Annotated in this window: 230 protein-coding genes, 4 pseudogenes and 1 riboswitch; of the genes and pseudogenes, 147 read left to right on the top strand and 87 right to left on the bottom strand. The window is 68.0% G+C overall.

Translation table 11 applies throughout. The annotated features are described in order from the left end of the window. The first annotated feature begins 230 nt into the window (after positions 1 to 230). The gene (locus tag KBY96_RS06300; RefSeq protein ID WP_254978467.1) at positions 231 to 1,982 is read left to right on the top strand and encodes a YdiU family protein; all 1,752 of its coding nucleotides are present in this window, start codon (positions 231 to 233) and stop codon (positions 1,980 to 1,982) included. A 26-nt stretch (positions 1,983 to 2,008) separates the two neighbouring features. On the opposite strand, the gene KBY96_RS06295 is transcribed toward KBY96_RS06300, so the two are convergent. Continuing rightward, the gene (locus KBY96_RS06295; protein ID WP_254978466.1) at positions 2,009 to 2,446 is read right to left on the bottom strand and encodes a TA system VapC family ribonuclease toxin; all 438 of its coding nucleotides are present in this window, start codon (positions 2,444 to 2,446) and stop codon (positions 2,009 to 2,011) included. Further along, positions 2,443 to 2,694 (bottom strand): CopG family transcriptional regulator, encoded by a 252-nt coding sequence (locus KBY96_RS06290; RefSeq protein WP_254978465.1) that lies wholly within the window; start codon positions 2,692 to 2,694, stop codon positions 2,443 to 2,445. Before KBY96_RS06290 ends, KBY96_RS06295 begins: the two co-directional genes overlap by 4 nt. 231 nt (positions 2,695 to 2,925) lie before the next feature. On the opposite strand from KBY96_RS06290, the gene KBY96_RS06285 reads away from it, so the two are divergent. Together KBY96_RS06285 and KBY96_RS06280 are read left to right on the top strand one after the other, a co-directional pair. Then, on the top strand, positions 2,926 to 3,186 hold the full coding sequence (locus KBY96_RS06285) for an antitoxin (RefSeq protein WP_254978464.1): 261 nt from the start codon (positions 2,926 to 2,928) through the stop codon (positions 3,184 to 3,186). Continuing rightward, positions 3,186 to 3,584, top strand: coding sequence for a type II toxin-antitoxin system VapC family toxin (locus KBY96_RS06280; protein ID WP_254978463.1), 399 nt, complete (start codon positions 3,186 to 3,188; stop codon positions 3,582 to 3,584). Before KBY96_RS06285 ends, KBY96_RS06280 begins: the two co-directional genes overlap by 1 nt. Before the next feature lie 54 nt (positions 3,585 to 3,638). Here the strand turns inward: KBY96_RS06280 and KBY96_RS16275 are convergent. Next, positions 3,639 to 3,967 (bottom strand): annotated as a pseudogene (locus tag KBY96_RS16275) (hypothetical protein); the annotation flags it as partial. Between the two features lie 123 nt (positions 3,968 to 4,090). Between KBY96_RS16275 and KBY96_RS06275 the strand changes: the two are divergent. Next, complete coding sequence (locus KBY96_RS06275) at positions 4,091 to 4,333, top strand: hypothetical protein (protein ID WP_254978461.1); 243 nt, start codon at positions 4,091 to 4,093, stop codon at positions 4,331 to 4,333. A gap of 54 nt (positions 4,334 to 4,387) precedes the next feature. Here KBY96_RS06275 and KBY96_RS06270 read toward each other — a convergent pair whose 3' ends face one another. From KBY96_RS06270 to KBY96_RS06240, 8 genes and pseudogenes are all read right to left on the bottom strand, one after another. Continuing rightward, the gene (locus KBY96_RS06270) at positions 4,388 to 4,567 is read right to left on the bottom strand and encodes a type II toxin-antitoxin system HicA family toxin (RefSeq protein ID WP_254978459.1); all 180 of its coding nucleotides are present in this window, start codon (positions 4,565 to 4,567) and stop codon (positions 4,388 to 4,390) included. Continuing rightward, positions 4,564 to 4,782: a type II toxin-antitoxin system HicB family antitoxin gene (locus KBY96_RS06265; protein WP_254978458.1), complete on the bottom strand. Its 219-nt coding sequence runs from the start codon at positions 4,780 to 4,782 to the stop codon at positions 4,564 to 4,566. The genes KBY96_RS06270 and KBY96_RS06265 overlap by 4 nt, the downstream gene beginning before the upstream one ends. 474 nt (positions 4,783 to 5,256) lie before the next feature. Continuing rightward, the gene (locus KBY96_RS06260) at positions 5,257 to 5,322 is read right to left on the bottom strand and encodes a hypothetical protein (RefSeq protein ID WP_254978487.1); all 66 of its coding nucleotides are present in this window, start codon (positions 5,320 to 5,322) and stop codon (positions 5,257 to 5,259) included. Between the two features lie 4 nt (positions 5,323 to 5,326). Beyond that, a complete protein-coding gene (locus tag KBY96_RS06255) occupies positions 5,327 to 5,509 on the bottom strand; it encodes a DUF86 domain-containing protein (RefSeq protein WP_254978457.1) in 183 nt (60 codons plus the stop codon). Between the two features lie 40 nt (positions 5,510 to 5,549). Continuing rightward, entirely contained in the window at positions 5,550 to 5,846 is a 297-nt protein-coding gene (locus KBY96_RS06250) for a nucleotidyltransferase family protein (protein WP_254978456.1), read from the bottom strand. A 97-nt stretch (positions 5,847 to 5,943) separates the two neighbouring features. Beyond that, positions 5,944 to 6,123: pseudogene (locus KBY96_RS16510) on the bottom strand (hypothetical protein); the annotation flags it as partial. Positions 6,124 to 6,239: 116 nt separating this feature from the next. Beyond that, positions 6,240 to 6,434, bottom strand: coding sequence for a type II toxin-antitoxin system HicA family toxin (locus KBY96_RS06245; protein ID WP_254978485.1), 195 nt, complete (start codon positions 6,432 to 6,434; stop codon positions 6,240 to 6,242). Between the two features lie 18 nt (positions 6,435 to 6,452). After that, positions 6,453 to 6,650, bottom strand: coding sequence for a type II toxin-antitoxin system HicB family antitoxin (locus KBY96_RS06240; protein WP_254978455.1), 198 nt, complete (start codon positions 6,648 to 6,650; stop codon positions 6,453 to 6,455). Between the two features lie 279 nt (positions 6,651 to 6,929). On the opposite strand from KBY96_RS06240, the gene KBY96_RS06235 reads away from it, so the two are divergent. Next, the gene (locus KBY96_RS06235; RefSeq protein ID WP_254978454.1) at positions 6,930 to 7,103 is read left to right on the top strand and encodes a hypothetical protein; all 174 of its coding nucleotides are present in this window, start codon (positions 6,930 to 6,932) and stop codon (positions 7,101 to 7,103) included. 87 nt (positions 7,104 to 7,190) lie between these two features. On the opposite strand, the gene KBY96_RS06230 is transcribed toward KBY96_RS06235, so the two are convergent. Genes KBY96_RS06230 through KBY96_RS06220 form a run of 3 tightly spaced genes read right to left on the bottom strand, consistent with a single transcriptional unit; the run spans position 7,191 to position 8,049 of the window. Next, positions 7,191 to 7,469, bottom strand: a complete 279-nt coding sequence (locus KBY96_RS06230) for a type II toxin-antitoxin system death-on-curing family toxin (protein ID WP_254978453.1) — start codon at positions 7,467 to 7,469, stop codon at positions 7,191 to 7,193. Next, positions 7,469 to 7,663 (bottom strand): DNA-binding protein, encoded by a 195-nt coding sequence (locus KBY96_RS06225; RefSeq protein WP_254951800.1) that lies wholly within the window; start codon positions 7,661 to 7,663, stop codon positions 7,469 to 7,471. The genes KBY96_RS06230 and KBY96_RS06225 overlap by 1 nt, the downstream gene beginning before the upstream one ends. A 53-nt stretch (positions 7,664 to 7,716) precedes the next feature. Then, complete coding sequence (locus KBY96_RS06220; RefSeq protein ID WP_254978483.1) at positions 7,717 to 8,049, bottom strand: DUF3427 domain-containing protein; 333 nt, start codon at positions 8,047 to 8,049, stop codon at positions 7,717 to 7,719. Between the two features lie 132 nt (positions 8,050 to 8,181). Between KBY96_RS06220 and KBY96_RS06215 the strand changes: the two genes are divergently transcribed. The 9 genes from KBY96_RS06215 to KBY96_RS06175 all read left to right on the top strand — a co-directional run bounded on the left by KBY96_RS06215 (position 8,182) and on the right by KBY96_RS06175 (position 17,674). Continuing rightward, positions 8,182 to 8,640, top strand: a complete 459-nt coding sequence (locus tag KBY96_RS06215) for a hypothetical protein (RefSeq protein ID WP_254978452.1) — start codon at positions 8,182 to 8,184, stop codon at positions 8,638 to 8,640. Continuing rightward, positions 8,637 to 9,017: a hypothetical protein gene (locus KBY96_RS06210; protein ID WP_254978450.1), complete on the top strand. Its 381-nt coding sequence runs from the start codon at positions 8,637 to 8,639 to the stop codon at positions 9,015 to 9,017. Before KBY96_RS06215 ends, KBY96_RS06210 begins: the two co-directional genes overlap by 4 nt. An 86-nt stretch (positions 9,018 to 9,103) precedes the next feature. Then, entirely contained in the window at positions 9,104 to 11,086 is a 1,983-nt protein-coding gene (locus KBY96_RS06205; RefSeq protein ID WP_254978448.1) for a class I SAM-dependent DNA methyltransferase, read from the top strand. Next, positions 11,076 to 12,377 carry a restriction endonuclease subunit S gene (locus KBY96_RS06200; protein ID WP_254978446.1) on the top strand — a complete coding sequence of 434 codons (1,302 nt, stop codon included), beginning with the start codon at positions 11,076 to 11,078 and terminating at the stop codon, positions 12,375 to 12,377. The genes KBY96_RS06205 and KBY96_RS06200 overlap by 11 nt, the downstream gene beginning before the upstream one ends. A 229-nt stretch (positions 12,378 to 12,606) precedes the next feature. Then, positions 12,607 to 13,488 carry an SIR2 family protein gene (locus tag KBY96_RS06195; protein ID WP_254978444.1) on the top strand — a complete coding sequence of 294 codons (882 nt, stop codon included), beginning with the start codon at positions 12,607 to 12,609 and terminating at the stop codon, positions 13,486 to 13,488. After that, a complete protein-coding gene (locus tag KBY96_RS06190) occupies positions 13,485 to 16,685 on the top strand; it encodes a type I restriction endonuclease subunit R (RefSeq protein WP_254978443.1) in 3,201 nt (1,066 codons plus the stop codon). The genes KBY96_RS06195 and KBY96_RS06190 overlap by 4 nt, the downstream gene beginning before the upstream one ends. A 195-nt stretch (positions 16,686 to 16,880) precedes the next feature. Continuing rightward, positions 16,881 to 17,252 carry a hypothetical protein gene (locus KBY96_RS06185; protein WP_254978442.1) on the top strand — a complete coding sequence of 124 codons (372 nt, stop codon included), beginning with the start codon at positions 16,881 to 16,883 and terminating at the stop codon, positions 17,250 to 17,252. Beyond that, on the top strand, positions 17,239 to 17,508 hold the full coding sequence (locus KBY96_RS06180) for a BrnT family toxin (RefSeq protein WP_254978441.1): 270 nt from the start codon (positions 17,239 to 17,241) through the stop codon (positions 17,506 to 17,508). The genes KBY96_RS06185 and KBY96_RS06180 overlap by 14 nt, the downstream gene beginning before the upstream one ends. Further along, a complete protein-coding gene (locus KBY96_RS06175) occupies positions 17,468 to 17,674 on the top strand; it encodes a hypothetical protein (RefSeq protein ID WP_254978440.1) in 207 nt (68 codons plus the stop codon). Before KBY96_RS06180 ends, KBY96_RS06175 begins: the two co-directional genes overlap by 41 nt. Positions 17,675 to 17,685: 11 nt before the next feature. On the opposite strand, the gene KBY96_RS16370 is transcribed toward KBY96_RS06175, so the two are convergent. Together KBY96_RS16370 and KBY96_RS06165 are read right to left on the bottom strand one after the other, a co-directional pair. Beyond that, positions 17,686 to 18,630, bottom strand: coding sequence for an HNH endonuclease (locus KBY96_RS16370; RefSeq protein WP_254978438.1), 945 nt, complete (start codon positions 18,628 to 18,630; stop codon positions 17,686 to 17,688). A 50-nt stretch (positions 18,631 to 18,680) separates the two neighbouring features. After that, positions 18,681 to 19,490 carry an HNH endonuclease gene (locus tag KBY96_RS06165; RefSeq protein ID WP_254978437.1) on the bottom strand — a complete coding sequence of 270 codons (810 nt, stop codon included), beginning with the start codon at positions 19,488 to 19,490 and terminating at the stop codon, positions 18,681 to 18,683. 229 nt (positions 19,491 to 19,719) lie between these two features. Here KBY96_RS06165 and KBY96_RS06160 point away from each other — a divergent pair, with 229 nt between their 5' ends. From KBY96_RS06160 to KBY96_RS06125, 8 genes are all read left to right on the top strand, one after another. Beyond that, entirely contained in the window at positions 19,720 to 20,025 is a 306-nt protein-coding gene (locus tag KBY96_RS06160) for a DUF433 domain-containing protein (protein WP_315859470.1), read from the top strand. Beyond that, the gene (locus KBY96_RS06155) at positions 20,022 to 20,375 is read left to right on the top strand and encodes a DUF5615 family PIN-like protein (protein WP_254978436.1); all 354 of its coding nucleotides are present in this window, start codon (positions 20,022 to 20,024) and stop codon (positions 20,373 to 20,375) included. The genes KBY96_RS06160 and KBY96_RS06155 overlap by 4 nt, the downstream gene beginning before the upstream one ends. Positions 20,376 to 20,506: 131 nt before the next feature. Continuing rightward, positions 20,507 to 20,716 (top strand): addiction module protein, encoded by a 210-nt coding sequence (locus KBY96_RS06150; protein ID WP_254978434.1) that lies wholly within the window; start codon positions 20,507 to 20,509, stop codon positions 20,714 to 20,716. 145 nt (positions 20,717 to 20,861) lie between these two features. Further along, positions 20,862 to 21,128, top strand: a complete 267-nt coding sequence (locus KBY96_RS06145) for a nucleotidyltransferase family protein (protein ID WP_254978433.1) — start codon at positions 20,862 to 20,864, stop codon at positions 21,126 to 21,128. 40 nt (positions 21,129 to 21,168) lie between these two features. Next, positions 21,169 to 21,477 (top strand): DUF86 domain-containing protein, encoded by a 309-nt coding sequence (locus tag KBY96_RS06140; protein WP_254978432.1) that lies wholly within the window; start codon positions 21,169 to 21,171, stop codon positions 21,475 to 21,477. A 361-nt stretch (positions 21,478 to 21,838) separates the two neighbouring features. Then, on the top strand, positions 21,839 to 22,042 hold the full coding sequence (locus KBY96_RS06135) for a type II toxin-antitoxin system VapB family antitoxin (protein WP_254978430.1): 204 nt from the start codon (positions 21,839 to 21,841) through the stop codon (positions 22,040 to 22,042). Further along, complete coding sequence (locus tag KBY96_RS06130) at positions 22,039 to 22,446, top strand: PIN domain-containing protein (RefSeq protein ID WP_254978419.1); 408 nt, start codon at positions 22,039 to 22,041, stop codon at positions 22,444 to 22,446. The genes KBY96_RS06135 and KBY96_RS06130 overlap by 4 nt, the downstream gene beginning before the upstream one ends. Positions 22,447 to 22,659: 213 nt before the next feature. Next, positions 22,660 to 22,893, top strand: coding sequence for an addiction module protein (locus tag KBY96_RS06125; RefSeq protein ID WP_254978418.1), 234 nt, complete (start codon positions 22,660 to 22,662; stop codon positions 22,891 to 22,893). Positions 22,894 to 23,700: 807 nt separating this feature from the next. Here KBY96_RS06125 and KBY96_RS06120 read toward each other — a convergent pair. From KBY96_RS06120 to KBY96_RS06105, 4 genes are all read right to left on the bottom strand, one after another. Next, positions 23,701 to 23,931 carry a type II toxin-antitoxin system HicA family toxin gene (locus tag KBY96_RS06120; protein ID WP_254978417.1) on the bottom strand — a complete coding sequence of 77 codons (231 nt, stop codon included), beginning with the start codon at positions 23,929 to 23,931 and terminating at the stop codon, positions 23,701 to 23,703. Beyond that, complete coding sequence (locus KBY96_RS06115) at positions 23,924 to 24,157, bottom strand: type II toxin-antitoxin system HicB family antitoxin (RefSeq protein WP_254978415.1); 234 nt, start codon at positions 24,155 to 24,157, stop codon at positions 23,924 to 23,926. Before KBY96_RS06115 ends, KBY96_RS06120 begins: the two co-directional genes overlap by 8 nt. Positions 24,158 to 24,623: 466 nt before the next feature. Beyond that, positions 24,624 to 24,791 (bottom strand): hypothetical protein, encoded by a 168-nt coding sequence (locus KBY96_RS06110; RefSeq protein WP_254978414.1) that lies wholly within the window; start codon positions 24,789 to 24,791, stop codon positions 24,624 to 24,626. Beyond that, a complete protein-coding gene (locus tag KBY96_RS06105; RefSeq protein ID WP_254978412.1) occupies positions 24,778 to 24,933 on the bottom strand; it encodes a hypothetical protein in 156 nt (51 codons plus the stop codon). The genes KBY96_RS06110 and KBY96_RS06105 overlap by 14 nt, the downstream gene beginning before the upstream one ends. 169 nt (positions 24,934 to 25,102) lie before the next feature. Between KBY96_RS06105 and KBY96_RS06100 the strand changes: the two genes are divergently transcribed. Next, positions 25,103 to 26,041, top strand: a complete 939-nt coding sequence (locus tag KBY96_RS06100) for a DUF5996 family protein (protein WP_254978410.1) — start codon at positions 25,103 to 25,105, stop codon at positions 26,039 to 26,041. Between the two features lie 87 nt (positions 26,042 to 26,128). Further along, positions 26,129 to 26,734, top strand: coding sequence for a TMEM175 family protein (locus KBY96_RS06095; RefSeq protein WP_254978408.1), 606 nt, complete (start codon positions 26,129 to 26,131; stop codon positions 26,732 to 26,734). Here KBY96_RS06095 and KBY96_RS16505 read toward each other — a convergent pair. Continuing rightward, positions 26,668 to 26,829, bottom strand: coding sequence for an HNH endonuclease (locus KBY96_RS16505; RefSeq protein WP_396122283.1), 162 nt, complete (start codon positions 26,827 to 26,829; stop codon positions 26,668 to 26,670). The genes KBY96_RS06095 and KBY96_RS16505 overlap by 67 nt on opposite strands. A gap of 159 nt (positions 26,830 to 26,988) precedes the next feature. Here KBY96_RS16505 and KBY96_RS06090 point away from each other — a divergent pair, with 159 nt between their 5' ends. The 5 genes from KBY96_RS06090 (at position 26,989) to KBY96_RS06075 (ending at position 30,118) form a co-directional block, all read left to right on the top strand. Further along, the gene (locus KBY96_RS06090) at positions 26,989 to 27,777 is read left to right on the top strand and encodes a hypothetical protein (RefSeq protein ID WP_254978407.1); all 789 of its coding nucleotides are present in this window, start codon (positions 26,989 to 26,991) and stop codon (positions 27,775 to 27,777) included. A 325-nt stretch (positions 27,778 to 28,102) separates the two neighbouring features. Further along, a complete protein-coding gene (locus tag KBY96_RS06085) occupies positions 28,103 to 28,507 on the top strand; it encodes a hypothetical protein (RefSeq protein WP_254978405.1) in 405 nt (134 codons plus the stop codon). Next, complete coding sequence (locus KBY96_RS06080) at positions 28,504 to 29,133, top strand: WD40 repeat domain-containing protein (protein WP_254978404.1); 630 nt, start codon at positions 28,504 to 28,506, stop codon at positions 29,131 to 29,133. Before KBY96_RS06085 ends, KBY96_RS06080 begins: the two co-directional genes overlap by 4 nt. A 365-nt stretch (positions 29,134 to 29,498) precedes the next feature. Continuing rightward, positions 29,499 to 29,894, top strand: a complete 396-nt coding sequence (locus tag KBY96_RS16500) for a WD40 repeat domain-containing protein (protein WP_396122282.1) — start codon at positions 29,499 to 29,501, stop codon at positions 29,892 to 29,894. Then, on the top strand, positions 29,852 to 30,118 hold the full coding sequence (locus KBY96_RS06075) for a hypothetical protein (protein ID WP_254978402.1): 267 nt from the start codon (positions 29,852 to 29,854) through the stop codon (positions 30,116 to 30,118). The genes KBY96_RS16500 and KBY96_RS06075 overlap by 43 nt, the downstream gene beginning before the upstream one ends. 33 nt (positions 30,119 to 30,151) lie before the next feature. Here the strand turns inward: KBY96_RS06075 and KBY96_RS06070 are convergent, their stop codons facing one another. Together KBY96_RS06070 and KBY96_RS06065 are read right to left on the bottom strand one after the other, a co-directional pair. Then, entirely contained in the window at positions 30,152 to 30,607 is a 456-nt protein-coding gene (locus KBY96_RS06070) for a hypothetical protein (protein WP_254978401.1), read from the bottom strand. Next, positions 30,604 to 30,786 (bottom strand): hypothetical protein, encoded by a 183-nt coding sequence (locus KBY96_RS06065; protein ID WP_254978400.1) that lies wholly within the window; start codon positions 30,784 to 30,786, stop codon positions 30,604 to 30,606. Before KBY96_RS06065 ends, KBY96_RS06070 begins: the two co-directional genes overlap by 4 nt. 84 nt (positions 30,787 to 30,870) lie before the next feature. On the opposite strand from KBY96_RS06065, the gene KBY96_RS06060 reads away from it, so the two are divergent. Then, positions 30,871 to 31,353: a YbjP/YqhG family protein gene (locus tag KBY96_RS06060; RefSeq protein ID WP_254978399.1), complete on the top strand. Its 483-nt coding sequence runs from the start codon at positions 30,871 to 30,873 to the stop codon at positions 31,351 to 31,353. A gap of 348 nt (positions 31,354 to 31,701) precedes the next feature. Continuing rightward, positions 31,702 to 32,667: a hypothetical protein gene (locus tag KBY96_RS06055; protein ID WP_254978397.1), complete on the top strand. Its 966-nt coding sequence runs from the start codon at positions 31,702 to 31,704 to the stop codon at positions 32,665 to 32,667. Here the strand turns inward: KBY96_RS06055 and KBY96_RS06050 are convergent. The 3 genes from KBY96_RS06050 to KBY96_RS06040 all read right to left on the bottom strand — a co-directional run bounded on the left by KBY96_RS06050 (position 32,597) and on the right by KBY96_RS06040 (position 34,195). Then, the gene (locus KBY96_RS06050) at positions 32,597 to 33,067 is read right to left on the bottom strand and encodes an alkaline phosphatase PhoX (protein WP_254978396.1); all 471 of its coding nucleotides are present in this window, start codon (positions 33,065 to 33,067) and stop codon (positions 32,597 to 32,599) included. The genes KBY96_RS06055 and KBY96_RS06050 overlap by 71 nt on opposite strands. 82 nt (positions 33,068 to 33,149) lie before the next feature. Then, the gene (locus KBY96_RS06045) at positions 33,150 to 33,422 is read right to left on the bottom strand and encodes an alkaline phosphatase PhoX (protein ID WP_254978395.1); all 273 of its coding nucleotides are present in this window, start codon (positions 33,420 to 33,422) and stop codon (positions 33,150 to 33,152) included. After that, complete coding sequence (locus KBY96_RS06040; protein WP_254978394.1) at positions 33,341 to 34,195, bottom strand: alkaline phosphatase PhoX; 855 nt, start codon at positions 34,193 to 34,195, stop codon at positions 33,341 to 33,343. The genes KBY96_RS06045 and KBY96_RS06040 overlap by 82 nt, the downstream gene beginning before the upstream one ends. Before the next feature lie 142 nt (positions 34,196 to 34,337). Here KBY96_RS06040 and KBY96_RS06035 point away from each other — a divergent pair, with 142 nt between their 5' ends. From KBY96_RS06035 to KBY96_RS06020, 4 genes are all read left to right on the top strand, one after another. Then, complete coding sequence (locus KBY96_RS06035; protein ID WP_315859472.1) at positions 34,338 to 34,673, top strand: type II toxin-antitoxin system RelE/ParE family toxin; 336 nt, start codon at positions 34,338 to 34,340, stop codon at positions 34,671 to 34,673. Positions 34,674 to 35,220: 547 nt separating this feature from the next. Further along, the gene (ppk2, locus tag KBY96_RS06030; protein WP_254978392.1) at positions 35,221 to 36,042 is read left to right on the top strand and encodes a polyphosphate kinase 2; all 822 of its coding nucleotides are present in this window, start codon (positions 35,221 to 35,223) and stop codon (positions 36,040 to 36,042) included. Between the two features lie 232 nt (positions 36,043 to 36,274). After that, complete coding sequence (locus tag KBY96_RS06025) at positions 36,275 to 37,231, top strand: carbon-nitrogen hydrolase family protein (protein ID WP_254978390.1); 957 nt, start codon at positions 36,275 to 36,277, stop codon at positions 37,229 to 37,231. Between the two features lie 84 nt (positions 37,232 to 37,315). Next, complete coding sequence (locus tag KBY96_RS06020; RefSeq protein ID WP_254978389.1) at positions 37,316 to 37,564, top strand: hypothetical protein; 249 nt, start codon at positions 37,316 to 37,318, stop codon at positions 37,562 to 37,564. Between the two features lie 53 nt (positions 37,565 to 37,617). Here KBY96_RS06020 and KBY96_RS06015 read toward each other — a convergent pair whose 3' ends face one another. Further along, positions 37,618 to 37,878, bottom strand: coding sequence for a hypothetical protein (locus KBY96_RS06015; protein WP_254978387.1), 261 nt, complete (start codon positions 37,876 to 37,878; stop codon positions 37,618 to 37,620). A 98-nt stretch (positions 37,879 to 37,976) separates the two neighbouring features. On the opposite strand from KBY96_RS06015, the gene KBY96_RS06010 reads away from it, so the two are divergent. After that, positions 37,977 to 39,428: a glycosyl hydrolase family 57 gene (locus tag KBY96_RS06010; protein WP_254978386.1), complete on the top strand. Its 1,452-nt coding sequence runs from the start codon at positions 37,977 to 37,979 to the stop codon at positions 39,426 to 39,428. 31 nt (positions 39,429 to 39,459) lie between these two features. Here the strand turns inward: KBY96_RS06010 and KBY96_RS06005 are convergent. Beyond that, positions 39,460 to 39,834 (bottom strand): annotated as a pseudogene (locus tag KBY96_RS06005) (pirin family protein); the annotation flags it as partial. On the opposite strand from KBY96_RS06005, the gene KBY96_RS06000 reads away from it, so the two are divergent. Together KBY96_RS06000 and KBY96_RS05995 are read left to right on the top strand one after the other, a co-directional pair. After that, positions 39,748 to 40,026 (top strand): winged helix-turn-helix transcriptional regulator, encoded by a 279-nt coding sequence (locus tag KBY96_RS06000; protein ID WP_254978384.1) that lies wholly within the window; start codon positions 39,748 to 39,750, stop codon positions 40,024 to 40,026. The pseudogene KBY96_RS06005 and the gene KBY96_RS06000 sit on opposite strands and share 87 nt — an antisense overlap. A 106-nt stretch (positions 40,027 to 40,132) precedes the next feature. Beyond that, positions 40,133 to 42,907 (top strand): cyclic nucleotide-binding domain-containing protein, encoded by a 2,775-nt coding sequence (locus KBY96_RS05995; protein ID WP_254978383.1) that lies wholly within the window; start codon positions 40,133 to 40,135, stop codon positions 42,905 to 42,907. Between the two features lie 332 nt (positions 42,908 to 43,239). Here the strand turns inward: KBY96_RS05995 and KBY96_RS05990 are convergent, their stop codons facing one another. Beyond that, entirely contained in the window at positions 43,240 to 43,875 is a 636-nt protein-coding gene (locus KBY96_RS05990) for a hypothetical protein (protein ID WP_254978382.1), read from the bottom strand. A gap of 148 nt (positions 43,876 to 44,023) precedes the next feature. Between KBY96_RS05990 and KBY96_RS05985 the strand changes: the two genes are divergently transcribed. Further along, complete coding sequence (locus KBY96_RS05985; protein ID WP_254978381.1) at positions 44,024 to 44,224, top strand: hypothetical protein; 201 nt, start codon at positions 44,024 to 44,026, stop codon at positions 44,222 to 44,224. A 30-nt stretch (positions 44,225 to 44,254) separates the two neighbouring features. Here KBY96_RS05985 and KBY96_RS05980 read toward each other — a convergent pair whose 3' ends face one another. Then, positions 44,255 to 44,929, bottom strand: a complete 675-nt coding sequence (locus KBY96_RS05980; RefSeq protein ID WP_254978379.1) for a carbonic anhydrase — start codon at positions 44,927 to 44,929, stop codon at positions 44,255 to 44,257. A 189-nt stretch (positions 44,930 to 45,118) separates the two neighbouring features. Between KBY96_RS05980 and KBY96_RS05975 the strand changes: the two genes are divergently transcribed. Beyond that, positions 45,119 to 45,511, top strand: coding sequence for a transglycosylase SLT domain-containing protein (locus KBY96_RS05975; protein WP_254978378.1), 393 nt, complete (start codon positions 45,119 to 45,121; stop codon positions 45,509 to 45,511). A gap of 124 nt (positions 45,512 to 45,635) precedes the next feature. Here KBY96_RS05975 and KBY96_RS05970 read toward each other — a convergent pair whose 3' ends face one another. Both KBY96_RS05970 and KBY96_RS05965 read right to left on the bottom strand, forming a co-directional pair. Next, positions 45,636 to 46,361 carry a GAF domain-containing protein gene (locus KBY96_RS05970; RefSeq protein ID WP_254978377.1) on the bottom strand — a complete coding sequence of 242 codons (726 nt, stop codon included), beginning with the start codon at positions 46,359 to 46,361 and terminating at the stop codon, positions 45,636 to 45,638. Between the two features lie 148 nt (positions 46,362 to 46,509). Next, on the bottom strand, positions 46,510 to 47,856 hold the full coding sequence (locus tag KBY96_RS05965; protein ID WP_254978376.1) for a cation:proton antiporter: 1,347 nt from the start codon (positions 47,854 to 47,856) through the stop codon (positions 46,510 to 46,512). A 144-nt stretch (positions 47,857 to 48,000) separates the two neighbouring features. Here KBY96_RS05965 and KBY96_RS05960 point away from each other — a divergent pair, with 144 nt between their 5' ends. After that, positions 48,001 to 48,144, top strand: coding sequence for a hypothetical protein (locus tag KBY96_RS05960; protein WP_254978374.1), 144 nt, complete (start codon positions 48,001 to 48,003; stop codon positions 48,142 to 48,144). A 29-nt stretch (positions 48,145 to 48,173) separates the two neighbouring features. Here KBY96_RS05960 and KBY96_RS05955 read toward each other — a convergent pair whose 3' ends face one another. Continuing rightward, positions 48,174 to 48,980, bottom strand: coding sequence for a prohibitin family protein (locus KBY96_RS05955; RefSeq protein WP_254978372.1), 807 nt, complete (start codon positions 48,978 to 48,980; stop codon positions 48,174 to 48,176). 89 nt (positions 48,981 to 49,069) lie between these two features. Here KBY96_RS05955 and aroB point away from each other — a divergent pair, with 89 nt between their 5' ends. Further along, positions 49,070 to 50,224 (top strand): 3-dehydroquinate synthase, encoded by a 1,155-nt coding sequence (aroB, locus tag KBY96_RS05950; protein ID WP_254978371.1) that lies wholly within the window; start codon positions 49,070 to 49,072, stop codon positions 50,222 to 50,224. Here aroB and KBY96_RS05945 read toward each other — a convergent pair. Together KBY96_RS05945 and KBY96_RS05940 are read right to left on the bottom strand one after the other, a co-directional pair. Further along, on the bottom strand, positions 50,209 to 50,532 hold the full coding sequence (locus tag KBY96_RS05945) for a hypothetical protein (protein ID WP_254978370.1): 324 nt from the start codon (positions 50,530 to 50,532) through the stop codon (positions 50,209 to 50,211). The two genes, aroB and KBY96_RS05945, sit on opposite strands and share 16 nt — an antisense overlap. Positions 50,533 to 50,611: 79 nt before the next feature. Then, complete coding sequence (locus tag KBY96_RS05940) at positions 50,612 to 52,033, bottom strand: Rieske 2Fe-2S domain-containing protein (protein ID WP_254978368.1); 1,422 nt, start codon at positions 52,031 to 52,033, stop codon at positions 50,612 to 50,614. Between the two features lie 84 nt (positions 52,034 to 52,117). On the opposite strand from KBY96_RS05940, the gene KBY96_RS05935 reads away from it, so the two are divergent. The 5 genes and pseudogenes from KBY96_RS05935 to KBY96_RS05915 all read left to right on the top strand — a co-directional run bounded on the left by KBY96_RS05935 (position 52,118) and on the right by KBY96_RS05915 (position 58,032). Continuing rightward, positions 52,118 to 52,810, top strand: a complete 693-nt coding sequence (locus KBY96_RS05935) for an SDR family oxidoreductase (RefSeq protein WP_254978367.1) — start codon at positions 52,118 to 52,120, stop codon at positions 52,808 to 52,810. 58 nt (positions 52,811 to 52,868) lie between these two features. Next, complete coding sequence (locus KBY96_RS05930; RefSeq protein ID WP_254978366.1) at positions 52,869 to 54,776, top strand: NAD(P)H-quinone oxidoreductase subunit F; 1,908 nt, start codon at positions 52,869 to 52,871, stop codon at positions 54,774 to 54,776. 11 nt (positions 54,777 to 54,787) lie between these two features. After that, entirely contained in the window at positions 54,788 to 56,311 is a 1,524-nt protein-coding gene (locus tag KBY96_RS05925; protein WP_254978365.1) for an NADH-quinone oxidoreductase subunit M, read from the top strand. Continuing rightward, the gene (locus KBY96_RS05920; protein ID WP_254978363.1) at positions 56,311 to 57,615 is read left to right on the top strand and encodes a CO2 hydration protein; all 1,305 of its coding nucleotides are present in this window, start codon (positions 56,311 to 56,313) and stop codon (positions 57,613 to 57,615) included. Before KBY96_RS05925 ends, KBY96_RS05920 begins: the two co-directional genes overlap by 1 nt. A 14-nt stretch (positions 57,616 to 57,629) precedes the next feature. Then, a pseudogene (locus KBY96_RS05915) lies at positions 57,630 to 58,032 on the top strand (fasciclin domain-containing protein). A gap of 15 nt (positions 58,033 to 58,047) precedes the next feature. Here KBY96_RS05915 and KBY96_RS05910 read toward each other — a convergent pair. Together KBY96_RS05910 and KBY96_RS05905 are read right to left on the bottom strand one after the other, a co-directional pair. After that, positions 58,048 to 59,019 carry a sigma-70 family RNA polymerase sigma factor gene (locus KBY96_RS05910; protein ID WP_254978361.1) on the bottom strand — a complete coding sequence of 324 codons (972 nt, stop codon included), beginning with the start codon at positions 59,017 to 59,019 and terminating at the stop codon, positions 58,048 to 58,050. A 301-nt stretch (positions 59,020 to 59,320) separates the two neighbouring features. Further along, on the bottom strand, positions 59,321 to 61,042 hold the full coding sequence (locus KBY96_RS05905) for a SulP family inorganic anion transporter (protein ID WP_254978359.1): 1,722 nt from the start codon (positions 61,040 to 61,042) through the stop codon (positions 59,321 to 59,323). 78 nt (positions 61,043 to 61,120) lie between these two features. Here KBY96_RS05905 and KBY96_RS05900 point away from each other — a divergent pair, with 78 nt between their 5' ends. After that, positions 61,121 to 61,264: a hypothetical protein gene (locus KBY96_RS05900; RefSeq protein ID WP_254978358.1), complete on the top strand. Its 144-nt coding sequence runs from the start codon at positions 61,121 to 61,123 to the stop codon at positions 61,262 to 61,264. Between the two features lie 356 nt (positions 61,265 to 61,620). On the opposite strand, the gene KBY96_RS05895 is transcribed toward KBY96_RS05900, so the two are convergent. The 8 genes from KBY96_RS05895 to KBY96_RS05860 are packed head-to-tail and all read right to left on the bottom strand — an operon-like array spanning position 61,621 to position 67,044. Next, positions 61,621 to 62,298, bottom strand: coding sequence for an MnhB domain-containing protein (locus KBY96_RS05895; RefSeq protein WP_254978355.1), 678 nt, complete (start codon positions 62,296 to 62,298; stop codon positions 61,621 to 61,623). Next, positions 62,295 to 62,849: a hydrogenase subunit MbhD domain-containing protein gene (locus tag KBY96_RS05890; protein WP_254978353.1), complete on the bottom strand. Its 555-nt coding sequence runs from the start codon at positions 62,847 to 62,849 to the stop codon at positions 62,295 to 62,297. Before KBY96_RS05890 ends, KBY96_RS05895 begins: the two co-directional genes overlap by 4 nt. Positions 62,850 to 62,857: 8 nt before the next feature. After that, positions 62,858 to 63,178, bottom strand: a complete 321-nt coding sequence (locus KBY96_RS05885) for a monovalent cation/H(+) antiporter subunit G (RefSeq protein ID WP_254978351.1) — start codon at positions 63,176 to 63,178, stop codon at positions 62,858 to 62,860. After that, positions 63,175 to 63,423, bottom strand: a complete 249-nt coding sequence (locus tag KBY96_RS05880) for a hypothetical protein (RefSeq protein ID WP_254978350.1) — start codon at positions 63,421 to 63,423, stop codon at positions 63,175 to 63,177. Before KBY96_RS05880 ends, KBY96_RS05885 begins: the two co-directional genes overlap by 4 nt. Further along, positions 63,420 to 63,827, bottom strand: coding sequence for a Na+/H+ antiporter subunit E (locus KBY96_RS05875; RefSeq protein ID WP_254978348.1), 408 nt, complete (start codon positions 63,825 to 63,827; stop codon positions 63,420 to 63,422). The genes KBY96_RS05880 and KBY96_RS05875 overlap by 4 nt, the downstream gene beginning before the upstream one ends. Further along, positions 63,815 to 65,389: a proton-conducting transporter membrane subunit gene (locus KBY96_RS05870; RefSeq protein ID WP_254978346.1), complete on the bottom strand. Its 1,575-nt coding sequence runs from the start codon at positions 65,387 to 65,389 to the stop codon at positions 63,815 to 63,817. The genes KBY96_RS05875 and KBY96_RS05870 overlap by 13 nt, the downstream gene beginning before the upstream one ends. A 4-nt stretch (positions 65,390 to 65,393) precedes the next feature. Further along, on the bottom strand, positions 65,394 to 65,801 hold the full coding sequence (locus KBY96_RS05865) for an NADH-quinone oxidoreductase subunit K (protein ID WP_254978344.1): 408 nt from the start codon (positions 65,799 to 65,801) through the stop codon (positions 65,394 to 65,396). A 49-nt stretch (positions 65,802 to 65,850) separates the two neighbouring features. Further along, on the bottom strand, positions 65,851 to 67,044 hold the full coding sequence (locus tag KBY96_RS05860) for an SAM-dependent methyltransferase (protein ID WP_254978342.1): 1,194 nt from the start codon (positions 67,042 to 67,044) through the stop codon (positions 65,851 to 65,853). Between the two features lie 180 nt (positions 67,045 to 67,224). On the opposite strand from KBY96_RS05860, the gene KBY96_RS05855 reads away from it, so the two are divergent. Next, positions 67,225 to 67,977 (top strand): TPM domain-containing protein, encoded by a 753-nt coding sequence (locus tag KBY96_RS05855; RefSeq protein ID WP_254978480.1) that lies wholly within the window; start codon positions 67,225 to 67,227, stop codon positions 67,975 to 67,977. Between the two features lie 33 nt (positions 67,978 to 68,010). On the opposite strand, the gene KBY96_RS05850 is transcribed toward KBY96_RS05855, so the two are convergent. From KBY96_RS05850 to KBY96_RS05840, 3 genes are all read right to left on the bottom strand, one after another. After that, a complete protein-coding gene (locus KBY96_RS05850; RefSeq protein ID WP_254978340.1) occupies positions 68,011 to 68,835 on the bottom strand; it encodes an endolysin in 825 nt (274 codons plus the stop codon). 234 nt (positions 68,836 to 69,069) lie between these two features. Next, entirely contained in the window at positions 69,070 to 70,155 is a 1,086-nt protein-coding gene (locus KBY96_RS05845; RefSeq protein ID WP_254978338.1) for a hypothetical protein, read from the bottom strand. After that, positions 70,149 to 71,030, bottom strand: a complete 882-nt coding sequence (locus KBY96_RS05840) for a TIGR04168 family protein (protein ID WP_254978336.1) — start codon at positions 71,028 to 71,030, stop codon at positions 70,149 to 70,151. Before KBY96_RS05840 ends, KBY96_RS05845 begins: the two co-directional genes overlap by 7 nt. A gap of 46 nt (positions 71,031 to 71,076) precedes the next feature. On the opposite strand from KBY96_RS05840, the gene nadA reads away from it, so the two are divergent. From nadA to KBY96_RS05825, 3 genes are all read left to right on the top strand, one after another. Then, entirely contained in the window at positions 71,077 to 72,075 is a 999-nt protein-coding gene (nadA, locus tag KBY96_RS05835; RefSeq protein WP_396122269.1) for a quinolinate synthase NadA, read from the top strand. Positions 72,076 to 72,104: 29 nt separating this feature from the next. Then, positions 72,105 to 72,293: a hypothetical protein gene (locus KBY96_RS05830; protein ID WP_254978333.1), complete on the top strand. Its 189-nt coding sequence runs from the start codon at positions 72,105 to 72,107 to the stop codon at positions 72,291 to 72,293. Positions 72,294 to 72,578: 285 nt separating this feature from the next. Further along, on the top strand, positions 72,579 to 74,423 hold the full coding sequence (locus tag KBY96_RS05825; RefSeq protein WP_254978332.1) for a bifunctional UDP-sugar hydrolase/5'-nucleotidase: 1,845 nt from the start codon (positions 72,579 to 72,581) through the stop codon (positions 74,421 to 74,423). 120 nt (positions 74,424 to 74,543) lie between these two features. On the opposite strand, the gene KBY96_RS05820 is transcribed toward KBY96_RS05825, so the two are convergent. Then, complete coding sequence (locus tag KBY96_RS05820; RefSeq protein ID WP_254978330.1) at positions 74,544 to 75,626, bottom strand: class I fructose-bisphosphate aldolase; 1,083 nt, start codon at positions 75,624 to 75,626, stop codon at positions 74,544 to 74,546. Positions 75,627 to 75,752: 126 nt separating this feature from the next. Here KBY96_RS05820 and KBY96_RS05815 point away from each other — a divergent pair, with 126 nt between their 5' ends. The 8 genes from KBY96_RS05815 to KBY96_RS05780 all read left to right on the top strand — a co-directional run bounded on the left by KBY96_RS05815 (position 75,753) and on the right by KBY96_RS05780 (position 85,239). After that, positions 75,753 to 76,943 (top strand): ligase-associated DNA damage response exonuclease, encoded by a 1,191-nt coding sequence (locus KBY96_RS05815; RefSeq protein WP_254978328.1) that lies wholly within the window; start codon positions 75,753 to 75,755, stop codon positions 76,941 to 76,943. After that, positions 76,873 to 77,607: a methyltransferase domain-containing protein gene (locus KBY96_RS05810; protein WP_254978326.1), complete on the top strand. Its 735-nt coding sequence runs from the start codon at positions 76,873 to 76,875 to the stop codon at positions 77,605 to 77,607. The genes KBY96_RS05815 and KBY96_RS05810 overlap by 71 nt, the downstream gene beginning before the upstream one ends. A gap of 1 nt (position 77,608) precedes the next feature. Next, positions 77,609 to 78,799, top strand: a complete 1,191-nt coding sequence (locus tag KBY96_RS05805) for an NAD(P)/FAD-dependent oxidoreductase (RefSeq protein ID WP_254978324.1) — start codon at positions 77,609 to 77,611, stop codon at positions 78,797 to 78,799. Next, positions 78,790 to 79,902: a type III polyketide synthase gene (locus tag KBY96_RS05800; protein ID WP_254978322.1), complete on the top strand. Its 1,113-nt coding sequence runs from the start codon at positions 78,790 to 78,792 to the stop codon at positions 79,900 to 79,902. Before KBY96_RS05805 ends, KBY96_RS05800 begins: the two co-directional genes overlap by 10 nt. A 2-nt stretch (positions 79,903 to 79,904) precedes the next feature. After that, positions 79,905 to 81,278, top strand: coding sequence for a sodium/glutamate symporter (locus KBY96_RS05795; RefSeq protein ID WP_254978320.1), 1,374 nt, complete (start codon positions 79,905 to 79,907; stop codon positions 81,276 to 81,278). 223 nt (positions 81,279 to 81,501) lie between these two features. Next, positions 81,502 to 82,665, top strand: a complete 1,164-nt coding sequence (locus KBY96_RS05790; RefSeq protein ID WP_254978318.1) for a hypothetical protein — start codon at positions 81,502 to 81,504, stop codon at positions 82,663 to 82,665. Then, a complete protein-coding gene (locus tag KBY96_RS05785; RefSeq protein WP_254978316.1) occupies positions 82,665 to 83,516 on the top strand; it encodes a mechanosensitive ion channel family protein in 852 nt (283 codons plus the stop codon). The genes KBY96_RS05790 and KBY96_RS05785 overlap by 1 nt, the downstream gene beginning before the upstream one ends. Continuing rightward, positions 83,509 to 85,239, top strand: coding sequence for an ATP-dependent DNA ligase (locus KBY96_RS05780; protein ID WP_254978315.1), 1,731 nt, complete (start codon positions 83,509 to 83,511; stop codon positions 85,237 to 85,239). The genes KBY96_RS05785 and KBY96_RS05780 overlap by 8 nt, the downstream gene beginning before the upstream one ends. An 11-nt stretch (positions 85,240 to 85,250) precedes the next feature. Here the strand turns inward: KBY96_RS05780 and KBY96_RS05775 are convergent, their stop codons facing one another. Next, positions 85,251 to 85,868: a DUF4178 domain-containing protein gene (locus KBY96_RS05775; RefSeq protein WP_254978314.1), complete on the bottom strand. Its 618-nt coding sequence runs from the start codon at positions 85,866 to 85,868 to the stop codon at positions 85,251 to 85,253. A gap of 128 nt (positions 85,869 to 85,996) precedes the next feature. Here KBY96_RS05775 and KBY96_RS05770 point away from each other — a divergent pair, with 128 nt between their 5' ends. Genes KBY96_RS05770 through KBY96_RS05760 form a run of 3 tightly spaced genes read left to right on the top strand, consistent with a single transcriptional unit; the run spans position 85,997 to position 88,089 of the window. Beyond that, positions 85,997 to 86,950 carry an orange carotenoid-binding protein gene (locus KBY96_RS05770; protein ID WP_254978313.1) on the top strand — a complete coding sequence of 318 codons (954 nt, stop codon included), beginning with the start codon at positions 85,997 to 85,999 and terminating at the stop codon, positions 86,948 to 86,950. After that, complete coding sequence (locus KBY96_RS05765) at positions 86,947 to 87,672, top strand: fatty acid desaturase (RefSeq protein WP_254978311.1); 726 nt, start codon at positions 86,947 to 86,949, stop codon at positions 87,670 to 87,672. The genes KBY96_RS05770 and KBY96_RS05765 overlap by 4 nt, the downstream gene beginning before the upstream one ends. A 48-nt stretch (positions 87,673 to 87,720) precedes the next feature. Further along, positions 87,721 to 88,089: a hypothetical protein gene (locus KBY96_RS05760; RefSeq protein WP_254978310.1), complete on the top strand. Its 369-nt coding sequence runs from the start codon at positions 87,721 to 87,723 to the stop codon at positions 88,087 to 88,089. Here the strand turns inward: KBY96_RS05760 and KBY96_RS05755 are convergent. The 3 genes from KBY96_RS05755 to KBY96_RS05745 are packed head-to-tail and all read right to left on the bottom strand — an operon-like array spanning position 88,086 to position 90,915. Next, positions 88,086 to 89,645, bottom strand: coding sequence for a polyamine aminopropyltransferase (locus KBY96_RS05755; protein ID WP_254978309.1), 1,560 nt, complete (start codon positions 89,643 to 89,645; stop codon positions 88,086 to 88,088). The two genes, KBY96_RS05760 and KBY96_RS05755, sit on opposite strands and share 4 nt — an antisense overlap. Then, complete coding sequence (locus KBY96_RS05750; RefSeq protein ID WP_254978307.1) at positions 89,642 to 89,866, bottom strand: hypothetical protein; 225 nt, start codon at positions 89,864 to 89,866, stop codon at positions 89,642 to 89,644. The genes KBY96_RS05755 and KBY96_RS05750 overlap by 4 nt, the downstream gene beginning before the upstream one ends. Continuing rightward, positions 89,866 to 90,915 (bottom strand): hypothetical protein, encoded by a 1,050-nt coding sequence (locus KBY96_RS05745; RefSeq protein WP_254978306.1) that lies wholly within the window; start codon positions 90,913 to 90,915, stop codon positions 89,866 to 89,868. The genes KBY96_RS05750 and KBY96_RS05745 overlap by 1 nt, the downstream gene beginning before the upstream one ends. 109 nt (positions 90,916 to 91,024) lie before the next feature. On the opposite strand from KBY96_RS05745, the gene KBY96_RS05740 reads away from it, so the two are divergent. The 5 genes from KBY96_RS05740 (at position 91,025) to KBY96_RS05720 (ending at position 97,061) form a co-directional block, all read left to right on the top strand. Then, complete coding sequence (locus tag KBY96_RS05740; protein ID WP_254978305.1) at positions 91,025 to 91,234, top strand: DUF350 domain-containing protein; 210 nt, start codon at positions 91,025 to 91,027, stop codon at positions 91,232 to 91,234. Beyond that, the gene (locus tag KBY96_RS05735) at positions 91,231 to 93,756 is read left to right on the top strand and encodes a ligase-associated DNA damage response DEXH box helicase (protein ID WP_254978303.1); all 2,526 of its coding nucleotides are present in this window, start codon (positions 91,231 to 91,233) and stop codon (positions 93,754 to 93,756) included. Before KBY96_RS05740 ends, KBY96_RS05735 begins: the two co-directional genes overlap by 4 nt. A 373-nt stretch (positions 93,757 to 94,129) precedes the next feature. Further along, complete coding sequence (locus tag KBY96_RS05730) at positions 94,130 to 94,855, top strand: PspA/IM30 family protein (protein WP_254978301.1); 726 nt, start codon at positions 94,130 to 94,132, stop codon at positions 94,853 to 94,855. Next, the gene (locus KBY96_RS05725; protein ID WP_254978299.1) at positions 94,852 to 95,781 is read left to right on the top strand and encodes a phosphate ABC transporter substrate-binding protein; all 930 of its coding nucleotides are present in this window, start codon (positions 94,852 to 94,854) and stop codon (positions 95,779 to 95,781) included. The genes KBY96_RS05730 and KBY96_RS05725 overlap by 4 nt, the downstream gene beginning before the upstream one ends. Before the next feature lie 179 nt (positions 95,782 to 95,960). Further along, the gene (locus tag KBY96_RS05720; protein WP_254978298.1) at positions 95,961 to 97,061 is read left to right on the top strand and encodes a diguanylate cyclase domain-containing protein; all 1,101 of its coding nucleotides are present in this window, start codon (positions 95,961 to 95,963) and stop codon (positions 97,059 to 97,061) included. A gap of 108 nt (positions 97,062 to 97,169) precedes the next feature. On the opposite strand, the gene KBY96_RS05715 is transcribed toward KBY96_RS05720, so the two are convergent. Beyond that, complete coding sequence (locus KBY96_RS05715) at positions 97,170 to 99,317, bottom strand: sigma 54-interacting transcriptional regulator (RefSeq protein ID WP_254978296.1); 2,148 nt, start codon at positions 99,315 to 99,317, stop codon at positions 97,170 to 97,172. 90 nt (positions 99,318 to 99,407) lie between these two features. On the opposite strand from KBY96_RS05715, the gene KBY96_RS05710 reads away from it, so the two are divergent. Both KBY96_RS05710 and pdeM read left to right on the top strand, forming a co-directional pair. Continuing rightward, positions 99,408 to 100,019: a glutathione S-transferase family protein gene (locus KBY96_RS05710; RefSeq protein ID WP_254978294.1), complete on the top strand. Its 612-nt coding sequence runs from the start codon at positions 99,408 to 99,410 to the stop codon at positions 100,017 to 100,019. Beyond that, positions 100,016 to 100,696, top strand: a complete 681-nt coding sequence (pdeM, locus tag KBY96_RS05705) for a ligase-associated DNA damage response endonuclease PdeM (RefSeq protein ID WP_254978292.1) — start codon at positions 100,016 to 100,018, stop codon at positions 100,694 to 100,696. The genes KBY96_RS05710 and pdeM overlap by 4 nt, the downstream gene beginning before the upstream one ends. A 13-nt stretch (positions 100,697 to 100,709) precedes the next feature. Here pdeM and KBY96_RS05700 read toward each other — a convergent pair whose 3' ends face one another. Continuing rightward, positions 100,710 to 101,651 carry an HAD family phosphatase gene (locus KBY96_RS05700; RefSeq protein ID WP_254978290.1) on the bottom strand — a complete coding sequence of 314 codons (942 nt, stop codon included), beginning with the start codon at positions 101,649 to 101,651 and terminating at the stop codon, positions 100,710 to 100,712. A gap of 13 nt (positions 101,652 to 101,664) precedes the next feature. Further along, entirely contained in the window at positions 101,665 to 102,102 is a 438-nt protein-coding gene (locus KBY96_RS05695) for a CBS domain-containing protein (protein ID WP_254978288.1), read from the bottom strand. 161 nt (positions 102,103 to 102,263) lie between these two features. On the opposite strand from KBY96_RS05695, the gene KBY96_RS05690 reads away from it, so the two are divergent. Then, complete coding sequence (locus KBY96_RS05690) at positions 102,264 to 102,962, top strand: Coq4 family protein (RefSeq protein WP_254978286.1); 699 nt, start codon at positions 102,264 to 102,266, stop codon at positions 102,960 to 102,962. Beyond that, complete coding sequence (locus KBY96_RS05685) at positions 102,959 to 103,513, top strand: CDP-alcohol phosphatidyltransferase family protein (protein WP_254978284.1); 555 nt, start codon at positions 102,959 to 102,961, stop codon at positions 103,511 to 103,513. Before KBY96_RS05690 ends, KBY96_RS05685 begins: the two co-directional genes overlap by 4 nt. Here KBY96_RS05685 and KBY96_RS05680 read toward each other — a convergent pair whose 3' ends face one another. Both KBY96_RS05680 and KBY96_RS05675 read right to left on the bottom strand, forming a co-directional pair. Continuing rightward, positions 103,514 to 104,431, bottom strand: a complete 918-nt coding sequence (locus KBY96_RS05680) for an NAD-dependent epimerase/dehydratase family protein (RefSeq protein WP_254978282.1) — start codon at positions 104,429 to 104,431, stop codon at positions 103,514 to 103,516. A gap of 53 nt (positions 104,432 to 104,484) precedes the next feature. Continuing rightward, positions 104,485 to 105,396 carry a malate transporter gene (locus KBY96_RS05675; RefSeq protein ID WP_254978280.1) on the bottom strand — a complete coding sequence of 304 codons (912 nt, stop codon included), beginning with the start codon at positions 105,394 to 105,396 and terminating at the stop codon, positions 104,485 to 104,487. Between the two features lie 56 nt (positions 105,397 to 105,452). On the opposite strand from KBY96_RS05675, the gene hisA reads away from it, so the two are divergent. The 12 genes from hisA to KBY96_RS05615 all read left to right on the top strand — a co-directional run bounded on the left by hisA (position 105,453) and on the right by KBY96_RS05615 (position 116,485). Further along, positions 105,453 to 106,226, top strand: coding sequence for a 1-(5-phosphoribosyl)-5-[(5-phosphoribosylamino)methylideneamino]imidazole-4-carboxamide isomerase (gene hisA, locus KBY96_RS05670; RefSeq protein WP_254978278.1), 774 nt, complete (start codon positions 105,453 to 105,455; stop codon positions 106,224 to 106,226). A gap of 204 nt (positions 106,227 to 106,430) precedes the next feature. Next, positions 106,431 to 106,793 (top strand): Fur family transcriptional regulator, encoded by a 363-nt coding sequence (locus tag KBY96_RS05665; RefSeq protein WP_254978477.1) that lies wholly within the window; start codon positions 106,431 to 106,433, stop codon positions 106,791 to 106,793. Between the two features lie 94 nt (positions 106,794 to 106,887). After that, entirely contained in the window at positions 106,888 to 108,525 is a 1,638-nt protein-coding gene (locus KBY96_RS05660; protein WP_254978277.1) for a DUF3685 domain-containing protein, read from the top strand. A gap of 28 nt (positions 108,526 to 108,553) precedes the next feature. Further along, the gene (locus KBY96_RS05655) at positions 108,554 to 109,189 is read left to right on the top strand and encodes a thylakoid membrane photosystem I accumulation factor (protein WP_396122267.1); all 636 of its coding nucleotides are present in this window, start codon (positions 108,554 to 108,556) and stop codon (positions 109,187 to 109,189) included. After that, positions 109,186 to 110,574 carry a class II fumarate hydratase gene (gene fumC, locus KBY96_RS05650; RefSeq protein ID WP_254978276.1) on the top strand — a complete coding sequence of 463 codons (1,389 nt, stop codon included), beginning with the start codon at positions 109,186 to 109,188 and terminating at the stop codon, positions 110,572 to 110,574. Before KBY96_RS05655 ends, fumC begins: the two co-directional genes overlap by 4 nt. Positions 110,575 to 110,582: 8 nt before the next feature. Further along, positions 110,583 to 111,236 (top strand): TenA family protein, encoded by a 654-nt coding sequence (locus tag KBY96_RS05645; protein WP_254978275.1) that lies wholly within the window; start codon positions 110,583 to 110,585, stop codon positions 111,234 to 111,236. A gap of 103 nt (positions 111,237 to 111,339) precedes the next feature. Further along, positions 111,340 to 111,462: riboswitch (guanidine-I (ykkC/yxkD leader) on the top strand. A 25-nt stretch (positions 111,463 to 111,487) separates the two neighbouring features. Next, a complete protein-coding gene (gene speB / locus KBY96_RS05640) occupies positions 111,488 to 112,690 on the top strand; it encodes an agmatinase (protein ID WP_254978274.1) in 1,203 nt (400 codons plus the stop codon). A 43-nt stretch (positions 112,691 to 112,733) separates the two neighbouring features. Next, positions 112,734 to 113,090, top strand: coding sequence for a hydrogenase maturation nickel metallochaperone HypA (locus KBY96_RS05635; RefSeq protein ID WP_396122266.1), 357 nt, complete (start codon positions 112,734 to 112,736; stop codon positions 113,088 to 113,090). 5 nt (positions 113,091 to 113,095) lie between these two features. Next, positions 113,096 to 113,803, top strand: a complete 708-nt coding sequence (gene hypB / locus KBY96_RS05630; RefSeq protein WP_254978272.1) for a hydrogenase nickel incorporation protein HypB — start codon at positions 113,096 to 113,098, stop codon at positions 113,801 to 113,803. A 73-nt stretch (positions 113,804 to 113,876) separates the two neighbouring features. After that, positions 113,877 to 114,893 carry an ABC transporter substrate-binding protein gene (locus KBY96_RS05625; RefSeq protein ID WP_254978271.1) on the top strand — a complete coding sequence of 339 codons (1,017 nt, stop codon included), beginning with the start codon at positions 113,877 to 113,879 and terminating at the stop codon, positions 114,891 to 114,893. Between the two features lie 20 nt (positions 114,894 to 114,913). Further along, entirely contained in the window at positions 114,914 to 115,681 is a 768-nt protein-coding gene (locus KBY96_RS05620; protein ID WP_254978269.1) for an ABC transporter permease, read from the top strand. Between the two features lie 27 nt (positions 115,682 to 115,708). Then, complete coding sequence (locus KBY96_RS05615; RefSeq protein WP_254978268.1) at positions 115,709 to 116,485, top strand: ABC transporter ATP-binding protein; 777 nt, start codon at positions 115,709 to 115,711, stop codon at positions 116,483 to 116,485. On the opposite strand, the gene KBY96_RS05610 is transcribed toward KBY96_RS05615, so the two are convergent. Continuing rightward, positions 116,469 to 116,657: a hypothetical protein gene (locus KBY96_RS05610; protein WP_254978267.1), complete on the bottom strand. Its 189-nt coding sequence runs from the start codon at positions 116,655 to 116,657 to the stop codon at positions 116,469 to 116,471. The two genes, KBY96_RS05615 and KBY96_RS05610, sit on opposite strands and share 17 nt — an antisense overlap. 171 nt (positions 116,658 to 116,828) lie before the next feature. On the opposite strand from KBY96_RS05610, the gene KBY96_RS05605 reads away from it, so the two are divergent. The 7 genes from KBY96_RS05605 (at position 116,829) to KBY96_RS05575 (ending at position 123,977) form a co-directional block, all read left to right on the top strand. Then, positions 116,829 to 117,761 carry a fatty acid desaturase gene (locus tag KBY96_RS05605; protein ID WP_254978266.1) on the top strand — a complete coding sequence of 311 codons (933 nt, stop codon included), beginning with the start codon at positions 116,829 to 116,831 and terminating at the stop codon, positions 117,759 to 117,761. Continuing rightward, the gene (locus tag KBY96_RS05600; protein ID WP_254978265.1) at positions 117,758 to 118,756 is read left to right on the top strand and encodes an alpha/beta fold hydrolase; all 999 of its coding nucleotides are present in this window, start codon (positions 117,758 to 117,760) and stop codon (positions 118,754 to 118,756) included. Before KBY96_RS05605 ends, KBY96_RS05600 begins: the two co-directional genes overlap by 4 nt. Before the next feature lie 57 nt (positions 118,757 to 118,813). Further along, the gene (gene glnT, locus KBY96_RS05595) at positions 118,814 to 120,136 is read left to right on the top strand and encodes a type III glutamate--ammonia ligase (RefSeq protein WP_254978264.1); all 1,323 of its coding nucleotides are present in this window, start codon (positions 118,814 to 118,816) and stop codon (positions 120,134 to 120,136) included. A gap of 16 nt (positions 120,137 to 120,152) precedes the next feature. Further along, the gene (locus tag KBY96_RS05590) at positions 120,153 to 120,824 is read left to right on the top strand and encodes a phage integrase N-terminal SAM-like domain-containing protein (protein WP_315859471.1); all 672 of its coding nucleotides are present in this window, start codon (positions 120,153 to 120,155) and stop codon (positions 120,822 to 120,824) included. 890 nt (positions 120,825 to 121,714) lie between these two features. Further along, the gene (locus KBY96_RS05585) at positions 121,715 to 122,347 is read left to right on the top strand and encodes a hypothetical protein (RefSeq protein WP_254978263.1); all 633 of its coding nucleotides are present in this window, start codon (positions 121,715 to 121,717) and stop codon (positions 122,345 to 122,347) included. A gap of 475 nt (positions 122,348 to 122,822) precedes the next feature. Continuing rightward, positions 122,823 to 123,440, top strand: a complete 618-nt coding sequence (locus KBY96_RS05580) for a phage integrase N-terminal SAM-like domain-containing protein (protein ID WP_254978262.1) — start codon at positions 122,823 to 122,825, stop codon at positions 123,438 to 123,440. A gap of 3 nt (positions 123,441 to 123,443) precedes the next feature. Continuing rightward, positions 123,444 to 123,977: a hypothetical protein gene (locus KBY96_RS05575; RefSeq protein WP_254978261.1), complete on the top strand. Its 534-nt coding sequence runs from the start codon at positions 123,444 to 123,446 to the stop codon at positions 123,975 to 123,977. A 245-nt stretch (positions 123,978 to 124,222) separates the two neighbouring features. On the opposite strand, the gene KBY96_RS05570 is transcribed toward KBY96_RS05575, so the two are convergent. Continuing rightward, complete coding sequence (locus KBY96_RS05570; RefSeq protein WP_254978259.1) at positions 124,223 to 125,599, bottom strand: PhoH family protein; 1,377 nt, start codon at positions 125,597 to 125,599, stop codon at positions 124,223 to 124,225. 86 nt (positions 125,600 to 125,685) lie between these two features. Here KBY96_RS05570 and KBY96_RS05565 point away from each other — a divergent pair, with 86 nt between their 5' ends. The 15 genes from KBY96_RS05565 to fba all read left to right on the top strand — a co-directional run bounded on the left by KBY96_RS05565 (position 125,686) and on the right by fba (position 139,183). Then, positions 125,686 to 126,867: a F420-0:Gamma-glutamyl ligase gene (locus tag KBY96_RS05565; RefSeq protein ID WP_396122281.1), complete on the top strand. Its 1,182-nt coding sequence runs from the start codon at positions 125,686 to 125,688 to the stop codon at positions 126,865 to 126,867. A 126-nt stretch (positions 126,868 to 126,993) separates the two neighbouring features. Further along, on the top strand, positions 126,994 to 128,190 hold the full coding sequence (locus tag KBY96_RS05560) for a hypothetical protein (protein ID WP_254978257.1): 1,197 nt from the start codon (positions 126,994 to 126,996) through the stop codon (positions 128,188 to 128,190). 71 nt (positions 128,191 to 128,261) lie between these two features. After that, positions 128,262 to 128,717: a Holliday junction resolvase RuvX gene (gene ruvX, locus KBY96_RS05555; protein WP_254978473.1), complete on the top strand. Its 456-nt coding sequence runs from the start codon at positions 128,262 to 128,264 to the stop codon at positions 128,715 to 128,717. Between the two features lie 40 nt (positions 128,718 to 128,757). Beyond that, positions 128,758 to 129,327, top strand: coding sequence for a DUF3727 domain-containing protein (locus tag KBY96_RS05550; RefSeq protein ID WP_254978256.1), 570 nt, complete (start codon positions 128,758 to 128,760; stop codon positions 129,325 to 129,327). After that, positions 129,324 to 129,836 carry a YqeG family HAD IIIA-type phosphatase gene (locus KBY96_RS05545; protein ID WP_254978254.1) on the top strand — a complete coding sequence of 171 codons (513 nt, stop codon included), beginning with the start codon at positions 129,324 to 129,326 and terminating at the stop codon, positions 129,834 to 129,836. The genes KBY96_RS05550 and KBY96_RS05545 overlap by 4 nt, the downstream gene beginning before the upstream one ends. Next, a complete protein-coding gene (gene proB, locus KBY96_RS05540) occupies positions 129,833 to 130,912 on the top strand; it encodes a glutamate 5-kinase (RefSeq protein ID WP_254978253.1) in 1,080 nt (359 codons plus the stop codon). The genes KBY96_RS05545 and proB overlap by 4 nt, the downstream gene beginning before the upstream one ends. Positions 130,913 to 130,952: 40 nt before the next feature. Then, positions 130,953 to 132,044, top strand: a complete 1,092-nt coding sequence (lpxD, locus tag KBY96_RS05535) for a UDP-3-O-(3-hydroxymyristoyl)glucosamine N-acyltransferase (RefSeq protein WP_254978251.1) — start codon at positions 130,953 to 130,955, stop codon at positions 132,042 to 132,044. A 37-nt stretch (positions 132,045 to 132,081) separates the two neighbouring features. After that, on the top strand, positions 132,082 to 133,167 hold the full coding sequence (gene leuB, locus KBY96_RS05530; protein ID WP_254978249.1) for a 3-isopropylmalate dehydrogenase: 1,086 nt from the start codon (positions 132,082 to 132,084) through the stop codon (positions 133,165 to 133,167). 94 nt (positions 133,168 to 133,261) lie between these two features. Further along, positions 133,262 to 134,164, top strand: a complete 903-nt coding sequence (locus KBY96_RS05525; RefSeq protein WP_254978247.1) for a phosphoribulokinase — start codon at positions 133,262 to 133,264, stop codon at positions 134,162 to 134,164. 215 nt (positions 134,165 to 134,379) lie between these two features. Next, positions 134,380 to 134,595: a hypothetical protein gene (locus KBY96_RS05520; RefSeq protein WP_254978245.1), complete on the top strand. Its 216-nt coding sequence runs from the start codon at positions 134,380 to 134,382 to the stop codon at positions 134,593 to 134,595. A 7-nt stretch (positions 134,596 to 134,602) separates the two neighbouring features. Continuing rightward, positions 134,603 to 135,448 (top strand): A24 family peptidase, encoded by an 846-nt coding sequence (locus KBY96_RS05515; RefSeq protein WP_254978244.1) that lies wholly within the window; start codon positions 134,603 to 134,605, stop codon positions 135,446 to 135,448. 75 nt (positions 135,449 to 135,523) lie between these two features. Then, complete coding sequence (gene accD, locus KBY96_RS05510; RefSeq protein WP_254978471.1) at positions 135,524 to 136,399, top strand: acetyl-CoA carboxylase, carboxyltransferase subunit beta; 876 nt, start codon at positions 135,524 to 135,526, stop codon at positions 136,397 to 136,399. A gap of 31 nt (positions 136,400 to 136,430) precedes the next feature. Then, positions 136,431 to 136,898, top strand: a complete 468-nt coding sequence (locus KBY96_RS05505; protein ID WP_254978243.1) for a hypothetical protein — start codon at positions 136,431 to 136,433, stop codon at positions 136,896 to 136,898. Between the two features lie 17 nt (positions 136,899 to 136,915). Continuing rightward, entirely contained in the window at positions 136,916 to 138,004 is a 1,089-nt protein-coding gene (locus KBY96_RS05500; protein WP_254978242.1) for a Gfo/Idh/MocA family protein, read from the top strand. A gap of 105 nt (positions 138,005 to 138,109) precedes the next feature. Then, positions 138,110 to 139,183: a class II fructose-bisphosphate aldolase gene (fba, locus tag KBY96_RS05495; protein ID WP_254978241.1), complete on the top strand. Its 1,074-nt coding sequence runs from the start codon at positions 138,110 to 138,112 to the stop codon at positions 139,181 to 139,183. 75 nt (positions 139,184 to 139,258) lie between these two features. On the opposite strand, the gene KBY96_RS05490 is transcribed toward fba, so the two are convergent. Continuing rightward, on the bottom strand, positions 139,259 to 142,099 hold the full coding sequence (locus tag KBY96_RS05490; protein WP_254978239.1) for a UPF0182 family protein: 2,841 nt from the start codon (positions 142,097 to 142,099) through the stop codon (positions 139,259 to 139,261). A gap of 138 nt (positions 142,100 to 142,237) precedes the next feature. Here KBY96_RS05490 and thrC point away from each other — a divergent pair, with 138 nt between their 5' ends. The 3 genes from thrC (at position 142,238) to KBY96_RS05475 (ending at position 144,983) form a co-directional block, all read left to right on the top strand. Continuing rightward, a complete protein-coding gene (gene thrC, locus KBY96_RS05485) occupies positions 142,238 to 143,530 on the top strand; it encodes a threonine synthase (protein WP_254978238.1) in 1,293 nt (430 codons plus the stop codon). Positions 143,531 to 143,620: 90 nt separating this feature from the next. Then, complete coding sequence (locus tag KBY96_RS05480; RefSeq protein ID WP_254978237.1) at positions 143,621 to 143,896, top strand: MoaD/ThiS family protein; 276 nt, start codon at positions 143,621 to 143,623, stop codon at positions 143,894 to 143,896. A 127-nt stretch (positions 143,897 to 144,023) separates the two neighbouring features. After that, positions 144,024 to 144,983 carry a cupin domain-containing protein gene (locus tag KBY96_RS05475; protein ID WP_254978235.1) on the top strand — a complete coding sequence of 320 codons (960 nt, stop codon included), beginning with the start codon at positions 144,024 to 144,026 and terminating at the stop codon, positions 144,981 to 144,983. On the opposite strand, the gene ftsH is transcribed toward KBY96_RS05475, so the two are convergent. Then, the gene (gene ftsH, locus KBY96_RS05470; protein ID WP_396122280.1) at positions 144,906 to 146,762 is read right to left on the bottom strand and encodes an ATP-dependent zinc metalloprotease FtsH; all 1,857 of its coding nucleotides are present in this window, start codon (positions 146,760 to 146,762) and stop codon (positions 144,906 to 144,908) included. The two genes, KBY96_RS05475 and ftsH, sit on opposite strands and share 78 nt — an antisense overlap. 123 nt (positions 146,763 to 146,885) lie before the next feature. Here ftsH and rpmF point away from each other — a divergent pair, with 123 nt between their 5' ends. Further along, positions 146,886 to 147,065, top strand: a complete 180-nt coding sequence (gene rpmF, locus KBY96_RS05465) for a 50S ribosomal protein L32 (RefSeq protein ID WP_254978234.1) — start codon at positions 146,886 to 146,888, stop codon at positions 147,063 to 147,065. Here the strand turns inward: rpmF and KBY96_RS05460 are convergent. From KBY96_RS05460 to KBY96_RS05450, 3 genes are read right to left on the bottom strand one after another with little or no spacing between them, the layout of a single operon-like run. Then, entirely contained in the window at positions 147,014 to 147,964 is a 951-nt protein-coding gene (locus KBY96_RS05460) for a phosphoribulokinase (protein WP_254978233.1), read from the bottom strand. The genes rpmF and KBY96_RS05460 overlap by 52 nt on opposite strands. Continuing rightward, positions 147,964 to 148,356, bottom strand: a complete 393-nt coding sequence (locus tag KBY96_RS05455) for a DUF565 domain-containing protein (RefSeq protein WP_254978232.1) — start codon at positions 148,354 to 148,356, stop codon at positions 147,964 to 147,966. Before KBY96_RS05455 ends, KBY96_RS05460 begins: the two co-directional genes overlap by 1 nt. After that, positions 148,308 to 149,045 (bottom strand): HAD-IA family hydrolase, encoded by a 738-nt coding sequence (locus tag KBY96_RS05450; protein ID WP_254978230.1) that lies wholly within the window; start codon positions 149,043 to 149,045, stop codon positions 148,308 to 148,310. The genes KBY96_RS05455 and KBY96_RS05450 overlap by 49 nt, the downstream gene beginning before the upstream one ends. Positions 149,046 to 149,163: 118 nt before the next feature. On the opposite strand from KBY96_RS05450, the gene recJ reads away from it, so the two are divergent. Together recJ and KBY96_RS05440 are read left to right on the top strand one after the other, a co-directional pair. Beyond that, positions 149,164 to 151,071, top strand: coding sequence for a single-stranded-DNA-specific exonuclease RecJ (recJ, locus tag KBY96_RS05445; RefSeq protein WP_254978228.1), 1,908 nt, complete (start codon positions 149,164 to 149,166; stop codon positions 151,069 to 151,071). Between the two features lies 1 nt (position 151,072). Beyond that, entirely contained in the window at positions 151,073 to 151,669 is a 597-nt protein-coding gene (locus KBY96_RS05440) for a chloride channel protein (RefSeq protein ID WP_254978226.1), read from the top strand. Here KBY96_RS05440 and psb30 read toward each other — a convergent pair. Then, entirely contained in the window at positions 151,638 to 151,862 is a 225-nt protein-coding gene (gene psb30 / locus KBY96_RS16365; RefSeq protein WP_254978225.1) for a photosystem II reaction center protein Ycf12/Psb30, read from the bottom strand. The genes KBY96_RS05440 and psb30 overlap by 32 nt on opposite strands. A gap of 29 nt (positions 151,863 to 151,891) precedes the next feature. Here psb30 and KBY96_RS05430 point away from each other — a divergent pair, with 29 nt between their 5' ends. The 11 genes from KBY96_RS05430 (at position 151,892) to KBY96_RS05380 (ending at position 162,551) form a co-directional block, all read left to right on the top strand. Beyond that, complete coding sequence (locus KBY96_RS05430) at positions 151,892 to 152,248, top strand: YkgJ family cysteine cluster protein (protein ID WP_254978223.1); 357 nt, start codon at positions 151,892 to 151,894, stop codon at positions 152,246 to 152,248. After that, entirely contained in the window at positions 152,245 to 152,670 is a 426-nt protein-coding gene (locus KBY96_RS05425) for a TMEM165/GDT1 family protein (protein WP_254978222.1), read from the top strand. Before KBY96_RS05430 ends, KBY96_RS05425 begins: the two co-directional genes overlap by 4 nt. A 74-nt stretch (positions 152,671 to 152,744) precedes the next feature. After that, positions 152,745 to 153,104: a TMEM165/GDT1 family protein gene (locus KBY96_RS05420; protein WP_254978221.1), complete on the top strand. Its 360-nt coding sequence runs from the start codon at positions 152,745 to 152,747 to the stop codon at positions 153,102 to 153,104. A 164-nt stretch (positions 153,105 to 153,268) separates the two neighbouring features. Beyond that, complete coding sequence (locus KBY96_RS05415) at positions 153,269 to 155,614, top strand: RNB domain-containing ribonuclease (RefSeq protein ID WP_254978220.1); 2,346 nt, start codon at positions 153,269 to 153,271, stop codon at positions 155,612 to 155,614. A 17-nt stretch (positions 155,615 to 155,631) separates the two neighbouring features. Beyond that, positions 155,632 to 156,288, top strand: coding sequence for a flavin prenyltransferase UbiX (locus tag KBY96_RS05410; RefSeq protein ID WP_254978219.1), 657 nt, complete (start codon positions 155,632 to 155,634; stop codon positions 156,286 to 156,288). Then, positions 156,285 to 156,818, top strand: a complete 534-nt coding sequence (locus tag KBY96_RS05405) for a LapA family protein (RefSeq protein WP_254978218.1) — start codon at positions 156,285 to 156,287, stop codon at positions 156,816 to 156,818. The genes KBY96_RS05410 and KBY96_RS05405 overlap by 4 nt, the downstream gene beginning before the upstream one ends. 50 nt (positions 156,819 to 156,868) lie before the next feature. Next, entirely contained in the window at positions 156,869 to 157,330 is a 462-nt protein-coding gene (locus KBY96_RS05400; protein ID WP_254978217.1) for a DUF2996 domain-containing protein, read from the top strand. 102 nt (positions 157,331 to 157,432) lie between these two features. Continuing rightward, positions 157,433 to 158,560 carry a magnesium-protoporphyrin IX monomethyl ester (oxidative) cyclase gene (gene acsF, locus KBY96_RS05395; RefSeq protein ID WP_254978215.1) on the top strand — a complete coding sequence of 376 codons (1,128 nt, stop codon included), beginning with the start codon at positions 157,433 to 157,435 and terminating at the stop codon, positions 158,558 to 158,560. Positions 158,561 to 158,616: 56 nt separating this feature from the next. Further along, the gene (locus KBY96_RS05390) at positions 158,617 to 160,047 is read left to right on the top strand and encodes a TldD/PmbA family protein (protein ID WP_254978213.1); all 1,431 of its coding nucleotides are present in this window, start codon (positions 158,617 to 158,619) and stop codon (positions 160,045 to 160,047) included. Positions 160,048 to 160,049: 2 nt separating this feature from the next. Further along, complete coding sequence (locus KBY96_RS05385; RefSeq protein ID WP_254978212.1) at positions 160,050 to 161,471, top strand: TldD/PmbA family protein; 1,422 nt, start codon at positions 160,050 to 160,052, stop codon at positions 161,469 to 161,471. A 33-nt stretch (positions 161,472 to 161,504) separates the two neighbouring features. Next, positions 161,505 to 162,551 carry a methionyl-tRNA formyltransferase gene (locus KBY96_RS05380; protein ID WP_254978210.1) on the top strand — a complete coding sequence of 349 codons (1,047 nt, stop codon included), beginning with the start codon at positions 161,505 to 161,507 and terminating at the stop codon, positions 162,549 to 162,551. 15 nt (positions 162,552 to 162,566) lie between these two features. Here KBY96_RS05380 and KBY96_RS05375 read toward each other — a convergent pair whose 3' ends face one another. The 5 genes from KBY96_RS05375 to KBY96_RS05355 all read right to left on the bottom strand — a co-directional run bounded on the left by KBY96_RS05375 (position 162,567) and on the right by KBY96_RS05355 (position 166,185). Continuing rightward, complete coding sequence (locus KBY96_RS05375) at positions 162,567 to 162,785, bottom strand: hypothetical protein (protein ID WP_254978209.1); 219 nt, start codon at positions 162,783 to 162,785, stop codon at positions 162,567 to 162,569. A 50-nt stretch (positions 162,786 to 162,835) separates the two neighbouring features. Continuing rightward, positions 162,836 to 164,059 (bottom strand): DEAD/DEAH box helicase, encoded by a 1,224-nt coding sequence (locus KBY96_RS05370; RefSeq protein WP_396122278.1) that lies wholly within the window; start codon positions 164,057 to 164,059, stop codon positions 162,836 to 162,838. Between the two features lie 220 nt (positions 164,060 to 164,279). Then, positions 164,280 to 165,008 (bottom strand): hypothetical protein, encoded by a 729-nt coding sequence (locus KBY96_RS05365; RefSeq protein ID WP_254978207.1) that lies wholly within the window; start codon positions 165,006 to 165,008, stop codon positions 164,280 to 164,282. Continuing rightward, the gene (locus KBY96_RS05360; protein WP_254978206.1) at positions 165,008 to 165,370 is read right to left on the bottom strand and encodes a DUF6464 family protein; all 363 of its coding nucleotides are present in this window, start codon (positions 165,368 to 165,370) and stop codon (positions 165,008 to 165,010) included. The genes KBY96_RS05365 and KBY96_RS05360 overlap by 1 nt, the downstream gene beginning before the upstream one ends. Before the next feature lie 11 nt (positions 165,371 to 165,381). Continuing rightward, positions 165,382 to 166,185 carry a TerC family protein gene (locus KBY96_RS05355; RefSeq protein ID WP_254978204.1) on the bottom strand — a complete coding sequence of 268 codons (804 nt, stop codon included), beginning with the start codon at positions 166,183 to 166,185 and terminating at the stop codon, positions 165,382 to 165,384. Between the two features lie 58 nt (positions 166,186 to 166,243). Between KBY96_RS05355 and KBY96_RS05350 the strand changes: the two genes are divergently transcribed. Then, a complete protein-coding gene (locus KBY96_RS05350) occupies positions 166,244 to 167,020 on the top strand; it encodes a hypothetical protein (protein WP_254978203.1) in 777 nt (258 codons plus the stop codon). On the opposite strand, the gene KBY96_RS05345 is transcribed toward KBY96_RS05350, so the two are convergent. Further along, entirely contained in the window at positions 167,000 to 167,932 is a 933-nt protein-coding gene (locus KBY96_RS05345) for a hypothetical protein (RefSeq protein WP_254978201.1), read from the bottom strand. The two genes, KBY96_RS05350 and KBY96_RS05345, sit on opposite strands and share 21 nt — an antisense overlap. Before the next feature lie 77 nt (positions 167,933 to 168,009). On the opposite strand from KBY96_RS05345, the gene mfd reads away from it, so the two are divergent. Both mfd and KBY96_RS05335 read left to right on the top strand, forming a co-directional pair. After that, positions 168,010 to 171,621 carry a transcription-repair coupling factor gene (mfd, locus tag KBY96_RS05340; protein ID WP_254978200.1) on the top strand — a complete coding sequence of 1,204 codons (3,612 nt, stop codon included), beginning with the start codon at positions 168,010 to 168,012 and terminating at the stop codon, positions 171,619 to 171,621. Positions 171,622 to 171,714: 93 nt separating this feature from the next. Next, a complete protein-coding gene (locus KBY96_RS05335; RefSeq protein ID WP_254978198.1) occupies positions 171,715 to 171,882 on the top strand; it encodes a hypothetical protein in 168 nt (55 codons plus the stop codon). 69 nt (positions 171,883 to 171,951) lie between these two features. On the opposite strand, the gene KBY96_RS05330 is transcribed toward KBY96_RS05335, so the two are convergent. The 4 genes from KBY96_RS05330 to KBY96_RS05315 all read right to left on the bottom strand — a co-directional run bounded on the left by KBY96_RS05330 (position 171,952) and on the right by KBY96_RS05315 (position 175,529). Continuing rightward, positions 171,952 to 172,161: a DUF6737 family protein gene (locus KBY96_RS05330; RefSeq protein ID WP_254978196.1), complete on the bottom strand. Its 210-nt coding sequence runs from the start codon at positions 172,159 to 172,161 to the stop codon at positions 171,952 to 171,954. Between the two features lie 18 nt (positions 172,162 to 172,179). Then, positions 172,180 to 173,535, bottom strand: coding sequence for a S41 family peptidase (locus KBY96_RS05325; RefSeq protein ID WP_254978194.1), 1,356 nt, complete (start codon positions 173,533 to 173,535; stop codon positions 172,180 to 172,182). Between the two features lie 61 nt (positions 173,536 to 173,596). Further along, positions 173,597 to 174,859: a (E)-4-hydroxy-3-methylbut-2-enyl-diphosphate synthase gene (gene ispG, locus KBY96_RS05320; protein ID WP_254978193.1), complete on the bottom strand. Its 1,263-nt coding sequence runs from the start codon at positions 174,857 to 174,859 to the stop codon at positions 173,597 to 173,599. Positions 174,860 to 174,908: 49 nt separating this feature from the next. Next, on the bottom strand, positions 174,909 to 175,529 hold the full coding sequence (locus KBY96_RS05315; protein ID WP_254978192.1) for a uracil-DNA glycosylase: 621 nt from the start codon (positions 175,527 to 175,529) through the stop codon (positions 174,909 to 174,911). A gap of 473 nt (positions 175,530 to 176,002) precedes the next feature. Here KBY96_RS05315 and KBY96_RS05310 point away from each other — a divergent pair, with 473 nt between their 5' ends. Then, positions 176,003 to 177,208, top strand: a complete 1,206-nt coding sequence (locus tag KBY96_RS05310) for a pyridoxal phosphate-dependent aminotransferase (protein WP_254978191.1) — start codon at positions 176,003 to 176,005, stop codon at positions 177,206 to 177,208. Between the two features lie 46 nt (positions 177,209 to 177,254). Next, on the top strand, positions 177,255 to 178,211 hold the full coding sequence (locus tag KBY96_RS05305; RefSeq protein ID WP_254978190.1) for a putative selenate ABC transporter substrate-binding protein: 957 nt from the start codon (positions 177,255 to 177,257) through the stop codon (positions 178,209 to 178,211). 13 nt (positions 178,212 to 178,224) lie between these two features. Here KBY96_RS05305 and KBY96_RS05300 read toward each other — a convergent pair whose 3' ends face one another. After that, complete coding sequence (locus KBY96_RS05300; protein ID WP_254978189.1) at positions 178,225 to 179,865, bottom strand: urea transporter; 1,641 nt, start codon at positions 179,863 to 179,865, stop codon at positions 178,225 to 178,227. Between the two features lie 95 nt (positions 179,866 to 179,960). On the opposite strand from KBY96_RS05300, the gene KBY96_RS05295 reads away from it, so the two are divergent. The 3 genes from KBY96_RS05295 to KBY96_RS05285 all read left to right on the top strand — a co-directional run bounded on the left by KBY96_RS05295 (position 179,961) and on the right by KBY96_RS05285 (position 182,617). Further along, a complete protein-coding gene (locus KBY96_RS05295) occupies positions 179,961 to 180,167 on the top strand; it encodes a hypothetical protein (RefSeq protein ID WP_254978188.1) in 207 nt (68 codons plus the stop codon). A 75-nt stretch (positions 180,168 to 180,242) separates the two neighbouring features. Next, a complete protein-coding gene (locus tag KBY96_RS05290) occupies positions 180,243 to 180,986 on the top strand; it encodes an ATP-binding cassette domain-containing protein (RefSeq protein ID WP_254978187.1) in 744 nt (247 codons plus the stop codon). After that, positions 180,983 to 182,617, top strand: a complete 1,635-nt coding sequence (locus KBY96_RS05285) for an ABC transporter permease (RefSeq protein ID WP_254978186.1) — start codon at positions 180,983 to 180,985, stop codon at positions 182,615 to 182,617. The genes KBY96_RS05290 and KBY96_RS05285 overlap by 4 nt, the downstream gene beginning before the upstream one ends. On the opposite strand, the gene mnmH is transcribed toward KBY96_RS05285, so the two are convergent. Next, positions 182,580 to 183,635: a tRNA 2-selenouridine(34) synthase MnmH gene (gene mnmH / locus KBY96_RS05280; protein WP_254978469.1), complete on the bottom strand. Its 1,056-nt coding sequence runs from the start codon at positions 183,633 to 183,635 to the stop codon at positions 182,580 to 182,582. The genes KBY96_RS05285 and mnmH overlap by 38 nt on opposite strands. A 182-nt stretch (positions 183,636 to 183,817) precedes the next feature. On the opposite strand from mnmH, the gene KBY96_RS05275 reads away from it, so the two are divergent. Beyond that, complete coding sequence (locus KBY96_RS05275) at positions 183,818 to 184,495, top strand: GDSL-type esterase/lipase family protein (protein ID WP_254978185.1); 678 nt, start codon at positions 183,818 to 183,820, stop codon at positions 184,493 to 184,495. A 104-nt stretch (positions 184,496 to 184,599) separates the two neighbouring features. Next, on the top strand, positions 184,600 to 185,511 hold the full coding sequence (locus KBY96_RS05270) for a sigma-70 family RNA polymerase sigma factor (RefSeq protein WP_254978184.1): 912 nt from the start codon (positions 184,600 to 184,602) through the stop codon (positions 185,509 to 185,511). Here the strand turns inward: KBY96_RS05270 and KBY96_RS05265 are convergent. Next, the gene (locus KBY96_RS05265; RefSeq protein ID WP_396122276.1) at positions 185,424 to 186,218 is read right to left on the bottom strand and encodes a DUF92 domain-containing protein; all 795 of its coding nucleotides are present in this window, start codon (positions 186,216 to 186,218) and stop codon (positions 185,424 to 185,426) included. The genes KBY96_RS05270 and KBY96_RS05265 overlap by 88 nt on opposite strands. Before the next feature lie 158 nt (positions 186,219 to 186,376). On the opposite strand from KBY96_RS05265, the gene KBY96_RS05260 reads away from it, so the two are divergent. After that, positions 186,377 to 186,769 carry a hypothetical protein gene (locus tag KBY96_RS05260; protein ID WP_254978183.1) on the top strand — a complete coding sequence of 131 codons (393 nt, stop codon included), beginning with the start codon at positions 186,377 to 186,379 and terminating at the stop codon, positions 186,767 to 186,769. On the opposite strand, the gene KBY96_RS05255 is transcribed toward KBY96_RS05260, so the two are convergent. Together KBY96_RS05255 and KBY96_RS05250 are read right to left on the bottom strand one after the other, a co-directional pair. Continuing rightward, on the bottom strand, positions 186,735 to 187,589 hold the full coding sequence (locus KBY96_RS05255; protein WP_254978182.1) for a 16S rRNA (uracil(1498)-N(3))-methyltransferase: 855 nt from the start codon (positions 187,587 to 187,589) through the stop codon (positions 186,735 to 186,737). The genes KBY96_RS05260 and KBY96_RS05255 overlap by 35 nt on opposite strands. 13 nt (positions 187,590 to 187,602) lie before the next feature. Next, on the bottom strand, positions 187,603 to 188,058 hold the full coding sequence (locus tag KBY96_RS05250) for a DUF3531 family protein (RefSeq protein ID WP_254978181.1): 456 nt from the start codon (positions 188,056 to 188,058) through the stop codon (positions 187,603 to 187,605). 75 nt (positions 188,059 to 188,133) lie between these two features. Here KBY96_RS05250 and KBY96_RS05245 point away from each other — a divergent pair, with 75 nt between their 5' ends. After that, positions 188,134 to 188,805 carry an ABC transporter ATP-binding protein gene (locus KBY96_RS05245; protein WP_254978180.1) on the top strand — a complete coding sequence of 224 codons (672 nt, stop codon included), beginning with the start codon at positions 188,134 to 188,136 and terminating at the stop codon, positions 188,803 to 188,805. Beyond that, a complete protein-coding gene (gene hslO / locus KBY96_RS05240; protein WP_254978179.1) occupies positions 188,802 to 189,716 on the top strand; it encodes an Hsp33 family molecular chaperone HslO in 915 nt (304 codons plus the stop codon). Before KBY96_RS05245 ends, hslO begins: the two co-directional genes overlap by 4 nt. On the opposite strand, the gene KBY96_RS05235 is transcribed toward hslO, so the two are convergent. The 3 genes from KBY96_RS05235 to KBY96_RS05225 form a co-directional block, all read right to left on the bottom strand. Beyond that, positions 189,717 to 190,406, bottom strand: a complete 690-nt coding sequence (locus KBY96_RS05235; RefSeq protein ID WP_254978178.1) for a CPP1-like family protein — start codon at positions 190,404 to 190,406, stop codon at positions 189,717 to 189,719. A gap of 63 nt (positions 190,407 to 190,469) precedes the next feature. Next, complete coding sequence (locus tag KBY96_RS05230; RefSeq protein ID WP_254978177.1) at positions 190,470 to 190,715, bottom strand: DUF1651 domain-containing protein; 246 nt, start codon at positions 190,713 to 190,715, stop codon at positions 190,470 to 190,472. Positions 190,716 to 190,795: 80 nt separating this feature from the next. Next, entirely contained in the window at positions 190,796 to 192,463 is a 1,668-nt protein-coding gene (locus tag KBY96_RS05225) for a peptide chain release factor 3 (RefSeq protein WP_254978176.1), read from the bottom strand. A gap of 51 nt (positions 192,464 to 192,514) precedes the next feature. On the opposite strand from KBY96_RS05225, the gene corA reads away from it, so the two are divergent. Next, on the top strand, positions 192,515 to 193,600 hold the full coding sequence (gene corA / locus KBY96_RS05220) for a magnesium/cobalt transporter CorA (RefSeq protein WP_254978175.1): 1,086 nt from the start codon (positions 192,515 to 192,517) through the stop codon (positions 193,598 to 193,600). Here the strand turns inward: corA and KBY96_RS05215 are convergent. The 3 genes from KBY96_RS05215 to KBY96_RS05205 form a co-directional block, all read right to left on the bottom strand. After that, positions 193,522 to 194,025, bottom strand: a complete 504-nt coding sequence (locus tag KBY96_RS05215; RefSeq protein WP_254978174.1) for an SET domain-containing protein — start codon at positions 194,023 to 194,025, stop codon at positions 193,522 to 193,524. The genes corA and KBY96_RS05215 overlap by 79 nt on opposite strands. Beyond that, the gene (locus KBY96_RS16360) at positions 194,025 to 195,692 is read right to left on the bottom strand and encodes an adenylate/guanylate cyclase domain-containing protein (RefSeq protein WP_254978173.1); all 1,668 of its coding nucleotides are present in this window, start codon (positions 195,690 to 195,692) and stop codon (positions 194,025 to 194,027) included. Before KBY96_RS16360 ends, KBY96_RS05215 begins: the two co-directional genes overlap by 1 nt. A gap of 95 nt (positions 195,693 to 195,787) precedes the next feature. After that, positions 195,788 to 196,348, bottom strand: coding sequence for a sterol desaturase family protein (locus KBY96_RS05205; protein ID WP_254978172.1), 561 nt, complete (start codon positions 196,346 to 196,348; stop codon positions 195,788 to 195,790). A 128-nt stretch (positions 196,349 to 196,476) separates the two neighbouring features. On the opposite strand from KBY96_RS05205, the gene nrdJ reads away from it, so the two are divergent. The 10 genes from nrdJ to KBY96_RS05155 all read left to right on the top strand — a co-directional run bounded on the left by nrdJ (position 196,477) and on the right by KBY96_RS05155 (position 208,486). Beyond that, the gene (gene nrdJ, locus KBY96_RS05200) at positions 196,477 to 198,834 is read left to right on the top strand and encodes a ribonucleoside-triphosphate reductase, adenosylcobalamin-dependent (protein ID WP_254978171.1); all 2,358 of its coding nucleotides are present in this window, start codon (positions 196,477 to 196,479) and stop codon (positions 198,832 to 198,834) included. A 221-nt stretch (positions 198,835 to 199,055) separates the two neighbouring features. Continuing rightward, a complete protein-coding gene (locus tag KBY96_RS05195; RefSeq protein WP_254978170.1) occupies positions 199,056 to 199,574 on the top strand; it encodes a super-infection exclusion protein B in 519 nt (172 codons plus the stop codon). A 253-nt stretch (positions 199,575 to 199,827) separates the two neighbouring features. Further along, positions 199,828 to 201,102, top strand: coding sequence for a DEAD/DEAH box helicase family protein (locus KBY96_RS05190; RefSeq protein ID WP_254978169.1), 1,275 nt, complete (start codon positions 199,828 to 199,830; stop codon positions 201,100 to 201,102). 198 nt (positions 201,103 to 201,300) lie between these two features. Beyond that, on the top strand, positions 201,301 to 202,854 hold the full coding sequence (locus KBY96_RS05185; RefSeq protein WP_254978168.1) for a type I restriction endonuclease subunit R, EcoR124 family: 1,554 nt from the start codon (positions 201,301 to 201,303) through the stop codon (positions 202,852 to 202,854). Positions 202,855 to 203,128: 274 nt separating this feature from the next. Then, positions 203,129 to 204,133, top strand: coding sequence for a restriction endonuclease subunit S (locus KBY96_RS05180; protein WP_254978167.1), 1,005 nt, complete (start codon positions 203,129 to 203,131; stop codon positions 204,131 to 204,133). Further along, positions 204,130 to 205,350 (top strand): AAA family ATPase, encoded by a 1,221-nt coding sequence (locus KBY96_RS05175; protein WP_254978166.1) that lies wholly within the window; start codon positions 204,130 to 204,132, stop codon positions 205,348 to 205,350. Before KBY96_RS05180 ends, KBY96_RS05175 begins: the two co-directional genes overlap by 4 nt. Then, a complete protein-coding gene (locus tag KBY96_RS05170) occupies positions 205,347 to 205,511 on the top strand; it encodes a hypothetical protein (RefSeq protein ID WP_254978165.1) in 165 nt (54 codons plus the stop codon). Before KBY96_RS05175 ends, KBY96_RS05170 begins: the two co-directional genes overlap by 4 nt. Then, complete coding sequence (locus tag KBY96_RS05165) at positions 205,508 to 206,509, top strand: virulence RhuM family protein (RefSeq protein ID WP_254978164.1); 1,002 nt, start codon at positions 205,508 to 205,510, stop codon at positions 206,507 to 206,509. Before KBY96_RS05170 ends, KBY96_RS05165 begins: the two co-directional genes overlap by 4 nt. After that, a complete protein-coding gene (locus KBY96_RS05160) occupies positions 206,506 to 208,119 on the top strand; it encodes a type I restriction-modification system subunit M (RefSeq protein WP_254978163.1) in 1,614 nt (537 codons plus the stop codon). Before KBY96_RS05165 ends, KBY96_RS05160 begins: the two co-directional genes overlap by 4 nt. Positions 208,120 to 208,285: 166 nt before the next feature. Continuing rightward, a complete protein-coding gene (locus KBY96_RS05155) occupies positions 208,286 to 208,486 on the top strand; it encodes a hypothetical protein (protein ID WP_254978162.1) in 201 nt (66 codons plus the stop codon). Positions 208,487 to 208,517 lie beyond the last annotated feature (31 nt).

The raw sequence follows: 208,517 nt of genomic DNA, 5'->3' as shown, positions 1-208,517 counted from the left end.
GATCGGTGTCAGGCGGGCATTGGGGTGTGTATGCATGGGGTGTGAGGTCTGGGGCTGTTGGGTCGCACCACAACCCTGTCGGCCTCACACCCCTTTGTCAGCCGGAACAACCTGGTGGCACTACACACTTAGGCAGGCGCCGGAACGCTGAACAGAGTTACCAGGGGGTGGGCCTTGATCACAGCGGTGAGTGCCATCGGCCCAGGTGCAGTGGGACCGCCAACGCCAGGATGATGATCACAACGTCTGGGCCATGCCCAGGCCGCGCAACACCCGAGAGACCAGTGCCGACACCAGTGGCGAAAGCAGTGCCGACAACCACGTTCACCGAGTTTGCGCAACGGGCCGACTATTCGCTGCTGGAGTCCCTGCAGGCGGATCCCCAGGCCAGCGGCGATGGCCACGATCACCGGCCCCGCCAGGTGTTCTCCGGTCATTACGTGCCGGTGACACCCACGGCGCTTCCAGCGCCGGAGCTTGTGGCGCACAGCAGAGCCCTCTTCAACGACCTGGGTCTGAGCGATGGGCTGGCCCACGACGAGCCGTTCCGCCGTCTGTTTTCCGGCGACATCACCGTGGCCACAGGGCCGATGCGGCCATTCGGCTGGGCCACCGGCTATGCCCTCTCCATCTACGGCAGGGAATACATCCAGCAGTGCCCGTTCGGCACCGGCAACGGCTACGGCGACGGCCGGGCCATTTCCGTGTTCGAAGGCGTGTTCAACGGTCGGCGGTGGGAGATGCAACTGAAAGGCGGTGGCCCCACGCCCTACTGCCGCGGCGCCGATGGCCGCGCCGTGCTGCGCTCCAGCGTGCGCGAGTTTCTGGCGCAGGAGTTCATGCACGCCCTGGGCGTTCCCACCTCCCGCTCGCTCACGCTCTATGTGTCCAGGTCGGAAACGGTGCGCCGGCCCTGGTATGCGCCGAACTCCCGCTCGTTCGATCCCGACATCCTGGTGGACAACCCGGCGGCGATCACCACCCGGGTGGCGCCGTCGTTTCTGCGGGTGGGCCAGCTGGAGCTGTTCGCCCGTCGCGCCCGCAGCCAGGCCCATCCGCAGGCGCTGAACGAGCTGCGGATGATCGTTCAACATCTGATCGAGCGGAACTACCTGCAGGAGATTGATCCGGCTCAGGAGTTCAGCGATCAGGTGGTGGAGCTGGCGGGATTGTTCCGCGCGCGGCTCACCGCCCTGGTGGCCAATTGGATGCGCGTGGGCTACTGCCAGGGCAATTTCAACAGCGACAACTGCGCGGCCGGCGGCTACACCCTCGACTACGGCCCCTTCGGATTCTGCGAACTGTTCGATCCCCGCTTCCAGCCCTGGACCGGCGGCGGCGAGCATTTCTGCTTCTTCAACCAGCCAGGGGCGGCCGAAGCCAACTACCAGATGTTCTGGGCCGCCATCCGGCTGCTGCTGGAGGGCAACGCGGAGGCCCTGGCGCGGCTGGATGAGATCCGCGACGGCTTCGCCGAGGCGATGCAGCAGGAGATCGAGGCCATGTGGGCCCGCAAGCTTGGCCTGATCCGCTACGACGCCGAGCTGGTGAACGAGCTGCTGCAGCTGATGGTGCTCTCCAAGGTGGATTACACGATCTTCTTCCGCAGGCTCTCTGCCATTCCGGAGCACCTCTCAGCCCTGAAGGAGAGCTTCTACGTGCCGAGTTCGGAAGAGCTCGATGGGCGCTGGACGCAGTGGCTGCAGCGCTGGCGGGATCAGATCACGGCCAACGGCGACCTCAGCGAGACATCCGCAGCGATGAAACGCATCAACCCCAGGATCACCTGGCGCGAATGGCTGATCGCCCCGGCCTATGAACAGGCGGCACAAGGGGATACCAGTCTGATCCATGAGCTGCAGGAGGTGTTCAGCCATCCCTACGACGAGCTGTCTCCGGAGCTGGCGGCGACCTACGACCGTCTGAAGCCCAGGGAATTCTTCAACGCCGGTGGCGTGTCCCACTACAGCTGTTCGTCCTGAGCCAACCCCCAGGTCTCCGACCTGTCTCAAGCATCGAGCAACAACAGGGCCTCGCGGCCACCGGCAACCCCCTCGCAGCTGAGGCGGCGATCGAAGCTCACCAGCCGGCCGCCGCGGTGCACCGCCAGCGCCAGCAGGTAGGTGTCGGTGAGCTGGGTGGCCTCCAGCAGTCGCGATGCATCCACAAGGCTCTGGTTGAGCAGGCTGAGCGAATCCGGCCAGAACTGATGCTGCGGATGGCGGATCAGCTCCGCTACCAGAGGGGCCACCACCGCTGGTGGCCCCGGACTGTTGGGATAGCGCGGCTGGCCGAGGATGCGCAGCACGGCGTTCTGTGTGAGCGGGCAGGTGGCCCAGCCATGCGCCTGAGCTGCCGCAAACCAGCCATGGGCTGGTTCGTGGTGCACGTGGCGTCGATCCAGCAAGGCGATCAGCACGTTCACATCCAGCAGCGCCACACTCACGCCAGCTCATCGCGCAGGTTGTTCACGAGCTCCAGATCCACCGGTGCTCCCTTCTCCTTCCAGGGCAGCAGGGGCAGGCCGTTGCGATGATCGGACCTCTGGTTTTCGGAGCTGGAGCCTGGCGCCGGTGCTACCAGGGCCTGGCGGGCCAGCTCACTGATCACGGCACCCAGGCTGGTGCGCCGTTGCCGTGCCAGCACCCGCGCCGCCGCCAGCACGTCGTCGTCGAGCTGCAGGGTGGTGCGCATCTGATGTGTTCGCATCAAGCATCAACCATAGGGACGACTAACTTCTCTGCGGTGCTCGTGCGCCTACCGCGAGAGAGAGAGAGGTCGCCATGGTCGCCAGGGTTGCCTGTCAACCACTCTGGCGGGCCTCAAACCGGCAACGCCACATTGAGGGGGGCCGCGGATCCCGCAGAAGGCGGCATGAGAGCGCAGACCTGGTCTAGACTCGATATCGATCAACTGTGGGGTGTCATGCGCGCCAAGTTGTTCCGCAACGGCCGCAGCCAGGCGGTGCGGCTGCCGGCCGAGTTCCGCTTTGAGGGCACAGAGGTGGAGGTGCATCGCGATCCCGAGAGTGGCGCTGTGGTGCTCACACCGGTGCGGCCATCGGCCCGCGCCTTGCTGGATCAAAGGGATGACCTGCTGCAGGAGCCTGGGTTCCAGGCCGAGCTGGAAGCGTTTTTCGAGGGGTTGCGCGACACGCGCCCTGCGGAACCGGTGGAGTTCCTCTGATGGCTGCGGCAAAGGGGAGGCTGATGCTCGACACCAACGCCGTGAACGCCTTTCTGAAAGGCCTGTCGCCGTGCCTGGATACCTGGGTGTGTGAGCAACGCTGTTGCCTGTCGTCGATCGTGGTGGCGGAGATCCGTTACGGCCTGGAGAAGCTGCCGCCAACGTCGCGGTTGCAGGCGCTGGTGGAGAACACCCTCAAGACCCTGGAGATCCTGCCCTGGTCGGAAGCCTGCGCCAGGGTGTATGGCCGGCTGCGGGCCGATCTCGAACGCAACGGGAAGCCGTTGGCGGCGATGGATCTGCTGATCGCCAGCCATGCCCTCAGCGAAGGTTGCGCCCTGGTGACGGCGGATCAGGCCTTTGCCAATGTGGCCGATCTGCACCTGGAGGCCTGGTAATGGCCAGCAGGCAGGGGTTGGCCAGGTGCCTTCCCACTTGGCGTTCTGCCCCCCTCAAACCGCCAACGCCAGAGATGGCGAGGAACAGCCAGGCAGGTAGGCCGCCGGGATCTCCCGCTCCAGCCGCCACCCCCGAGAGGCCCCCGCCATCGGCCGCTCGCCCTCATGGCTTTCGTACCGCGCAAACCCGAGACACACGAACGGCTCGGTGAGCCTGCCCTGCCGGCTCTGCTCTGGCTCTCCCAGTGGAACAGGGAGGGGCCGAAGGCCAGGTCGCGGGTGCGGGTGGAGGGGGAGAAGAGGGCTTCGCTTTTGCGCAGGGTGATGAACAGCAGGTCGGTGGCGCTCGGCTCGTGCCAGAGCACGACTTCGTGGTGGATCCAGAGGGTGCAAGCGGTGATCGCATCGCTCAAGCGGGGCTCTCTGGCTGGCCGGGGCCCGGTAGCGATTGGAGCCCCATCCCTCCTATTCCGGCCAGGGTTGAGATGCTGTGGTTATGAACGGTCATGACCACCATCGAGATCACCCTCCCCGATGCTCTTGCGGAAGAGGCACAGGAAGCCGGTCTTCTTTCTCCCGAGGCCATCGCGGATCTGCTACGCAGCACATTGACGTCCGACCTCTTGGCACGCCTCCAGCAAGTGCGTGAACTGCTCACGGCTCGCCCAGAGGAGGCGATGACTCGGCAGGAGATCAACGCGGAGATCATGGCCTACCGCCAGGAACAACGGATTGCGGCTGGTTCTTGAGTCCGATACGTCTCTTTCAGGCCAGATCTGCCAGGCTTATCATGAAATCGAGGCTCATCTTGCGCCGAGGCTGGCGAGGATCTTCCGGGCCAAGAGTTCCTTGATTTCATTGTGCCTTGGCACCGCTTCCTTGATCCCGGTAGCTGGATTGATCCAGATGGAATGTGAAGCCCCTTCCCTCTTGAGGATGCATCCAGCCATACGCAGTCGCCGTTCCAAATCACGGCGCTTCATCCGATCTTCAGGGGCATGCGCACGGCATCAGGCGGCAGGCCACGACTGATATCCGCCTCACGATCTTCCAGCAGAAGCTCAATGGCTGCATGGAGATCCTCTGTTGCTTCCTCAATCGATTCTCCCTGACCATTGGCACCGGGAATCTCCAGGCAGATCGCCCAGAAGCCACCTTCCGGTGCAGGCTCAATCACAGCTGTCAGTTCTCCCTTCATCAAGCTCAACCCTGTTACACGTTGAAGTCAGTTTAGGCCCAGAGAAGTTTTCCGCGGCCATGAGGTTGCTCATGTGCCTCATTCCCTCCCCGCCGTGCACCGCCCCCTCCCTCAAACCGCCAACGCCAGAGATGGCGAGGAACAGCCAGGCAGGTAGGCCGCCGGGATCTCCCGCTCCAGCCGCCACCCCCGAGAGGCCCCCGCCATTGGCCGCTCCCCCTCGTGACTCTCGTAGCGCGCAAACCCCAGGCAAACGAAAGGCTCGGGACCGTGCCCTGCCGGCTCTGCTCTGGCTCCCCCAGTGGAACAGGGAGGAGCCGAGGGCTGGGTCGCGGGTGCGGGTGGAGGGGGAGACGAGGGCTTCGCTCTTGCGCAGGGTGATGAACAGCAGGTCGGTGGCGCTGGCCTGGTGAGCGAGCACGCCTTTGCGGTGGATCCAGGGGGCTCCTCATCCCCTCACGACCAGGCTGCTCGTCAGGACAGAACGGTCTTCAGCTGAAGGATCAGCAGCGGCAATTCCACCTGGATCACATCCCACACCACATCAAGATCGACCCCCAGGTAGGCATGGATGAGCGAGCCTCACCTCCTCGGGGATGCGAGTGGCGGCTTCGCCGATCAGCTCGATGTTGCGAAGAACGGCGTCCTGCATCAGCTGATCCGCCTCGAACTTCGCACGGTTCAGATCAGCGCAGTAGCCCACGGCGCGATGGGCAAACCGATCCATATTCTGCGCATAGAGGCGCCAGTCACGTTTCGGACTGCCGTCAGAGGGTGATGGCATCCGCCTCAACCGCAGGCCTGAGCTCCTCCCGAAGTGCTTGTTCGGTCACAAGATCGATAGGTTGCTGGAGCAGGTCTTCCAGAAACAACTGGAGGCCATAGAAGCGTCTGGCCGTGGCTGGGCCGTCGAAGGCCACCAGCAGATCCACATCGCTGCTCGGTGTTGCCGTGCCACGGGCCCAGGAGCCGAAGATCCGCAGGCTGCGCACGCCGAAACGCTCACTCCAGACGGGCGCGTGCTGGCGCAACCGGCTGATCAACGTTTCGGAACTGACGTCCATGGCCTGCAGTGAATGCTCAGGAGTGGCCTGGGATGACGCTAAAACGCCAACGCCAGAGATGGCGAGGAACAGCCAGGTAGCCAGGCTGCCTGCCGGCGCTGCTCTGGGTCTCCCAGTGGAATAGCGAGGGGCCGAGGGCCAGGTCGCGGAAGCGGGTGGAGGGGGAGAAGAGGGCTTCGCTTTGGCGCAGGGTGATGAACAGCAGGTCGCACTGGGTGGCCTAGTGCCAGAGCACGCCTACGCGGTGACGGCCGTGCACGCTCAGGGGCACCGGCAGGATCAAGAGCAGTTGGGCGCAGAGTCTCAGCCATTGGCGCCGTACGTGCGCGCCCATGGCCTTCTGGTCGTGGCCGCAGGGGGCGAGGACACCGTTGAGACGCTCCTCTTCGGCCATCACAGCAGCTGGCGGAACTGCTGAGGCGTCAGATCTGCATCACGGGCGATGGCGCCCATGGTGATGGCGTTGATTGGGTCGTGGCGTGGAATCACGAGGCGCAGCTCACCATTGCTCAGGATCAGATGACCGGATTCGCGGACGATCCGATACCCCAGCTTGAGAAACACTCTTACGGCTTCCTTCTGACTGATCCCCGGTAGACGCGGTATTTAAAACGCATGTTCCAGTGTCTCCACACTGCGCACGCCACCCTCCTCAGCTTCCACTTCCAGCCAGAGGGCAATCGCTTCGCGGATGTTCGCCAGTGCTTCGTCCCGGCTGGATCCCTGGGAGTGGCAGCCCGGCAGGTCAAGACAGCTCACCGACCAGCCTTCTTCCGTTTCCAGCAGCCGGATGCGGTAGCTCATGCCGGTCTCACTCCCTGTCCTGCGTTCAGGCTACGCGGCATGGGGCTGGCCTCTGTCACGACGCCCCCCAGCATCCTCACACCGCCAACGCCAACTCCGGCACGAACGCCGCCGGAATCGCCTTGTGCGGCCGCCAGCGAACAGCGCCCGAGGCTGGTCACACGACCAAGCTGCAGCCTGCAGACAGCGAGGTGAAGGCACTGACTGCGGCGGTGCTGGTGGTGCCCTTGGGTGGAGATGCCGGCTACCCTCGGAGGCAATCATGGTTGGGGTGCACCCTTGACCACCATCGAGATCACCCTCCCTGATGCGCTGGCCTCAGACCGCATTGTCCGTCTGCAAGACGCCAGGGCTGCTCTTGCTGCTGACCCGCCGGAGGTGCTGACCCGGCAAGAGATCAACCAGGAGATCAGCGCGTATCGCAAGGGGCAACGACTTGCGGCTGGTTCTTGACACCAACACGGCCGACTACGGCCTGACCTGGCATGGAGTTCCAGGACAACTCATCGTTGCAGCCGGTGTCCGCATCGGCCGCTAACCTCATCCCAAGGGCTTGATCTGTTCCTTGACCCACTCGGTCCATGCCTGCCGATCAAGCATTCCGGAGGCAACAGCAAGAACAACAGCTTCGAGGGAAAAGCCTAGAGTAGCAGCCTTCTCTATGAGAGTGGGATAGAGATCAGCACCTGAAAAGGTCTGGCGGAGCTGGGAGAGTGACCCTTCCAAGAGACGAAGGTCCCGCAATCCGGGGGACCCCCCTGAGGTGGCGATCAATCGGCGGTGCAGCTCCAGTACCTCACCGAGGCGGAGGTAGCGCATCACGCCAGACGACGGTAAAGCTCCTCATTTTTTGCCAGCACGTTCGATGCGGCTGCTTCGAAGTCTGCGGAGGGTCGGCTCAGGAGATCGCGTACGGCGGCTGAGGCCAGGACCTCCTGAGACACGTTGAGCAGCCCGGCCACCTCGGCCAGGGCACGGGACTGTTCTTCGTTGAGCTCAATGGCGAGGGCCATGGCAGACCTCCAGAGCCCCAAGGATAGGAGAGGTCGAAAGGGGATCGCCCCCCTCAAACCGCCAACGCCAACTCCGGAACGAACGCCCCCGGAATTGCCCTATGCAGCCGCCAACGAATCGCCATCGGCCGCTCGCCCTGGTGGCTCCCATACTCGGCAAAGCCCAGGCACAGGAACGGCAGCGTCACCCCGCCACGTTTGTTCTCCTCCCGCACGAACAGCAACACCCTGCTGCCACGCTCCACATGGTGGATGTAGCGCTGCCCGGTGGCTGAGGTTTCCCGGGTGAGGCTCTGGCTCTCCCAGTGGAACTCCAGCGGGGAGATGGCGTAGTCGTTGTAGCGGGTGGTGGGGGAGAACAGGCGCTCGGACTTCTTGAGGGTGATGAAGAAGACGTCGCAGCGGGTGGCCTCATCGATGCCGAAGGCTTCTGCACAGCAGTGGAACAGCCCTTCCCCCCGGTGAGCCAGCCAAAACGCTCAAAATCGGCAATCCTGGAGACAGACAATCGAATCCCGATGCCCCTCCGCTCGGCTACTGAATTCCCGATCACGCCAGATCCAGAGGCTCTGGAGGGCACCTACCAGGACTGCCGGGCGGCCCTGGTGTCGGCCAACCGCTCCCGGGGCATGCTCAAGGCCCAGAGCGACCGGCGGGGGGTTGTGATCACCGAGCTGCAGCGGGAGCTGGTGGAGCTGGAGATGGATCTGGCCGATGAGGCCCGGGCCAAGGCGCGGCTCCATGCCCTCAACGCCAAGCTCGGCACCGTGATCCGCGAACTGGAGGAAACGGGCGATGCGATGGTGGGCCTGATCGATGAAAGCGAGCGCCAAAGCGGCTTCTGGCTGGTGGAGATGTTCCGCCGATTGGTTCAACAGGCCACGCGCTGGCGCCAGGTGAAGGCCAAGGCCGTTGCGCTGGCGGCTGAATCGACCGAGGCGAGCACTTCCGCGAGCCAGCTCGGCGAGAAGCCATGAGCGCGGGCCCGTCGATCGCTGATTTATTGGAGCAGAGCCACCGGGAACTGGCGGGCACCGATGCCCGGGTGTACCGCCGCGTGGCGGACCATCTGCAGCGCTCCGGTGCGGCGCTCCAAGACCTCCAGGATCCCCAGCCTGGGGGAACCCAGGACCCGAAAGCCTTGCTGGGCAAGGGGAGTTTCCTGCAGCAGCCCGCGGCCTGCCTCAAGCGGCTGTGCAAAGCGCATGGGATCAAGGGGTACTCCAAGTTGCAAAAGACCGCTCTGGCCCAACTGCTGGAACGCCATGGCGTGACCCCACCGCCGCCGCCCTTGGAGAGTTTCACCAAGAAGGAGTTGATTGCGCTGGTGCGGCAGCTGCTGGGGGAGGCGTAGCCGATCGCCCCGCTCGTGCCTGTTTACGCCCAAACCGACCCAACTGCAGGCAGACTCCCCCCAGCGACGCGTGACCTGATCCCTCGATGCCTGATCAGGACCAGCTGAACGACTTCCTCGAAGCTCTTGGGGAAGTTGGCAGCCCCGCCAAAAATCCAGTCCTGCGGGAGTCCCTTGGCTGGGAAGAGGCTCTCTACGAGGAGGTAAAGGCGACGCTTGTGGCCAAAGGGATCGTGCTGCGGGGTAGGGGCCGCAGCGATTCGGTGTCCCTGGTGGACCCTGACCCCTCGTACCAGCAGACCACCCTTGCCAGGGACGTGGATGACGACATAGAGGAAACCAGCAAGAGCAATTCCTCCCTTTTGACAAGTCCGTTAGATCCAGCTAACCGTTTTCTTCCTATAGACACTCCTTCAACGCTGCCAAGCGACCCCCAGAAATTCCTCAACGACCTCGACAAGAAGCTCTGGACGGCAGCCAACAAGCTGCTGCCGATGCTTGACGCTGCCGTCTACAAGCACGTCGTGCTCGGCCTCATCTTCCTCAAGTATGTGTCCGACTCCTTCAAGGAGCGCCGTGCCGAGCTGGAGAATGTCTTCCGCGACCCGGCGCACGATTACTACCTGGGCGAGGACGCCGAAGACCTGATCCCCGACGAGCTCGAAGCGCGTGACTATTACACGGAGAACAACGTCTTCTGGGTGCCGGCGCTCGCGCGCTGGGACTTCATCCAGGCGCACGCCAAGGTAGGGGTTGGCATCAAGCTGCAGGTCACAAATGGCAAGACCGCCGAGTACGAGTTCAAGGGCATTGGACGGCTGCTGGACGACGCACTGGAGGCAGTAGAAAAGGAGAATCCCAAACTCAAAGGTGTGCTGGAAAAGGATTACGCGCGCAAGCAGATTGACTCCGCACTACCCAGTCTGATTGACGAGGTTATTGGTAAGATACCGTTCCACCACGGCACGCTTAAGGCCAAAGATATCCTCGGCCACGTGTACGAATACTTCCTCGGTGAGTTCGCCATCGCCGAGGGTAAGAAGGGTGGCCAGTATTACACGCCCAAGAGTATCGTTGCCACCATCGTCGAAATGCTGCAGCCCTTCCAGGGCCGGGTGTACGACCCTTGCTGCGGCTCGGGCGGCTTCTTCGTACAGAGCGAGAAGTTCGTGGAGGAGCACGGCGGCCGCGTGGGCCAGCTCTCCATCTACGGCCAGGAATCCAACCCCACAACCTGGCGGCTGGCGTCGATGAACATGGCCATCCGCGGCATGGACTATGACTTCGGCAAGGAGCCGGCCAGCACCTACACGCGCGACCAGCACCCCGACCTGCGCGCCGACTTCATCATGGCCAATCCACCCTTCAACATGAAGGAGTGGAACGCCGGCGTGAAGGACGACGACCCGCGCTGGAAGTACGGTATCCCGCCCGCGGGCAACGCCAACTTCGCGTGGATGCAGCACATGATCCACCACTTGGCGCCGCAGGGCAGCATGGCACTGCTGCTGGCCAACGGCTCGATGAGCAGCAACACCAATAACGAAGGCGAGATCCGCAAGGCCATCGTCGAGTCAGACCTTGTGGAGTGCATGGTGGCGCTGCCCAGCCAGCTCTTCACCAACACGCAGATACCGGCGTGCATATGGTTCCTCACGCGCAGCAAGGCCGCGCGAGGCAGCGGCGAGTTGCGCTGGCGCGACCGCGCGGGTGAGACGCTCTTCATCGACGCCCGCAATCTGGGCTACATGAAAGATCGCGTTCTGCGCGACTTCAGCGTCGACGACATCCGCAAGATCGCCGGCACCTTTCACGCGTGGAAGCGTGGCGTTTGTTATGTCGACGAACTGGGCTTCTGCAAGGCCCTTAAGCTAGACAACATTCGCAAGCACGACCATACGCTCACGCCGGCTCGCTACGTGGGTGCTGTGGTGCAGGAGGAGGATGGCGAACCATTCGAGGAAAAGATGGCGCGGCTGACGGCGCAGCTTGACGCGCAGTTCGGCGAGAGTGCGCGTCTGGAACGGGCGATTCGCGAGAACTTGGCGAGGCTTGGCTATGGCGGCTGAATGGAGCCATGTGCCCCTCGGTGACCTTTGCGATCCCAACCGAGGGATCACGTATGGCATCGTCAAGGTCGGCGAGTTCGTAGCCGGTGGGGTTCCTGTCATTCGCGGCGGCGACATCCGCGGTGGGATGATCGAATACGACGACGCGAAGCGTGTTTCTCAGAAAGTTAGCTCTCAATTCGAGCGGACAGTTCTGCGGGGCGGTGAGATTCTCATCAACTTGATCTCTGAACCGGGTCATACGGCCATCGTTTCTCCCGAGCTTGCAGGCGCTAACGTTTCGCGCGATGTGGGCGTCATCGCGCTTAATGATGAGGTCGATCACCGGTTCGTCGACTATTGCTTGAAGTCTCCACATTCCATTCAGTGGTTGAGCTCGCGTCTCCAAGGTAGCGTCACGCAGAAGATCAACCTTGGAACACTTCGGCAGCTTCTAATTCCAATTCCACCTATAGCCCAACAGAGAGCCATTGCTCACATCCTTGCCACGCTCGACGACAAGATCGACCTGAACCGCCGGATCAACGAGACGCTGGAGGCCATTTCTCAGGCAATTTTCAGGTCCTGGTTTGTCGACTTCGGCCCCGTCTACGCCAAAGCCAGCGGCGAGCCCCCGGAGAGCATATGTCGCCGCTTGCGACTCACTCCCGAACTCCTCGCCCTCTTCCCCGATCGCTTCATTGATTCCGAACTGGGCGAGATTCCTGAGGGATGGAATGTGAGGCCACTCGACACGATTGCGGACTATCTCAATGGGCTTGCGCTACAAAAGTTTCCACCTGAGAGCGATACGGAGTGGCTCCCCGTTATCAAAATAGCGCAGCTGAAAGGCGGATCAACGGTGGGTGCCGCGCGAGCCTCGCAAAGGTTGGACCCGGCTTACGTAGTCGACGATGGGGATGTGCTGTTTTCTTGGTCAGGAAGTCTCGAGGTCGATGTCTGGTGCGGCGGGCGTGGCGCACTGAATCAACATTTGTTCAAGGTCACATCGAAGAGCTTTCCGAAATGGTTCTTTTTTTACTGGACAAAAGAACACTTGGAGAACTTTCGATCCATCGCCGCCGGGAAAGCTGTCACGATGGGTCACATACAGCGCAAGCACTTGACCGAAGCACTCTGCGTAGTGCCGACAAACCCACTACTCGAAGCGGCGAACGAAATCGTCACGCAGATATTCGAGGCCCTGATCGGGAATAGGCAGCAGACGCGAGCCCTTGCCGTCACCCGAGACACACTCCTTCCAAAGTTACTTGTGGGTGAACTCCGCGTTCCAGAAGGGTTAGGCACGTGAGTTCTCTCGATATGCGAGAAGATCCGCTCGTCCGTGAGGCCATGCGGCTTCTCAATGACGAATACGAAACTAGCAAGGATTTCAACGAAGCGTTTGAGGTCGACGAGCCAATCCGGATTGGCAGTCTCGAGTTTACGAAGAGCAAAGCACTGTTTTGGCTGGATCGTGACGCCTATTACGAAGCAAAGGGAGAGTGGCAAAACGAATCGCTGCAAGAGCGCCACGAACCATGTCTCAAGCTGCTCGCGTCCATGGGCTTGAAACGCCCTTCTCAGAACTGCTCGTGGCCGTCCAGCGCGGTCGCATCGTTCCCTTTGTCGGCGCTGGAATGTCCATGCCGATGGGAATGCCGTTATGGGGAGCGGCACTCAAAGAGTTGTTGGGGTGCTTACCGAGTGCTGATGCCGATGCAATCGACATGCAAATCGAAACGGGACAGTACCTCGCCGCTGCCCAAGCCTTGTTTGAACACGACCAAGTGCAAACCAGCAACTTCGTGCGTACGAAGTACCGCATACAGAAGGTCAAATTGGGTGGACCGATGATGCTCCTACCAAGAATCGCCAAAGGCTGTGTCATCACAACGAATTTTGACGACGCGATTGAGCAGGTGTATGGGCGCGATGAAGTGCGATTCGACGCCTACATGCACGGCACTCAGGAACACAACTTTTTCCAGCGCCTGGTGCGTGGTGATCGCTGCCTGCTCAAGTTGCACGGTGATGCAGACAACCCTGCCACCCACATCCTGACCCAGGTTCAGTACGAAGCCGGCTACGGGAACCCGTTCGACTTCCACAAGTCATTGCCCAAGGCGTTGCGGCAGGTATACGTCTCGCAGTCTCTCCTGTTCCTGGGCTGTAGCCTGGAGCAAGACTGGACGCTCGAATTATTCGAGAAGGCCAAACAGGAAGATGAGTATGCCATCCCCAACCACTACGCGATCCTTCCTGCGCCTGCCGAGGCCCTAGACAAGCAGGAGAAGGCGACGCGTCTACTAACGCTGAACATCCAGCCGCTATGGTACCCAGCCGGCTATCACGATTTCGTAGAGCGATACCTGCAGCTCATCGTTGATGTGGCCGAGAGGCGCATCGCTTACAACGAATGACCGCCTCGATGCTTACCGAAGACGCCTTCGAACAGCTTGTACTCACATGGTTCCAGGACTCCGGCTGGGAGTACCGCCACGGGCCAGACATTGCGCCGGATGGTGAGATACCGGAGCGGACCGACTACCGGCAGGTGGTGCTTACCGGCAGGCTGCACGAAGCACTGCAGCGCCTGAACCCAGGCGTGCCGGAGGCGGTACTCGATGAGGTTCTACATCGCGTGACGAAGCTGCATGAGCCGTCGCTCGTACAGAGCAACCGGCGCTTTCACGAGGCGCTGGTTGATGGGTTGCCGGTGGAAGTGGAGCAAGACGACGTCAAGCGTGGCGACCGGGTTCGGTTGATCAACTTCGAGCAACCGCAGGCCAACCGCTACTTGGTGGTGAATCAGTTCACCGTTCTGGGCAGCAAGCAGCCGCGGCGGCCGGATCTGGTGTGCTTTATCAACGGGCTGCCGATTGCGGTCATCGAGCTGAAAAACCCGGCTGCTGAGCATGCTGACATCTGGTCGGCCTTCAATCAGCTCGACGCCTACAAAGCCGAGATCACGGACCTGTTCGTCTTCAACGAGGCGCTGGTGATCTCGGATGGGCTGAACGCGCGGGTCGGGTCGCTCACTGCCAGCCGAGAACGCTTCCTGCCGTGGCGCACAATCCACAATGAGAACGATCGGCCCCTGCTGCAGTTCGAGCTTGAGAAAGTCGTGCGCGGCTTCTTCGCGCCCGAATTGCTGCTTGATTTCCTGCGCTATTTCGTCCTGTTCGAGCAGAGTGACGAAGGGCTGATCAAGAAGATCGCCGGCTACCACCAGTTCCACGCGGTGCGCGAGGCGGTGCGGGTGGCGGTGATGGCGGCGACCCAGATTCCTTCAGCCGCCAATGAGTTGCGCGAAGAGCGCGCGGCCTCCGGCAAGCGGGTCGAGCCAGGTTCGCGCAAGGGAGGCATCATCTGGCATACGCAGGGCTCGGGCAAGAGCATTTCGATGGTGTGCTTCGCTGCCAAACTCATGCAGCGGCCCGAGATGCAGAATCCAACCCTCGTGGTGGTGACCGACCGCAACGATCTGGACGGGCAGCTGTTCCAGACCTTCATGGGCGCACGCTCGTTGCTGAGGGAGACGCCGCAGCAGGCGGAGGATCGCGAGCAGCTGCGCGCGCTGCTGGCGGGGCGCCCGTCGGGCGGGATCATCTTCAGCACTGTGCAGAAGTTTTCGCCCGATGATGAGGAAGAGCGGTTCCCTCAGCTTTCGGACCGCACCAACATCGTCGTCATTGCCGACGAGGCGCATCGCTCACAGTACGGCTTCCGCGCGGTGCTGGATAAGAAGTCCGGCAAGTACAAGTACGGCTTTGCCAAGCATCTGCGCGACGCGCTGCCGAACGCGACGTTCGTCGGCTTTACCGGCACGCCAGTGGAGACCGATGACAAGGACACGCGCGGTGTATTCGGCGACTACGTCAGCGTCTACGACATCCAGGACGCGGTGGACGATGGCGCCACGGTGCCGATCTTCTATGAAAGCCGCCTAGCCAAGCTCGACATCAACCAGGCCGAGATCGAGCAGCTCAGCGACCAGGTCGAGGAAATTTTCGAGGACGAAGAAAGTGTCGCGCTGCGCAAAGCGGCCAAGACCAAGTGGGCCGCGCTTGAGAAGCTGGTCGGCGCAAAGCCCCGCCTTAAGGAAGTAGCGGCGGACCTGGTCAAGCATTTTGAGGCGCGCCTCACAGCCGTGGATGGCAAGGCGATGGTGGTGGCAATGAGCCGCCAGATCTGCGTCGATCTGTTTGACGCCATTGTCGAGCTTCGCCCGCAGTGGAAGGGCACGCTGGTACCGAGCCAGGATGCGGACAAGCCGAGCCACTACAGCCCCGAGGACGGCACGATCCGCATCGTGATGACCGGATCCGCCGCGGACGATCCCAAGTTACGCCCTCACATCTATAACGCAACGGCGAAGAAGCAGCTTGAAAGGCGCTTCAAGGACTCGAAGGATTCATTGAAGATCGTCATCGTCCGAGACATGTGGCTTACAGGATTCGATGTCCCATGTTTGCACACTATGTATGTGGATAAGCCAATGCGTGACCACAATCTGATGCAGGCGATCGCGCGTGTGAACCGCGTGTTCCGCGACAAGGAAGGTGGCCTGGTTGTTGACTACATCGGTATCGCCGGTGAGCTTCGACGGGCGCTTAAGTCCTACACAGAGAGCCGCGGCAAGGGGCAACCAGCCTTAGACAGTATCCAGGCAATGGCCAAGCTCCAGGAGCTTATGGAGGTGGCGCGTAGCATCCTGCACAGCTTCAACTACGTGGGCTATCGAACCGAGGCCGTGACGCTCCTCTTGCCAGCAGCGAACTTCATACTCGGGCTGGAAGACGGCAAGAAGCGCTGGTTCGACGTGGTGCTGGCCATCACGAAAGCGTTCTCGCTTTGTGGAACGCGGGACGAGGCGATTTACCTCCGCGAGGAGATCGCGTTCTTCCAGGCCATCAAGGGTGTGATCGCAAAGGCCACCGAAACCGACAAGAAGCTGTCGCAAGATCGAAAGAATGCAGTGCTGAAGCAGATCCTCGACAACGCGGTGGTGGCCGAAGCTGTCGAGGACATCTTCAAGCTCGCGGGTCTGGACAGGCCGGACATCGGCCTGCTGTCGGACGCGTTCCTCGAAGAGGTGCGCCAGCTGCCGCAGCGCAACTTTGCCGTTGAACTGCTTCAGAAACTGCTCAACGACGAGATCAAATCCCGCAGCCGTACCAATGTGGTCCTGGAGAAGAAATTCAGCGACCGGCTCGCGGCAGCGTTGAACCGCTACCGCAGCCGCGCGATCGAGAGTGCGCAGGTCATCGAGGAGCTGATCGCGATGGCCAAGGAGTTCCGGGAGGCGGCCAAGCGCGGCCAGAACTTGGGTCTGAACGAATCCGAACTAGCTTTTTACGACGCGTTGGCGAACAACGAGAGTGCCGTGCGCGAGCTGGGCGATGAGGTGCTGAAGAAGATCGCCTTCGAGCTAACAGAGAAGCTTCGCAAGAGCACGAGCGTCGATTGGAAGAAGCGTGAAAGTGTGAGGGCACGGTTGCGTAATCTGGTTCGCATCACACTTCGTCGATACAAGTACCCTCCAGACAGACAAGAGGAGGCCATTCGGCTGGTGCTCGAGCAGGCGGAGCGTTTGTCGGACGAGTGGGCAACTTAGTCCAGACTTGGAAATCGTCTCCTAATTTGCTGCAATCGCCTCCCTTAAGACTTGCTACTTGGAGCAATGTGCAACATTGCTTATTGGTGCCTGTAATGTGACGGAACTAGGGGCTTCTTAACTATTTCTCAGCCTCTTTCTCGGCTGTAGAGCTGGTACAGCGGTGGCACTGATAGGAGCATCTGCTCCAGCCCCTTGGCCACCCGCGCCGTCTTTTCCTTCTCCGGCTTTCCCGGCGTCCTTGAGCACCACCTCTACCTCCACCACGACGGCTACCCCACCGGAGCCGCCTGGCGCTTCGCGGCAGCCCTGCGCGAAAATCCTGAACCCGCCTCCTTCCTCGCCGCCTTTCTGAGCACCCAGCCCAGGGCGGAGCCAATCCAGAGTCCTGAGCAAGCGGCTGATGCCGAGTACCGCTACCTGGTGCAGCTCATCCCCTGCGCAGACCCCCGCCTACAGGTGCAGTGCTGGCGGCGGATCCCAGGCGGCGGCAGCTGGATTCCCCGCTGCGGTCCCATGCCGTTGGCGGCCTTCATCCAGCGCTTCCTGCCCGGTGATCCGCTTTGACTCGGCCAAGCGCCAGTGGACTCTGGAGCAGCGCGGCCTGGATTTTCTCGATGCTGAGACTGTCTTCGCCGGCCCAACGATCGAGGTCCCCGATCGAAGGCGAGACTATGGTGAAGTCAGAATCGTCTGCGTTGGATGGCTGCGAGGTCGCGCCGTGATCGTGATCTACACGGAGCGCAACGGCATCAGGCACATCATCTCCATGCGAAAGGCCAATGAACGAGAACAGCGTCGTTTTTTCCCTGACTTCTCCTGAAGGCACGATCCACTCTGATCTTCAGCGCGTGGATGCCCATATCATCCAACCTGAGGAATATGAAGAGATCCCCGAAATCACTGAGGAAGATCTCACGCACGCCGTGATCAAGCGCCCTGGCCAGCCGGATCAGCCTTTTGTGGCCAAACCAACCCAAGCCTCTTGACCCCATCGGCCTCAGTGCCTCAGGGCATCCCGATGCGCACTCAAGAACGCCTCCTCCTGTTCGCGGCTGAACGGCCGGATCAGGTTCGCCCCTTCAATGCCCCAGCAGCGCAAGGCTTCCCCTGCCGCCTCGTGCTGCCAGATCAGCTCGCCGCCTGAGTCGAAGCTGATCCAGTGGCGATCAAACAGCTTGTCCACATGGGGGGAGAGCAGCAGGCCGTTGGCTCCGCTCAGACGTTCGCTGTTGTCGCAGGATCGCCAGGGTTTGATGTGGCTCGCCACCAGGAACTCCTGCCGCGACAAGCCCGTGGCCCTGCAGGCCGGCTCCAGCTCCGACACCCGATGGCGAAACAACCCCTGCCCCAGCCGCGCCTTGGTGAGCGCATCGCGCTCGGTGCTGCTGGGCACCTCCCGCAACCGCTGCATGTCATCGAGCAGCGCCGCGGTGTAGTCGCCCTCTTCCGCCAGCACCACCAGGTGCACCCGCACTGCTGCATCGGCGTGCTCCTCGATCAGCTGGAGCAGCAGCAGCCCCAGGGATTCGCTCAGCCCTGCCAGGTACACACCCTGGTTGCCCCGGCCGGTGCTGGTGCTGATCGGGCTGTGGCGTTCCGGCAGCAGCGGTTGCAGCAGCTCAAAGAACGTCTGCGGCACCAGGGCCTGGCGCAGCGGCTGCCAGTTCACCCGCACCAGCCAGCCCTCCTGGCTCCAGTTCTCCCCCGCTGAGCCGAACTCCGGCGGCTTGGTGGCCGTGACCGCTGCCGTTTCCACCAGTCCGATCTGGCTGATCCGCCCATTGGCATAGCTGAACACCACATCCCCCCACTGGCAGCGGCTGAGGTTGTCGTAGGTCACGTTCCGCGCGCCATTGGCATTGACCTTCGGCGACCAGATGTAGCCGCCGTCGGTCTCCTGCCGGTAGGTCTGTTTGTGGTTGACCCACCAGTAGGAGGGCACGGATCCGGCCAGTAGTTGCCTCGTTGTAGCTGAGGTAGGGCTGGCTGTCTTCAGTAGGCCTGTCTCGACGGGATCACCCCTCGCACGCCCCTTCGCGGCTGCTCACAATCTCCCTCGCGCCTCGGGATCAAATGCCAGTGGGCATGAAACACCGTCTGCCCCGCCGCCTCGCCTGAGTTCAGCCCCCCTCTTGCGTTGAGCAAACCAGCCCAGCCGCTGATCGTGGCGCCCTGGGCACTCAGCTGCTCCCGCCGCAGCTTCAGCAGTTCCACCACGGCGTTCCATTCCGGCTGGTGCAGCTCCAGCCCATCGGCCCCATGACGACGCGGAATCACCAGGCTGTGCCCCTCGCTCACGGGGTAGGCGTCAGCGATGCAGAGCTTTGAATGCGTTCTCCAGCAGCACCCGGCCGCTGCCCTCCAGCGCGCAGAACACACAGCCCGCTTCGCGGTTGCCGTAGCTGGCCTGCACGCCGCGGAAGTCGGTGCGCCCTCTTGCGTAGGCAAACAGCCGTCGCGCTTGCCGGCGTTGCAGCGGAAGCAGAGCGCCTGCAGGTTGCTGATGGCGTCGGAGCCGCCTTGGTGTCTGGGGATGATGTGGTCCACCTCCAGGGCCCGCTGGTGCTCGTGCGCGCCGCAGCACTCGCAGCGGCCCCGTGCCCTGGTGAGCACCCGGTACTTCACCGAGCCGCTGATCGGGCTGCGGTGGCGGGAGCGGTGGGCAAATACTTCCTCGCCGCGCTGCTCGCGGAAGGAGTCGAGGCGCTGGCGGCACAGCTGCTGCAGCGCGTCGCCGCCGATCAGGCTGTAGGCGCCGTTGCCGTAGGCGGTGATGCCGTTGCCGGTCAGCACCTTGCCCACCATCCGCTGGCCAGGATCTGCCGGGCCACGTCCTGCGCTGGGGCGGGGCTGCTCCTCCCCAGCAGCTCCAGCAGCATGAGCGGTTGCTAGGTGTGGCTCATGCGCATCTGCTTGGCGATGGTCTCGCGCAGGCGAAGGAAGGCAGCAGAGGGGGGCGGGGGCATGGGGGAATCCTGGCGGGCGTGTGACGGGGGGTGGCATTGGTGAGGGAGAGGCCCAAAAGATCCCCATGCCAGCGCCACAACCAGCTCACGATCGTGATCTGCTGTCCCCCTTAGGCTGGGGAAGCCAGGAAACCGTCATGACAGACCAGCTTGGGCGCATCACCATCAACCCTGAGATCTGCCACGGAAAGCCAACCATCCGCGGGTTGCGTTATCCCGTGGAGATGGTGCTCGAACTGTTGTCAGCTGGGATGAGTGCGGCTGACATTCTCGCCGATTATCCAGATCTCGAGGCTGAAGACATCACTGCAGTGCTTGAGTACGCAACCCAGCTTTCCCGAATTCAGCGGGTTGACCTCCTCTCTGCATGAGGATCCTGCTGGATGCCCAGCTGCCACGATCGCTCGTTCGTCCGCTGGAGCAATTGGGTTGCGACATCCTCCACACCCTTGATCTGCCTGATGGCAATCGCAGCGCCGACAACATGATTGCCTCCATTGCCGACAGCGATGGGAGGATTGTCTTCAGCAAGGATGCAGATTTCGTCCGCAGTCATCTCTTGCGCGGCACTCCCGCCAGACTTCTGCTTGTGGCCACGGGCAACATCGGCAACCAGGATCTCACCGCTCTGCTGCTTCGTGTTCTGCCGGAGCTGAACCGGTTGTTTGAAACCCATGTCCTCATCGAGCTGAGCCGGAAGGCATTGGTTGTTCGGCATTGAACGTCAGTGAACTCGGCGCCGATGACCCGCTTGACCACCTGGCTCATGGGCATCCATCTCTCCAGTCCCTTTGCCCGGCTTCGACCGCGCTTACGATGGACTCCTTGCCGGTAGGAGTGGCGATGACGCCCATGTCTGACCTGCTGCAACTGCCCCTGAACGAGCGGCTGGCCCTGGCGATCGCCCTATGGGACTGCCTTGATGACCAGTCCCGAGATGGGGCGCTGCCGGTGGACCCTGCCCTCTGCGCCGAGCTCGACCGGCGCTGGGCGACCCATCGCGAAAACCCCGAAGCGGCTGTGTCCTGGGATGAGGTGCGGAGCCAGCTCGGCATCGGATGACCATGCCCGCGGTTCGCTTCCTGCCGGAGGCGGTGGAGGATCTGCTGGAAACCCAGCGCTGGTACGGAAGGCTTGAGCCGGCATTGGCAGCAGAATGGGAGCCATGGATCCCAGACAGCCACCCACGCTTCAGCGGCTCAGGCAGATGGCCCCCGAGCTGCTCGCGCTCACAGCCGCCCATGGTGGCCAGGATCTTCGCGTCTTCGGCTCTGTGATCCACGGAGCGGCAGGGCTGCAGAGCGACGTGGACCTGCTGGTGGATTTCCCCTCCAGCCCCAGTTTTGAGCAGTACATGGACCTCAAGCTGGCCCTGGAAGACCTGCTCAGCGCCCGGGTGGACCTGGTGACGCGCCGCGGTCTTCGCCCTGAACTGCGGCAGCGGATCGAGCAGGAGGCCATTCCGCTTGCCTGAACGGGGAAGTGCCCGGACTTGGTCGCTGTTCCTCCAGGACATGCAGCTGTGCTGCTCCAAGGTGCTCCGATACAGCCAGGGGCTCACCCGGCAGCAATTTCTTGCTGACGAGATGTTGGTTGACGCCGTACTCCGCAACCTGGAGGTGCTGGGTGAAGCGGCGAAACAGATCCCGCCAGCGGTCCGTGAGCGGCACCCCCAGCTGCCCTGGCGACGCATTGCTGGCCTCCGCGATATTCTGGCGCACGCCTACTTCGGCCTGGAAGAAGACACCATCTGGCAGATCGTTTCCGAGAGCATTCCAGCCCTGGCTGACCAGTTGGACCAAGTGGTTGAGGCTGAACTCTGATGGCGGCTGAGGTGGGCAAACAGCTCCTCGCCCCCTGCTCGCGGAAGGCATCGAGGCGCTGGCGACACAGCTGCTGCAGCGCGTCGCGCTCGGCTTCGCTCAGCTCGTCGCCGCCGATCAGGCTGGTGGCGCCGTTGCCGTAGGCGGTGATGCCGTTGAAGGTGAACCTTGCCCACCATCGGCTGCCCAGGATCCGCCGGGCCACGTCCTGCGCTGGGGCGGGGCATAGGGGAATCCTGGCGGGGGTGACAAGGGGTGGCACTTGTAGGGGGAGAAGCCCTGCCGCGATGCCATGCGCTTGCCTGCCCCCTCAGCCAGGCCGATGGCCCTAATGTGTGGGCACCTCACGGCGAGGTCACACATGGCCACGAATCTCGCTCTCGATCAGGATCTGCTCGATCACGCCTTCCGCGTGAGCGGTGAGCCTACCAAAAAGGCCGCTGTGACCCGTGCCCTTCAGGAGTTCATCGCGCGCCGGGAGCAACGCCAGGTTGCCGAGCTCTTCGGCAAGCTCGAGTGGGACCCCGGCTACGACGTCAAGGCTGAACGGGAACGCCAGCGGTGAGCCTGCTGGTCGATACCTCGGTCTGGTCGCTGGCCTTTCGCCGTGATGGTCACCCCGGCGCGCCTGAGGTGGTCGCCCTTCGTGCTGCTCTTCAGGGTGCTGAGCAGGTCTTCACCACGGGATTGGTGCTCCAGGAGGTCCTCCAGGGTTTTGCCGGCCCCAAAAACCGAGAGCAGCTCGTGGAGCGCCTTTCCGCCCTCGCCTTCCTCCAGCCCGACAAGCAGGACCACATGGCAGCCGCGGACATCCGCAATGTCTGCCGCCGCAGAGGGATCCAGATCGGCACCATCGATGCCCTGCTCATCCAACTTTGCCAGCGCTACGAGCTGACGCTGCTGACAACCGACAAGGACTTTCAGGCAGCCTCTCAGCAGGTGGAGTTCCGGTTGTGGGGAACGGCGTGAGGGTCGCTCTTCCTTCGCACCCCCCCAAGCAGTTTGCCCACCAGCCGCTCGTAGGTGGCGGAGGGGGGTGGGGGCATGGGGGAATCCTGGCGGGTGTGACAGGGGGTGGCACTGGTGAGTTGAACAGCAAACCTCTGAACGTGTGGTCTGGATCGTTGTCGTGGTTGCATCAGCTCTACAGTGGCGAGATTGCTCCCTCGGAGGCCTCGGCTGATGGCGGCACATTTCTCTCTGGCTGAGATGAGTCTGGAAGAGAAGCTCGAGGCGATGGAACTCGTCTGGGCAGATCTCTCCGCTACGCCCGATCAGGTCGATTCCCCCTCCTGGCATCGCGATGAATTAGAGCGACGTCGTGAGCAGGTACGGCAGGATCCTGACCGTTTTCAGCCCTGGAATGCTGCCATCGCTGAGCTGAGATCTGAGCTTCGTGGACATCAGACTTCTTGACGTCGCCAGGGATGATCTCCGCAATGGCTGGATATTTTATGAGTGCCAGCTCGTCGGCCTCGGCGACCGTTGTCTTGACGTTATTGAGGCCGATGTCCAGTCATTGAGTCTGTACGCTGGCATCCATTCGAAGGTTGACGGCTTCCATCGGCTGTTGATCAGAAGATTCCCATTCGCTCTCTACTACTTGGTGGAGGAGGCAAGCATCGACATCTACGCCATCCTCGAGTGTCGACGCGATCCGCTCTGGATTCGCTCACGGCTACAGAACGATCGGCCCAATCCATGAGCCCAGGCGGGCCGCCGATCAGGCTGTAGGCGCCGTTGCCGTAGGCGGTGATGCCGTTGCCGGTGAGCACCTTGCCCACCATCGGCTGCCCAGGATCCGCCGGGCCACGTCCTGCGCTGGGGCCGGGCTGGCTGTTGCCTGGCATATCAGTGGCCCAGCAGTTCCAGGAGCATCAGCGGTTGGTCGATGGGGCTCATGCGCATGCGCTCGGCGATGTACTGCCGGAGGCGAAGGAAGGCAACAGAGGGGCTGGAGGCCATGGAGGGATGCTGGCGGCTCCCGGGCGACCGGGCCAGGTTTGGTTTTGGGCGGCCCGTCAGGAGGGCGCCCCTGCTGGGATCCCTTCTGGCGTGGGCGCGTGGCGGCTGCAGCCAACCCGGCTCCGGGCGTGGCTATGCCGTCCTGGTCCCTTTGCCCAGTCAGGGGCAGCATCCCGCCCACCGCTGCAAAACTGGTGCCATTGGACGGCTCCTACCGGGCCAGCACAGCCGCTGCGGCGATCCACACCGAGACGGGGATTACTGGCTTAGAAACGCCTCCACGCTGATACCGGCCTGACGCAGAATCGCCCGCAAGGTGCCATCTGGCATGTCATCCGGATGATTGGGGATGGTGGTGTAGCGGTTGTCTGATTCGCGAAACCAGATCTCATGGGATCCTGCGGCCTGGCGATCGAAGGTGAATCCAAGCCGCTTCAGCCGTTTCACGCTCCCGGTACCGGTATCCGGCCAGCCGACCCACTCAGGCACTCACCACCAGGGGATGGTCAAAGCGCTCCTCCAGCGGCGAAACGCCGCGGACATCACCGCGCTCCACCTGGGCCTCCATCAAGCGCTTGGCGACATCCCTGGCGATTTCCAGGGTCTCAGCCAGGGTTCGACCTTGGGCCACGAGCCCGGGTACTTCGTCTGAGGTGGCGAGATAGCACCCCTCCGGCAAGCGTTCCACATGCAGATTGACGATGTGCTCAGCCATGTCGTCCACCCCCTGCACAGGGCCTAAATCCTAGCGAGAGCCTCTGTTGAGCTCGGCCAGCCTGAGAAGCGTTGGTCGTCCCGGCATCCTTGAGGAAGACCTGCGGCCATGACGGAAGGCTCTGGCCCGTTGCTGGAGGTTGCTGTTGGCCATGGAGTGATGCTGGCGGCTGCCGGGCGCCCCTGCTGGGATCCCTTCTGGCGTGATCGCGTGGCGGCTGCAGCCAACCCGGCGCCGGGTGTGGCTGGGCCGTTCCAGTCCCCGAACCACGTTCGCAGCAACCCAGGGCCGCGGTGCAGCACGGACACACTCCCGGCAGAAATGGCATCCAGATCGGAACCCCGATGACCAGCACCAGCCCACGAACCGAACAGGTGCTCAGCACCCTGCGACTCCATCGTGGCGACTGGTAACAGCGTTTCCACGTCGTCGATATCGGCATCTACTCCATCGGAGAAGCCTGCGGCTATGGCTCGGTGGCTCGCGGCGACGCCCGCCTCCAGCAGCAACAGCAGTCGGCACAGGTCATGGGTGAGCGGCGGATCTCCACCGCCTGCTGCAACCAGAAGCCCCAGGCGCCCTCCAGATCGGCGATGGCGATCTTCAGCAGACCATCCGGCTCAGAGAACACCATCCAGCAATCGCCCCTCCCGGAACGCCCTGCCGATCACATGCGTGCGCCACTGGCGGCGCTCCTCGCACTCCCGCTCGGAGTACAGCAGCAGATCCAGCGACTCATCCGCTCGCGCCAGCAGCCCCCATAGCTGATTGAGCACGCAGACGCCGCCATTGAAGTGAGATCACGTCGCTGAATTGCGATTCACGACGAGCGGGCAGATCGCGTGCAGATCAATCAACCAGCACAGCTAGAACGAAGCCACAACGCCGGCGCAGGATTGAAGCCGTTCGGCCTTTCTTCACAGCCATGCCGTTCTGCACACCCCCATGGAGATGACGCCCCATCCTCCCCCGGCAGCCTTGCTGCCGAGCCTGCCCGTGGCGGCATGGCAGGACACTTACACCACATTGCACCTGTGGACTCAGATCGTTGGCAAGATCCGGCTGGCGCTCATGCCCGCGATCAATCACTGGTGGCAGTCAACGCTCTATGTGACCCCGCGCGGGCTGACCACGGGCACCATTGCCTATCAGACGCGTACGTTTGAAATCCGGTTCGACTTTCTTGAGCATCAGCTGTGCCTTGAGGCAAACGATGGAGCAAGCCGCAGCATCAAGCTGGCACCGCGATCCGTCGCCGATGTCTACCGGGCGCTGATGGCGGCACTGAAAGACATCGATATCGACGTCTCGATCTGGACCATGCCCCAGGAAATGGTCGATCCCATGCGCTTCGAGCACGACGAGCTGCATGCTGCCTACGATTCAGCCTACGTGCAGCGTTTTTGGCAGATTCTGGTGCAGGCTCATCGCATCCTGACCATCTTCAGATCCAGATTCATTGGCAAGTCGAGTCCAGTGCATTTCTTCTGGGGCAGTTTCGATCTGGCGGTCACACGATTCTCCGGTCGATCTGCACCACCGCATCCCGGTGGAATTCCTGGCATGGCCGATTGGGTCACAAGAGAGGCCTACTCTCATGAGGTGAGCAGTTGCGGCTTCTGGCCCGGTGGCGGATCAGTTGAAGAACCCATCTTCTACGCCTACGGCTACCCTGCGCCTGAAGGATACAGCGCTTGCCCCGTGGAACCAAAGGAGGCATTCTATAGCTCGGAGCTGCAGGAGTTCATTCTTCCCTATGAGGTGGTGAGGCAGGCTGGTGATCCAGATGCCGTTCTGCTTGCGTTTCTCCAGAGCACCTATGAAGCCGCTGCCACTCTGGCCCATTGGGATCGGATGGCCCTGGAGCGAACCCCAACGGCGTAGGGCCCGGAGTCTCGAAGACGATCGAGCGGCCACCGTCATGGCCAGTCGCTGACCGGTCAAGGATCTCCCCCAACGCTGCCTGAAACCATGGCGAACGCACAGAGACGCTCCCCACAGATGCCCAAAGGCAGGCTGGAAGCATTCAGTGATGGGGTCATGGCCATCATCATCACCATCATGGTGCTGGAGCTGAAAGCACCGAATCAGCCCGATCTCGCTGCGATGCGTGCTCTGATTCCAGCCTTTCTCAGCTATGTGCTGAGCTTCGTTTATGTTGGCATCTACTGGAACAACCACCATCATCTGTTTCAGGTGGTCAAGCACGTGAACGGTTCAACCCTGTGGGCAAACCTGCATCTGTTGTTCTGGTTGTCACTCTTTCCCTTCGCCACCGCATGGATCGGTGAGAATCATTTTGCGGCGCTGCCTGTGGCCTTCTACGGCATGGTTCTGCTGCTGGCTGCGGTGGCCTACTTCATGCTCACGCGCACACTTGTGTGGCATCACGGACAAGACTCCACACTGGCCACAGCCCTTGGCCGTGATCGCAAAGGAAAGCTGTCCCTGATGATCTATGCAGCGGCGGTTCCACTGGCTTTTGCCAACCCCTGGCTGGCGTGTGCTCTCTACATCCTGGTTGCCGTGATGTGGCTCGTTCCCGATCGCCGGATTGAAAAGGTTCTGAGCACATGAGCCCGGGCGTTCTGCTGCTGCCTGGCGGCATTGCAGCGGAAGCAGAGGGCCCGCAGGTTGCTGAGGTCATCTGAACCGCCCTGGTTCCTGGGCACGATGGGGTCCACCTCCAGGGCCCGCAGGTGCGGGGTTTGCTTAGGGACTCCTGAAAAAGGGGCTGTGAGGCCCGTCAGGGACTGACGCCGCCCCTGTTGCAGCCGCCTCTGTTGCAACTGTCGCCTGCGGCTGCCCAGGAACCTGAGGCCTGAGCAGGATTGCTGAGCGAATCTGCCGGCCGGCTGATGGAGATGATGCACCACAGGAAGCCGCGCCGGTTCGCCCAGGCGCTGCTGCTGGTAGCCGGCCTGGCCGCGGGCACTGGGGCGGGTGTGCCGATTGCTGCGGGGGCGGCGGAGTCACCGTCTCTCCTGGCGGCCGAACAGCGCCAGCAGCGGCAGCGCTTTACCGGGGTCTGGGCGCTGGTGGACAACGCCAACAACCTGTTCAACGTGCGCCTCAGCGCCGATGGGCGGGCACTCAGCACCAGTGGCAAGGAGGGCACGCCGCTCGGGGGCAGCGAGAACCTGCGACCGGCCCAGCTATTCGAACGAGGCCGCTGGCAACCCTGGGGGAACGGCGTGCGCATCGATTACAGCGATGGCTGGACCGATGCGATCGTCACCGGTCCTGAGGGGCCGGTGCAATGGTCGTGGGCTCCGGGGACAGACCGTCTCCAGCCACCCACCAACCACGGCAAGGCGGTGCAGGTGCGTGATCCCATCGCCGTGGCGGTGGGGGTCTACCGCTTCCGGGCAGTGCAGGACGACCTACCGCCCACCACCCTGAGTCTGCTCTCCAACGGTCTGGCCTTCAACAGCGTGGATCGCTCCGCCGGTGGCGTCTGGCGGCTCAGGGGGAACACGGTGCTGATCGAGTGGGCATCCGGCTGGCGAGCCGAGTTCGAGCCACGGGATCAGGGGCCGCTGCGGGCACGCATCTGGCAGCCCGGCAGCATTCCGCCATCGCCACCCACCGCCGTGCGCACCGGTGAGCGGGTCGACTGAGCCAGGCACCGGCCTGTGATGACGTTGATTCCCGACGCCGACACGCTGCTGCAGCTGGTGCTGCCGAAGCTGCTGCGCATGACCGTCGCGAGCTCCGTGCTGGGCACTGTCGTGGGTGCAGGGGTGGCCGCTGCGGCGCGACGACCTCCAGGGCCAACCATCTGGCTGGGCTTCATCGTGCTGATGTTCGTTCCGGCCAGCGCCATCGGCGGCGCAGTGCTGGGGGTGGTCACCGCCGCCCGACCCCGCTCGCCCCTGGGGCGCCCCCCCGCTCCGCGCTGGCGTCATCCTGGCGGGCTACCTGATCAGCTCCCTGGTTCTCACGGTGACCCTGTCACCACCGGCCATCGCCGTCAGGACGCCCAGCCCCCAAGGGCCATTCCCCCTGCTGGCCGAGGTCAGCGGCTTCGAGAGCCTTCCCTCGCACCTGGCCCTCAGCGGCGATGGCCATCGGCTGGCTGTGCTCAGTGTGCGCTACGGCAGGCAACAGGTGGTCATCATCGATCTCCGGACCCGCAAACGGCACAGGATCCGCAACCTGCACGGCAAACCCCAGGGGGAGCAGACCTTTGAGGACATCGTCGCCTCCCTGGCCCTGTCTGCGGATGGACAGGAACTGATCACGGCTGCCCTCCAGCAGGTGCAGGTGCGCACGCTGCCCGACGGCAGACCCCGCCTACGCCTGGATGGCGCCAGGTGGCCTATCCCATGGCCGATCACAGGCTCGTGACGCTGACCCCCGTGGATGCCGCTGCAGTGAGACCCACACCCCAGAGCCTCAAGCTGTGGGATCTCTCCCGTGGGGGATGGCAGCAGTCCATTGCTGTTGATCTCAGCACCGTGGAACGGGGAACCCTTCCGGTTGCCGTGAGCCCGGATCGCCGCCTTCTGGCCTTCCCGCGCCGGGTCTACGACGACCGGATCGAGGTGTGGAACATCAGCGAGGGCAGGCTGATCAGCACCCTGGAGCTGGAGAAGCCGGCGGGCATTCTCGCCCTGGCATTCTCACTGGACGGCAGACAACTGGTGATCTCCCTCGGCCAGAGACCACCAGTCTCGATCTGGGATCTGGCCTCGGCACGGCGGATCCGGATGCTCGACACACCGGAACGGGTGCACCAGCTGTACTGGACGACTCAGGACCCGGATGGCCCCGTCGTAGCCGGCCAGGAGGCCCTGAGTCCCAGGGACGGAACCGTGCAGCACACGCTTCAACTGGGTTCCCCGGGGCCGTCATCTCCGAACAGGCCAATGCTGCCGATGGCACCATCCGCCCTGAGCGGCGATGGCAACACGCTGGCAGTCCATGTCCCCGACCACGGCATCGGTGTCTGGCGGGTGGGCCAGGCACACTGAGGAGGACGGGCGTGATGCCAGACCGACGATGACGACCCAGCAGGGATTGGGGCTGTATGGCCTCGTGACTGCGATCCTGGCAGCGCTGCTGGCGATGCCCGAACCCATACGCGCTGAGAGGGCAGCTGCTGGTGGGTTGCAGGTCAGGGGAATTCGAACTGCGAAGCGCGGAAGGACAGTTGCGCTTTCGCCAGCAGCCGGAGCTGACTCATGTGCAGAGTGTCGCTGTCACGCCGGATGGACGGCTGCTGTTCAGCCTCGCTGGCGACACCATCCATCGTTGGAGCGCAACGGATGAACCGCGGGGAAGCTTCAAGACCGCGACTGCTGAGGATGGTGGTTGTGAAGGTTGTGATACCCGGGTGATGGTGATCTCACCGGATGGGAAAAGCCTGCTCACCGGTCACACGGACGGCTCAGCAGTCCTCTGGAATGCTGAGGGGGTGCAACTGCGACGATTCGAGAATCCCAGCGCGAGGTCCCAGGTGGATCAAGTGGCATTCGATCCATCTGGCAGCAGCATCGCCATCGGCGAAGAAAATGGAACCGTGCGCCGCTGGAGCACGACGACCGGCCGACTACTCAGTGAAATCGACACTGGGCTTGCCAATCTCAACGCTGGGCCATCACCGCCAGTGGCGATGTGTGGGCCGGATGGTACGGGGCGGGACGATGGGACCCGCTGGGGAGACGGCAAGCGACGTTGCGTGAGAACGCCATGGTTGATTACTTCCAGGTACTTCCCCATGGCACGGGCGTAGTGCTGGGTGGCTCGCAGTATGGGGATAACTATTTCGAGATTCGCGACCTTCAGGGCCAGCTACTGATGAATCTGCGGATCCCTGACGACTGGGTGGAGGAGGGCAACAGCGTGCCATCAACGAGTCATGGCGATCCAACACTTGTGTCAGCTGATGGCAAGCTGCTGTATCTGACGGCCATAGCATGGGTCTACAAGTGGGACCTTCCGGAGAACTCTCCTTGAGCCCATGCGCTCCAGGTAGGCGCCCATCCTGGTTCACGGCAGAGGCTCGAGCTGTCGACACGTCCCGGTCATGCTCTGGGCATCGACCTCCGCCCCATAGTCACTCCCAATGGCCAGCTCACCCCGATAGCCCAGCGTCTGCAGGTCAATCGTGTGGCTTTCCGAGACGAACTGGGGCCTGTACATCCTCTGGTTCCAGTGAATCTCCCCCTGGGAAACTATGACCTTGCTGTCATCGACGATCCCCCCTCCCAGATCCTCCGGTGGTTCATTGGTGGTGATGGTGTCACGAACCTCTCCCGTGCCGGGATCCAGTTCCTGCACCTGCTGAAGACGTGGATCGACGCGGATGGTCTTCTCCGATCCATCCTCCAAAGCGCAGCTGAGGCTGAAGGGACGTGTCGTCCAGCGCCAGATGAGACCGCAACCTGCCAGGAGCGGAATCAGGAGGGTGACGAGCAGGCACACCCGTGCATTCACTGGGGTCATGAGCGCACGAAATCATGAATGTCAGGCGTCGTACCGCTGTGCTGCAGGAGAGCCTGCTGAGCGGGGATGAAGCCGGCAGCGAGGTGGCGGGCGTAACGGTGCTGGTGGGTCGAACAACCGTTCCAGCTGGTGATCAGGAGCCGTGCCGGCGGAACGCCGTTCTTCATCGCCCGCGTCATGGATCCAGAGGAGCGCGTGCCGTCGCCAGGGATGCCCGAGAGGATATAGCGTGAAATGTGTGCATCCTTCAGGGCCTCAGTGCCATGGCGCTCGGGCCCGCTGCTGGGGCTACTGGCCTGCTGCTGTTGCTCGCCTTGGCACCCGTCGGCACCGCTGGCGCTTCGCCGGTGGCCTGTCCTGCGGGGGTGATTGCCCAGATCGATGGTCTCTACCGCTGGCAGATCGGCCGCCAGAACGACAGGGGGCCGATCGAGCTGACGAGCCAACGCGAATGCTTCACCCCTGCGTTGGTTCAGCAGCTCGAGGACGCCTTCCGGCTCAGCCCCGCCGATGGTCGCTTCGTCGATTTCGATGTGTTCAGTGGCACCCAGGTGCGCACGTTCGGCGCACGGGTGCTGGGCTGTGCACCCGCGGCTGAGGGCAGGCTCGATGCGCCGGTGCAACTGCGTTACCAGCTGCTTCCCGTAGGTCGCGGCGAGTGGAGGATCGCCGACATCAGCTATCCCGGTGAACCTCGCTTCAGGCTCTCCCGCTTCCTGGCTGAGTTGCTGAGATCCCCAGGGTGATCGTGAGGCCGGCACGGAAGGTGGAGATAGCTGGTCAGCTGGTTCAGATCTTCCCAACGATGACAGTGCAGCCACCATGATGTTGCGCAGGAGAACCGAGGTGCCGATCATGGAGGCGTCAGCCTTGATGCCATGGGATGCCGGGATTTCAGCCGTCCTCACTTCCTCGCTCTCACCAGTGAGAGTCAGCAATCGATCCACCGGCATTCGAGCCGTCAGCAGCCTATCCATCGGCAGCCGATCCAGACGACCGTGGCCACCCACACTCGGACCGGCAGCACCAACGGCTGCAGCTCTCAGAACAATCGATTGCGGCCTCATGGCAAGCTGAGGCGTCTGATCACCAGCGTGGTCACCGCCACGCTGCTGGCGCCGCTGGTGGCACTCGCTGCGGCACCGGCAGGGGCAAAGCCGGTGAGCATCCAATTCCGCTTCACGCCCTATCTTCCCGCCGCCAGGGACGCCGAATCGGTCACGACTGTGCCGGGAGTGGTTGAACTGGAGCTCAATGGGGTGCCGATGACGGAGGGGCCACTGGAGCAGAAATCGGCTCTGGTGATGGACCGTGATGACATCGGAATCGAGGTGTTTCCCGCCCTCTGGTTGCCCGCGAGTCAGCTGCAACCGCTGCTGCGGCGTGGCGACAACCTGTTGCGGATCCGGTTCACGCCCAAAGATGGACGTGTGACTTACCGCAGTCAGTTCCGCTGGAAGCTCATCGATGACGAGATCACCACCAGCACCACAGCGGAGGGCTCCGAGGTCACCACCAATCACTCAGCCAGGGGAGGCGAGGACCGTGAAGTGCGGGGTCCGGTGAGCGTCCAGCACGCGTTCCAGGCACCTTTCGCCAGCGTGGAACCCTGGCACGACGCCCCGGCGGTCAATACCCTCGAGCCTGCCGACCGTGCCGCGATCCTGGCCCTGATCAGCCAGCGTGCGTCACTCTTCGCGCCCGACTTTGAGGCGGCCTATCGATTCATCGCCAGCCAGCCCACGGACCGTGGGGGCACGATCAACGTGCCGGAGGTGCGCCGGCTCCGTTGTCTGGAGGCGGGCTACGGCACCGGCATCCGGGTGGCCGCACCTGCCGAGGCAGAAATCCGCCTGATCACCACCGCCAGCCCCGTGGTGGTGGCCCGTGGGACCGGTGAATTCCTGTTCAGCTTTCCTGACCAGGAAGGCTGGGCTGAGCGGTTCGAAGCCCTGCCCAATGACATCGGATTCTGCTTCATGGTGACGTTCAATTCGCTCTTCCCCAACCAGTTTTTGCTGGTGAAGGGCAAGGATGGGCAGTGGCAGATCCTGCCGTGACGTCAGAGCAGCGGTCACAGCAGCGGCCGGCCGTCGCCGCGGCGGATCGCCACCACCCCCGGCCGGGGTGGCCCTCCGGCACCGCTGAGGGCCAGTTAGAGCCGAGGGGCACCTGGCGCAGCTGCTCGAAGCGGCCGCCAGCGCTGTCTTCCAGGGAGTGGGCCTGCATCTCCTCGCCGCCACGCTGGCGGGTGCCATGGATCTCGCCCGGGTGCTGCACCGCCAGGAACAGGGTGGACTCCTCCCGGTCGAAGCACGGCCCGCACAGCTCGCACTCCACAGGCCCGGTGGCGAACAGCAGCGCCTCACCGGCGCGCGGGCCGCTGGCCGGGAACAGCCAGCAGGCGTTGTTGCCGAACACATCCAGGCTGCTGCCGCGGAGCGGTCCGTGACCATCCACACATTGCCGCGGCGGTCGATCGCCAGGTTGTCGGGCATGGCGAAGCTCTTGCCCCCCCGCTACAGGCCGTCCTGCACGCGCATCACCCAGCCGTAGGGCCAGCTCGCCTCCCCCGCGGACCCCGGAAGATCACCGGATCGGCCCGCCCGTCGCCGTCGCTGCCGCCGGAGGTGAAGGCGATCAACAGATCGCCGCTGCGCAGGTCGATGTCGGTGTCCTCAGGACGCGCCGCCGGCGTGGCGCCCACGGCGTTGGCGGCCAGGTGGGCGTCGATCAGGATCGCCCCCTGCCGCTCCTCGCCGCTGCCCGGGTAGAGGTCGGCCAGGCGGCGGTGCTGCTTGAGGTAGGCCGCCACCTCGGCGTCGCTGGCCAGGGCCTCGGCGCCGGGCTGGCTGCGGTCGCGGTGGGGAAGCAGGGTGGCTGGCTGAGCCCGTGGCGCTTGTAGTGGCTGGGGCGCAGCGGCGTCTCGGGCGCCAGGGCCACCCACCGCCCCGTGCCGTAGGCGTCGAACACCACCGCCTCCAGCCGGCCCCGCTCCAGCAGCCGCGAGTTGGCGGGATCGGTCGGATCGCGCACCAGCTCCTCGCTCACGAACCGGTAGAGGTGGCCGCCATGGCGGTCGCAGCCGGAAAACACCACCAGGGGCCGGCGGGCCGTGGCCTGCACCGCCGGCTGGTCGGGGCGGCGCGGATCCAGCTCCACCATCCAGCCGTACTTGTTGCCCGCCAGCCCAAAGGGGTTGCCCAGAACGTCGAGTCGGGAGCCATCGAAGCGGAAGGGGCGCTGCGCCGGCCGCGGCGAGGAGCCGCCCGCATACACCCGCTCCACCACCTGGCTCTGGACGTTCTCCTCGGCCGAGAGCACCGTGCCCCAGGGGGTCTGGCCGCAGGCGCAGTTGGCGAAGCTGCCGATCACCGGCCCGCCCAGGCCGTCGTCGTAGCCCAGCCGCCGCCGCTGGCGGCAGCGCAGCCGCTCCTCCAGCGGCGTGAACGCCAGGTAGTCGTTGTTGAAGCCGAAACGGCCATCGGCCAGCGGCTCACCCCAGCTGAGCAACAGATCGCTGAGGTAGCCCTCCGGACCCACCAGAGGGGCGTCGATGACGATGCGGCCGTTACCGGGTAGGGGCATCGGCCCGGGCAGCGGCGGCCGTGCAGCTCCATGAGCATGAGCGGCTGAACCACGTGGCTCATGCGAATGCGTTCAGAGCACAACGGCCCGGTGCTGCGAGCCCAGGGAAAGCACCCCCTGAGCCAGTAGCACGCGCGCTAACATAAATCGGTCGTTTCGGGTCGAGTACTACAACCCTCGTGTTCGCGAGGACATCGAGTGCTGGCCCGTGGATCTGCTGGCACGCTGCGATGAGCTGCTCGACCTGCTGGAAGACCACGGCCCCCTGCTCGGCGCGCCTCACTACCAGGCCATGGGTGGCGGGCTGTTCGAGCTCAGGCCTAGAGGCCGCTCCGGCTTCGGCCGGGCCTTCTATTGCTTCTGCAATCGGCGGGTGATCACCGTGGTTCATGCCTTCGTGAGGAAGACCCAGAAAACACCCAAGCGAGAGCTCCTTATCGCTCGGGAACGCCTCAAGAACGTCAAACGCCATGGCTGACATTCCTTATCAACCGTTCATCCGCGATCGCGTTTCCGAACGCGCCCGGCTCGATCGGGTGCTGGGCTACAACGAAGCGCGGCAGGAGGCTGCCGTAGAATTCCGTCTGCTCAGGCAGCTCCTTGAGGCCCGCAAGCGGGCCAGTCTCACCCAGGAGGAGGTGGCCCTGCTAATGGGCACCACACGCAGCGCCATCAGTCGGCTCTCGAGGGATCCCGCAAGCACCTGCCCGCACTGTCCACTCTCCGCCGCTACGCCGATGTGCTCGGCTGCGATGTGGAGATCCTCCTTGTGCCTCGATCCCCAGAGGGAGCTTCACCGCCTTGATGAGCTAAGCGGATGGCGTCGAGGCGCTGGCGGCAGAGCTGCAGCAGCTGGTCGCGTCGTGGCTCCGCCACGCTGGCCTTCGGCCAGGTGCGGAGGGGCTGGAGGTGGTGTGTGCTTTTCGCAGCGACCTTGGCTGAAGGGCGTGGACCGCTCCGCCCAGTTCAAGCGGCTGGCTTACCCATCTCACCGGTGTGGGGCCAGCCGGACGATCGCAACGCTCATGAGCAAGAAGCAACCCCCATCGCCTGCCCAGACGATCGAGGAGATGCAGAACGATCGTCCCTACGACGAAGCGATCGACAAGAAGGACTACAAACGAGACCTCGAATCACTCCAGATTGAACTGCTCAAGGCGCAGCGTCACATCAAGGCTGTCGGACAGCGCGTGGTGATCCTCTTCGAAGGTCGCGATGCGGCGGGCAAGGGTGGAGCGATCAAGCGCTTCCGCGAACACCTGAACCCTCGCGGTAGTGACCATGTCGCGCTGGCGAAGCCCAACGATGCCGAAGTGACGCAGTGGTACTTCCAGCGCTACGTCCCGCACCTGCCATCGGCCGGAGAAATCACGATGTTCGACAGGTCGTGGTATAATCGGGCCGGCGTGGAAAAGGTGATGGGCTTCTGCACACCCCAGGAGCACGCCCTGTTCCTCCGCCAGGTTCCCGCCTTCGAACAGTCACTCGTGAGCAGTGGGATGATGGTCTTCAAGATGTGGTTCACCGTGTCGCAGGGCCGACAGAAGCTGCGCTTCGAAGACCGGCGCGAGGATCCGCTCAAGCAGTGGAAGATGTCGCCCATCGATGAGGTCAGCGTGGCGAAGTACGACGAGTACACCGAGGCTCGCAACAAGATGCTGCTCGCCACCGACACCCTCGTGGCGCCGTGGACGATCATCAACTCGAATGAGAAGAGGAGGGCCCGTCTCGGCGCCATCCGCAGCGTCCTCCACGCACTGGACTACGAACACAAGGACCACGACATCGTCGGTGAGCCCGATCCACGGGTGGTGCGCACGGCAGATTCGGTGTTCATCGACAACTGAGCTGGTCGCCTCACGTGATGAAGACGCCAGCGTCAGGTCTGAGCCGCCAGGGTGGTGGTGCCCTTACAAGTCGTGTCGGCACTCATCGGCATCCCCTCACTGCCTCTAGCCTTTGAAGATTCTTGACCGCACAGGTCACCACAGCCCTCTCGCAATCGCGCGATGGCACTGAAGGGCTCCATCTTTATCGGGCATCAAACGTCAACGTGATCAGAACGGCTGGAGAAAGACTTTGCGGCTCGCTGTTGTTCAAAGACCACCAGTACTGTTAAACCGTTCCAGAACGATCGCAGACGCCGTCACCGCGATCGCGGAGGCGGCCTCCAATGAGGCCCGCCTGGTGGTATTTCCTGAGGCCTACATCCCGGGATATCCGGCTTGGATCTGGAGGCTGCGGCCTGGTGCAGATATGGCACTTGCTGAAAAGCTTCATGCGCTGCTTCTCGCAAACGCCGTCAGCCTCGATGGCAACGATCTCACACCGCTTCGCGAGGCTGCGAAAAAGCACAAAGTGACGGTGGTCTGCGGGATTGACGAGCGGGACGCTGAGTTCAGCCGCGGCACGCTCTACAACACAGTTGTTGTGATCGGGCCAGACGGCGATCTGTTGAATCGCCATCGAAAACTCATGCCAACGAACCCGGAGCGCATGGTGTGGGGATTCGGCGATGCTTCAGGCCTGAAGGTGCTCGATACGCCTTGCGGTCGTATCGGTACGCTCATCTGCTGGGAGAACTACATGCCGCTTGCGCGGTGCGCGCTTTACGCGCAGGGGGTTCAGATCTATATCGCCCCAACCTATGATTCTGGTGACAAGTGGATCGGCACGCTTCAGCACATTGCACGCGAGGGCGGATGTTGGGTGGTGGGAAGTGGCATGGCCTTTCGGGCCGGCGATATTCCCGACTCCGTTCCGGGGCAGTCGGAGCTGTATCCGGATGCCGAGGAGTGGATTAACCCCGGAGATTCCGTGGTGATCGAGCCCGGCGGGAAGATCGTGGCCGGGCCCATGCGGCGTGAAGTGGGAATACTCTACGCAGAAGTCGACCTTGAACGCGTTGGCATTGCACAGCGGAGCCTCGATGTCGTAGGCCATTACTCAAGGCCCGACATCTTTCAATTGCGAGTCAATAGAACTGCGCTCATACCCGTAGAGTTCGAGGCACCTCAGAGTGCGCAGAACGGCTGATTCCGAGTCGACACTCAATGGGTGCATGCGGGCTCCTCCGCCCGTTCGCCCAGGCCGGCGAGGCAAAGAAGCTGCCACACTGACATGAAGACATCAATCCAGACAGTGGCCGCACCGCTCACTGGCATTGGCATCATCATCATTGGCTTTGTTTACGATGTCTTATTCGCCGGCATTCCGTATCAGGATCCCACGCCCGAACTTCAAGCCCGATACGACTTTCACAGTGCGGTGGCGGGCACGCTCTACATGAGCGGATGCTTAGTGGTGCTGCTCGGCTTGGTGGCAATTCCCTTTGTTCTGAGGAGAAGGGGAAGAACCGCGCGCCGCTAATTCCAGACGTTAACCGGACCCCATCCCACCCCCTGGCTGGCCGTCCTCGGCGATCAGAAGATTCCCAGGGTTTTCTTCTTGCAGTAGCCTGCCCCGATGTTCATCCATCCCGACTCACAGGGCTCTCCGTTGGTGGGCTTCACCTCGTAGTAGATGGGTGAATTGCAGTGCTGCTTCAGGTCATTCACATACCCAAGCGGACACTCGTCATAACCCGGGAGTTTTGGTATCCGCTTCTGAGCCAGCGCTGTACCAGGGATCACCACTGGAAGGGCCAGCAGGCCAGTGGCGAGAACGAGGGGTAGTGTCGGCAACGAGCAGGTGATCCACTGATCAGACTTTAGCCAGAGGTTGGCGCTCCTCTGCCCGCTCTCCCTTGCGTTTGAGCAGCTACCGCCGCCATACCCCAACCATGAGTCAACATCCCCTGCCGCCGATCGCCGGGCGCGAAGCCGAAATCCTTGCCCTGGTGCAGCAGCCAGGGCCCGTTTTTCTGCCGCACAGCAACCTCCAGCTGGAGCGGATCCGCTCGGGCTTTGCCTGCGCCCTGCACATGCACCAGCCCACAATTCCAGCCGGGGCGAATGGGGAGCTGATCTCCCATCTGCAGTCCATGTTCGAGCACCCCGGCGAGGGCGACAACCACAACGCCGAACCGTTTGCCCAGTGCTACAGGCGCCTGGCGGACATCATCCCCCAGCTGATCGCCGAGGGCTGCAATCCGCGGATCATGCTCGATTACTCCGGCACGTTGTTGTGGGGCTTCCAGCAGATGGGCCGCCACGACATCCTCGAAGCGCTGCGGTTCCTGGCCACGGATCCCACCATGGAGCCCCATGTGGAGTGGCTGGGCACGTTCTGGGGCCATGCCGTGGCGCCCTCCACGCCGATCCCCGATCTGAAGCTGCAGATCCTGGCCTGGCAGCACCAGTTCTCCGCCCTGTTCGGTGATGCGGCCCTGCGGCGGGTGAAGGGCTTCTCCCTGCCGGAGATGCACCTGCCCAACCACCCCGACACGCTGTTTGCCCTGGTGCAGGCGCTCAGGGAGTGCGGCTACCGCTGGCTGCTCGTGCAGGAGCACAGCGTGGAGAACCCCGATGGCTCGGCGCTGAGCCAGGAGCAGTTGTTCATCCCCAACCGGCTGGTGGCCCGCAGCTCCAGCGGCGAGGAGGCGTGCATCACGGCGCTGATCAAGACCCAGGGCTCCGATACCAAGCTGGTGGGCCAGATGCAGCCCTGCTACGAGGCGCTGGGGCTCAACCGGCTGACGCTGGCTGGACGCGCCATCCCGCCGTTGGTGTCGCAGATCGCCGATGGCGAGAACGGCGGCGTGATGATGAACGAGTTCCCGCCGGCGTTCATGCAGGCCCATGAGCGCATCGCCGCTGAGCAGGGCGGCAGCCCATCAACGGTGGCCATCAACGGCACGGAATACCTGGAACTGCTGGAGGCCGCCGGGGTGTCATCCCAGGACTGCCCCCGGATTCAGGCAGTGCTGCAGCACAGGCTGTGGCAGCGCACCGGCAGCGCACCCACACCGGCAGCGGTGGCGGCGGCCATCGCCGATCTGGAGGCCGGCGATTCCTCCTTCTCCATGGAGGGCGCCTCCTGGACCAACGACCTCAGCTGGGTGGAGGGCTACACCAACGTGCTCGAGCCGATGAACGAGCTCAGTGCCCGCTTCCACCAGCGGTTCGATCCCCTGGTGGCGAAGGATCCCACCGTCACCGGAAGCCGGAGCTACCAGGAGGCCCTGCTCCATCTGCTGCTGCTGGAAACCAGCTGCTTCCGCTACTGGGGCCAGGGGGTGTGGACCGATCACGCCCGCGAGATCCACCGGCGGGGCCTCGCCGCGATCGGCTGAAAAAGGGACCCTCGGACTGTTGGGGCCGTTCTCAGCACCGCATCCTGCATGAGGCGCTTCTCGCCCACCCCGAGCCGCCTACGTAGTTGACACCGGGCACGTGGAGGCTCATGGCGGCATCGGCCTGAGCAGGATCGATCAACGGAATCCAGGTGCTGCCGATGGCGTAACGCCTCTGATCGTAGGCAGGGAGCCCATCTCGAGAATCCGGCTCGATCCAGATCTGCAGGAAACGGCAGGGCCGGTGGCCTGCATTCATCTCGCTGTGAATGATGCCGCTGCCCGCGCTGAGAACCTGCACCTCACCGGCGCTGAGGGTGTGGGTGTGGCCCAGGGAATCGCGATGGGTGAGATCCCCTTCGACCATCACCGTGATGAGCTCCATGTGACGGTGGGGATGCCAGCCGAACCCAGTCCACTGCGGATGGTGGTGGCCGGCAAAGCGGTTCATCCGGAGGTGCCGCCCAGAGTGGAATACGCCCTCACGGGCAAGGGCCTGGAGCTGATCTCCGTGCTGGAGGAACTGCATGCCTGGGGAACGCAGAACAGGAAGTTCACAGATCCCATCCCAGACCAATCGAAGCTCCCACAGCGGTGATGCCGAACTGATCGGTACAGCAGCTGTCATCCGGCCTCCGCAACCACCGCTAGGTTCGGCACCGCAGGTGAGCAACAGCGAGGGCTCTCAGGTGTCGGAACGGCGCATGCATCTGCTGCGGTGGGGGCTCACCACCGGCTGGTTGCTGATCATCGCCTCGCTGCTCTACGACCCGTTCACGCCGCGGTTCACCGAGCCCGACCACCCCTGGAGCCCGCTGCGGCTGCCGGACACGTGCGTTCCGGTGCAGGGCACCTGCCTGGTGGAGACGCCCTATCCCCTCGCCACCACCCTGTTCTGGGGCCTGGTGGTACCTGCCGGCGTGTTCGTGCTGCTGGTGTTCGGCCATGAGCTGTGGCGGCGCATCTGCCCGCTCTCGTTTCTCTCCCAGATCCCCCGGGCCCTGGGGCTGCAGCGCCAGATCGCCCGGGTGAATCCGAAGACCGGTGAAACGCGCTGGCAGCTGGCCCGGGTGCCGGCCGACTCCTGGCTCGGCAAGCACTACTCCCGCCTCCAGTTCGGCTGGCTCTTCGTGGGCCTCTGCGGCCGCATCCTCTTCTTCAATGCCGACCGGCTGGTGCTGTTCGCCTGGCTCACGTTCACGATCGCCTGCGCGATGGCCGTGGGCTGGCTCTATGGCGGTAAGAGCTGGTGCCAGTACTTCTGCCCGATGGCGCCGGTGCAGAGCATCTACTCCACCCCCTCCGGTCTGCTCGGCAGCAGGGCCCACATGGCCGCCACGCCCATCACCCAGTCGATGTGCCGCACCGTTCAGCCGGATGGCAGCGAGCAGAGCGCCTGTGTGGCCTGCCAGCAGCCCTGCATCGACATCGACGCCGAACGCACCTACTGGGCCCGCCTCCCCACCCCTGCCTTCGCCTTCGAGCGCTACGGCTACGTGGGGCTGGTGGTGGGTTACTTCCTCTACTACTACCTCTACGCGGGCAACTGGGACTACTACTTCTCCGGGGCCTGGCTGCGCCAGAGCAACCAGCTCGAGCTGCTGCTCCGTCCGGGCCTCTACCTGTTCGGCCAGGTGATCGACGTGCCGCGCCTGGTGGCGGTGCCCCTGATCCTGGGGCTGTGCACCTGGCTGGGGGTGGTGGCGGGCCGGGCGATCGAGGCTGGTCTGCGGCGTCGGGTGCGCCGCCACGGCGCTGAGCCCGATCGCGACCGTCTCCGTCACCGGGTGTTCCTGGTGGCCACCTATCTGGTGTTCAACTTCTTTTTCCTGTTCTCCGGCCGCCCCCTGCTCCTGCTGCTGCCGCTCTGGGTTCAGTACCTCTTCGACGTGACCCTGGTGGCGCTGAGCACCCTTTGGCTCTACCGGGGCTGGGGGCGTTCGCCCGCGCTCTACAGCCGCGAGAATCTGGCCGAGCGCTTCCGCAAGCAGCTGGCCCGCATGGATCTCGACGTGGGCCGCTATCTCGACAGCCGCTCCCTGGCCGACCTGGGAACCGAAGAGGTGTATGTGCTCGCCAAGGTGCTGCCGGGCTTCACCGGCCAGAAGCGCTTGGAGGCCTACAAGGGTGTCGTTCGGGAGGCCCTCGAGGAGGGGTTCGTCAACGCCGCCAGCAGTCTGGAGGTGCTCAAGCAGATGCGCCTCTCCCTCGGCATCAGCAACGACGAGCACCGCCACCTGCTCGAAGAACTGGGGGTGGAGGATCCCGACCTGCTCGATCCCGACAGCCGCCGCAGCCTCGAAGACCAGATCCGTCTCAGCGGTTACCGCAAGTCGCTGGAGCGGCTGATGCTGGTTCAGCGCCTCCATGACGCCGACGGCCAGGCCGGTGCAGGGGCCAATGGCCAGGCGCTGCAGGCCCTGCGCCGCGAGTACGGCATCTCCTCACAGGAGGACGAGATCGTGCGCCACGATCTCTCCCCCCGGGCCGCGGCGATCCACAAACTGGAGCTGCTGCTGGAGCGGTTGCCGGCGCTCACAGACGGCTACCGGGCCCTGCATCGGGGCGCCCTGCGGGATCAGACCGCCGTTCTGGCCCTGCTCGACGACCGCCTCAAGCTCCGCAAGGAACTGAGCCTGCGGGCGATCCTGAACGCCCTGGCCACCCTTCAGGACGATCCGTGCGTGCCCAAGCTGGTGCAGCGTCTGCAGGCCATCGCACCGCTGGGGTTGCCGGAGCTGGTTCAGGAGAACGACTGGGCAGGCCGCCTGTCTCCGGCCGTGCGTGAGGCCCTTGGACGCCCCGGCGGCCAGGCACCCTCCTGCCCTCTGGAGGTGCCCGTTGCCGAAACCCTGGCCTTCCTCGACAGCCTGATGGTTGACCCCAGCCCCATCGTGGCGGCAGCGGCCCTGTTCCTCACGGCCTGTGTGGATCCGGAACGGGCCCGGGCCCGTTCGGCCCAGATGGGTGGCGGCGACGTTCCGCCCCTGCTGGCGCAGACCGCCCGGGCCGTGCAGACGCTGCAGGGCACCCCGGCCCTGCGGGACTGCCCGGATCTGGAGAAGCGGGTGTTTCTGGCCACCAGCGATTTCTTCCGCCGCAGTGATGCCGACACCCTGGCGGCCCTGTGCGAGCGGGCCCAGCTGCGCGTGTTCGCCTGCGGAGACCTGATCACCGAAGCCGGTGACACCTGCCGGGAGCTGCTGCTGCTGATCGAGGGCAGGGCCACGGTGCGGCACCGTGACGGCCAGCGGGCGTGGCTGGAGGAGATGGAGCCCGGGCGGGTGCTCGACGAACTGCAGGTGCTCACCCACAGCGCCTCCGAGAGCACGATCGTGGCGGAAGCCGACGCCACCCGGGTGCTGGCGGTACCGGTGGATTCCTTCGATGCGGTGCTTGAGCGTGATCCCGAGTTCGCCCGCCGGGTGCTGGAACTGGAGAGCATGCAGCTGCAACGGCTGATGCGCTCACCGCGCTGATCTCCCCATGCCGAATCCATTCATGGGACCCACCTGTCCATCCCCACCGTGGCGGCGCCGGCGAAGGGTTGCCGGAGGCTCCCATCGCCGAAGTGCCTCGGGCGCGGTTCACTCCCCCGGCGTGGTGGCTGCGATCGTTCTGCTGCTGATCGCCGTGCCGATCCTGATCTTCAACTATCACCATTCGGGCGATCCCGGCAAGGTGCGCCGGGAGCTGCGCAAGTTCTGACGCGGCCCTCCTGCTGCATGGCGAAGCACGCCGCCGCCGGCCATGCCACGCCCAAACCAGCAGACTGCCGATGCTCGCTGCCGGGCTTTGAGAGTTCAGGGCTTCAGGGAGTTCTGTCCGGCCAGAGGAAGGTGTTGAACAGGCGGGGGCCCAGGCCCGGCCGATGGCCCAGGGTGTTCTGGGTGGACAGGCTCACCACCGCCCCGAGCCGGTCGGCCAGCTTCAGGCAGCTCTGGAACGTCTGGGCTGTGTAGCACTGCACATCCAGCTGATTGCAGCCCACCTGGGGCACCAGGGCCGCCTGGAACGGCTGAATGCTGCAGTAGATCGGCTTGTTGTACACATGCCGCAGCCGGTAGAACGCCGCCATGCTGTAGTTGGCGAAGAAGTGGTCATCCACCTGGATGCCATCGCCATGGCGGGCTTCATGCACCAGGTCGGCGATCCCCATCCTCCGGTACTGGGGCGACTGCACCCAGACCACCGGACTCAACCCCTGGCTGCGGGCCTCCGCCGCCACCTCCCGCTGCACGGCGTCGGCCACGTTGCGGACGTCGAGAAACACCACCCGGTAGCCCTCGGCGCGGATCTGGGCCATCACCCCGGACATCGCGCCGTTGGTGGCATAGAACCAGATCTGGGGCTGCGACAGCCAGGTGCCATTCGGAGCCGGGGCGGCCACAGCCGGCGCCAGGGCCAGGGTGGCTGCCCCACAGGCGCAGGCCAGCCGTCTCAACATTGCGGGAATGGGTCCAACCATCAACGCCAACGCTCCTCCTGCCCGCGTTCCTCCCTCCGCGTTCTAGGTGCGGCTGGAGCTGGCAGCCGCGGCGATCGTGCTCCTTAGGCTGGTGCTTCAACACGGCCGCTGCCCTGCGGGACACGCCATGACAGGCAACGCCGCCAAGCGCGCCCGCAGGATGCACCGGGAGGATGCCCTGCAGAAACTCGATCTGGGCACCCTGGCCCAGGCCTACCTGGCCGGGCAGGCCGTTTACCTCGGCCCTGGCGACGTCTGGCAATGGGACTACGACGGCATTCCTGCCTGGCTGGTGCCCCAGTTCGAGGACCTCGGCTTCCTGCACTGAAGACAGTCCTGAACTGAGTCGAGGAGCCGCTCAGCGTTCGGCCGGGCCGGGATAGCGGATCGCCTCCACATGGCCCATCCAGTCGATCGCGGAACTGTGCAGGTCGTAGTAGCCGGCCACCACCGCCAGCTGCCCGGCGCGCACCCGATCGGTGAGCAGCACGCTGGAATGCACCAGATTGCCGGCGGCGCTGAGGGTGTGGCGCCGGCAGGAGTCCTCCAGCGACAGGTGGTTGCCGTACTGCAGCAGCTCCATGCGCAGCTGGCCCACCACCTGGGACAGGCTCGGAGTGAGCAGCAGTTCGGGATGCAGGGCCGCCGACACGGCGCCGCAGGCCTCATGGCCGAGCACGCAGATCAGCGGCACATCCAGATGGCCCACCGCATACTCGAGCGAGGCGATCGCCGCGGTGGTGCTCATCGTGCCGGCGTTGCGCACCACAAACAGGTCGCCGAACCCGGAGTCGAACAGCAGCTCCACCGGCACCCGCGAATCGGCACAGCCGAGCACCGCCGCCAGCGGGTGCTGCCCCTCCACCACGGCCCGCATGCGTTCACGGGTGCTGTGGGGGTGCAGGGAGTGGCCCTCCAGGAAGCGTTCGTGGCCCTGCTGAAGCCAGCGCAGCACGGCGGCCGGCCGGGCCAGCGGCGATGACCCTGGATCGAGGGGATGGTCTGGTTCAGGGGGAGCGCCGGGTTGGGCCATGGAGGATGGAAACCACGGGTGACGCTCTGGACAGCACGGGTCTGGCACCTCCCGAGGCCAACAGGTGTTCAAGACGAACACCGTGTGGGCAATGACACCTGAGGCACACCGGGTGAATCCGCTGAACCGTGCCGGTTGCTGCAGCGGTCTGGGGCCGTTACGTTTCCGGCCTGTTCTGATGTTGCGGCGATGCGCTGCTTCGTTCCGCGCTCTGCCCGCCCGGCCGCCATCGCCCTGCTGGCAACCCTGAGCCTGGTGGGATTCTGGCCCTCGCCGCAGGCGATGGCCAACGAAACCCCGCAGGCCGATGCCCTCGCCGCCATCCGCGAGGTGTGGCCCGGCGAGCACATGGTCAACGCCATCCGCGTGGCCTATCTGGAGAGCGGCCTCACGCCCACCGCCCGCGGCTGCGGCGGCGACTGCATCGGCCTGTTTCAGATTCACTACACCGCCAACCGGCGGCTGATCGCCTCCATGGGCATCGAGAATCCCGAGGAACTGCTCGATCCCGTGGTCAACTCCACCGTGGCCTATCGCCTGTTCCGGGAAGCAGGCTGGACACCCTGGGGCGTCGAACCCTGAGCGGCGAGCTGATCAGCGATCGGTGCGGTCTGATCGTCTCGGGGTTGAGGCGTGGCCACCAGGGCCTGCTGCGTCTGCTGAACGACTTACGCCGGCATGAAGGGAAAGGTGGTGTTCTCCACCATCAGTGCTGATCTCCTTCTCCTGATGGTTCCTCTGTGGAGGGAACCACTTCCGGGAAGTATTTCTCCATGCAGGTATTGCAGACACCATGGGAGAATTCCACGTTGTCATGGCTCTTGATGAAGGCCTCAACGCTCTGCCAATATCCCTGATCGTTGCGGATGCCCTTGCAGTAGGAGCAGATCGGGATCAGCTCCTCCATCACGTTGATGCGCTCAAGCGCTCCAGCAAGCTGATCGGAAACCCGTTTCAGCTCCAGCTGCAGCACAACCTGACGGGCCAGTGCTTCGAGAGACCGGATCTGCACCTCGCTGAGGCGACGGGGCTGATGATCAATCACACAGAGTGTGCCGATCCTTGCGCTTTCCGGGGTGCAGAGCGGCACACCTGCGTAGAACACGATCTGAGGGTCACCGCGAACGAGGGGGTTGTCACAGAAGCGGTCATCCGTGCGGGCATCATTCACCACAAGGATCTGCTCATCAAGAATCGCGTGGGCGCAGAAGGACACATCACGGCTCGTTTCGCTGACCTCGAGGCCGACTTTTGATTTGAACCACTGACGATCAACATCCACCAGGCTGATCAGGGCAATCGGCACGTCACACAGGTGAGCCGCCAGAATGGTGATGTCGTCGTACGACTGCTCGCAGCCCGTATCAAGGATGCGGTAATTCCTCAGAGCCTCCAGGCGGGCACCTTCCCGGGGAGCCACATTCGCGCGCATAGAGGCCTGATCACCTCTTCAAACGTAGGAACGGCCCTTCGGGAGCCGGATCGCGGTTCACATCTCCTCATGCCGTCAGGTGGCAGCGCTCACGCTGCTCTCGCGCAATCCGCACCATCCTGAGGGCGTTCCATGTCAACGGGGGGCCTCAGGGGGCCACCTCCACAAGATCACCGCTGGCTCCCGGTTTGGCCAGCACCAGGCGCAACAGCACCGGCGCCAGGAAGGTGGTGCCCATCACCATCAGCAGAATCGCCGCCTCCAGCGAGGGTCCCAGCACCCCGGTCTGGGTGCCCAGGCCGAGGAAGATCAGCCCCACCTCGCCGCGGGGCAGCATCCCCAGTCCCACCGCCAGCCGGTTGGTGGGCTCCTTGCTCAGGTAGCTCCAGCCAGCCGCCACCTTGCTGACCACGGCCGCCACGAGCAGGAAACCGGCCATCACCAGACCCTCGTGGTTGGCGGCATCGAAGGGATTGAGAACAGCCAGGTTGAGGCCGCTGCCGATCAGCACGAAGAACACCGTGGCGAACAACACCACCAGGGGCTTCACCGCCTCCTCGATCTCGTGCCGGTGCCGGGAGGAACTCAGGATCAGGCCACCGGCAAACGCTCCGAGGGCGGCCTCGAGGCCGAACGCCTGGGCCGTGAAACAGGCCAGCGACAGCACCAGGAAGGCCGCCACCACCACCTCGCCGGGAGCCCGCAGGCGATCGAGCAGCCAGTCGAAGGCGGGGGCTGCTGTGCGGCTCAGGAACAGGGCCACCACCACGAACACCGCCGCCGCCGCAACCAGCTTCAGCACCGGAGCAAGCGCAAAGCCTCCGCCCCCCGCCAGCGCCACCACCACAGCCAGGATCACGATGCCGAGGATGTCATCGAGCACCGCCGCACCGATCACCGTCTGCCCGTCCCGGGTGCGCAGGAATTTCAGCTCGCCCAGCACGCTGGCCGTGATGCCGATGCTGGTGGCGGTCATCGCCGCACCGGCAAAGATCGCCGGCAGCAGCGGCACGGCAAACAGGACATGCAGGCCGAAGGTGCCCAGGGCGAAGGGGAGCAACACCCCGGTGAGGGCCACCGTGATTGCCTGCACCCCCACCGCCATCAGTTCCTCCAGTTCGCTCTCCAGGCCGGTGAGAAACAGCAGGGCGAAGAGGCCGATCTTGCCCACCGCCTGGAGGTTGGCAAAGCTGTGGTCATAGATCTCCTGCACCTTGTCGGGGCCCACGTGGGCCAGGGAAGCGATCGTGCCCTGGGCCACGGCGTTGAGCTCCCCCGCCAGCTCCGGCGCCAGAATCAGATGCAGACCGGACACGCCGATCAGCACCCCCGCCACCAGCTCCCCGAGGATGGCCGGCAGGCCCAGGCGCACCATCAGCTCGGCCAGGGCCCGGGCGGCGAACAGGATCACCACGAACCTGCCCGCCTGGATCAGGGTTTCGGCCGCTTCGATCTCGTGCCCGCCGGTGGCGAGCAACAGGGTTGGCAGATCCATGACAAGACGGCCGGGGCGGTGGGGAATCCTTTCATTGCTCCCCAGCGATCGGGACCGGGATCAGTGAATCGGGATCGGGATCACCAGCAGGAGAGCGGGCACGTTGCGAGCCGATAGCGTGGGACCGCAACCAGGGACCTGCCGGTGAAGGAGATCAGCGTTCTCGAGATGGCGGGCCGGTTTGTCGCCCGCTTCGCCGCCATCTCCGGTGGCGTCGCCCTGGTGGTGTGGATCACCTGGGTGATGCTCGACGTCGAGCACCTGCAGTCGGGCTTCACCCTGCCCTGACTCCACCCTGCCTGGAGCTGCGCAGGGGCTCAGCGCCGGGCGTTCACGATCACAGGGCTGGCAGCACCGGTGGCGGTGCCGGGAAGAGCCGGCACCACGGAGGTCTGCCCGTCCCACTTGTCGAGGAAGAGCTTGTACAGCACCAGGTCGTCGAGGCTGGAATTGAGCGTCTGGTAGCGCTTGGCCTCCTGCTCGGCGATCCGCACTTCCGTCTGGGCCCGCAGCAGCTGCTGCTCGGCGATCTGCTTCTGCTCGATCGCCGCCCGGTATTCCTCGGCGATCTGCAGGCCGGTGAGGTCAAGGCCCTGCACATTCACATAATCAAACTTGCGCAACTCTTCAGCCACCTTCTCCTGCACAATCTCAGAGATGCTGTTCCACTCGGTGGCGATGGTCACCAGCTCATACTGGGAAAACACGGATTTCAGTGCCTTGAGCAGCGACGGCTGGATCACCCGTGGGTAGATCTGCTGGTTGTCAGTGGCGATGGTTTCGTAGATGCGGCCAGCCTCGTTGGGCTTCATCGCATACTTCACCGTGGCCGTGGCCTGGATCACCTGCAGATCCTTGGTGAGGGTGGAGAACTGTTCGGGCCGCACCTGGGTGCGCACATCGAAGGAGGAGATGTTCTGCACCAGCGGCAGCTTGAAATTCGCGCCCGGGCTGCGCGGCACGCCGGTGACCTTGCCGAGGGTGGTGACCACCGCCACATTGCCGGCGGGCACGATGAAGATCGTCTGGCTCAGCAGGATCACCAGCCCCAGCACCACCCCCAGGATCAGGCTGAGACCCGTACCCGGTCCATCAGGGCTGGCGGAGCGAAGTGGCGACTGCATACGAAGCCCGGTGCAATGCCAGACCTTAGGGCTGCTGATGAGAAGGCAGCGCGGTGAGCCCTAGCCTCAGCCCACCACCGCCTGGCCCCATGACCGCCGCACCAGCCGAGTGCAGCCCGCGCACCATCCGCGTGCAGCTCAGCGCCGATCCCTATCCGGTGGTGATCGGCGCCGGCTGCCTGGCCCGGCTCGGCGAGCAGATCGGCGATCGGGGCTTCAGGGAGGGAACCAAGGTGTTGGTGGTGACCAACCCGCTGGTGCATCAGCACTACGGCACCATCGCCCTGGAGAGCCTGCGGCAGGCGGGCTTCGAGGCCAGCGAACTGGTGGTGGAGGCCGGTGAAGACCGCAAAACCCTCGCCACCGTGGCGCGCATCCACGATGCCGCCTTCGAGCACCGGCTCGAGCGCGGCTCACTGATCGTGGCCCTGGGCGGCGGCGTGGTGGGAGACATGGCCGGCTTTGCCGCCGCCACCTGGCTGCGCGGCATCGCCGTGGTGCAGGTGCCCACCACCCTGCTGGCGATGGTGGATGCCGCCATCGGCGGCAAGACCGGCGTGAACCATCCCGGCGGCAAGAACCTGATCGGCGCCTTCCACCAGCCACGGCTGGTGCTGATCGATCCCACCACCCTGGCCACCCTGCCGGAGCGGGAGTTCCGCGCCGGCATGGCCGAGGTGATCAAGTACGGCGTGATCGGCGACGCCGCCCTGTTCGCCGAGTTGGAGGCCGCCGGCGACATCGGCTCGATGGCGGCCGTGGGGCCGGCACTGCTGCAGACGCTGCTGGAGCGCTCCGCCGCCGCCAAGGCCCGGGTGGTGGCGGCCGACGAGCGCGAGGGCGGCCTGCGGGCGATCCTCAACTACGGCCACACCCTCGGCCACGTGGTGGAGACCCTCTGCGGCTACGGCACCTGGCTGCACGGGGAGGCCGTGGCCATCGGCATGGTGGCCGCCGGTGAGATCGCCCTGGCCAAGCGGTTGTGGAGCGCCGAGGAGCAGCGGCGCCAGAAGGCCCTGATCGCCGCCGCCGGCCTGCCGCAGCGCTGGCCCAGCCTCGATCCGGCGGCGGTGCTGCGCTGCCTGCAGGCCGACAAGAAGGTGAAGGACGGCCGGGTGCGCTTCGTGCTGCCCACCCGCATCGGTGCGGTGGAGATCCGCGACGACGTGGACAGCGAGCGCATCCTCGCCGCCCTCAGCGCTCAGATCTCACCTGAATCAAACCCCGATCAGACCTCTCCGTAGCGGTCCTCCAGAGCCGTCTCCAGGGTGGTGAGCAGCAGGGCCAGCGCCGCGCGCGCCTCCAGATCGGGGCTGTTCACCGAGCCGATCCAGCGGTGGCAGAGGGCCAGGATCTGATCGAACAGGGGCCCGCCACGGCTGAGGCTGGCCATCACCCGCTCCAGGCCGAGCTCATCCACCTCCGGCGGCAGACCCACCACGTAGCGGCGGCCGTCATCGCCCACGTAGCTGAGCCGTCCCGCCCCATCCACGATCGGCGCGGCATGGGGTGTCACCAGCTCATCACCGCCGCCTCTGCACTCGTCGGCCATGGCCGTGCCCCCAGCGATCGTCCTCCTGGTCCACAGCTAGACACGCCGGCAGGCATTGCCAAGGGTGCAAAGCACCCAATCAAGCCCTGAGCGCATTGCGAGGCGGTGCGCCGCTGCCCCGCTCCAGGCCCCGCTGCCAGAGGCCCAGCTGGCGCTCCAGCGCCGCCAGCAGCACCGCCGCCGCCAGGCCCGATCCCACGAGGGCGGTGGAGGGCGCCAGCCCTCCGATCCATACCGCCACCAGCAGCAGCAGGGGCACCAGCACCAGCAGCGCCTGCAGCAGCGGCCGCCAGCGACGGATGCGGGCATGGGCGGCGGCACAACTGCGGCAGTGGCGCGTGTGGGCCTCCCAGCGATCCATCAGCGCCACCCGGCCCTGGCGGGGTGGCAGGGGCTGGCCTGGGAAGGGTTCGCCGCCGTGACCCACGATCCAGTCGTGCAGCGCCTTCACATACACATCGGCGCGGGTGGGCAGAAAACAGGCGCGGCTGAGGCTGTCGCTGCCGCCGCGCTCGGCCAGCACCCGCTCCTGCCAATGCAGGAACACCTGGTCGTCCTCCAGCACCGTGTGGTTGCCGATGTGCTGCAGCCAGCGCGGCGTCAGCCCAAGCAGAAGCCGCGGCAGGCGCGAGCGGAACTGGAAGGGAAAGCGGGCGATCAGCCGGCAGCTGCCGCGGTGGGTGGGGGTGGCGTAGACCACCGTGAGAAAGCGGGCGAAACCCTTGGCGTCGAGGTCGTGCCACATCAGGCCCGGCGCCATGAAGGTGGTGAACTGGCTGCCGAGCTTCCCGCGGCGCGGTCCCTCCGCCCAGGCGGCGGTGAAGCCCCCGGGCCCGGAGCCGGTGATCTCGGCCTCCACCGGGGCGGCATTGTCGCGGCGGCCCACGGTGCGGTGGTGGGTGAAGGGCACGTGGCTCACATCGAGCACGTTCTCCAGCAGGGTGAGGGCATCCATGGGCAGGTCGCGGAAGGTGTCCTGCACCAGCCAGCCGGGTTCCTCCAGCAGCGGCACCAGCGGCAGCGGCACCTGGCCGGCGCCGGCGGCGTCACCGGCGAACACGAACAGCAGGCCCTGGGCCGTGGCGGTGGCGTAGGCGCGGCAGCGGGAGCGGCCGCTGGCACAGGCCGTGGCGGCCACCGCCTCCGGGGCCTGGGGGATGGCGGTGCAGCGGCCCTCGCCATCAAAACTCCAGCCGTGATACGGGCACTCCAGCTCGCCGCTGGCGTTGAGGCGGCCCTCGCTGAGGGGCACCAGGCGGTGGGGGCACACGTCGGCAAAGGCCCGCCACTGTCCGGCGGCGGCGTCCCACCAGATCACCAGGTCGTGATCCAGCAGGGTGAAGGCAAAGGGGCGGCGGGGATCGAGATCCTTCACACAGCCCACCGCATACCACTGCTGCTGCCAGTGCTGCCGCCAGCGCTCGTCTTCGAGCTGGGGCGCGCCGGCGGGGGCCGGGGTGGCCGGTGCTGGGCTGGAGGGAGCCGCGCTGGGGAGGGCCATGTGCTGGGGGTGCCTGGCCGGATGATGGCGCGCCAGCAGGCCCGGCATCGTGGGTAGGTTCAGCGCTTGCGACGCTGACGGCGGATGACCACGATTGCGGTGAGCGGCGCCAGCGGCAAGACCGGCTGGCGGGTGGTGCAGGAGGCCCTGCGCCAGGGCCACACGGTGCGCGCCCTGGTGCGGCCCGGATCCGAGTTGCCGGAAGGGCTGGCGGGGGCCGAGGTGATCCGCCTGGAGCTGGGCCGCAGCGAGGCCCTGCAGGAGGCACTGAACGGCTGCGACGTCCTGGTGATCGCCACCGGTGCCCGCCCGTCGGTGGATCTCACCGGACCCCTGCAGGTGGATGCCTTCGGCGTGCGCAGCCAGATCGAGGCTTGCCGGGCGGTGGGCCTGAAGCGCGTGGTGCTGGTGAGCTCCCTGTGCGCCGGCCGCTGGATCCATCCCCTCAACCTGTTCGGCCTGATCCTGGTGTGGAAGCGGGTGGGCGAGCGCTGGCTGGAGCAGAGCGGCCTCGACTGGACCGTGGTCCGCCCCGGCGGTCTGAGCGAACGGGAGGAGGGGCTGGAGCCCGGCCAGGAGCGCGAGGGGGTGGTGTTCAGCGGCCCCGACCAGCAGGACAGCTCCAGCATCCCCCGCCGGCTGGTGGCCCGGGTGTGCGTGGAGGCCCTGGCCGATCCGGCTGCGGTGGGCCGGATCATCGAGATCACCAGCAGCGCCGAGCAGCCCTCGCGCAGCCTTGCCGCCTGGCTGGCCGAACCCAGCGGCACCCCCGCCTGACTACGGTCAGCCCGCCGTCCGGCCCCCTTTCTCCCGTGCCCGCTCCCGCTCTCTGCCGATGACCGTCGCTGCGCTCCAGGCGGCCTGGCTGATTCCCCTCTATCCGCTGCTGGCGGCCGTCGCCTCGCTGGCCTGGTCGCCCGGCCTGATCTCCCGCACCGGTCCCCGGCCCTGCGGCTACCTCAACATGCTGATGGTGGCCGTGGCCTTCGGCCACAGCCTGGTGGCCCTCACCGCCCTGCACACCAACGCCCGCGCCGGGGCGGAGGCCCTCTACCGGCCGGTGAGCTTCAGCTGGACCTGGCTGGACTCCGCCGGCCTGCGCATCGGCTTCGACGGCCTGGTGACCGAACCGGCCCTGATCGCCATGGCCGTGATCACAGGGCTGCACCTGCTGGTGCAGATCTATGCCTTCGGCTACCTGGAGATGGACTGGGGCTGGCCGCGCTTCTTCGGCTCGCTGAGCGTGTTCGAGGCCGGCCTCTGCGCCCTGGTGCTCACCGACTCGCTGTTCTTCAGCTATGTGCTCCTGGAGCTGCTCACCGTGGGCACCTACCTGATCGTGGGCACCTGGACCAATCAGCCCCTGGTGGTGAAGGGGGCCCGCGACGCCTTCCTCACCAAGCGGGTGGGCGACCTGATCCTGCTGGCCGGCCTGATCGCCCTGCTGCCCGTGACCGGCACCTGGAACTTCAACGGCCTGCAGGCCTGGGCGGCTGATCTCAGCAACAACGGCCAGCCGCTGCCGCCGGGCTTCACCCTGATCCTGCTGGCCCTGATCGCCGGACCGATGGGCAAGTGCGCCCAGATCCCGCTGCACCTCTGGCTCGATGAGGCGATGGAAAGCCCCCTGCCCTCCACGATCCTGCGCAACTCGGTGGTGGTGATCGGCGGGGCCTGGGTGCTGCTGCGGCTGGAGCCGCTGCTGGAGCTGAGCCCCTTCGTGCAGAGCGTGCTGGTGTTGGTGGGCGGCTCCACGGCGGTGGTGGCCTCCCTGATCGCCCTGGCCCAGATCGACGTGAAACGGGCCCTCAGCTTTCTGGTGAGCAGCTGGCTGGGACTGCTGTTCGTGGCGGTGGGGCTGGGCGGCAGGGCCGCCGCCGATCACCTGCTGCTGGTGTATCCGCTGCCGATGGCCCTGATGCTGATGAGCGTGGGCACGGTGGTGATCAGCAACATCACCCAGGACCTCACCCAGCTGGGCGGCCTCTGGAGCCGCCGCCCGCTGATGGGCCTGGCGTTCCTGGCCGGCGCCGTGAGCCTGATGGGCCTGCCGCCGTTCACCGGCTTTGCCGCCCTGCGGGAGCTGCTGGCCCTCACCGCCCGCAGCGGCCATCCGCTGCTGCTCGGCGGGGTGGTGCTGCTGGCCAACGCCCTGATCAGCGCTGGCCTGATCCGGGTGTTCGGCCAGATCTGGGGTGGCCGGCCCACCCCCTTCACCACCCGCTCGGCCGAGGTGCTCTGGCTGATGGTGCTGCCCACCACGGTGCTGATGGGGCTGGTGCTGCACCTGCCCCAGCTGCTGGTGGGCAATGGCGTGTTCGCCCTCGCGCCCCTGCCGGGCTGGGGCCCCCTGGCCTGGCCGCTGCTGGCCTCCACCCTGGTGGGTGGAGGCCTCTCGGCACTCTTCTACCTGCGGCCGCACGGTCTGGCCGAGCTGCCAGCCTCCCTGGGGGGCCTGCAGCACTGGCTGGCTGAGGACATGCAGACCGAGCGCTTCTACCAACGCACCGTGGTGGCCCTGGTGCTGGCCCTGGCCCGCGCCGGCTCCTGGATCGACAGGCGCCTGGTGGATGCCTTCAGCGGCGGCACCGGGGCAACCGCCCTGGCCGGAGCGCGCCGGCTGAGCTTCACCACCTCGGGCCGCTCCCAGGCCTATGCCCTCACCCTGGTGCTGGGGATTCTGCTGATGGCGGCCTGGCTGATCGCCGGTGAATTCCCGCTTGCCCTGCCTGGTCTGCCCTGAGGAGTCCCGCCATGACGTTGCTGCTGTTGCTGCTGATTCCCCTCTCGGCGGGCCTGATGCTCACCGTGCTGCCGGCCGACCGCCCGCAGCTGGGTCGGGGACTGGCCGCCCTCACCGCCCTCGCCCAGCTGGTGGTGGGGCTGGTGGCCTGGAGGCGCCCACCCGCCGATCTCAGCCTCAGCTGGCTGCCGCGGCTGGGGCTTGACCTGGAGCTGGGCCTCGATGGACTGTCCCTGCCCCTGGTGCTGCTCACCGCCCTGCTCACCGCCATGGCGGTGCTGGCCTCGCCGCTCGATCAGCTGCGGCCGCGGCTCTACTACCCCCTGCTGCTGGCCACCAACCTGGGGGTGGTGGGGGCGTTTCTGGCCCGCAACGCCTTGCTGTTCGTGCTGGCCTTCGAGCTGGTGCTGATCCCCACCACCCTGCTGGTGGCGATCTGGGGCCGCGAGCGCCGGGCCGGGGCCGCGATCCGTTTCCTGCTTTACGGGGCGGTGTCGGGGCTGAGCCTGCTGGGGGCGGTGCTGGCCTTCGGCTGGCTGGGCCAGGGGCCTGCAGGCGCAGGGCCTGGGGCCGGGGTGGAGTTCAGCTATGCCGCCCTGGCGGCCCATCCCCTGCCCGCCGCCGCCCAGGCCTGGGTGCTGGCCCTGCTGCTGCTCGCCTTCGGGCTCAAGCTGCCGGTTGTGCCCCTGCACGGCTGGCAGCCCTTCACCTACGGCCAGGCACCCACCCCGGTGGTGATGCTGCTGGGCGGTGCGGTGTCGAAGCTGGGGGCCTACGGCCTGCTGCGCTTCGGCGTGGGCCTGCTGCCGGATGTCTGGGCGGCCTGGTCGCCCTGGATCGCCGCCGCCGGGGCCGTGAGTGCGGTGTACGGCGCGCTCAACGCCATCGCCGCCACCGACATCCGCCGGCTGATGGCCTACAGCTCCCTCGGGCACATGGGCCTGCTGGTGCTGGCCCTGGCAGCCGCCACGCCGATGAGCCTGCAGGGGGCGGTGGCCCAGGTGATCGCCCACGGCCTGATCGTGGCCCTGCTGTTCGCCTGCGTGGGCCTGATCGAACGCAAGACCGGCACCACCGCCATCGCCGAGCTCTCCGGCCTGCTCAACCCGATCCGCGGCCTGCCCTTCACCGCCGCCCTGCTGCTCCTGGCCCTGATGGCCGCCGCCGGCATCCCCGGCCTGGCCGGCTTCCCGGCCGAGCTGCTGGTGTTCGAGGGCAGCTGGACCGTGTTCCCCCGCACCACCCTGGTGTGCCTGGTGGCCTCGGGCTTCACGGCGGTGTATGCCGTGCGCCTGTTCAACCGGGTGGGCTTCGGCCGCCTCGACAACGGCCGTGCCGACTGGCAGGCCACCGGCTGGGGGGAGCGCCTGCCGGCCCTGGTGCTCAGCCTGCTGGTGCTGCTCAGCGGCATCTGGCCCACCAGCCTCACCGGCTGGAGTGAGCGCGACACCGCCGCCCTCGCCCTCCGGCCGGCCGCTCCCGCAGCGCTGGTGGCCGTGGTGGCGCCTGCCCCCTCTCTCCCGCCGCTCGCCTGATGTCCACCACCGCCGCCTCGGAGCGCACCCAGGCGCCCCTGATTCCCCCCTCCACCCACCGCTACGCCGAGGTGATCCACCGGCTGGAGGCGGGGGGTTCGATGCTGCCCGACACACCGGAGAACCTCCAGCAGATCATCGGCATCTACAAGGCCTATGCCGTGCCGATGGATTTCTACTGGCGCGATCTGCTCTACATCGCCGAGCGGGTGTTCCTCGAGCCGCTGCCGGCCTTCAAATACTTCCTCCCCCAGGAGTATCTCGATCGGCCCAACAGCTATGCCGGTGATCAATCGCAGCTGCGCATCTGGCGCGGTGGTGAGAAGGCCCATCCGGAATTGCTGGCGTTCATGGAGCGGGGCGAAACCAGCCGCCTGCCGAAGCTGCTCCATCACCTCTGGCACGACCGCATCAACATGGAGTTCGCCGAGGCCTGCATGCAGGCCATGTTCTGGCACCAGGGCATGGGCGGCCGCTTCAACGACTACCTCGACAGCGACGCCTACCGAACCAACGCCGACCGGGCAATCCGGGCCTACTTCCGCGGGAATCCGCTGATGCTGGGCCTGCATCGCCTGTTCCCGGATCTGTTTCTTGAGAAGGTGAAGCAGCTCAGCTTCTGCAGCAACCTGGGCCTCTTCTGGGAGGTGATGGCGCCGGTGTTCTTCGAGATGAGCGACCTCTACGACGAGGGCAGGCTCAGTTCCGTGCCCGAGGCGATGGAGTTTCTGGTGAACGGCATCTTCGCAGTGGCGGGCCGGCCGATCTACCACCACGTGGTCATTCGCGGTGAGCTGTTCGAGATCATCCCCAAGGGCGAAGGTTTCACCTGGCTCTATGAGGCCGCCCTGCCCTATGTGGAGGCCGTGTTCTACCGCACCTCCCCCTTCCGCGGCACCAAGAGCTACAACGCCCAGGCCGGCCAGGTGCCGGCCAAGCAGGCCGACTTTCACTACGGCATCCTCTACGCCGATGTGTTTCCAGTGGGCTCAGCGGGGATTCCGCCCACCCTGCTGATGCAGGACATGTTGCATTTCCTGCCCCCCTACCTGCAGGATCTCTACCGCCAGCACAAGCGCGGCGAGGCCGACCAGCTGGTGCAGCTGGGCATCACCTTCCAGCGCTCGATGGTCAACGTCACCTCGGCGGTGATCCAGGCCCTGCGGGCGGCGCTGTTCTATCCGCTCGACGATCCCGACCCTCACCACCTGCTGGCCAATCGGCACTTCTTCGAGGCCCAGATGGATCGCTTTCTGAGACCCGAGGCCTGCATCGACGCCGTGCAGAACCAGGACTACCGCTGACCGCTCACCCAGCCATGGCCACAATTCTCGACACCGCCGCCGGCGCCGGCTGCTTCACCACCCTGCTGGCGGCGGTCGACGCCGCCGTGCTGCGCGGCGCCCTGGAGGGACCGGGGCCGTTCACCGTGCTGGCACCGGTGGATGACGCCTTTGCCGCCCTCCCACCGGGCACCGTGCAGACGCTGGTGGACAACCCGCCCCAGCTGGCGCGGATCCTGGAAATACCACGTGATCGCCGGCGCCCACCCCCAGGCGGCTCTGGTGGCCCAGCCGGAGTGGCCCAGCCTGGAGGGGGCACCGATCCCGATCCGCCGTGCCGCCCCGTTCGAGGTGAAGAACGCCACCGTGGTCACCGCCGACATCGCCTGCGACAACGGCATGGTGCACGTGATCAACCGGGTGATCCTGCCCGGTTAGGTCCAGCTCTGCGGTTCAGGCCTCCAGGTAATCGGCAACGCGGGTCGAAAGCTGTCGGATCGAGGCGTTGGCTCTGCGTTCCAGCCCCCGGGCGCTGTCGCGGCTGATCCCCATCCGCCGCGCCACGGCGCACAGGCTCAGAGGTTCAGACGACGGAAGGCCGTAGCGCAGTCGCAGCAGCTCGGCTTCCAGGGGTGGCAGTTCGTCCAGCAGCTGGTCGATGTCCTGGCGGAGCAGAACGGCGGTGACCCGCTCCTCGGGGCGGCTGGCCTGGCAGGCCAGGGTGTCGAGCAGAGGCAGGTTGGCATCGCTGCCTGGATACCCGTCGAGACTGAGGGGCTCCTGAGCCCGGAACAGCACCTCGCGGATATCGAGCGGTTTGAGATCCGTGGCGGCAGCCAGTTCAGCGATGCCGGGATCCCTGCCCAGCTCATGGCCCAGACGCTGCTGGGCTTCCCGCAGCCGATGCAGCTGCTGCACCATCGAGGCCGGCAGGCGGATGGAACGGCCCCGGGCCACCAGCGACCTGCCGATGCCGTCGCGGATCCACCACACGGCATAGGTGGAGAAGCGGTAACCGCGGCTGGGGTCGAAGCGTTCCACAGCGCGGATCAGCCCGATGGTGCCCTCCTGAATGAGGTCTTCCAGGTCTGCGGGGCGATGCATGGAACGGCGCGCCATGCTCACCACCAGGCGCAGGTTTGCCGTGACCATGCGGCTGCGGGCCTGCGTAGCCTGCCGCAGACAGCGGCGCAGGTGCCCTGGCTCCAGGCCGGCTTCGAGGGCCCAGGCCTCGCTGCTGGGAGGAGTCCCGCCGGCGCGGAGTTTCATCTCATCGGCCACCTCCTCGAGCTGACGGCCCATCTGCACCAGCCGGGCCAGACTGATCTCCTCCTCGGCAGTGAGCAGGGGGATGCGGCCGATGGCACGCATGTGCAGGCTGAGTGCGTCGCAGCCGCCCGGGGGGCGCTTCTGTGGCGCAGGCATCGGCGGAGGGATTGGGTGAGTTCGGCAGACGTTACAGACCTTTTCTACAGGACTGGCGGAATCTCAGCCCCATAGAAGCAGTCTGAATCGCAGCGATCAGTGACGCTGATCGTTTTCAAGACATCTCCCTGTAGATGGCTCTTGATGCGCAATCACCGGATGTGGATGAACGACTTGTCCAGCACCATCGACAGGCGCTTCTGCCATAGGAAAACCCCGACTCTTGCCGGGGCCTTGCTACCGATGATCCCGTCAATGATCCCGCCAATGATCCGATTGACAAACCAGGTGGGAAACAGAATCAGACAGCGGATCCATCGGCCGATGCCGCAATCTCCGTGACGGCCCGCTGCAGGGCCTCATGGCGGCTGATGCTGGTGTGGTCATCCGGCAGCTTCTCATAAAGACCGAGATTTTGCAGGCGTCGCTTGGTGGTGCCGGTGGCCCCCACCACATACACCAGCCGGCCCTTTTCAATCGCTTCCTCCACGGCGTTCTCCACCGCCAGAGAGGCAGTGACGCCGAGGTGGGACACTTCGGAGAGATCAAAGATCACCGCCTTGCAGTCGCCGACGGCATTGTGTTCGCGGCCGATCGCCTTGGCCACACCGAACAACATGGCACCATTGAGCTGAAACAGCAGCACCTGGCCCTTGCCCTGGTCGAGCAGGGCTTTGTCATCAGCGGGAATATCGAGGTCACCATCACCGGTGCTCACCGATTTCACCGACTTGGCCTGCAGTTCGCCCATCTTGTCGATGGTGAGGATGTTGGCGATGAACACACCGATGCCCACGGCCGCGATCAGGTCAACCAGCACGGTGAGAGCAATCACCAGATACATGATCAGGGCACCCTTGATCGAGATCCGGTGGGCGCGTCTGAGAAAACCCCAGTCGATGATGTCAACACCCACCTTCAGGGCGATGCCGGCCAGCACGGCCAGGGGGATCTCACCCGCCAGCCGTGCCCCGGCGAGAATCACCAGCATCAGCACCAGGGCGCGGGAGATACCGGAGAGGGCGCTGCGGCCGCCGCTCTGGATGTTCACCACTGTGCCCATGGTGGCTCCGGCGCCGGGCAGGCCACCGAACAGGCCCGACACCAGATTGCCCAGGCCCTGACCGATGAGCTCCTTGTTGGAGTTGTGCTCGGTGCGGGTGATGCTGTCGGCGATCACCGAGGTGAGCAGGGCGTCGATGCAGCCCAGCATCCCCAGCACCGCCGCATCAACCAGCATCAGTTGCAGCTGGGGCAGCTGGAAGTGGGGGATCTGCAGCTCTGGAAACCCTGAGGCGATCACGCCGATGCGGCGCAGGCCGTCTGCGTCGCCCTGGAGTAAGGAAAAAGAGAGCAGGGTGCCGAGCACCAGGGCGATCAGCTGAGCCGGAACAACGGTTCGCACCCGGCGAGGGGTGAACCAGAGAACCGCCAAGGTGATCACCGCCAGCACCACCTCGTCGAGCTGGACGTTCTGCACCAGGGCCGGGAGGCTGGAGAGGGTGCCGAGCACCCCGCCTCTGGGGATCGCCTGGCCCAGAAACGGGCCGATCTGCAGCACGATCAGGATGATGCCGATGCCGCTCATGAAGCCCGAGATCACCGTGTAGGGCATCTGGGTCACATAGCGGCCCAGCTTCAGCAGCCCGAAGAGGATCTGAAACACCCCGGCCAGCATCACCACCGTGAAGGCCATGGCCAGGCCGTTCTGCGGATCGCGGGAGCTGAGATCCGCCACCACCGCGGTCATCACCACCGTCATCGGACCGGTGGGCTCCGAGATCAGGGCGGGCGTGCCCCCGAACAGGGCGGCGAACAGACCCACCAGCACCGCACCCCAGAGGCCGGCTGCGGCACCACCCTCAGCTCCACCGAAGGCGGCCACCCCGAAGGCCAGGGCCATGGGCAGGGCGATCACCGCGGCGGTGACCCCGCCGAACAGATCTCCCTTGATGTTCCTGGTGCTGATGTGGTTCAGCACCCGCAGACCCGGGCGCCGCGGGGGCGCCGATGATGTGGTCATCGCTACAGGCGAAGGTGGGCGGCGAACCTTAGCCGCGTGATCAAACAACTGGGTCGAGCTCGCCAGGCCCGGTGCCCTGTGGGCCGGATCCTGCTTGCCCTGGTTTGGCTGGGCCTGCGCAGCCTGCTGGTGCTGAGCCAGATGGCCCGTCACTCCCCCGAAGCACAGCTGGCACGCACGTTCGAGAACGAACTGCGGCAGTGCCCTCGCTGCAACCCCTGAGGCAGGGGCAGCCGCTGCCTGCGGGGCGGAGGCATGATCAGGGCCGCTGATCGTGCCGAGCCACCAAATCCTCTGGCGACGGCACTGGCCACTGACGCGCCCACAGGGCCTAGAGACGAAGCATCAGGAACTCAGGCCAAAAATAGAACTTCCAGCCGCAAAGCCAATGCAAACCGATGGCAAGACCATCGAATTCGCTTCTCCATTAACAACACAATGTAGTCGCGTTTACAAGCTTCGCGACTGCTCTGGCGCCATTTCAGGCGTGCGACTATCCGATGATGTGGACGCCAGCAAATCCTCACTGATAGGAGTGTCTAGGAGTGTCTTCCCCCATCTGGTGATGGGGGATTCGATCAGAGCAGACCCCTGTAACGCACCAGCAGCTGCACCATCGCCCACGACCCCAGCGTCACCTTGAGGGCCACCAGCACATTCAGCAACGGGATCCAGCCGCCGCTGGCGATCGCCCCGAAGCGGCCTCCCATGGCCGGCCCCAGCCCCTCCAGACTGAGAAAGGCCAGCAGCAGGAACACCACCACGGCCCCCTTCTCCCAGAGATCAGCGCGGTAGCGGGTGTAGAAGCGGTCCACCAGCCGCAGCGAGCCGCTGATCAGCAGCAGCCCGATGGCAGTGCCGCCGGCCACCCCCGCAGCGAAGCCGCCGCCTGGCGAGAGGTGGCCGCGCAGGGCCAGCTCCACCGCCACCAGCGCACACACGGTGGCCCCCAGCTGGCAGAGCACCACCGAGGGCGCGTCCGTCAGGACACGGATGCGGCGCTGGAGGGAATCGCCGCTGAAGATCCAGCGCACGCCGATCGAGGCCAGGGTGAACACCACCACCTCGCCCACCGTGTCGTAGAGGCGGGTGTAGAGGATCACCGTGGCCACCAGGTTGGGCACCCGACCCGCCTCCAGCAGCTCCGTCACCGTGGCGGCGACATCCGGCGGCGGCGGCAGGGCCACCGCCAGGGGAATCAGGCAGAGCAGCACGGCCGCCGGGCCGTAGACCAGCCTCAGCACGCCGGCGATCATCGGTCGAGCTCGAGGGACGCGGCGAGATCAGGATCGGCGCCGGCCGGCAGCAGCCGCAGCGCCGCACTCAGATCCCCCCAGCCGCCAGCCCGAGGCAGGGCGGCGAGACGTTGCAGCAGGCTGGGGCTGTGCAGCCGCACCCGCAGCACGGCGGTTTCCGGCTGCCATTCGAGCAGGCCGTGGAGGTCGACGGCCTGGGCTTGCTCCACCAGCTCCAGCCGCAGGCTGAGCGGATCCAGCCAGGCCTCCAGCTGCTGGCGCAGATTCGCCGGCAGGGGCTGAGCGCCCACCGGCCGCGCCAGCCGCAGCACCATCGAGGAGCGCAGGGCCACGGCGTAGAGGGTGGTGGAGAGCAGCGTGCCCACCAGGGCCTCGGTGAGGGCCACGTCGGCCGCCCCCAGCAGGGCGTAGATCAGCGCCGCCACGGCACCGAGGATGCCGCGCAGCACCAGGGTCTGATAGGGGTTGCTCTGCACCACCACCAGGATCGCCGTAAGCGGCAGCAGGGCCGTGAGCGGCAGCAGCAGGGGCAGGTCGGTGCCGAGGGTCATGGAGGGGTTCAGGGGCGGCGGCGGGGCTGGGAGCAGGCCGCCAGCACGTAGCCGAAGATTGTGTTCCACACCACCAGCGACAGCAGCGCCAGCACCAGCAGCGGCCATTCGCGCTGGAAGCGCAGCAGCAGCCCCAGCAACATCAGCGCCGAGCCGAGGGTGTCGGAGATGCCCAGGTAGTGCAGCTTGGTGAGGTAGCTGGCCCGGCCCAGCAGGGGCCAGCTGCCGGCAAACCAGAACAGCAGCCCCAGCCCCAGCAGCACCGCACTGGCGCCCTGGGCCAGGGCCGCCAGCACCCCAGGGGCATCGGCCAGCAGCTCGCCACTCATCCCTCCACCCCCTGCAGCAGGTTGGCGAGCAGCATCACGGCGCCGTTGCCGACGCTGAGCACGATCACGCCCACCAGGCCCACCATCCAGTCGTCGCGCACCACCGACACCACCAGCATCACCATCGCCACCTTGGTGGACACGCTGGCGAAGGCGGCCAGGCGGTGCCACACGTCGGTGCGGCGGCACACCACCAGGATCGGCAGCAGCAAAGCCAGCACCATGCCGAACACCAGCAGGGTCATCGCTCCTTCTCCTCGAAAACCAGCTCGTGTACCCGGTAGCGGCGGCCGCCGCCCTCCAGCCCCAGGGCAATGGTGAAGGGGGTGAGGGTGATGCGGAACACGTCCAGGAACACCAGCACGCTGGAGGCACGGCCGCCGACCCGGGCCGGCTCATCGTGCACGACGCTCTCCTCCAGCCGGCGGTGCAGGAGCAGCCGGGCGGCCTGGCTGTAGGCCTGGGGCAGGGCGGTGACACTGTCGCCGAGGGCTCGCCAGAACTGACCGGGGGAGAGAGCCCGCACACGCCGCGGCAGCGGCAGTGCCAGGGATACCGCCAGACCGATGGCCACATTGAGCAGCTCCGGATCGGCGCTGAGCAGCAGCCAGATCAGCATCCGCAGGGCGATCACGATCAGGCGAGACATAGCGCCTCCACCAGCAGCAGATCGGTGCTCACGGGCTGCAGGCGAAGCAGCAGCAGCTGCAACCCCGCCCCCACCACGGCCAGGGCTCCGAGCAGGTCGATCAGGCTCTCCAGGTTGGGCAGCCTCAGGCGATGGCGGAAGCCAAGGGCCGTCACCGGCCTGCGCAGCCCGCGGCGCAGGGCCTCCACAGCGGCGCCGGCGGCGAGCACCCCCAGGCCCTTCCCGAGCGCCGCCGTACTGGGGAAGGGCGAACCACCGGGGAGGAGGGGCGCCAGCAGGCCCACCAGCACGAGCACCAGGGCGAGCAGCAGCCCCCCGGGCGCCGGCACCTGCCAGCCGGCTCCCAGGGGCAGCCAGCAGATGCGTGCATAGACCGCCGCCGTGCCCACCATCAGCAGCGGCAGGAGCCAACCCAGCAGGTGCACCGGCAGCCCGGGAATGCCGGTGAGCGGCAGGGTCTCGAGGGTGGCCTTGGAGTAATAGCCGAGCAGCGGCGGCGCTCCGGCGATCGAGAGGGCTCCCACCAGCACGGTCAGGCCCAGGGCCGGAGCGAGGGGCTGTTGGCCCCAGAGGGACAGGTCGCGGCTGGGCACCTTGCCAGCGGCCAGAAAGAGGGCACCCTTGGCTACGCCGTGGCCGAGCACGAACAGGCCTCCGGCGGCGGGATTGAGCAGGGCGAAGCCCATCTGGGAGAGGGTGCTCCAGGCCAGAAGGCGCTTCAGATCACCATCGCCGAGGGCATACACCAGGCCGAGGAGCACACTCGCCAGGCCAACCCAGGTGAACACCGGTTGCTGGGCCGGGAGCAGCAGGGCCAGCCGCAGCAGGGGGCAGATTCCGCCGGCCACAACCACCCCCGAGAGCAGCGCCGAAACCTGGGCCGGGGCCTCGGCATGGGTCTGGGGCAGCCAGAGTCCGCTAAGGAACACGCCCGCCTTGGTGAGCAGACCCAGCATCACCAGCGCCAGCCCCACAGCCAGGGTGGTGCTGCCGGGGGGCAGCTCCTGCAGGGATTGCAGGCGGAAACTGCCGGTATAAAGATAGAGAAGGCCACTGCCGATCAGGAACAGCGTCATCACGCCATTGCCCACAAGCAGGTAGCGCAGGGCGATCCAGAGCTGGCGGGGTTCACGGCTCTGGAGGATGAGCAGGAAGGCGGTGATTCCCACCACCTCCAGGGCCACGTAGAGGCTCACCAGATCGGTGGCCAGGAAGGAGGAGTTGAGGCCCCCCAGCAGCACCATCAGCAACAGCAGGAAGGGACCCGGTGGCGGCTGCCGCCAGCTGTCCACGAGCACCGCCAGCACCACCAGGGCGTTGAGCAGCAGAAACGGTGCCGCAACCCCATCGAGCTGCAGCTGAACGCCGAGGCTGCCGATCAGTTCGAACAGCACCTGCCGGCCGGGCAGGCTGGCCCAAACGCCCCAGGCCAGGGTGGTGAGCACACACACCAGAGCGAGGGATCGGGCCAGCCGCGGCAGCAAAGCCGAGCTGAAGGCCGCCAGGAAGGGGAGCAGCAGCCAGGCGATCAACCAGGCATCCAGCGTCGTGGGATCGGCCATCGGTTCAGGCGCGCCGGCCTCCGGCCGCCTCGGGGGGAGCGGCGATCACCAGGGCCTCGAAGCTGGCCGTGTCGAGCAGGGGATCGAGCCGCGACAGGCGTGCGATCACCACCAGCAGGAGGGCCTGGATCGACAGGCCGATGACGATCGCTGTGAGGATGACGGCCTGGGGGATGGCGTCGGCCCAGGCAATCGAGGGAACGGCGTTGAGGGCCAGTTCCCCGCGGGCCAGGATCGGCGTGCGCAGACCGCTGCGGGCGGCCACCAGCACGAACAGCGAAATCGCACCCGTGCCCATCACGTCGAGGGCCAGGGCACGCAGAAACAGGTTGCGGCGCCAGATCAGCCCCAGCAATCCCACCAGGGCCGTGAGCAGCACCATGGCCTCCAGCAATCGGAAGGGGTCGGGCACGGCAGGGGCGGTGAGCGCAAAACCTTAGCCGCCACCAGCCGCGGGAGGGTCAGCTCGCGCTGGGATCACGCAGGAAGCGAGGGAGCGGGAGGGACGGGCCGCCGCTGTCGCCTGGGCCGGAGCCGCCACGGGCGAAGGCCAGCCAGCGGAAGTCGCCGAGGGCGTGGGGATCCACCAGGCGCAGCAGGGCTTCACGACGGCCGAGGGCCTCGGCCAGGGCCGAACCCTGCAGCCGCTGCAGGCCGTGCAGGCGCTCGGCCAGCCCCAGGGCGAGCAGGGCCTGGCCCTGGCGGCAGTGGCCGAGGGCCTGCCAGCCGGCGGCTGCGGCGGCCTCCTGGAGGGTGTCGATGCAGAGGTGGGCGGTGAGGTCACAGGCCCCGGGATCGGCCAGGGGATCGGCGCTGGCCCGCTGGGACCGGTAGGCCACCAGGGTGCCATCACTGCGCACCGGGGCGTAGTAGCGGCGGGCCTCCAGGGCGTAGTCGATCACCAGCAGGGTGCCGGCCCGCAGGGCGGCAGCGGCGCTCTGGAGCCAGGGACCGATGGCGGGATGGAGCTCGGTGCTCCAGCCCGGCGGGCGCCGGGGATCGGGGGCCAGGAGCCCCCAGGCTTCGAGGGGCGCGGGCATCGCCGCCTCCAGGGGCTCGCCGGGCTCCAGCCGCAGCGAGGGCTGGGCGTCGGGCCCATCCCGGAGCGCCACCTGCTGGCGGCGCCAGAGCGCCCCGTCCCAACTGATCCGCTCCACCGGCAGGGCATCGAGCACCTCATGGGCGAGCAGCACCCCCCGCAGCGGCGCCGCCGCCAGCTGCGCGAAGGAACACCAGCGGCAGGGCAGGGGGGAATCGGCCAGGCACCGGCGCTGACGCTCGGCCATGCCGGGATTGGGCTCCACCAGCACCAGCTCACAGCGCTGCGCCAGTCCGGGCCAGCCGGCCGCCAGGGCCGCGGCCAGATCCGCCGCCAGGCTGCCCTCGCCGGGTCCGGCCTCCACCAGGGCGATGGGCCCGGGATCGGCGGCCGCCAGCTCGCCCAGCCAGTCGGCCAGCTGGGGAGCCAGCAGGGCGGCGAAGTCGGGCCCCAGGGAGGGGGCCGTGGCGAAGTCGCCGGCGGGGCCGATGCGCAGCCGGCCACTGCCGTAGGCGCCGTGGCGCGGATCGTGCAGCACCCAGTCCATGTAAGTGGTGAAGGGCACAGCGCCGCCGGCGGCCTCCAGGCGCTGCTGCAGCCAGCCGGGAACGCTCACGCCGCAACCTCCGGCTCAGGGAGAATGCATCTTCGACGGAGCAGGGGCATGGCTGGGGTGATGGCGGCTTGGACGGCGGCCTGGCGGGCATCGGTGCCGTCGGCCTGGCATGCGGCTTGGCGATCGGCGCGGTTGGCCGCGCTCCCCCTGGCGACGGCGGGCCTCGTGCTGCTGCTGGGGATGGGGAGCGGGGTGGCGCCGGCCCTGGCCTCCGACAACCCCGAGCTGCTGCCCGACCATCCCACCCCGGTGATCGATCTGGCCCGGGCCTTCACCGACAGCCAGCGCACGGAGCTGGAGCAGGAGCTGAGCGACGTCGAAGCCAACAGCGGCTGGAAGCTGCGGGTGCTCACCCAGTACGAGCGCACCCCCGGCCTGGCGGTGAAGGACTTCTGGCAACTGGACGAGCGCTCCCTGCTGCTGGTGGCGGATCCCCGCGGCGGCAACCTGCTCAACTTCAACGTGGGTGATGCCCTGTTCGCCCTGATGCCCCGCACCTACTGGGTGGAGCTGCAGACGCGCTTCGGCAACCAGTACTACGTGCGCGACCACGGTGAGGACGGCGCCATCGTCGACGCGCTGGCGGCGGTGGAGCTCTGCCTGGATCGCGGCGGCTGCCAGGTGGTGCCCGGTCTGCCCCAGGAGCAATGGGTGCTCACCCTGATCACCTCGATCCTGGGGGGTCTGATCGTGGGCTTTGCCGCCTACCCCCGCAAACCGGGCCGCACGGTGGAATGGACCTGGGTGCTGTTGCTCTCACCCCTGTGGATCATCCTGTTCGGGGTGTTCGGCGTGGCCCCGATCGTGACCCGCACCAGCGACCTGCTGCCCCTGGCACGGAATGCGCTCGGCTTCTCCGGAGGAATCCTCAGCGCTTACCTGCTGGCCCAGAAAATTGTGGGCCGCAGCAGGATGAGCGGCGACGAGACCTGACCTGGATTCAGACGGATCAGGCCTGATCCCGGCTCAACCGCGGCCGGGCTGCGAGCGGGGGCCGATGCTCTCGAGGGCCTCGAGGCGGCAGCGCAGCGACTCCACGGGAGCGCAGGGCTCCTCAGGTTCAACCGGGGGGAGAGCGGCCAGCAGGGCCGCCTCCTGGCGCGCCCGCAGCTGAGCGCGGAGTTGGTGCAGGTTGGCTTCGTAGAAGCGGCGCAGCTCCTCATAGCGCTTCACCGGCTGGCCGTAGAAACTGCGGCCGGCGAGGGTGGGGAACGACGCCCATTCCGGCGCCAGTCGATTGGCCAGATCGGGGCTGAACTCACCACGGTCGGCGAGGGCCAGGGCAGCACGGCGCTGGATCAGGTAGATGGCGGCCTGGTCCTGCACCTGGGGACCGAAGGCATGGGGACCATGGGTGCGCAGGCCCAGGGCGCGGGTGACCATGGCCCAGGTGGGTGGCATGAACTGGTAGGCCCCGGCAGCGGCGCTGGCGTAGCGGGCACTGCGCACCACCCGATCGGGGTGGCGGTCGAGGGAGGGCATCAGACCGCCGCCGAACATGATCCAGTAGCCGCGGTCCTCACCGTTGGCCCAGGTGCCTTCCGCGTAGCGGATGGTGTTCAGCAGGGCCCGGCGCTCGGGGGTGATGGCATAGATGCGCGGCGCCGCTGGGGGCAGCGGCACCGCCAGGGACACCTGGGTGCCTGGGGCGCCGGCGGCGCTGGCAAGGCGGCCATCGGCGAGCCCATCCACCTGCAGGGAGTTGGGCAGCTGGTATCCAGAGGCCATGGGCTGGGCCGCCAGGGCAGCAGGCGCCATCACCAGGGGCAGGACAGGCACGGAGACAGCCATTCCCAGGATCGCTGTTGCTTTGGCAAGAACCAGAACCAAAAGTCACAACAAAAAGGTGTGCCGCAATTTGGCTAACTGCGGCGCCCACAGTGATTGCATATGTGCCAATCGCACAAGCGTCCACTCGTATCAACAATGACCTTGAACGGTTGAACTCACTGACAGCACAGGAAAGCCGTCGGAAAGTTCAACAGAAACACCAATCACGTGCTGATCACTGATCGCATCTGCTGATCACCCATCGCCCTCAGCACGTGTCCGTGCCGCCCATGCGCCGATCGCTTCGGCCGCCTGCCGGGCGCCGTCCACCGGCAGCGGGCCTTGCCGGGGCGCCAGCAGGGGCTGATCCAGCTCCCAGTCACCCGCCCGCAGCTGGGCCTGGCTGAGCAGCCGGTGCCAGCCATGGCGCTGCAGATCCCGCTCCAGCACCGGCGCCTCGGCAAAGCCCCGGCGGTGCACCAGGTGAATGCCCACGCCGTAGCGCATGGCCTCGCAGAAGCTGCTGTAGCCGGGCTTGGTGATCAGCCGACCGCAGTGGCCCATCAGCTCCAGGGGACGCATCAAGGCCGGCAGCACCCGGCCGTTGACCGCCTCGGCCAGGGCCGGGTCGTGCCCGAAGAAGCGGTGCTCGGGCCAGCGGGCCAGCAGGGCGGGGTCCAGCTCCAGGCCCAGCCCGCCGAAACTGATCAGCACGTTGCGGTGGCGCTCGGGATGCAGCTCCAGCTCCCGGGCCAGGGCCGCGCCGTCGAGACGGGGCTCGCCCGCCGTGAGCCCGATGGCGATCTCCGGCAGCCCCCAGGGCATCGACATCGACAGCGGACAGTGGAGCAGCAGCTGGCCGCGACGGTAGAGCTCGCGGCTGCGCGCCACCCAGGGGGCGAAGGCAGCGCCGAAGGGTTCATAGATGGCGTCCCATCCGAAACTGGCCAGCCAGATCAGGGGCGCATTCAGCCCGGCGGCCAGCAGCGCCGCAGCCGGCGGCACATCGCCCAGCACCAGCACCGGCTCCCGCTGGGCCCGAAGCCAGGCCAGCTCGCGCTCCAGCTGGGCGGGCAGCTGCCGCTCCAGCTGCTCCAGGGCCGCCAGGGTGGCGGCGGGGTCGGATCCCAGGGCGTCGGCCTGCAGCACGCCCACATCCCACTGGCAGGGTCGATGGACGAAGGGCACCGGTCCGAAGGCGGTGGCCAGAAAGGCCGGTGGCAGGGCGGTGGACAGCACCAGGCGCCAGTGGGGCCGCAGCCGGTGCAGGGCCGTGAGCACCGCGGCGCTGCGGGAGCCATGCCCGAAGCCATGGCTGCTGATGCAGGCAACGATCAGCACGGCAGGGAGGTGGCGAGGGAGCAGCGGTGCAGAGACTCTTCATAGAGGAGTCGACCGTTCAGGCCATACCAGCGGTGACTGGCGTGCAGCACGCGGACCGCCTGCGGATCGGCCACCTCCAGCTCCACCCAGCTGAAATGGCGCAGCTCCCGGCCGGCCGGGTCGCGGCCGTGGCGGGGCACGCTGGCGGCGTTGAGATACACCGTGCCGGCGCGATCCACGCAGAGGCTGCGGCGCTGCCCTGAGCCGCGCCTGAGCTGGTGGTGCATGTGGCCGAACACCACCAGGGGCAACGGGCGCTGGGCCTGAATCCGACGCACGGCCAGGGCGAGATCCTGATCCCCCCAGTCGCAGGCTGGATTCTTCCAGTCGCGGCCGCAGGGATCGCCGGCGGCGCTGCCCAGGCCGGCCGGGCCGCAGTGGGCCAGCAGCACCAGGGGGAGGGCCGGATCGGCAGCGCGGGCCGCCGCCGTGATCCGCTCGGCCGACTCCTCCAGAGTGACGGGGCCGAACACCGCCCGCACGGCCCGGGAGAGATGGAAGCCACCACCTGCGGTGCCGGGCCGGGCCCCCACCACCGCCAGGCCAGGGGGCACCAGCTGGCGCAGTCCCCAGCCGCAGTGCAACTCGCCCAGGGTGTCGAGCTGCCGCTCCAGCGTGCGGCCGGAGGGATCCTTGCCGGCGTCGTGGTTGCCGAGGATGCAGGCCACCGGCAGGGGCAGGCGCCGCAGCTCCGCGGGGATGCGGGGCTGGCCATCGCTGAGATCGCCCACCACCAGCAGGACATCCGGGGCGAGGTGCTGAAGCAGGGCCGCATCGCTGCCGTCCCAGGCCCCATGCGGATCCCCCACCACCGCCAGGCGCAGGATCGACATACCCCTCTGCCTAGGCTTGGCCCATCCTGCCCGCCGAGGTGTCCGGTTGGTGTTCACGGCCGCCCAGAAGTCAGCTGCCCCAGCCGCTGGCACCCGCGCGCCCGACCAGGGCGTTCCATCCGGCGCGGAGTTGCCGGGCGCGATCAATGAACTGCGCCGCCAGCGCAAGGCCGTGATCCTGGCGCACTACTACCAGGACGACGCCATCCAGGACATCGCCGACTTCATCGGCGACTCGCTCGAGCTCTCGCGCAAGGCCGCCGCCACCGAGGCCGAGGTGATCGTGTTCTGCGGCGTGCACTTCATGGCCGAAACGGCCAAGATCCTCAGCCCCGACAAAACCGTGCTGCTGCCGGATCTTGAGGCCGGCTGCTCCCTGGCCGATGCCTGCCCCGCCGACGCCTTCGCGGCCTTCCGGGCCGAGCATCCCGATCACCTGGTGGTGAGCTACATCAACTGCTCGGCGGCGGTGAAGGCCCAGAGCGACCTGATCTGCACCAGCAGCAACGCCGTGGATCTGGTGCGTCAGCTGCCCGCCGATCGGCCGATCCTGTTTGCCCCCGATCAGAACCTGGGCCGCTGGGTGCAGAACCAGAGCGGCCGCGAGCTCACCCTCTGGCCCGGCAGCTGCCAGGTGCACGAAACCTTCAGCGAGCAGGCCCTGCTGCAGCTCCAGCTCGACCATCCCGATGCCGAGGTGCTGGCCCACCCGGAATGCCAGCAGCACCTGCTCGATCTCGCCGACTTCATCGGCTCCACCAGCAAGCTGCTGCACCGCGCCGAGGCGAGCGACGCCGACGGCTTCATCGTGCTCACCGAGCCGGGCATCCTGCACCAGATGCGCCAGCGGGTGCCCCACAAGCCCTTTTATGCGGTGCCGGGCGCTGACGGCTGCAGCTGCAACGCCTGCCCCTACATGCGCCTCAACACCCTGGAGAAGCTCTGGCGCTGCCTGGTCACCAACGAACCCCGCATCGAAATGGACGAGGAGCTGCGGCTGCGGGCCCTGGCGCCGATCGAGACCATGCTGGCGATGAGCCGCTAGGCCTCAGCCATCCACGCAGCACGCCGGCCATGAGTCCCCTGTTTCCCTGCTGCGGCTGCGGTGTCCAGATCGAGCGCTCCGTGCGCCTCTACCGGCAGCAGAAGGGGCAGGTGCTGTGTTCCACCTGCAAGGACCGGCAGGAGCCCCGGGACGGCGGCGGAACGGACACAGCAGCACGGCCCTCCGCCCCTGAGAACCCCAGCACCAGCACGCCTTAACCCTCCAACAAGGCTGTCGCCGGCCCAGCCACCGGCGCCCGCGGACTCTGTGACGAAGTCATGCGATGTCGGCGGCGGTTGCCCCCACCGCGGAAAGGTCTTTAGATTTCCTTTAGGAATCGTTCAGATGGTTCGTTGGCCATGGGTCTTTACGGTCTGCCGGCCCTGCTCGCCCTGGCGGGTCTGGCGGGGTTCACGGTCATCGAGGTGGTGCTGGGGCTCAGCGCTCTCTGATCCAGCAGGGAAGGGATGTTGAGCCTTCCTGAACGCCGGGGGGAAACAACCATGAAGGTCATCGCCGGCCTTGTCGTCTGGGCCTGCACCGCCCTTGTTCTTCCCGCCTGGGGCGCGCCGGCGGACAGGCGGCCGAGCGCTCGCGGCGCCGAGCCGTTCACGCTCACCATCCTGCACATCAACGATCACCACAGCCACCTCGAACCCCGGCCGCTCAACCTTGATCCCGCAGTGCTGGGACAGGCGGGCGCGCCAGCTGGGGCGCTGCGCCTCGACCACGGCGGATTTCCCCTGCTCACCGCGCTGTTCGAGGAGCGCAGACGCGGCAATCAGGCGGTGCTGAGCCTGCACGCGGGGGATGCGATCACCGGCACGCTCTTCTCCACCCTGTTCGAAGGTGCGGCCGATGCCGCGCTGATGAACCGGATCTGCTTCGACGCCTTCGCGCTCGGGAATCACGAGTTCGATCACGGCGACGCCGCGCTGGCGCGCTTTCTCGACGTCCTGGCTGAGGGGTCGTGCAACACCACCGTTCTCAGCGCCAATGTGGCGCCCCACGACGCCTCCCCCTTGCGGGGGCGCCTGCAGCCATCCGCCGTGTTCGAGCGCGCTGGACGGCGCATCGGGGTGATCGGGGTGGTGATCGCGCACAAGACCCGGCTGTCATCCTCGCCCGATCCCGGCACGCAGTTCGGCGATGAGATCGCCTCCGCCCGGGCGGAAATCCAGCGGCTGCGGGCCCAGGGGGTGGCGAAGATCATCCTGCTGACGCACCTCCAGTACGCCAACGAACGGGCGCTGGCACGCGCCCTCCCGGGGGTGGACGTGGTGGTGGGCGGCGATTCGCACACCCTGCTCGGGGACGCGGAGGCTCTGCTGCCGCTGGGGTTCAGCCCCGACGGGCCCTATCCCACGCTGGAGGTGAACGCCGACGGGGACCCGGTGTGCGTGGTGCAGGCGTTCGACTACGCCCGCGTGATGGGCGAGCTGCAGGTGCGTTTTGATCCCGAGGGGCGGGTGATCGACTGTGCGGGCGGACCGCGCATCCCGGTGGACGCCAGCGCCGCCGGCAGCCGTCTGCGGGCAGCGCTGGATGCCCATCCGGTGCTGCACCCGGTTGTTCCCGACCCGCAAAGCGCAGCCTTGCTGGAGGACTTCGCCGCGGCGTTGAGCGACCTGCGCCAGGCGGTGATCGGCGAGGTGGCCGAGAACCTCTGCCTGGTGCGCCTGCCCGGCGAGGGTCGCGCCGAGCCGCTGTGCGCGCGGGCGGACACCTACGCCCAGGGCGCCCACATCACCACGCTGGTGGCGAAGGCCTTTCTGGCGCGGGAGGGCAGTGCCGACATCGCCATCCAGAACGCCGGCGGCGTGCGCGGCAGCGTGCCCGCCGGGCCGGTGACGATCGCCGATGTGTTCACGCTCCTGCCCTTCACGAACACCCTGCATGTGCTGAACCTGTCCGGGGCGGAGATCATCGAAACCCTTGAGCTGGCGGTCGCCGACGCCGCCAGCGGCGGGGGCGCCTTTCCCTACGCAGCCGGGCTGCGCTTTGCGGTGGATCTGTCCGCCGCGCCGGGCTCACGCATCAGCACGGTGGAGGTGAACCCGCGCCTGACGGGCGACTGGACCCCGATCGATCCGCAGAAGCGCTACGCGGTGGTCACCAACTCCTTCATCGCCGGCGGTGGCGACGGCTACGCGGTGTTCGCCCGCGCCAGCGCTGAAGGGCGCGGGCGCGACACCTTCGCCGAATACGCCCAGAGCTTCGTCAACTACGTGCGTGGGCGCAGCGCGTCGGGCCAGCTGCTCACCCGTCCGGCGCCGGAGCGCAGGAGCACCCAGCGCTTCATCAATGCCGAGGGCTGCGACCACAGCCAGCGCCTGGACTGCCGCTGAGTCCGGACGGCCGCCCGGTTGCAGGCTTCAGGGCGAGTCAGGGCCTGCTTCGAACGGTCGAGGTCACACCGCCAAGCGGTGCTCGTGGGGAAACCGTCGCGCGACAGCACTGACCAGCACTTAGTAGCTGTAGTTGGCCTCATACAGCGGCGTTCCGTCGGAGGGCTCCGAGCCGGACACATAGAACCCCTGGGCGGCCTGGCCGTTGGCCCGCGCCCGCGCCAGCAGCGCCTGCTGCCCCCCATGCACGTCGTGGCCGGCCCAGTGCTTGAGGCACGACTGCTGCAGGGCGCGGCCGTAGGAGAAGCCCAGATGCCAGGGAGCGGGCGAGATCGCCCGGTTGATGCCGTTCAGATACACGCTGGCCTCCTCCTCACTCAGCCCGCCGGAGAGAAACAGGATCGCCGGCACACTCACCGGCACCGTGCGCTCCAGGGTGCGCAGGCTGAATTGCGCCACCTGGTCGGGGCTGGGCGCGCTGGCGCAGTCCTTGCCGGGCAGGGTCATGGAGGGTTTGAGCAGGCTGCCCTCCAGAAACACCCCGTTATGGCTCAGGGCCTCATACACGGTGCGCAGCACCCACTCCTGCACCGCGGCGGTGGTCTCGATGTCGTGGTCGCCGTCCATGAGAATCTCGGGCTCCACGATCGGCACCAGGCCCTCCTCCTGCACCGTGCGGGCGTAGCGGGCCAGGCCCCAGGCGTTCTCCCGCACGCACAGCTCCGAGGGGCAGCCCTCCGGGGAGATCTTCAGCACGGCGCGCCACTTGGCGAAACGGGCGCCGCGGGCGTAGTAGCGGGCGGCCCGTTCCTGCAGGCCCTTGAGGCCGGTGCACCAGCTCTCGCCCGGCAGGCCGCCGGCCAGGGGTTCCACGCCTTGGTCCACCTTGATGCCGGGCACGATGCCCTGGCTCTGGAACAGCTCCACGATCGGCGGGCCGGGCTGGCCGCCGGCATCAACGCTGTCCTGAAACAGCGTCTCCTCGAACAGGATCACGCCGCTGATGGCATCGTCGAGATCCGGAGTGCTGGCCAGCAGGCTGCGGTAGGCGCGGCGGTGCTCTTCGCTGTTGTCCACGCCGATGGCGGCAAAGCGCTTGCCGATGGTGCCGTTCGACTCATCGGCGGCCAGCAGCCCCTTGCCCTGGGCGGCAATGGTGCAGGCGGTGGCCGCCAGCTCGTCGCGGAAGCTCTCGAGCGTCATGGTTCCCGGCGCGGGGAGAAACGGGGCCCAGCGCTCCCACCCTCTGCCTAGGCAGGGGAGGCGATGGTGTCAACGGCAGATGGCATCTGCCGGATGTCGCCAGGATGACGGCGCTGCGCCAAAGCCATGCCCCTGCCCCCTGGCGCCCTGCTGGAGCTCACCCCCCAGGGGCTCTACTGCCGGGCGGCGGGGGCCTGGATTGATCCCTGGCAGCCCGTACCCCGGGCCCTGATCAGCCACGCCCACGCCGACCATGCCCGCCCCGGCTGCGGCGAATACTGGGCGATCGGGGCCAGCGAGGGAATCCTGCGCCAGCGCCTGGGGGCCACGATCAACCTGATCCCGGTCGACTACGGAGCGCTGCATCGCATCGGCGAGGCCAGGGTGTCGTTTCACAGCGCCGGCCACGTGCTCGGCAGCGCCCAGATCCGCCTCGAGGCCGGCGGCGAGAGCTGGCTGGTGAGCGGCGACTACAAGCGCTGCGCCGATCCGAGCTGCGCGCCCTTCGAGCCGGTGGCTGCCGATGTGTTCATCACCGAGGCCACCTTCGGCCTGCCCATCTACCGCTGGCAGAGCGGCGCGGTGGTGGCCCGGCAGATCCTGCAGTGGTGGCAGGTGGCACCGGAGCGGCCCTCGATCCTGTTTGCCTATGCCTTCGGCAAGGCCCAGCGGCTGCTGGCCGAGCTGGCTGCCATCGGCGTGGGCCAGCCCGGCCAGCCCGGCCAGCCCGGCGGGGAAGGGAGCGAGATCCTGCTGCATGGCGCCGTGGAGGCGCTGATGCCCGCCTACCGCGAGGCCGGCGTGGCCCTGCCGCCCACCCGGCCTGTGAGTGCCTTGGCGAAAGGCGAATCCCTGGCGGGGCGGCTGGTGATCGCACCGCCCTCGGCCCACCGCTCGGTGTGGATGAAGCGTTTCCAGTTGGCGCAGACGGCGTTTGTGAGCGGCTGGATGGCCGTGCGTGGCGTCCGCCACCGGCGCGGCATGGAGCGGGGCTTCGTGATGAGCGATCACGCCGACTGGGCCGGCCTGCTGCGCACCGTGCGCGACACCGGCGCCCGCCAGGTGTATGTGACCCACGGCAACAGCCATGGCCTGGCCCGCTACCTGCGCGAGGTGGAGGGCATCAGCGCCGAGCCCCTGGAGGGCGGGTTCACGGCCGAGCGGGGCGATGAGCTGGAGGAGCACAGAACCCATAGCTGGGCTGAGCCCGCCACCATGGGCGCGCCCGTTTCACCTCTCGCCAGCGATGCCGCTTCCCCTGGCCCGGCGGCAGCGCCTGCCGGAGCTGATGGACCAGCCCGGACTGGATCCCGCTGAGCACGAACGGGCCCTGGCGGGCCTGCGCCGCATCAACGCCATCAGCCGCTGCTCCGCCAGCCTGTTCGCCCCGATCCAGGAGTTGGCCGAGCGTCTGCCGGAGCGGCCGCTGCGGGTGCTGGATCTGGCCTGCGGCGGCGGCGACACCGCCATCGATCTGGCCCTGATGGCCAGGCGGGGCGGTATCGACCTGATCCTCGAGGGCTGCGATCTCAACCCGGAGGCGGTGACCATCGCCAGCGCCAATGCCGGCCGTCGCGGCGTTCCGGTGCGCTTTTTCCAGGCCGATGCTCTGGCCGATCCCTGGCCACAAGGTCCCGGGGCCGCCAACCCCGAGGGCTACGACGTGGTGCTCTGCTCCCTGTTCCTGCACCACCTCGATGGCGACGACGCCGTGCGCCTCCTGGCCCTGATGGCCAGGCGCGCCCACCTGCTGGTTCTCGTCAACGACCTGATCCGCAGCCCCCTGGGCTACGCCCTGGCCTGGAGTGGCACCCGGCTGCTGAGCCGCTCGCCGGTGGTGCACATCGATGGGCCGCTGTCGGTGCGGGGGGCGTTCCAGCTGGCTGAGGTGGCCGCCATGGCCCAACGGGCAGGGCTGAGGGGCGCGGCGCTGCGGCGCTGCTGGCCGGAGCGTTACCTTCTGCGCTGGAACCGTGATTGAGATGGGTTCCAGCACAAGCACCTCCAACCGCCACTGGGATGTGGTGGTGGTGGGCGCCGGCCCGGCCGGGTCGCTGGCCGCCCTGGATCTGGCCCGGCGGGGCCTGCGCGTGCTGCTGGTGGAGAAGCGTCGCTGGCCCCGCTGGAAGGTGTGCGGCTGCTGCCTCAACGGCCAGGCCCGGGCGGTGCTCGCCTCCCTGGGGCTGGCCGAGCTGATCGACAGCCAGGGCGGAGTGCCCCTGGAGCGGCTGCGCGTGGGGCTGGGGGGCCGCCAGGCCAGCTTCCCGTTGCCCGATGGCCGGGCACTCTCGCGGGAGCGCTTCGATCAGGCGCTGGTGCAGGCGGCGATCGCCGCCGGCGCCACGTTTCGGCCCCACACCAGCGCCCGGCTGGGTCCGGCGGGTCCGCTCTGGCGCACCGTGACCCTGCGCGATGGCAGCGGGCGCGCGGGGGAGGATGTGCGTGCCGCGGTGGTGCTGGTGGCGGCGGGGCTCGCCCACCGCTGCCTCGATGGGGTGCCGGGCTCGGGCGTGCGCATCCAGCCCCGCTCCCGGGTGGGTGCCGGCTGCCTGCTGGCGGCCGGTGAGGCGACCTACACCCCGGGCTGCATCCACATGGCCGTGGGCCGCCAGGGCTATGTGGGTCTGGTGCGGCTGGAGGACGGCCGGCTCGATCTAGCCGCCGCCTTCGATCGGCCCCTGCTCGCCCGGGCCGGCGGGCCCGCCGGCGCCGCCGCGGTGGTGCTGGAGCAGGCGGGGTTCCCCGTTCCGGCGGGTCTGGCCGCCGCCGCCTGGCAGTGCACCCCGGCCCTCACGCGCCGGGCCACGGCCCTGGCGGGAGAGCGCTTCCTGGTGCTGGGGGACGCGGCCGGCTACGTGGAGCCGTTCACCGGCGAGGGCATGGGCTGGGCCCTCACCGCCGCCGTCGCCGCCACCCCCCTGGTGTTGGAAGGTGTGCAGGGCTGGCGGCTGGCGCTCGAGCGCCAGTGGGTGCGCAGCCTGGGCAGGCGGATCGGCAGGCGCCAGCGGCACTGCCGCACCGTTGCCGCCCTGCTCCGCCATCCGCTCGCCGCCAGGGCTCTGTTCGAGCTGGCCACGCGGGTGCCGCCCCTGCCCCGCCGGCTGATCCACCAGCTCAACCACCCCCCCACCGTCCTGCCCGTGCCATTGCCTGTGCCGTTGCCATGCCGCTGAGCATCCGCGGCATCGGCACGGCGGTACCCGCCCACAGGGCCAATCAGACTGACGCCGTCGCCCTGGGCCGGCACCTGATCGCCGACAGCCCGGAGCGGTTGGCCCTGCTGGAGCGCATCCAGCGGCGCACGCGGGTGCACACCCGCCACAGCGTGCTGCTGGAGAGCGGCGAGCCTGAGAGCCCGATCGCTGAGCGGCTGCCCTTCTACGGCGAGCGCAATCCCTCCACCGCCGAGCGCATGGAGCGCTTCGCCGTCCATGCCGGGCCCCTGGCCCTGGCGGCGGCGCGGCAGGCCCTGGCGGACGCCGATCTGCCGGCCGAGCGCATCACCCACCTGGTGACGGTGTGCTGCACGGGCTTCCAGGCCCCGGGGTTCGACCTGGAGCTGATCGCCCAGCTGCCCCTGCACCCCGATGTGGAGCGCACCCAGGTGGGCTTCATGGGCTGCCATGGCTCCCTCAACGGCCTGCGGGTGGCCCGGGCCTTTGTGGAGGCCGACCCCCTGGCCTGCGTGCTGCTCTGCTCCCTGGAGCTGTGCAGCCTGCACCTGCACTACGGCTGGGATCCCGAGAAGGTGGTGGCCAACGCCCTGTTCGCCGACGGGGCCGCAGCCCTGGTGGCCACCGCCGGCGACGGGGGTGGCGGCGGGGTTGGCGACGGGGGGGCGCCCCTGCGGGCGCTGGCCTCCGGCTCCACCGTGATCCCGGACACGGCAGAGCTGATGTCGTGGACGATCGGCGACCACGGCTTCGCCATGGGCCTCTCGCCCCGGGTGCCAGCAGCGGTGGCGAGCCACCTGCGCCCCTGGCTGGAGCGCTGGTTGCGCCGCCAGGGCCTGACGATCGAGGCCATCGGCGCCTGGGCCCTGCACCCCGGCGGCCCGCGCATCCTGCAGGCCAGTGCCGCGGCCCTGGGGCTGGCGCCGGAGCAGATCGCCGTGTCCGAAACCGTGCTGCGTGAACACGGCAACATGTCCTCGGCCACGATCCTGTTCATCCTCGAGCGGCTGCGCCGCGCGAAGGCCCCCGGACCCTGGGTGGCCCTGGCCTTCGGCCCCGGCCTCACCGTGGAGGCCGCCCTGCTCGACACCCCGGAGTGCTGACCATGCAGGTCTACGACGTGCTGATCGCCTTCTCGGTGCTCAGCCTGCTGCTGCTGATCGCCCTGGTGCTGCGCCAGCGGGTGCGCGTGCTGCGTCAGCTGGGGCTGCCGGAGGCGCTGATCGCCGGCCTGCTGGGGTTGGCGGTGGGCCCCTACGGCCCGCTGCAGCTGGTGCCCGACAGGGTTCAGGAGGTGTGGTCGCAGGCACCGGCGGCCCTGATCGCCCTGGTGTTCGCCACCCTGTTTCTGGGCCAGCGGCTGCCCAGTCCCCAACGGCTGTGGGAGCGGGCCGCCCACCAGACCGCCTTTTCGATGGTGATCGGCTTCGGCCAGTACCTGGTGGCCGGCGTGGTGGTGCTGCTTGTGCTGCAACCGCTGCTGGGCAGCCACCCACTGATGGCCACCCTGGTGGAGGTGGGCTTCGAAGGTGGCCATGGCACGGCGGCCGGCCTGGGGCGCACCTACACGGAGCTGGGATTTCCAGCCGGGCGCACCCTGGCCCTGGCCATGGCCACAGTGGGCGTGATGGCCTCGGTGCTGCTCGGCACCGCTCTGGTGCTCGTTGGCCAGGCCCGCACCTGGCTGCTGCGCCAGCGGCACCGCAGCCCTTCAGCGCTGGTGGGCGGCCGCAAGGGCAGCTTCGGCGCCGAGGGGCGGCTGGCCGGGGAGCGGGCCGCCGGGCTGATTCCGGCCGAACAGACCATCAGCCTCGATGTGCTCACCCTCAACCTCTGCCTGGCGGGGGTGGCGGTGGGCGTGGGTGCGCTGCTCAAGCAGATCCTGATACAGATCTCGCCGCTGTTCGATGCCGTGCCGGTGTTCCCCCTGGCGATGGTGGGCGGGCTGCTGGTGCAGCTGCTGCTGCAGAAGCTCAACCAGCCGTTTCTGGCCTCGGCATCGGATCAGGCCAGCATCGCCTCGCTGTCGATGGATGTGCTGATCACCGCCGCCATGGCCAGCCTCAATCTGCCCTTGCTGGCCGACAACCTGCTGCCCTTCACGGTGCTGGCCGTGGTGGGCCTGGTTTGGAACGTGCTGATGGTGCTGCTGCTGGCGCCGCGGCTCTTCCCCGATGCCTGGTTCGAGCGCGCCATCGCCGACTTCGGCCAGGCCACCGGCAGCACGGCCAACGGTCTGCTGCTGCTTCGCATGGCCGATCCCACGGGCCGCAGCCAGGTGCTGGAGGCGTTTTCGTTCAAGCAGCTGCTGTTTGAGCCCTTCCTGGGCGGGGGGCTGATCACCGCGTTCGCCCCCCTGGCGATCACCAGCATGGGGCTGGGACGCTGGACAGCACTGTGCCTGGCATTCACCCTCTGCGCCCTGGTGGTGGGCCTGCGGCTGCTGCCCCGATCTCAGGCCGTCGACGGCTCCGCATGAGCTCCGGGCCGCAGCCGGGGCCTGCGCTTGATCGGAGCGGTGCGCAGCAGGGGCGAGGGCACGAGGCCGTGACCGAGAGGATTCAGCCGCGTGATTCCGGTGTAGTCGAAAGCGCACGGTTCATCGCCATTAATCATTTGTTTGCATGTCGCAACATACTATGAACTGCGGGGCGAGTTCGTACCCTGTCAGGATCAAGCGTCAATGCCGGGCGTCGCTCACCATGAAGGCGATCATCGGCTCCGTCACTGCCGGCCTCGGGGGGAGCTGGTGGCGATCGCTGCGACGTTGGCTCCAGAGCTCCCAGAAAAGCGGATTCAGCGATGGGGAGCTGAGCGACCTGCCGGCCCCCCTGCGGAACCGACTGCAGCAAGACATCGAGAGCCTGCTGGCCCCGGAGGCCTCCCGCACCACCATCTGCACAGCGGTCCAGGAGGGCCTGAAGCGGTGGCGGCAGCAACCGCAGGCCGGCAATGCCCTGGTGATACTGGCAAACCCGCTCGAGCCGCTCGACCACCTCCTCAGCGATGCCCTCAGCGCCGACGCAGGCTTCAGGGCCAGTGACCTGATCACACCCCTGGCGGCCGATCAGCGCCGCGATGATCCGCTGACCATGCCCGAGCTGGTGCGAGAGGCCTTTCGCGCCCTGCCGGCCATGCCGTCCGGTGACAACAACAGTGACAAGGACGGTGGCGCGGAGGGAGGCGAGCAGGCAAGGCTGGTGCTGATCCCGGCGCTGGACATGCTGTTCCTGCGCTGCATCGGCGGCTGGGAGAGCATCGAGGTGCTGCGCTCCGAGCTGGTGCAGCGCCCGGATCTGTTCTGGGTGATCGGCTGCAACCGCTGGGCCTGGAGCTTTCTCGATGCCGTCGCCCAGGCCGAAGCCTGCTTCGGCGCACCCGTCAGCCTGCCCAGGCTGGGTGGCGACGATCTGAAGCCCTGGCTCCTGTCTCTCGAGTCCCTCCCCCCGGCCGTTGAGGCAAACACCGACAGCTTCGACTGGCAGGAACTGGCCGATCTGGCCAAAGGCGTCAGCACCATTGCCGCCCGGATCTGGCTCGATGGCCTGCGCGTCGAGGAGCAGCCCAACGGGGCCGGCGACGAGCCCAGGCTCATCGCCACGGGGCCGGCCCTGCGCTCCCTGCCGTCGCTGGTCGGGATCGATCGCTACCTGCTGCATGCCGTCCTGATCCATGGACGCATCAGCCGACGCCACCTCATCCGCTGCCTGGGGGACGCAGATGGCCGGGTTGAAGCCCGGACCCAGTGGCTGCTGCGCCAGGGAATCCTGGAGACCCGGGGCGACATCCTGATGGTGTCGCCCCTCCATTACGGGCAAATCGCCAGCGATCTCGCCAACAACAATTTCTTCGTGGAGAGCGCCTGATGCCGATCGCCCAGCTCAACTCCAGCGTGTTCACCGACCTGTTCACCGACCTCACCTTGGCGAAGCTGCTGCGGGCGGCGATCGCCATCGGCATCGCCTATGGCGGCATGTGGCTGGTGGAGGTCTCCACAACCTGGGCCTCAGAAAAGGTGGCGCGCCGGTTTCGCATGCTGATCAAGCAGTCGCTGCCGTTGTGGAAGGCGATCATTCTGATCACCACCATCAGCTATCTGCTGCAGCAGTTCCTCAAGCTCTCCCAAACCAACCTGCTGGCGATCACCGGAACAATCGCGATCGCGCTGGCCTTCGCGTTGAAGGACTACGTGAGTTCAATCATTGCCGGCATTGTCGCATTGTTCGAGGCGCCCTACCGAGTGGGAGATCGAATCCAAATCGGTGATCATTATGGCGAGATGGTGGGCTATGGACTGCGGGCAATTCAGTTGCACACCCCCGACGACAACATCGTCACCATCCCCCACAACAAAACCTGGACCGAAGCCATCGCCAATGCCAACACCGGTGCGCTGGAAGCCCAGGTGGCCACGGATTTCTACTTCGATCACCAGATCGAGAGCGACATCGTGATCACGATTCTGCGTCAGGCCGCCTACAGCAGTCCCTACACCCAGCTGCGCCTGCCGGTGACCGTGATCATGCGGGAATACCCCTGGGGCACCCAGTTCAAACTGCGCTGCTACCCGCTGGACATCCGCGACGAGTTCACCTATCGCACCGATCTGATCCGCCGCAGCAAGCAGGCCTTCCGCCGCCATGGCCTCGCCTACCCCAACCTCCCCGCCGGCTGGCCCGGGATCAGGGGGGAGAGCGGGTCCGAAAGGGATGGCTGAGGTCGCAACGACCGGGCTGGCAGCGTTCGTTGCCCTGGTGGAGCAGCTGGACCGGAGCACCGGCACCACCGCCAAGGTGGAGGCCCTGGTGGAGTACTTCAGCGGCGCTGCGCCCGCCGATGCCGCCTGGGCCCTGCAGGTGCTGCTGGGAAAGCAGCGCCGGCGCCTGATCACCGGCCGCCGGCTGCGCCAGATCTGCCTGGAGGGATCGCCGCTGCCGGACTGGCTGTTTGAGGAGTGCTATGCCCACGTGGGCGATTCAGCCGAGACCATCGCCCTGCTCTGGCAGCAGCTGAATCCGGCCGGCAGCCAGGCCTCCCCGCTGCAGAGGTCGCCGCCGCATTCCCCCCTGCACGCCTGCCCCCTGCACGTGTGGATGGAGGCCTTGCTGCCCGCGGCCGCCGCTCTCGAGCACGAGCCCCAGGCCCACCGGGTGCGGCAGCTCTGGAGCGACCTGAAGCCCGGCGCCCTGCTGGTGATGAACAAGCTGTTCACCGGTGGCTTCCGTGTGGGCGTGGCCCAGGGGCTGGTGATCCGTGCCCTGGCCCAGCTCAGCGACCTGGAGGAGCCGCTGCTGGCCCACCGGCTGATGGGCGGATTCCAGCCCTCGGCCGAGGCCTACCGCAAGCTGATCGCCCCGGCCGCTGCCGAGGAGGCGGTGCCCAGCCGCCCCTATCCGTTCTTTCTGGCTTCAGCGCTGCCGCCTGCCGATCCGGCGGCGGCAGCCCTCGCCGGTGCAGCCACAGCCTGGCTGTGCGAGTGGAAATGGGACGGCATCCGCGGCCAGCTGATCCGCCGCGGTGGCGAGGGCTTTCTCTGGAGCCGTGGCGAGGAGCTGATCAACCACGCTTTCCCGGAGCTGATGGAGGCGGCAACCGCCCTGCCCGATGGCACCGTGCTCGACGGGGAGGTGATCGTGTGGCCGGAGGGCGCCGGGCGGCCGGCTTCCTTCGCCCGGCTGCAACGCCGGCTGGGGCGCAAGGCACCGGGCCGCCGGCTGCTCGCCGAGTGCCCGGTGGTGTTCCTGGCCTACGACCTGCTCGAGCAGGGAGGCGAGGACCGGCGCTCCTGGCCCCTGAGCCAGCGCCGGGCCGCCCTGGACTCCCTGATCCAGGGGCATCTGCAGGCGGCGGAGCACCCCGCAGCCGGGCGCCTGCGCCTCTCCCCGCTGCTGCCCCTGGAGAGCTGGGAGCAGCTGGAGCCCCGGCGCCAGCAGGCCCGCGACGCCGGCGCCGAGGGGCTGATGCTGAAGGGCGCCGACTCCCCCTACCTGGCCGGCCGCAAGCGGGGGCACTGGTGGAAACACAAGCTCGACCCCTGCCGCCTCGATGCCGTGCTGCTCTACGCCCAGGCCGGCAGCGGCCGCCGCGCCAACCTCTTCACCGACTACACCTTCGGGCTCTGGAACCGCCCCCCCAGCGCCCCGGGCAGCACCCCCCCACGGTTGGTGAGCTTCGCCAAGGCCTATTCCGGCCTCAACGACGGTGAGATCGGCGCGCTCGACCGCTGGATCCGCAGCCACACCACCGAGCGCTTCGGCCCGGTGCGGGCGGTGCAGCCGCTGCAGGTGTTCGAGCTGGCCTTCGAGGGCCTGCAGCGCTCCAGCCGCCACAAGAGCGGCATTGCCGTGCGCTTTCCCCGCATCGCCCGCTGGCGCCGCGACAAGCCCGCCCCAGAGGCCGACTGTCTCGCCAGCGCCCTGGCCCTGCTGCCGCCGGAGTGAACCGCCGGCGCTCAGCCCGTGGCGCTGCGGTACACCGAGCGGCCATCGCCGGGCAGCAGGGTGAGGCTGCGGGGATCGATCAGCCGCCCGGCGGTCACCTCGAGCTCCCCATCCGTCGGCGCCGCACCGGCCTGGCTCCAGATCTCCAGCCCCAGCACCCGCTCGCCGGGCCCGCTGTAGTCGGCGAAGCGGCAGCGTCCCAGGCGCTGGTTCATACGCCGGTGGCTGGCGGTGACGCTGGCGATCCCCTGCTCCCGCAGCCGGTAGGTGCCCCCCTGCCAGCTGAGTTCGGCCGGTGGCGGCAAGGGCGGCGGCGGCACCATCGTCACCGCCTCCAGCCAGCCCACCTCCAGCCAGTCGTCCTCGCACACCACCAGCCAGCGGCTGCGGCCGCTGTCACGGAGCAGGTATTCGAGCCACTGGAAGCCATCCTGGTCGTAGAGCAAGCGGTCCTCCACCACCCAGTCGGCGGCCTCGGCCTGCACGATGTCGCCGAGGCGCAGATCAAACAGGGTGCAATCCCGCGGCCGGGCCGCCCGCGCCCGCTGAGCCGCCTGGCGTCGCAGCCGCTGCAGCACCAGCACCCCAAGAGCCACCAGCACCAGCAACGCCAGCAGGAACACAGCCATGGCGGCGAAGCTTTGCGGGCCCGGAAGATGGAGACCGCCCCAGGTTATGGCGGGTCCCCGCACCAGTCGGGTGGGGGATCCAGCACCTAACTTTTGGAGTGGACCTTTGCTCCCCGGAGACCCGCCCCATGTTCACCCTGGATAAGGCCACCAAGATTTTTCCGGAAACGCTCTCGGCGGAGGCGGTTCCCGCCCTCACAGCGCGTTACAACCTGCTCAATGCCGAAGACCAGCTGGCCCTGATCTGGTACGCCTATCTGGAAATGGGCCAGACGATCACGATCGCTGCCCCCGGCGCGGCGCGGATGCAGTTCGCCGAGCCGGTGCTGAACCAGATCAAGGCGATGAACTTCACCGAGCAGAGCCAGGTGATGTGCGATCTGGCCAACCGTGTCGACACCGAGATCGGCCGCACCTACGCCTACTGGTCGGTGAACATCAAGCTGGGCTTCTGGTACAAGCTCGGTGAGTGGATGGATGAGGGGATCGTGGCCCCGATTCCCCAGGGCTACCAGCTCTCCGCCAACGCCGCCTCGGTGCTGGCCACCCTGCGTGGCCTGGAGCCTGGCCAGCAGATCACCGTGCTCCGCAACTTCGTGGTGGACATGGGCTTCGACCCCGGCAAGGGCGAGGGCCAGCGGATGATGGAGCCGGTGGGGGTGCCCGTTGCTGAGGATCAGCGCACCAAGGTGTTCATCGAAGGGGTGCTCAACACCACGGTGATCTCCTACATGGAGCTGCTCAACGCCAACGACTTCGACAACCTGATCCAGCTGTTCCTGCCCGACGGCGCGCTGCAGCCCCCGTTCAAGAGTCCGATCGTGGGCAGCGAGGGGATCATGCGCTTTTTCCGTGAGGAGTGCCAGAACCTCAAGCTGCTGCCCGAGCGGGGCTACAGCGAACCCGCCGACGGTGGCTTCAATCAGATCAAGGTCACCGGCAAGGTGCAGACCCCCTGGTTCGGCGCCGGCGTGGGCATGAACGTGGCCTGGCGTTTCCTGCTCGATCCCGACAACAAGATCTACTTCGTGGCCATCGACCTGCTGGCCTCCCCCGCCGAGCTGCTGAAGCTCGGACAGTGATCACCCGGGGCACCACCGTCGCTCTCACCCTGATCGGCGGCTGGTGCCTCAGCCTGCTGCTGCTGCTGGTCTTCGGAGCAGCCCTGCCGCCGGCGGCCTGGCTGCCGGCGGTGCTGCTGCGCACCCTGTTGCAGACGGGACTGTTCATCGTCGGCCACGACGCCATGCACCGCTCCGTTGTGCCGGCCAGCCCCACGCTCAACGACCGCCTCGGCCGGGTTGCTCTGGGGCTTTACGCCTGCCTTCCTTACAAGCTCTGTCGCCGCAATCACCTGCTTCATCACCGCGGCCCCGGCGGCAGCCGCGATCCCGACTTTCACGCCCCGTGCCAGCCGGGGATGGTCGGCTGGTTCGTGCGCTTTCTGGGGGGCTATCTGAGCCTCACTTCCCTCACCATCCTGGTGTCGCTCTGGGGCGGCGCGGCCCTGGCGGCCGGGACTGTCCACGGCCATGGACTTGGGGTGGTGATCAGCTACTGCACCCTGCCCCTGGCCCTCAGTTCCCTGCAGCTGTTCCTGTTCGGCACCTACCTCCCCCACCGCGCACCAGCCCAGGCCGCTCCCCACGCTGCCATCACCCTGGCCTGGCCCGAGCCGCTCTCGCTGCTGGCCTGCTACCACTTCGGCTACCACGTGGAGCACCACAGCAATCCCTCCCTGCCCTGGTACGAGCTGCCCGCCTGCCACCGCCGCCTGCGCCAGCAGGCCGGGCTCGCGGCCTGAAGCCACGCGCTGTAGCTTCGAAAAGTCAGCGAACCACCACCGCAGCCCGTGGCCCAGGCATCCGAGTCTTCGACAGGTCCAGCGTCGGCAGCCAAGAGTGCTGATGCCGGCTGGACTGAAGCGGAGCAGATCGTGGCTCGCTGTGCCTTCGATCGTGCCCAGCAGCGCGCCATCCACGCCCTGGTGGAGACGGTGCAGGACCACGCCGGAAACCTTGACGGTGTGGACAGTGTGTGGGTGCTGCACGACTACCTGAGCAGCCAACGCCATTCCATCGAGGGACGCTTCGATTTCCGCCTGTCGGGCCTGCTGATTGTGTTTGCCGGCCTGGTGCGTGACGGGCTGCTGTCGACGGACGAACTTGAGGGTCTCGACGCCACCAAGCTGGCCAAGATCACCGCACTCTCCAACTTCTAGGGCGACGACTGGCGCCAGCGGCCCCGGCGCTGATAGTCCGCCAGCACCGGCCGCCCCAGCCGGTTGGGCAACACCGGTTCGTCGGCGGCGGGCTGCAGATCCCGCGGCAGATCCAACAGCCGCTCAAGCTCAGCGGCATCCACCCAGCGGCCCGTGAACGGCAGCGGTGCAAACGGGCGGTGGGGCCCGGGCCTGTGGGCGAGCACGAATCCCCACGGCCCGAAGCTGGGCACGGTGACGCTGTAGGGACGGGTGTGCAGCCCCAGATGCTCCAGGCTGGCCTGGATCGAGGCCAGCACCCTGGGCGTGAAGAACGGGGTTGAGGCCTGGGTCACCAGCACCCCGTCGGCGGCCAGGCGCTGCTGCAGGCGGCCGTAGAAGCCCACGCTGTAGAGCCGGGCCAGGGGGGCGCTGGCCGGATCGGGGAAATCGGCGATCACCACGTCGTAGGGGCCCGCCAGCTCCGCCACCCGGGCGAAGGCGTCGCCCACGTGCACCTGCACCCGGGGATCCTCGAGGCTGCCGCCGTTGAGGCGCCGTAGCAGGGGGTGGCGGCGAGCCAGCTGCAGCATCGCCGGATCCAGCTCCAGCACGTCCACCCGGCGCACCTGGGGCCAGCGCAGCACCTCCCGCAACGCCAGGCCGTCGCCGGCGCCGAGCAGCAGCACCCGCTGGGGGCCGCCGTGCAGGGCCATGGCCGGGTGCACCAGGGCCTCGTGGTAGCGGTATTCATCCAGGCTGGAGAACTGCAGGCTGCCGTCGAGATAGAGGCGCAGGTCGTTGCGGCGGCGGGTGAGCACGATGCGCTGGTGCCGCGACTGCAGCCGCCCCACCACCGGGTCGGCATAGAGACCATCCTCAATGCGATCGCCCAGGGGGGCCAGCAGCACACCGGCCACGCCCACCAGCGGCACGGCGGCGCTGAGCGGCCAGCGCCAGCGCCGCAGCGAGGGAAACCACCACACCAGCAGCACGCTGCTCACCAGGGGCACCACGGCCAGGGCCGTGGCCGTGGGCAGCAGGCCGAGCCAGGGCAGCAGCACCAGGGGGAACAGCAGGGCGCCGGCCAGGGCGCCGAGATAGTCGAGCGCCAGCACCCGCGCCAGGGCGGTGCGCAGCTGCTGCTGGCTCTCCAGCAGACGCGTGATCAGGGGCAGTTCCATGCCACCCAGCACCCCCACCAGCACGGTGAGCAGCACCACCGCCATCCACAGCGGGCCGTCGACGGCGAACAGGGCGAACAGGGCCAGGGGGCCGAGCAGGCAGAGGGGGCAGAGCCCCAGCTCCACCAGCACCAGCACCTGGAGCAGGCGGACGGCGGGCTCCGCACCGGTGGCCAGAAACTGGCTCAGCCAGGCCCCCAGACCCATGGCCGCCAGGAAGGTGCCCACCACCACCCCGGTGGCCAGGGCCGCATCCCCCACCAGATAGCTGGCCTGGGTCACCAGCAGCAGCTCCAGCACCAGCCCCACGGCAGAGGAGATGGCGGCAGTGAGCAGCAGCAGGCGCACCTGGGCGGCACTGAGACGGGGGGCCAGCCGTCGGGCGCGGCTCACTTCGCCCCGCTCGGCCCGCGGCCCTGAAAGCCGCCCCAGGTGCGCTGGCCCGCCACCGGCTGCCAGCGGCCGCCCACGGTGCGGCCCCGGAAGGCCACCGCCCCCCGCGCCCGCGGCGTGCCCTCCTGGCCGATGCGGTAGAGGGCCGGACGGGTGATCGCCAGGCCGCAGCCCAGCAGCAGCGCCAGCAGGGTGAGCAGCAACAGCAGCTGGCGCTCCATCACCCGGGTTTGCGCAGGGGGGTCACGGCCACCGGCCAGGCGGTGACCACCCCATCCTCAACCAGCAGCTGGATCCACTCCAGCTCCACGGCGCCGGCGGCCAGGGGATCGGGGAGCGAGGCCCTCAGGCGCACGCTGGTGGGCTGGCTGAGGCGCAGGTAGCGGCTGCTGCTCACCAGCCACCAGTGGTCGTCGTCGTCGCTGCAGCGCCGCAGGGGCAGCTCCAGGCGCTCGTGCAGCAGCACCGCCCCCCAGGCATCGGCGATGGCCAGCTCCAGCTGCACCCGCCGCGGTGGCGGGGCCGGCCGGCGCGGCGGCACGTCCGGCTCCTCATACCGTCCCAGCACCTGCAGCCGCACCAGGCCGGGGCCCCCCAGCTCCAGCCGCAACGCCGCCACGTCGTCGTCCACCCGCAGGCGCCGGCGCTGGCGGCAGTCGCCATACACCCCCACCCACAGCAATCGCACCAGCAGGGCGGTGACGGCGGCGGTGATCAGCAGCAGGCCACGATCCACGCTGTGGTTGTCCACCACCAGCGACACCCGCAACGGCGGCGGCAGGGGACGGCCAGCGGCATCGCTGAACGCATCCAGCGCCACCTGCAGGCTGTGATCTCCCCCCTGGCGGGGCCGCAGCTGCAGGCGCAGTTCAGCGTCGCTCTCGTCGTAGCTGCCGCTCTCCCCGTCCTCCTGCCAGATGCCCTGCTCGCGCCAGCCCTCCTGATCGAACTGCAGCACCGTCTGGCCGGCGGGATCGATCAGATCCACCGCCAGGGCCATGGCGGTGTTGGGCGGCAGCTCGGCGCGCAGGCGGATCTCCGGGCTGCCCAGCCAACCGTCCCGCAACCGGAACGGGCGGCTCACGGCCGGCCTCTGCCCGTCAAGCACCAGCAGCTGGCGCTGGCGGGGCAGGCTCACGGCCGCCAGCAGCACCAGCAGGGGCACCAGGGGCAGCAGCAGGGTGAGCAGGGGCCAGCGCACCAGATCGGCCGCGCCGCTGATCTCCTGGGGGGGAGAAACCTGATCGGCAGGCTCCTGGCCGGACGCCACCGGCCCAGGGGGCGGAGGGGGAGGTTGCCGCGGCGATGACGGCATCGCCATCTCGGCTCATGAGCTGCCGATAGCCTAGGGAACGCGTTCCTGCCCCCAGCCGGCTGCCATGGCCCAACGGCTGACCCAACTGCTGCTCACCATCGGCTGGACGTTCGTCGGCGTGTTGCTGATCTACGGCGGCACCTGGCTGTTCGACCGGCTCACCCCGCTCGACTACCGCAGCGAGATCCGCAAGGGCAACGTGGCCGCCGGGGTGGTGTTGGCCGCCGTGATCCTGGGGGTGGCGGCGGTGGTGGTGGCCGTGCTGCTGAGTTGACGTCAGACGCCCTCGTCGGCGTGGATCCAGCCGCCTCCCTGAACCCGATCGAGGCCTGGTTTGCGCAGCAGGGCTGGACGCCGCTGCCCTTCCAGCGCCAGTGCTGGCAGGCTTACCTGGCGGGCCGCAGCGGCCTGATTCAGGTGCCTACCGGCTCCGGCAAGACCTATGCAGCGGTGATGGGTCCGATCGCCGAGCTGCTGGCAGACCCGCGGCCCGGCCTGCGCCTGCTCTACCTCACGCCGCTGCGGGCCCTCAGCCGCGACCTGGCCCTGGCCATCCGCCAGCCGATCGAGGCCATGGGTTGGCCGATCCAGGTGGCGATCCGCAACGGCGACACCACCAGCAGCGAACGCACCCGGCAGCTGCGGCGGCCCCCCGAGATCCTGATCACCACCCCCGAGTCGCTGTCGCTGCTGCTGGCCAACCCCAGGGCGCCGGAGCTGTTCGGCCAGCTGCAGGCGCTGGTGCTCGACGAGTGGCACGAGCTGATGGGCAGCAAGCGCGGCAGCCAGAGCGAGCTCTGCCTGAGCTGGCTGCGGCGGCTGCGGCCCTGCCTGCGCACCTGGGCGATCAGCGCCACCATCGGCAACCTCGAGGAGGCGGCCCGGGCGGCGGTGGGAGCCGGCGGCCCCGAGCCCCTGATCATCCGCGCCGCCATCGAGCGCCCCACGGCCATCCGCAGCCTGCTGCCGGAGGCGATCGACGGCTTCCCCTGGGCCGGCCACCTGGGCCTGCGCATGTACGAGGAGCTGGTGGCGGCCCTCGATCCGGCGATCTCCACTCTGCTGTTCACCAACACCCGCAACCAGGCCGAGCGCTGGCACCAGTGCCTGCGCTACGCCTGCCCGGAGATGGAGGGAGCCCTGGCCCTGCACCACAGCGCCATCGACCGCGCCGAGCGGGAGGCGATCGAGGCGGCGGTGAAGGGGGGCGCGATGCGCTGGGTGGTGTGCACCAGCTCCCTGGATCTGGGGGTGGACTTCCAGCCAGTGGAGCGGGTGGTGCAGATCGGCAGCGCCAAGAACCTGGCCAGGCTGCTGCAGCGGGCCGGCCGCAGCGCCCACTGCCCCGGCGGCACCTCCCAGGTGCTGTTCATGCCCACCCACGCCCTGGAGCTGCTGGAGGTGAGCGCCATGCGCCGCGGCCTGGCCGCGGGCCTGGTGGAGCAGCGCCGGCCACCCGAGGCACCGATCGACGTGCTGCTGCAACACCTCACCACCCTCGCCTGCGGGCCTGGCTTCGCGCCGGAGCAGGAGTGGGCCACGGTGCGCAGCGCCTGGAGCTTCCGCGGCCTCAGCCGCGCCGACTGGCAGTGGTGCCTGCGCTTCCTCGAGGACGGCGGCGATTGCCTGGGGGCGTACCCCCGCTACCGCAAGCTGGAGCGGGCGGCGATCGGGGCCGGCGGCCTGGAGCGGGAGCGCAGCCCCGCTGAGGGGGAACCGTTCGCCTTTGTGGTGCGCGAGGCGGCCATCGCCCGCCTGCACCGCCTGCACATCGGCACCATCACCGCCAATCGCTCCGTCACCGTGCGGTTCGTGCGCGGGGCCGTGCTGGGCCATGTGGAGGAAACCTTCATCTCCCGCCTCAAGCCGGGCGATGTGTTTTTCTTCGCCGGCCGCCAGCTGGAGTTCGTGCGCCTGCGGGAGATGACCGCCCAGGTGAAGGCCACCAGCAGGAAGAGTTCGGCGGTGCCGGCCTGGGCCGGCGGCCAGATGGCCCTCTCCGATCTGCTCAGCGAGGGGCTGCGGACCGAGGTGGATCGCTGCGCATCGGGCTTGCTGGACACCCCCGAGCTGCAGGCCCTGGAGCCGCTGTTGCGCCGCCAGGCCGAACTCTCGCGCCTGCCCCGCCGCGATGAATTCCTGGTGGAGGTGTGCCGCAGCCGCGAGGGCAGTCACCTCTACGCCTACCCCTTCGAGGGGCGCTTCGTGCATGAAGGCCTGGGGTTTCTCTGGGCCTGGCGCCTGGCCCGCCAGCGGCCGAGCACGATCACGGTGTCGGTGAACGACTACGGCTTCGAGCTGCTCGCCCCGCGCGGCTACCCCTTTGAGGAGCTGTTCGAGCTGCATGGCGACGCACTGCTGGAGCTCGAGGAGCTGGAGAGCGATCTGGAACAGGCGGTGAACCTCTCGGAGCTGGGGCGCCGGCGCTTCCGCTCCATCGCCCAGATCGCCGGCCTGGTACGCAACGGTTACCCCGGCCAGAGCCGCAGCGGCGGCCAGCTGCAGATCAGCGCCGCCCTGCTGCACGACGTGTTCAGCCGCCATGAGCCCGGCAACCGGCTGCTGGCCCAGGCGCGGCGCGAGGTGCTGCAGGAGCAGCTGGAACTGCCGCGCATCCGGGCGGCCCTGGAGCGGCTGCTCAGCTGCCGGCTGCTGCTGGAGCGCACCCCCAGGCCGGGGCCCCTGGCCTTCCCGCTACTGGCCGAACGGCTCAACACCCGCTTGAGCAATGAATCACTGCAGGATCGATTGCAGCGCCTGATCGCGGAAGCCTCCCGCCTGGAGGGGCAGGGGTGATGGCAGCAGAGACCTTGTGTGCGTCGTGGCCTGATCAATCGATCGGCCCTGATTGAAGTGCTCCACCACACAGTCACAAGCAAACTCGGCCATGCCAGCGGGAGCCGGGTTTCCAGATGCCTCCATCTCAGCCTTGATGGCCCGGATGCAAGGGCTGTGGATCAACTGATCCACGAAACCGGAAGCGTGAACTGGCAGCCACCAGCCTGAAAGGATCAGGCTCAGCAGAGCGAGAGACCTGGTCATGGGGGCATCGGACTGTCGGATCAGGGCTGGCAAGACCCAGGACAGGCTGGAAGGACTCGCGTCCGGAGGGAGGCCGGGTGACTCTTCCCCAGCTCATTCCTAGTGTGCGGGGAGATTCAAGCGTTCCGTGAAAGGACTGATCTACTGGCTCCTGGGGGATCGGGCCGGCAGGGTGGTGATGGGCTCCTGGCGGTGGCTCTGGGGACTGCCGGTGGAATCCGGTGGTGGTGTGGCCGTGGCCGTGGCGCAGGAATCCCTCCAGTCCATGCAGGAATCGGTGCAGAAGCTGGCCACGGCCGTGGCCACGCAGGTAGGGGCCTATGAGAGGGCCAAGAAGAAGTACGAGGAGAAGACCACCCAGCTGGGCACCTTCGAACGGCAGGCCCAGCTTGCCCACAGGGCCGGTGAACTGGACGCTGCCAGGCTGGCGATGGGCCGTGCCATCCAGGTGGACAAACTGCTTCCCGCTCTCGAGCAGCAGGTGCAGCAGGCCGAGGTGTTCGTCAAGGCCTCGAAAGACAAGCTCAACCGGGAACGGCTGAAACTCGAGCACTACAAGTCCGACATGCAGAACCTGAAGGACCTGGCCGAGATCAATGCCGCCCTGGAATCAATCGCCCAGGTGAACAACGCGTTCGACATCGGCTCGGCCCGCTCGTCCTTCGACGACGCCAAACGAGCTGTGGAAGGGCGCCATCTGCGCAGCGCAGCCCTGGCTGAGCTGACGGAGAACCCGCTGGAGAAGCTCAGCGCGGATCTCGAGAATCTCTCCCTGGACGATGAGGTGTCCCGGCGGCTTGAGGCCCTGGAGCCGCCGCAGCTCCCGCCGCTCCCGGGCCCCTCCCAGCCATGACCAGCAAACCTTCCGGAGGCCGCAGCGGACCACCCCCGATTGCCTACATCCTGCTGGTCGCGGTGGCACTGGGCGCCCTGTGGAGCTGGCGTGAGCAGATCGGCGGGCTGCTGACGTCCCGTTCCGCCTGGCCCGAACTGCCTCAGGGACTCAGCCCCGGGGGGCCAGCGGCGATGTTCCCGCCCCCCAGCAGTGTTCCTTCGGGCACCAGCGTGAGCATCGATGGCTCCACCAGCATGGTGCTGGTGAATGAGGCGCTCAAAGCCGAGTTCATGGCTGCCTTCCCCGGCACGGAGGTCACCACGGCCGCCGTCGGTTCGGAGAACGGCATCCAGGCACTCCTGGCCGGAAGCATCAGCCTCGCCGCCATCTCCCGGCCGCTCACGGAGCAGGAGGAGGCCCTCGGACTGAGGGCCGTGCCCGTGACGCGTGACCGGATCGCCCTGGTGGTGGGCATCGCCAACCCGTTTCGCCGGGGGCTCTCCCGCAGCCAGGCAGCGGAGATCTTTCAGGGAACCATCACCGACTGGTCCACCCTGGGTGGCCCAATGGGGCCGATCCGGGTGCTGAACCGGCCCAGTGTCAGCGGCACGCACTCCGCCTTTCGTTCGCTCGTGCTGAAGGGCTCGCCCTTCGGCAGCACCCCCAACATCACCACCCTGACGCGGGATGCCACCACCCCCATGCTGCGTCAGCTGGGGGATGACGGCATCGGCTACGCCACTGATGACCAGGTGGCCGACCAGAGGACGGTGCGGGTACTGCCGATCGACGGGCTTACCCCCCAAGCGGAGGCCTACCCGTTTCAACGGCCGCTGTTCTATGCCTACCGCAACCCGCCGGACCCAGGGGTGAAGGCTTTTCTTGGCTATGCCCTGTCTCCGGCCGGCTCCACAGCGATTGGGAGGGCCAGTTCCGGTTCCTGATCGGCAGACGGGCTGACGTGGGGGACCCCATGATGTCTCGCTGAGGCCTCCTCCACCCTCCCTGGCTTGCCTAGCTTGAAGGTGGGTCAGATTTTCGCTGGGGCGCGAGGGCGATGGCCAAGGCATCTCCGCCTGCCCGGCATCTGTCTGAGTCCTGCCCACCCCGGCGTTCCCTGCGCTTGCTGCCTCTGCGCTTGCTGCCGCCCCTGGTGCTGGCCGGCGGCCTGCTGCTCACCGCCCTGGTGGCAGCCGCCAACGACCCGCATCAAAACCTCTGGGGGCTGCTGGCCGTGGGCGCAGCGGCCAGCAGCCTGGCCGCCCTCAGCACCCGCGCCCTGGTGAACAGCCACCTCGCCTTGCGCGCTGCCCTGGCCGTGAGCGAGGCGGCGGCTCAGGAGCGCGCCCTGGCCAGCACCGTGTTCGAAGCCTCACGGCTGGGGATCGTGGTGAGCGACCCCCAGGGCCGCATCCTGATGGTGAACGAGGCCTTCAGCCGGCTGAGCGGCTACCGGCCGGTGGAGGTGCTGGGGCGACACACCAACCTGCTGCGCTCCGGCCACCACAACAGAGACTTCTACGCCGAGCTCTGGGCCAGCCTGCTGAGCCGGGGCCACTGGCAGGGGGACCTCTGGAACCGGATCCGCAACGGTGAACTGCGGCGCCACCATCTCTCGATCTCCACCGTGCGCGGCGCCGACCAGCGGCCCCTCTACTTCGTGGGCATGCTCGAGGACATCACCAAGCGCTATGCCGCCGATCGAGCGGTGTTGCACGAGGCTCGCCACGATCTGCTCACCGGCCTGGGCAACCGTGCCCTGCTGATGGAGCAGCTGGAGCGCGACCTGGCCCTGGCCCGGCGCCATCACTGGGCCGTGGCGCTGCTGTTCCTGGATCTGGACGGCTTCAAACGGATCAACGACCGCTACGGCCACGCCCAGGGCGATCAGGTGCTGCAGCTGATGGCGCGCCGCCTGCAGGGGGTGCTGCGGGAAACCGATCTGCTCTGCCGCCTGGGCGGCGATGAATTCGTGGTGCTGGTGCCCGACGCCGGCAACGACGAGGAGCTGCGGCAGATCGCCACAAAGCTGATCCAGGCCAGCGAACAGCCGCTCAGTGCGCTGGCGCACGATCTCACCCTCTCGGCCAGCATCGGCATTGCCCGCTACCCCAACCACGCCCGCAGCGCCGACCAGCTGCTGGCGGCCGCCGACCGGGCGATGTACGCGGCCAAGGCCCACGCGGGAGGGCACACCCGCATGGCAGGGCAGAGCGCCGGCTAGGCCTGCTCCATGCGCTTGATGATGTAGGCCATCAGCGCCAGGGAGGCGGCCAGGGCGATTAGCAGGGCGGTGGTCATCGCAGCGGCAGCGGAGCGAGTGTTGACGCCATTATCCCGGCGCCGCTACCGCCACCGCCGCCACCAGCCAGCGCCCGCCGGCGGCCAGCAGCACAGCCAGGCCCAGCCCGGCCAGCTGCAACCGCGGCGCCGGCCACAGTCGCCGCACCAGCAGCGCGGCCCACACCAGCCCAAGCACCACCGCGACGCTCTGGCAGAAGGCGATCACGTGGGGGTCGGCGCTCCAGGCGGGCAGCTCAGGAACGGCCGCCCCCAGCGGCGCCAGGCTCACCGTCAGCACCCGGCCCGCTTCGGCCATGCCCAGGGGCAGATGGCGGGCCAGCAGCAGGGCCCAGAGCAGCGGCAGCAGGGCGTAGAGCAGCAGGCGCTGCTGGCGGGCCGCCAGCAACGGGCGGCCGAGCAGAAACAGCAGGCTGGGAACGGCGAGCGCCAGGCAGCCGATGGCCAGCCGGGGCAGCAACGGTCCCTGGTGCAGGCTCTCCGGCACCACTGGCAGCCAGCCCAGCAGCCGCTGCCAGTGATGCAGGCTGATCCCACCGGCCAGCACCAGGATCAGTCCGGCCTCGCCGGCCGGTGGATCCATCTCCCGCTGCAGGTCGGCGGCGGGGGGCCGCAGGCGCAGCTGCACCGAGCGATGGGGGCAGGCCGCCGCGCAGGTGAGGCAGAGCACGCAGTCGCGGTTGTCGGCCAGGTGGGCCGGATGGGTGCCGAGGGGGCAGCCGGCGCTGGCCAGCCCCTCGCCCACGGCCGGCCCGCCCTTGAAACAGCCGTAGGTGGTGCAGCTGCCACTGCAGGTGCCGGCCTCGGCGCGCAGCTCCAGGATCGAGAGCTTGGCGAACAGCCCGTTCATGCCCCCCACCGGGCAGAGGTGCCGGCACCAGAAGCGCTTCTCGAACGCCAGCGAGCCCAGCACCGCCCCGGCGGTGATCACCAGCAACAGGCAACTGCTCAGCCAGGCGGTGTTCTCCAGATCCCAGAGCTCCTCCCAGAGCAGGATCAGGGCGAATCCGGCCGCCAGCAGCGGTGCCGCCCAGCGGTCGCTGTCGCCCCGGGGCCAGGGGCGCGGCCGCCAGCCGATGGCACGGGCCAGGCGCTGGCTGATCTCCCCCCACACCATGAACGGGCAGAAGGAGCACCACAGCCGCCCCACCAGCGGATAGCCGAGCAGGATCAGGGGCCACCACCAGGCCCAGAAGAAGTTCAGGCCGCCGTTGTGGGCCCGGTCCTGGGGACCGAGCCAGAGCCACAGGTTCACCAGCACGAACACCCAGCTCACCAGGCCGAACAGCAGGGCGTTCCAGAGGCGCGGCTCGCGCATCGCGAAGCGCAGCCACGGTTTCCAGCGCCAGAGATCGAAGCGCGCCCGCTGCGCTCGCGAGCCGGTCCAGAACACCTCATCGGGCAGGGTGGCGGGCAGCGCGGCCGGGAGATCGGTGGGCCTGTCGGCCGCGCTCTGACGCAGGGCCCTCTCGATCAACCCCTCCAGCTCCCGCAGGTTGCCGGGAAAGTCGTGGCTCTGCAGCCGTTTCACCACCGCCTCGCTCACCTGGGGCGGGCGGCTCCAGCCCAGGCCCCGCGCCTGCCGGCGGATGCCATAGCGCAGCCATTCGCCCAGATCCTGTCGGCGCACCCGCAGCGGCGGCACCCGGATCACGGTGGCGCGGCGGTCGAACTCGGGCAGGGCCGATTCGGTGGTGCAGAACAGCCGGCCGCTGAACTGCCGCTCCCGGCTGCCGGCCCCCGGCGCCCGCCAGCGCCCGCTGCGCAGCAGCTCCAGCAGCCGGGGCCGCAAGAGCGGATCGGCGCGATCGAGGTTGTCGATCAGCAACGCGCCATCGCCCAGGCAGTCGAGCAGGGAGCCGTCGCCGCCGCTGGAGCCGCTGCCGAACAGGGCGGCGCCGTCGTCGCCGAGGCTCACGGCATCAACGCGGACCATCAGCCGCCGCCGCCGCGGGCTGCCGAAGTGGATCAGGGCGGCCAGGTTGTCCTTGCCCAGGCCCGGTTCACCGCTGATCAGCACCGGCCCGGCCTCCGGGTCTGCGGCCGCCAGACGCACCGCCTCCCGCAGGCGCTCGGCGTAGCGGCTGCTGCCCACCACGCCGCGGCGCGTGCGGCCGAGCAGGTGGGGAGCCAGCTTCAGCAGGCAGGCCTCGTCGGTGGTCCTGCCGCTGTCCGCCATCCGCCCCATCCACGCCGCTCTACTGAATGAATTTTGTGCCCCCAGCCCGCCGGCGGCCCATAGGCTGCACGGCGCGACACCCGCTACCCCGTGACCCTCACCCTCTACGGCGGCGCCCGCACCCGGGCCTCCATGCCCCGCTGGTATCTGGAGGAGAAGGCCATCCCCTACCGCTGGGTGGAGCTCGACCTGCAGGCGGGCGAACACCGCCAGAGCGCCTTCACCGCCATCAACCCCTTCGCCAAGCTGCCGGCCCTAGAGGATGACGCTCTCGAAGCCCCGGGCGGCGGGCCCCTGCGGCTGTTCGAGAGCGGCGCCATCCTGCTGCACCTGGCCGAGCGCTGCGGCGGTGAATTCACGGCGGAGGTGGCCGGCAGCCAGGAGCAGGCGGCCGCCCGTCGGGCGCTGGTGGCCCAGTGGCTGCTGTTCGCCAACGCCACCCTGGCGGTGGCCCTGTTCGTGCCCAGCAACCGGGAGCAGGAGTTCCCGCGGCTGATGGACGTGCTCGACGGGCAGCTGGCCAGCGGCCGGCCCCTGGTGGGCGAGGCCTGGGGCGCCGCCGACTGCGCCGTGCAGGCCTACCTGGCCTACCTGCCGATCTTCTTCCCCCAGATTGATCTGGAACCCTGGCCAGGGGTGCGGGCGGCGATCGCCAGCGCCCAGGCCAGCCCCGCCTACCAGCGGGCGATGGGCAGCCGGTGAGGGCAGCGGCGGCGGCGGTGGCGACGGCGGTGGCGACGTTCCAGTGGGGCGGCGAGCGGCTGGAGTTGCTGGCGGAGCGGGCGGCGTGGGATCCCCATCGGCGCACGCTGCTGCTGGCCGACCTGCACCTGGGCAAGGCGGAGAGCTTCCAGGCCCAGGGCATCCCCCTGCCCAGCGACGGCGACGCCGCCACCCTCAACGCGCTGCTGGAGCTGGCCGCGCGCCAGCGGCCCGAGCAGGTGATCGTGCTGGGCGACCTCATCCACGGCCGGCTGGGACTCACCGCCGAACTGCGCGCCAAGCTGGCCGCCCTGCCCGAGCTGCTCGGCTGCCGGCTGCGGCTGGTGGGCGGCAACCACGAGCGGGGCAACTGGATCGCCGGCCTGGCCCAGGAACCCAGCCAGGCCCTCGGCCCCTGGTGGCTGAGCCACGAACCGGAGGCGCGCACCGGCCTGCTCAACCTCTGCGGCCACCTGCATCCAGTGGCCCAGCTCGGCGGCAAGGGCGACCGGCTGCGGCTGCCCTGCTTCAGCTACTGCCCCCGCACACAGCGGCTGGCCCTGCCCGCCTTCGGCGCCCTCACCGGCGGCATGCCCCTGCCCGGCCAGGAACGCCAGTGGCTGGTGGCCGATGGGGCTGTCCTGGAGGTGCACCGCCGCCGCCGCGGGCGTCCCTGAGCAGCCGAGGCGCTCAGTCCTCCACAAACATCCGCAGCCAGTCGCGCTGCATGTCCACCACGTGCCAGCCGCGCTCGGGGGCCTGGCGCAGGGCCTTCACCAACGTGCCGGTGCTCCTGGTTTCGGCGTCGTAGGCGTACTCGCGCTCGGCATCGGTGTGGTGCACGATCAGCCCGAAGCTGGGTCGCGGGTTGTTGATCGTGGTGTATTGCAGCATGGCCAGGTCGCCGTCGCTGTTGCCGAAGGCCATCAGCGGCCGGCGGCCGATGAACTGGTGGATGCCCGCCGGTTTGCCGGCGCCGTCGTTCACGAACAGGGTGTCCAGCGACTTGAGCAGCACCGGGCCGCTCTCGCGCAGCTCGAAACTGGTGCGGCCGGTGGAGCCCACCACCCGCTCCGGCGGGATGCCGTACACCCGCTCCACCCACACCCGCATGAAGTCGGCGCCGCCGCCGGACACGATGAAATTGCGGAAGCCGTGGGCCCGCAGCAGCTGCAGCACCTCCTGCATCGGCCCGTAGGTGAGCGCGTCGTAGGGGCGCTCGAAGTGGGGATGGCGGGCTGATCGCAGCCAGGCCTCCACTGCCGCGGCAAAGGCATCGGTGGTGAGGCCGGCATGGCTCACGGCGATCACCCGCAACAGGCCGTGGCCATGCTCCCCGGCCAGCAGGGCCGCGATGTCACCCGCCAGGGCCGCCTGCACCATCGGATCGGCGGCCAGGGCCGGCTGGCTCTGCAGCACGCTCCTCAGCTCGTCGAAGGCAAAGGCAGCCTGGAAGGGCATCGGCTGCTCCGGCCAGAGCGTGCCGTCGTTGTCGAACACCGCCACCCGCTCCGGCTCGGGCACAAACGCCGCCGAGCCCTCTGTGGTCACCGCCTTCACAAAGGACTGCAGGGCCTCCTTCACGGCACCTGGCCGCCAGGAGGGCAACGGATCGGCAGCCGATGGCGTCATCCCGGTCCCCCGCTCAGTCCTCGGCGGCCAGGGCGCGCACCACATCGCCGCGGGTGAGCACGCCCAGCGGCCGGCGGGCGTCGTCGAGCACGAACAGCCGCTGGGTGCTGCTCTCATGAAGCTGCCGCGCCGCCGCCGACAGCGGCAGTTCAGCTGCACAGCTGTGGGGATGGCGGTTCATCACCTCCCCCACGGTGCTGCCCAGCACCTGGTGCACCTCCTTGTCCCAGCTGAGGGGATTGCGCAGGTAGATCACCGCGTCGAGCAGCATCACGTAGGGCCCGGGCTGGAAGCCGCTCTCGCGCACCATCAGGTTCTGCTCGGTGAGCTCCCCCACCAGTGCGCCGCCCTCGTCGACCACCGGCAGGCCGCTGATGTGATGCTCGCTCATCAGCTTCACGGCGTTCTGCAGGGGCGTGTCGGCCGTGACGCTGAGCACCGGGGTGGTCATCACGGTGGAGACGGGCTGTTGCACCACGGGCAAGTCGGTTGGCTGTCCGCATTCTGAGGCTGCGGGCTCGCGACCCTGCTGGCCTCCCCCAGCCAGTCGCGTGGGGATGGAGCTGGCCTGTAAGGGCCACAGCAAACTGCACCCACTCCATCCCCCGGTGCATGAGCCGTTTCCAGGAGGCCCTGCGCGCCGCCAACAACCTGCGCCTGCTGGCGGCGGTGGGCCGCAGCGGCGGCGAACTCAGCAGCATCGCCGACCTGATCGACAACTTCTTGGGCAGTCCCCAGCTGGGGGCCAGCGTGGAGCGCTTCAAGGCCGTGCCGGGCGGCGCCGAGATGCTGGCCCAGCGCTATCCGCCCCTGCAGCCCGATATCGACGCCCTGCGCCAGCTGCCGCCCGGCAGCCTCGGCCGCCGCTACGCCGACCTGATCCTCTCGCTGGGCTACGACCCCGCGTTCTTCCGCCCCCGCGACATCAGCAGCGACGAGCGCTGGCTCACCCAGCGGATCGCCACCACCCACGACATCCACCACGTGATCGCCGGCTTCGGCACCGAGACGGCCGGAGAAAACGGCGTGCTGGCGATCACCGCCGCCCAGATCGGCTTCCCGGGCTACGTGCTACTCACCAGCGCCGGCCAGCTGGCGACCTTCCGCTTCCAACCGCAGCGCTTCCCCCTGCTCAGCGCCGCCCAGGCCCACGGCCATGCCATCGCCCGCCAGGCCCAGTGCCTGGTGGCGGTGACGTGGGAGGAGGGCTGGCAGAAGCCGGTGCGCCAGTGGCGCCAGGAACTGGGCATCAACGACCCGGCCGACACCGAGCCCTACGGCCTCGATGCCCAACTGGGGCCACTGCCATGAGGGCGTCCGCCGCTTCCCTGCGCCGCCTTGCCGATGGCCTCACCGTGGGCCGGGCCCTGCTGGGCCTGCCGCTGATCCTGGCCCTCAGCGGCGGCCAGGCGGCCCTGGCCTGGTGGCTGCTGCTGCTGGGCGGCCTGAGCGACTGGGCCGATGGCCTGCTGGCCCGCCGCGCCGGCGGTGGCTCGGAGTGGGGTGCCCGCCTCGATCCCCTCACCGACAAGATCCTGATCGCCGCACCCCTGCTCTGGCTGGCCGCCCAGCCGGCCTGGCCCCAGCAGCTGCCCCTCTGGGCGGTGTGGCTGCTGCTGGCCCGGGAACTGCTGATCTCCGGCTGGCGCAGTGGGGCCAGCGGCGGCGGCCCCGCCTCCCTGGCCGGCAAGGCCAAGACGGTGCTGCAGTTCACCAGCCTGCTGCTGCTGCTCTGGCCCCCTGGCTGGACGCTCACCCCCTGGCCGCTGGCCCCGGCCCTGCATCAGCTGGGCTTCTGGCTGTTCTGGCCGTCGCTGCTGCTGGCGCTGAGCTCGGCCCGGGGCTACCTGCGGCAGGGGTGATCAGCCCAGCAGTGCCGCGTCGCCGCTGAAATCGGGCTCGCTCGGCGGGCGGCGGGCGTAGTCGTTGCTGAAGCTGTCGGCCAGGGTGGCCTCCAGGTCGAAAGCCGGCTCCCAGGCCAGTTCGCGGCGCACCCGGGTGATGTCGGTGAGGAAGTGGGCCAGGCGCAGGGGAAAGGCCTTGCGGGCTTTCTTGTCGAGGCCGCTGGGATCGAAGCTGCGGATCTCCACAGCCGCGGGATCCACCCCGGCGGCGCGGGCGGCGGCAGCCACCAGGCCCCGGAAGGTCACCCCCTGACGGCCGCTGCAGTTGTACACACGGTTGGCTGCCGTCTCCACCTCGATGCAGCGAGCCATGGCGCTGGCCAGGTCGTTCACATGGCCCAGCTGGGTGATCGTGCTGCCATCGCCGGGCAGGGGCACGGGCCGGCCGTGGGCGATGCGATCAAAGAACCAGCTCTCCACCGGGTTGTAGTTACCCGGACCAACGATGTAGGTGGGCCGGAAGCTGGTGAAGGCGATGCCCTGGCGGCGCAGCCAGTCTTCCGTTTCGGCCTTGCCGGCATGGCGGCTGGCCGGATCGGTGGGGCTGAGCTCGTCCAGAGGCCAGAGCTCACTGTCGGCGTAGACCCCGGCGGAACTCACGTAGACGAATCGGTGCTCCGGCGCCCCGGTGCGCTCGATCACGGCGCGGGTGTCGTCGAGGCTGCGGCCGGAGCTGTCCACGATCACCTCAAAGGTGCGTCCCTGCAGCGGCTCCAGACCTGCCGCCGTGCTGCGGTCGCCCACCAGGTGCTCCACCCCCGCCGGCAGCGGATTGCGCCCGCGGGTGAACAGGGTGAGCTCGTGTCCGGCAGCCTGCAACAGCTCCACCAGGGGCCGGCCCACGAAGCGGGTGCCACCCATCACCAGGATCTTCATGCAGCAGCGGGCCGCGGGCCGTGCGAACTGGACGCCATTCAAGCCCCGCGCATTCAGCCGGCTGCCAGCAGCCAGGCCCACAGGGGCACGGTGACCAGGGCCAGCAGGGTGCTCCACAGCACCAGGGCCGCAGCCTCGATCACCAGCCCATCCACATCCGAGCCCCCATCAGCGCTGCTGTCATGGACAGCCCCCTCCGAGAGCAGCAGCACCGCCACGGCCGTGGGCGCCGCCGCCTGCAGCACCACCGCCGAGCGGGCCGGTTCCGCCATCCCCAGCAGCTCCACAGCGGCCAGCAGCAGCAGGGGGAACACCAGCAGCTTCACCAGCAGGGCCGGCAGCAGCCGCAGCGGCAGCCGGGCCCCCAGGGCCGGTGCCAGGCGCAGGCCCACCACCACCAGCGCCAGCCAGATCACCAGTCGCGCCGGCCACCACAGGGCGGCCGCCAGGGCCGGCTGCCAGGGGGTCCACTGCAGCAGCAGCGCCCCCAGCAGACCCCGCGTGGCCGGACTCGCCGCCATGGCACGGAGCAGCAGCGCCGGCCGCAGCGGCTCGCCGCCGATCAGCGCCGGACCGATGCACCAGGTGAGCAGGGTGGCGGCCAGGTCGTAGCTGATGCTGTAGCCCACGGCACCGCTGGGCAGCAGGGCCAGGGCCGCGGGAATGCCGAAGTAGGCGGTGTTGCCCACCACCGCTCCGAGGCGCTGGGGCGGCGTGCTGAAGCCGGCCCGCAGGGGGGGCAGCAGCGCCAGCAGCAGCAGACCCCCGAGCACCGCCACCAGGGAGAGCAGCAGCACCTCGCCGTAGCGCCAGTGCAGGCCGCTGCGCAGCAGCAGTGCGGTGATGCTGAGCGGCACACCCCATTGCATCAGCGGCGCCGCCAGGCGACCGGCCAGCCGGGGATGGCCGCGGGCCAGCAGCAGGCCGGCGGCCAGGGCCGGCACCAGCTCCAGCAGGAAGGCCAAGGGCGGCAGGCGCGGAGCTTCAGGATGGCCGGCACAGCGATCAGCGCGAGCCCGCGATGCAACTCATCCCCGCCATCGACCTGCTCGACGGCCACTGCGTACGCCTGCACCAGGGCGACTACGACCAGGTGACCCGCTTCTCGGGCGACCCGGTGGCCCAGGCCCTCAGCTGGCAGCAGCAGGGGGCCCGCCGCCTGCACCTGGTGGATCTCGACGGCGCCCGCAGCGGCCTGCCCGTCAACGACACCACGGTGAAGGCGATCACCGCCGCACTCGACATCCCGGTGCAGCTCGGTGGCGGGGTGCGCAGCGCCGAGCGGGCCGAGGAGCTGCTCGGCTGCGGGCTCGACCGAGTGATCCTGGGCACGGCGGCCCTGGAGCAGCCGGAGCTGGTGGAGCAGCTGGCGGCGCGCCATCCCGGCCGGATCGTGGTGGGCATCGATGCCCGCAACGGCAAGGTGGCCACCCGCGGCTGGATCGAGGAGAGCGGCACCGAGGCCACCGCCCTGGCCCGGCGCTTCAGCCACAGCGGCATCGCCGCGATCATCAGCACCGACATCGCCACTGACGGCACCCTGGCGGGCCCGAACCTGTTGGCACTGCGGGCCATGGCCGAGGCCAGCGCCGTGCCGGTGATTGCCTCGGGCGGGATCGGCACCCTGGAGCATCTGCTCTCCCTGCTGGCCCTCGAACCCCTGGGCGTGCAGGGGGTGATCGTGGGTCGGGCGCTCTACGACGGCCGCGTGGATCTGGCTGATGCCCTGGGCGCGATCGGCGAGGAACGCCTGCAGGATGTGATCGACCCCCCCGGCAGCGCCGGCATCGCCTAGGCCGTTTGGCCGTGCCAGGGCCGTGCCAAGACGGAGTGATTGCGGCTTGGCCTATAACAGAGATCTCATTCCCCTCGCTGTCAAGCGCCGCTGCCACCGGTGAGTGCCGCCCCAACCACCTCTGGGACCACCGGCAGCACGCACTGCAACGGCACTCCCTGCACCGGTGTCGAGGACGTCTACCGGCGCTGCAGGGACCTGGGCATGCGTCTCAGCCGTCAGCGCCGCATGGTGCTCGATCTGCTCTGGAGCGAGAAGAGCCATCTCAGCGCCCGCGACATTTTCGAAAAGCTCAACGACCTCGGGCGCAACATCGGCCATACCTCCGTCTATCAGAACCTCGAGGCCCTGCAGTCGGCCGGGGTGATCGAATGCCTCGACCGTGCCAGCGGCCGCCTCTACGGCTACCGCAGCGATCCCCACAGCCACCTCACCTGCGCGGACTCGGGCGAAATCCGCGACCTGGACGTGGAGCTGCCACCCGAGCTGCTGGAGCGGATCGAGCGGCACACCGGCTACCGGATCGAGAGCTACAGCCTCCACCTCACCGGCCGGCCGCAGGGCTGAGGCTCCACCCGCCAACGGTGCCCCTTGCCTCTTGCCGCGTGCCTGTTGCCTCTTGCCATGATCGGTACCGTGTGCTGATGCCTGGTTTTGCGGCGTGAGCACCCAGCTGCTGCTGATCGCTGAACCCCTGCTCGCCGCGGGGCTGAGGCGGTTCCTGAGCGACGAACTCCCCGACCTGGAGGTGGCCGACGGCCCCGCGGAGCTGGAGGGTGCTCCGGCGGTGGTGCTCTGGCGCCCCGTCACGGGCACCACCGCCGCCAGCCTGCGCCGGGAAACCACGCTGCTGCGCGAGCGCTGGCAGCCGGCACCGCTGCTCGTGCTGCTTGACGGCGGCCATGGGCTGGCCCGGGAGGCGCTGCTGCAATTGCCCTGCCAGGGGCTGCTGGACAACCCCGCCCCCGAGCGGCTGCTGGAGGCCATCGCCACCCTGCGCAGCGGCGGCCGGGTGCTCGACCTGCAGACCGCCACCGAGCCGGCGGTGATGGCCGATCACAACAGAGCGGGCGGCAGCGGCCTGGGCCAGGCCCTGCTGCTCAGCGGCCTGGATCAGATCGCGGTGGCCATGGCCGGCTGCCGGCTGCTGCTCGCCCGCCCCTCCGTCCATCCCCTTGCTCGGCTGATGCTGGAGGGCCGGCTGCGGGAACTGGCCTGGGCAAGGCGCCTGCTGCTGTGGCTGTGGGGGCCGGTGAGCATGGCCTGGAGCGACCCCTCCCCGGAGGCCACGTCAGCTCTCGCCCGAAGCGATGCCCTGCCGGGACCGGGCGGCGGCCTCACCCTGCGCGAGCGCAATGCCGCCGGCATCTGGACTGCGGTGCAGCAGCGGCTCAGCACCGCGATCGAAACCGGCCTGGCCAACCGCACGGGCCAGCTGCTGGCGATCGATGGCCTCAACCACGACCGCCGCAGCGACCTGCTGATCGCTCTGGTGCAGCAGCTCGATCGCCTGCGCCGCCAGCTGGCCAGCAGCGACTACAGCAGCGTGGCCGAGCTGATGGCCCGCTGGAACGCGCTGCAACCGGAGCTGCGCGAGATGGCCCTGCGCCAGATGGCCAGCCCCTACGTGCAGCTGCCCCAGGCGGGGGATCTGCGTCCGGTGGCGGCCGCTCTGGTGAGCGCCAGCGACCTGCAGGCCGACGATCCGGAACTGCCGGACGCCCAGCCGATGCTCGCCGCCCTGGTGCTGGCCAGGCCGCTGCTGGTGGACGGCCAGCTGCTGCCGGTGGACGACCCACGGGCCGTGCTCCATCTCGAGCGGCTGGTGGCCAACTGGCTGCTGCGCAGCGCCGAGCTGCTGGCCGCCGATGTGCTCGCCTGCTGTGGCTCCTGGGCGGAATTGCGCCGCTACCTGCTCCGCCCCGAGCTGCTCTCCACCCGCAACCTGGAGCGCCTGCGCAACCAGCTCAATGCCCAGCAGCGCTGGCTGAGCTGGGTGGAACGGCCGATCGCGCTCTATGAAAGCCGCCGTCAGCTGCTCTGCGTGGAGGGCACCGGCATCGCCAGCGTGCAGCTGCTGGAGCCGAGGGATGGGGAACTGCGGCGGCTGGCCGGGCTGCAGCAGCTGGTGACGCTGGCGCTGGAAACCCGCGATGCCGTTGCTCCCCAGCTGCGTGCCCTGCTCAAGGGAATCGGCGATCTGGTGGTGGTACTGCTCACCCAGGTGGTGGGGCGGGCGATCGGGCTGGTGGGCCGCGGGATCCTGCAGGGCATGGGCCGCAGCCTCAACCGCCACTAAACACCGCCCCTGAGCACCGCCAGCCACAATGGCGTCACCATGGGCGAATCGGGTGAACAGCGTGCAGCACGACGGGATCAGCCAGATCCCCCGCAGGGCGCTCGGGCTGCCGCTGGCCGTCGTCCTGTCCCTGCTGCTGCTGCTGTCCGTGGTGATGGCTCCGCCGGCCCGGGCCGCCCTGGACACCGACACCTACGACGGCAACATCTACGCCCTCTATGCCGGTAACGGCTCCCTGGTACCGCCGCGCAGCAGCCTGGCTGAGGCGCTGGCCAAGGGCCGGACTGTGGTGGTGGTGTACTATCTCGACGACGACGCCTCCAGCAAGCGCTTCGCGCCGGTGGTCTCGGAGCTGCAGCGCCTCTGGGGCAACACCATCGAGCTGATTCCGCTGGTCACCGATCCGCTCCAGAACCGCCCCGACAGCGGCACGGGCGACCCCGCCCACTACTGGCGCGGCACCACCCCCCAGGTGGTGGTGCTCGCCGGCGACGGCCGCGTGCTGCTCGATGCCGAGGGCCAGGTGGACCTGGGGGCCATCAATGAGGCGGTGAGCGAGGCCACGGGCATCGTTTTGCCCGAGGCCTTCCGCGGCGGCGGCAGCACCATGAGCATCAACGAGCTGAATGCCGAGGTGGTGGGTGGGGGAGCGGCCCGCCGATGAGCGCTGCCGGCAGCCACCGCCAGGAAACCGACAGCCTCGGGGCGGTGGCCGTGCCGGCCGGGCGATTCTGGGGCGCCCAGACCCAGCGCTCGCTGCGCTTCTTCCCCTACGGGCAGGCCATGCCCCTGGCAGTGGTGCATGCCTTCGCCCAGCTCAAGGCCGCCTGCGCCGAGGTGAACCGCGACCGGGGCCGGCTGACAGCGGAGCTGGCCGACCTGATCGTGGCCGCTGCCGAAGAGGTTGCCGCCGGCACGCTCGACAGGGAGTTTCCGCTTCGGGTGTGGCAGACGGGCTCCGGCACCCAGACCAACATGAACGTGAACGAGGTGATCGCCAACCGGGCGATCGCCGCAGCCGGCGGGGTGCTGGGCAGCAAGAGCCCGGTGCATCCCAACGACCACGTGAACCTCAGCCAGTCGAGCAACGACAGCTTCCCGGCCGCTGTGCATGTGGCCGTGGCCCTTGAGCTGGAGCTCCGGCTGATCCCGGCGATCGAGGGCCTGCGCCAGGCCCTGGCCACCAAAGCGGAGGCCTTCGCGGGGATCATCAAGATCGGCCGCACCCACCTGCAGGATGCGGTGCCCCTGAGCCTGGGCCAGGAATTCTCCGGCTACGCCGCCCAGCTGGAGCTCGGCCTCGACACCCTGCGCGCCGCCCTGCCCCAGCTGCATCAGCTGGCCATCGGCGGCACGGCGGTGGGCACCGGCCTCAATGCCCCGGCCGGCTTCGGCGACGCGGTGGCGGCGCGCCTGGCCGAGCGCCTCGGCCTGCCCTTCAGCAGCGCCCCCAACAAGTTCCAGGCCCTGGCGGGCCACGAACCGCTGGCTGCCATCCACGGCGCCCTCACGGTGCTGGCGGGCAGCCTGATGAAGATCGCCAACGACATCCGCTGGCTGGCCAGCGGCCCTCGCTGCGGCCTGGGAGAGCTGATCCTGCCCGAAAACGAGCCCGGCAGCTCGATCATGCCCGGCAAGGTGAATCCCACCCAGTGCGAGAGCCTCACGATGGTGGCGGTGCAGGTGATGGGCAACAACGCCGCCGTGCAGATGGCCGCCAGCCAGGGCAACTTCGAGCTCAACGTGTTCAAACCCCTGCTCGCCCACAACCTGCTGGAAAGCATCGAGTTGCTGGCCGGCGCCTGCAGCAGCTTCCACGAGCACTGCATCGAAGGAATTCAGGCCAACGAAGGCCGGATCGCGAGCCTGCTGGAGCAGAGCCTGATGCTGGTGACGGCCCTCACCCCGGCGATCGGCTACGACCGGGCCTGCGCCATCGCCCGACACGCCCACCAGCATGGGCTCAGCCTGCGGGAGGCGGCCCTGGCTCGCGGTGAGGTCAGCGGCGAAGAGTTCGACCGCTGGGTGCAGCCCAGCCGCATGGTGTAAGCCCAACCATGGCCAGCGAGCCCGCCAAGAACGCAAGCCTGGCCGGGACGCTCTGGCGCGGCAACACCGAGCTGGCCCGCCGCATCCTGCGCCACCCGTTCGTGCAGGGGCTGGGGCAGGGCACGCTCCCCCGCGCCGCCTTCGGCGGCTACGTGGCCCAGGACGCCTATTTTCTCGAGAGCTTCGTCCGGGCCTACGCCCTGGCCATTGCCTCCAGCCCCGACCGCGGCAGCCTGATCGCCTTCAGTGAGCTGCTCCAGGGCGTGCTGGAGGAGCTGCGACTCCATGCCGGCTTTGCGAGCCGCTGGCAGATCGATCTGAACGCCACCACGCCGCTGCCGGCCACCACGGCCTACACAACCTTTCTGCTAGATACCGCCCAGCGCGGCGATGCCGGCCTGATCTGCGCCGCCATGACTCCCTGCCTGCGGCTCTATGCCTGGCTGGGTCAGCAACTCCGCGCCCAGGTCGGTCACCCCGGCCACGCCTACGCCGACTGGATCGACACCTACGCCGATCCGGCCTTCGAGGCCCTGGCCTGCCGCCTGGAAGACCTGCTCAACCGCCTGGCCGAGCCCAGCGCCGAAACCGAACGCATCTACGGGCGGGCCATGGAGCTGGAGTTTGCCTTCTTCGATGCCCACGCAGTGGCTGAGGCCTAGAAAGGCACGGCGAGGACGACGGCCCCGTGGTGGGAGCGGCCATGGAGCCGTCGGTAACCATCGGTACAACAGGCCTCACGCTTCAGCGAGAAGGTGGGACTGCGGAAGCAGCTTCTAGGGTTCCGATTCTCACCGTTTCTGCCCTGTGCAGCGGTGGAATGTCTGGTCCGAGAGAAGCTCACCGGGGATCGCCCTGGTTGCACGGAGGGATAAAAGCCCGGGAGACCGCATGAACCAACCCGTGCATCCCCATGAGCGATCCCACCGGCGCGGCCTCCGGCCCTGAAGGCGCGTTCGAACGTCCACGCGGCCAGCAGGGCGCCGAGGCCCTGGAGAAAGAAGCACGCCTGCCCCTCACCGGCTGGCAGCAGGAGGTGGAGCAGGGCCACCGCTACGGCCTGGAAGCTGCCGAGAGCATCGTCGACCGGCGCATCTCCACCTTCTCGCGCGGCGAACTGCCCCACTACGCGGGCATCAACACCTTCATGAAGGCGCCCTACATCGAGGATGTGAACCGCGTCGGAGACTTCGATGTGGCCGTGGTGGGCGTGCCCCACGACAGCGGCACCACCTACCGCCCCGGCACCCGCTTCGGGCCCCAGGGCATCCGCCGCATCTCAGCGCTCTACACCCCCTACAACTACGAAATGGGGGTGGACCTGCGCGAGCAGATCCGGCTCTGCGACGTGGGCGACATCTTCACCATCCCCGCCAACAACGAGAAGAGCTTCGACCAGATCTCCAAGGGCATCGCCCACGTGTTTGCCAGCGGCGCCTTCCCGATCATCCTGGGCGGCGATCACTCGATCGGCTTCCCCACCGTGCGCGGCGTCTGCCGCCACCTGGGCGATAAGAAAGTCGGCATCATCCACTTCGACCGTCATGTCGACACCCAGGAGATCGACCTGGATGAGCGCATGCACACCTGTCCGTGGTTCCATGCCACCAACATGGCCAACGCACCGGCAGAAAACCTGGTGCAGCTGGGCATCGGCGGCTGGCAGGTGCCGCGGGAAGGGGTGAAGGTGTGCCGTGAGCGGGGCACCAACGTGCTCACCGTCACCGACATCTGCGACATGGGCCTGGAGGCGGCCGCCCAGTACGCCATCGAGCGGGCCACCGACGGCACCGACTGTGTGTACATCTCCTTCGACATCGACTGCATCGATGCCGGCTTCGTGCCCGGCACCGGCTGGCCCGAACCGGGCGGTCTGCTGCCCCGCGAAGCCCTCAAGCTGCTGGAACTGATCGTGCGCAACGTGCCGGTATGCGGCCTGGAGGTGGTGGAGGTGTCCCCCCCCTACGACGTCAGCGACATGACGTCGCTGATGGCCACCCGGGTGATCTGCGACACCATGGCCCACCTGGTGGTGAGCGGCCAGCTGCCCAGGAAGGAGAAACCGAGCTGGATCAGCGACGTCTGCAACATGCAGGTCGATCAGAGGTGGAGATAACGGCATGCACGAAGTCGACATGACCAGGTGCCTGCTCCTCTCCATGAACGAGTGGAAGCAGCAGCACGAACCCCGCATCCCCCGGGTGAGCCAGGTGCATCTGGAGGTGGGCAGCTTCACCTGCGTGGAACCCGACCAGCTGGTATTCACCTGGCGGGTTGCCGTGCAGAACACCTGGCTCGATGGCGCCGAACTGGTGATCGAGCCGGTGCCCCTGGTGGGCTGCTGTGTGCGCTGCAACGCCACCTACAGCCCCGATCCCGAGCAGGCCTATCGCTCCCCCTGCTGCCAAGAGCCGATGGAGGAGATCGTCAGCGGCCGCGAGCTGCGCATCCGCTCCGTTGATTACGCCTTCAGCGACCATCCCGCCGACGCCCTCCCCGCCGCCACACCGGCCTGACCCCCATGCACATGCCCCTGGAAGACACCCTCGGCCTCAATCTGCTGGCCGCCAACCAGCACCAGGCCGAACACAACCGCGAGCACTTCGACGCCTGGGGGCTGCTCTGCCTCAACCTGATGAGCAGCCCCGGTGCCGGCAAAACCTCCCTGCTCGAGCGCTCCCTGGCCGCGCTGGCGCCCGAGTACGCCATGGCGGTGCTGGAGGGCGACATGACCACCCAGCTCGACGCTGAGCGGCTCGAAGCTGTGGGGGTGCCGGTGGTGCCGATCACCACCGGCCGCGCCTGCCATCTCGATGCGGCCATGGTGAGCGGCGGCCTGAAGCTCCTGCGCCAGCGCCTCGATCCCGCCACGCTCGACCTCCTCTGGGTGGAGAACGTGGGCAACCTGGTGTGTCCCGCCGAATTCGAGGTGGGCGAACACCGCAAGGTGGCCCTGCTCAGTGTCACCGAGGGCGACGACAAACCCCTCAAGTACCCGGTGATGTTCCGCGAGGCCCACTGCGTTCTGATCACCAAGATCGACCTGCTGCCCTATCTGCCCGTGCAGATGGAGCGCATCGAGGCCCACATCCGCCAGGTGAACCCTCACTGCGCGGTGATTCCGGTGTCCGCCACCAGTGGCGAGGGACTCGAGGCCTGGCATCAGTGGCTGACGGGGCAGGTTGCGGCCATCGCTCGAGCGGCCCCGGCCTCCCTGGTGAGTGCATGACCGCCCCACCACCCGGCACACCTCCCTGCCCGCCGCCCGCTCCCCTGTACCCCCCTCACCTCGATTGCCCGCCATGCGATTTCCCGTCCTGACCAGCTCCAGCCCCGGCCGCCGGCGCCGGCGCCTGCTCGCCACCCTCCTGCTGCTGGGGCTGGGGGCCACCACGCTCACCGCCTGCGGTGGCGCCTCCGATGGCACGGTGCGCATCGGCTACAGCGCCTGGCCGGGCTGGATCCCCTGGAAGGTCACCGAGGAGAAGGGCCTGTTCGGCGTGCCGGTGACCCTGCAGTGGTTCGACGGCTATCTCGACTCGATCAACGCCCTCAACGCCGGCCAGCTCGACTGCAACAGCCAGACCCTCAACGACACGATCAGCTCGATCGCCGGCGGCGCTGATCTGCAGGTGGTGCTCACCAACGACAACTCCACCGGCAACGACCAGATCATCGTGGCCGAGGGGATCAATTCGGTGGCTGATCTCAAGGGCAAGCGGGTGGCCGCCGAGGAGGGCACCGTGGACCACTACCTGTTGCTGCTGGGGCTGGAGCAGGCCGGCCTGAGCGCCGACGACATCACCTTCGTGCCCCTGGAAACCGGTGCCGCCGCCGCCGCCTTCGTGGCCGGCCAGGTGGATGCGGTGGGCGTGTTCGCCCCCTTCACCACCCAGGCCCTGCGGCGCGAGGGCAGCAGCGTGCTGTTCAGCTCCGCCGATTTCCCCGGTGCCATCAGCGACCACCTGGTGTGCCGCCGCGACTTCGTGGAGGCCAACCCCGAGAAGGTGCAGGAGGTGGTGAATGCCTGGTTCGCCACCCTGGCGGCGATGGAGGCCGATCCCCAGGGATCGCTGGCCATCCTCAGCGCCCGGGCCGGTGTGAGCGAGGACGAGTACCGGGAGTACGAGGCCGGCACCACCCTGTTCAGCCTCGAGGACAACCTCCAGGCGCTGGAGCCCGGCACCACCATGGCCTCGCTGCCCTTCGCCGCCGAGCAGATCAGCACCTTCCTGCAGCAGGTGGGCCTGGCGGCAAGCCCGCCGAACCTGGAGGGTCTGTTCGAGGGTCGCTTCCTTCAGGCGGCGCAGGGCAACTGAGGACGCGGGCGGGGACGGCCATGGCACGGCTCAGGCAACTGATCCAGCACCCCTGGGTGCTGGGGCTCACCGGGGTGCTGGTGGTGCTGCTGATCTGGACCGTGGCCACCAGTCTCAAGCTGGTGGACCCCCTGTTTCTGCCCAGCCCGGCGGCGGTCCTGGCGGCCGGCCGCAGCCAGGTGGCCCAGGGCCTGCTCTGGGCTGATCTGGTGGCCAGCGTGGGGCGGGTGCTGGGCGGCTTCGCCCTCTCGGCCGTGGTCGCCCTGCCGCTGGGTATCGCCATGGGCACCAGCACCGTGATCAACCGTCTGCTGGAGCCGCTGATGGGCCTGATCCGCTACATGCCGGCGCCGGCCTTCATCCCGCTGCTGATCATCTACTTCGGACTGGGGGAGCTGCCGAAGATCCTGCTGATCTTCATCGGCACGTTGTTCTTCAACACGCTGATGATCATGGATGCGGTGAAGTTCGTGCCCCGCGAACTGGTGGAGACCGCCCTCACCCTTGGGGGCCGCACTTCCCAGGTGCTGCTGCGGGTGATCACCCCCTGCATCGCGCCCCAGGTGATCGATGCCTACCGCATCAACATGGCGGCCGCCTGGAATCTGGTGATCGTGGCCGAACTGGTGGCCGCCACCGAGGGGCTGGGACGGCGCATCAGCCTGGCCCAGCGCTTTCTGCGCACCGACGAGATCTTTCTCGGCCTGATCGTGATCGGCCTGATCGGCCTGGTGATCGATCTGGGCTTCCGGCTGGTGATGCGCCGGGCCTGCGCCTGGGCCAACTGAACCGCCGCCAACTCCGCACCATCCGCCATGCAGCTGCGCGTCGATCAGGTGGACAAGAGTTTCGGCACAGGCCGCAACCGCAAGCTGGTGCTCGATGGCATCAGCTTCAGCGTGAACACCGGCGAGTTCGTGGCTCTGGTGGGCAGTTCGGGTTCGGGTAAATCCACGATCATGCGTCTTGTGGCCGGTCTGGATCGCCCCACGGCCGGTGTGATCAGCATCGACGGCAGCCCCGTGCGGGGCCCCGGATCCGACCGGGGCATGGTGTTCCAGAAGTACAGCCTCTACCCCTGGCTCACGGCGGCCCAGAACGTGGCCTTCGGCATGGAGCTGCAGGGGCTGAACCGGCGCGAGATCCGCGAACGCACCAGCTACTTCCTCGAGGTGGTGGGGCTGGCCGACGCGGCCCGGCGGCTGCCACGGGAACTCTCCGGCGGCATGCAGCAGCGGGTGGCGATCGCCCGCGCCCTGGCCGCCCAGCCCCGGGTGCTGCTGCTGGATGAACCCTTCGGCGCCCTGGATCTGCAGATCCGCGAGTCGATGCAGGAGTTCATGCACGATCTCTGGCAGCGCACCGGCCTCACGGCCCTGCTGATCACCCACGACCTGGAGGAGGCGCTGCTGCTGGCGGGGGAAGTGCACATCCTGGCGCCCAACCCCGGGCGCATCGTGCGCACCGTGGCCGTGGAGCTGGACCGCTCCGATCTCCGGCACCTGAGGGTGTCGCGGGGGTTCCTCGATCTGCGGGAGGACCTGGCCCAGTGCCTGCGGGGTCTGGACGGGCAGCTCAGCCCAGCGCCATGAACTCGTCGGGCTGGATGCCCAGATACACCGCTTCCTGGAACAGCGCCTGCTTGGCTGCGGGGTCCTGGCGCTGCTCGGCCTCGGCATAGCGCCGGCGCAGGGAATCCACCAGCTGCGGGCGGCGTGGATCAGACTGGGCCGGGGACCGGGCCATGAACAGGGACGTGGCCATGAGCTCCTGCAGGGTCAGGTCCTGCGAATCTTCACTTTAGGGTTCAGAGCGGTGACAACGCCTACCGCACCGGGGCCGGTGGCGCTGCTGGGATCAACCGAATCGGCAGAGCGTCGGGCCCAGCGTTCCGGTCCCCGTCGCCGCACCCAGCAAGTTCCCACCCACCAGCCCATGGCCCCCGCCACACCGGCCCTGATCGAACGCTCCCGGCTGGCAGAGCTGAACAGCCTCCGCGATGGCCCGGCGCTCCGGCGGCTGCTCGCCCATCTGGGCTTGATCGCCGCCGGCGGGGTGCTCTGGGGGCAGCAGGCCCTGCCCCTGGCCCTGCGGCTCGCCGCACTGGTGGCCTGCGGGCTGGGCCTGGCCACCTGCTTCGCCGGCCTGCACGAGTGCAGCCACCGCACCGCCTTCCGGAGCAAGCGTGTCAACGACGCGGCGGCCTGGCTGCTGGGGCTGCTGAGCTTCTACAACGCCACCGCCTACCGCCGCTACCACCAGTGGCACCACCGCTACACCCACCAGCCGGGCCTCGATCCCGAGCTGGATGACCCGGTGCCCACCAGCCTGCCGGCCTACCTGCTGGAGCTGAGCGGCTGGACCTGGTGGACGGGCAAGCTCCAGGGCTACGCCCAGCTGCTCTGGGGTGACCTCTCGGCGGTTCCCTACCTCAATGCCCAGGTGATTCCCCAGGTGCGCCGCTCGGTGTGGCTGCAGATGGGGGTGTACCTGGCCCTGGCGGCGCTGTCCGTGATCGGTGGCAGCGGCTTTCTGCTCTGGTTCTGGCTGCTGCCCCTGGCCGTGGGCCAGCCGTTCCTGCGCTTCGTGCTGCTGGCGGAGCACAGCGGCTGCAGCTTCAGCGCCGACGGCACCGCCAACACCCGCACCACCCTCACCAACCCACTGGTGCGCTGGCTGATGTGGAACATGCCCTTCCACGCCGAGCACCACCTCCATGCGTCGCTGCCGTTCCATGCCCTGCCGGCAGCCCACCAGCTGATCGCGCCCCACCTGGAGCACCTCGATCGGGGCTACCTGAGCGTGCACCGTCGCCTGCTGGCCAACCTGCCAGCCCTGGCCCTGCCCGCCGGCGGCGCTGCGGCGTGACCTCCAAGGCAACGGCGCCACCCCGGCACCAGGGCCTCCACCCCCTGGGCTCCTTTCCCCTGGTCTGCGGCCACACCATCGCCGAGGCCCGGCTCAGCTATCTGCAGATCGGCGAACTCAACGCCGCGCGCTCCAACCTGATCCTGGTGCCCAGTTCCTACGGCGCCCGGGTGGAGGATCTGGCCTGGCTGGCGGGGCCGGTGTTCGATCCCCAGCGCTGGTGCGTGGTGATCGCCGGCATGTTCGGCAACGGCGCCTCCAGCAGCCCCAGCCACGGCGCCATGGGCCTGGCGGAACAGGGCTGGGTGGTGGATCACCGCGACAACGTGAGCGCCCAGCGGCGGCTGCTGGCGGAGGTGTTCGGCGTGGAGCGGGTGGCGCTGGTTTATGGCTGGTCGATGGGGGCCCAGCAGGCCTACCGCTGGGCGGTGGACCATCCCAAGGCCGTGGATCGCATCTGCTGTGTGTGCGGCACGGCCCGCACCTCCCCCCACAACCGCCTGTTCCTGCTCAGCCTGCGCCAGGCCCTCACCGCCGATCCCCACTGGACCGGCAGCGGCTTCACCGCCCCACCCGAGCAGGGGCTGCGCACCTACGCCCTGATCTACGCCAGCTGGGCCGCCAGCCAGGCCTTCTTCCGCACCATCGGCGAGCCGGTGGAGGAGCACGTGGAGAAGCAGTGGCTGCCCCACTACCAGCGCCACGACCCTCGCGACCTGATCGCCATGGTCGACACCTGGCTGGCCCACGACGTGGCCGATGGCGGCGACCTCGACGACGCCCTGGGCCGGATCCGGGCCCGCAGCGCCGTGGTGGCCGGCAGCCACGACCTCTACTTCACCCCCGCCGACCTGGAGGCCGACGCCGCAGCGATTCCGGGGGCGCGCTTCCACCGCATCGTGTCGCTGCTCGGCCACCGGGCCGGCAACCCCCACAGCAGCGCGCCGGAGCAGGCGCAGCTGCGGCGAATCGTGGAGCAGCTGCTGGCCAGCTGATCACCCGGCGCTCCACCTGCCGTCCCCTCACGTCGCCCACCGCCGCCCCATCCCGCCATGACCGATCTCGCCCGCCAGGCCCGCGAGCTGCAGCTGAAGTTCCTGCTGATCTCCTTCACCGATCTGTTCGGCATCCAGCGGGCCAAGCTCGTGCCCGCCTCCGCGATCCCGGCCATGGCCCGCGATGGGGCCGGGTTTGCGGGATTTGCCGCCTGGCTGGATCTCTCCCCGGCCGACGGGGACGTGATGGCGATTCCCGATCCGGCCAGCCTCACCCCCCTGCCCTGGCAGCCGGAGGTGGGCTGGGTGGCGGCCGAACTGGTGCTGGCCGGCATGCCGATGGCCCAGTGCCCGCGCCGGCTGCTGCGCCGCCAGCTGGAGCGGGCTGAAGCCCTGGGCTACGAGCTGCGCAGCGGCGTGGAGGCGGAGTTCTTCCTGCTGGGGGCCGACGGCGGCGGCATCGCCGATCCCGCCGATCACCAGGAGAAACCCTGCTACGACCAACTGGCCCTGATGCGCCGCTACGGGCTGATCGGGCCGCTGCTGGAGGCGATGGAGCAGCTGGGCTGGGGCCCGTACCAGGCCGACCACGAGGACGCCAACGGCCAGTTCGAGGTGAACTGGACCTTCGCCCACGCCCTCACCACCGCCGATCGCCACGCCTTCTTCAAGGTGATGGTGAAGACGCTGGCGGAGCAGGAGGGCCTCAAGGCCAGCTTCATGGCCAAGCCCTTCGCCGAGCGCACCGGCAACGGCTGCCACACCCACCTCTCGCTCTGGGGAGCCGCCGGCACTGCAGGCACGGGCGCGGCCACCAACCTGTTTCACGATCCCGCCGGCGAGCTGGGCCTCTCGGCGCTGGCCTACCAGTTCCTGGCGGGCCTGCTGGAGCACGCCCCCGCCCTCTGCGCCCTCACCAACCCCACGGTGAACAGCTACCGGCGGCTGGCGGCCCCGCCCACCACGTCGGGGGCCACCTGGAGCCCGGCGGGCATCAGCTACTGCGGCAACAACCGCACCCACATGCTGCGCATCCCCGACGACCAGCGCCTGGAGCTGCGCCTGCCCGACGGCTCCGCCCACCCCTACCTGCTGCAGGCGGCGATCCTGGCGGCGGGCCTCGACGGCATCGAGCGGCAGCTGGAGCCCGGCCCCCGCCATGACAACGACAACTACGCCGCCCCCTTAGGCCCCGAGATCTGCCCGCGCCTGCCCGCCGACCTGGGCGAGGCCCTCGACGCCTTCGCCGCCGACACCCGGTTGCGCCAGGGCCTGGGCGAGGAGTTCTGCCAGGCCTACGAACACCTGCGCCGCCGCCAGTGGCAGCGCGAACGGGGCGACATCAGCGATGCGGAGCGGCTTGCCTGCCTGGATTCCTGACAGGGGTGGGTAGTGGCTGCGGCGTTTCCTGCGTTCCCACGGGTTGCGCCATCCACGGGAAATGGGCAGCGTCGAGGTGAACGCCTTCCTCAGCCATCTGGCGGTGGAGCGGCAGGTGAGCCCTTCCACGCAGAACCAGGCACTGGCGGCGCTGCTGTTCCGGTATCGCGAGCTGCTGGATCGGGACCTGGAGGTGAACGGCGTGATGCGGGCACGCACGCGCCGCCGGTTGCCCGTGGTGCTGACGCCGCCGGAGGTGCGGGCTGTGCTGCAGCGCCTGGAGGGGACCGAGGCGCTGGTGGCGGGCTTGCTCTACGGCAGCGGCCTGCCGCTGATGGAAGCGTTGCAGCTGCCCCATGCCCTCGCCCGCAAGTATCCGAATGCGCCTGTGGAATGGGGCTGGCAGTGGGTGTTCCCGCAACACAGCCGCTGGTGCAATCAGGACACCGGTGAACAGGGCCGCCACCACCTGGATCCCAGCCTGATCCAGAAAGCAGTGCGCCAGGCGGTGCTGGCTGCGGGGATCACCAAGCCGGCCACCTGCCACAGCCTGCGCCATTCCTTCGCCACCCATCTGCTGGAGCGCACCTGGCGTTGGTTGAGAAGCTGTTCAGCGGTGGGTAGCTGGGGACGATCTGTACTGCTTCTAATTGAGATGCCGTTGCAAACGGAGAAGACTTCGACTTAGATAATATTAGACTAGTGTTTGTGGGGCTTCTGCAGCTGGGTAGAGTCGAAAACGTTCAGGAAGGGACTGCTCCCGCAGCACTGAGGTCGAGAGTCCTGAAGTGGGCCATAAACAATCTACTTTGATTGGAGGATCGTCTAACGAAGCCCCTCGAGTGGACAGGCCGCCATCAGCTCTTTGCTCCGCTACCCCAGGCTCCCTGCCTGCCACTCAGGCGCAGCGTTATACGGATCCCATACAGCTATCTATGATTTCGTCTGATATATTTCTTGCCATGATGACTCGGGGTATTTCCCATGGGCGCGCTCGACATGACTGCTTATCCACTGCATCTGGGTCTTGGCGCAACTGCCGAGGTTGAACCATTGTTCACCGGCGCAATGGATTGGTACGAGGACTATATTTCTCGGCATGCAGGGGATGGCGCTGAGGGGCGTCTCGTGAGCATGCACAAATTCAACTTGTCGTGGGCCATGTGGGAAATGCACCCGCATGGAAGCGAAGTCGTTCTATGCACGTCTGGATCGATGATCCTCCACCAAGAGGATCCTGATGGTGCCCGTTCGGCCGTAACTTTGGGTCCTGGCCAGTACGCAGTCAATGCACCTGGCACCTGGCACACGGCTGACGTGGAGCACGAGGCAACAGCAGTGTTCATTACCGCAGGCTTGGGTACTCAGCACCGGCCGCGATAAGAAGGGTGCCTCACACATGCGGGACTTATCCCATGGTCGACTCAGGCGAGAAATCAAGTTCTGTATAACATCAAGACACATCTGGCACGCCTCCTATGGAGCTTTGATCTCTACCTGAGATTCTTGCGTTCAGGTGATCTTGGCGTTAAACTTCCGCAGTGCTAGAAGGCGTAGTGAGAGTTCAGGACAAGCATTATGAATGAAGCATTTTGGTCTGAGCTGGCGAAGGTACTTCCAGGAGCAGTCCTAGGGCTCATTCCAATTGTACTGACTAGCTTGTTCGATTGGCAAGAAAAGCGCAATGATACCCAGAAACGAAATCAAGCGATTGATATTGCTCATAAAAGAGTGATTTTTCTCAATGACTGGATCAAAGCGCAAGAAAGCTGTATGCCTGGGCAGCTTGTTCAATTCAAGCAAGAAGTTTCGATTGAGTTGAATCAGTTGAAACACGAACTGGCCACAGTGCTTGCAATACAGGAGGAGAGAAAGGCTGTTAGATCTGCTCTGCGAGGTAGCAGAAAAATTCCACAGAACCTATTCTTGGCATATACTCCTCGTAGCGCTTCTGCCTGGACACTGCATATTATCTATTACATGCTTTTGGGAATAGCGCTGTTCTTCTTGTATTTCGGTTCATTTACTGGTGCCAATTACGACATTTGGAATTGGAAGACTTTTGGAGATTCGATTGTTCTTGTTGGCATTATATTGGCGCCTCCAATGGTGATAATACATTGGTTGGCAAGGCTGGCTGATAGGCGATCTCGTCGAGTTTCGGATGAGGTTCACCTCCGATTAGATAAGATCGAGCATGCTGTCCACTAATGTCAGCAGACCAACATGCCAAGTCGAATACGAAAAGACTGATGCGATTGTTGCATGCGCTGCCCGTCACTTCATGAAGCGCTAGCTGCCGTAACCTACCCTATTTGCTGCTGTAGCCAAAACTAAGGAACGGCTGAATACCTTAGGCCGCCGGCTGGGTCACTGGCTAAGACTCTTGCCTGCACCTTGATGGCAATTGTTGAACTGGCCGGTGTCTAAACCCTCCCTAAGGAGGGACTCCTGAAAAAGGCAGTTGAACTTAGCCGCTGCGCGGCAGGTTCACATAGTCAGCATAGCAAACTGCTCTGATTCTTGACGCGTTGGCTTTGAGTGGATGCCCCGGGCCCAAGGCTGTAGGGCAGGGCCGAAACGATTCTGCTCGCTGCTGACCATGGCGGCACCTCGTCCAGACACTGAGGGATGCGCATCTGCTGATGCCTCAGTCCCTTCGTCATCCCAACGGGAAGCTACCGCAATGGATCCTTCTGAACAGGAGCACTTTGAGCGACTCTTTGCGGCCAACGTGCAAGCCATGAAGCTGCACGGCCTGCATAGCAAGACTAGTGACAGCAACAGCCGAACATTACGGCGGGTCGCAGGCCATTTCGACCGTTGCCCCGATGATCTCAGCCCTGATGAACTCAAAGGCTACTTTGCCGCTTTGCTTGAGCAGTACTCGTGGAGCACCATTCAGGTGGATCTCTGCAGCCTGCAGTTCTTTCACCGCTATGTGCTCGATCGCGAGATGGAGTGGATCAAGATCATCCGGCCGCCGCGTGTACGCAGTCTGCCGGAGGGTCCAACTCGCGAGGAAGCGCACAGGCTGAACAATACGGTGCGCAGGGTGCGCTACCGGATCATTCTGCTGGTGGTCTACAGCCTGGGCTTGCGGATCGAAGAGGGCCTGGCGCTGGAGGTAGCGGACATCGATGACAGCCAGCGGCGCGTGCACATCCGCGATGGCAAGGGCGGCGGCAGCTTCCTTATTGCCGGGCCAGAGCTGTCCAATAAAAGGCACCCACCTCAGTTTATTGTTCCTACCTGTGATCATTGCGGCCTGATGATAGCGAGCTTAGCCAGCCGAAGAAGGTGAGCAATGAGCTTCCTCGATAAACTACTGAAGCGGTCACTGAAGCCGTCTGAACAAAGGCGGTTGGTTCGAGAGACGCCTGGGCCGCTGACGGCACATGAGGCTTGGGCCTACGCAAAGGTAGAGGCCTTGGCACTTGATGGCAGAGCGCAACTTGTCCTTGTTACAAGCGGCACTGACATTCGTACAGATGGAAAGTCTTTCGCTTGGGAATTCCTATTCGACTTGCCCGGCCACAATGCAAGCATCTTGTTGAGTTACGGTCCGCCCGAGAACTGTCAAGATGTTGATAGCGCGCCGGTGCTGGTAGTTATGCGCGTATCCATGACTTCCAGACCGCCGCAAAGAGTTCTCCCATTCGATTTTCGGAACTCGCCGCAGGTTGTTGATGAGCTATCTCGTATGGGGGTGGATTTTGTGGCCGGGCAAACAGACATGAAATTGGAAGGCAAGTGCTCTGCTGAGGGCGAGCCGCAATGGATCACATACAGTTGGGGGAAGCAGATAGCCGTCCCATTTTCAGTAATGTCGGCTGGCTAACTATTCGCTCCAGCGGACGGCCCTGACGGGCCGCCGCTCCAGCGTCAGCCACCTAGGAGATAACTGTCCGCAACGGATCAGGAACCGATCAGACGGCTGCCCACAACCAATTGTCCGCCGGTTCTGCCCCCACCGAGCTGCACGTTCGAAAGTCCCTTCACCGAGCCATCGCTTAGCAACCAGTGGTCCACGCCCAGCCCCCGAAACAGCGCCTGAGCCTGCTTCAGGCTCTCAGGCACGGGCCTTCAGAGCAGATTCGCCGCCAGCTCCGCCAGCTCGCTGCGCTCACCCCGCTGCAGGGTCACGTGGCCGGCGAGCAGCTGGCCCTTGAACCGCTCCACAAGCCAGGTGAGGCCGTTGCTCTCGGCGTCCACGTAGGGATTGTCGATCTGATAAGGATCCCCGGTGAACACGATCTTGGTGCCCTCACCCACCCGGGTCACGATCGTCTTCACCTCGTGGGGAGTGAGGTTCTGGGCCTCATCCACCACCATGTACTGGCCGGGAATCGAGCGGCCGCGGATGTAGCTGATCGCCTCCACTTCCAGCAGGCCCATGGCCTTGAGATCACTCCAGCTGCTGCGCTGCTGGCGGCTGCCGCCGCGTGAGCCCGCCCCCTTGTGGTGCTCATCCCCACCGAGCAGGAAATCAAGGTTGTCGATGATCGGCTGCATCCAGGGCCCCATCTTCTCCTCCACATCCCCGGGCAGGAAGCCCAGTTCCTTGCCCAGCGAAATCACCGGCCGGGTCACGAGCATGCGCTCGTAAAGCCGCTCATCGGCCACCTGGTTGAGCCCTGCCGCCAGGGCCAGCAGGGTTTTGCCGGTGCCGGCCTTGCCCACCAGCGTCACCAGCTGCACCGCCGGATCGAGCAGCAGATCGAGGGCGAAGCTCTGCTCGCGGTTGCGCGCCTGGATGCGCCCCAGCCGCGCCTTGCCCAACCGCTGCAGCGGCTGCAGGGTGGCACTGGCGGCGTTGTGACGGGCCAGCAGGGTGTGGTTGGGCTGGCTCTGATCGATCAGGGTCACCCCTTCGTTGGGCTGCAGCGGCTGCTCCAGCGCCAGTCCCTCGATCTCCAGGCCGGGTGCCAGCCGCACCCGGTCCATCTGCTCGGCGCTCACCCAGAGCTCACGGAAGCCCGGGTAGAGGTCGTCGATGGCCACCCGGTCGCTGGTGTAGTCCTGGGCGATCAGACCCACCGCATCGGCCTTGATGCGCAGGTTGGTGTCCTTGGTCACCAGCACCACCGGCGGCTGATCGCCGATCACCGCCTCCAGCTGCTGCTGCTCCAGCGCCACCGCCAGGATGTTGTTGTCGCCGTTGCCGCCCTTGAGCTCCGGGGGCAGCGTCGCCAGGGTCTCGCCGCGGCAGAACACCACCTTCAACGTGCCGCCCTGGCCGTCCAGCGGCACCCCGTCGGCCAGGTTGCCCTTGGCGCGCAGGTCGTCGAGCAGGCGCGACACCTCCCGGGCATTGCGGCCCTTCTCCGCCGGGTCGCGCTTGAAGCGGTCGATCTCCGCCACCACCTCGATGGGGATGACGATGTGGTTGTCTTCGAAGCGGCCCAGGGCGCCCGGATCGTGCAGGAGCACGTTGGTGTCGAGCACGAAGGTCTTGCGCATCGAGCCAGCGGCCGCTGAGGTCGCGCGACGTTAGGGCGGCAGCCTGCACCTACGCTCCGGCGACCCGTTCCCCGTCGCACTTGCTGATCCCGCTTCTGCTCCGGCTGATCCCGATCGCCCTCCTGCTGTTCGGCCTGCTGCTGCTCGTGCTGGAGCTGCGCCACCGGCTGCGGCCGTCCTCGCCGCTGCGGCTCCATGCCTCGCCCTTCAGCGTCGAGCCGCTCTCGGGCGGCGGCCTGCTGGTGAGCGGGGAGATCACGATCAGCAATCCCCACCGGAGCATGGAGGTGTTCGTACCGGAGCTGGAGCTGCGTCCCACCCTGCTGGGCCGCGGCGATCTGGCCGGCGTCAGCCTGCGCTCCGCGGTTACCGCCCTGCATCCCGACGAGGAAGAGCGGCCTGACGGCTACTGGGCCGCCTACATCGTCAAGGGGCGCAAATCAACCCGCGCCCGACTCACGGTGGAGATCCGCGGCGAGGCTGGTGTGGATCTGCAGGCCCTGCTCGACACCCTCTGGCTGGAGGTGCTGTGGGTGAACTACGGGCCCTTCGGGCGCCTGCAGCAGCGCGACGGCATCCTCATCCCCCTGCGCCGTCCCGAGCCCCAGCAGGCCGCCACCGCCAGCTGGCGCAGCGGCGAGCGCTGCCGGGTGCTGCCGGTGCGCACCCACCTGCTCGGCACCCTCGACGATCCCGAACAGGTGCTGCGCCACTACGCCGGGCCGGTGCTGCAGAGCGGCGATGTGCTCACCATCGGTGAGACGCCACTGGCGGTGATCCAGGGCCGCTACCACCACCCGCAGACCGTGCAGCCCTCCGCATTGGCGCGGCTGCTCTGCCGCGTGTTCCACCCCACCAGCTCCCTGGCCACCGCCTGCGGCATGCAGACCCTGATCGATCTGGTAGGCCCGGCCCGCGTGCTCTGCGCCTGGCTGGCGGGCACGGCGCTGAAGCTGGTGGGCTCGAAGGGCTGGTTCTACCGCCTGGCCGGCGATCAGGCCCGCCTGATCGACGATGTGACCGGCACCACCCCTCCCTACGACCAGACGATCGTGCTCGGGCCCGACCGCCCCGAGGCCTTCTGTGAGCAGATGGCCCAGGCCCTGGGGGTGGCGGTGGCGGTGGTCGACGTCAACGACCTGGGGCGGGTGAAGGTTCTGGCGTCCAGCCGCGGCTGCGACGAGCAGCTGCTGGAGCGGGCCCTGCGCCCCAACCCGGCGGGCAATGCCAACGAGCGCACTCCGCTGGTGCTGGTGCGTCCTGCCTGAGCTGCGGCCTCAGGTCAGCGTCAGTACAGTTGGAACGATGACCCCGTGGACTGCCCTGGGATGACAGTGCAATCCCCACTTGAGCCATCCCCATCGGTCCAGGCCTGCGCCACCCTGGCCACCGCCGTGGTTTCCGATCATCTCAATGCTGATCCAGTCCATCCCGATCAGCACTACGCCGCACAGCCCAGCGCCGCAGACCGGCAGACGCCAACAGCGGCCAGCCCCGGCGATGGCGCGTTGTCCAAAGGGAGCGGCGCCGAGCAGGGGCCGCTGATCGAGGGGGCTCTGATCGAGCCCCTGGCCGGCTGGCATCTGCCCCTGCTCAGTGATCCGGCTTTCGTGCCCCTGCAGCCCCTCCTGCAACGGGCCACGCTGCTGCGCCTGCCGGCCCGGGCACTGCAGGGTCTGCGGATCCCGGCGGGCGCCAACCTCTGCCCCGACGTGCTGGTGGCCCGCCAGGGAACGACACCCCTGGGCCTGATCGTCACCCGACCCGAGAATCGCAGCGGCAGCTGCTGGCGCGTCCAGCACCTGCGCCTGGCCGTGGAGAGCCGCAAGCGTGAGCTCTCCGGGGAGCTGCTGCGGGAAGCGATCCGGCGTGCCCGCGGCGCCGGCAGCTGGATCGCCATCTCCTCCACCCTCGATCTCGATCGCCTCGCCGCCCTGCGCGAACAGGGATTCCAGCCCCTGCGCACCGAGCGGCTGTGGCGCTGGTCGGGCAGCCTGGGTGTCCCCGCCGCCGCCGCTGAGGACAGTTCCAGCAGCGAGCCCTGGACGCTGCGCCCCCTCAACCGCCGCACCGCCCGGGCCCACTGGCAGCTGGAGCAGGCGGCCTGCCCCGGGCTGCTGCGCCAGCTCCTCGATCGCCATGTGGAGGATCTGCTCGACCGCAGCGCCGGCCGGGGCTGGATGCTGATCGATCCCCGTCGCGATCAGGCCGTGGCGGCGCTGCGCTGGCTTGGCGAACACCCCGGCGGTGGCCACGACCTCGAGCTCACGGTGCACCCGGGCTGGGGGCAGCTGATCGGCGCCCCCCTCACCAGCCTGCTGGCCCAGGCCGCCTGGACCCTCGGCCGGCAGCAATTGCTGTGGCTGCGCAGCGACGTGAACGACCAGGCCCTTGAGCGCTGGCTGCGCCAGCTGGGAGCCGAACCCCGTGGTGAACGGGTGCTGATGGCCCGCAGCGTCTGGCGACGGCACGAGCTGCACGTCCCCGCCCAGGGGGCGGCCCAACGCCTGGAATCCGTGCTGCGCCAGCTGCAGCCGCGGCGGCGGCCCATGCCCACCCCACTGCTCCGCCACAGCCCCTCACCCCACTGACCTCCACGCCACTGACCTCCACGCCACTCAGGCCCCCACCCCTTCCTCGCCCGCCGCTGCCGCGCTCCGTCCTGGCCCTCGATGTGGGGCGGCGGCGCATCGGCCTGGCGGGCTGTGATGCGCTGGGTATCACCGTCACCCCCCTGGCGGCCCTGGCGCGCGGCCGTTTTGCCGCCGACCTGGAGCACCTGCAGGCACTGATCCGCCAGCGGCGCGTCCAGGTCCTGGTGGTGGGGCTGCCCCTCGACAGCGCCGGCCAACCCGGCCAGCAATGCCGCCACTGCCGGCGCTACGGCGAGCGTCTGGCCCAGGCCACCGGGCTGGCGCTGGCCTGGGTCAACGAGCACGCCAGCAGCTGGGCCGCCGCCGAACGCCATGGGCTGCACGGGGATCGCAGCGGCCGGCTGGACAGCGCCGCCGCCGCCCTGCTGCTGGAGCAATGGCTGCGCGAGGGGCCGGAACCACAGGCGCCCCCGGCCCCGGCAAGCGCCGTTCCCGGCAAACCGGACGGCGTTGATCCATCCTGAGGGCACAGCTCCACCACCGGCGAGCACCGCGGATTCCAACATGACTGGCTCGGGCGACCTCCCCACCGATCGGCCCACCGACCTGGCCACCGACGTGCCCACCGTGCTGGTGAGCGACCAACGGGGACGCCAGTTGCTCTGTTTTCTCGAGCAGCTCATCCCCCTCGACGGTCGCGACTACGTGCTGCTGACCCCGGTGGACACCCCGGTGTGCCTGTTCCGGCTGGGCGAGGGGGATGAACCGGAGCTGATCGACACGATCGAGGCCAGCGAACCGATTCTCTCAGTGGCGGATGTGGTGCTCCAGGAGCACGACCTCACCCTGGTGCGATCGGCGGTGACCCTCACCGTGAACGGGGAGCTGGATGAACCCGAGCCTGACGACCTCGATGACGAGGAGGATGGCGAGGCCGACGACAGTGAGACCTACGAGCTGCTGGTGAGCTTCCTGGCGGAGGAACAGGAATACGGCCTCTACATCCCCCTCGACCCCTACTTTGTGGTGGCCCGCATGGACGGGACCGAGGCCGTGCTGGTGGAAGGGGAGGAATTCGACCGGGTGCAACCCCGCATTGAGGCGGAACTGGAGGAGCGGGAGGGCCTGCAGTGAACCTGCGTCAGCTGCTGCATCCCGACTGGTTGCTCGATTGCACCCTGGCGGAGTTGCCGCTGCAGCAGCTGCTCGAACGCCAGATCGCCGCCCTGGTGCTGGATGTGGACCTCACCCTGCTGCCCTGGCGCCAGTCCACCGTGCCCCAGAGCTGCCGGCGCTGGCTGGAGGAGGCACAACGGCAGCTGCCGATCCACCTGCTCAGCAACAACCCCTCCCGCCAGCGCATCGGCGCGGTGGCGGCCGATCTGGGGCTGCCCTTCACCACCTCCGCCGGCAAGCCCCGCCGCGCCGCCCTGCGCCGGGTGTTGGAGCAACTGCAGCTGCCCCATCGCCAGGTGGCCCTGATCGGGGATCGGCTGTTCACCGACGTGATCGCCGGCAACCGCCTGGGGCTCTACACCGTGCTGGTGAAGCCGATCGATCCCCTCGGGCAGCCCTGCCGGCACGACCGACTGCAGCGGCTGGAGCTGCGCCTGGCCCACTGGCTCGGCAGCAGCGTGGGATGAGGGAGCCACGAGCGATGCGCCGGGTGGTGAAGGTGGGCACCAGCCTGCTGCGGGGTACAGCCGAGCGGCCCACCGCCGCCGTGATCGCCGATCTGGTCGCCAGTCTCAACCGCGCCTGCCGCCGCGCTGAGTCGGTGGCCCTGGTCACCAGCGGCGCCGTGGGCCTGGGCTGCGCCGTCCTGGCCATGGCCAGGCGCCCGGGGGAGGTGGCGGCCCTGCAGGCCGCCGCCGCCGTGGGCCAGGGCCAGCTGATGGCCCTCTACCAGGACGCCTTCGCCGTGCGTGGACTGACGGCAGCCCAGGTGCTGCTCACCCGCGGCGATCTGGCCTCACGGCGCCGCTACCAGAACGCCTGCCGCACCCTCGAGCAGCTGCTGGCCTGGGGGGTGGTGCCGGTGGTGAACGAGAACGACACCCTGGCCACCGATGAACTGCGCTTCGGCGACAACGACACCCTCTCGGCCCTGGTGGCGGTGGCGGTGGAGGCCGATGAGCTGATCCTGCTCACCGATGTCGATCGCCTCTACTCGGGCGACCCCCGCAGCGACAACAGCGCCCAGCCGATCGAGGAGGTGCGCGACCTGGCCGAACTGGAGCGGCTCACCCATGTGGCCGGCGGCGGCGGCCGCTGGGGCACCGGTGGCATGACCACCAAGCTGGCGGCCGCCCGCATCGCCACCTCCAGCGGCATCCGCGTGCACCTCGCTGACGGCCGCGATCCGGCGGTGCTCGACGCCCTGCTGGCGGGCCAGCGCGTGGGCACCGTGTTTCAGCCCTCGCTGGAGCCCCTCTCCACCCGCAAGCGCTGGCTGGCCCACGCCCTGGTGCCCAAGGGCAGCCTGCGCCTCGATGCCGGCGCCGAGCGGGCCCTGCTGCGCCAGGGCGCGTCCCTGCTGGCGGTGGGGGTCACGGCGGTGGAGGGCGACTTCAGCGCCCGCGAGGCGGTGCGTCTGCTGGCCGCCGACGGCCGCGAACTGGGCCGGGGGCTGGCCAGTCTGGCCAGCGCCGAGTTGCGCCAGTTGATGGGCCGGGCGGGGGTGGAGGTGGTGCATCGTGACCGCCTGGCCCTGCTCTGAAGCCCTGCCTACGATCCGCCCAGCCGGAAGCCCCTGCGGCATGCGCTTCAGCCAACTGCTTGGCCAGCTCAGCGAGGTCCGCTCCCAGCCTGACGGCGGGCCGGAGCGGGATCTGGCCGGCGACCCGGAGCTCCTGGGCGGCGGCGCCCTGGGCGAGGCACGCGCCGGCCAGCTCAGCTTCCTGGAGGCCGGCAGCGCCCTGGCAGCCGTCCTGGCCGGCACCGCTGCCAGTGCCGTGCTGCTGCCGGCGGGCGCCGACGGTGCCGGTGATCTCGGCCGCCAGCTCAGCGCCCGCGGCATCGCCTGGGTGGCCCTGGCCGATCCGCGGCTGGGGTTCGCGGAGGCCCTTGAGGCCCTGCACCCCGCCGCCCTGCCGCCGGCCGGCATCCATCCCAGCGCCGTGGTCGACCCCTCGGCCGTGGTGGGCATGGGCAGCCACGTGGGGGCCCAGGTGTGCATCGCCGAGGGGGTGCGCATCGGTGCCGGCTGCACCCTCCACCCCCATGTGGTGCTCTACGCCGATGTGGAACTGGGTGAGGGCTGTGAACTGCACGCCGGCGCCGTGGTGCACCGTGGCAGCCACCTGGGGTGCGGCTGCGTGGTGCAGGCCAACGCCGTGATCGGCGGGGAGGGCTTCGGCTTCGTGCCCACCGCCGGTGGCTGGCGCAAGATGCCCCAGACCGGCCGCGTGGTGCTGGAAGACGCGGTGGAGGTGGGCTCCGGCAGCACCATCGACCGGCCGGCGGTGGGCGAAACCCGCATCGGCGCCGGCACCAAGATCGACAACCTCGTGCACATCGGCCACGGGGTGAGCACCGGCCAGGGCTGCGCCCTGGCCGCCCAGGTGGGCATTGCCGGCGGCGCCCGCCTGGGCAATGGCGTGATCCTGGCCGGCCAGGTGGGGCTGGCCAACCGGGCAGTGATGGGCGACGGGGCGATCGCCAGTTCCAAATCTGGGGTGCACGGGGAAGTGGCCGCCGGCGAGGTGGTGAGCGGCTACCCGGCGATCCCCAACCGCCTCTGGCTGCGCTGCTCGGCCGCCTTCAACAAACTTCCCGACCTGGCCCGCAGCCTGCGTCAGCTTGAGAAACGCAACCGGGAGGGGCAGGGGGGAGAGTCCGCCGGGCCCTAGCCTCCCCGGCTGCTCCCGCCGCACAGGCAACGCCGCCATGACCAGCCGCCACCGGATCACCCTGCTCCCCGGCGACGGCATCGGTCCGGAGATCATGGCGGTGGCCCGCCAGCTGCTCGATGCGGTGAGCCGCCGGCACCAGCTGGAGCTGGTCTACGACGAGCAGCCGATCGGTGGTGCCGCCATCGACGTCAGCGGTGAACCCCTGCCCGCCGCCACCCTGGAGGCCTGCCGCGCCAGCGACGCGGTGCTGCTGGCCGCGATCGGCTCGCCCCAGTACGACAGCCTGCCCCGGCCGCAGCGGCCGGAGACCGGCCTGCTGGGCCTGCGCGGCGGGCTGGGGCTGTTCGCCAACCTGCGGCCGGTGAAGACCGTGCCGGCCCTGATCGGCGCCTCCACCCTGCGGCCGGAGGTGATTTCCGGGGTGGATCTCCTGGTGGTGCGGGAGCTCACCGGTGGCATCTACTTCGGCACCCCCAAGGGGCGTGTGCAGGCCGCCGGCGAGGAGCGGGCCTTCAACACCATGGCCTACAGCAGCTCCGAGATCGACCGCATCGCCAGGGTGGGCTTCGATCTGGCCCGCGGCCGGCGGGGCCGGCTGTGCAGCGTGGACAAGGCCAACGTGCTCGATGTGAGTCAGCTCTGGCGCGAGCGGGTGGTGGCCCTGCACACCGCCGACTACGGCGATGTGGAGCTCAGCCACCTCTACGTGGACAACGCCGCCATGCAACTGGTGCGGGCGCCCCGTCAGTTCGATGTGCTGCTCACCGGCAACCTGTTCGGCGACATCCTCAGCGATGAGGCCGCCATGCTCACCGGCTCGATCGGCATGCTCCCCTCGGCCTCCCTGGGCAGCGACGGCCCGGGCCTGTTCGAGCCGATCCATGGCTCGGCACCGGACATCGCCGGCCAGGACAGGGCCAATCCGCTGGCGATGGTGCTCAGCGCCGCCATGCTGCTGCGGGTGGGCCTGAAGCAGGAGGCCGCCGCCGCAGACCTGGAGGCCGCGGTGGACCGGGTGCTGGAGGCCGGCTACCGCACCGGCGACCTGATGGCCGAGGGCTGCAGCCTGGTGGGTTGCCAGGCAATGGGTGAACAACTGCTGCAGGCCCTCGAGAGCTGACGCCGCCCGCCCTGCCTGGACGGACCAGCAGCGGCAGGGTGGGGGGGTCCCGGCGACCTGCCAAACTCGCCCTCAGTCTCCCTTCCCCCGCGCCATGTCGAAGCGTCACCCGGTTGTGGCTGTCACCGGTTCCTCAGGCGCGGGAACCACAACCGTGAAGCGGGCCTTCGAATACATCTTCACGCGCGAGGGCATCACCCCGGCGGTGGTGGAGGGCGACAGCTACCACCGCTATGAGCGTGGGCCGATGAAGGAGGCCATGGCGGCGGCGATCGCCCGCGGCGAAACCTTCTCCCACTTCGGCCCCGAGGCCAACATCTTCAACAAGCTCGAAGAGCTGTTCCGCAGCTACGGCCAGAACGGCAGCGGCGAGAAGCGCTACTACCTGCATTCGCCCGAGGAGGCGGAAGAGCACAACGAGCGGCTTGGCACCAGCCTCGAGCCCGGCCAGTTCACCCCCTGGGAGCCGATCCCCACCGGCACCGACGTGCTCTTCTACGAGGGTCTGCACGGCGGCGTCGTGGGCGAGGGCTACGACGTGGCCTCGGTGGTGGACCTGCTGGTGGGTGTGGTGCCGATCACCAACCTGGAATGGATCCAGAAGATCTCGCGCGACAACGCCGAGCGCGGTTATTCGGCGGAGGCCACCGTGGACACGATCCTGCGGCGGATGCCCGACTACATCAACCACATCTGCCCCCAGTTCAGCCGCACGGACATCAACTTCCAGCGGGTTCCCACCGTGGACACCTCCAACCCGTTCCAGATCCGCGGCATTCCCACGGCCGACGAGTCGTTCGTGATCATCCACTTCCGCAAGGGAGCCCGCGAGAAGTGGGGGATCGACTTCCCCTACCTGCTTGACATGATCCACGATTCCTTCATGTCCAGCCCCACCTCCATCGTGGTGAACGGTGGCAAGATGAGCTTCGCGATGGAGCTGATCCTCACACCGATCATTCACCGCATGATCGAGGAGAAAAAGAAGCTGCACTGAATCCAGCCATCAGCGCGATTCACCTCTAATCTGGAACGCGAATCGGAGTCGGTGAGGCCATCACCAACACCCCTCCCCAGGGACCAGACCCGCGCTTTTCCCAGCGACTGGCGCCTGGCGGCGGCGCCTCCCCAACCCTGCCTTCGTTTCCGATTGCGGGAGCCGCTTCAGCCACTCCGGCAACGCTGCGGCTCGATCGCATCAACAGTCAGCAGGTGTTCCAGCAGGCCCGTCGCGTGATCCATCGCTACCAGGAAGGCTGTCCCTTCGGTGCCGAACCCTGCGGCGTGGTGCTGCAGGGCCGCCGCGGCCGGGTGGTGTTCGAGCCGCCGGTGCTGTTGCCCGACGAACAGTTCGTTCCCGTCGACCTCCTGCAGGGGCGCCCAGCGGCGCGAGCGGGATCGCGGCTGCGCATGCCGCGCAGCCGCTGACGGCACCGTGCTCCCCGCTCCTGCCGCCATTCCCGCGCTGCCCTGGCTGGCGGCCCTGTTCGGCGCCTGTATCGGCAGCTTCCTGAACGTGGTGGCCTGGCGGCTGCCGCGGCAGGAGTCGCTGCTGCGGCCCGGCAGCCACTGCCCCCGCTGCGGCACCCCCCTGGCCTGGTTCGAGAATCTGCCGGTGCTGGGCTGGCTGTGGTTGCGGGCTCGCTGCCGCCACTGCGGGGCCGCCATCGCTCCGCGCTACCCCCTGGTGGAACTGCTCACCGCGGGGCTGTGGGTGGCGGCCCTGTCGGCCCAGCCGGGGACGATGGGACCGGAACCCCAGCCGTTGCTGCTGGTGCTGGCCGGCTGGCTGCTGCTGAGCTGGCTGATTCCCCTCACCCTGATCGATCTGGATCGCCTCTGGCTGCCGGAACCCCTCTGCCGCACTGGCCTGCTGCTGGGCCTGGCCTGCACGGCAGTGCTGGGCTGGAACCAGGGCGCGGCCATGGGCCGGGAGCTGCTCTTCCACCACCTCATGGCTGCCGGCGTGGGTCTGGTGGGGTTCGAGGCGGTGAGCGCTCTGGGGGAGCGGCTGGTGGGCAAGCCCGCCCTCGGCCTGGGGGACGCCAAGCTGGCCGCCCTGCTGGGGGCCTGGCTGGGGCTGACCGGCCTCGGGCTCACCGTGGTGCTGGCGGTGTTCAGTGGTGCCCTGGTGGGGATGCTCGGTCGCCTCACTGGCCGGCTGGGCAAGCAGCAGCCCTTCCCCTTCGGTCCCTTCCTGGCCGCCGGCGGAGCCGCCGTATGGCTGCTCGGGAAGGATCTCTGGCTGGCCTGGCTGGGCGGGCTGCTGCTGCCGGTCTGAAGCCACCAGCCCGCTCCCCCGCCCACACCTTTAATGGAGCGATCCGCTGCCCGCCACCCCGGCGTCGCCCTACGCATGTCGCTGTTCGACTGGTTCGCCGACCGCCGCAAGAATGCGCCTGCCGTGCGCAACCCCCAGGATTCGGAGGAGGGCGGCGGGCTGTGGAGCAAGTGCCCCGATTGCGGCTTGGTGGTGTATCGCAAAGATCTGGTGGCCAACGCCAGCGTCTGCAAGGGCTGTGGCTACCACCACCGGATCAACAGCGAAGAGCGCATCCGGCTGATCGCCGACCCCGGCAGCTTCGAGGCCCTCGATACCGATCTGGCCCCCACTGACCCGCTGGCCTTCAAGGACCGTCGCACCTACGCCGACCGCATCCGCGACAGCCAGCACAGCACCGGCCTGCGTGACGCGGTGGTCACCGGCCTGTGCCGCAGCAGCGACCTGCCCCTGGCCCTGGGGGTGATGGACTTCCGCTTCATGGGCGGCTCGATGGGCTCGGTGGTGGGCGAAAAGCTCACCCGGCTGATCGAGCAGGCCACCGCTCTGCGCATGCCGGTGCTGATCGTCTGCGCCTCCGGCGGCGCCCGCATGCAGGAAGGGATGCTGAGCCTGATGCAGATGGCCAAGATTTCCGGGGCGCTGCAGCGGCACCGCCAGGCCGAACTGCTCTACATCCCCCTGCTCACCCACCCCACCACCGGTGGCGTCACAGCCAGCTTCGCCATGCTCGGCGACCTGATCCTGGCGGAGCCCAAGGCCCTGATCGGCTTCGCCGGCCGCCGGGTGATCGAGCAGACGCTGCGCGAGAAGCTGCCCGAGGGCTTCCAAACCGCCGAATACCTGCGCGACCACGGCTTCGTGGACGTGATTGTGGATCGCACCAAGCTGCGGGCCACCCTGGCCAGCCTGCTGCGCATCCACGGCTATCCCGCAACAGTGCCGGCCTGATCGCCTCGCCCCCATGCCTCCAGCCACCGCGATGCCCACGTCCGTGATGCCCGCCTCCAGAGCTCAGCCCCCGTGGCTCCAGCCCCTGCGCTGGCTGCTGGGCCTGGCCCTGGCCGTGGCGGTGCTGCTGGCTCCGATCAGCGCCGCCCCCCCCGGCGCAACGGCCGTGCTGGCCGCCCCGGTGGACTGGCACGAAGTTCCCGCCAGCGCGGAGGGCCGCCAGTGGTGGGATGCCGGCAGCCTGCGCCTCAGCCGTGGCGGCAACCTCAGCGTGCTCAGCCGTTTCCAGCCCGCCGCCGGCGACGAGGAGGAGCGCCCCCGGCTGGGCGATCTCTACGTGATGGAGATCGACTGTGGCCAGAACCTGTACCGCGACACGTCGGTGAACGGCGTTCCCCGCTTCCGCTCCGAATGGCAGCCCGCCGAAGGCGACGCCCTGCTGGTGGCCGTGATCCGTGAGAGCTGTGAGGCGGCGACGCCGCTGTTGCAGGCTGGCTGAACCCTGCCCGGCGGTCCATGTCCAGCAGCACCGGCCTCAGCGGCAAGCCCCTGAAGGTGGCGATCGCCGGCCTGGGCTTCGGCGAAACAGTGCATCTGCCGGCCCTGCGGGCCTGCAGCGGCACCGAACCGGTGGCCCTCTGGCACCCCCGCCCCGAGCGCCTCGAGGCCGCCTGCCGGCAGGCGGGTCTGCCCGGCCACAGTGATTTCGACGCTCTGCTGGGCGATCCGGCGGTGGAGGCGGTGGTGATCGCCACCCCCCCCGAACCGCGCCACGAGCTGGCCCTCCGCGCCCTGGAGGCAGGCAAGCATCTGCTGCTGGAGAAACCGGTGGCTCTCCATGCCGAACAGGCCGAGGAGCTGCAACGGCTGGCGATGGCCCGCGGCCTCACAGTGGCGGTGGATTTCGAATACCGGGCAGTGCCGCTGTTCATGCAGCTGCAGGCGCTCCTGGCCGGCGGTGCGCTGGGGGAGCTGGTGCTGGTGAAGCTCGACTGGCTGATGGGCAGCCGCGCCGACGCCTCCCGCCCCTGGAGCTGGTACTCCCAGGCCGCGGCCGGTGGCGGCGTGCTCGGTGCCCTCGGCACCCACGCCTTCGACATGCTGCACTGGCTGGTGGGACCCACCCATGAGCTGCACGCCCAGCTGAGCACCGCCATCGGCGAGCGGCCGTTGCCAGATGGCAGCGGCCGCCTGGGACCGGTGGACGCCGAGGACATCGCCCTGGTGCAGCTCACGCTCGAGGGCGCTTCAGGCCGGCCGCTGCCGGCCCAGGTGAACCTGGCCTCGGTGACGCGGCGGGGGCGAGGCTGCTGGCTGGAGATCTACGGCCGCGACGGCAGCGCCGTGCTGGGCTCCGACAACCAGGCCGACTACGTGCACGGCTTCAACCTCTGGCTGGCCCGCGGCAATGAGCCGCTGCGGCGGCTGGAACCCGAACCCCACTGGGCCTTTTCGCGCACCTGGGAGGACGGCCGCATCGCCCCGGTGGAGCGGCTGCACGGCTGGTGGAGCGAGGCGGTGCGCCAGGGCCGGCCGATGGTGCCGGGGCTCAGTGAAGGGGTGGCCAGCCAGCGCTGCTGTGACTGGTCGCGTCAATGCGGGTAGACGGCGCGTCAATGCGGGCAGCAGCGGGCAGCAGCGGACAGATTGTTTCGTTAGGCATCACCTAGAGTCCCCCCCAGTTCAAATTCCAGATCAGAGAGGTTTCTCATGGCGCTCGTTCCGCTTCGGCTGCTGCTGGATCACGCCGCCGAAAACGGCTATGGCATCCCTGCCTTCAACGTCAACAACCTGGAGCAGGTGCAGTCGATCATGGAGGCGGCCCACGAAACCGACTCTCCGGTGATTCTGCAGGCCTCCCGGGGCGCTCGCCAGTACGCCGGCGAGAACTTCCTGCGCCACCTGATCCTGGCCGCCGTGGAAACCTATCCCGATATCCCGGTGGTGATGCACCAGGACCACGGCAACAGCCCCGCCACCTGCTTCGGTGCCGCCGCCAACGGCTTCACCTCGGTGATGATGGACGGCTCCCTGATGGCCGACGCCAAGAGCCCCGCCAGCTACGAGTACAACGTGGCCGTCACCAAGGAAGTGGTGGACGTGGCCCACGCCATCGGCGTGAGCGTGGAAGGTGAGCTGGGCTGCCTGGGCTCCCTGGAAACCGGCATGGGTGAGGCCGAGGACGGCCATGGTTTCGAGGGCAAGCTCGACCACAGCCAGCTGCTTACCGATCCCGCCGAGGCCGCCGACTTCGTGGCCAAAACCAAGGTGGATGCCCTGGCGATCGCCATCGGCACCAGCCACGGCGCCTACAAGTTCACCCGCAAGCCCACCGGTGAGGTGCTGGCGATCAGCCGCATCGCCGAGATCCACAAGGCCATCCCCAACACCCACCTGGTGATGCACGGTTCCTCCTCGGTGCCCCAGGAGTGGCTGGACATGATCAACAAGTTCGGCGGTGCCATCCCCGAGACCTACGGCGTGCCCGTGGAGGAGATCCAGGAAGGCATCCGCAACGGCGTGCGCAAGGTGAACATCGACACCGACAACCGCCTGGCCTTCACCGCCGCCGTGCGGGAAGCAGCCTTCAAGGATCCCGCCAACTTCGATCCCCGCCACTTCAACAAGCCCGCCCGGGCCTACATGAAGCAGGTGTGCCTGGATCGTTACCAGCAGTTCTGGTGCGCCGGCAACGCCAGCAAGATCAAGCAGCGCGACATCAACTACTACGCCGGTCTCTACGCCAAGGGCGAACTCGACCCCAAGACCGCCGTGGCCGCCTGATCCGCCACCGCCACGCTGGTTTCGAGCCAGACCGGTTTCATCAGGGGGGGCATCAGCCCCCCTTTTCTGTGGCCCTCAGGGTGCCTCCACCGGGGCCAGCAGGGCTTCGGTGGCTTGGATCGAGCGCTGCGGGTCGAGCAGGGCGTCGATCGCCTGGGCCAGGGTGGCCTCCATGGCGATGCGGGTGCCATCGCTCACCACCACCCGCGTGAGCGTGGGCAGGCCGCCCTGGCGGGCCTTGAGATACACCGGCTCCACGTAGAGCAGCGCCTCGCCCACCGGCATCACCAGCAGGTTGCCCTGCACCACCTCGGCGCCGGAACGGCTCCAGAGCCCGAACTGCTGGCTGATCGTGGGATTCTGGTTGATCAGGGCCGTGATCTGCTCAGGGCCCAGGATCGGGGTCTGGCTGGGGAAGCGCAGCACCTCGAGCTTGCCGTAGTTGGCGCCGTCGCTGCGGGCCGCCAGCCAGGCCACCAGGTTGGGCCGGGCCAGGGGGGTGAGGGGCTGCAGCAGCAGGAACTCCGGCGGTAGGTCCGGCGCCAGCTGGCCGCTGATGTGATACGAATCCATCGGCACAAGCTCGGCCCCGTAGATCTCCTTGGGGACCTGCCAAACGTCGTCGCCGCTGTAGAACACGGCCGGATCGGTCACGTGGTAGCGGAGCAGCTGGGTGGTCTGCAGCTCGAACTGGGGAATCGGGTAGCGGATGTGGGCCTGCAGCGCCGGCGGCATCGCCTCCAGGGGTTGGAACAATTCCGGGAACAACCGCTGCCAGCCGGCGATCAGGGGGTCATCGGGTTCGGCCACATAGAGGGCCACGCGGCCCTCGTAGGCATCCACCACGGCCTTCACGGAATTGCGCAGGTAGCGCACATCCGGGCGGCCCGGCACCGGGGCGCTGTAGGGGTAGGTGCGGCTGATCGTGAACCCGTCCACGATCCAGAACTGGTGCTGCCCGGCCCGGAAGGGTCCGGCATCGTCCCCCAGACTCACCGACGTCAGATAGGGCTCGGCCTCGAAGGCCACGAAGGGCACCAGCCGACGCACCCGCTCCCGTACCTCCCGGCGCAGCAGCAGGCGGGTGTCGCTGGTGAGGGCACCATTCACCAGCAGCCGCGGCTCCCGGAGGTAGAGCGCCGCCGCCAGGCGGGCCGCAGCACTGGGCAACGGCACGCCGGCCCTGCCGCTGTAGTGGGTGTAGACGTTCTCGTCCCCCTCCGGATAGTTGAATTCCCGCACCTGGGTGGGGGCCAGGGCGTAGGAACCGGGCAGGGTGCCGAAGTAGAGGCTGGGGTCACCCACCGGAATCGCCGCCTTCACCTGCTCCCGGCTGATGTTCAGGTCGGGGCTGCCGTTGATGCGACTGTTGGCGCCCAGATCGCTGATGAAGAACTCCGGCAGGCCGTCGGGGGTACTGGTGTTCACCGGGGTCACGGTGAAGCCCTGGCCGTGGGTGAACACCAGGTGGCGATTCAGCCAGGTGCGGGCCGCCGCCTGCAGGCCTGAGCTGTCCACCTCCCGGGCGGTGATGATCACCTGCTGCTGCTGGGGTGGGCCATCGCCGGAGGCGATCGCATAGCGGTCAACCGTGGGCTCGGAGAAGCGGTAGAACACCCGCAGCTGCTGCAGCTGACGGTTCGTGGCCAGCAGCGGTTGGCTGTCCCAGAGGCGGATGTTGCGGATCGTGGCGTCGCTCTTCTCCAGGTCGGCGCGGGTGATGCGGTCGTTGGGATTGACGTTGCGGGTGTTGATGCGATCGAGCTGAAAGGCCGCCCGGGTGGCCTCGATGGAGCGGGCCAGATAAGGGGTTTCGCGCTCCAGCTCGCGAGGGTTCACCACCAGCATCTGCAGGGTGGGCAGCAGCAGCGCCTCCAGCGCCAGCACCAGCAGCAACAGCACGCCACTGGCCGCAAAGGTGCGGCTGCGCCAGCCGCGCCGGGGCAGGGGCAACAGCAGCAGCACCCCGGTGCTGAACGCCAGCAGCGCGGCGGCGGTGCGCAGCGGCAGCGACACGTGCACATCCACCCAGCCCGCGCCGGGCACGCTGCCCAGCGTGCTCAGCAGCAGCTGGTGGCGGCCGAGCCAGAAGCCGCCGGCCAGGCCGAGGGCAAACAGGCCCCAGGGATGACGCAGGGCGCGCAGCTGGGCCGCGCTGAAGCCGGCGAAGCGTCCATCACTGAGCTGGGGGGGGCGCGCCATCAGGCCCCAGAGGCCTGCGGCGGTGTGGGCGGTGCCCAGGGCCAGGGCCAGGGTGAGAGCGAAGGCCAGGGCGGGAAAGCGCGCCAGGGCGAAACTCACATCGGCGGCGAGGATGGGCTCGCTCAGGCCACTGTCGGGAGCGAGCAGGGCCAGGCTCCAGAGCCCCCAGCCCCGGGCCAGGGCCACGGCGGCGGCCCCGCTGGCCAGGGCCGCCAGCAGCCGCGGCAGGCGCAGCGGCCAGCGCAGCATGGCGATCAGCAACGGCACCGCCAGCACCAGCAGCGGCAGCCAGGGCAGATCCGCCAACGCCACCAGGCCGTGCAGCCGGCGCGGATCGAAGGGATTGAGCAGCAGCCGCTGGGCCAGCCTCAGCAGCAGCAGCAGCGACAGCAACTGGGCGAATGCCAGCACGCCCAATACCAGGAGATAGGGCGCCGGGGTCAGGGCGAAGCGGGGGCGCTCACCGGGCCGATCCACGGGGCGGCCCCACAGACAGCCCAGCCAGCGCTGCAGAGCCAGCCCCAGGCCAAGGCCCAGAACCAGCCCCAGGCCCTGGAGCAGCCAGCGGCGCAGCTGCACCGCCCCCCAGCCGAACTGAGCGAACCACTGCCACTCCATCCAGCCGCGGGCACCCGCCACCAGGCCGGCGGCCAGCACCAGGAGAACGGCGGCCGCCAGCAACGGCATCGGAAGGCGCCGCAGTTGCCGCCGCATCGGTGCAGTCCTCACCCACCGACCTTAAGCAGGGCCAGGGCCCGGAGCGACCCCATGCAAAGCCCGACCCTGCAGCTCGGCTTTTAACGGCAGACCTGCTCAGCGCTGTTAACGTGCTGCATCTCGCCTGGGTTTTTCGTGACGGCCACCCTGTCCCGCTCCGCCCTCTCCGGCCCCACCTTCACCGGCCTGCGCTGCAAGGAGTGCGGTGAGCCCTACGCCTCCGGTGCCCGCCACGTCTGTGAAGACGTCTGCTTCGGCCCGCTGGAGGTGGTCTACGACTACGAGGCGATCAAGAGCCGCGTGAGCCGCGCCACGATCGAGGCCGGCCCCGCCTCGATCTGGCGCTACCGGGAGTTTCTGCCGATCGAAGGCGATCCGATCGACGTGGGCACCGGCTTCACCCCCCTGCTCAAGGCCGGAAACCTGGCCAGGCGCCTGGGTCTCAAGAGCCTCTACATCAAGAACGACGGCGTCAACATGCCGACGCTCTCGTTCAAAGACCGGGTGGTGAGTGTGGCGCTCACCCGCGCCCGCGAGCTGGGCTTCACCACGGTGAGCTGCGCCTCCACCGGCAACCTCGCCAACTCCACCGCCGCCATCGCCGCCCACGCCGGCCTCGAGTGCTGCGTGTTCATCCCCTCCGACCTGGAGCTGGGCAAGGTGCTGGGCACCCTGGTCTACAACCCCACCTTGATGGCGGTGAAGGGCAACTACGACCAGGTGAACCGCCTCTGCTCAGAGGTGGCCAACACCTACGGCTGGGGGTTCGTGAACATCAACCTGCGCCCCTATTACTCCGAGGGCTCCAAGACCCTGGGCTATGAGGTGATCGAACAGCTGGGCTGGCAGCTGCCCGACCACATCGTGGCGCCGCTGGCGTCGGGCTCCCTGTTCACCAAGATCCGCAAGGGCTTCGATGAGTTCATCAAGGTGGGCCTTGTGGACGAGAAGCGGGTGCGCTTCAGCGGCGCCCAGGCCGAGGGCTGCAGCCCGATCGCCCAGGCCTTCGCCGAGGGCCGTGACTTCATCACCCCAGTGAAGCCCAACACCATTGCCAAGTCGATCGCCATCGGTAATCCCGCCGACGGGCCCTACGCCATCGACATCGCCAACGCCACCCAGGGCACCATCGCCGCGGTGAACGACACCGAGATCATCGAGGGCATCAAGCTGCTGGCCGAAACCGAGGGGGTGTTCACCGAAACCGCCGGTGGCACCACCATTGCCGTGCTCAAGAAGCTGGTGGAGCAGGGCAAGATCGACCCCGAGGAAACCACCGTGGCCTACATCACCGGCAATGGTCTCAAGACGACGGAGGCGGTGGCCGATGCCATCGGCCAGCCCTACACGATCGAGGCCCAGCTCGACAGCTTCCGTCAGGCCTGGGATCAGGCCCAGTCCAAGCACGCCGCCGCCGCCACTGCCTGATCACACCGCCTGATCACACCGCCTGATGTCCTGGGTGCCGACCCACGCGATCCAGTCTCCCCACTCCCCCAAGCCTCTCCACCTGCCCCCATGGCCGTTCAGGTACTGATTCCCACCCCCCTGCAGAAATTCACCAACAACGAAGCCAGCGTGGAGCTGGAGGCCGGCAGCGTGGCCGCCCTGGTGGAGGCCCTGGAGGGTCGCTTTCCAGGGATCCGCGCCCGCCTCTGCGATGACAGCGGCAAACTGCGCCGCTTCCTGAACATCTACGTGAACAGCGAGGACATCCGCTTCCTCGACAACGAGACCACCAGCCTCAGCGACGGCGATGAGGTGTCGATCGTGCCCGCCGTGGCCGGCGGCTGATCACCGCAGCCAATCGGCCATTGGTAGCGAGGACAGCAACGCCCCGACGGCGGTTGCAGGTCAATAGCGTTCCAGACCAATCCAGCAAACCCCGATCCCGCACCGGGCGCGCTCCGGCTCCTCCGCCATGACCCAGGCCCCGCTCTCCCCCAGCACCGCCGACAGCACCGCCGACTGGCAGTGCAAGGCCCGCCTCTACGACTACCGCCAGGCCGCCAACCCGGTGCGCCGGGGCCTCACCGAGCCGATCGGCTACCGCCACTGGGATCCCCAGCTGCACGCCAGCGGCCCCAGCGCCGTGATCCCGCTCGACCTCAGCGCCGAACTCGGCTGCCCGGGCCCCGCCACCAGCCCGGCTCTGGCCGCCCACTTCCTGCGCATCCTGGCCGGCGAGGGACTCAAGGCCGCCTGCCAGGCCACCAGTTCACTCTTCTATGTGCTCGAGGGCTCCGGCAGCCTGCGCTGGAGCGGCCGTGAGCTGAGCTGGAGTCAGGGCGACCTGATCGCCCTGCCCTGCGGCGATGCGCCGCTCCTGGAGGCCCTCAGCACCAGCGTTCTCTACTGGGTGCACGACGGCCCCCTGCTGCAGCACCTGGGGGTGGAGGCCACCACAGCGCGCTTCGAACCCACCCACTACCCCGCCGCCCTGCTGGAGGCCAACCTGCAGGAGTTGCTGGCCGACCCCAGCGCGGCCCACAGCAATCGCCTCTCCGTGCTGCTGGCCAATGCCGACCTGCCCGCCAGCCGCACCGTGACCCATACCCTCTGGGCCATGCTCGGTGTCGTGCCCCCGGGGGCCGTACAGCCACCCCACCGGCACCAGTCGGTGGCCCTGGATCTGATCATCGACTGCGATCCCGGTTGCTACACCCTGGTGGGCAGCGACCTCGATGAGCAGGGGCGGATCCGCAACCCCGAGCGCATCGACTGGCAGGCCGGCGGTGCCTTCATCACGCCCCCGGGCCACTGGCATGCCCACGTGAACGAGAGCGGGCGGACGGCGCGACTGCTACCGATTCAGGACGCCGGCCTGCACACCTACCTGCGCAGCCTGGACATCCGCTTCAGCGGCGCTCCCGCAAGCTGAGCGGCGCTGCTCATCGGCCTCCACGATCGCCCGGAACCGGTCGCCGTCGATCGTTTCCTCCACGATCAGGCGCTCCACCAGCACATCCATCAGATCGCGGCGAGGCTCCAGCAGGGCCATCGCCTTCTCCAGGGCATGGCAGGCCAGCTCGCGCACCTGGGCGTCGATGCGGTTGCCGGTGACCTTGGAGTAATGGGGCTCGGAGCGCAGCCAGTCGCGACCCAGGAACACCTCCGGGCCCTCGGCCTCCAGGGCCACCGGCCCCAGGGGTGAGAAGCCGTAGCGGGTGACCATCTCGCGGCCGATGCGCCCCACCAGCTCCAGGTCGCTGGAGGCCCCCTGGGTCACCTCATCGGGCCCGAACACCACCTGTTCGGCGGCCCGGCCGCCCATGGCCACCACCATGCGCGCCAGCAGGTAGGCCTTGCTGATCAGGCCGGAATCCAGCACGTCCTCATCGGGCATGGTGCGGGCGAAGCCACCGATACCGCCGGAGCGGGGCAGCAGGGTCACCTTGTCAAGCTGGTCGGCGTGGGGCACCAGGGTGGTGAGCAGGGCATGGCCCACCTCGTGGTAGGCGATCAGGCGCTTCTTGGCGGAATCCTGCAGGGGAGCCGCCGTCAGGCCCATGGTGATGCGCTCGAGGGCATCGCCGAGGGCGACGTCATCAATGGTGGTCTGGCGCCGGCGGGCGGTGAGGATCGCCGCCTCATTCAGCAGGTTGGAGAGGTCGGCGCCGGAGAAGCCCGGCGTGCGGCTGGCCCAGGCGGATAGCCGCACGCCCTCGGCCAGGGGACGGGTGCGGGCATGCACGGCCAGAATCTCCTCGCGGCCGCGGCGATCCGGCAGATCCACGGTGATGCGCCGGTCAAAGCGTCCGGGTCGGGTCAGGGCCGCATCGAGCACGTCGGGACGGTTGGTGGCCGCCAGCAGGATCACGCCGGAGTTGTCGGCAAATCCATCCATCTCGGTGAGCAGCTGGTTGAGGGTCTGCTCGCGCTCATCATTGCCGCCGCCGATGCCGGCGCCGCGCTGGCGGCCCACCGCGTCTACCTCGTCGATGAAGATGATGCAGGGCGATTTTTCCTTGGCCTTGCGGAACAGGTCGCGCACCCGGCTGGCCCCCACGCCCACGAACATCTCCACGAATTCGGAGGCGGCCATGGAGAAGAAGGGCACCCCGGCCTCGCCGGCGATGGCCCGGGCCAGCAGGGTCTTGCCCGTGCCGGGAGGACCGATCAGCAGCACCCCCTTGGGAATGCGGGCACCGATGGCGGTGTAGCGCTCCGGTGCCTTCAGGAAGGTCACCACCTCCTGGAGTTCCTCCTTGGCCTCGGCAATGCCGGCCACATCCTCGAAGCGCACGCTCACGCCGCCCTCAGGCTGCAGGCGGGGCTTGCTGGCCCCGAACCCCAGAGCCTTGTTGGCCACCTTCGCCGAGCGCTTGAGCAGCAGGGCGAGGCCGCCCAGCAGCAGCAGCACCAGCAGGCCGTTGGAGACCAGGGCCGCGGAGGCGGCATCGGCGCGGTCGTCGCGCACCGTCAGGGGCACACCGGCCTGCTCGGCTGTGCGCAGCAGCTGCTGGTCGTTGGCGAACACCGGCACGCGCAGCTCGCGACCATCGCCGAACTCCACACGCACCTCCTGCTGGCGGGGCGAGAGCTCCAGATCCTTCACCCGTCCCTCGCGGATGTCGGTGAGCAGCTGGCTGTACGACGGCGGATCGACGCCGCGGGCCGGCCACGTTCCCCGGGCCTGGGGGGAGGAATCCGATGACAGGCCGGAAGCGGCGGGGGTGGGGCTGGCGCTCACGGCGTTCCGTCGCTGCACAGGAGCCTAGCGATTTGACGCAGGGCGAGTCTGCAGAGGATGATCCTCGTTTGGCAGATTGCGAGCACGGGGATGGCTGTACCCAAGAAGAAAACCTCCAAGGGCAAGCGCAACCAGCGCCACGCCACCTGGAAGGGCAAGGCCACAGTGGCGGCCCAGCGGGCCATGTCCCTCGGCAAGGCCGTGCTCAGCGGCCGCGCTCAGGGATTTGTGTATCCGATCGACAGCGACGAGGACGACGCCGAGGAGTGATCTCCGGGGCCACTCACCGTGCCGCTGACCGCCAGCAGGCGACGGCGGCCATCCAGCACTCCCACGGCAGACAGAGGCGGAGCTGGGTTCCCATCCCGCCCTGCGGCAGCCACCTCTTCGCTGGCCTGGGCCATCACCAGAGGGTCCAGGTAGAGCTCGGGGGGCAGGCTGCACAAACTGGCCCGCACCAGCCGCTCCAGGGCAGCAGGCGCCAGTGCTGCGCCCCCTGATCGCCGCTGTCGCGCCTCCGCCTGGAACCGCCAGCGCCGCGGCAGGCTCCAGTTCAGCGGCCGCAGCACCCACAGCTCATCGAGCTGGGCCCAAGCAGGCTCGTAGGCCTGCAGCTCCCGGTCCCAGCGAGGCAGCCAGGCCCGCTCCTCAGCCGTCAGGGTGCGGGGCCCGGCACTGGCCATCAGAGCGTCCAGATCCAGCGACGCCAGGGCCGGGCCCAGGGGCCGGCAACCGATCAGCCAGCCCTCCAGCAGCAGGGCGTCGGCCTGCAGCACCTGCTCCCCGCAGCGGTCACCCTCCCCGTCCCGCAGGGTCTTGTCGAAACGCGGCAGGCGCAGCGGGGCGCCGGCGCGCCAGTCGGTCAGGCAGCGTCGCAACAGGGTCGGATCGTGGCTCCCCGGCGGCACCCGCGTGACCCCGAAAGGATTGCCCGCCAGAGCCCGCAGGCGCTCCTCCCAGGGCAGGTAGACGTCGTCGATCGAAGCCACCGCCAGGCCCAGACCCAGCTGCGGGGCCAGTCCGGCCAGCAGCCGGCAGAGGCTGCTCTTGCCGGCCCCCACCGGCGCGTTCAGACCGATGGCCGGCCGCAGCCCCTGCCCCGCCAGCTGCTGCAGGCGGTGCAGCAGGGGCAGGGCAAAGCGTCGCAGCAGCTCTGGATCGCTGTCCATCAGGTGCCGAGCTTGTAGGCCTCCAGCACCACCGCGTACACCAGACCGATGCGCAGGTTGTCGGCCACCCGCCAGCCCAGGCCGGGCTGCTCCTGCAACAGCCGCCCACGCAGCCGCACCACCAGCTCGAGCAGCAGCACCAGGGCCAGCACCATCAGCGGCCGGCCACCGGGAAACAGGGGCAGCAGGTAGGCCGTGAGGTTGCCGCCGATGTAGAACCCCACCAGCAGGGCCAGCAGCACGGCGCTGCGATGGCGCCAGCCGCCCCGCAGCTGGCCGGCGAGCAGATCGGCCAGGGCGGAGCTCAGGCGCTGGAAGCGGGTGCGCTGCAGGGTCGTGGGTCTCAGGGCAGGGTCTGCAGATAGGAGAGCGTGAACCGGCCCTGGGGGCAAGCCGGGCCGCGCAGCACCCGGCCATCGGCGCCCAGGCCCGTGAGCACGGCCCGCGCCGCCGCGAAGCGCGCCAGGGGCTCAGCGCGGCCGTAATGGCTGAGGGTGAGCACACAGGGCACCCCCGCCGCCGCCGCCGCCGCCAGCCCGGCGGGGGAATCCTCGATCGCCAGGGCGTCGGCTGGCGCCAGCACCAGCCGTTGCAGGGCCAGGACGTAGGCCTCGGGATCGGGCTTCTTGCGACTCACGTCGTCGCCACACACCCACAGCTCGAAGGCGCCGGCCAGATCGCCCAGCAGCCGTTCCGCCAGCGCCTGTACCGCCGCGCGGCCACTGGTGGTGACGATCGCCTGGCGCAGGCCGGCGGCGGCCGCGGCCCCGATCAGCGCCGCCACCCCAGGCCGCAGGCCCAGCCCGCCAGCCGCCATCAGGGCTGCGTAATGGCCCTGCTTGCAGGCCTGCAGCGACTCCACCCAGGCCGGATCGGGCTCCCGGCCCTGCAGATCGCGCAGGGCGGCCCGGATGCGCTCGCGGCCGCCGGCGATCGCCAGCCAGGTCCCGTAGCTCTGGGCATCCCAGTGCAGCGGCACCCCCTGCTCGGCGAAGGCGCGGTTGAAGGCGAGGCGATGACCGTCCCGTTCGGTCTCCGCCAGGGTGCCGTCCACATCCCAGAGCAGGGCCCGCAGGGCCATCGGCAGGTCAGCGGGGAGTACCACCCACCACCCTAAGCAGGGCTCAGAGCACAGCCCCAAACGCCGATGCCGGCCAGGCCACGCCGCCGCACAATGGCCTGCAACCGCTGCCCCGCCGTTGCTCCCCGCCCTCCACGAGCAGCGCTGGCAGCTCCCCGCTGCCCTGGGAGCGCTGGCCGAGCCGGAGGCCCTGCGGCAGCTCAATCCAGCCGGCGGCGAGCCGCTGCCCGATGCGCTGCTGACCCTGCTGGCCCGGCGAGGCCATGGCAGCGCCGAGGCGGTGGCGGCCCTGCTGCAGCCGCCGCAGGCGCCCGACCCGTTGCTGCACTTCGCCGATCTGGCGGCGGCGGCGACGCGCCTGGAGCAGGCCTGCCGCCAGGGCGAAGCCGTGGCCATCTGTGGCGATTACGACGCCGACGGCATGACCAGCACGGCCCTGCTGGTGGGCGTGCTGGAGCGGCTGGGTGCCAGGCCCCAGGCGGCCATTCCCAGCCGTCTGGAGGACGGCTACGGCCTCAACGCCACCATGGTGAAGGACCTCGCCGGCCAGGGGGTGGCCCTGCTGGTGACGGTGGACAACGGTGTGTCAGCCCACGCGGCCCTGGAGCGGGCCCGGGAACTGGGACTCGAGGTGATCCTCACCGACCACCACACCATCCCCGAGCCGCTGCCTCCCCACCTGGCCCTGCTGCACCCCCAGCGCACGCCGGAGGGATCGCCCTTCCGCGGCCTGGCCGGGGTGGGACTGGCCTACGTGCTGGCGGCGGCGCTGTGCCGGCGTCAGGGCCGCGCCGATGGCCTGCGCATGGCCCTCGACCTCTTCTGCATCGGCACCATCGCCGACATGGCCCCGCTGGCGGGAGTGAACCGGCGCTGGCTGATCGACGGCCTGCCGCGGCTGGGCCAGAGCGGCCTGGCCGGGCTGCAGGCCCTGCAGCGCCTGGCGGGCGTCGAGGGCCAGCCGCTCGACGCCGAGGCAGTGAGCTTCCGCATCGCCCCCCGCATCAATGCCGTGGGACGCCTGGGAGACCCCCAGCTGGTGGTGGAGTTGCTCACCACTGAGGATCCCGAGCGAGCCCTGGAGCTGGCCCGCGACTGCGAGGGCCTCAACCGCCAGCGGCGCGAGCTCTGCGAGGCCATCGAGGCCGAAGCCCTGGCCCTGCTGGAGGCCGATGGCAGCGCCCGACCGGACTTCGTGCTGCTGGCTCAGAACCACTGGCACCACGGCGTGATCGGCATCGTGGCCGCCCGCCTGGTGGAGCGGCTGAACCGGCCCTGCGCCCTGCTGGCAGGGGAGGGCAACGGGCGCCTGCGGGCATCGGTGCGGGCGCCGCGGGGGTTCGCCGTGGATGGGGCCCTGGGGGCCTGCGCCGACCTGCTGGAGCGCTATGGCGGCCACCCGGCCGCCGGCGGGTTCACGGTGCGGGCCGAGCGACTGGCGGAGCTGCAGCAGCGGCTGCAGCAACGGGCCCGGCTGTGGCTGGAGGAGCGGGGCGGCAGCCATCCGGTGGAGCCGGAGGCACTGCTGTCGCTGACGGCGATCGATCGGGAGTTTCTGCGCCAGCAGCGGCGGCTGGAACCCTTCGGCATCGGCCATCCCCAGCCGGTGTACTGGAGCAGCGGCTGTGAGCTGCGCAGCCAGAAGCTGCTGCGGGGCGGCCATCTGCAGCTGGAGCTGGAGCAGGACGGCGCCCGGCTGCGGGCGATCGGCTGGCGCTGGCAGGGCGAGGCCCGGCTGCCGCGCTGGCTGGATGTGGCCTACCGGCTGCGGCTGGATCGCTGGCAGGAGCGCGAGCGGCTGCAGCTGGAGCTGCTGGGCCTGCGGCCCAGCAGCACGGGGGAGAGCGGTGACGCCGAGGTGATGCTGCAGCGCGGCGAGCGAATCTACTGGTGCCGCCGCCAGGGCACGGGGCTGGTGATCCGCAATGCCGCCGGCGAGGAGCTGCACAGCGGCAGCAGCCCGGACCACCCCTACCTGCGCGCCCTCCTGCAGGATGCCGCCACCGCCCTCGGACTGGCCGCCTGAGATGCCCTACGGCTACGGCGATCTGGCGAACCTGACCCGGCTGCTGCTGCTGGGCCTGCTGGTGGGTCTGGCCTGCTGGCCCCTGAACCTGATCGACGGCGCCCAGGCCCGCCTGCTGGGGGTGCTGCCGGGCGTCTCCGGCGGCGGCTGGAGCGGCGGCGATGGCGAAGTGCTGCTGAAGCAGGTGCTCGATCAGCGCGGACCACTGCCGGACCCGGGCTCTGCGCACTCGATCGGCGCCTGGTTAGGGGTACTGCTGAGCCGTCTGCTCGCTCCGCCCCTCGTGCTGGCGGCGGGCGTACCGGGAGGGCTGATCGACCCATCCCTGGCCATGGGCGGGCTGTTCGGCGGGGGCCTGCTGCACCTGCTGGGAGGTGAAACGGCCCTCGGGGTGGCCCTGGGCATGGCCGGGGCATTGGCGGGGGCCACCCAATTGCCGCTGATCAGCACGGTGTTTGCCCTCAAGCTGGCCGGCGATCAGCAGTGGCTGCTGGGAATTGTGGTCAGTTCAACCCTCGGGGCCCATGCCGGCCGGCGGCTGCAGGCCGAGCCCATCTACCACGCCCTCAGAGAGCACCGCGCCGATAGAAGAGAATGAAGATCACTGCGGGGCCGGCCAAGGTGATCAGGGCCAGGGCGGCGAAATTGGCGATCAGGTTGATGTCGATGCCCATGGTTGCCGTCGCGTTGAAGCAAATCGCTGGCGCCAGCGTAAGACTCAACCCCTGCTCCGCCGCAGCCGCTGCGCCGCTCTGTGATCCCTCGTCACGCCCGCTGCCCGGCCCCGACACCGAACCGCCCAGCCGCTGAATCGCAGCCCGTGAAGCCCTCCCCCACCTGGACCTGCATCGCCGGCTGTGGAGCCTGCTGCCGCCTCGATCCGGAGCTGCGCCAGGACGCCCTGGCCGCCCTCAATCCCCAGCAGCGCGAGCAAGTCCTGGCGATGGTGGGCCCCGATGGCTGGTGCCGCCATTACGACACCGGCGGGCGGCGCTGCCGGGTGTACGACGGGCGTCCCGATTTCTGCCGGGTGAGCAACCTGATGGCGCTGTTCGGCGCCACGGGCCAGCACGCCGATGGGCTGGCCATCGCCTGCTGCCGGCAGCAGATCCGCAGCGAGTACGGAGGGCGTGGCAAGGTGATGTGCCGTTTCCTGCGGGCGATTCGCCGGCCATGAACAGCGAGGAGTCTGGAGAGCTGCCGGCTGAAGGCACTGGAGCTGAGCCCGGTGGGGCCCATACCAGCAGTGAGGGGCGGAAGGCCGGCACGGCAACGCCGGCCAGCGGCGCCTTTCTGGGGGCTCTGGTCACCACGTTCACCACCGTCTTCCTCGCCGAGCTGGGCGACAAGACCCAGCTGGCGGCCCTGCTGCTCTCCGCCCAGTCGGGGCAACCGCTGGTGGTGTTCATCGGGGCCTCGCTGGCCCTGATCAGCTCGAGCCTGGTGGGGGTGCTGCTGGGCCGCTGGCTGGCCCGCCTGCTGCCGGCCCACGAACTGGAACGGCTGGCGGGTCTGTTGATGGTGGGCCTGAGCCTCTGGCTGGGCCGCCAGGCGGTGGTGCAGCTGAACACACCACCCACCGGTCTACCCCTGGGCTGACCTCCACCCGCTCCAGCGCTCGACGTCCCCACCGCCCGCGCCCGGCCACCGCCAACCCACTGGCCAAACCACTGATGGATTTCAGCCTGCTCGCCTCCACCTTCATCACCGTGTTCCTGGCGGAGCTCGGCGACAAGACCCAGCTGGCGATCGTGAGCATCAGCGGCACCTCCAGCCGCCCCCTGGCCGTGTTCGCCGGCAGCTCCCTGGCCCTGGTGCTCGCCAGCCTGCTGGGGGCGGCGGCCGGAGGGTCGCTGTCGGCGGTGATTCCCACCAATGCCCTGCAGCTGGCGGCCGCGGCCGGCTTCCTGGTGCTGGGAGTGCGCCTGATCCGCAGGGCCGCCGCGGCTGAGATCACCGCGGATGCCACCCGGGAGGCAACGCAGGGGGCCAGCGCCGGCGAGGCCGGCAAGGCCGACTCCAGCCAGGCCTGAAGGGCGGCTGCATCCACCTGAACCGCGGCTGCATACAATCAGCCAAGCAGGAGCAGGCAGGTCGTGGGCATCGCTCCGAGCCCAGACCGAGCGTTCCCGCCCGCCATCCCCGCGTGCCCCCCCGGGCGGTTGGCGATGGCCACCGCCACCCAATCCGATACCCCATGAAGTTCACGGTCGCCGACCTGCTCGACCAGCTTCCCGCCGACGAAGCTCTGCCCCTCGACAAGCTTGAGAAAGCCCTGGGGCTGAGCACCAAACCCGCCAAGCAGCAGCTGCGCATCGCCCTTGACGCCCTGCTCAAGCTGGCTGTGGTGCAGGAGAGCGAGGCCGGCCTGGCGCGCGCCGACAACCCCGGGCTGATCCCCGCCCGGCTGCGCTGCTCCAGCAAGGGCTTCTGCTTCGCCCTGCGCGAGGACGGTGGCGAGGACATCTACATCCGTGAACATCAGCTCAACCACGCCTGGAACGGCGATCGCGTGCTGGTGAAGGTGACCCGAGAGGGAGGTCGCCGGCGGTCGCCGGAGGGCGGTGTGCAGTGCATCCTCGAGCGGCAGACCCCCTCCTTGCTGGCGCAGATCGAGCAGCAGCAGGACCGGCTGCTGGCCACCCCGCTGGATGACCGTCTGCTCACCAGCGTGGTGCTCCCCGCCGCCGACGCCGCCCACCTCGACCCCGAACAGCACTCGGTGGTGGAGGTGGTGATCGATCGTTACCCCGTGGGCCAGTTCTCCCCCCAGGGTCATGTGGCCCGCAGCCTGCCGGTGAACGGCGGTGAGGAGGCCGATCTGGAGCTGCTGCTCACCAAACACCGGCTCAACAGCCGCGCCGCGGCCCCCCGGGCCAGCCTCAAGGCGCTGACGGCCGACGGACGGGAAGACCTCACAGCCCTGCCCGCCCTGCTGCCGGAACTCTGGGCCGGTGAGGCGGCACCGGGGTTGCCGGCCCTGGCCCTGGAGCCCCGCGATCAGGGCTCCATCCTCTGGCTGCACAGCCCGGCAGTGGCCGAGCGCTTCGCCACCGACGGCAGCCTCGATCAGTGGCTACGCGAGCAGGCCGACGCCCTCTGCCTGGGTCGCCGCTGGCTGTCCCTGCTCAGCCCAGCGCTCACCAAGGCCGCCGCCTTCAGCGCCGGCCAGGAACAGGCGGCCCTGTCGGTGGCCCTGGAGCTCGACACCGACGGCCACCTGCAGGGTTACCGCTTCTGCCGCAGCTGGATCAAACCGGTGGCCAGCGTCGACCTCGCCGCCCTCACCGCCCTGGCGGAGCGCAAGCCCAAAAGCCGCACCACGCCGGCGGCCCTGAAGCCGCTCAAGGGCCAGCTGGAGCAGCTGGAGCAGCTGGTGGCCCTGGGCGAGCTGATGCGGGCGCGGCGCGTGGAGGCTGGCTCGATCGAGCTCGAGCTGCCCCTGCCGCCGATCGAGAGCCTCGGCGATCTCAGCGTCCCCCCCCCCGGCCCGGCCCACCAGGGCTGGCTGCTCAGGCTGCCGTCCCACCACCCGGCCGCGATCCTGCGCGAAGCGGTGCTGCTGGCCCAGCGCGCCCTGGGCCAGCACCTGGCCGCCCTGGAGCTGCCGGCACTGTTCGCGATCAACCCCACTCCCGACAGCGGCGACCTCAACGATGTGGCCAAGGCGGCCCTGGCCCTGGAGATCCCCCTGGAGCTGGGGGAGGAGGGCCATGCCAGCGCCGCCGAACTGGCCGCGGTCTTCGCGGCCTCCAGCCGCAGCCGCTCGCTTCAGCAGCAGCTGCGCGGGGTGCTGCAGCCGTTGCAGCTGAGCGGCAGCCGGGGCGACCACACCCTGGCCGGCCTGGTGGGCGAGAAGGCCGCCCTGGCCCCCTGGACCTGCCCGACGCTCCACTACGCCGACATCTGGAACCAGCAGCTGCTGGTGCTGCTCCTCTGCGAGGGCAAGGATCGGCCCAGCCCCCGCCACAAGACGAGCGTGGATCTGGCCTCCCCCGCCTGCCACGGCGCCATCGACTGGCCGCTGCTGGAGCCCGCCCGGCTCACCCCCCTGCACCAGGCCCTGGAGCACGGGCTGGTGCAGCGCCTCAACGGCAAGCGCCGCTTCCTGGCGGAACTGGAGGCCGACCTGCTGGCCATGGCCCAGGCCCGCAAGGCCGAGCCCCTGGTGGGCCAGGTGCTGCCCGGGGTGATCAGCGGCGTGCAGAGCTACGGCTTCTTCGTGGAGGTGCCCCCCTCCAACGTCGAGGGGCTGGTGCACGTGAGCTCCCTCAAGGACGACTGGTACGAATACCGCTCCCGCCAGAATCGGTTGGTGGGCCGCAAGAATCGGCGCACCTACATGCTCGGCGACGCGGTGGAGGTGGAGATCCAGAAGGTGGATGCCCTGCGCCACCAGATCGACCTGGCCGTGGTGCAACCCGAGATCGATCCGATGGACGAGCAGGAGCCCCTGCAGCAGCCCCTGGAGGATCGCGGCGATGACCAGGGCGAAGGGGATTACGACAGCTTTGCCGCCGTGCCCGTGCTGAGCGAAGTCTGAGCCGCAGGAGCAACACCATGAACCCAGGAGCACCGGTGGTGCTGGCAATCTCCGGTGCCTCGGCCCAGCCTCTGGCCCAGCGCGCCCTGCAGCTGCTGCTGGAGGCCGGCGAAACGGTGGAACTGGTGACCAGCCGGGGCGCCATCAGCGTGTGGCAGGCCGAGCTGGGGGTGCAGGTGCCCGGGGATCCACAGGCCCAGGAGCGCTTCTGGCGTGATCGCACCGGCTGCCGCGGCGGCCGGCTGCACTGCCACCGCTGGAACGACCAGGCGGCCGCGATCGCCAGCGGCAGCTACCGCACCCGCGGCATGGTGATCCTGCCGGCCTCGATGGGCACCGTGGGCCGGATCGCCACCGGCGTGGCGCTGGATCTGGTGGAGCGCGCCGCCGACGTGCACCTCAAGGAAGCCCGGCCGCTGGTGATCTGCCCGCGGGAAACCCCGTGGAACCTGGTGCATCTGCGCAATCTCACCGCCCTGGCAGAGGCGGGAGCGCGCATCGCCCCGCCGGTGCCGGCCTGGTACCACCAGCCCCGCACCATCGAGGACATGGTGGATTTCCTGGTGATCCGGGTGTTCGACCTGCTCGGCTACGACCTGGCACCGCTGCGCCGTTGGCAGGGACCGGTGGGACGTGCAGACTCGGGCCCAGGCCGCTCCTTTGCCGAGTCTTGAGCCTGCTGCGCCGCTTGCTGCTCCTGCCCCTGCTGGCTCCGCTGCTGGCGGTGCTGCTGATCGGGGCGATGAACCCGCGGCCGCCGGTGCGCCTGCGGCTGCTGATCTGGACCTCGCCCCCCCTGCCGATCGGGGTGTGGGTGCTGCTGGCCTCCGGCGGTGGTGCCCTGCTCAGCGCCGGTGCCACGGCCCTGGCCCTGCGGGGCGAAGGACAGACCCTGAAGCGCCAGGTGATCCGGGAGGTGTGGCCGGAGCCTGAACCGCAGCCGGCGCGGGAGCGGGAGCGGGAGCCGGAAGCCAATCCGCGCCGCTCCCAGACGTCAGGGGCAGCGGCCCCGCCCAGCGCCGGCCCCAGCCGCCCGCCGGGGGAACCCGCCCCCACCGTGGCCGTGGCCTACCGGGTGATCCGCCGACCGGACAGCGCAGTGGCAACTCCAGTGGCAGCCCCGGCGCCACCCCCGGCGGCCGCCACCCGTCACGACGGCGACGTCGGCGGTGGCTGGGACCCGGGTCCGGGCGAGGAGTGGTGAGATCGGGCTGACTAGAGTCAGCACAAGTATTGAACGGGGATTTGAGTCTGGTGAGCGAACCCACCCCATCTGCCGACTCTTCTGCCGACTCATCAGCCGGCCCATCAGCCGACAAGCCGGCCGCCAAGCCCGCCAAAGCGGCCAAGCCCCCGGCTCCGGAGGACGCTCCCTTCGCCACCTTCATCCCCGAGTCGCTGCTGCCGGCCCTGGCCAAGGAGATCCGCAGCTACGGCGGTCCGGAGCCAGACCTGCGCTTCGAGCAGGGCGCCATGCCGGTGGTGGGCGGCAGCTGCTGGATGGTGGTGGGCGCACTGCCTGGTGAACGGCGCTTCTGGCTGAGCTTCACCGCCGCCGACATCAACGCCGCCAAGACCGTGGCCCTGGCCGAGCCCGGCGCCGAACCGTCCCTGCTGGAGCCCTTCCTCGGCGACGAAAAGCGCATGAGCCAGGCGCTGCTGGTGTCACGCCTGGTGCAGCGGCTCAACGGCCAGAAGTGGCTCGGGCCCAACTGAGCTCAAGGCGGCCCCAATCGCGCTGCAGCGACGCTTTACATCCGCCACCACCGGCGCTGGCAGGCCCCTTACGATGCCGGCACTGCTCTGTGCTGCTCCTCGATGGTGCCCCCCTCCGCCGTCTCAACCGCCGCCTCCACCGGTCCTGCCGCAGGATCCGAGATCAGCAGCCAGCCGATCGGCAGCCCCGACGCACCGGCGATCAAGGATCCGGTGAAGGACACGATCCTCACCCCCCGCTTCTACACCACGGATTTCGACGCCATGGCGGCGATGGATCTGCGGCCCAACGAAGCGGAGCTGGAGGCCATCTGCGAGGAGTTCCGCAAGGACTACAACCGCCACCATTTCGTGCGCAACGGCGAGTTCGATGGCGCTGCCGACAAGCTCGATCCCGAAACCCGGCGGGTGTTCGTGGAGTTTCTCGAGCAGAGCTGCACCTCCGAGTTCTCCGGCTTCCTGCTCTACAAGGAGCTCAGCCGCCGCATCAAGGACAAGAACCCGCTGCTGGCCGAGTGCTTCGCCCACATGGCCCGCGATGAGGCCCGCCACGCCGGCTTCCTCAACAAGGCCATGGGCGACTTCGGTCTCCAGCTCGATCTGGGCTTCCTCACTGCCAACAAGGCCTACACCTTCTTCAAGCCGAAGTTCATCTTCTACGCCACCTACCTGAGCGAGAAGATCGGCTACTGGCGCTACATCGCCATCTACCGCCACCTCGAGCAGCATCCGGAAAGCAAGATCTTCCCGATCTTCAACTTCTTCGAGAACTGGTGCCAGGACGAGAACCGCCACGGCGACTTCTTCGATGCCCTGATGAAGGCCCAGCCCGACACTGTGCGCGGTCTGCGCGCCCGACTGTGGTGCCGGTTTTTCCTGCTGGCCGTGTTCGCCACCATGTACGTGCGCGACGTGGCCCGCAAGGAGTTCTACGAGGCCCTGGGCCTCGATGCCCGCGCCTACGACAAGGAGGTGATCGAGAAAACCAACGAGACCTCCGCCCGCGTGTTCCCGGTGGTGCTCGATGTGCGCAATCCCCGCTTCTGGGAGCGGCTGGAGCGCATGGTGCAGAACAACGCCAAACTCAGCGCCGCCGACCAGGGCAGTGCCCCCGCCCCTTTCAAAACGCTCCGCAAGCTTCCCCTCTGGCTGGCCAACGGCACGGAGATGGCCGCCCTGTTCCTGATGAAGCCGATCCGCAGCGAAGACCTGCAGCCCGCCGTGCGCTGAGCGGGCCACCACGGGACGGGCCCTTTTGCTAGGACCTCCTCACTTGGTCCCGTCCGATGGTCGTCACCGCGTCACCGCCCCGCCTGCAGCAGCTTGATGCCGGCCTGAAACCCCGGCTGGAAACCCTCCTGGCCGCAGGCCAGGCCGCCGGGGCCGACCTGGTGGAGGTGTTTCTCGAGCGGATCGACCACATCGGAGTGCTGGCCGAGCAGGACGGCATCACCAGCGTCAGCCCCGCCTTCGGCACCGGCGCCGGTCTACGGGTGTTCCGAGGCTTGCGCGACGGCTTCGTGAGCACCAACGACCTCAGCGAGGCCGGGCTGTTGGCCGCCCTCGAGCAGGCCCTGGGGATGCTGGGGCTGGAGCTCAGCGTCCAGACCGCCAGTGGTTTTGAGGGCCTGCCGGCGCTGCGCGACCACGGCAGCGCCAAGGGTGACTGGCTGGGCCGCTGTCCCGACCTGAGCGAGGCCACGGGCCAGCTGCTGGAGGGCACGCGGCGACTGGAGCAGGTGGGTCGCCACCTGCAGGTGCGCCGCGGCAGCTACTCCCGCGACTGGCAGGAGGTGCTGGTGGCCGCCAGCGACGGCACCTTCGCCCGCGACGTGCGCCTGCACCAGTCGCTGGGGCTGAGCGTGCTGGCCACCGATGGCGAGCACCGCTCCAGCATTGGCCGGCGTTATGGCAGCTCAGGCCGGCCCGACCAACTGCGCCACTGGGATGTGGAGGCCAGCGCCCGGGAGGTGTGCGAGAGCGCCGGCACCATGCTCCATGCCGACTACGTGGAGGCCGGCCAGATGCCGGCGGTGCTCGCCAACCGCTTCGGCGGCGTGATCTTCCACGAGGCCTGCGGCCACCTGCTCGAAACCACCCAGGTGGAGCGCGGCACCACCCCCTTCGCCGACAAGGTGGGTGAAGCCATCGCCAACCCGGCGGTGACGGCGATTGATGAGGGTCTCAGCGACGGGGCCTTCGGCTCCCTGTCGATGGACGACGAGGGCATGGAGCCCCAGCGCACGGTGCTGATCGAGAACGGCGTGCTGCAGCGCTTCCTCTCCGACCGGGCCGGCGAACTGCGCACCGGCCATGCCCGCACCGGCAGCGGGCGGCGCCAGAGCCACAACTTCGCCGCCGCCAGCCGCATGCGCAACACCTTCATCGCCGCCGGTCCCCACAGCCCCGAGGAGCTGATCGCCTCGGTGGATCGCGGTCTGTACTGCAAGTCGATGGGGGGCGGCAGCGTGGGCCCCACCGGCCAGTTCAACTTCTCCGTGGAGGAGGGCTACCTGATCGACAACGGCCAGCTCAGCAAGCCGGTGAAGGGAGCCACCCTGATCGGCGAAGCCAAGGAGGTGATGCCGCGCATCTCGATGTGTGCCAACGATCTCGAGCTGGCGGCGGGCTTCTGCGGGTCGGTGAGCGGCAGTGTCAACGTCACCGTGGGCCAGCCCCACATCAAGGTGGACACGATCACCGTGGGGGGGCGCTGATCATGACGGCAACCACGACCCCGTCCACACCCACGGCCGCCAGCACCCCTGCCGCCGGGCTGGACGCGCCGGCCCTGCGCGACATCCTCGAGCAGCTGGCCAGCCGCCACGGCATCCACCAGTGGGATCTCGGCGCCTCCTGCAGCACCGACACCTCGGTACAGGTGGACCGGGGTGAACCCAAACAGATGAAGGGTGCCCAGCGCAGTGCCATCACCGTGCGGGTGTGGAACGACGCCGGGCTGGTGGGGGTGACCAGCACCTCCGATCTCTCCGCCGCCGGCCTGGAAACGGCCCTGGTGGGGGCCCACGCCGCCAGTGCCTTCGGCAATGCCGACGACACCCCCGCCTTCTCCCCCCTGGCCACGGCGCCCCTGCCGGAGCTGGAGCAGCCCCTGCGCCCCACCCGGCCGATCCTGCAGCTGCTCGACACCCTGCAGGACGCCGAGCGCCAGCTGCTGGACTGCCACGACGCCATCGGCACCGTGCCCTACAACGGCCTCGCCCAGCGCCTCAGCGAGCGCCTGTATCTGAACAGCGCCGGGGCCTGCCGCCACCAGCGCCTGAGCACCGCCAGCCTCTACCTCTACGCCAAGGCGGAGGAAACGGGCCGCAAGCCGCGCAGCGCCGGCGCCATGCGCCTGGCCTACGGCGTCGATGAGCTGGATGTAGCCGGCTGCATCGCCGAAGCGGCCGAGCGCACCATCAGCCACCTCGACTACGGCCCGATCGACACCGGTCGCTACACCTGCGTGTTCACCCCGGAGGCGTTCCTCGATCTGATCGGCGCCTTCTCCAGCCTGTTCAACGCCCGCGCCGTGCTCGACGGCGTCAGCCTCAGCGGCCGCAACGCCATCGGCCAGCCCTTGGCGGTGCCGTTCCTGTCGATCCACGACAACGGCCTGCATCCGGGCAACATCGGGGCGGCGGCCTTCGACGGCGAGGGCACCCCCACCCGCCGGCTATCCCTGGTGGACGGGGGAGTGCTGCGCCACTTCCTGCACTCCGAGGCCACGGCCCGGGCCTTCGGGGTGGAGCCCACCGGCCACGCCGGCATGGGCGCCAAGGTGTCGGTGAGCCCGGGGTGGTTCGAGGTGGGACCCACCCCCGGCAGCGATGGCGGCCAGCAGGGTCTCGATCACCGCTCACCCGAGCAGAGCGCCGCTGCCGGCCTTGTGGTGATCGACTCCCTCTCGGCCCTGCACGCCGGCGTCAAGGCCAGCCAGGGCAGTTTCTCGCTGCCCTTCGATGGCTGGCTGGTGCGCCACGGCGAAGCGCGCTCGATCGAGGCGGCCACCGTGGCCGGCGACATCCGCCAACTGCTCAATGCCATCGTGGGCTTCGAGGGCGAGGCGAAGATCACCCCCGACGGCCTCTGTCCGCACGTGTGGGTGGAGGGTCTCTCGATCACCGGCGACGCCTGAGGCAAGGCTGTTGGGCACTCCAAGCTGGGGGGCATGAAGATCCTGTTCTGGGGCACCCCGGCCTACGCCGTGGCCAGCCTCGATGCCCTGGAGGCCGCCGGGCACACGCTGGTGGGGGTGGTGAGCCAGCCCGACCGGCGGCGAGGGCGCGGCAAGGCCCTGGTGGCCAGCCCGGTGAAGGCCCGGGCCTTCGAGCTGGGGCTGCCCGTGTTCACCCCCGAGCGGATCCGCCGCGAACTCCACACCCAGGCCCAGCTGGCGGCCCTGGGAGCCGATGCCTACGTGGTGGTGGCCTTCGGTCAGATGCTGCCGCCCGCAGTGCTGGAGCAGCCGCCGCTGGGCTGCTGGAACGGCCACGGCTCGCTGCTGCCGCGCTGGCGGGGGGCGGCGCCGATCCAGTGGAGCCTGATCGAGGGCGACAGCCACACCGGTGTGGGGATCATGGCCATGGAGCCGGGCCTCGACACCGGGCCGGTGCTGCTGGAGCGGGCGATTCCGATCGGCCTGCTGGAGAACGCGTCCGAGCTCTCAGGCCGCCTGTCGGCCCTCACCGCTGAGCTGCTGGTGGAGGCCATGCCCCGGATCGAGGCCGCCGGGCCAGGGCCTGAGGCCGAGCGGCTAGCGCGGCTGGGGGTACGGCCCCAGGGGGAGCAGGGCCTCACCCTGGCGCGGCTGCTCAGCAAGGAGGATTTCGCGATCGACTGGGTCCAGCCGGCCCTCACCATCCACCGGCGCGTGATGGGGCTCCATCCCGGTGCCCACACCAGCTGGCGCGACCAGCGCCTGCGCCTGCTGGCCACCGAACCGCTGGTGGAGCGGCTGGCCGATCAGCTCAGCCCCGAGGCGGCGGCGCTGTGCGGCCGCTCCTGGCCCGCAGCGGGGAAGGCGGCACCAGGCACCGTGCTGGCGCTGGAGAGTGGGGTGGGGGCGGTGCTGGCCACCGGCGGCTGTCCGCTGCTGGTGCGTGAAGCACAGCTGGCGGGCCGCACAGCCTGTGCCGCTCAGGCCCTGCTGCAGCAACTGGGCCTGCAGCCAGGCGACCGGCTGGGGAGCCCATCGCCAGGTCTGGATCGCCAGTGAGCCATCAGCCGCCTGTCAGGGGATCACGGGCGCAGCCGACTGATCGGCATCGCCCGGGGCCTCGGAGCGGCGGTAGCGACCGTGCAGGTCCTCGAGCTGCTGGTGCACGCCCCGCAGCTGGTCGCGGATCGGAGCGCTGTCCTCGATCCGGCCGAGCATGAGCAGCATCGACTCGATCTGGCTCTTGCAGTCGATCAGGATGCGGCACTGCGGTGATCCGGGCTCGTAAGGCATGGGGATTCAGACGCTGAAGGAACGCGGTGGCACAACCATGGCAGCGGAGGTCAGCGGTTGCGGTTGTGTCGATTGTTGCTGTTTGCCGGGCGCCGCCCCCGGGCCGGGGCGCCCGGGTTGCGCCCGCCGCCCCGGCCCCGGCCTCCGCCGAGATCGAGCGGTGGCGCCGAGTGCACCGTGGGCTCGAAGCCCGGCACCTCCTGGCGTGGCAGGCGGGTGTCGATCAGGCGCTCGATTCCGCGCAGCAATTCATGCTCCTCCGCCGCCACCAGGGAGATGGCGTGGCCGGGGTGGCCGGCCCGGCCGGTGCGACCGATGCGGTGCACGTAGTCCTCGGGCTGATTGGGCAGATCGAGGTTGATCACATGGGGCAGCTGGTGGATGTCGATGCCACGGGCGGCCAGATCGGTGGCCACCAGCACCCGCAGCTCGCCGGCCTTGAAGCCCGACAGGGCGCGGGTACGGGCCCCCTGGCTCTTGTTGCCGTGAATCGCGGCAGCGGCCATGCCGGCCTGGCTGAGTTTCTCGGCCATGCGGTTGGCACCGTGCTTGGTGCGGGAGAACACCAGCACCTGCTGCCAGTCGTTGCTGGCGATCAGATGGCAGAGCAACTCGGGCTTGCGCGCCATGTCGCAGGGGTGGAGCAGGTGCTCCACCGTGGGGGCGGCCTGGTTTTCCGGTGTCGCCTGCAGCTGCACGGGCTGGTGCAGCAGACCATGGGCCAGGGCCTTGATGGGACCACTGAAGGTGGCGGAGAAGAGCAGGTTCTGGCGCCGCTCCGGCATCAGGGCCAGCAGCCGGCGGATGTCGCGGATGAAGCCCATGTCGAGCATCCGGTCGGCCTCATCCAGCACCAGGATTTCCAGCTGGTCGAGACGGACGGCCCCCTGCTGCTGCAGGTCGAGCAGCCGGCCCGGGGTGGCCACCAGCACATCGGCACCGGCCCGCAGACGGTTGATCTGGGGATTGACCTTCACGCCGCCGAACACCACGTCGCTGCGCAGGTCGAGGAAGCGCCCGTAGGCGGCCACGTTCTCCGCCACCTGGGCAGCCAGTTCACGGGTGGGGGTGAGCACCAGGGCCCGCACCACCCCGCCCCTGGCGTGGGGGCCATGGCGCAAGCGCTCCAGCATCGGCAGGGTGAAGCCGGCGGTCTTGCCGGTGCCGGTCTGGGCCGCCGCCATCACATCCCGGCCCTCCAGCACCGCAGGGATGCACTGGAGCTGGATCGGCGAGGGCTGGGTGTAGCCCTTGCTGGCCACCGCCTGCACGATCGGCTGACCCAGCCCCAGCTCGGCGAAGGGGGCGGCGAGGCTGGGATCAGCGGCGGCGGCCGCTGCCCTGAGCCCTGCGGCCGCGGCGGGCGCTGCAGCGGCAGGCTGTGGCGAGCGCTCACCGGAGGGCCGGCGGCGGCGGCGGGTGCTGGGGACGGTGCTGGTGATGGGGAACTGGCGCTGAGGATCGGGTACAGCCTACGAACCGCAACCGGGTCGGTCATCCGTCGAGGTAGAGCTCCCGCGCGCGCTGCAGCACCGCCAGCAGCTCGGTGTCATCGAGGTCGCGCCCATCGGCGCAGCCCTGACAGGCCAGCCAGTGGCGCAGGGCCGAGGCCGCCTCCGGCCCCTGGAAGCCTGCGAAGAACTGCTCCTGGGCCGCCAGCACCCGGAATTTGAGAAACTCCAGCACCCGCCCGCGCAGGGCTGCCGCGGGAATCAGGCGGCAATGGCGGCCATCCACACCAAGCTCCAGGGGCACCTCCAGCTGCACCACCCCGATCCAGGGGGCCAGCACCTCCAGTTGGTCGGCGCTCTGGTGGTGGCGGGCCTTGGTGGCGGGATCGGGCCGGTAGATCCAGCCCGCCACCGGCGGCTGGGGCCGGGGGCAGGAGGCCGTGGGCTGCCAGCCCAGCAGGCAGGGCCAGAAGGAGAAGGTTTCCGGCGGGTGCAAGGAGGTCCAGCGCAGCCGCTCGAAGTGCCAGGCGGGGTGCTGGAGCTGCCAGCGGCCGCCTGGCACGCACAGGTTGAGGGTGCCGGGGTGACAGCCGGAGAGATCCAGCCCCAGGCGAGCGAAGTGGGGGCTCTGCAGGGCGATGGTGCCGGCGGGGTAAGGGCTGGCGGCCGCCTGGCCAGAGGCCACGCCATGGCCGCTCACCCGCTGGCAGCGGTGCCAGCGCAGGGCCTCGGAGGGGATCAGGCCCTCAGGAGCGGCGGGGCCGGCCGCCATCAGGGCGCCGCGGCGGCGACCGGCGTGAAGTGGCTGCAGCGCTCGCAGGGTCCCTCGGGCAGCACGGCGCAGCGCAGCAGAGGGCTGCGGGCGTTGAAGCGGCAGCGGGGATCGCCGATCACCCAGCCGCCGCCCCAGCGACGGGCATCGCTGGGGCGGCGCTGCTGCTTCACCTGCAGCGCCACCGCCGCCAGTTCGTAGCGGCCGCTGCGCAGCCGGTAGCGATGGCGGCGCTGCAGCACCAGAAAACTGCGGGGCCCGCACTCCAGCCAGCGGCCCGGCTGGGGCACCTCGCTGAGCGCCTCCACATCGAGGCAATCGAGCAGCTGATCGCTGCCGATCTCACGCAACTCCACCCGCATCGCCGGCTCCCTCAGTCGGCTTCCGCCAGGGTGGGATTGGCCACGCCAGGGGCGGGGTTGCGGGTGGAGAAGCCCCACAGGAACAGGGAGGCCACCATGGCGAGCAGCAGCCACTCGGGCGGCACCAGATCGGGCAGGCCCAGGCGCAGCAGCAGCCGCACGCCCACCAGGCCCACCGCCAGGTAACCGGCGGTTTCCAGGTGGCGGAACACCTCCAGCCAGCGGATGAACAGCTCGGCGGTGAGCCGCAGGGCGATCACCCCGATCACGCCACCGGCGATCACCAGGCCAATGCGATCGCTCACCGCCACCGCCGCGGCCACGCTGTCGATGGAGAAGGCCAGATCGGTGAGCGCCAGGGTGGCGATCACACTGCCCAGGCCCACCGTGAGGTGCTCATGGGGGTGGCCCGGAGGATGGGGCAGGCCGGCACTGGCGCTGCCGGCATCAAGGCTGCCGGCGTCGGCTTCGAGCCCCTCCTCCCTGCCGTTGAACACCAGCACCAGGTGCCGGCCGCAGAGCCAGAGCAGATAGGCAGAGGCCGCCAGCTGGAGGGGCCAGAAATTGAGCACCCAGCGCGCCGCCAGGATCAGGGCGATGCGGAACACCAGGGCCAGCAGCAGGCCCAGGTTGAGGGCCGTCTCCTGGCGAGAGCGGTCGTGAAGACGGCGCGAGATGGCGGCCAGGGCGATGGCGTTATCGGCCGACAGCACGGCCTCGAGGGCCACCAGCAGCGGCAGCAGCAGCAGGATCTCGCTCCACTGATCCGCCGACTGCAGCACCGGGGTGAGCGTCTCGATCGTGCCGGCTTCCATCTCGTTCTGCGGGGATCCCACTCTAGGTAGGGCGTTTGACTGGAGCGTCCGCGGGCGGATGGTGATGGAGGTGGTGGCGCGGTTGGTGCATGCCGAACCCGGAGCGCGGGTGGTGGAGGTGAGCGTCCGGCGCCAGGGGCAGACCCTGGGCAGCGCCCTGGGGGAGGCGGCCACGGCGGAGGAGGCCGAGGAGCGCGCCCTGGAGCGCCTGCGCCAGCGCCTGGGGCTGGATCTGGATCTGGGCGAGGGCCTGGGCCTGGACGCTGGCGTGCAGCCGGGCCAGCCCCGGCCGGTGCGACCGCCCAGCCCCAGGCCGGTGGCCAGGCCGGAAGCACCTGAGCCGGCGGCCCCAGAACCGGTGGCCTCTCAGCCGGCGGCCCCAAGACCGGCGCCCGAAGAGCCGGCGCCCGATCCGGAGGACTGGAGTGGCGAGCTGGCCCAGATTGATCTGCAACTGCGGCGGATCGGCTGGCAGCGCGACCAGGAGACCACCTACCTGCAGCGGGCCTTCGGTCACCCCAGCAGGGCCCGTATCACCACCTTCGCCAACCTGATGGCCTACCTGCAGGTGCTGCAGGGCCTGGCCAGCGGCAGCGATCCAACCCAGGCACCCGTGCCCCTGCGCCGCCCCGAGCTGCTCGGCCAGTGCGACCAGCTGCTGGCTCAGCTGGGCTGGGACGCGGGCCGCGGCCGCCTCTTCCTCGAGCAGCATTTCGCCCTGGCCAGTCGCCAGCAACTCAGCGACAGCCAGCTGCTGCAGTTCAACATGCTGCTGGAGGAGATCCTGATCAATCCGACCACGGTGGTGCTGCCGTCAACCGGCGCCGGGGGCTGAGGCGGCGGGGCGGCAGTGGGCACGCACCAGATCCACTCCGATGCCCAGCCGGTTCTGGTTGGCGTAGGCCTCCCGCTCCAGCCGGCGCTCCAGCTCCGACGCCTGGCTGTAGAGGGCGTCGTTGAGCACCGGCGCCAGCTCCGCCGGCACCTGCTCACCGATCCCCAGGGGCCTGGGTGTGGCCCGCACATGGCCGTTGCGGCAGCTCTGGGCCACGTGGATGGCCTCGTGGTTGAGCACCTGGAAGAACTCCACACTGCCGCTGTCCAGCACCGCCGGCTTGACGCGCATGCTGCGGGCCCGGGGGTCCCATTCGCCGGCGGCACCCAGCTTGCGGGGCGGGCTGAGCTGCACGCGCACGCCCACATCGGCCAGCACCCCCAGCAGCTCAGCGATCCCCAGCCGCTCCCGACCGAAACTGGGGGGGTTGACGATCAGGGAGCGGATCTCGGCCACCGAGAGCTGGGGGTCGCCGCTGCGGCGCTTGTAGTGGTAGCGGGTGCCGCCATCGGGGAGCCGCTCAGCCCGGGGCACCCAGGCGGCGTCGGCCCGGGCCAGCTGGTCCATCAGGCTGGCCTCGTCGATCCCCTCCAGTCCGCCAACGCTGGGGGGCGGCAGCAGAGCGGCCAGGGGGGCCGGCGGGTCGAGGGCGAGGCTGAGCTCGTCCACCGGCGGCAGCTCCAGGCCGGTGAGGCGCTGCAAGGGCTGGGGCCCCGGTGGCAGGGCGCTGAGACCGAACCCCAGGGCCACCAGCAGGCCGGCCACCAGCGGCACTCCCCCCAGGAGCAGCGGCCCCGCCGGCACCCGGCGCTGCAGGGGGGCACCGCACTCCTGGCACAGCCAGACGCCATCGGCCCGGCGGCGCATCGCCTGCGGCCGGTGACGGCAACGGGGGCAGAAGAAGCGGGCCACGGTGTGATTCTGAACCCGCGAGGGCAGCGGCGGCCGGCGGCGATTGCGAAGATCGGAGGCCGTGATCCTGTGCCTCCATGCCCCTCTCCCCCCTGGTGCGCCAGCTGCAGCAGGTGCCCCTCACCGGGGAGGTGCTGGAGCGCACCCGCCGGCCCCAGCGGCTCCGGCTCAGTGGTGCCGGCCGGGCGGCGCGGGCCCTGATCGGCAGCGCCCTGGCGGGTCTGAGCGGGGCCGATGGGCCAGGGCCCGTGCCGCTGCTGGTGGTGGTGCCCACCCTCGAGGAGGCGGGCCGCTGGGCGGCGCTGCTGGAGCTGATGGGCTGGCGCAGCGCCCAGCTCTACCCCACCAGCGAGGGCAGCCCCTACGAGCCGTTCGATCCCACCAGCGAGATCACCTGGGGCCAGCTGCAGGTGCTCAGCGAACTGCTCGACGGCAGCGGCGAAGGGGAGCAGCAGGCCCACGCCTCCGGCCTGGCGATCGTGGCCACCGAGCGGGCCCTGCAGCCCCACCTGCCTCCGCCCCAGGCCCTGCGCGACCAGTGCCTGAGCCTGCGCCGCGGGGCCAGCCTCGACCTTGAGGAGCTGGGCCACACCCTCGCCCGGCTGGGTTACGAGCGGGTGAACACGATCGAGCAGGAGGGCACCTGGAGCCGCCGCGGCGACATCGTCGACGTGTTTCCGGTGAGCGCCGAGCTGCCGGTGCGGCTGGAGTTCTTCGGCGAGGAGCTGGAGAAGCTGCGCGAGTTCGACCCCGCCAGCCAACGCTCCCTCGATCCGATCGCGGTGCTGCGCCTCACCCCCACCGGCTACGGCCCGCTGGTGGCCGAGGCCCTGCGGGAGACGATGCCCGATGGGCTGGAGGCCCTGCTGCCGCCCCAGGCGCTGGAGCTGCTGCTGGAGGGCGGCACCCCGGAGGGGCTGCGGCGGCTGATGGGCCTGGCCTGGGGGCGCCCCGCCTGCCTGCTCGACTATCTGCCCGCCGCCACCCTGGTGGCGATCGACGAGCGGCGAGCGGCCCTGGCCCACGGCCAGCAGTGGTTCGACCATGTGCTGGAGCACCACCGCGAGGTGGCTGCCGAGCTCAAGGCAGAGCTGGGAGGGGTGCTGCCGGTGGGGCTGCACCGGCCGCCGGCCGAGGCCCTGGCGGAGGCGGGCGAGCGCTTCGCCGGCTTCGATCTGGCCGAGCTGCACGAGAGCGACGGCCACGCCAACAGCTTCGATCTGGCCAGCCGGCCGGTGCCGTCCCACCCCAACGCCTTCGGCAAGCTGGCGGGGCTGATCAGAGGCTTCCAGAGCGAGCGGGCCCGGGTGTGGCTGATCTCGGCCCAGCCCAGCCGGGCGGTGGCGCTCCTGGAGGAGCACGACTGCGTCGCCCGCTTCGTGCCCAATCCCGCCGACACGCCGGCGATCGAGCGGCTGATCGAACAGAACACGCCAGTGGCGCTGAAAACCCGGGGCACCGCCGAGATCGAGGGGCTGCAGCTGCCGGCCTGGAAGCTGGTGCTGATCACCGACCGGGAATTCTTCGGCCAGCACGCCCTGGCCGCCAGCGGCTACGTGCGCCGGCGCCGCAAGGCCGCCAGCCGCACGGTGGATCCGGGCAAGATGCGGCCGGGCGACTTCGTGGTGCACCGCAACCACGGCGTGGGCAAGTTTCTCAAGCTCGAGAAGCTGGCCATCGGTGGCGAATCGCGCGACTACCTGGTGGTGCAGTACGCCGACGGCCTGCTGCGGGTGGCCGCCGACCAGCTGGGCAGCCTGGGCCGCTACCGCGCCACCAGCGAGAAGCCGCCGGAACTCAACCGCATGGGCGGCACGGCCTGGACCCGCGCCAAGGAGCGGGCGCGCAAGGCGATCCGCAAGGTGGCCATCGACCTGGTGAAGCTCTACGCCGAGCGCCACAAGGCCCCGGGCTTCGCCTTTCCCCCCGATGGTCCCTGGCAGGACGAACTCGAGGACTCCTTTCCCTACGAGCCCACGCCCGACCAGCTCAAGGCGATCGTGGAGGTGAAGCGCGACATGGAGCAGCCCCAGCCGATGGACCGGCTGGTGTGCGGTGATGTGGGCTTCGGCAAGACCGAAGTGGCGATCCGCGCCATCTTCAAGGCGGTGACGGCCGGCAAGCAGGTGGCGATGCTGGCCCCCACCACGGTGCTGGCCCAGCAGCACTGGCGCTCCCTGAGCGAGCGCTTCGCCCCCTACCCGGTGAAGGTGAGCCTGCTCAACCGCTTCCGCACCGCGGGCGAACGCAAGACGATCCTCGAGGGCCTGCGCGAGGGCAAGGTGGATGTGGTGGTGGGCACCCACCAGCTGCTCTCCAAGGGCACCGGCTTCCAGCAGCTGGGGCTGCTGGTGGTGGATGAGGAGCAGCGCTTCGGCGTGAATCAGAAGGAGAAGATCAAGGCCCTGCGCAAGGACGTGGACGTGCTGACGCTGAGCGCCACGCCGATTCCGCGCACCCTCTACATGAGCCTCTCAGGTGTGCGGGAGATGAGCCTGATCACCACCCCGCCGCCCCTGCGCCGGCCGATCAAGACCCACCTGGCGGCCCTCGATGAGGAGGTGGTGCGCAGTGCCATCCGCCAGGAACTCGACCGAGGCGGCCAGGTGTTCTATGTGGTGCCGCGGGTGGAGGGAATCGAGGACGTGGCCGCCCAGCTGCGGGCGATGGTGCCGGGCCTGAAGCTGCTGGTGGCCCATGGCCAGATGGCCGAGGGGGAGCTGGAGAGCGCCATGGTGGCCTTCAACGCCGGCGAGGCCGACCTGATGCTCTGCACCACGATCGTGGAGAGCGGTCTCGACATCCCGCGGGTGAACACGATCCTGATCGAGGACGCCCACAAGTTCGGCCTGGCCCAGCTCTATCAGCTGCGCGGCCGGGTGGGCCGCAGCGGCATCCAGGCCCACGCCTGGCTGTTCTATCCCGGGGATGCGTCGCTGAGTGAGGCGGCCCGGCAGCGGCTGCGGGCCATCCAGGAATTCGCCCAGCTGGGCAGTGGCTACCAGCTGGCCATGCGCGACATGGAGATCCGCGGCGTGGGCAACCTGCTGGGGGTGGAGCAGAGCGGCCAGATGGAGGTGATCGGCTTCGACCTCTACATGGAGATGCTGCAGGAGTGCCTGGCCGAGATTCAGGGCCAGGACATCCCCAAGGTGGACGACACCCAGATCGACCTGCCGATCACCTCCTTCATCCCCGGCGACTGGATCACCGACAACGACGAGAAGATTGCCGCCTACCGCTCCGCCGCCGACTGCGGGGGCAGGGCGGCGCTGCTGGAACTGGCCGCCGGCTGGGTGGATCGCTACGGCGCCCTGCCGCCCCCGGTGATCGCCCTGCTGCAGCTGATGGAGCTGAAGCTGCTGGCCCGGCGCTGCGGGTTCTCGCGGGTCAGACCAGAGAAACCCAACATCGTGCTGGAGACGCCAATGGAGGAGCCGGCCTTCCGGCTGCTGCGCCAGGGCCTGCCCCAGCACCTGCATGGCCGGCTGGTGTATCAGGCCGGAACGGGCAGCACCGCCAAGGTGCTGGCCAGGGGGCTGGGGGTGCTGCCGATGGAGCGGCAGCTGGAGGAACTGAAGGGCTGGCTGGAGCAGATGGCGGCCCAGATCCCCGCTGCCGACGGCCTCAGCGAGGCCCAGCGGGCCGAACAGCAGCAGACCCGCGACGCCGAGGTGCTGGCCGTGTGAGCACGGGCAACACGCGGGCAGCGGGCCCGTTGCCCCAAAAGCCGCAAATGTTCGTTACACTTATGAGAACATTCGTTAAGCACGAGAGCCGGCATGGGTGAGCTGATCGAGGTGGGCCGCAACTCCACGGGGGCTTTTCAGCTCATGTCCACCCTGGTCAGCGTGGTGGCCCTCGGCATCTACGCCCTGGTTCAGGGGGACGGCCGCAACGACGACGACGATTCCGGCCCCGGCGGCGGCCTGATGCAGCCTGTTGCCTGAGGCAGCCCGATCGCCTGAGGCAGCCGGGGGCCAGACCCAGGACCGTCTCGGTAACTCAGGGCTGGATGTTCAGGTGTGATCGTTGGGCTGCTGTCTGTAGGCGGCCGGGGCGAGCACCAGAAACAACCACCACCACAGCAGCACGGCCAGAGCTGCCGGAGCGCTGATCCACCAGCGGTGCAGCATCAGCCAGCTGCCGACGATCACTGCCAGACCTGTGAGCACAATGCTCCAGGGCTGGCACCACCAGGGCTTCAGGGTCCAGAGCGTATCGGCCACTGGCTGGTCTCAGTTTGATCAGGGCTGGGCGGGTGATGCCGCCTCGGCGGCGGGCAGGGCCGAGGGCAGGTTGGCGCTGCCCGGCTTGAACCGGCGCCCCGCGCGACCACCGTTCTGGAGCTGCTCCACCAGGGTGTTCTCGGCCACCCGGTACTGGCTGTCGCGGCGGGTGCCGATGTCCTCGAGCTGGAGGCGCTGGGCCTCCTGCTCGCTCATCTTCACCAGCACGTCGGGCTCGATGCCGTGCTTGTTGATGTCCCGGCCGCTGGGGGTGAGGTAGCGGGCGATGGTCACGGTCATGCCGCTGCCGTCGGAGAGGCTGCGCACCGACTGCACCAGCCCCTTGCCGAAGGTCTTCTGACCCACCAGCACGGCGCGGTTGTTGTCCTGCAGAGCGCCCGAAAGAATCTCACTGGCGCTGGCCGAACCCTCGTTCACCAGCACCACCATGGGCCGTTCGGTGAGGGCGCGGCCGCTGGCCCGCTGCACGTCCACGATGCCGCGGCGGGTCTGAGTGGACACGATGGTGCCCTCGTTGAGCAGCTGCCGGGCGATCTCCACGCTGGCCATCAGCAGGCCGCCGGGGTTGCTGCGCAGGTCGATCACGTAGCCGGCCACGTCCTCCTTCTCCAGCTCCCGCAGCGCCGCCCGCATGTCCTTGGTGGCGTTGGCGTTGAACTGCTTGAGGCGGATGTAGCCCACCCTGGTGCCATCGGGGGACACGTTGATCTGGTGGTCCACCGCCTGCAGCTCGATGCGGTCGCGGGTGAGGGGCACCTCCAGACTCTGCTTGTTGCGCCTCAGGGTGAGGGTCACCGTGGTGCCCACCTGGCCGCGGATCAGTTTCACCGCGTCCTCGGTGCTCATCCCCTTGGTGGACTGGCCGTCGATGGCGGTGATCACGTCCTTGGGCAGCACGCCGGCCTGGGAGGCGGGCGAGCCCTTGATCGGGGCCACCACCACCAGTTCCTTGGTGTCCTTGTCGAGGCTCAGCTGGATGCCCACCCCCGAGAGTTCCCCGGAGGTGTCGATCTGCATCTCCTTGAACTCCCGCGGATCGAGGAAGCGGGTGTAGGGATCGTCGAGGGTGGCGAGCATGCCGCGGATCGCCTCGTGGGCATCCGAGGGCGTGGAGTAGCTGCGGGCGAGCACATCCCGGCGCAGTTCACGCCACTGCTCGGCGGTGTACTGGCCGTTGATGTCGAGAAAGTCGCGGAAGACGATCTGCCAGGTCTGGTCGATCACCTCCTTGGGGCTGTCGAGGATGCGGGGATTGCCCGACGAGGGGCTCACAGCCTCCCGGGCCATCACGGCGGTGGCCGCACAGGCGCCGACGCCAACCAGCACCACGAGGCCGTTGCGCATCCTGCCCATCTCTGTAAATCCCCGCCAGGACCGTGACACCAGCTTCAAACTAGCGCTAATGAGCGGCAGCTCAGGGGTCAACCCAGCGGCCGTCGTCCTGGATCAGGGCGATCAGGGCTTCCACCCCCTCGGCCTCGGGCACCCGGCGGATCTCCTCGCGGCCCCGATACAGGGAGATGGTGCCGGGGGTCTTGCCCACGTAGCCGTAGTCGGCATCGGCCATCTCGCCGGGGCCGTTGACGATGCAGCCCATCACGGCGATGTCCAGGCCGGTGAGGTGATCGGTGGCCGCGCGCACCTTGTGCAGCACCTCCTCGAGGTTGAACAGGGTGCGGCCGCAGCTGGGGCAGGCCACGTATTCCACCATCGTCTTGCGCAGCCCGAGGGCCTGCAGGATCGAGTAGCACACGGGAATCTCCTTCTCCGGCGCCTCGGTGAGCGACACCCGGATCGTGTCGCCGATGCCCTCGGCCAGCAACGGGGCGATGCCGGCGGTGCTCTTGATCCGGCCGTAGTCGCCGTCGCCGGCTTCGGTCACGCCCAGATGCAGGGGATAGGGGAAGCCCTCGGCGTCCATGCGGTCCGCCATCATCCGGTAGGCGGCCATCATCACCGGCGCCCGCGAGGCCTTCATCGACACCACGATGTTGTGGAAGTCGAGGCGGTCGCAGATGCGGATGAACTCCATGGCGCTCTCCACCATGCCCAGGGGCGTGTCGCCGTAGCGGAACAGCATCCGCTCGGCCAGCGAGCCGTGGTTCACACCGATGCGCAGGGCCTTGTCCTGCTCCTTGAGCAAACTCACCAGCGGTTCAAACGTCGCGGTGATGCGCTCGCCGATCGCCGCAATCTCGGCGTCGGAGAACTCGGTGCGGTTGGGATCGGGCTTGTCGAACACGAACAGGCCCGGGTTGATGCGCACCTTGTCGACGTGCTGGGCCACCTCGAGGGCGATCTTCATGCCGTTGTGGTGCACGTCCGCCACCAGCGGCACCGGCTGGTAGGTGGCGTCTAGGCGCTGGCGGATCTCGCCCATCGCCCTGGCATGGGCCAACGACGGCACCGTGACGCGCACGATCTCGCAGCCGGCCTCGTGCAGGCGGCGGATGCCGGCCGTGGCGCCCTCGATGTCGAGGGTGTCCTCATTGATCATCGACTGCACCACCACCGGGTGCTGGCTGCCGACCCAGATGTCACCCACGCGCACGCTGCGGGTGGGGCGGCGGCGGATGAGGGTGTCGTAGCGGGAGTTGCCGGGGTCGAAGCCGGGCAGGTCGGCTGCCGGGCCGGAGCCGGGGCCGGAACGCTCGGGGCTGACCAGGGTGCCGGTCATGGCGGGAGTGGCCGGAGACGATGGCGCCAAGGCTGTCACAGGAGGAGCATCAGCTGCCGGATTCCAGCTGGTTGAGGCGCCGGCGCACGTCCTGGAGGTCGTGCCAGGTGAGCCACTTGGGGCTGCCCTGCTCCCGCGAGGGATTGCGCAACAGATAGGAGGGATGCAGGATCGGCATCAGCCACCGACCTGCCAGAGGGTCCCGCTCGCCCTGGCGCCACTGACCCCGCAGGCGGGTGATGCCCCCCTTGATGCCGAGCACGCCCTCCAGGGCCGAGGCACCGGCCAGCAGCACCACGGCCGGATTCACCAGCCGGACCTGCTGCTCCAGCCAGGGGCGGCAGGCGGCGATCTCCAGCACCGTGGGCTTGCGGTTGCCGGGCGGACGGCACTTCACCACGTTGCAGATGTAGGCGTCGCGGTTGGAGTCGATCGCCACGCTGGCGAGCATCTGATCGAGCAGCTGGCCGGCTCGGCCCACGAAGGGCAGCCCTGAGGCATCCTCCTGGGCGCCGGGGCCCTCGCCGATCACCATCAGCCGGGCGGCGGGGTTGCCGCGGCTCACCACCACGTGCAGGCGACCATCGGCCAGGCCGCAGCGGCGGCAGCCGCGGCAGGCCTCGGTGAGCTGCTCGAGGCTGGACGACAACGCCGGAGTCGAGGGCCCCATCAAAGACGACACGGGCGGTGGCACGGGCCCTGGGGCAGCGGGGACCTCAGTCGTGGGGACCTCGGTGGCAGGAACCTCGGTGGCAGGAAAAGCCGTGGCAGGAACAGCCGCACCAGGCGCTGAAAACAGACTGATCTGCCGGGGGTGGGGATCGGCGTCCATGGCCCCTATCCTGCCGCCACCGGGCCAGCCCCGCCGCCACCGGCCCAGCCCCGTACGAAGTGTGAATGACGCCGGTGGGCACCCTGTAAAAGGGGCCGAAGCGTGCGGCAGGATGGTGGATACGCCACAGCCGTGCGCTCCCGAAGCCGGCACCGCCGCCGATGCCGACTTCCGGGGTCCCCGCCACCACAACAGCCCCGAGCGCCCCTGCCAGCGCACTGTTGACCCAGGCCACGAACCCTCAGCAAAGCAGGCTTTCTGCCCAGAGGCCTGTCGTGCCAACACCGGCCGCTCCCACAACCGCCCCCGCGATGCCCGCTCCCAGGCCGGCGCTCAGCATCAGCCCGGCCGAGCGGCTGAGCGAGCGCGCCAAGGCCCTGCAGCCCTCCCTCACCCTGGCGATCGCCGCCAGGGCCAAGCAGCTCAAAGCCGACGGGCACAACATCTGCAGCCTCAGCGCCGGCGAACCCGACTTCGAGACGCCGGAGTTCATCCGCCGGGCCGCCGCCGACGCCCTCGCCGCCGGCCTCACCCGCTACGGGCCCGCCGCCGGCGAACCGGCCCTGCGCGAGGCGATCGCCGCCAAGACCAGCCGCGAGAACGGACGCCCCACCAGGGCCGCCGAGGTGCTGGTGACCAACGGCGGCAAGCAGGCCCTCTACAACCTCTTCCAGGTGCTGCTGCAGAGCGGCGACGAGCTGCTGCTGCCTTCGCCCTACTGGCTCAGCTACCCCGAGATCGCCCGGCTGGCTGGGGCCCGGGTGGTGGAACTCTCCAGCAGCGCCGGGCAGGGCTTCCGGCTCACCGCCGAGCAGCTGGAGGCGGCGATCACCCCCGCCAGCCGGCTGCTGGTGCTCAACAGCCCCGGCAATCCCACCGGCACCGTGCTGAACCGCGCTGAGCTGGAGGCGATCGCGGCGGTGCTGCGCCGCCATCCCCAGGTGGCGGTGGTGTGCGACGAGATCTACGAGTTCCTGGTGAATCCTGGCCACGAGCACCTGAGCCTGGCCGGGCTGGCTCCCGACCTGGCCGATCGGGTGTTCATCGTGAATGGCTGCGCCAAGGGCTGGGCGATGACCGGCTGGCGCGTGGGCTGGCTGGTGGGCCCGGAGCCGGTGATCGCCGCGGCCGCGGCCCTGCAGAGCCAGACCACCAGCAACGTGTGCACCTTCGCCCAGTACGGCGCCCTGGCGGCGGTGAACGGCCCGCGCGAGTGCGTGCGCGAGATGGCCGCCGAGTTCAGCCGCCGCCGGGCCCTGCTCAGCGACGGCCTGCGGGCCATCGGCGGCATCACCCTGCAGCCCCCGGAGGGTGCCTTCTATGCCTTCCCCGACCTCAGCCACTTCAAGCTCGACTCGATGCAGCTGAGCAACCGGCTGCTGGATGAGGTGGGACTGGCGGTGGTGCCGGGGGCGGCCTTCGGCGACGACCGCTGCATCCGCCTCTCCTGCGCCGCTTCGCCGGCCACCATCGAGGACGGCCTGGAGCGGCTGCGGCGCTTCCTCAGCGCCCTCTAGTCGCCGGGCCTGAGGCAGCATCGGCTGGTCGTTTCCGTGTCGACCCTTGACCAACCGAGAACGCTGGGCCGTTGCGCTCGCCGGCCTGCTGCTGATCGGCCTGCTGCCAACGGCCTGTTCCCCCCGCACCGACACCAACGCCGGTGCTGATGGCGCCACCAGCGAAGCCGCCCGTCCGAACGAGAAGCGGGTGCTGCGCATCGGTGCCATCCCCGACCAGAACCCCGAGAAACTCAACCGCCTCTACGGCCTGGTGGCCGATGAGCTGAGCGAGCAGCTGAAGGTGCCGGTGCGCTTCGTGCCCGTCACCGACTACACCGCGGCCGTGACGGCCTTCCGCACCGGCGACCTCGACCTGGTGTGGTTCGGCGGCCTCACCGGCGTGCAGGCCTGGCTGCAGAAACCCGGCGCTCGCGCCCTCGCCCAGCGCGACATCGACCGCTCCTTCCACAGCGTGTTCATCGCCAATCCCAGCAGCGGCCTGAAGCCGTTCAGCGATCCCGGCGACCTGCAGCAGCTCAAGGGCAAGCGCTTCACCTTCGGCTCGGAGAGTTCCACCTCCGGCCGCCTGATGCCCCAGTACTACCTCAACCAGGCGGGCGTGGAGCTGAGCGACTTCGCCGGCGGCAACCCGGGCTTCAGCGGCAGCCACGACGCCCTGATCGCCCTGGTGCAGAGCGGCACCTACGACGCCGGGGTGGTGAACGAGGAGGTGTGGCTCAGCCGGCTCCGGGAGGGCAAGGTGGACACCGACAAGGTGTTGGCGATCTGGCGCACGCCCGGCTACGCCAACTACACCTGGGTGGTGCAGCCCGGCCTGGACGAGGACTACGGCCAGGGCTTCACCGAGCGGCTGGAGCAGGCCTTCACCAACCTCAGCCCCGACGACCCCCGCCAGGCGCAGATCCTGGAGCTGTTCGGAGCCGAAACCTTCGTGCCGGCGAGCAACAGCCAGTACGAGGCCATCGAGGCGGTGGGCCGCCAGATCGGCAAGATCCGCTGAGGGCTGCGGCCGCTCAGCTGAGCAGCAGCCGATCCACAAACTCCCCCCAGGTCAGGGCACTGCCCTGGGGGCCGAACAACACCTGCTCCTCGTACGCCTGGAGGGGAGCCAGGCCGATGCCGCGCAGCAACCGGGCCAGTTCAGCCCGATCGAGCCGTCCATCGCCATCGGCATCCGAGGGCAGCAGGTAGGTGAGCAGGCGCTCACGGCCCTGCCGCAACCGCTGCAGCCGCAGCACCAGTTCCACCACTTCCTCCCGATCCAGCCGGCCGTCGCCATTGCGATCCATGCCGCGGGCGATCCGGTTCAGAAGCTCTGAAGCCTGCTGATGGCCCCCATCACCGGCAGCGGCCAGGCCCGCCCGCAGCTCCTCGATCGACAGCCAGCCGTTGCCGTCGCGATCGAGCCGCCGGAACAGCTGGCCGATCCGCTCCAGATCCTCGGGTGGGGCTGTGGCGGCCAGATCCGGGGTGAGGGATGCCGGCGTGGAGGTGCCCAGCCGCCGGTGGAACTCGCCGAGCATGCGCAAGGCAACGCGGTAGCGGCGACGGTGCTCCTCCGGGGTGAGGATGGCATGCACGGCCACCGGCAGCAGCGCCGGCAGGTTCTGGCGCACCAGCAACAGCGCCAGCCAGGTGGCCAGCACGAAGGGACTGGTCAGCAGGGGCAAGCCCAGGCTGTTCAGGGGAACCTGGAGCAGCCGTGCCAGAGGAACGCTGCCGGCGGCCCCGGCCAGGGCGATCGGCAGGCTGAGGCGGCTGGGGGCATAGAAGATACCGCCGATGGCGATCGCCACCAGCACGCCGTTGTAGCTGGCCAGCCCGTTGACGACCTCCGACCAGGGAGCCTGCAGCAGGAGGGCGGCCAGGGCAGCCGCCAGTCCCCCGGCCGCCCCGAGCAGGGCGGCCAGGGGGCTGGCGATGGCGACCGCAGCCACCACCAGCAACCCGCTGGGCAGGCCCGGGCACAGGAACACCTGGCCGAAACCGTGCACGATCCCCTCCAGAAGTCCCGGCAGGGTCGCCGGCACAGCAGCCGGCGGCGGCGGGGAGGCCAGAGCCAGGCCGGCGGGCTCAAGACCCAGGCCGAGGCCGAGCAGCAGCCAGCTGAGCAGGCAGAACGGCAGGGTGAGGGGAGGCAGGGAGGGCAGGCAGAACCACCCCCGCCTCAGGCTCTCCAACAGGGCGGCGCTGGCGGCACCGGCCAGCGGCACCGCCAGCAGCCAGCCAACCAGAGCTGGCCCACGGAGATCGGCGAAGGTGGCGGCCGCGCAGCCCACCAGCACTCCATTGAAGCCGTGGATGCCCTGAAGCCGCGTGGACGGATCCCAGTCGAGCGCCATCGCCAGACCCTGGGCACCGGCGAGGCCCAGGATGGCGAACAGGCCCAGCCAGCCGGACTGCAGCACAAGAGCCAGCAGCAACAGGGCTCCGCTGAGGGGGTTGTTGATCAGGATCACCTGGCCGAAGGCCCGCGCTCCAACCAGCACGGCGGCGAGGAGCGGGGAACCGGAAAGCCAGGGATCGGTGACGGTGTGAAGGGTGCCGCTGGTGGGCAACCAGCGCTGCAGTCGGCTGCGGGAGGGCCCAGGCTCGGGCAGAAGGCTGGCGAGCAGGGTGTAGGCGCTGGCCTCGCCGGCGTTGGTCCGTGTCAACGACGGTGATGGGCATCCGATTCCTGTCATTATGAGAGAACTGCGGATCTGCCAGGGCTGTGATCTTTCACGGAACCGTCGAGCAACTCCAGGAGTTGGTCGGCAGCCTGGACATTCCCTGTGAATGGATCCACAAGGGAGCCTTCCAGATGGCGGTGTTCCACGACGGCGTCAGCAACCTGCGGCTCAACTGGTGGCCGGAAACCGGCGCGGTGACCCTGGTGGGAGATCCTGCCCAGCGCGTTGACTTGCAGGAGCGCCTGGAGCTGCTGCTGAAGCAGCACGCCGCCAGCGGGGGCTGAGCGTCCAGCGGGGGGGAGTCTGAGTGCGGCCAGGCAGCATGGCCGGGTCACCCGCCGCCTTGCTGCTGCCGCCCCATGCCACCGGCGCTCGAGCTTCAGTCCGTCACTGTCGGCGGCCGCCAGCGGCCCCGTCTGGACGGGGTGTCCCTGCGACTGGACACCGGCGAGATCGTTGCCCTGCTGGGTCCGAGCGGTGCCGGCAAGAGCACGCTGCTGGCCGTCGCCAACGGCCTGCTGCCCCCCGACAAGGGCAGCGTCCACTGGCAGGGAGAGCCGGTGGCGCGATCGCAGCGGCTGCGCCGCCGCCAGCAGCGCCGCATCGGCACCCTCTGGCAGGACCTGCGCCTGATCGAGGAGCTGAGCGTGCAGCAGAACCTCAATGCCGGGCGGCTGGGGCAGTGGGGCTGGCCACGGGCCCTGCTCAACCTGCTGCTGCCGCTGGAGAGCGAGCCCTGCGCCGCCACCCTGCGGCGGCTGGATCTGGATCCGGCCCTGCTCGATCAGCCCGTGTCGGCCCTCTCGGGCGGCCAGCGGCAGCGGGTGGCCCTGGGGCGGCTGCTGCGCCAGGAGCCGATGCTGCTGCTCGCCGATGAGCCCCTGGCCAGCCTCGATCCGCGCCTGGCCGGCGAGCTGCTGGCGCTGCTGCTGGCGGAGGGCCGCGCGCCCAGGGCCCTGCTGCTCAGCCTGCACCGACCCGACCTGCTGGCGGGTTTCGATCGGGTGGTGGGTCTGCGGGCCGGGCGGGTGCAGTTCGACCTGCCGGTGGGGGCGGTGAACCCCGGCCTGCTGGCGGCGCTCTACGCCGGCGAGGCGCCATGAGCACGGCGGGTCCGGCGCTGGCCGGCGGATGCCGGTGGCACCGCTGGCGGCCGGCGGCGCCCCTGTGGGTGCTGCTGCCGGCCCTGGTGCTGCTGCCCCTGCTGGTGCTGCTGCCGGGCCTCAGCCACGGCGGCGGCTGGAGCCTGGTGGGGCAGTTCGCACTGGCGGCGCTGCGGCCCTCGCTGGATCCACTGGTGCTCAGCTCGGCCCTGCGGGGCCTGGGCGTGACCGTGGGCATGGCCCTGCTGGGCTGGGCCCTGAGCCTGGTGCTGGGGCTGGTGCTGGGGGTGCTGAGCTCGCGGCAGGTGTGGCGCCGCTGCAGCGGCCGGCTGTGGCCAGCGGAGCTGATCCGGCGGTTGCTGGCGCTGCCGCGCTCGATCCACGAGCTGCTCTGGGGCCTGATCCTGCTGCAACTGGTGGGCCTGCAGCCGGCGGTGGCGGTGCTGGCGATCGCCATCCCCTTCGGCGCCCTGGTGGCACGGGTGCTGAGCGACCAGCTCGACGCCCTGCCCAGCGCTGGCCTGGAGGCCCTGGAGGCGGCCGGCGTGACGCCCCCGGCCGCCCTGCTCACCGCCCTGGGCCCGCCGCTGCTGCCCCAGCTGCTGAGCTACGGCGGCTACCGGCTGGAATGCGCCCTGCGCAGCGCCACCCTGCTGGGGGTGTTCGGCCTGGGGGGGCTGGGCACCGAGCTGCGGCTGACGCTGCAGTCGCTGGCTTTCAGGGAGCTCTGGACCGGCCTCTGGCTGCTGCTGGCGGCGATGCTGCTGCTGGAGCAGCTGGTGGGCTGGCTGCGGCGGCGCTGGACGATGCCGGCTCGCCTCAGCCTCAGCCCCCAGGCCGCCTCGCCCCACAGACACGCCGCGGTCAACGGCAACGCCAGCGGCGTGGGCCGCGGCGGCCGGGAACTGGTGCTGGCCGCGGCCCTGCTGCTGCCCGTGCTGGTGGCGCTGGCCTGGGGCCTGGAGGTGGACCCGCGCAGCCTGCTGCGCTGGCAACCCCTGCCCCCCCTGCCCCCCGCCGACTGGGGGGCGGTGGCGGCCCTGCCCTGGCCCACCCTGGTGGCCAACACCCTCAGCCTCACCCTGCTGGCCGCGGCCCTGGCGGTGGGCCTGGCGCCGCTGCTGCTGCTGCTGGTGCGGCCCTGGCCCCTGGGCCGGGCGGCGGTGCTGGGGCTCTGGGCCCTGGGACGGCTGTGGCCACCGCCGCTGATCGCCCTGCTGCTGTTGTTCGTGCTGCAGCCCGGGGTGATCACCGGCGCCCTGGCCCTGGGCCTCCACAACCTGGGGGTGCTGGGCCGGCTGCTGCTGGAGAGTGCCGAGCACCGCGGCGAGAGCAGCGAGCAGGCCCTGCTGAGCGCCGGCAGCGGCCCACGGCTGGCGCTGCTCTACGGGCGCTTCAGCGCCCTGGCGCGGCCCTACCTGGCCTACGGCGCCTACCGGGCCGATGTGATCCTGCGCGAATCGGTGGTGGTGGGCCTGGTGGGAGCCACGGGCCTGGGCAGCCAGCTGCTGGAGGCCCTCAGTTCCTTCGCCGTCGACGAACTGGCGGCGCTGATGCTGGTGTACGCCGCCCTGACGCTGCTGGGGGAGGACCTCAGCGACCGCCTGCGCCGCCGCCTGCTGGCGGGCTGAGTGCCGCGGCGGTGCTCACCAGCCCCCGCTCCAGCAGCAGCGCGGCCGCCGCCTCGGCGCCGCGCTCGCCCAGCTCCACCGGCGCACGGGTGTGGGCGCTGAGGTCGTGGTCGTAGCAGCGGTCGTAGTAGTCGAGCATCTGGCGGCAGGCGGCGGTCCAGTCGCGGGCGGCGATCGCCTCGAGGGCCAGGGCGGTGCGCTGGGGCCCGAGGCGGCGGGCGATGCGCCGGGTGGCCTCGGCCAGCTGCTCGGGATCCTGCACGCCGTAGATGCGCACCAGCTGGGCCAGGCGCTGCTCCAGGGGCCGCTGCACCGCCAGGGCCGGCGCCGCCTGCATCTGCCGCCAGAGGCCGGCCGGGATGCGGCAGCGGCCCACCTGCACGCTCTCGGCCTCCAACCAGATCTGCTCCGCCCCCGCCAGGCCACGCAGGGCCATGGCCAGGCGGTTCTCGTAGTGCTCGCTGCTGGGCTGGGGGGGCATGCCCAGGGCCCCGAAGCTGCTGCCGCGGTGGTGGGCCAGGCCCTCGAGGTCCACCACCGCCACACCCCGGGCCGCCAGGGCGAGCAGCAGGTCGGTTTTGCCGGTGCCGGTGCGGCCGCCCAGCAGGCGCAGGGGCCAGGGCCGCTCGAACAGGGCCAGCACCCAGCGCCGGTAGGCCTTGTAGCCCCCCTCCAGCAGCAGCACCGGCAGATCCAGCTGGCCGGCCAGCCAGGCGAGGCTGGCACTGCGCATGCCGCCACGCCAGCAGAGCAGCCGCAGGGGCTGGCCGGGGCTGGCGGCGGCCCGCTCGGCCAGCTCGGCGGCCATCGCCTCCAGGCGCGGCCCCACCAGGGCCAGGCCGCGCAGCACCGCCGTCTGGCGGCCCTCAAGCTTGTAAGCGGTGCCCACCTCGGCCCGGCCGGCGTCGTCGAACAGGGGCAGGTTGATCGCGCCGGGGATGTGGCCCTGGGCGAACTCGGCCGGGCTGCGCACATCGAGCAGCGGACCCTGGCGGGCCAGGAAGAGCTCCACATCCACCCGCTCGGCCTCCCCACGCTCCGGCCCCCCACGCTCCGGCGTCGCCCCGCTCTCTGCCACGCCTGAAGTTCCGCCGCTGCCTCCACCAATGCTGCCTGGCGGCCGCACGTCCTGACCGCCGAACAGCCGGGCGGGGCAGGTGTGGTGCAGGATCAGGCCCTGGTTTGCCCGCTGCCGCACCGATGCCCGCCGCTGTGCCCCGCAAGCTGATCGTGCTGGGCGACAGCGGTGTGTATGGCTGGGGCGATCCCCTGGAGGGCGGCTGGTGCGAGCGCCTGCGGCGCCACTGGATGGGCCTGCCCGACGCCCCGGTGCTCTACCCCCTCGGGGTGCGCGGCGATGGCCTGGAGCGGGTGGCGGCCCGGCTGCAGGCGGAGGTGGCCTGCCGCGGGGAGCTGCGCCGCCAGCAGCCCCACGGGATCCTGCTGGCCACGGGGATCAACGACTGTGCCCGGGTGGGACGGCCCGACGGCCGCCCCCAGCTGGAGGCGGAGGGCTTCCTCTACGGCCTCCAGCAACTGCTGCTGCGGGCGCGGGCCTCCGCCCCGGTGCTGGTGCTCGGGCTCACCCCGGTGCAGGAAGCGGCGATGCCCTATGCCGATGTGCTCTGGTATGGCCTTGAGCAGGTGCGGCGCTACGAGGGACTGGTGGAGGAGGCCTGCCTGGAGGCCGATGTGCCCTTCCTGCCCCTGCTCAACGACCTGCTCGCCGATCCCAGCTGGCCCGCCTGGCTGTGTGGCGACGGCCTGCACCTCAACAGCGAGGGACACCGGCAGGTGTACAGGCGGGTGCAGCAGTGGCCGGCGCTGCTGGAGTGGGCGCGGCTGCAGCCGCTGCACCTGGGCACGGCATGGGGCTGAGGTGGCCCCATCCCCCATTCGGGTGAATCGTCAGGCCCGGAACGGTGTGGAAGGGGCTGTGGGCCAGGAGAACGGTGAGCTCACGATCCCCATCGTTCCCGGCCATGACCGTTTCACGTTGCCAGGCCCACCGGGCCAGCGCCAGCTCCAGCACCAGAACCAGCACCAGCGGCCATCACCTGCGCAACCGCGCCCTGCTGCAACGGCTGGGCCGCAGCCGGGCCTGCGCGGCCAGGCTGCACTGGCGCAATGCCCTGGTGGTGAGCAACCTGGCCCTGGTGCGGCTGGTGGCCAACCGCGAGAGCCGCCGCAGCGGCCGACCCTTCGATGAGCTCTACGCCAGCGGCTGCCTGGGACTGATCCGGGCTGTGGAGGGCTTCGATGCCAGCCGTGGCCTGGCCCTGAGCAGCTTCGCGGTGCCCTACATCCGCGGCGCCATGCTCCAGGAGCAGCGCGATCGCGAGCAGCCGCTACACACCCCCCGGCGGCTGCGGGAGCTGCAGCGCCGGGCCGAGAAGCTGGTGGAGCAGCGGCGCGGCGGCGGCCTGACCGCCCTCAGCGCCGCTGAGCTGGCCGGGGCCCTGGGCTGCAGCCTGGAGCGGCTGGAGGAGGCGGGCCGGGTGAAGCGGGCCCTGGTGGTGGGCAGCCTCGATCAGCCGGCGGCGGGCAGCGGCGGCGAGGGCGGCGAGGGCGACGACGGCCCCAGCCGGCAGGACCTGCTCAGCGCCGGCCAGCGGCCGTGGCAGGCCCAGAACCCAGACCAGCAGCACCAATGGCTGATGGCCCAGCTCGGCCGCCTCAGCCCAGGCGACCGCGACCTGCTGGAGGGCCGCTGGATCGATGGCCTGAGCTGGCGGGACCTGGGGCGGCTGCAGGGTTGCTCGGCCGCCGTGTGCCGCGAGCGGGGCGAGGCGCTGCTGGTGACCCTTCAGACCAGGGCACCGGGAAGCACCCCTGCCCCGGCAAGCACCACGGCCCAGGCCAGCATCGCCAGCAGGGCGGCGATGGCGGTCTGAAGGCCGTTCACCAGTTCGTTGCTGAGCCAGCTGTAGCGGCTCTGGGCGGTGGCGCCGATCACGCTCTCCAGCAGCGTGGCCACCAGGCCCACCACGGTGATCAGGGCCGCGGCGGCAACGGTGAGCGCAGCCGGGGGGCCGGGCAGCAGGCCCAGCACCAGGGCCAGCGCCACCATCACCACGCTGCCCACCAGGCTGGCCAGGGTGCCCTCCAAGCTGATCGCCCCCTCCGTGCCGGGCGGCACGGGCCGCAGGCTGGTGATCAGCACGGTGTGGCGGCCCCAGCGCTTGCCGATCTCACTGCCGCAGGTGTCGGCCAGCTTGGCGGCGAAGCTGGCCGTGAAGCCCACCAGCAGCAGGGGCGTCCAGGCGGGCGGCGCCAGGGCGATGGCCATGGCCAGCAGGGCGCCGGTGGCCGCCGAGCCCCACACGTTCTCAGGCCCGCGCCGGCCGCCGCGGGCCTCAGCCAGGCCCTGCTCGAGCTTGCGGCGCAGGCCCAGCCGCGTGACCAGCGAACCGAGCAGCAGATAGCCCACCACCGCCAGCCAGCCGCGGGGCCCGAGGCAACCCCAGAGCACGGTGCCGAGGATGCCGGCATGCACCCAGCCGGCCGAGGTGAGCAGGGGCAGGCGCTGGGCCCCACCGATCAGCAGGCCATTGAGCAGCAGGGCAATCAGCCAGGCCAGGGGCTCCTGGGGCGCCGGCAGGCCGCCCGCACCCAGGCCCGCGGGCACCAGGAGCGCAAGCGGAGCGATGGCGGCGAAGAGAGAAACCAAGGCGGCGGCCGCGGCGGGCGGCCCCACTGTGTTGCACACCCCTAAGGCCGGGGCCGCCGGGGCCTGCTGGCAACGGATAATCCCTCCACGTGCAGGCGGCGGACATGATCTTCAAGCGCAAGGACAGCTTCTTCCTCGACCTCAGCAAGGCCGGCAGCACGGCCCCTGAGAGCAAGCCCGCCGGGACCCAGCCGGCCGCGACGCCCAGCAAGCCGGCAGCTCCGGCGGTGGAGAAGCCCACGGCCACCGAGGCGGCAGAGGCCCCGGCCCCGCTGGCCCCTGCGGCCCAGCCGGCGCTCACCACCGCCGAGGCGGTGGCCGCCGAGCTGCGGGCGGCCCAGGAGGCGCGGCCGGTGCCCAGCAACGTGACCTTCGCGCCGGATTGCCTCAATCCGGCCAACGCGGTGCCCAGCCGCCGCCGCCGCGCCGGCGCCAACCTCGGCCTGTTCAAGGGGATGGTGGACGAGATGTTCCGCAGCTGAGCGCCAACCCCCGGCGCCAGGCGGCCAGCAGGGCGGCGACGGCCACCGCGGCGGTGGAGGTGCGCAGGATCATGGCGCCCAGGCCCACGGGCTGCCAGCCCGCCGCCGCCGCCACCTGCTCCTCCTCCGGGCTCCAGCCCCCCTCCGGCCCGATCGCCACCACCACCTGAGCAGGCGGCAGCTGCTGCGGCAACAGCTCCACCGCCCTCAGGCGCCGCTCCAGGGGCTGCAGACCCTCGCGGCGGGTGGTGGCCAGCAGCCGCAGCACCGGCCCCTCGGCACCCGGCTGCGGCCCTGGCTCCGGCCCGGCCGCCAGCACGGCGGCGGCGGGCTGGGGGGCATCGAGGCGGGGCAGCCACAGCCGCTCGCACTGCTCCAGCGCCTCGCGCAGGATCGCGGCCTGCCGCTGGGGCCTGAGGGGCGCGGCGGCGGCGCTGCGCTCAGCGCGCAGGGGCGAGAGACGATCGATGCCCAGTTCGCAGGCCATGCGCAGGAGCACATCGGCGTCCTGACGGGGCAGGGCCACCGCCAGCTGCAGGACGGGCCGGGGCAGCGGCTCGGCCAGCAGGGGCCGCTGCAGCGGCTGCTCCAGCAGGGCCGTGTCGGCCGCCAGGGTGGCGCTCCAGAGGTGGCCGGCCCCATCCACCAGGGCAAAGCGCTCAGCGGGCCGCAGCCGCAGCACCCGGCGCAGGTAGTGCAGCTCCGGCGGCTCCAGCGCCAGCACCGCACCGGCATGGAAACCGGCATCGTCTACGGCTGAGGCGGCGGCAGCGGCCAGCCGCTCGGGGGGCACCAGCAGCCGTCGCCACTCCCGCGCCACCGCGCTCGCCCGCTCAGTTGCCGGCGAAGGGCAGCAGCTCCTCGGGCTGCTCCTCCACCGGCCAGTCGTCGTTGATGCCGCCGATCACCAGCTCGTCGATCTCCACCAGCTCGCGGCTGAGCTGGGTGAAGGTGTTGATCAGCACGTCGAGGGCCACGGCGTCGCTGAGGCCCAGATCCACCCAGCAGCGGGCCCACTCCCCCTGGTATTCCACCGGCCCCATGTTGTGCATCAGCGCATGCTGGGCGGTTTCAGCCAACTCGGCGTCGTAGGCCATCCAGCTGATCTCGCCGCCATCGGCCTCCTGGGCCTGGAGGTTCTCGGCGTTGAAGCCACCCAGCTTGCCGAGGAAGAACCAGCTGTCGAAGGCGGTGTCCACATAGCCCCGCTCCCCCTTGCCGGGGGGGTGGAGAAAGCGCAGCCAGATCCAGCAGCTGAAGGGATTGATCTCGCGGAAACGCACCTCCATGGAGAGCGGCCTCGGGGGCGGTGGGGCAGGGGCCTCACCATCCCACACCACCCCGGGGCCGGGCATGCTGGGGCGATGCTGGAACTCAGTGGGGTGCGCTACCAGCCGGCCACGGCGGCCCGGCCGGTGCTCGACGACGTGAACCTGCAGCTGCAGGCTGGCCGGCTGGCGCTGGTGGCGGGCCCCAGCGGCGGCGGCAAAACCACCCTGCTGGAGGTGATCAGCGGCCTGGCCGAGCCGGAGCGGGGCACGATCCGCTGGAACGGGGAGACGCTCAGCGGCCGCCAGCGGCGCTGGCTGTGCGGGCTGGTGTTCCAGTTCCCCGAACGCCATTTCCTGGGCCTCACGGTGGGCCAGGAGCTGCGGCTGGGGCACCGCCGCCTGGAGGCCGAGCGGTTGGAGCGCGTGCTGGAGCGGGTGGGGCTGGGCGCGCTGTCGGTGCAGCAGCAGCCGGAGCGCCTCAGCGGCGGCCAGCAGCGGCGGCTGGCGCTGGCGGTGCAGCTGCTGCGCGAAGCGCGGGTGCTGCTGCTGGATGAACCCACCGCCGGCCTCGACTGGGCGGTGCGCAGCGATGTGGTGGGGCTGCTGGGGGATCTGGCGAAGGAGCGGGTGGTGCTGGTGGTGACCCACGAGCCGGAGCTGTTCCGGGAGCTGGAGCCGGCGAGCTGGTCGCTGCGGGAGGGCCGGCTGAGCCCCATGGAGGCGGGCACGCTCCGTACCATTTCCGCAAACGGGGGGCGTGCATGACTGACCAGTTGCTGCGGGCCGCCGCCGCCGGCGGCGGCATCCGCCTGGTGGCGGTGAGCACCAGCGCCGCCAGCCGCGAGGCGACGCGGCGGCACCGGCTGTCGTTTCTCACCTCGGCCCTGCTGGGGCGGGCGATGACCGCCGGCCTGCTGCTGGCCAGCTCGATGAAGGTGGCCCACGGCCGGGTGAACCTGCGGATCGCCTCCGACGGCCCCCTGCGCGGCCTGAATGTGGATGCCGGCCGCGACGGCACGGTGCGGGGCTACGTGGGCAACCCGGAGCTGGAGCTGGATCTGGTGGAGGAGAGCGACGGCGGCCACCACTTCGACTTCCGCACCGCCACCGGCACCGGCTATCTGCACGTGGTGCGCGACCTGGGCGAGGGCGAGCCCTACAGCTCCACGGTGGAGCTGGTGAGCGGCGGCATCGGCGATGACCTGGCCTCCTACCTGCTGCACTCGGAGCAGACGCCCTCGGCGGTGTTCGTGGGCGAGCAGATCGACAGCCAGGGCATCCTCTGCAGCGGCGGCGTGCTGGTGCAGGTGCTGCCCAAGGCGGCCCAGGAGCCGGCCCTGGTGGCCCTGCTGGAGGAGCGCTGCCGGGAGGTCACGGGCTTTCCCCAGCGGCTGGCGGCCTGCGAAGGCCACCTGCACAGCCTGCTGCAGGACATCTTCCCCGACCTCGACCCCCAGCCCCTGGACTCCGGCCCTCAAGCGGTGCGGTTCCGCTGCCCCTGCAGCCGCGAGCGCAGCCTCGGGGCTCTCAAGCTGCTGGGACGCGATGAGCTGGGCAGCATCCTGGAGGAAGACGGCCAGGCCGAGCTCACCTGCCACTTCTGCAACGCGGTGTATCAGGTGAGTGGGAGCGAGCTGGAGCAGCTGATCGACGACGTGACGCCGGTGGCGCGCTGATCAGGCCACCAGCAGGGCACCGAGCAGCAGCAGCAGCAGGGCCGGCAGGCTCTGCAGCTGGCCCAGGTTGAGGGAGAGGCCCAGAGGGATGGTGGAGGAGGCGGCACCCACCAGCAGGCCGCCCACCAGCAACCCGAGGCTGAGCAGGCCGAAGCCCCAGCCCACGGCCGCCAGGAAGCGGCGGCGGCGGCGCTGCAGCACCACCACGCACAGGCCGGTGCCCAGGGCCAGCAGCAGTTCGGCCGGCGCCGAGGGCACCAGCAGGAGCAGCACGAACAGGCCCCCGAAGCCCCCCAGGGCCAGGGCGCGGTCGTTGCCCTCGGCCATCACCAGGTTGGGGGCGGCCAGGGAGGGTGCGGCGACGCGGGGCAGGGCCACCTTGGGCAGGGCCGGCAGGGAGGGCCGCGGCGAGGGCGAGGCCGGCGTGAGCTGCTCGCGGGCGGAGGCCGTGCGGGCGGCGGTGCTCACCCGGCCCTGCTGGCGCTCCTTGAGGCGATCCATGAGCACGGCGTCGTAGGCCGCCTCCACCCGTGAGCGGGCGATGGGGTCGTCGCCGGCGTCCTTGAGTCGGGCTTCGCGGGCGGCCTGCACCGCATCGAAGCTGGCCTCGGGGGTCACCCCAAGCCGCTCATAGGGCCCACTTCCTGAGTCGGAACCGGAATCGGAGGGCGGTTCGAGGAGGTTGGACATCGGCGGGGGCGTCCGGGACGGCTGTGAGCAGACTCTGCCTGGACAGAGCGTATCGAGCCAAGGTCAGAAGAGGGGCTTGCTGCAACGGAATCCACCCTCGCGCTGCAGGCGCTGCCGGCGGCGCTCGGCCTCGGCGGGATCGAGCTGGTGGCGGTGCTTGAGCAACGGCATCTGGGGCGGCAGATGGCTGCCTTCGCGCATCTCCACGGTGGAGAGGCCCGTGGGCTCAACGCCGGGCTGACTCTGAAAACTCACGTAATCCCAGCCCCCATCAGCGCGGGGGCGCACCAGCCAGACAGGATCCGGCATCGTCCTTGACGGTTTGTTACACGCCAGTCTGGCGCGGCCGGAGAACCGGTGTGAGGCAATGGATCCCGGCGGCGGCGGGCTCAGAGGCTGATGGGCTCCACGCCGCTCACCACCGGCGCCACCGCGCTCAGCTCGAGGTCGGGGTGGTCGTCGCGGAGCTGGCCCAGGTTCCAGTCGTTCTTGAACAGCAGCACCGGCCGGTTCCAGGCGTCGCGCACGGTTTTGCAGTTGAAGATGCGGCCCACCTTCTCCAGCTCGGGCCAGCCGCCCACCACCCAGCGGGCCACGGAGAAGCCGAGGGGTTCGATGCGGGTCTTGACGCCGTATTCGTGTTCGAGGCGGTATTGCACCACCTCCAGCTGCAGCTGGCCCACGGCGGCGAGGATCGGATCGCGCTTGCTCTCGTCGGTGTCGTAGAGGATCTGCACGGCACCCTCCTCGCGCAGCTCGTTCACGCCCTTGCGGAAGCTCTTGAAGGCGGAGGGGTTGGGATTGCGCAGCCAGGCGAAGATCTCGGGGCTGAAGCAGGGGATGCCCTCGTATTCCACCCTGGGGCCGAGGAAGAGGGTGTCGCCGATGGCGAACACGCCGGGGTTGTTGAGGCCGATCACGTCGCCGGGGTAGGCGTCGTCCACCACTTCGCGGTCCTGGCCGAAGAGCTTCTGGGGGCGGGAAAGGCGGATGCTGCGGCCGGTGCGGGCGTGCTGCACGGTCATGTCCTTCTCGAACTTGCCGGAGCACACGCGCACGAAGGCCACCCGGTCGCGGTGGCGGGGGTCCATGTTGGCCTGGAGCTTGAACACGAAGCCGCTGAAGCCGGGGCCCACCGGATCGATCACGCCGGCGCTGCTGGGGCGGGCGACCGGCTGCTGGGCGAGGTCGAGGAAGGCGTCGAGGAAGGGACGCACCCCGAAGTTGGTCATCGCCGAGCCGAAGAACACCGGGCTGAGCTCACCGGCGCGCACCAGCTCGAGATCCAGCTCGGCGCCGGCCCCCTCCAGCAGCTCCAGCTCCTCGAGGGCCTGATCGAGGAGGTCGCTCTCCACGGCGCCGCTGGCGCGGGCTTCCTCCACGCTGAGGCGCCGCTCCTCGCTCTGGCGGCCGCGCTGGGCCCGGGCAAACAGGATCAGCTCGTGGCTGCGGCGATCGATCACGCCGCGGAACTGATCGCCGCTGCCGATCGGCCAGTTCACCGGCCAGCAGGCCAGCCCCAGCTCCCGCTCGATCTCATCGAGCAGCTCGAGGGGCTCTCGGCCCGGCCGGTCCATCTTGTTGATGAAGGTGAAGATGGGGATGCGCCGCATGCGGCACACCTCGAACAGCTTGCGGGTCTGGGGTTCGAGGCCCTTGGCGGCGTCCTCGAGCATCACGGCGTTGTCGGCGGCGGCGAGGGTGCGGTAGGTGTCCTCGGAGAAGTCCTGGTGGCCGGGAGTGTCGAGCAGGTTGATGGTGCTGCCGCTGTAGTCAAACTGCAGCACGGTTGAGGTGATCGAGATGCCCCGCTGTTTTTCCAGCTCCATCCAGTCGGAGGTGACCTTGCGCTGCTCGCCCTTGGCCTTCACGGCGCCGGCCTGCTGGATGGCTCCCCCGTAGAGGAGGAGCTTCTCGGTGAGGGTGGTCTTGCCGGCGTCGGGGTGGGAGATGATCGCGAAGTTGCGGCGGCGGGCCACCGCTTCAGCCAGCGTCTGAAGTTCCTGGGGGAGGGCAGCGCCGCCATCGGCCGCAGTTGGGGTGCTGGAACTGGTCATCGGATCAGCCTGCCAGGCCACCAGGATGGGGTCTTGGGTCGCTCCTCCGGCATGCCCCCGTCCCGTATCCGCGTGCAGTCCCGGCGCCCGTCCAGCCAGGCCGCCACCTTTCTGGTGCCCGGCACACCGGTGTTCGTGGGGGAGCGCAAGCAGGACCAGGCGAGCCTGCACCTGATCCACTTCGATCATGAGCGGCTGCATGAGGTGGAGGGGGCGAGCCTGGCGGACTGCCAGGAACGTCTTCGAGCGCACGGCGTCACCTGGGTGAACGTGAACGGGGTGCACGACGTGGGCCTGATCGACACGCTGGGGGATCTGTTCGGTCTGCACCCGATGACGCGGGAGGACATCGCCGACACCTCCCAGAGGCCGAAGTGGGAGGAGTTTCCCAGCTACGGGTTCATGGCGCTGAAGATGCTGGGGGTGAACGAGACAACCCGGGAGGTGGAGATCGAGCACGTGAGCCTGATCCTCGGCTCCAACTGGGTGCTCACGTTTCTGGAAGATGACGGCGACGTGTTCACGAGCGTGCGCTCGCGGATCCGCAGCGGCAACGGCAGGGTGCGGAAGCAGGGTGCCGACTATCTGGCGTTCTCCCTGATCGACGCGGTGATCGATCACTACTTTCTTGCCGTGGAGTGGACCGGTGATGAGATCGAGCTGTTCGACGATCATGTGCTCAACAACCCCAACCATCTGCGGATCGAGGAGATCCACCACTTCAAGCGCGCTCTGCTGGTGCTGCGGCGGGCGGTGTGGCCGATGCGGGAGGTGATGGGAGCGGTGATGACGAGCGAAGGCGGCCTGATCCGGCGCGAGACGCATGTGTTCTGGCGCAATCTCCACGACCACGCGGTGCAGGTGATCGACCTGGTGGAAACCTGCCGCGACACGCTGGCGAGCCTGCAGGACACCTACCTCTCGAGCCTCAGCAATCGCATGAACGAGGTGATGAAGACCCTCACCATCATCTCCACGATCTTCATCCCCCTCACCTTCATCGCCGGGGTGTACGGCATGAACTTCCAGCACATGCCTGAGCTGTCCTGGCGGCTGGGCTACCGGGCGGTGCTGGCGCTGATGGTCGCCCTGGCGGTGGCGCTGATGCTGATGTTCCGCCGCCGGGGCTGGCTGTGAGCCGCAGCAGCCACCGGCAGTGGCGACAGGAGGTGCCTGAGCTTGCGGGCGTAGTCGGCGTCGGAGGCGGGCTCGATCAGCAGTTCCTCGCCGGACTCGATCCTGCGGGCAGCGATCACCAGGTGTTCCCCTTGGACGGTGCGGGGGGAGAGCACGGCGTTGGCGGGCTCTCCGGGCGGGGGAAAGTTCCAGAACCGGGCATTGTCACCGCAGACGATCACCCAGCCCGGCCGGCGCGGGTTGGTGTAGCCGTAGTGGAGCAGGTCACGGCATTGCCGTTCGGGCAGGCCCTCCAGCCGCACGGCACGATCGAAACCCGGTTCGAAGCGCCACAGAAGGCTGCCGCGCTCCAGTGGAGTCAGAGAGAACACCCCCTGGCCATGGATGCCGCTGGCACCGATCCGGTACGGAATCTGCAGGCCCATCAGGGATCCACATCCCGGCGCGAAGGCAGCCCCGGCAGGGGCTCGGGGGGGCCGTGGTGCCCGTCGCCCTGCCGCCAGAGGCGCAGGGCCTGCCGCACATAGGGCAGATGGCGGAAGCGTTCGGGCAGCGCATCGATGCGCTGGATCGCCTCGCCGTGGTGTCCGGCCTGAGCGGCGGATCTGGCGGAGTCGAAGCTGGCGGCGAAGGCCACCTCCTCGGCGTCGAGTTCAGTCCGGCGGCCGCGGATCTCGAACAGTTCCACCGGCTTGTGGATGCCCCGCAGATGGGCGTCGTCGATCTTGACGATCACATACCGCTCCCGGTCTTCCCCCAGGGCGGTGATCAGGGAGCGGGTGGCCAGGATCCGTGTGCCGTAGCGGCGGTTCACGGTTTCCACCCGGCTGCAGAGATTCACACGGTCACCCACGATCGTGTAGTTCACCCGATTGGTGGAGCCCATGTTGCCCACCACCACCGCGCCATAGTCAAGACCAAAACTGGTGTGGAAGCACAGGGGCCGGCCCTCCTGCTGCCAGCGGCGATTGAGATCCTCCAGGCGCTGGTGACAACTGAGGGCGGTCTCCACCGCGCAGCGGGCGGGATCCTCGATTGAATCGGGGGCTCCCCAGAAGAGCAGGGCCGAATCGCCCATGTACTTGTCGAGCACACCCTGCGTGGATTCGGCGGTGTCATGAATGACGCTGAAGTACTCGTTGAGCGCATCCAGGATCGTCTCGGGATCCAGGCTCTCGGTGATCTCGGTGAAGCCGATGATGTCGGTGAACAGGATCGCCAGCTGGCGCACCTCGCCACCGAGCTGGATCTGATCAGCGTTGAGCACCAGCTTGCGCACGAGCTTGGCGGGAACGTAGCGGCTGAAGTCCACGAGGGCGCTCTCGACGCGTTCCATCGAGTCGGAGATCTCATGGATCTCGTGCACCCAGCGGCCAGTGATCGGCTCTGGTTTCCGTTCGGGGTCGAAGTCGAGTGTGGAGACCGCCAGCAGGCGGCCGTTGATGCGGCGCAGGGGACTGCTGATGCGTCGACCGAAGAAGGCGGCGGTGGGCAGGATGATCAGCAGGCTGAGCAGGTAGCCCTGAGAGAGGGTGCTCAGGATGCGCTGCCGTTCGGCAATCACATGGTCGGAGTTGATGTCGATCCCCAGCACGGCCTCGAAGCTGCCGTCACGCCGGAACAGGGGGTAGTAGCCCGACAGCCAGGTGCCCCACTCGTCGGTGACGAAGCCCCGGTCGGCCTCGAACTGGCCCGTCTGCCAGACGCGGTGCAGGGCATCGGTGCTGGGGCTGGTGGTCATCACCGAGCCGATCGGCTCGTAATCCTCGCTGGCGTAGGGCGTGCCATCCACCACGAAGGCATAGCGGGAGAACTCATCCCGCGGGGTGCCCTCCACCTTGCGGAGAGTGTAGATGAACCCCACACCTTCCACATGATCGAGCGTTCGTTTCATCTGCGCATGGGTGCGCAGATAGATCGGATCAACGTGCTGGGAGGGCTCGCGAAGCGTGGCGAGGTCATCGGCATTGATCCGCGCGGCCAGCGCCCGTGTGGTCTCCCGCAGCCGCTTTGTGGTGTTCTCCCGGGCCACATTCATGCTCTGGGTGATCACCATCACGCCGTTGATGGCCGTCGCGGTGGTCACCGTCACGGTGAAGATCAGCGCGAGTGTGGGGGCAATACGCCAGCGTCCCGGCCTCCAGCCGCGGATCTCGAACATGCTGGAAGCCAAACCTTCCACCGACCTTAGGCAGAGGCCTCGGTGCCGTCCAGCGGCTGGCGTGGCGGGATGGGGAAGCCCGGACCCGGGCCGAAGCCGGCGGACCCGAAGACGTGGTCCCAGAGCGTGAGGATCAGTCCGTAGTGCCGAGCCGGGTTGCGGTGGTGCTCGAGGTGATAGCTGCCGCAGGCCAGCACGCGGGTGATCGGCCCATCGATGGCGGGATTGTGATCGAAGCGCCCGTCGCTGAGCAGCACTTCGTAGAGGTAATGGCAGCCGAGCAGCACGGGGCCCTGAGCGGGAAACAGCGCCGCGACCAGGAGCGCCGGCAGGGTGAGGGTGAACCACACATCCAGCGTTTCTGCGGGGGTGTCGAACCAGAACAGCAGGTGATGCCAGCGCAGGGGGCGGGGCCGCAGCAGGTAGGCCGGGTGGTGATGGGCGCGGTGGGCCAGGGCCAGCCGGTTCCAGCTCACGTTGTGATGGGCGAGGCGGTGAATGCCATAGGCGAGCGCCGTCCAGGCCAGCAGGGCCAGGGCAAACAGGGCGGCCCAGCGCAGGATCTCCAGTGGGCTGGCGAGAACCAAGGGCGACGGGAACGGCGGTCGCTGATGAAAAAACTGTAAGGAACCCGCACCACGCTGGGCCTGGTGGGAGGAGTCGCTTGCACACCCCACCAGTGGCGTTAGGGTTTCCGACACCTGAGCACCAGCCCATGACCGCCTCCGCCACGCCACCAGCAGCAGCGGCCTCAGCAGCTGCGGTGGAGAAGGCCTTCGGGGCTCCGGCACGGGGCGACTTCCCGCCCACGGCGCCGGCGGCGAACCCGGTGTTTTACCGCACCTATTCGCGCCGCCAGGAGGCGGGCCGCGAGAGCTGGAGCCAGGTGGCGGAGCGCAACCTGGGGGGCCTGCGCCAGCTGGGCAAGCTGAGCGAGGCGGAGGTGGAGCTGCTGCGGCGCATGCAGCTGCAGCAGAAGTCGCTGCCGTCGGGGCGCTGGCTGTGGATCGGCGGCACCCCCTGGATCGAGCAGCGCCACAACTTCAGCGGCGCCTACAACTGCACCTCCACCAACCTGGTGGACTGGGAAGCCTTCGGGCTGATGATGGACCTGGCGATGATGGGCTGCGGCACCGGCGCCATCATCGAGCCGCGGCTGATCGAGAAGCTGCCGGCGGTGCGCAACCGGCTGGCAATCACCAGCGTGGCCGACATCGGCGCCACGCCGGCGGGCCAGCGCCAGCAGGCCACCACCCACAGCATTGATGGCCAGAGCGTGGCGATCAAGGTGGGCGACACGCGCCGCGGCTGGGTGGACAGCTACCAGCTGCTGCTGGAGCTGAGCAGCGACGAGCGCTTCGACACCAGCACGCCGATCGAGATCAGCGTGGATCTCTCCGATGTGCGGCCGGTGGGCGAAACCCTGAAGGGCTTCGGCGGCATGGCCAACCCGGTGAAGCTCAAAGACCTCTACGGCCGGGTGGCCCAGATTCTCAACAAGGCCCAGGGGCGGCAGCTCACCTCGGTGGAATGTTGCCTGCTGATCGATGAGGCGGCGGTCACGATCGTGGCCGGCAACATCCGGCGCAGCGCGGGCATGCGCCAGTTCTGCGCCGAGGATTCGTCAGCCGCTGGAGCGAAAGACAACCTCTGGCAGCAAGACGGGGCGGGCAACTGGAGCATCGATCCGGAGCGCGACGCACTGCGGATGGCGAACCACACGCGCGTGTTCCACACCCGCCCGAACTGGGACACGGTGCTGGAGGCGGTGATCAAGCAGTTTCAGAGCGGCGAGGGCGCGATCCAGTTCGCCCCCGAGGCGATCGCCCGCTCCAATGCCGACCTGCTGCCCACCCTTGAGCTGCGCGAGGAGTTTGTGGGCATCTACTGCGACCAGGGCCGCGAGCAGGCGGCGAACTGGCTCAAGCTGCACCACCCGGGCCTGGAGGCCGACGAGCTGGAGCACCGCCTGGGCCGCTACGGGCTGAATCCCTGCGGCGAGATCCTCGGCGCCGACTTCCACTGCAACCTGGCCGAGGTGCACCTCAACCAGATCCACCCCACCGACTTCCAGGCCCAGGAGGATGCCTTCCGCGCCGGCGGGATCGCCGTGGCGTGTCTGCTGAATCACGACTTCGAGGTGGAGCGCTACCGCCAGAGCCGGGCCTGGGATCCGATCGTGGGCGTGAGCTTCACCGGCCTGTTCGACTTCTTCGTGCATGCCTTCGGCACGCCGTGGCTGAACTGGTGGGAGGCGGGCCGGCCGGATTCAGAGGAGGGCCGGGCGTTCAAGGCGCGGGAGGCCGATTATCTGCAGCGCTGGAAGCGGATCGTGCACGAAGCGGTGTGGGAATACTGCGACCGCCACGGCATCCGCCGGCCGAACCGCTGCACCACGGTGCAGCCGGCGGGCACCAAGAGCCTGCTCACCGGCGCCAGCCCGGGCTGGCATCCGCCCAAGGCGCAGCGCTTCATCCGCCGCATCACCTTCCGCAAGAACGATCCGGTGGCGCTGGCGTGTCTGGATTACGGCTACACGATCGTGCCGAGCCAATCCGATAAGGACGAACAGGGCCGTCTGCTGGATGATCCGTTCGATCCACGCTGCAGCGAGTGGCTGGTGGAGATCCCCACGGAGGTGAGCTGGGCGAACCTGCCGGGTGCCGACACGGTGGAGATCAACAACTTCTCGGCCCTGGCGCAGTTTGACTTCTACATGCAGGTGCAGCAGCACTACACGGCCCACAACACCAGCGCGACCATTGAGTTCCGCGAAAACGAGATCGCACCGCTGGCCCACAGGATCCACGAGGCGATCGAGGAGGGCTTCGGCTACATCTCGGCGGCGCTGCTGGCCCGCTTCGATGCCAACGCCACCTTCCCGCGGCTGCCGTTCGAGCCGATCGACAAGGCCACCTACGAACGGCTGCACCAGGAGGTGGAAGGCCGCCGCCGCACGGCGGACTTCTTCGAAGCCCTGGCCCGCTACGACCGCGGCGAACTGATGGAGGCGGGACCTGCCGGTTGTGATTCGGACAAGTGCCTGCTGCCGTTGGCGAAGCCGGAGGGGTGAAGCGCTGCATGCGGGGGGTGGTTCACGGGTCCGTGAACCACCTGGGTCCGGTGGGCCGGACGACGGCAGATAGCCACTGCCCCAAGGGCTCTAAGGTTTTTGGGGCGCAGGGAAAAGGGGCGTTATACGGAAAGAGTTGAGGCGGATTGAGTGGCTTGCGGAACAATCGAAGAACTAGTTATATGGTCTACCGGTTATGGTTGCATGGCTGAGTAGATGCAATGGATCTGACAAGGTTTCTAGAGCTTCTGAAGCTGAGGCCGCAGACACTTCTGGGCATCTTGCTGGGAACTGGCGTACTGGCACTTTTACCAGAAAGCGCTCTCACCAAGCTGGGGCTTCATGCCTTTGTCTCTAAATTTCGCGGATGGCTCGGAGGAGCATTTGTTTTAAGCTCGGCCCTTCTCCTGGGCAATGGATTGTCGGCTGTCCTTCGTCAAGTCGGGAGATGGATATCTGAGATCAATGAATCCAAGGCAAGGCGAAAGTCATTTAAGTATCTCAGCCCTCCCGAGAAAGCCTTGCTGGCAAAGTACCTCAACGATAAGACTACGACGCACTACTTTGATATCAGTGACGGCATCGCAAATGGCTTGGAAGCCAGGGGATTCATCTACAGAGCTTCCAATGTGGGTGCCCACTACAAGTCCTTTGCATTCAACATCCAACCTTGGGCGTGGAGGTGCTTGCAGGACAATCCTCGCCTTGTGACTGATGAGACAATAACAACTGAAAAATGATTACGCTACTAGACCTTACTGGAATAGTCGCGTGGCTGGCCACATAACATCCAAATACCGAAGACGGGGCCTATGTTACTTTGATATCCTTTCGCCTCCTGCCGGCTTCTGATCTGGAGCGTTATGCGGCGGGCGTCTGAGGGAAACCAAATAGCCTCAAAGATGCGACCAAAGTCTCACCCATGCAGCTTGGACTGTGCGGATTGGATGGGCTGCTCTATAATTCCCGCAAAGGCAAGCATTGCCGCAGTTCATGACTGAACAGGAAATCGAAGCCAACCTGATTGCCAGCCTGACTGAACTTAAATATGTCTATCGAGCAGAAATCAATAGCCGTGCGACGCTAGAGAGTAATTTTCGAGAGAAGTTCGAAGCACTTAACCGCGTCAAGTTATCCGATGGGGAGTTTGCTCGTCTGCTTGACGAGATCATCACGCCCGACGTTTTCGCTGCTGCCAGGATTCTTCGCAGTCTCAACGCCTTCACCCGCGATGACGGCACGCCGCTGAACTATTCGCTTGTGAACCTGAAAGATTGGTGCAAAAACGACTTTGAGGTGATCAATCAGCTACGCATCAATACGGAGTACAGCCACCACCGCTACGACGTCATCCTGCTGATCAACGGCGTGCCCGTGATGCAGATCGAGCTCAAAAGCCTCGGTATCAATCCACGACGGGCCATGGAGCAGATCGTGGAGTACAAGAATGATCCCGGCAATGGCTACACCCGCACGCTGCTCTGTTTCATGCAGCTCTTCGCTGTCAGCAATCGCGATCGCACTTATTACTTCGCCAACAACAACGCCCGCCATTTCGCCTTCAACGCCGAAGAGCGCTTTCTACCGATCTACGAATTTGCGGGCGAGGATAACAGGAAGATCACCCACCTCGACGACTTTGCAAAGGGATTCCTTTCGAAATGCGATCTAGGTCGCACGATAAGCCGCTATATGGTGCTGCTGGCAGCAGAGCAGAAGCTGATGATGATGCGGCCTTATCAGGTGTATGCCGTGCAGCATCTGGTTCGCTGCATCGATGAAGACAATGGCAACGGCTTCGTTTGGCACACCACCGGCAGCGGCAAGACGCTCACCTCATTCAAGGCCTCCACCTTGCTGAAGGAGAACCCGCATATTCACAAGTGCGTGTTCGTGGTGGATCGCAAGGATCTCGATCGCCAGACCCGCGAGGAATTCAACCGTTTCCAGGACGGTTGTGTGGAGGAAAACACCAACACCGCTGCCTTGGTGCGCCGCCTGCTCTCGGAGGACTACGCCGACAAGGTGATCGTCACCACCATCCAGAAGCTGGGGCTGGCGCTGGATGAGAACAGCAAGCGGAATCAGCAACGGAGCAGGAATGGCCAGGCCACCTACAAGGCGCAGCTCGAGGCCCTAAAGCACAAGCGGCTGGTGTTCATCTTCGACGAGTGCCACCGCTCCCAGTTCGGCGACAACCACAAGGCCATCAAGACCTTCTTCACCAAAGCCCAGCTGTTCGGATTCACCGGCACGCCAATCTTCTAGGTGAATGCGTCCTCACAGAAAATCGAAGACAGGCAGGCTTCGATGCGCACCACGGCTGATCTATTCGAGAAGCAGCTCCACGCTTACACCATCACCCATGCCATTGAGGATGGCAATGTACTGCGCTTCCACATCGACTACTAAAAACCCGAGGGTGCCAACCCACCCAAGCCCGGCGAGGCCATCGCCAAACGGGCCGTGATTGAGGCCATCCTCAAAAAGCACGATGCTGCCACCGCAGCCAGACGCTTCAACGCCATCCTCGCCACGGCGTCGATCAATGATGCGATCGAATATTTCTCGTTGTTCAAGGCCATCCAGGCAGAGAAGCTGGCTGCCGATCCCGAGTTCAAGCCGCTGAACATCGCCTGCGTGTTCTCTCCGCCTGTCGAGGGAAATCCTGATGTGAAGCAGATCCAGGAGGATCTACCGCAGGAGCAAGTCGACAACCAGGACGACCCCGAAGGCAAGAAGGCAGCCCTTAAGGCCATTCTTGCCGATTACAACAGCCGCTACGGCACCAATCACCGCCTCAGCGAATTCGATCTTTACTACCAGGATGTGCAGACGCGCATCAAGGATCAGCAGTGGCCGGAGCAGGATCTCCGCAAGGCCAACCCCCAGGCCGCCCACCACAAGATCGACATCACGATTGTGGTGGACATGCTGCTAACAGGCTTCGACTCCAAGTATCTAAATACACTGTATGTGGACAAGAGCCTGCGGCACCATGGCCTGATCCAGGCCTTTTCGCGCACCAACCGCGTGCTGAACAGCAGCAAGCCCTACGGCAATATTCTCGATTTCCGTCAGCAGCAGGAGGCAGTGGATGCCGCGATCGCTCTGTTTTCGGGTGAGAAAACCGGTGAGCAGGCGCGCGAGATCTGGCTTGTCGACAAGGCGCCGGTCGTGATCGAGAAGCTGCGTTCCGCCGCCCAGAAGCTTGCCGAGTTCATGGGCTCTCAAGGCCTCGATTGCACGCCCTCCGACGTCGCCAACCTGAAGGGGGATGTCGCCAAGGTGGCCTTCATCAGCCACTTCAAGGAAGTTCAGCGGCTCAAGACTCAGCTCGACCAATACACCGACCTCAGCGAGGGTGACAAAGACAGCATCGAACAGGTTCTGCCGGAAGACCGTCTGCGGGGTTTCAGAGGTCAGTACCTCGATACGGCCAGGAAGCTCAGGGAGCAGCGCGGTGACAACGATGGTAAATGTCAGAGCAAGGATGTGCCTCTGGATCAGCTCGATTTTGAGTTTGTGCTGTTTGCCTCCGCTGTGATTGATTACGACTACATCATGGGCCTGATTACCAGGTATTCGCAGAAGGCACCGGGCAAGGCCTCGATGACCCGCGAGGAACTGATCGGCCTGATCAGCGCCGATGCCAAGTTCATGGACGAGCGCGATGCCATCGCCGCCTACATCAACACCCTGAAAGCGGGCGAGGGCCTCAGCGAAGCCGCCATCCGCGAGGGGTATACGCGCTTCAAGGCCGAACAGAGCGCAAGGGAGCTCGCCGCCATTGCTGCCAGGCATGGCCTGGCGACCACCGCCCTGCAAGCCTTTGTGGATGCCATCCTGAGCCGCATGATCTTCGATGGCGAACAGCTCAGTGATCTCATGGCCCCGCTTGAGCTCGGCTGGAAAGCCCGCAGCCAGGCCGAACTTGCCCTGATGGCCGACCTGGTTCCTCTGCTCGTCAGGCGCGCTGGGGGGCGCGAAATCTCAGGGTTGCGTGCGTATGAGCAGTGAGACGACAGCCAGCACGATGAAGCAACACGAAACGACTGTTCTGATGCCGAAGCTGCGGTTTCCTGAGTTTCGGGAAACTAACGGGTGGGAAATCAAGCTCATCGGCCCTTATTTGGAAGACTGCTGAGGCAGAGTTCCGCCTGAGACAAATTTGCCTGTCTATAGTTCTACGCGGGAAGGTCTCAAGCGCCAAGATTCATACTTTGATGGAAGACTTCTCCAGAACAAGAGCGAATACGGCGTTGTTCCGCCAGGCTGTTTCGTCTACAGGCATATGAGCGACGACGGACTGTTCAAGTTTAATATCAATGATACTGGCGGTGCAATCGCGGTCAGTAAAGAGTATCCCGTCTTCCGAACCAAAGGTCTGAACTCAACATTCTTGCTTGCCAAGTTGAATGACGGCCTTGATTTCAAGCACTTTGCCTTCTCACAAAAAGCCGGAGGTACTCGAACCCGTCTGTATTTCAGCAGGCTTTGCGAATGGCATACTTTATTACCTTCTCTCGCAGAGCAGAACAAAGTCGCCGACTGCCTGACTTCGCTGGACGAGCTGATCGCTGCGCAAGCGCAGAAAGTGGAGGCGCTCAAGTCCCATAAGAAAGGGCTGATGCAGCGGCTGTTCCCCCGCGAAGGCGAAACCCAGCCTCCGCTTCGTTTTCCTGAGTTTCAGGATTCTGGGGATTGGGCTGATTCACCGATGGGTACGCTCCTAATGCATCCCCCCAGCTACGGAGTGAATGCCGCGGCAGTGCCATTTTCTGAAGATCTGCCTCAGTACCTCCGAATCACAGATATTTCAGAAGATGGGCACTATCTGCCCGAGAAGCGGGTATCAGTCAATCTTCAGGCTGCTGATCAGAACTATTTAGAGGAGGGTGACGTTGTCCTTGCCCGCACGGGCGCAAGTGTTGGCAAATCCTATAAATATCGAAAGGAGGATGGCAGGCTGGTATTCGCAGGATTTCTGATCAGAGTTAAACCACACCCCAAAAAATTAGTTTCAGCGTATCTTGCTAATTATCTGAAGACCGGATCCTTCTGGAATTGGGTCGCTGTGGCATCCGCGCGCAGCGGGCAGCCGGGCATCAACAGTACTCAGTACAGTTCGCTCTCGATTCCGTTGCCGCCGATGCTCGCCGAACAACAACATATTGCCTCCTGCTTGAGCAGCCTCGACGCCAAGATCACCGGCGAAACTCAGAAGCTCGAAGCTTTTAAGACCCACAAGATGGGCCTGATGCAGCAGCTTTTCCCATCCGCGGAGGTGGAGGGATGAGTCACGAGCTAATCGCCGAGAAACTTACTAAAGTACAAGAGCCGATCGTGCTTATCTACGCGTTCAACGCGACCGGAAAGACAAGGTTGTCAGTTGCTTACAAGAATGCGACCAAGGATGGCGACGGCAATCATGCCGGGGTCTATTTCAATGCTTACAGCGAAGACCTCTTTGTATGGGACAATGATCCTGAAAATGATGAGGCAAGTATCCAGCTCGAGATTCGCAAGAGTAGCTTGAATCGCTATCATAACTCCCTTACCGAGGACGATATCCGGGACAAGCTCAACCGATTCAGGCCCAACTACCGGTTTGACTTCATCTTTCATGACAATCCCGAGGACGGGATCAGGTCTGTGATGTTTTTCCACGAAGTTGCCGATTCAGAAGATCCGAGCAATATCACCAAAGTGCCGCTCAAGATCTCGCGTGGGGAAGAGAGAATATTTGTCTGGTGTTTCTTCCTTGCGCTTTTTGAGGTAGAAGGATGGGCGGACGAGCGTTCATCCCACTTTTTCATCGATGATCCCGTTTCAAACCTAGACGACCACAATATCTTCATTACGGCATCGACCATCTACGACCTGATCGACGAACATCATGTCAACAGAAAGATTGTCGTTACCACTCATCACATCGGGCTCTTCTCTATCCTGGCGGACCTATTGACAAAGGGTGAGAAAGCCGCCGCATTTAAGAAGCGAACGCGCATATGCACGCTGAGCCTCAAGAATGGTGAGCTTTCACTAGAGAGCTGTCGCAATGATGTGTTCTTGTATCATCTTCGCCTGCTTCAAGTATTGGATAGCGCATACACAGTGAACGAAGTCAAAGCATACCATTTTGCGCTTCTTCGGCAGGTTCTTGAAAATATCTCATCCTTTTTGGGTGTCGGGCAGTTTGGCTATGTCCTCACGCAGATTGGAATCACTGATGCGGCAGAAGTAGCCACCATCGTCAACACGATGTCCCATAAGAAGATCTACTACTTCGAGTCTGATGAGCTGGTGCCAGACACCATGGCGATCTTTGAGAAGGTCTTCAAGGGTGTGAAAGAAAAGTACCAGTTTGTGCTCCACACGCCTGCCGCCGGGCCTGCAGTTCAAGTCCCTGCGAAGATCGGGGTTGATGGACCGGTAGAGTCCGTCAAGGCAACGGCGTCAAAGGCCACAAAGAGATCAGGAAAGAAGGCCCCCACTAACCGGAGAAAAGTATGAGCGGCACCAGTCAAAAGCAACTGGGTACCATGCTCTGGAAAATCGCCGACGAGATGCTTGGGGCGATGAACGCGGATGACTTCCTCTATGAAGTATTAATATTCCTGTTTTCTCGCGGGCCATCTATAAGAAGATATATCCATGTGGATGTTGACCCATGACCGACCTAATTCTCTACACCACTGACGACGGTCGCAGCCAGATCAAGCTGCGAGCCAAGGACCAGACCGTATGGCTGACGCAACGCGAGATGGCCCAGCTATTTGACGTGAGCACAGACAATGTGGGTTTGCATCTCAGGAATATCTTTGCAGATGGAGAACTTGAGATCAAGTCAGTTACCGAGGAATCCTCGGTAACTGCTTCTGACGGTAAAAACTACCTCACCAAGCTTTACAACCTCGTCGCCATCCTGGCCGTGGGCTATCGCGTGCGCTCGCCGCGCGGTGTGCAGTTTCGTCGTTGGGCGTCCACTGTGCTTAAGGACTACCTGATCAAAGGATTCGTTCTCGACGACGAGCGGCTGAAAAACCCGGATGGACGGCCGGATTATTTCGATGAGATGCTGAAGCGCATCCGCGATATCCGGGCTTCCGAAAAGCGTTTCTACCAAAAAGTACGCGATCTCTTCGCTCTGTCCAGTGACTACGACAAGATGGACAAGGCAACGCAGCTCTTCTTCGCAACGGTACAGAATCAGCTCATCTTCGCTGTGACCCAGAAGACGGCAGCAGAACTGATTATGGCCCGCGCCAATCCCGCTGATCCCCACTTCGGTCTGCTCACCTGGAAGCGCGAGAAGGTTAGAAAAGAAGATATCTTTGTCGCGAAGAACTATCTGAGTGAGGATGAGATCGACACCCTGAATAGGCTGGTGGTGATCTTCCTGGAGACGGCCGAACTGCGTGCCAAGAGCAAACAGGAAACCCGCATGGCCTTCTGGAAACAGAACGTGGATCAGATCATCACCAGCAATGGCTTTCCGCTGCTCAGCAACGCCGGATCCATCAGCCACCAGCAAATGGAAGCGCATACAGCCGAGCTCTACCAGCGCTTCGACCAGCAGCGCCGAAAGCAGGAGGCGCTTCAAGCCGATCAGCAAGACGAAGCCGATCTTCAGGCCTTGGAATCCAAACTCAAAAGAAGACCGCAGCCATGAGCGACTCCACCCAACAACAACTCGGCAACACCCTCTGGGCGATCGCCGACAAGCTGCGCGGGGCGATGAACGCGGACGACTTCCGCGACTACATGCTCGCCTTCCTGTTCCTGCGCTACCTCTCCGACAACTACGAGATCGCCGCGAAGAAGGAGCTGGGCAGCGATTACCTGGAACTCGAGGCCGACAGCTACCTGGTACCCCTAAGCATCTGGTATGAACTCAATCCAGAGGATGTGGATGCCTTTGAAAAGCAGATGCGCCGCAAGATCCATTATGTGATCAAGCCGTCCTATCTCTGGGCGAGCATTGCCCATCAGGCTCGCATCCAAAGCGACGACCTGCTCAACACGCTCCAGGCTGGTTTGAAATACATTGAAACCGAGTCGTTTGAGAGCACGTTCCAGGGTCTGTTCTCGGAGATCAATCTGGCTTCCGAGAAGCTGGGCCGCACCTACTCCGATCGCAATGCCAAGCTCTGCACCATCATCCAGAAGATAGCGGATGGGCTGGCGGAGTTCTCGACAGATATCGACGCGCTTGGTGATGCCTATGAATACCTGATCGGTCAGTTTGCGGCCGGCTCAGGCAAGAAGGCTGGCGAGTTCTACACCCCGCAGCAGATCTCAGACATCCTCTCCGGCATCGTCACCCTCGACAGCCAGGAGCCGAGCAGCGGCACCAGGAAGCGGTTGGAGAGCGTGATGGATTTCGCCTGCGGTTCGGGTTCGCTGCTGCTCAATGTGCGCAAGCAGGTGGCTAAGGCTGGCGGAACGATCGGCAGGATCTACGGGCAGGAGAAAAACATCACCACCTACAACCTGGCGCGTATGAACATGCTGCTGCATGGGGTGAAGGACACCGAGTTCGAGATCTTCCATGGAGACACCCTGCTCAACGAGTGGGACAAACTGCGCGACATAAATCCTGCCCATAAGCCGAGTTTCGATGCCATCGTGGCCAATCCCCCCTTCAGCTACCGCTGGGAACCCAGCGAGGCCCTGGCTGATGATGTGCGGTTCAAAGGCCATGGGTTGGCCCCTAAATCGGCTGCCGACTTCGCTTTTCTCCTGCACGGCTTCCACTACCTGAAGGAAGAAGGGGTGATGGCGATCATCCTTCCCCATGGTGTGCTGTTCCGTGGCGGCGCTGAGGTGCGCATCCGCACCAAGCTGCTCAAAGACGGCCACATCGACACCGTGATCGGCCTGCCTGCCAATCTCTTCTATTCAACAGGAATTCCGGTGTGCATCCTCGTGCTGAAGAAATGCAAGAAGCCTGACGATGTGCTCTTCATCAACGCCGCTGAGAACTACGAGAAAGGCAAGCGCCAGAATCAACTGAGCCGGGAGCACATAGCCAAGATCATCGACACATACAAGCACCGGAAAGACGAGGCACGCTATGCTCGTAAGGTCGAGATGTCAGAGATCGAGAAGAATAACTTCAACCTGAATATCTCGCGCTACATTAGCACGGCAGCCGCAGATGAGGAGATCGACTTGCAAGTGGTTCACTCTGAGCTGTGTTCGCTTGAGCAGGCTATCGCTGATGCACGGGATAGCCATAATTCCTTCCTCAAAGAACTGGAGCTACCACTCTTGCCATGAGCTCCCTTGAACCGCATAACAACCAGATGCAGAAGACGTGTGCGGATATTGCCTATCAATGGCGCGCAACCCTGCTCCGCTTCTGATCTGGAGCGTTAGGTCCCATCACTAACTTCTACTCCCTGAGTTCCCCGGGTTTTGAGGACAGGTCGATGAGGGTCACCCCATGAGCACAGCCCGCCCATTCGCCCTGCGTCTGTTCGTGCCCTCCGGGCTGCCGGATGGGATGCGCATCGTGGAGAAGACCAACTGGAGCGGCATCGGCTACGTGGGGACTCCTGAAAAAGGGATCCGCCGGCTGGATCCAAATACTGCGAACGAGCGGCGCGTTGTCTGCCCAGACGCTTGGCTATACAGCGGCCAATGAATCGGCCATTTCAAGCTTCCAAATGTTCCTG

The organism is Cyanobium sp. ATX 6A2 (genome assembly GCF_024346355.1).
In the GTDB taxonomy this organism is placed as follows: domain Bacteria; phylum Cyanobacteriota; class Cyanobacteriia; order PCC-6307; family Cyanobiaceae; genus NIES-981.
The sequence above is the reverse complement of the archived record's forward strand: the minus strand, read 5'-3'. Positions and strand labels throughout refer to the sequence as shown.

Coding starts and splice junctions, on each gene's coding strand:
- KBY96_RS05680 (WP_254978282.1), bottom strand. CDS start 104,431: ATGAAGATCCTGGTGATGGGTGGCACCCGCTTCGTGGGCCGGCCCCTG.
- KBY96_RS06300 (WP_254978467.1), top strand. CDS start 231: ATGATGATCACAACGTCTGGGCCATGCCCAGGCCGCGCAACACCCGAG.
- accD (WP_254978471.1), top strand. CDS start 135,524: ATGTCGCTGTTCGACTGGTTCGCCGACCGCCGCAAGAATGCGCCTGCC.
- KBY96_RS05830 (WP_254978333.1), top strand. CDS start 72,105: ATGAGTCCCCTGTTTCCCTGCTGCGGCTGCGGTGTCCAGATCGAGCGC.
- KBY96_RS05815 (WP_254978328.1), top strand. CDS start 75,753: ATGCCCCTGCCCCCTGGCGCCCTGCTGGAGCTCACCCCCCAGGGGCTC.
- KBY96_RS06275 (WP_254978461.1), top strand. CDS start 4,091: ATGACCACCATCGAGATCACCCTCCCCGATGCTCTTGCGGAAGAGGCA.
- KBY96_RS05310 (WP_254978191.1), top strand. CDS start 176,003: ATGCCCGCTCCCAGGCCGGCGCTCAGCATCAGCCCGGCCGAGCGGCTG.
- KBY96_RS05190 (WP_254978169.1), top strand. CDS start 199,828: ATGACTGAACAGGAAATCGAAGCCAACCTGATTGCCAGCCTGACTGAA.
- KBY96_RS06265 (WP_254978458.1), bottom strand. CDS start 4,782: ATGAAGGGAGAACTGACAGCTGTGATTGAGCCTGCACCGGAAGGTGGC.
- KBY96_RS05685 (WP_254978284.1), top strand. CDS start 102,959: ATGAGGGCGTCCGCCGCTTCCCTGCGCCGCCTTGCCGATGGCCTCACC.
- KBY96_RS05325 (WP_254978194.1), bottom strand. CDS start 173,535: ATGGGCAGGATGCGCAACGGCCTCGTGGTGCTGGTTGGCGTCGGCGCC.
- KBY96_RS05665 (WP_254978477.1), top strand. CDS start 106,431: ATGCGTCTCAGCCGTCAGCGCCGCATGGTGCTCGATCTGCTCTGGAGC.
- KBY96_RS05805 (WP_254978324.1), top strand. CDS start 77,609: ATGGGTTCCAGCACAAGCACCTCCAACCGCCACTGGGATGTGGTGGTG.
- KBY96_RS05480 (WP_254978237.1), top strand. CDS start 143,621: ATGGCCGTTCAGGTACTGATTCCCACCCCCCTGCAGAAATTCACCAAC.
- KBY96_RS05885 (WP_254978351.1), bottom strand. CDS start 63,178: ATGAGTGGCGAGCTGCTGGCCGATGCCCCTGGGGTGCTGGCGGCCCTG.
- KBY96_RS05645 (WP_254978275.1), top strand. CDS start 110,583: ATGGCCAGCGAGCCCGCCAAGAACGCAAGCCTGGCCGGGACGCTCTGG.
- KBY96_RS05155 (WP_254978162.1), top strand. CDS start 208,286: ATGAGCACAGCCCGCCCATTCGCCCTGCGTCTGTTCGTGCCCTCCGGG.
- KBY96_RS06060 (WP_254978399.1), top strand. CDS start 30,871: ATGGCGCTCGGGCCCGCTGCTGGGGCTACTGGCCTGCTGCTGTTGCTC.
- KBY96_RS06285 (WP_254978464.1), top strand. CDS start 2,926: ATGCGCGCCAAGTTGTTCCGCAACGGCCGCAGCCAGGCGGTGCGGCTG.
- KBY96_RS06270 (WP_254978459.1), bottom strand. CDS start 4,567: ATGAAGCGCCGTGATTTGGAACGGCGACTGCGTATGGCTGGATGCATC.
- KBY96_RS05410 (WP_254978219.1), top strand. CDS start 155,632: ATGAACCCAGGAGCACCGGTGGTGCTGGCAATCTCCGGTGCCTCGGCC.
- leuB (WP_254978249.1), top strand. CDS start 132,082: ATGACCAGCCGCCACCGGATCACCCTGCTCCCCGGCGACGGCATCGGT.
- KBY96_RS05350 (WP_254978203.1), top strand. CDS start 166,244: ATGGTGATGGAGGTGGTGGCGCGGTTGGTGCATGCCGAACCCGGAGCG.
- KBY96_RS05910 (WP_254978361.1), bottom strand. CDS start 59,019: ATGCCTGCGCCACAGAAGCGCCCCCCGGGCGGCTGCGACGCACTCAGC.
- KBY96_RS05525 (WP_254978247.1), top strand. CDS start 133,262: ATGTCGAAGCGTCACCCGGTTGTGGCTGTCACCGGTTCCTCAGGCGCG.
- KBY96_RS05425 (WP_254978222.1), top strand. CDS start 152,245: ATGAACAGCGAGGAGTCTGGAGAGCTGCCGGCTGAAGGCACTGGAGCT.
- KBY96_RS06065 (WP_254978400.1), bottom strand. CDS start 30,786: ATGACGCGGGCGATGAAGAACGGCGTTCCGCCGGCACGGCTCCTGATC.
- rpmF (WP_254978234.1), top strand. CDS start 146,886: ATGGCTGTACCCAAGAAGAAAACCTCCAAGGGCAAGCGCAACCAGCGC.
- KBY96_RS05625 (WP_254978271.1), top strand. CDS start 113,877: ATGCGATTTCCCGTCCTGACCAGCTCCAGCCCCGGCCGCCGGCGCCGG.
- KBY96_RS05800 (WP_254978322.1), top strand. CDS start 78,790: ATGCCGCTGAGCATCCGCGGCATCGGCACGGCGGTACCCGCCCACAGG.
- KBY96_RS05460 (WP_254978233.1), bottom strand. CDS start 147,964: ATGGACAGCGATCCAGAGCTGCTGCGACGCTTTGCCCTGCCCCTGCTG.
- KBY96_RS06095 (WP_254978408.1), top strand. CDS start 26,129: ATGGCGAACGCACAGAGACGCTCCCCACAGATGCCCAAAGGCAGGCTG.
- KBY96_RS05160 (WP_254978163.1), top strand. CDS start 206,506: ATGAGCGACTCCACCCAACAACAACTCGGCAACACCCTCTGGGCGATC.
- KBY96_RS05505 (WP_254978243.1), top strand. CDS start 136,431: ATGCCCACGTCCGTGATGCCCGCCTCCAGAGCTCAGCCCCCGTGGCTC.
- KBY96_RS06210 (WP_254978450.1), top strand. CDS start 8,637: ATGAGCGCGGGCCCGTCGATCGCTGATTTATTGGAGCAGAGCCACCGG.
- hisA (WP_254978278.1), top strand. CDS start 105,453: ATGCAACTCATCCCCGCCATCGACCTGCTCGACGGCCACTGCGTACGC.
- KBY96_RS06280 (WP_254978463.1), top strand. CDS start 3,186: ATGGCTGCGGCAAAGGGGAGGCTGATGCTCGACACCAACGCCGTGAAC.
- KBY96_RS05880 (WP_254978350.1), bottom strand. CDS start 63,423: ATGACCCTGCTGGTGTTCGGCATGGTGCTGGCTTTGCTGCTGCCGATC.
- KBY96_RS06240 (WP_254978455.1), bottom strand. CDS start 6,650: ATGAGCTACCGCATCCGGCTGCTGGAAACGGAAGAAGGCTGGTCGGTG.
- KBY96_RS05570 (WP_254978259.1), bottom strand. CDS start 125,599: ATGCGCAAGACCTTCGTGCTCGACACCAACGTGCTCCTGCACGATCCG.
- KBY96_RS06125 (WP_254978418.1), top strand. CDS start 22,660: ATGGCGGCACATTTCTCTCTGGCTGAGATGAGTCTGGAAGAGAAGCTC.
- KBY96_RS05785 (WP_254978316.1), top strand. CDS start 82,665: ATGCCGATCGCCCAGCTCAACTCCAGCGTGTTCACCGACCTGTTCACC.
- KBY96_RS05290 (WP_254978187.1), top strand. CDS start 180,243: ATGCCACCGGCGCTCGAGCTTCAGTCCGTCACTGTCGGCGGCCGCCAG.
- KBY96_RS05790 (WP_254978318.1), top strand. CDS start 81,502: ATGAAGGCGATCATCGGCTCCGTCACTGCCGGCCTCGGGGGGAGCTGG.
- speB (WP_254978274.1), top strand. CDS start 111,488: ATGAGCGATCCCACCGGCGCGGCCTCCGGCCCTGAAGGCGCGTTCGAA.
- KBY96_RS05980 (WP_254978379.1), bottom strand. CDS start 44,929: ATGGCCCAACCCGGCGCTCCCCCTGAACCAGACCATCCCCTCGATCCA.
- KBY96_RS05740 (WP_254978305.1), top strand. CDS start 91,025: ATGGCCCAACGGCTGACCCAACTGCTGCTCACCATCGGCTGGACGTTC.
- KBY96_RS06205 (WP_254978448.1), top strand. CDS start 9,104: ATGCCTGATCAGGACCAGCTGAACGACTTCCTCGAAGCTCTTGGGGAA.
- KBY96_RS05165 (WP_254978164.1), top strand. CDS start 205,508: ATGACCGACCTAATTCTCTACACCACTGACGACGGTCGCAGCCAGATC.
- KBY96_RS05970 (WP_254978377.1), bottom strand. CDS start 46,361: ATGCGCGCGAATGTGGCTCCCCGGGAAGGTGCCCGCCTGGAGGCTCTG.
- KBY96_RS05855 (WP_254978480.1), top strand. CDS start 67,225: ATGGGGAGCGGGGTGGCGCCGGCCCTGGCCTCCGACAACCCCGAGCTG.
- KBY96_RS05920 (WP_254978363.1), top strand. CDS start 56,311: ATGTCCACCACCGCCGCCTCGGAGCGCACCCAGGCGCCCCTGATTCCC.
- KBY96_RS05215 (WP_254978174.1), bottom strand. CDS start 194,025: ATGGGCCTGCAGATTCCGTACCGGATCGGTGCCAGCGGCATCCATGGC.
- KBY96_RS05420 (WP_254978221.1), top strand. CDS start 152,745: ATGGATTTCAGCCTGCTCGCCTCCACCTTCATCACCGTGTTCCTGGCG.
- KBY96_RS05840 (WP_254978336.1), bottom strand. CDS start 71,030: ATGTCGATCCTGCGCCTGGCGGTGGTGGGGGATCCGCATGGGGCCTGG.
- KBY96_RS06100 (WP_254978410.1), top strand. CDS start 25,103: ATGGAGATGACGCCCCATCCTCCCCCGGCAGCCTTGCTGCCGAGCCTG.
- KBY96_RS06290 (WP_254978465.1), bottom strand. CDS start 2,694: ATGCGCACCACCCTGCAGCTCGACGACGACGTGCTGGCGGCGGCGCGG.
- KBY96_RS05605 (WP_254978266.1), top strand. CDS start 116,829: ATGGCCCCCGCCACACCGGCCCTGATCGAACGCTCCCGGCTGGCAGAG.
- glnT (WP_254978264.1), top strand. CDS start 118,814: ATGACCGATCTCGCCCGCCAGGCCCGCGAGCTGCAGCTGAAGTTCCTG.
- KBY96_RS06110 (WP_254978414.1), bottom strand. CDS start 24,791: ATGGTGTTCTCTGAGCCGGATGGTCTGCTGAAGATCGCCATCGCCGAT.
- KBY96_RS05820 (WP_254978330.1), bottom strand. CDS start 75,626: ATGACGCTCGAGAGCTTCCGCGACGAGCTGGCGGCCACCGCCTGCACC.
- ispG (WP_254978193.1), bottom strand. CDS start 174,859: ATGACCGGCACCCTGGTCAGCCCCGAGCGTTCCGGCCCCGGCTCCGGC.
- KBY96_RS05610 (WP_254978267.1), bottom strand. CDS start 116,657: ATGGCCACGTCCCTGTTCATGGCCCGGTCCCCGGCCCAGTCTGATCCA.
- KBY96_RS05195 (WP_254978170.1), top strand. CDS start 199,056: ATGGATCTGACAAGGTTTCTAGAGCTTCTGAAGCTGAGGCCGCAGACA.
- KBY96_RS05380 (WP_254978210.1), top strand. CDS start 161,505: ATGAAGATCCTGTTCTGGGGCACCCCGGCCTACGCCGTGGCCAGCCTC.
- KBY96_RS05945 (WP_254978370.1), bottom strand. CDS start 50,532: ATGGCCGACGAGTGCAGAGGCGGCGGTGATGAGCTGGTGACACCCCAT.
- KBY96_RS05715 (WP_254978296.1), bottom strand. CDS start 99,317: ATGGCGGACAGCGGCAGGACCACCGACGAGGCCTGCCTGCTGAAGCTG.
- KBY96_RS05795 (WP_254978320.1), top strand. CDS start 79,905: ATGCAGGTCTACGACGTGCTGATCGCCTTCTCGGTGCTCAGCCTGCTG.
- KBY96_RS06135 (WP_254978430.1), top strand. CDS start 21,839: ATGGCCACGAATCTCGCTCTCGATCAGGATCTGCTCGATCACGCCTTC.
- KBY96_RS05875 (WP_254978348.1), bottom strand. CDS start 63,827: ATGTCTCGCCTGATCGTGATCGCCCTGCGGATGCTGATCTGGCTGCTG.
- KBY96_RS05585 (WP_254978263.1), top strand. CDS start 121,715: ATGAATGAAGCATTTTGGTCTGAGCTGGCGAAGGTACTTCCAGGAGCA.
- KBY96_RS06255 (WP_254978457.1), bottom strand. CDS start 5,509: ATGGATCGGTTTGCCCATCGCGCCGTGGGCTACTGCGCTGATCTGAAC.
- hypB (WP_254978272.1), top strand. CDS start 113,096: ATGCACATGCCCCTGGAAGACACCCTCGGCCTCAATCTGCTGGCCGCC.
- KBY96_RS06020 (WP_254978389.1), top strand. CDS start 37,316: ATGAAGACATCAATCCAGACAGTGGCCGCACCGCTCACTGGCATTGGC.
- KBY96_RS05810 (WP_254978326.1), top strand. CDS start 76,873: ATGCCGCTTCCCCTGGCCCGGCGGCAGCGCCTGCCGGAGCTGATGGAC.
- KBY96_RS05245 (WP_254978180.1), top strand. CDS start 188,134: ATGCTGGAACTCAGTGGGGTGCGCTACCAGCCGGCCACGGCGGCCCGG.
- KBY96_RS05235 (WP_254978178.1), bottom strand. CDS start 190,406: ATGTCCAACCTCCTCGAACCGCCCTCCGATTCCGGTTCCGACTCAGGA.
- KBY96_RS05990 (WP_254978382.1), bottom strand. CDS start 43,875: ATGTTGAGACGGCTGGCCTGCGCCTGTGGGGCAGCCACCCTGGCCCTG.
- KBY96_RS06215 (WP_254978452.1), top strand. CDS start 8,182: ATGCCCCTCCGCTCGGCTACTGAATTCCCGATCACGCCAGATCCAGAG.
- KBY96_RS05180 (WP_254978167.1), top strand. CDS start 203,129: ATGAGCGACGACGGACTGTTCAAGTTTAATATCAATGATACTGGCGGT.
- KBY96_RS06040 (WP_254978394.1), bottom strand. CDS start 34,195: ATGCCCCTACCCGGTAACGGCCGCATCGTCATCGACGCCCCTCTGGTG.
- KBY96_RS05315 (WP_254978192.1), bottom strand. CDS start 175,529: ATGGGGCCCTCGACTCCGGCGTTGTCGTCCAGCCTCGAGCAGCTCACC.
- KBY96_RS05690 (WP_254978286.1), top strand. CDS start 102,264: ATGAGCCGTTTCCAGGAGGCCCTGCGCGCCGCCAACAACCTGCGCCTG.
- KBY96_RS06160 (WP_315859470.1), top strand. CDS start 19,720: ATGCCAGCGCCACAACCAGCTCACGATCGTGATCTGCTGTCCCCCTTA.
- KBY96_RS06225 (WP_254951800.1), bottom strand. CDS start 7,663: ATGGCCCTCGCCATTGAGCTCAACGAAGAACAGTCCCGTGCCCTGGCC.
- KBY96_RS05390 (WP_254978213.1), top strand. CDS start 158,617: ATGGTCGTCACCGCGTCACCGCCCCGCCTGCAGCAGCTTGATGCCGGC.
- KBY96_RS05975 (WP_254978378.1), top strand. CDS start 45,119: ATGCGCTGCTTCGTTCCGCGCTCTGCCCGCCCGGCCGCCATCGCCCTG.
- KBY96_RS05725 (WP_254978299.1), top strand. CDS start 94,852: ATGACCAGCAAACCTTCCGGAGGCCGCAGCGGACCACCCCCGATTGCC.
- KBY96_RS05285 (WP_254978186.1), top strand. CDS start 180,983: ATGAGCACGGCGGGTCCGGCGCTGGCCGGCGGATGCCGGTGGCACCGC.
- KBY96_RS05250 (WP_254978181.1), bottom strand. CDS start 188,058: ATGGAGGTGCGTTTCCGCGAGATCAATCCCTTCAGCTGCTGGATCTGG.
- KBY96_RS05230 (WP_254978177.1), bottom strand. CDS start 190,715: ATGCCGGATCCTGTCTGGCTGGTGCGCCCCCGCGCTGATGGGGGCTGG.
- KBY96_RS05475 (WP_254978235.1), top strand. CDS start 144,024: ATGACCCAGGCCCCGCTCTCCCCCAGCACCGCCGACAGCACCGCCGAC.
- corA (WP_254978175.1), top strand. CDS start 192,515: ATGCCCCCGTCCCGTATCCGCGTGCAGTCCCGGCGCCCGTCCAGCCAG.
- KBY96_RS05870 (WP_254978346.1), bottom strand. CDS start 65,389: ATGGCCGATCCCACGACGCTGGATGCCTGGTTGATCGCCTGGCTGCTG.
- KBY96_RS05770 (WP_254978313.1), top strand. CDS start 85,997: ATGTTCACCCTGGATAAGGCCACCAAGATTTTTCCGGAAACGCTCTCG.
- nrdJ (WP_254978171.1), top strand. CDS start 196,477: ATGACCGCCTCCGCCACGCCACCAGCAGCAGCGGCCTCAGCAGCTGCG.
- KBY96_RS05360 (WP_254978206.1), bottom strand. CDS start 165,370: ATGCGGGTGGAGTTGCGTGAGATCGGCAGCGATCAGCTGCTCGATTGC.
- KBY96_RS05905 (WP_254978359.1), bottom strand. CDS start 61,042: ATGACCACATCATCGGCGCCCCCGCGGCGCCCGGGTCTGCGGGTGCTG.
- KBY96_RS06195 (WP_254978444.1), top strand. CDS start 12,607: ATGTCTCAAGCTGCTCGCGTCCATGGGCTTGAAACGCCCTTCTCAGAA.
- KBY96_RS05550 (WP_254978256.1), top strand. CDS start 128,758: ATGACTGGCTCGGGCGACCTCCCCACCGATCGGCCCACCGACCTGGCC.
- KBY96_RS05635 (WP_396122266.1), top strand. CDS start 112,734: ATGAACGAGTGGAAGCAGCAGCACGAACCCCGCATCCCCCGGGTGAGC.
- KBY96_RS06140 (WP_254978432.1), top strand. CDS start 21,169: ATGCAGCTGTGCTGCTCCAAGGTGCTCCGATACAGCCAGGGGCTCACC.
- KBY96_RS05500 (WP_254978242.1), top strand. CDS start 136,916: ATGTCCAGCAGCACCGGCCTCAGCGGCAAGCCCCTGAAGGTGGCGATC.
- KBY96_RS06155 (WP_254978436.1), top strand. CDS start 20,022: ATGAGGATCCTGCTGGATGCCCAGCTGCCACGATCGCTCGTTCGTCCG.
- proB (WP_254978253.1), top strand. CDS start 129,833: ATGAGGGAGCCACGAGCGATGCGCCGGGTGGTGAAGGTGGGCACCAGC.
- KBY96_RS05700 (WP_254978290.1), bottom strand. CDS start 101,651: ATGACGCCATCGGCTGCCGATCCGTTGCCCTCCTGGCGGCCAGGTGCC.
- KBY96_RS05365 (WP_254978207.1), bottom strand. CDS start 165,008: ATGGCGGCCGGCCCCGCCGCTCCTGAGGGCCTGATCCCCTCCGAGGCC.
- KBY96_RS05450 (WP_254978230.1), bottom strand. CDS start 149,045: ATGGCCCTGCGGGCCCTGCTCTGGGATGTGGACGGCACCCTGGCGGAG.
- KBY96_RS05490 (WP_254978239.1), bottom strand. CDS start 142,099: ATGCGGCGGCAACTGCGGCGCCTTCCGATGCCGTTGCTGGCGGCCGCC.
- lpxD (WP_254978251.1), top strand. CDS start 130,953: ATGCGCTTCAGCCAACTGCTTGGCCAGCTCAGCGAGGTCCGCTCCCAG.
- KBY96_RS05825 (WP_254978332.1), top strand. CDS start 72,579: ATGAAGGTCATCGCCGGCCTTGTCGTCTGGGCCTGCACCGCCCTTGTT.
- KBY96_RS05655 (WP_396122267.1), top strand. CDS start 108,554: ATGGCGTCACCATGGGCGAATCGGGTGAACAGCGTGCAGCACGACGGG.
- aroB (WP_254978371.1), top strand. CDS start 49,070: ATGACCGCCGCACCAGCCGAGTGCAGCCCGCGCACCATCCGCGTGCAG.
- KBY96_RS05355 (WP_254978204.1), bottom strand. CDS start 166,185: ATGGAAGCCGGCACGATCGAGACGCTCACCCCGGTGCTGCAGTCGGCG.
- KBY96_RS06250 (WP_254978456.1), bottom strand. CDS start 5,846: ATGGACGTCAGTTCCGAAACGTTGATCAGCCGGTTGCGCCAGCACGCG.
- KBY96_RS05440 (WP_254978226.1), top strand. CDS start 151,073: ATGCCCTACGGCTACGGCGATCTGGCGAACCTGACCCGGCTGCTGCTG.
- KBY96_RS06010 (WP_254978386.1), top strand. CDS start 37,977: ATGAGTCAACATCCCCTGCCGCCGATCGCCGGGCGCGAAGCCGAAATC.
- KBY96_RS06075 (WP_254978402.1), top strand. CDS start 29,852: ATGGTTGATTACTTCCAGGTACTTCCCCATGGCACGGGCGTAGTGCTG.
- KBY96_RS05850 (WP_254978340.1), bottom strand. CDS start 68,835: ATGGCTGTCTCCGTGCCTGTCCTGCCCCTGGTGATGGCGCCTGCTGCC.
- KBY96_RS05580 (WP_254978262.1), top strand. CDS start 122,823: ATGGATCCTTCTGAACAGGAGCACTTTGAGCGACTCTTTGCGGCCAAC.
- KBY96_RS05175 (WP_254978166.1), top strand. CDS start 204,130: ATGAGTCACGAGCTAATCGCCGAGAAACTTACTAAAGTACAAGAGCCG.
- KBY96_RS05385 (WP_254978212.1), top strand. CDS start 160,050: ATGACGGCAACCACGACCCCGTCCACACCCACGGCCGCCAGCACCCCT.
- fumC (WP_254978276.1), top strand. CDS start 109,186: ATGAGCGCTGCCGGCAGCCACCGCCAGGAAACCGACAGCCTCGGGGCG.
- KBY96_RS05375 (WP_254978209.1), bottom strand. CDS start 162,785: ATGCCTTACGAGCCCGGATCACCGCAGTGCCGCATCCTGATCGACTGC.
- KBY96_RS16500 (WP_396122282.1), top strand. CDS start 29,499: ATGGTGATCTCACCGGATGGGAAAAGCCTGCTCACCGGTCACACGGAC.
- KBY96_RS06145 (WP_254978433.1), top strand. CDS start 20,862: ATGGCCCCCGAGCTGCTCGCGCTCACAGCCGCCCATGGTGGCCAGGAT.
- KBY96_RS05225 (WP_254978176.1), bottom strand. CDS start 192,463: ATGACCAGTTCCAGCACCCCAACTGCGGCCGATGGCGGCGCTGCCCTC.
- KBY96_RS05170 (WP_254978165.1), top strand. CDS start 205,347: ATGAGCGGCACCAGTCAAAAGCAACTGGGTACCATGCTCTGGAAAATC.
- KBY96_RS05935 (WP_254978367.1), top strand. CDS start 52,118: ATGACCACGATTGCGGTGAGCGGCGCCAGCGGCAAGACCGGCTGGCGG.
- KBY96_RS05895 (WP_254978355.1), bottom strand. CDS start 62,298: ATGATCGCCGGCGTGCTGAGGCTGGTCTACGGCCCGGCGGCCGTGCTG.
- KBY96_RS05985 (WP_254978381.1), top strand. CDS start 44,024: ATGACAGGCAACGCCGCCAAGCGCGCCCGCAGGATGCACCGGGAGGAT.
- KBY96_RS05940 (WP_254978368.1), bottom strand. CDS start 52,033: ATGGCCCTCCCCAGCGCGGCTCCCTCCAGCCCAGCACCGGCCACCCCG.
- KBY96_RS05620 (WP_254978269.1), top strand. CDS start 114,914: ATGGCACGGCTCAGGCAACTGATCCAGCACCCCTGGGTGCTGGGGCTC.
- KBY96_RS05270 (WP_254978184.1), top strand. CDS start 184,600: ATGACCGTTTCACGTTGCCAGGCCCACCGGGCCAGCGCCAGCTCCAGC.
- KBY96_RS05890 (WP_254978353.1), bottom strand. CDS start 62,849: ATGACCCTCGGCACCGACCTGCCCCTGCTGCTGCCGCTCACGGCCCTG.
- KBY96_RS05695 (WP_254978288.1), bottom strand. CDS start 102,102: ATGACCACCCCGGTGCTCAGCGTCACGGCCGACACGCCCCTGCAGAAC.
- KBY96_RS05925 (WP_254978365.1), top strand. CDS start 54,788: ATGACGTTGCTGCTGTTGCTGCTGATTCCCCTCTCGGCGGGCCTGATG.
- KBY96_RS05575 (WP_254978261.1), top strand. CDS start 123,444: ATGAGCTTCCTCGATAAACTACTGAAGCGGTCACTGAAGCCGTCTGAA.
- KBY96_RS05930 (WP_254978366.1), top strand. CDS start 52,869: ATGACCGTCGCTGCGCTCCAGGCGGCCTGGCTGATTCCCCTCTATCCG.
- KBY96_RS05780 (WP_254978315.1), top strand. CDS start 83,509: ATGGCTGAGGTCGCAACGACCGGGCTGGCAGCGTTCGTTGCCCTGGTG.
- KBY96_RS05615 (WP_254978268.1), top strand. CDS start 115,709: ATGCAGCTGCGCGTCGATCAGGTGGACAAGAGTTTCGGCACAGGCCGC.
- KBY96_RS05415 (WP_254978220.1), top strand. CDS start 153,269: ATGAAGTTCACGGTCGCCGACCTGCTCGACCAGCTTCCCGCCGACGAA.
- KBY96_RS05335 (WP_254978198.1), top strand. CDS start 171,715: ATGGGTGAGCTGATCGAGGTGGGCCGCAACTCCACGGGGGCTTTTCAG.
- mfd (WP_254978200.1), top strand. CDS start 168,010: ATGCCCCTCTCCCCCCTGGTGCGCCAGCTGCAGCAGGTGCCCCTCACC.
- KBY96_RS05775 (WP_254978314.1), bottom strand. CDS start 85,868: ATGGCTGTGTTCCTGCTGGCGTTGCTGGTGCTGGTGGCTCTTGGGGTG.
- KBY96_RS05750 (WP_254978307.1), bottom strand. CDS start 89,866: ATGGAGCGCCAGCTGCTGTTGCTGCTCACCCTGCTGGCGCTGCTGCTG.
- KBY96_RS05275 (WP_254978185.1), top strand. CDS start 183,818: ATGCCCGCCGCTGTGCCCCGCAAGCTGATCGTGCTGGGCGACAGCGGT.
- KBY96_RS05995 (WP_254978383.1), top strand. CDS start 40,133: ATGCATCTGCTGCGGTGGGGGCTCACCACCGGCTGGTTGCTGATCATC.
- acsF (WP_254978215.1), top strand. CDS start 157,433: ATGGTGCCCCCCTCCGCCGTCTCAACCGCCGCCTCCACCGGTCCTGCC.
- KBY96_RS06200 (WP_254978446.1), top strand. CDS start 11,076: ATGGCGGCTGAATGGAGCCATGTGCCCCTCGGTGACCTTTGCGATCCC.
- fba (WP_254978241.1), top strand. CDS start 138,110: ATGGCGCTCGTTCCGCTTCGGCTGCTGCTGGATCACGCCGCCGAAAAC.
- KBY96_RS06190 (WP_254978443.1), top strand. CDS start 13,485: ATGACCGCCTCGATGCTTACCGAAGACGCCTTCGAACAGCTTGTACTC.
- ppk2 (WP_254978392.1), top strand. CDS start 35,221: ATGAGCAAGAAGCAACCCCCATCGCCTGCCCAGACGATCGAGGAGATG.
- KBY96_RS05965 (WP_254978376.1), bottom strand. CDS start 47,856: ATGGATCTGCCAACCCTGTTGCTCGCCACCGGCGGGCACGAGATCGAA.
- KBY96_RS06230 (WP_254978453.1), bottom strand. CDS start 7,469: ATGCGCTACCTCCGCCTCGGTGAGGTACTGGAGCTGCACCGCCGATTG.
- hslO (WP_254978179.1), top strand. CDS start 188,802: ATGACTGACCAGTTGCTGCGGGCCGCCGCCGCCGGCGGCGGCATCCGC.
- KBY96_RS06175 (WP_254978440.1), top strand. CDS start 17,468: ATGAACGAGAACAGCGTCGTTTTTTCCCTGACTTCTCCTGAAGGCACG.
- KBY96_RS06150 (WP_254978434.1), top strand. CDS start 20,507: ATGTCTGACCTGCTGCAACTGCCCCTGAACGAGCGGCTGGCCCTGGCG.
- KBY96_RS06115 (WP_254978415.1), bottom strand. CDS start 24,157: ATGGCTGAGCACATCGTCAATCTGCATGTGGAACGCTTGCCGGAGGGG.
- KBY96_RS06070 (WP_254978401.1), bottom strand. CDS start 30,607: ATGACCCCAGTGAATGCACGGGTGTGCCTGCTCGTCACCCTCCTGATT.
- KBY96_RS05955 (WP_254978372.1), bottom strand. CDS start 48,980: ATGCAGTCGCCACTTCGCTCCGCCAGCCCTGATGGACCGGGTACGGGT.